The sequence below is a fragment of the Streptomyces sp. JLSY215 genome, from assembly GCF_059682825.1.
Genome location: NZ_CM185022.1, coordinates 630,078 through 860,763, shown reverse-complemented (window position 1 = coordinate 860,763; position 230,686 = coordinate 630,078). Strand labels below are relative to the sequence as shown.

Sequence of the window (230,686 nt, the reverse complement as noted above, 5' to 3'; positions counted from 1 at the left end):
CCTGCCCCGCCAGACCGGCGGTCGCGGTCAGCAGCGACCGCTCCTCCGCGCCGAACCGGTGCTCCTCGTCCCAGCCGACCAGGCACACCCCGACCATCCGGCCGTCCGCGGGGAGCGGCAGCACGGCGAGGCCGCCGGGCGCGACACCTTCGAGGCCGGGTTCGAGCGCGGCCCCCGGGGGCCACAGGGCCACATGACCGGACCGCAGCGCGGCCTCCAGGGTGGGCAGCTGATGGCACGAGGCATCCGGCCATTCGGACCGCCACTCCGAGCGCCACGCCGAGGGCCAGGCGTCGGGCTCCGGGGGATCGAGCACGGTCACCACGAACCGGTCCGCCTCCAGCTCGGCGACCGCCATCCGGGCGGCACCCAGCGGCCCCCGCAGGGCCGCCGTGACCACCCGGCTGACGTCCCGGATGGTCGTCGCCCCGGCCAGCGCCGCGGACAGCCGCTGCACCATGGCGACTTCGTCGGCGCCGGGCCGCAGATACGCGGCGTCGGCGACCACGCCCAGCATCCGCTCCGGCGCGCCGTCGGCGCCGGCCAGCACCCGGCAGCGCAGGCCCAGCCAGCGCAGTTCACCGTTCGGCCGGCGGATCCGGAACGACAGCTGCCGGCTGTCGGCGGACACCCGGCCCGGCTCCACGATCGCCATCAGCGCGGGCACATCGTCCGGCACGGTACGCGCCAGCAGCGTCTCCACCCGCCCGTCGAACTCCTGCGGCGCGATGCCGAACAGCTTCAGCACCTGCCCGTCCGCGTCCATCTGCCCGGAGCTCAGCCCCAGCGTGAACGCGCCGCCCCGGAGCGTGTCCAGCCCCGGCCCCAGCAGCGCCCGCCCCTCCGGCCGCCGCGCCGCCGTGCCCCCGGCCCGCCCGATGACCCGGGCCGCCACCGCCTCCAGCCCCGCCGCCACCTGGTCGGCATGCAGCTCCAGCAGACTGCGCCGGTCGGCGCCGAAGGCGTCCGCGCCCTTGTCGACGACCACCAGGCAGCCCAGCCGCTTGGCGTCGCCGCCCAGCGGCAGCACGCCCACCGAACCATGGGCCGCGAACGTGTCGGGACCCGGCCACTGCGCAAGGCCCGTACGGAAGGCCGTGGCGACGGGGGAGTCGCCGGACAGCGCACAACGCTCCGGCAGCCCGTAGGGTGCGCCGGAGCCGCCGACCGCCTCGGCCAGCTGGAGATCGCCGTCCCCTTCGGCCGGCAGATAGACGGCGGTCAGCTCGGTGCCGGAAGACCCAAGGACGCGCGCGGTCACTGCCTGCACCGCCTCCGTACGCGGGAAGCCGTCGTCGTAAGCCACGGTCGCCGTATCCGCCCTCGGGGCCGGGGCGTGCACCCCGGCCCCACCTCATCGGACATTTCGCCATTTACCGCCTCTCCTCCATGGTGCGGCATCCGGGGAGAGGGCAGCTAGTCGGGGCGCGATCCGGAAGAAGCCGGGGCCGCCGGCCGGGGGAGGGGCCGCGGAGCCCGGCCCGCCGCCCGCCGTCCGCCGCGGCTCCCGGGCCGTCGGCGCGCACATATACGTATACGTACGCGCACGCGAGCACCTCACGGGCGGAGGCCGGTCGCTCCTCCGCAGGCGGCGGCCCAAGTCCCCTTCCCCGTACGGAAGTCGGGGCGCACAGCGCGGCGACCGGCCCCTGGTCGTCGGCTCAGCCGGGCACCAGCACAGCGGCCCCCTGCACCCGGTCGGCCGCCAGGTCCGCCAGCGCCTCGGGAGCGCGGCTCAGTGGATAGGGGCTGACCGTGACCCGGATGCCGATCCGCGCCGCCGTCGCCAGGAACTCGCGCCCGTCCCGCCGGGTATTGGAGGTCACGCTGCACAGATTCCGCTCGTAGAACAGATGGCGCTGATAGCTGAGCACGGGGACGTCGGTGAGATGGATACCGGCGACGGCGAGCGTCCCCGACCGGTCCAGCGCTTCCAGGGCCACCGGCACGAGATCGCCGACCGGCGCGAAGAGAATCGCCGAATCCAGCGGTTCGGGCGGGCGGTCGTAGGCGTCGCCGGCCGAGGACGCGCCCAGCTCGAGGGCGAGTTCACGCGCCCGTGCGGACCGCGTCAGGACGTGCACGGTGGCGCCCTCGGCCAGCGCGACCTGCGCGGCCAGATGCGCCGAAGCGCCGAACCCGTAGATCCCCAGCCGCCCGCCGGACGGCAGCGCACTGCGGCGCAACGCCCGGTAGCCGATGATCCCGGCGCACAGCAACGGCGCCAGCTGCGCGGCGCTCCGGTCGTCCGGCAGCGGATAGGCGTACGCCGCGGGCACGAGCGCCGCCTCGGCGAAGCCGCCGTCCGCGTCCCATCCGGTGTACCGGGACGCCGGACAGAGGTTCTCCCGCCCCGTCCGGCAGTACGCGCAGACGCCGCAGGTGGCCCGCAGCCAGGCCCCGCCGGCCCGGTCGCCGGCCCCGAAGCTCGTCACCCCCGCACCGGCCGCCACCACCCGCCCGACGATCTCGTGCCCCGGCACGGTCGACGGCCGGTGCGGCGCCAGATCCCCTTCCGCCAGATGCAGATCCGTACGGCACACACCGCACGCCTCCACCCTCAGCAGCAGCTCCCCGGGCCCTGGCTCGGGCACCTCCCGCCGCACCGCCGCCAAGGGCCCGGACGCCACCGGACCGGGCCGCTCGACCGCCCAGCCGCACAGCATCTGCGCGGCGCCCTGACCGGAATCCGATGCCATGCCTCCAGCGTGGCGCCGCCCGGGGGGCCGGGCAAACGGTGCCCCGGGGCCTGACCCGTCGGACAGGCCCTAGCGGAACGGGCGGCAGCAGTCCCGCGACGGAACCACCTGTCCCTCTCCTTGCCGGTCCCTCACAGATCCGCCTCCTCGCCGATGTACAGCCCGGCGAACGCTCGTGCCGCCGACGGTGACCCCAGCAGCCGCCGCAGCCTGGCCGAGGCCGTGCCCGCCCGGAACCGGTCGCCCGACGAGGCGCCGTGCAGCACGTCCGACAGCCACTGCGAAAACTCCAGGTACTGCCATACGCGCCGCAGGCACGCCACCGAATAGCCGGCGAGGCCCCCGTCGTCGCCCTGGTAGTGCGCGATCAGCGCATCGGCCAGCAGCAGCGCATCGTTGATCGCGAGGTTCATGCCCTTCGCGGCGATCGGCGCGACGAGATGCGCCGAGTCCCCCGCCAGGTAGAGGCGGCCGTGGGCCATGGGCTCCACCACGTAGTTGTGCATGTCCAGGACCACCTTCTCGGCCAGCGGTCCTTCCGTCAGCGGCCGGGCCCCCGAGGCGGCGAGACGGGTGTGCAGGGCGTCCCATACGCGCGCATCCGACCAGTTCTCGGCGCTGTCGCCGGGCGCGACCTGGAGGTAGTAGCGGGTGACCTCGGGACTGCGGGCCATATGGGCGCCGAATCCGCTCTCGTGGATGCCGAAGACCACCCCGTCCGCGGACGGCGGCGCCTCGGCGAGCAGGGCGAGCCAGGCGACACCGTGGTCATGGCGCGTCATGACCATCCGGTCGTCGGGTATCGCCGCCCGGCTCACTCCCCGCGCGCCGTCGCAGCCCGCGATGAAGTCGCAGTCGATCAGGTGTCGTACGCCGGTGACCGGATCCGCGTAGGTCACCGCGGGCCGGTCGCCCGCCACGTCGTGCAGCCGCACGTCCCGTACCCCGAACCGGACATCGCCACCGCGCTCGTCCGCATAGGACGCGACGAGATCGGTGACCAGCAACGGCTGCGGATACACGAAATGGCGGCTCCCCGACAGCTCCGCGGTCCGCAGCACATGCCGCGCCCCGTCGAACCGGAACTCGAACTCCCCCTGGGTCTCGGCCCGTTCCCGCAGCCGGTCGGCCAGCCCGTGCCGGTCCAGCGCGCGCACCGCCCACTCCTCCATGAACCCGGCGCGCGGCCGCCGCTCGATGAATTCCCTGCTCTCCGCCTCCAGTACCACGCAGTCGACCCCGGCATCGCGCAGCAGATTCGCCAGGACGAGCCCGGCCGGACCGGCGCCGATGACGGCGACGGAGGTGTGGGTACGGGTGGGCGAGGACGACGACACGTCGAGGGTTCCCTTCGAGCCGGAGACGAAGATCGTTAGCAGTATGGCGGTCGGCGCGGGAGGCTCGGCGTGGGCCCCCACTCGGACGCCTGTGCGCCCGAAGCGGCATGCCGACGCGGGCGCGCCGAGCCGGTTGCGTACGCTGACCTGGCCGTCTCGTCGATGGCCGAAAGCTTTCGTCGTACGACAGGAGTGCACGCATGACCGCCCCCGCCCCCGCTGGTTCGGGATCCAGCGCCTCGGTACGCCATCGCCTACGGGCGTGGATGCTGGAAGGCCTGGCCGATATGGCCAAGCACCATCAGGGCGGACAGCCCCGGCCGGAGACCGCCCACAAGGGACAGCGGTGGTGGCGGGTGATGTGCCTGACGGGCGTGGACTACTTCTCCACCCTCGGATATCAGCCGGGCATCGCGGCCCTCGCCGCGGGCCTGTTGTCGCCGATCGCCACCATCGTCCTGGTCATCGTGACCCTCGCCGGCGCGCTGCCCGTCTACCGGCGGGTGGCCGAGGAGAGCCCGCGCGGCCAGGGCTCGATCGCGATGCTGGAGCGGCTGCTGTCCTTCTGGAAGGGCAAGCTGTTCGTCCTGACCCTGCTGGGCTTCGCCGCCACCGACTTCCTCATCACCATCACCCTGTCGGCCGCCGACGCCTCCACCCACCTGGTGGAGAACCCGCACCTCAACAGCGCGCTGCACAACCAGCAGATGGTCATCACCCTGATCCTGGTCGCCCTGCTGGGCGCGGTGTTCCTCAAGGGGTTCCTAGAGGCGGTCGGGGTGGCCGTCGTCCTGGTCGGGATCTACCTCGCGCTGAACGTGGCCGTGGTCGTCGTCGGACTGTGGCATGTGGCCACCGCGGGGCATGTGGTGACCGACTGGTCCCATGCGCTGACCGCCGAGCACGGAAACGTTTTGGCGATGGTCGGCGTGGCCCTGCTGGTCTTCCCCAAGCTGGCGCTGGGCCTGTCGGGCTTCGAAACCGGCGTGGCCGTCATGCCGCACGTCGAGGGCGATGCCGACGACACCGAGGAGAACCCCGCAGGGCGGATCCGCGGCACGAAGAAGCTGCTCACCACCGCCGCCGTGATCATGAGCTGCTTCCTGATCGTCACCAGCTTCATCACGACCCTGCTCATCCCGGAGAACGCCTTCAAGCCGGGCGGTGAGGCCAATGGCCGCGCGCTGGCCTACCTGGCCCACGAATACCTGGGCTCGGCGTTCGGCACCGTCTACGACATCTCCACCATCGCCATCCTGTGGTTCGCCGGCGCCTCCGCCATGGCCGGACTGCTCAACCTCATGCCGCAGTACCTGCCCCGCTACGGCATGGCGCCCCACTGGGCCCGCGCGGTCCGCCCCATGGTGCTGGTCTTCACCCTCGTCGCCTTCCTGGTGACCTGGATCTTCGACGCGGACGTGGACGCCCAGGGCGGCGCCTACGCCACCGGCGTCCTCGTCCTGATCAGCTCCGCCGCCATCGCCGTGACCATCGCGGCCCGGCGCGCCCGCCAGCGCGGCTGGACCATCGGCTTCGCCGTGATCTCCCTGGTCTTCCTCTACACCACCGTGGTGAACGTCATCGAGCGTCCCGACGGTGTGAAGATCGGTGCCTGCTTCATCGCCGGGATCATCCTGCTGTCGTTCCTCTCCCGCGTCGCCCGCGCCTTCGAGCTGCGGGTGACCAGCGTGGTCCTGGACGACGCCGCCGAGCGGTTCATCCGTGACGCCGCCCGGCGCGGCATCCGTTTCATCGCGAACGAGCCCGACCAGCGGGACGTCGCCGAATACCGCGACAAGCTCCACCAGATCCGCACCGACAACGACATTCCGACCGCGGAGGACGTCATCTTCGTCGAGGTCACCGTCGGCGACCCCTCCGAATTCGAGAGCGAACTGCGGGTCCACGGCGAGGTCCTGCACGCCCGCTACCGGGTGCTGCGCCTCGACAGCTCCACCATCTCCAACGCACTCGCCGCCCTGCTGCTGCACGTACGGGACATGACGGGGCAGCGGCCGCACATCTACTTCGAGTGGACCGAGGGCAACCCCTTCGCGCAGTTCCTGCGGTTCTTCCTCTTCGGACAGGGCGAGGTCGCCCCGGTCACCCGCGAGGTCCTGCGCGAGGCCGAACCCGACCGGGAGCGCCGGCCCCGCGTCCACGTCGGCTGAGCGACCGCCCTCCGAGGCCCTGACGGGGTGGGAACTCCGTCGGGGCCACCGGAAGTTGATCCGGTGTGGACGCACGTCTGAGAAGAATCGCCGCCAAGCTGGCGCTCGTCCGCGGGCTCCCCGGACGTGCCTACTCCTTCGGAGAGGAGAAGCACCGCTTCCGCCTCGGCCCGCCCCTCCCGGAGTCCCGCGTGGCGGCGTTCGAGACCGAGCACGGCATCCGGCTGCCGGAGGGCTACCGGAGCTTTCTGACCACGATCGGCCATGCCGGCACCGGCCCGTACTACGGTCTCGAACCCCTCGACAACTGGTACCTCGCCGTCCTCGACCTGCCCCGGCCCGGCCATCTCGCCACCCCCTTCCCCCTCTCGCACACCGGCCCCGAGCCGGGACCCGACTGGTACGAAGCGCTGGACGGCGACGATCCCGAGCCCTTCCCCGGCGCCCTTCCCCTCGCCCAGCGGGGCTGCTCGTTCGTCACGCTGCTCGTGGTCCGCGGCCCCGCCCGCGGGCGGATCGTCGACGTCGACCTCGATCTCGGGCCGCCCGCCTTCTGCCCCGACACCGACTTCCTGGCCTGGTACGAAAGATGGCTGGACGAGACCGCCAACGGACTGGACTGCTCGGGCTTCGACGTTTCGCTCCCGTACGACGTGCCCACGCTGACCGCGCTCCTCGGCGGGGCGCCGGACCCCTCCCAACGGAACGCGGCCGCCTGGACCTTGGGCCGCTACCCCACGCTCCCGCCGGCCGCCGCAGCGACGCTCCGCGCCGCCGCCGTCACCGACACCGATGCCGGGGTACGCCGGGCGGCCGTCATCGCGCTCGGCCGCCGCCCGGGGCCCGCCGAGGAAGCCACGCTCGTCCGGGCCCTGACGGACCCCTGTGCCGGCCCCCGGCTCGCCGCGCGGCACGCCCTGTCCCGCCGGGGCGACGCCTGGCCGGCCGAGGTCGAGGCCCGGGGCCCGCGCCCCGCTGCCGGGGAGTGACCGGCCGGCTCCGGCGCGGGCGCGGCGCCCGACTCGGGTCGCTTCCGCCCTCCGCCCGGAGCACCCTGGAGACGTAACCCGTCAGCCGTGAACCGATCTGTGAGGTGCCCCATGAGCACGCTCGAAGAGCACATCGACATCGGCGCCCCCCTCGACGAGGCATGGGATGCCTTGCACAAGGTGGAGAGCTATCCAAAGTTCGTCGACGGCGTCCGCGAGGCCCATTCGGAGGGCCGGCGGACGCATCTCGGCCTCGACGCGGGAGGCCGGTCCCAGGAGCTGGAGCTGGAGATCAGCGACCGCGGCAAGGAAAAGGTGATGACGTGGCAGACCAAGACCGGTCCTGACCTGGCAGGCACGGTCTCGCTGCTGCCGATCGACCGTGAGCACACCCGCGTCCAGGCGCGGTTCGAGTACGACCCGGGCACGATCAAGGAGGATTTCGGCGGACCGAAGGGGTTTGCCCAGGCCGCCGCGATCGAGCGCGGGCTGCGCAGCGATCTCCAGCAGTTCAAGGATCTGGTGGAGCACAAGCACTGAACGCCAACGGTGAGTCACCCCTTCGGCGAGCGGAGTGACACGAGCGGCGTGCGGTGCGTGCGCCGGGGCGGTGATGGCGGGTTCCGACGGGACGGCGGACCGGGATGCGGCGGGCGGCCCCGCGGCGAGGCGCCGCGGGGCGAGGCGCCGCGGGGCATCACGGCCCGGCAGGCGCCGCCTCGTCCGTAACGGCCACCTGAGCGGGCCGCAGCAGCCGGTCGCCGACCCGGTACCCGGGCCGGAGGATCGTCCCGCAGACGGCGCGTTCGACCTGGTCGGAAGGGGTGCCGGGAGGGACGTCGGCGGGTGTGTACGTCACGGCCTCGTGGCAGGTCGGGTCGAAGGGAGCCCCCGGCGCGCCGAACGACTCCAGGCCCAGCGCCGCCAGCTCGGCCTCCAGCGCCTCGGCGACGCGCCGGAAACCGCCGGTCAGCTCGCCCTGCTCGGCGGCCTCGGTGACGGCGTCGAGCACGGGCACCAAGCGGCTCAGCACATTGGCCACGGCGATCTCGCCGACCGCCCGGCGATCGCGGCGGACCCGCTTGCGGTAGTTGTCGTACTCCGCCTTCAGCCGTTGCAGATCGGCCGTGCGCTCGTGCAGTTCGGCACGGAGCGCCGTCTCCGGCGACGGGGGCGGCGCGGCGACGGGGCCCCGGACGGACGGCGTGCCGCGGTCCGGGCCGGCGGTCTCCGTGCCCTGGACGGCGCGCGGCGGGAGGACGGCGGGCCCGTCGCCCGCACGGTCCCGGACGACGGTCAGGGTCGGAGGGGGGAGGCCAGGGACGTCGGTCGGGCGGTTCATCGTGCGCTGCCCTCCTGCTTGTCGTCGTCGACGATCTCCGCGTCCACGACCTCGTCCTCGGCCTGCTCCTGCGCACCGGCCGGGGCGCCCTCCGCGCCGGCCTGCGCGGCCTGGGCTTCGGCGTACATGGCCTGGCCCAGCTTCTGCGAGACGGCCGCGAGCTTCTCGGTGGCGGTGCGGAGCTCGACCGTGTCGTCGCCCTCGGCGGACCCGCCCTTGAGTTTCTCCTTCAGCTCGCCGACGGCGGTCTCGACCTCGGTCTTCGTCTCGGCGGGGACCTTGTCCTCGTTGTCCTTGAGGAACTTCTCGGTCTGGTAGACCAGCTGCTCGGCCTGGTTGCGGGTCTCGGCGGACTCGCGCCGGCGGCGGTCCTCCTCGGCGTGCTTCTCGGCCTCGCGGACCATCCGGTCGATGTCGTCCTTCGGCAGCGAGGAGCCGCCGGTGACGGTCATCTTCTGCTCCTTGCCCGTGCCCAGGTCCTTGGCCGTGACATGCATGATGCCGTTGGCGTCGATGTCGAACGACACCTCGATCTGGGGCAGCCCCCGCGGGGCCGGCGGCAGACCGGTCAGCTCGAACATCCCGAGCTTCTTGTTGTACGCCGCGATCTCGCGCTCACCCTGGAACACCTGGATCTGCACCGACGGCTGGTTGTCCTCGGCCGTCGTGAAGATCTCGGACCGCTTGGTCGGGATCGTGGTGTTCCGCTCGATGAGCTTGGTCATGATGCCGCCCTTGGTCTCGATACCGAGCGACAACGGCGTGACGTCCAGCAGCAGAACGTCCTTGACCTCGCCCTTGAGGACACCGGCCTGCAGGGTGGCCCCGAGGGCGACGACCTCGTCCGGGTTGACGCCCTTGTGCGGGTCCTTGCCGGTCAGCTCCTTGACCAGCTCGGTCACCGCCGGCATCCGGGTGGAGCCGCCGACCAGAATCACATCGTTGATGTCGGAGACCTTGATCCCGGCATCCTTGACCGCGTTGTGGAACGGCGCCTTGCACCGCTCCAGAAGGTCGGCGGTCAGCTTCTCGAACTGGGCGCGCGTCAGCTTTTCGTCCATGTGCAGCGGACCGTCCGGCGACGCACTCAGATACGGCAGATTGATGGTGGTCTCGGTCGCCGCCGACAGCTCGATCTTCGCCTTCTCGGCGGCCTCGCGCAGACGTTGGGTGGCCATTTTGTCCTGCGACAGATCGATCCCGTACGCATTCTTGAACTGACTGGCCAGATGGTCGACGATCCGCTGGTCCCAGTCGTCGCCACCGAGGTGGGTGTCACCGTTGGTCGCCTTCACCTCGACGACGCCGTCGCCGATCTCCAGCAGCGAGACGTCGAACGTGCCGCCGCCGAGGTCGAAGACCAGGATGGTCTGGTCCTGCTCCTTGTCCAGGCCGTAGGCCAGCGCCGCCGCGGTCGGCTCATTGACGATCCGCAGCACCTTCAGGCCCGCGATCTCGCCCGCCTCTTTGGTCGCGGTGCGCTGCGAGTCGTTGAAGTAGGCCGGTACGGTCACGACGGCGTCCGTCACGTCCTCGCCCAGGTACTGCTCGGCGTCGCGCTTGAGCTTCTGCAGCACCCGCGCGGAGATCTCCTGCGCCGTGTACCGCTTGCCGTCGATGTCGCCCTTCTCCGGGAAACGCCAGTCCGCCTCGCCGATGTGCCGCTTGACCGACCGGGCGGTGCGCTCGATGTTGGTCACGGCCTGCCGCTTGGCGATCTCACCGACCAGCACCTCGCCGCCCTTGGCGAACCCCACCACCGACGGCGTGGTCCGCGACCCCTCGGCGTTGGTGATCACGGTGGGCTCGCCGCCCTCCATCACGCTGACCACCGAATTCGTCGTACCGAGGTCAATACCCACTGCGCGTGCCATGGTCCTCTCCTCACCTGCTCGGGGCAGCGCTGCTGCGCCGTACGGTCCACCACACAGGCCCTCTCACCTGCTGGTACGGAGAGCAAGCCACCTACACCATCTGCATAAGTCGGACCAAGTCGCCTGTCAAGATGCTCCGAATTCGTGGCAAATAGCCCGTTTGGAGAGGCTGCTTGCGGTTACCGCCCGCTCGCCCATCTGTAGCGGTGTTCCGGCCGCCCGGTGTCGCCGTATTTGAGCGTCAGGGTGATGTGCCCGCTGCGTTCGAGATGCTTCAGGTAGCGCTGGGCGGTGGAGCGGCTGACGCCGGCCCGCTCGGCGACCGCATGGGCCGAGAGCGGGGCCCCGGCCGCCCCGAGGACCTGCCGGATGAGGTCGACGGTCGCCGCCGAGTGGCCTTTGGGAAGCTCGGTGTGCGGGGAGTCGGCGGTGCGGAAGGCGCCGAAGATCCGGTCCACCTGTTCCTGCCCGGCCTCGCCGCGCCCGCCGACGCCCGCGACGGTGCGGCGCAGCGCGGCGTAGCCCTCCAGCTTGCCGCGCAGACCGGCGAAGCCGAACGGCTTGACGAGGTACTGCAGCGCCCCGCAGCGCATCGCGTCCTGGACGGTGGCCACATCGCGGGCCGCCGTCACCATGATCACGTCGGCGCGGTGGCCGAGCTGGCGCAGCCGCCGCACCAGGCTCAGGCCGGTCTCGTCCGGCAGATAGTGGTCGAGCAGCACCAGGTCGACGGGGGTGCGCTCCAAGGTCGCCAGCGCCTGCGCGGCGGTGTGGGCGCGACCGGTGACGCGGAAGCCGGGGACCTGGGACACATAGGCGGCGTTGATCTCGGCGACATGGAAGTCGTCGTCCACGACAAGGACGTCGATCATGGCGATTCTCCCTCGGTCATCGTGGCCCTCCGGCGGCCGTGAGCGGGGTGTCCGGGGCGCCCGGCGCCTCCGGGGCGTCCGGCCGGTCCGGGGCACCGGGTGCGCCCTCCTGCCGGGCGAGCGCCTCGGGCAGTACGACGGTGAAGACCGCGCCGCCGCCCGCACGGGCGGTCACCCGGGCCATCCCGCCGTACCGCTCCGCGAGCCGGCGCACCAGCGCCAGGCCGATGCCCCGGCCGCGCGGGGCGGCCGTCGCCGGGGTGTGCTTGGTGGACCAGCCCTCGGTGAAGATCTCGCCGCGCAGCGGGGGCGGCACACCGGGCCCGTTGTCCGAGACCCGCAGCACCGCCGTGGTGCCCTCGGCGCGCAGCTCCACCTCGACGAAGGGTTCGGCGCGGCGGCGCGCGGCGAGGGCGTCCAGCGCGTTGTCGAGGAGATTGCCGAGCACGGTCACCAGGTCGCGCGGGTCGACCACCGCGTCGGGCAGCAGCGTCGCGGCCGACACCCGTAGCGACACCCCGCGTTCGGCCGCGATGGCCGCCTTGCCGACGAGCAGCGCGGCCAGCAGCGGCTCGTGCACCCGCTCGGCGATCTGTTCCGCGGACGCCCGGTGGGCGCTGGCCACCTCGGCGACGAATTCCACCGCCTTCTCGTACCGCCCGAGTTCCAGCAGCCCGCGCACCGTGTGCAGCTGGTTGGCGTGCTCGTGGTCCTGGGCGCGCAGCGCGTCCAACAGCCCCTGGGTACTGTCCAGTTCGCGGCCGAGCAGCTCCAGTTCGGTACGGTCGCGAAGCGTCACCACCGCACCGCCGTCGCGCGTCGCCACCCGGTTGGCGATCAGCACCCGCCCGCCGCTGACGGCCAGCAGATCCGTCCCGGCCACCCGCCCGGTCAGCACATCCGTCGTCCGGCCCGGCGGCAGCACCTCGCCCGGCGCCCGCCCGGCCGCCGACGCGTCCAGCCCGAGCAGCCGCCCGGCCTCGTCGTTCACCAGCCGGATCCGCCCGTGCCGGTCGCAGGCCACCACGCCCTCCCGGATGCCGTGCAGCATCGCCTCCCGCTCGTCGAGCAGCGCGGAGATATCGGCGAACGCGACACCGTGCGTACGGCGCCGCAGCCGGCGGGAGGCGACGACCGCCGCCAGTACGCCGACGGCCAGCGCCGCGCCCGCGTACCGCAGCAGCCCGGGGATGGTGCCGAGCAGCCGCCCCCGGACGCTGTCGTAGGCGATACCGACCGACACGGCGCCCACGATCCGGCCGTCGTCGTCGCGCAGCGGCACCTTGGCGCGGGCCGACCGCCCCAGCGTGCCGGTGTCGATCCCGCGTACCTCCTGGCCGCCGAGCGGACGGCTCGGATCGGTGGAGACATGCCTGCCGATCTCGGCGGCATTGGTGTGCGACCAGCGCACCCCGCGGGTGTCCATCACCACGATGTACAGCGCCCCCGTCGCCCTCCGGATCCGCTCCGCGTCCGCCTGGACCGGCCCGCGCGGATCCGGTCCCGTGGCGACCAGTTCCCGCGCGAGGTCCGGATCGGCCGCCGTGGTCTGCGCGATGGACAGCGCCCGCCGCATCGCCTGGTCGTCGAGCTCCGAGCCGAGCGGGGCGAGGAACAGACCCGTGGCGAGCACCATGACGCCCGTGGTGATGGTCACCTGCGCGGTCAGGACCTGCGCGAAGATCTGCCGGGGCCAGTGGATCCGCATCCGGTCCTCCCCTTGTGTCCCATGTCGTTTCCCGGTCCCGGCCGCCCCGTCGCGGAATCAGTCCTTCCGCATGACGTGGCGGTGATCGCACCGTAAGCCGTGGGTGAGCGCCTGCCCACCCCTCGGTCACGCTTTGGTCGTTCTAGCGTGAGCAAAACGAGCACAACAGGTATTGCGCGCAGAAAGGCGGCTTGCGCCCACAAGGCTGCCGCCCCGGCCCGGTCCGCTCCTAGCCTCCCGGGCCATGAGCAGCCACCCCAGCCCCGCGATCGAACTGCGGGGAACGAGCAAGACCTTCCGGACACCGTCCGGCACACTGCACACCGCCGTCCGGGATCTGGACCTGGTCGTCGAACGGGGCGAATTCGTCGCCGTGGTCGGGCCCACCGGATGCGGCAAATCCACCACGCTGACGCTGATCAGCGGGCTGGAGGAGCCCACGGTCGGGGACGTACTGGTCGCCGGCGAGCCGGTCCGCGGCATCGGCGACAAGATCGGCTTCGTCTTCCAGCAGGACGCGGTCTTCCCCTGGCGCACCGTGCTGTCGAACGTCATGGCCGGCCCCCGGTTCCGCGGCGTGGCGAAGGCCGAGGCGAAGGAGCGGGCCCGCGAATGGCTCGCCAGGGTCGGGCTGGCCGCCTTCGAGGACCGCTACCCGCATCAGCTCTCCGGCGGCCAGCGCAAACGCGTCGCCCTCGCCGCGACCTTCGTCAACGACCCCGAACTCCTGCTCATGGACGAGCCGTTCTCCGCCCTGGACGTCCAGACCCGCGCCCTGATGTCGGACGAACTCCTCGACCTGTGGTCGGGCACCGGCGCCTCCGTCGTCTTCGTGACGCACGACCTGGAGGAGTCCATCGCGCTCGCCGACAAGGTGGTGGTGATGACCGCCGGTCCGGCGACCGTCAAGGAGGTCTTCGCCATCGACCTGCCGCGCCCCCGCCGCGTCGAATCGGTACGGCTGGAGCCGCGGTTCATCGAGATCTACCGGGAGATCTGGTCCTCGCTCGGCGAAGAGGTACGCATCACCCGCGAGAGGGGTGCCGCAGATGCCGCCTGAGACCGTGGCCCTGGCCAAGTCCGCCACCGCGGCCGGCCGGACGGACCGTACGCAGGCCAGGGCGCGCGCCGCCCGCAACCGCAAACTCCTGGTCCATGGCACCCGGGTCCTGCTCCTGATCGGACTGATCGGACTCTGGGAGGGGCTGGCCCGCGCCTCCGTCATCGACCCCTTCAACTTCTCGATGCCGTCGAAGATCTGGGACCAGATGAGCCAGTGGGCGCTGCACGGCACCCCGCAGGGCTCGCTGTGGGAGCAGATCTGGTACACGCTCTACGAGGCGCTCCTCGGCTGGGTCATCGGCGTGATCGGCGGCGTGCTGCTGGGCATCGCGCTCGGCCGGATCCGCTTCCTCGCCGATGTGCTGGGCCCCTACATCAAGGTCCTCAACGCCCTGCCGCGGATCGTGCTCGCCCCGATCTTCCTCATCTGGTTCGGCCTCGGCCCGGCCTCCAAGGTCGCCTCCGCCGTCGTCCTGGTCTTCTTCCCGGTCTTCTTCAACGCCTTCCAGGGCGCCCGGGAGGTCGACCGCAACCTGGTCGCCAACTCCCGCATCCTGGGCGCCGGCAACCGCCAGGTCACCCTGCACGTCGTGATCCCCTCCGCCACCTCCTGGATCTTCACCAGCCTGCACGTCAGCTTCGGCTTCGCGCTCATCGGCGCGATCGTCGGCGAGTACATCGGCGCGACCAAGGGCCTGGGCCTGCTGGTCTCCGCCTCGCAGGGCACCTTCAACGCGGCCGGTGTCTACGCGGCCATGGTGATCCTCGCCGTCGTCGCCCTGCTCGCCGAGGGACTGCTGGCCTTCCTCGAAAAGCGGCTCTTCCGCTGGAAGCCGGCCGATACATCCGCCGAGCGCTGAACCACAGCGCCCGCTGCATCACAGGGCCCCAGCGCCCCTACAGCCCCGACACCTCACCTCACCTCACCTCACCTCACCTCACCTGCCCTTCCGCAAGGACGTGATCATGCGCATCCCGCTCAAGCTGTCCGCCGCCGCCCTCGCCCTGGCCACTCTCACCGCCTGCGGCGGTGGTTCCCCGGCCGGCTCCGATGCCAAGGACGGCAGCATCAAGATCATGGTGGGCGGCCTGGACAAGGTCATCTACCTTCCCGCGAGACTCACCCAGCAGCTCGGCTACTTCAAGGCAGAGGGCCTCGACGTCACGCTGCTCACCGAACCGGCCGGCGTACAGGCCACCACCTCCCTCGTCTCCGGCGATGTGCAGGGAGTCGTCGGCTTCTACGACCACACCCTCGATCTCCAGGTCAAGGGCAAGCAGGTGGAGTCGGTGGTCCAGCTGGCCCACGCCCCCGGCGAGGTCGAGGTCGTCGCGAACAAGGCGGCGGGCAGCCTCACTTCCGCCAAGGACTTCAAGGGCAAGAAGCTCGGCGTCACCGGCCTCGGCTCGTCCACCGACTTCCTGACCAAATACCTCGCGGTCAAGAACGGCGTGCCCACCAATGCGTTCACGCCCGTCGCGGTCGGCGCCGGGCAGACCTTCATCTCCGCCCTCCAGCAGGGCTCGATCCAGGGCGGAATGACGACCGACCCGACGGTCGCGCAGATCGTGAACAAGAACCTCGGCAAGGTGCTCATCGATATGCGCACCCCCGAAGGCTCGAAGCAGGCGCTCGGCGGCCCCTACCCCTCCTCCAGCCTCTACATGAACACCGACTGGGTGAACAGCCACAAGGAGACCGTCCAGAAGCTGGCCAACGCCTTCGTGAAGACCCTCAAGTGGATGTCCACCCACACCCCCGAGCAGATCGCCGCGAAGATGCCGGCCGACTACGCCCAGGGCGGCAAACGGCTCTACGCCCAGGCGATCAAGGACACCCTGCCGATGTTCACCAAGGACGGCGTGATGCCGGCGGACGGCCCCGCCACCGTCGAGCGCGTACTCAAGGCCTTCAACCCCAACCTCAAGAACGCCTCGGTGGACCTGGAGAAGACCTACACCACGGAGTTCGTCAAGAAGTCCGGCTGAGGGGGCACCGATCGCGCCCCCGTCAGCGGCCGAGCGGTTCGACGGCGGGGGCCGCGGGCGGATCCGTGGGCAGACCGAGAGCCATGCTGCCCACATGGATCAACCGGTCCTGGTACGGGGCCAGGAACGGTGCCGTCACGGGCGTCTCCATCATGCCGACCAGACAGGAGGCCAGCCCGAGATCGGTCGCGGCCAGGCTCATCGTCTGCATCAGGCATCCGGTGTCGCGGTAGATCAGACTGAGCGCCATTCCCTCGTACTTCCAACTGGTGCGGCCGGTGCAGGAGGCGAGATAGAGCCCGGCCGGGGGAGGGGACTCCATGAGCGTGGGACCGGTGACGGTGCGCTGCTGCAGGGACGCGAGGCCATCGGTCCAGGGACAGACCCGGTGCAGCGTGTGGTGGAACGGGTCGTAGTGGTAGGCCCCGGCCGCCAGGCCGTCCACCTCGCGGGCCAGCAGATAGACCTCGAGACTGTGCCGCCCCCCTCCGGACGGCGCCGGGCGCTGGGTCTGCTCGTAGGCGCGCGGGGGGAAGTGGCCGCGCACCCGTGCGGTGCGGTCCAGGAAGGCACCGATGAGCGGCAGCGGCACCGCAGTCGGGGCGAAGGCCCGGACGCTGCGGCGCTCCGCCAGGACCCGGGCCAGCGGACGGCTGGGGGCGTCATGGCCGTCGGGGAGCGCGATCGCGGCGTCGGCCTCGGGGTGTTGGAAGCGGGCGGGCGGCGGTGTGCCGCGCCGGGCGTGCGGGACGGGGCCCTTTCCGGCCTGCGCGTGCACGGCGAGTTCGTACGGCGTCCATCCGTCGCCGTCGGGCCCGTTCTCCGTGCCCTCGCCGCCGTCCGCGCGGCCGTCGCCGTACGGTGCGCTGCGGCGGACGATCCCGGCCGCGGCCAGCCGTTCCAGGATCTTGTGCACCTCGTCGGCGTGCTGGGCCTCGCCCCAACGACCGTGCAGCTCATCGGCCGTCTGCGGGTGATCGAGCTGATGGAGGAGCCCCACGAGCGCGGGCTTGGCGGCGAATTTCCGCCACCGGCGGCAGTCGACGAGCACGGGGCCGCCGCCCTCCCCCCACTCCAGCAGCAGATCGGGGTTACGTCGGTAGAGGTAGGGGTGGCCATCCATGCCGTTGCCGTCGCCTCTCATCGGGTCGGTGTGAACGGGCTCAAAGGAAAGGCAGCGGAAGGGGGTTGAGATCGTCCTCCCTGAGCGGCGTCGCGCGCACCCCCATGTCGACCGGGGCCCGATGGACGCGGGGTCCGCCGCGCCGGTGGAAGTCGCTGCGCAGGGTGAGCGGGCACAGGCCCGGAATCACGGTCCTGACCACCGAGACCCCGCATTCGGCGACGTCGATGGGGGTGATGTCGACGGTGACGGTCTCGTACCCGCGCGCGGACAGTCGCCGTGCCGCCTCGGCGACATCGTCCTGGAGTGCGGCGGCCGGTCTGGCGGCGGGCACCGGACGCAGCGGGCCGTCATCCCAGAAAGCGAGGTGGTGCTGACGTTCCGGGGCGCAGTAATAGAGACAGAATTCGCTGAGACTGCTCAACGCGGCATCCTCCGCCGGGATTTCCTCCTCGTCGAGCCAGATGCCGGCGCCGGTGCGGCACAGGCACGCCTCTTCCAGCGCACCCAGGAGCGCGGCATGCGGATCGAGGTCGGCGCGGGCGGCATGGATGACGACGGGCCGCTCGGCGGTGCCCTCGGCGAAGCGGACGGCGACGGCCGGAATGCCCAGGTCGGTGGTCAGATCCTTGCAGGTGACCGTCGCCCCCTCGGCGGTGATGCGGTCGACGATGCGTCGGGCCCGGCCGTCGGGGAGGGATGCGAGATCGAGGCTGGGCAGCGTGAGCCGGTTCTCCCAGAAGACGATCGTCGCGTCGCGCTCGACGATTTCCATCAGCCCGCCCAGCACGGCGTGGTGGTGGCTGCCGCCGGCGGCCAGCCCGGTGGAAATGGGGTCGAACCACGGCTTGTGGCTCCGCGGGAAACGGTACGGAAGGTAGACCGCACAAGCCGGTACGTACCGCGTCCGGCCGGTGGTCAGCGACCGGCCCGCCACCCAGTCGATCGCCACATCGGGATCGAAGGGCGCGTACCGGGTCTGCTCGGCGTACTCCTTGGCGGAGCCCAACGGCAGTTCACGCGGATCGACCGCGGCGTCGCCGAGATCGGCAAGTGTGGCGCGCACCAGTCGTTCCTCGTCATAGACCCCGGCCGCATACCGTTCCATGGTCTCGCCCACCGCGCAGACCCGCGCCGTGACCGGATCGCTCTTGACCGCGCCCCCGCGCGCCTCGGCAGCCACCGGGGAGAACCACGTAGTGGTGGTCATCCCCGCGGTGCGCGCGTACGTGGTCCCGCCCGCACGACCGTCCCCCTCGTCCACCCGCAGCTCGGGCACCAGTCCCGTCAGCGGATCGACCGCGCCGCGCATGAGCTCCCAGCTCGCCCGCGCGTCGACCTGGCTCACCTCGCCGCGCTTCGGCGCGGTGGCGGCGTGCGCGCAGGCCGGGCAATGGGGGGTGTGGAAGAGGGCGTGGCGGGTGCGTTCCTGCGAGGCATGGTCGATCTCGGTCAGGGCCGACGCCTCCGGACGGCGCCCCGGGGCGAGAGCGGTGAGGACTTCGTGCGCGAGAACCCCCGCGGCGATGGCGGTGGTCGGCCAGGCCGCGCTCTCGGCCGCGCCCAGCAGCATGTCCAGCGGCAGGTCGGCCACCGGCTGCCAGATGTGGTTGGCGCGGAAACGCCGCACGAGACAGACCGGACAGGCCGTACGGGGCGGGGCGAGGGTGGCATGGAGCAGCCGCGTCGGCGTGCTCAGATACGCCACCACGGGCGTGGCGCCGTCCAGCACCCTGCCGGTCCAGTACCGGAGTTCGTCTTCGGGCAGCCCCAGCGGCAGTACGACGGCGTGCGCCCCGTCGGCCCGGCCGTCGGCCACCACCTGCGCCCCTGCCCGGGTCAGCAGGGCCCCGACCTCGGAACTCAGCTGCCCTTCCCCGGCCAGGGCGATCCTGAGCCCGCTCCGCTCGCTGCCCTCGCCGTAGAGCGGATGCGCCCGTTGCCCGTCCCCGGGATGAGCCAGATCGCGGGCGCGCAGCCCCTCGACCACGCGCCCCGGCACATCTTCGAGCGCAACAAGCCCAGCTCCCTGCCCACTCCCGCTCCGACCCGCACCCTCGCCGGTGGCCGGCAGCCGGACCGGGACGCGGAGGGTGCCCGTACTGGCACACACATAGAGATGCTCGCCGCGCGTGACGAGCCGTACGTCACGCCGGGGCGTCAGGGAAGCGGAGCGTGCGGCGGCCGACGGGTCCGGGCTCGTTTCCAATTCATTCCGCCTTCGAAGAGCAGGGGACGGTTACACAGCCCTTACGCAAAGGCAATGCGCAAGAGCTGTGCGCAAGAGCTGTGTGCAAGAGCTATGGGTAAGGGCTATGGGTAATGGCTCTGGGTGAACAACGCGCAACGGAACGCCTCGCAAGGGGCATGCGCAAAGGAGGGGCGTACAGGGGCGATCGGTAAAAGCCCTTCGCGCCGCCCGATCGCGGAAGTCGGCTCGATCAGCCACGCCGATCCGTCCAACCCGCCCAATCCCTCGCGCCGCGACGAAAGCGCCTCCCGGCCAAAACGACCAGGCCGGGAGGCACTTGACCTCGCTACTCGGCCGGCTCGGCGTCGTACTCGGCGACCCAGCAGAGACAGCTGTGGCCCGCGAATGCCGTCTCCGACTCCGAAACCGACATCTCCTCGAACAGCTCTTCTTCTTCGTTCACGGCGGTTGCCCTTCCCGTTCGTTGAACTGTCGCTACCGACGTGCGCCGTTCTCGCCGAACTCTCGATAACGGCGCCCGGATCCATTTCGGCGGACATGGCCATTCGGCGTCAAGGAAGGCGGGAGGATTGGCCGGATCGGCGATTAATCCTACAAGGCCAAGAGTCGCTCTCGGTGGCTTGAAATGCAGGGATAATAGAGCGCGGCCTATTACGCTCGATTTCGCGTACGAATATGGGGCATGTGAGTGCCGGGGGCTCCGATGACGTCGCGGACGGCCGCTTCCGTGAGGGCCGACCGACGGGAAAACCGCCACTGGCGTCGCGTCATCCCCGGGGAACCACTTTGCGCGTACGGGACCGGACCTCCCCGGTATCGGCGTTGCCGACCCTTCTCCCCGGCCTCCCTGCCGCCGCCCGGACGGCGACGCCACCAACGGCCGGAGCGCCACTGCCGAAGCGCGGCCCGGACCCACGGGTCCGGCAGCATGCCGGCACCCTTGATGTGCCGGCCGATGCTTGGCCGGATACCCCTCGTTGCCATCCGTGGGGGCGGGCCCGCCGCTCCTCCTCAGATGCGCAAGGTCAAGGCCGGATGCGTCCCGTTGAGGTAGTGATCGCCGATATCGCGGAGGCTGTGGGTGGGGGAGCCCTGTGCCGTCAGCACGCGCGCGTTGCGCCAGAAGCGGTCGAACCCCGGGCCGTCGGCGGGGGAGTCGGCGCCATCGGTGAGTTCCATGATGCGGGTGGTGATGAGCATGGCGGATCTGCTGGTGACGGCCTCGGCCGCGGCGACGAGGACGGCGATGTCGGCGCGCTCGTCGACCCCGAGGTCCTGTTCCAGCAGGAGTCCTCTGGCCAGGGCTTCCGTCGCCGGTTCGACGACCGCCGCGGCGGTGTGGGCGGCGGCCACCAATTCGCCGTAAGCGAGGAGGAGATACGGATCCCGGCCCGAGCGGTCCCCGTAGGCGCCGTCGTCCGGGCCGGTGGCCGGCCAGGCGCGCGGTGTGGCGCGGCTGACGTCCCGCGCCTCGGCCAGCGCACCTTCGGCGATGCCCAGGGCGACATGGGCGAGGGCGAGCCGCAGCGCCAGGGGCGCGAGCGCGGCGAAGGGCGAAAGATCGTGCTCGTCGCGCGGGACGGCGCCGAGAATGTCGTCGGGGCGCACCGGGACGCTGTCGAACCCGACGCTGCCGGCTCCCGTCAGGCGCTGCCCGAGGCGGTCGTGCTCCGGGGTGCTCGTCACGGCGGGGTGGGCCGGGTCCACAAGCGCGATCAGCGATTCGCCGGAATCGGTACAGTGCGCCGCGACTACCAGCCGGTCGGTGACGGCCACGCCCGCGGCGAAGGTTTTGCGCCCGTTGAGGACGTACCCACCCGGGACCGGCGTGAGGGTCAGCTCCGGCCCCGCGGCCGACTCCGCCTCCGTCCCCGGGACATCGGTGCTGCCGCCCCAGATCCACTGTTCCCCGGCCGCCGACAACTCGAGAGCCTCCGCGTTCTCCGGCGTGCCGAAGAAGCGAGGGCTCCAGGACAGGACGTAGTGACGGGCGAGCAGTTCGCCGAGGGAGCCGTCGGCCGCCGCGATCTCCCGGATGACCGCGCAGGCGGTACGCCAGTCACTGCCTCTGCCCAGCGGGCCGGGCGGCAGCAACAGGGCCGGCAGACCCGCTTCGCGCAGCCGCGCGATCTCGTCGAAGGGCGGCTTGCCCGCGCGGTCACGGGTGAGCGCGTCGAAGGCGAGGTCGTCCGCAAGCTCGCGCGTGACGCGTGGCCACATCCGTTCCTCCGTCGCGTGGTGGGGCTTCGGGGCGGAAGGTCGGGTTGCGGACTTCTTTGGCATGGTGCCGGTCACCGTCCTGTCGGGTGGGGTGGGGGTGGGCCGGTGTGCGTCGGTCGGGAGGTGACGCGGCGGGGTGGGGGTACGGATCGGCGTTCTCATGGCCGCCGCCGTCACCTCCGACTTCCCTAGTTTTCCCACTGGATTGGTAGGGAACAGAATGCTTCCGGACTCCGGGCCGGGCAAGGGGTGTTCGAGGGGTGGACAGTTGAGGGTTCGATTTTGGACTGTGCGCCAGGGGGTGGGGGAGCGGGCGGTGCCGTCTGCATGGGGTTCCTGCCCGTAGCTCCGTAGCCCGTGGCCCCGTGCCGGTGGTCCCGCGCCCCCCCGTAGCCCCGTGGTCCCTTAGGGATTGGTCCAGGAGGCGGGATCCTCGGTCAGCGAGGAAACCGTGGTGGGCAGCTTGGCCGACGCGACATCGGCCAGTGACACGCCGTCGAGGATCTGACGGACATTGGCCCGCAGCGCCACCCACAGCGGCAGCAGTGACTCGGCGGGGCCGGTGTAGGACAACTCCGGCGGGCGCACACCGCGTACCGACACCAGCGGCCCGTCCACGACGCGGATGACATCCGCGATGCTGATGGCCTCCGCCGCCTTGGCCAGCCGGTAGCCGCCATTGCCGCCGCGCTGGCTGAGGACGAGTCCGCCCCGGCGCATGTCGTTGAGGATGCCTTCGAGGAATTTGTGTGGAATGTCCTGGGCGTCGGCGATAGCCTCCGCCTTGAGCGGCCCCGCATCCCGGGCGTCAGCGAGTTGCAGGGCGGCGCGCACCGCATAGTCCGCTCTGGCTGAAATCCGCATGGGGCCATTATCCCGCAGGGGGCGGGCTCAGGGGTCTCCGGGCTGGACGCGACCCCTCTCCGGCGGGCCCCGGACCGCGGACCGCGCCGCTGCACCACCCTTGACGCGGCTCGACGGTGGCTCGACACTCAAGGGCGGGAACCCTAGTGAACGGGTGGGAATTCATGGGGCACACAGCGCTGGACGACGACCGCGCGGTCCGCGCGGCCCAGCCGCTTCCCCTTCTGACCTCACGCCGGCACATCGACCTCCTGCGCGTCTGCAGCGCGGCGAGTTCCCTGCGCTGAGGCGATACCCGGCGGCCCGCCCCCTCCCGCCGTACGCCGTCCCGCGCCGAAGCCTCCGCGTACCCGGACGTGCGTCGACGGTGCCCCCTTGCCGTCGCTCGCCGCGGGTCCTTCCGTAGGTAAGCCTGCACGACGCATATCGGCCACGCAGGGGCCCGTGCCGCCGTTTGCCCGGCCCCTCCGCCGTACGCCCGCGAGACCGTCCCGGTCTCGGCCCAGCCCCAGTCCTAGCCCCCAGTCCCAGTCCCAGCTCCAGTCCCCGTTCCCAGTCCCCCGGGAGTCAGCATGACCGCGTCGCCTGCCGTGACCTCCACGTCTTCCGCATCGCCTGCGTCACCTGCGTCACCCGCGTCCCAGGCCTTGGTGCCGTCCCTCCGGGGCAGGATCGGCTGCGATGCGCGCAGCGGCCACTACGCCGTGCCGCACCGCTACCGCCTGCATCTCTCCCTCTCCTGTCCGCTCTGTCTGAGAATCGCCATCACCCACAGCCTGCTGGACCTCGATGGCACGCTCCCGGTCTCGCTGCTGCCCGCCGTCCCCGACGGTCCGGGCGGCGAGTACTCCTCGCTGCGCCCGCTGTACGAGGCCAGCTCGCACCAGTACCCCGGACCGGCCTCGGCACCGGCGCTCAGCGACGGGTGGACGGGGCGGATCGTCAGCACGCACACCCCTGACATCCTGCGCGACCTGGCCGAGCGGTTCGGCGGCGCGGGACCCGACCTGTACCCGGACCACGCCCAGAACGACATCGACGCGATCGGGCGGCTCTGCGAGCACGAGCTCAACGAGGCCGCGCAGAGCGCCGGCCGACTCGGCGCCGACAGCTCGGAGTACGGGACCGCGCTGGGCACCCTGCTCGAAGCGCTGGACTCACTGGACCGCCGACTGGCCGATCGCGAATACATCCTGGGCGACGAAATCACCGCCGCCGACGTCCAGTTGTGGGTGACGCTCGTACAACTCGACACCGTGCACCGCTGGCATCTGGACGCCGCGGCCGTACACCGCATCGCGGACCACCGGCGGTTGTGGTCGTACGCCCGCCGTCTGGCGGCCCTCCCCGCCTTCGGTGCCCACCTCGATCTGGACGGCATCGCGCGCCGCCATCACGCCCGCTGCCAGGGGCAGGAGGCCGCCGGGGCGGCGGTGCAGATCGTGGACTGGACGGCGGCGTTCCGGTCCGGGCCGGTTACGTCGGTCCTCCCCTGAGCGGATGGGGGAGGCGAGGAGGCGGGGGCGGGGCCGCGACGGTGATGTCTCGGGGACGCGGGCCTCGCCGGCGCCGTTGCCTAGGGGCGGGAACGAGAGCGAGAGGCGCGCCTGAGGAGGTAGGGGATCGCCAGGTGGTGGATCGGCGCCACCGTGGCCCACACCGGGCGGGCGAGGCGTCGGTTGAAGCGTACGAAGGTCACCCACATCACGGTCGAATCGTCCACCGTCACGATGTTGTGAGCAGTTATCAGGCCGGAGCGGGAGACGAGGCTGAGCGAGGCGCTGCCGGAATCCGAGATCGGCCACCCAAGGACGTGACCCGGCGACGACCTCGGGCCCAGCCGAAGGCCCAGGACGAGGGTCCAGCCCATGACCAGAAACCACCGGAGGGGAGCCGGCGCGTCTTCGAATGCGGCCCGTGCCCATTGCTCGGGCGTCCGGGACGACGCGTCCGGATCCAGTAGCGCGAATGCCGAGGCGTAGTGGGAAGCCGCATGATCTGGCCCATCGGGTCGAAGCCGTCGAGGCACTTCGGTGCGCTGCGCGCGCGGGGTGGTCATGGCGGACGGCTCCTTCGGTGACGGTGGGGAGGCCGGAAACGACGCCTCGAACGTACCTACTGGTGACGGCGATTGAAGGACCGTGGGCGTGCGGGGACTTCTGCAGGCGAAAGCCCTTATTCGTCATCCCTCATCCCTCACCCCCTTCATCCTTCATCCCTAATGCCTCGGCGGTCGCGCAGCGGGCCTCAGTCAGGTGGAGTCAGGTCACGGCGGGCCACCACCGTCTCGAAGAGGTCCCAGCCGTCTCTCTGCTCAGTTGGCGGATTGTCCGGTTGCCAACCGCCGGCTAGGGCCTCGTCGAGCAGGGCTCTGACGGTGCCCGGCTCGTGGAGGTTCAGGAATTTGCCCTTGCCGGTGCCGACGCCGCCGGAGTGAAGATAACCATCGGGGACCAACCGGCCGACGCTTTCTCGGAAGACGATCCGGAGCCGGCCGCGCGCTCCGATGCGGCCGATGGTGAGGATTTCGCTGCATTCCCGAGACCGGCCCTGGTCGACGGTGTGGTGATGTCTCACTGACCAGAGGAACGTCTCGTCGCCGACGACGAGACGCCGGGGCTTCTTACCGTTGCGAGCCATGAGTGGGTCCTTTCCGGCCAATGATGCATTTGGTGCATGGGTGAGGTGGACGGTGAGGGTGGCATGGATCATGCCGGAGGCGCGGGTGGAGCTGCACCCCACTTTTCGCGGAAGTCGACAGGTCCGAGGGTGGCCGCTGTCCGTTCGTTCGTGGGGCATGAGACTGTCTGGCTGTGTCGGAGATGATGAGCGCGTGGGAGACGGTTCTGGTTGAGGCTTCGTCTCCTTCGTGGGCGCAGCGTGTTCGTGCCGGGCGTGGCCTTGCTGCCTTCGCCGATGTTCCTGAGGCTGCGGAGGCGTTGGTGGGGCTGCTGCTGGACGTCGAAGACACGGCCGTGACCCGGCAGACGGCAGAGGCCCTGGCCCAGGTGGGAACCGCGGCCGCGGTAAGGCTCATCGCTCTCGCGGTGGTCGAGGGCGACGACAGCCGGGTCGACTGGCTGCTGACCGGGGTGCATGACGCGCTTGCGGGGCCGGACGGCGCGCCGGACCTCGAAGCGGTCTGCAGGCAGCTCGCCGGGGACCCGGAAGCGGCTGTGCGTCGGGGTGCCGGGGAGATCTCGGCATGGATGGCCGGCGCAGGATGGTGAGGTGATGTGCGTCGGAGTGGCCCACCGCTGCCCTCGGCGGACCGGAGAACACCCCCGACGCGATGCTCACTTGGCACGTGCTCGACAATTGCCGGGCGACGCATCTGCCCAGGGGGATCCGGTGACCGAAGACCTGACGCGCTTCCTCGCGGCCTACGACGCCGTGCTCGCCCGCTGGCCCGTGCCCGTCGACCGGGTGGACCTCACGTCGGCGTACGGCACGACCCGGGTCACCGCGTGCGGCCCCGAGGACGGCGAGCCGCTGGTGCTGCTGCACGGCGGCGGCACCACCTCAACGGTCTGGTACGCCAACGTGGCCGATCTGGCCCGTACGCGGCGCGTCTACGCCGTCGACCGGATCGGCGAGGCGGGACGCAGCCGCCGCGGTGACCGTCCGATGCGGTCCGTCGACGATCTGCTGGACTGGCTGGACGGCGTACTCGACGGACTGGGCCTGGGCCAGGGGACCGCCGACCTCTGCGGGCACTCGTACGGCGGCTGGCTCGCCCTCACCTACGCGCTCCGCGCACCGCACCGCGTCCGCAGGCTCGTCCTCCTCGACCCCACCCAGTGCTTCGCCGGCTTCCGGCCCGGATACCTGCTGCGTGCCCTTCCCCTGCTCCTGAGGCCCACGGCGCAGCGGGCCCGCGCCTTCCTCGCCTGGGAGACCCGCCACGCGGAACTCGACCCTGCGTGGCGCGAACTGCACGCTCTGGCCGCCGAGTTCCCGGACGCCAAGGCCATCGTGGGCAAGCGCCCGCGGTCGCCTCAGCTGCAAGGCTTGACGGTACCCGCCCTGGTGGTGCTCGCCGCGGACAGCCGGGCGCATCACAGCCGACGCGTCGAGGCGGCCGCGCGCCGGCTCCTGCCCCATGCCGAGACCGTCGTGCTTCCCGGCCTCTCACACCACGGCATGCCCTTCCACCACGCCGCCGCGCTCGACCGCTTGATCCTGGAGTTCCTGGAGTCACTGGAGGACAGGGAAGGCCAGGAATTCCGCGAGACTCCGTAACGCGAGGGCGCTGCGCCATCGCGTAGGAATAGCGAGGTGCGCCGGGGGCAGTGAGCCCCCATGCCGCATACCGCCGTACCACCTCCATCCGGGTCGGCTCCTGAGCGGTGGTGCCCAACGGTCGGGAAGGCCGGAGGAGTTCACGCGGAGCCTGCTCCGACGGGCGGCCTATTGGGCCGAACCCGGCGCGGCCCTCTCGTCAAGCACCTCCCGCCGTACGACGATGTCCCCGCGCCTCGCACCCGTCCCGTCCCGTCGCGTCCGATCCCGTCACGTTCCTTCCGTACGCCGTGCCCGCGAAAGGACCCCGCCCATGAGCAGACCCTTTGCCGTACGTGCCCTGATCGCCCTGCTGTTCGCCACTCCGCTGGTCGGCCTGCCGCTGCTCGCCCTGCCCGGACCGCTCGCGCGTGCCGCCGGCGTCCCGGGGCACTCGGCCGTGTCGGACGACACCTACTGGACATCGCAGCGGATGCGAGCCGCCCGCCCGGCCTCCGTCAGCCGCGGTGCGTCGGCCCCGCGCCCGGCCGCCGATCCCGCTCCGCCCAGTCACCCCTTCGACGGCATTCCGCAGGTCGGCACGTTCTTCTGGACGGACGGGAACAACACCGGCCGGTTCTGCGGCGGAACGGTGGTCCGCAGCCCGCACCGCAACCTCGTGGTCACCGCCGGGCACTGCCTCCGGTCGCCCGACCCGAAGCGCCATCTGTCGTTCGTGCCCCAGTACCACGACGGAATCAAGCCGTACGGCATCTTCCCCGTCGACCGCATCTACATCGACCAGCGCTACTACGACCTCGGCACGGGCGCCGGCGCCCGCTGGGACTATGCCGTCGTACGCCTCGCCGCGGGTGAGGACGGGACCGAGGTGGAGGACGCGACCGGCGGCTTCGACCTGCTTCCCTACCCGGGTTACCGGCACCCCGAGGTACGGCTCATCGGCTACCCCGGCAACAGCGACACCACCCACCCCAAGCCGCTGGACTGCACCTCCGCCACACACCGGTACACCAGCACCGACCCCGCCGCCCCGGGCTCCTTCCTCGAGATCGCCTGCGCCGGATACATCGGCGGCACCTCCGGCGGGCCCTTCCTGGTCAGGGACTTCACCGGCTACGCCCTCATCGGAGTGATCGGCGGCTACCACACGGGCGGCGACTTCCCCGATGTCTCCTACAGTTCCTACTTCACCCGCGACACGCTGGCTCTCTACCTTCACGCCGTCTTCGGCGACACCCCCGCCGCACCGCGCTGAGGATCCTGGAGCAGGTCCTCGACGGTGAGCGGCAGCTTCCGGATGCGGCGCCCCGTGGCGTGACGGACGGCATTGGCGATGGCCGCGGCGGCGCCGACCTGGCCGACCTCGCCCACGCCCTTGACGCCGAGCGGATTGACGATCTCGTCCGTCACTTCGATGAGTTCGACCGTCACGTCGGGTGCGTTGGCATTGACCGGCACGAGATAGTCGCCCAGGCTCGCCGCCACCCAGCGGCCGCGTCGCGGGTCCATGGAGTTGGCTTCCAGCAGGGCCTGGCCCAGCCCCCACAGCATCCCGCCCATCAGCTGGCTGCGGGCCGTCTTGGGGTTGAGGACCCGGCCGGGGGCGAAGGCGCCGACCATCCGGCGGACCCGGACGAGCCCGAGATCGGGATCGACGGCGACTTCGGCGAACTGGGCGCCGAACGTCATCATCCCGTAGCGGGTGCTCCGCGGCGAAGGAGACCAGGAGCCGGCCGCCTCGACGTCGGGCAGGACGTTGCGGTGGAGCAGATCGGCGTAGCTCTCCCCGGTTCCGGGCGCATCGCGCAGCATCATGCGGCCGTCCTGGACGGTGACGGCCGCGGGATCGGCGCCGTGCAGGGGCGACTGGCCGTCCGCGACGGCCTGCGCCACGAGCTGGTCGCGCAGATGGGTCGCCGCGGTGTGCACGGCCGCGCTGATCATGCCCGCTCCCGAGGAGCCGACCGCGGCGGCGATGGTCGGCAGGGTGGTGTCACCGCCCTCGAAGCGGCACCGCTCGAAGGGCAGGCCGAGCGCATCCGCGGCCACCTGGGTCATCACGGTCGCCACCCCGGTGCCGAAGTCGGGCGTCGCGGCCTGGACCACGGCGGTGCCGTCGGCGTACAGGCGGGCCCGCGCGCGTTGCGGGTTGTTCGGGCCGTAGACGGGATATCCGGAAGCGGCCATGCCGTAGCCGATCAGCCAGTTGCCGTCGCGGTGGGACCGGGGTTCGGGATTGCGCCGGTGCCAGCCGAAGCGCTCGGCGCCGCGTGCGTAGCACTCCTTGAGCCCGTTGCTGGACCAGGGATAACCGGTGCTGGGGTCCGTGTCGCTGTGGTTGCGCAGACGGAGTTCCAGCGGATCGATGCCGAGCCGGTGGGCCAGATCGTCCATCGTGCATTCGAGCGCGAACATGCCGGACGCCTCGCCGGGCGCCCGCATGAAGGTGGGCGTCATGGTGTTGGCGCGGATCAGCCGGTAGACGCCTTCGTAGTTGCCGCAGGCGTAGATCTGGGAGGCGACACCGAGGGAGGGCTCGGCCCAGTCGTCGAACGGTGAGGTGGGCGAGAGCTTGTGGTGCCGCAGCGCGGTGAGATGGCCCTCGTTGTCCGCGCCCAGCTCGATGCGCTGTTCCTGTTCCTCCCGGTGGCCGACGGAGGTGAACATCTGCTCCCGGGTGAGGGTGAGTTTGACGGGCCGTTGGACCTCGCGGGCGGCGAGTGCGGCCAGCGCCGGGTGCGCCCAGATCATGGCCTTGCACCCGAAGCTGCCGCCGACGTAGTGGGAGAGGACGCGCACCTTCGAGGGGGTCAGGCCGAGCAGCGCCGCGACGGTCAGCTGGGTGGCCGCCACCCCCTGCGTGGCGTCGTAGAGGATCAGCTGGTCGTCGTCCCAGGCCGCGGTGGTGGCCGAGGGCTCGATGGGATTGTGGTTGTTGGCGGCGAAGGCGTAGGTGGCATCGATCCGTACGTCGGCGCGTGCCAGCCCGGCCTCGACATCGCCGCGTTCGGTCCGCCCCGGGATGAAGCCGGCAAAGATCGCCTCGGGCTCGTAGGCCGCGTCACGCCCCTGGTCGAGGGTGGTGACGGAGGGCGTCTCCCGGTAGGCGATACGGATCAGCGCGGCCGCGTGCTGGGCGCGTTCCAGGGTGTCGGCGACCACCAGGGCGACCGGCTGCCCCGTGTAGTGCACGACGTCGTCCTGGAAGGGGAAGAAGGTCTGTCCCGGGGCGGGCATCCCCGCGAGCGAGGGGATCAGCGGGGGCTGCGCGGCGGCCTTGGGCAGGTTCTCGTGGGTGAGGACGGCGAGCACCCCGCCGGCCTCCCACGCCTCCTCGGCGTCGATGTGGATGATCCGGCCGCTCGGCACGCGGGCGCCGACCAGGACGGCATAGGTCATGTTGCCGAGGAAGATGTCCGAGGAGTACTGCGCGCTGCCGGTGACCTTGTGGCGGCCGTCGACCCGGTCGGTGGGCTGCCCGATCGCGAGGGTCGTCGTCATGACGGAATCTCCGGGTGGGTGAGGGACTGCAGGGCCCGGACCAGGGTCCGCTGGGCCAGCTCGGCCTTGAAGGCGTTGAGCGGCCTGGTGCGGGCGGGGAGGAGCTCCTCGCGCGCGGCCCGTCGGAAGGTCTCGGTGTCGGCGGGCGCCCCGCGCAGCATCTCCTCCGCGCGGCGCGCTCGCCAGGGCTTGGTCGCCACCCCGCCCAGCGCGAGCCGTACGTCGCTGATGACGCCGTCCCGCACGGTCATCGCGGCGGCCGCGGAGGCCAGGGCGAACTCGTACGACTCGCGGTCGCGGACCTTCAGATACCGGGAGGTACGGGCCGTGCGCAGGCCCGGGACCTCGATGCCCACCACCAGCTCACCGTGTTCCAGCGGGTGCTCCAGATGCGGCGTGGCCCCGGGCAGCAGGAAGAATGCGTCGATCGGGTACACCTGCCGGCCGTGGGGACCTTCGGTATGGATGCGGGCGTCCAGCGCCATCAGCGGTACGGCGACGTCCGATGGATGCGTGGCGATGCAGTGATCGCTGACGCCGAGGACGGCGTGGCCGCGGTGGAAGCCGTCGAGAGCGCTGCATCCGCTGCCCGGATCGCGCTTGTTGCACGGTGAGGTCGCATCGCGGAAGTAGGCGCAGCGCACCCGCTGCATCATGTTGCCGCCCATGCTGGCCATGTTGCGCAGCTGCGCGGAGGCACCGAGGACGAGCGCCTGCGCGACCATCGGATAGCGCTCCCGTACGGCCGGGGCCCGGGCCACCTCGCTCATCCGGGCCAGGGCGCCGATGTAGAGGCCGCCGTCGGGCCGGTCCTCGATCCGGCCCAGGGGCAGATCGTTGATGTCCACGAGCCGGCGCGGCAGCATGACGTTCTGCCGCAGCAGATCGATCTCGGTGGTGCCCCCGGCCAGGAAGTCGCTGGTGGGATCGGCGGCGACGGTGGCGACCGCATCGGCCACGGCATCGGCGCGCGAGTAACTGATGGGCCGCACGGCAGGCCTCCTCAGGTTTGGTCGCGGACCGCGCGGATGGCGGCCCGGATGTGGGGATAGGCGGCGCAACGGCAGAGGTTGCCGCTCATCCACTCCCCGATCTCGGCGTCGTCCGCGGCATGGCCCTCGGCGAGCAGGGCCACCGCGGACATGATCTGGCCCGGGGTGCAGTAACCGCACTGGAAGGCGTCCTGCTCGATGAAGGCGCTTTGCATGGGGTGCAGCTCGTCACCGTCCGCCAGACCCTCGACGGTGGTCACCTCGTGCCCTTCACAGGCGATCGCCAGCGTGAGGCAGGCCAGCACCCGACGCCCATCGACCCACACCGTGCAGGCACCACATGTGCCCTGGTCGCACCCCTTCTTGGCACCCGTCATAGCCAGGTGCTCACGCAACGCATCCAGCAGGCTGACCCGTGGCTCGATCTCACAGGAATGGTCGGTGCCATTGACCGACAGGGTGACCTTCACCGGGTCGGGGCCGCGCTCCGGGAGAACGGCGGCCGCGGGCGCCCGGGACGGGATGTCTGGAGCGGACACGGGTTACCTCCACTGGCCGGTGGCCGGAATTTCATCCTGTTTCATCTGCCGACGGGGCGCGACCCGTGCCGGAATGCCACGGTCCGTGGCTCCTCGTAACGATTCGCGACGCCCGGCGGCCGGGCCCCGGCAAGAGCGCATCGGTGGACGGACCGCCCTCGGGCGCCCGCCTCGCACGACACCCCGCCACGGCTGCGGCGGGGAGCGAGAATGGACAGGAGAACACCTGCGAGCACCCGGCCCGCACCTCGCCTGAGCTGGGAAGTGAAGCGCGATGTTGTTCTGGTACAACCACGGCGCAGGCGCCTGGGGCTGGTTCGCCATGACGCTCGGCATCGTCCTGTTCTGGGCGCTGGTCATCACGGCCGGTGTGCTGCTCTACCGAGCCCTGGCCCGTACGGCGCCCCCTGCCGGCGAACAGACCGGCTGGCGCGGCGACCGCCCGCCCGGCGGACCCAACCCCGAGCAGATCCTCGCCGAACGGTACGCACGCGGCGAGATCGAGGACGAGGAGTACCGCCGGCGCCTGGCCACGCTCCGCTCGTCCCGCGGTGATCCGGAAAAACCCTGACCGCCGTTGACAACGAGAATTCGCTGCACCATCGCGCGGATGACGGCACCGAATCCACGGCCTACCGCGTGTTCACCATCCCGGAATTGGACGGCCGGCGACGCGTTCACGGTGCCGACTGGAGGGGGACGAAGACGAGGACGAGGACGAGGAAATCAGAAGTGGCCTCGATATCTGAGGACGTATGCGGCGCATCGCCGGGCGGGCCGGAGAAGGTAGCCTCGCTCTCATCGGCCGCCGTATGAACTCTCGTGCATGCCGCCGCGCCGACCAGGCATCACACCCGTCCTCGTTTTCCGAAAGACCAGCGCCATGATCTTCATCACCGTGAAATTCACCGTCCGTCCCGAGCGCAGCGACGAATGGCTCGACCTCGTCGACGATTTCACCCAGGCCACCCGCAGCGAACCCGGCAACCTGTTCTACGAGTGGTCCCGCAGCGTCGACAACCCGCACCAGTTCGTGCTGGTCGAAGGCTTCCGCGACGGTGAAGCGGGCAAGGAGCACGTGGAGTCCGAGCACTTCAAGACCGCGATGGAGGTCATGTCGTACGCGGTGGCCGAGCGGCCGCAGATCGTCAGCACCGAGATCCCCGGTATGGACGGCTGGGGGCTGATGGGCGAACTCACGCCGCGCAGCCCTGAATAGGGCAACGTTTTCCCGGAGTTGTCGGAATAGGCGGCCAACTGACGTCGTTTCCAGCTGACATGACTCTAGGAGTAGCGCTCAACGCAACCGACGCCGGAAATCAGATCGACGCCTCCGTGCGGCTCGCCGCGGAGGCTGCGGCCGCGGGGCTACGGTCCGCGTGGTTCGGGCAGACCTTCGGTGCCGACTCGCCCCAGCTGGCGGCGATCGTCGGGCGCGAAGTGCCGGCCCTCCAGGTCGGCACGTCCGCGATCCCCGTCTTCGGACGCCATCCGCTGCTCGTCTCCAGCCAGGCGCAGACCGCCCAGGCGGCCACCCACGGCCGCTATCACCTCGGGCTCGCGCTCGGCACGAAGCTCCTGACCGAGTCCGGCTTCGGCATACCGTTCGAGCGGCCCGTCGCGCGGCTGCGGGAATTCCTGACGGCGCTCCGTCAGCTGACCGAGACCGGCGCGGCCGACTTCCAGGGCGAGCTGCTCACCGCGAGCACCCCGATCCCCGCGCGGGTCCCGGGCGCGGAGGCCGGCGTGCCCCTGCTCGTCGCCGCGATGGGGCCGCAGGCGCTGCGGGTCAGCGGTGAGCTGGCGGACGGGATCCTGCCTTATCTCGCGGGGCCCCGCGCCCTGGCCGAACACATCGTTCCGGCCGTCACCGCGGCGGCGGAGGCGGCCGGGCGTCCCGCGCCCCGGATCGTCGCTCTCGTCCATGGTGTGGTCACCGACGACGCCGACGCGGTGCGCGAGACGGTCACCGAACAGCTCGCGTTCTACGAGCAGATACCGTCCTACGCGCGCGTCATCGAGCTCTCCGGAGGTAAGCGGGCCGCCGATGTGGCCGTGATCGGCGACGAGCGGACGGTCGCCGCCGAGGTGCGGCGCTACCGGGACGCCGGGGCGACGGAGGTCGTGTTCTCGGGGACCGAGGTCGCCGGGGATGCCGACCGGCGCCGCACCTGGGCCCTTCTGGGGGAGCTGGCGGGCTGAGCCCGCCGGCCGCGGCGTCCCCCTGCGCGCTCAGGCCCTCCGCACGGTCACTCCCGCCGCCGTCAGCGCCTGGGTCTCCCCGTCCGGGGCGGTCTCGTCGGTGACGACGGCGTGCAGGGCGGCGGCGGGGGCGACGAAGGCGAGGGCGGTGCGGGAGAGCTTGCCGCCCTCCGCGACGGCGATGACGCGGCGGGCCGAGGCGATCGCGGCGCGTTTGACGGCGGCGTCGTCGAGGTCGTAGGCGGTCAGGCCGTCCGCCGCGTTCACTCCGCAGCACCCGATGACGGCCGTATCGAAGCGCAGGGCGGCCAGCGATGCCACGGTCAGCGGGCCGGTGAGCGCCAGCTCGCCCGGACGCGGTCGGCCACCGGGCACCAACAGCGTCAGGTGCGGCGCCCCGGTCAGGGCATTGACCGCGTGGAGGGAGAGCGGCAGCACGGTCAGGCGGCGGTGTTCCCATGCGCGGGCCACTTCCAGGCAGGTGGTGCCGCTGTCGAGAACGACGGACTCGCCGTCGGCGATCAGCCCGGCGACCTCGGCGGCGATCCGCCGCTTGGCCTCCTGCCCCTCCTGGGCCCGCAGCGCGAACGGAGGCTCGTCACCGCGCAGCAGCAAGCTCCGTGCGCCGCCGCGATAGCGCTCCAGAACTCCCTGGTCGGCCAGGACCTCCAGGTCGCGACGGATGGTCATCTCCGAGGCTCCGGTGAGTGCGGCCAGCTCCGTGACGCCGATGCGGCCTGCCTCGCGCACGGCGTCGGTGATCTGCCTGAGCCTGTCTGTGCTCGCCATCCTCGAATTGAACATCGAACACGTTCGATCGGCAAGCTTTCGAACATCAAGACTGTTCGATATGTTCGGTCGCATGGAGAAATCACTGCGGGCCGGTCGGCTGGCCACGTTCGCCTACTTCGCCCTGAACGGCTTCCTCATGGGGATGTGGGTCGTCCACATCCCCGTCGTGGAACACCGCGCCGGGATCGGGCATGCCGTGCTCGGCTGGCTCCTGCTGCTGCTCGGCGCCGGGGCCTTCGCGGGTATGCAGCTCGCCGGCCCGCTCACCGACCGCTTCGGTGCCCGCACCGTCGTACCGGCCGGTGCGGCGCTGTGCAGCGCCGCGCTCGTCCTGCCGGGCGCGGCCACGAGCGGCTGGACGCTGGGCGCGGCGCTGCTGGCGCTGGGGTTCGGCAACGGCTGCCTGGACGTCGCCATGAACGCCCACGCCGTCCAGGTCGAGCGCGGCTACCGACGGCCCGTCATGTCCGCCTTCCACGCCACCTTCTCGATCGGTGGCGTCCTTGCCGCGCTGGTCGGCGCCCGCGCTCTCGACCGCGGCTGGAGTCCGCCCGCGACCCTCGGCGCGGTGGCGCTCTTCGGCCTCCTCGTCACCGCACTGGCCGCCCCCGCGCTGCTGCGGCCCGAACCCACCACCCGCCCCGCGCCGGACCCCGCCGCGGCGACGGCCCGGCGCCGGACGCCCCGGCGCATCTGGGTGCTCGCCGCCCTGGCCCTGATGCTGATGCTGTGCGAAGGGGTGGCCAACGACTGGAGCGTGCTCCATCTGCGGGACGTCCTGGACGCGCCCGCCGCCACCGCCGCCCTCGCCTACGGCGCCTTCGCCACGGCCATGACCATCGGCCGGCTGCTGACCGACCGGATGGCCGCGCGCTTCGGCCCGGTGCTCATCGTCCGCCACGGCGCGTCCGTGGCCGCGTTCGGACTGACGATGGCGGCGCTGTCACCGTGGATACCGCTGGCGCTGATCGGCTGGACCCTCTTCGGTACCGGGCTCTCCGGCTGCATCCCCCAACTCTTCAGCGCCGCAGGCCACGTCGACCCGAACGCGGCCGGAGCCAATGTCTCGCGCGTCGCCGGCCTCGGCTACCTGGGCATGCTCGCCGGGCCCGCCGTCATGGGGCCGCTGACCCACTTCATCCCGCTCAATCTCACGTTCTTCCTGCCCGTGACGTTCTGTCTCACCGCCGCCTGCACGGCGGGCATCCTGCGGTCCGCACACCACGATGCGCCGCGTCGGGAGGCCGAGACCGTCCCACAGCCGTGAACGCCTCCGAACTCCCCGAACGCCCGGAACTCCCCCTGGGCGTCACGCCGCGCCGATCGCGCCCTCCGGCAGCCGCGTCACGGCGTCCACGAGGGCATGTACCGCCGGTGACCAGGGTCGTTCCCGCGGACCGCACAGCACGAGGCGCCTGCTGTGATGCGGGGTGATCCGCACCAGGACGAGGTCGTCCGGGACCAGCGGACGGGAGACCTCCGGCAGGATCGAGATGCCGAGGCCGGCCTGGACCATGCTGATGAGCGTGCCGAGGTCCCGTACGCGATGGGCCGGGGTGTACTGCGCCCCCGCCAGTTGGTGGATGGTGCGGATGTGCCGCTCGCAGCCGTTCGGGGAGAGGACCAGCGGGTCGTCCGCCAGGTCCCCGACGTGGACGGTCTCCTCGTCCGCCAAGGGGTGGTCCTGCGGGAGCAGGGCGAGGAAGGGATCGGTCACCAGCAGTGCACCACTGCCGGTACCGGGCTCCGCCGGGCCGGCGGCCGGGGGCGGGTCGACCAGGACGGCGGCGTCGGCCGCCGCGCTCGCGAGCCAGGCCTCCGTCTCCTCGCCGCTGCCTTCGAAGACCCGGATACGGATGGCCGGCAGCCGCTCGGCCCACTGGCGCAGCAGCGAGGGCAGCAGGCCCTGGCAGACGGTGGGCGTGGCGGCGAGGCGCACCGTGCCGCCCGTTGCCGCACCGTGCCGGGCCGCCGCGTCGAAGATCGCGTCCGTCGCGGCGAGGGCCGAGCGGGCCCGGGGCAGCACCACATCGCCAAGTGCCGTGGTGCGTACGGGAGTTGAGCGCACGATCAGCGGGGCCGCGAGGGTGCGCTCCAGCGAGGCGACGGCGTGCGAGACCGCCGACTGGCTCAGGCCCAGCTCCGTCGCCGCCGCACCAAAGCCGCCCGCGTCGACGACCGTGACGAACGCCCGCAACTGCGGCAGATTCAGCGCCACGATGCCTCTCCTCGCCTCCTCGCGCCTCGTCGTGAGGCGCCCTCATAGTCGGCCGATGAGGCGCCCTCATGAGCCATCGATGATCTGTGTTGGACTCATCCTGCCTGATCGGAAAGGGTGATGAGCATTCCCTCCCGCTCCTGGAAAGGCGTCCTCCCATGCCGTTCATCCGCGTCACCGTCTCCGACCCCCAGCTGCCGCCCGCCCGCCGTCAGGCACTCGCCGAAGGCCTGACGGACCTGGCCGTCACCGCGCTCGGGAAGTCCGCCGCCCGCACCACGGTCCATGTGAACTTGGTCCCGGCCGACCACTTCTTCATCGCCGGCCGCCCGGTCCGGGACGCCACCGGCGCGCATGTGGAGGTGAGCATCACCGCGGGCACCAACAGCGCCGACGAGCGGGCGCGGTTCATCTCCGGGGCCTATGCGCTGCTGCGGGAGACGCTGGGCGCACTGCCTCCGGTCGCCGGAGTCGCGCTGTACGAACTCCACCCCGAAAGCTATGGCTACAACGGTGTCACACAGCTCGACCACTACCGGAGCGTGTCGCAGCCGGCCGGCGCCGAGGTCGTCGGATGACGGCCGGGGTCAGCCGGCGGCGGATCCTGGCGCCGCCGGCAGGCCCTGGCGCCGTCCGCGGATCAGACAGCCCGCGATGCCCAGGCATCCGGCGACCGCCAGCACGGCGGCTCCGGCGAGGGTGGCCGGGCCGGGCGGGGCATCGCGTTCGAGCCTGCTCTCGTAGGTGACCTGCAGCGTCACGCCCGGGGTCCGGGGCAGGCCCCGCGGCGGCTGGTACGGGGGCGGCGCCATGTCCCGCAGCAGCAGCGTCGCTCCGGCCGCGGCGAGCACCAGGACGGTGCAGGCCACGGCCAGCCTGGCGCGCCACGGGCGCCGTAACCGGATCAGCATGCGCCGACCCTACCCCGCGCGGGCAGACCCGCCGCCGTCACCTCCTCATCACCGCGACTTCACGCATTCGCTACAACCATCACGCTCTCCCAGGGGTCTCCTGTTCGCCAACTGCCGTCCGGACAAAGGGAGAAGGCCGGTCCGGACGCAGCATTCCGCACACCGTTCGCCGTGGATGCCCGCATCCCACAGGCAGCAGGAGAGCCCGCATGCCCAAGTACCTCCGTACGACCCTGGCCACCGCGACAGCCACCGCGCTGGCGGCCGGGCTGCTGACCGCCGCCACCGGCCCCGCCGCGGCCGCGGACAGCGCCGCGACGGCCGGCAACGGCCGGCAGGGAGACTTCAACGGCGATGGTTACCGCGACCTCGTCGTCGCCGCGCCCGTCGCCACCGTCGACGGCAAGACGGGTGCCGGCGCCGTCACCGTGCTCTACGGCTCGCCGCGGGGCGTGGACGCCGCGCGGCGCACCACGCTGAGCCAGAACTCCCCGGGAGTCCCGGGCGCGGCCGAGGCCGGTGACCTCTTCGGCGCCGCCCTCGCGGTCGGCGACTTCGACTCCGACGGCTTCGCCGATCTCGCCGTATCGGCCCCGTACGAAGACGTCTCCGGCGACGTCGACGGCGGCACGGTACAGATCCTGTGGGGTGCGGCGGGCGGTCTCTCCGGGAAGGGCAGCGTCACGCTCGCCGATCCCGCGCCGTCGCAGCACGACCTCCTCGGCGCGGCACTGGCCGCGGGCGACTTCGACCGCGACGGCACGGCGGACCTGGCGGTCGGTGCCTCCTCCGCGACGCTGCACGTCTTCAAGGGCGGCTTCAGCCGCGCCGGGACGTCCGGGGCGCGCGCGGCCATCGGCCTGCCCGTGCTCGGGGAGGGGAACGGCATCCTCCAGCTGACGTCGGGCGAGGTCACCGACCAGGGGTACGCCGACCTCGTCGTCAGCGCCTACGACAAGAACGCCCCGCACGCCAGCGTCAATTACTACCTGCCCGGCACGGATTCCGGCCTGTCGGGCGCCCGCGCCAAGCGGCTGCCGGGCGGCTACATCACCGCCATCGGGGACGTCAACGGCGACGGTTTCGGTGATCTGGTCACCGGAATGCACTTCGACGACCGGGTCCCGGGCGCCACCAAGGGCGGCAAGGTCAGCGTCGTCCACGGCTCGGCGAGCGGTCCGCGGCTCGACCTCGTCGACACCATCACCCAGGATTCCGGTGCGGTACCGGGCAGTTCCGAGAAGGGAGACAAATTCGGGTACGAGGTCTCCCTGGGCGACATCAACGGCGACGGCCTGCAGGATCTGGCGATCGGTGTCGCGTCCGAGACCATCGACGGGGTGAGCGAGGCGGGCGCGGTGACCGTACTGCGCGGCTCGCCGTCCGGTATCGACACCACGCACCACGTCCAGTACTTCCACCAGAACTCGCCGGGCGTCCCCGGCAGCGACGAAAAGCGGGACCTCTTCGGGGGCGAGGTGTTCCTCTCCGACCTCAACGGGGACAAGAAGGCCGATCTGACCGTCGGGGCCAATTACGAGGACGGCGGCGACGGCGCGATCGTCACGCTGCCCTCGGACGGCGCCCAGCTCACCACCACCGGCTCCCGCTTCGTCGGGGCCGCCGCGGCGGGCCTCTCGACCGCGGGCGCACCGCAGTTCGGCAGCATCATCGCGGGCTGATATTCGGCCAGGGAGTGCGCGTTGCGCGCGTGCTGGGTGCCGCGTCCATACGGTGGGCGCGGCATCCGGCGGCGCGGCTCGAAGCGGCTCAAAGGCGCTTTCCGTGGCTTGAGCGGAGATGTCCGGTTCACGTGTTCACTTGTCGGCGGGAATGCCGTGCGACGGCAAAAGGGGGCGGAGCAGAGAAATGGCGGGGAATTCCGCTCCGTAAAGGCCGCTGGGCGGCCGTCCGTTGGTGCCGTACATCTCTCCGAGGGGGTCGGAAAATACCCACCCCGGGTGTGCTCCCGGCTGTCGGTCTCCCTTTCCTCCGCGCCGGCTGCGACGCCTCGTCATCGAGACGCGCGCGGTCCCCGGTCGGCGGCCGCTCGCATGCGCCGGATGGGGCCGTTCCCGCCGACGACACCCCGGGCAGGGCGGAGCGCTCCTGCTGCCTACCGCCACGGAAGGGAGTTGAGCCGGAAGCATATCCGCTGGGCATCATCGGTGGGCGTGAGTTACTTCACAGTAGCCATCGCTCGGCGGGACGGGCGCAAAACTCCTCAAGGGCGTCCGCGGAGGGCCTCGACGGCGTCGCGGGCGCTCGCGACGGGGCCGGGGGAGAGCCGGTGCAGGCCACCGGACCGCGTGAATAGGTATGTTGGCGAGTGAGAGCGTAATTGAGGGGTAGGAGTTCGGCCCTGGTGGCGCCGCCATTGCCCTGGTCATCCGGTGGCGAAGGGGGCGGCAAGATCTTTCCTATTCTCTTTCGTGGGTCTCTGGTTACACTCACGCTCCATGACCGCTACCCCCCACAGCAGTCGCCCCGGTAAGCAACGGAATCGTCCCGTATTTGTCGATGCCTCAGGGAGGCGTCGACGGTTCCTGGGACACGCAGCGTTGACCGTAGGGTGCATATGCACCGGATATCTCGTGCTCCTGGTCGTCGCCTTCGGCGGCCTCCTGCAACCGGACGGAAATCCGCTGCCCGGAAAGGCCGACCCGCTCCCGAAACGCACCACACGCCATGAGCCCGGTGTCCCGAACGGCGCCCGTCCGCCGGCGCGCTCCGGTGCCCCCGGGCAGGCCGTACCCCTTGAGCACCACCGATCCCGGGCCCACAACGACACCACCCCTGCCCCGTGAGAAACGCCGGACCGGTGAGACCCACCCGCTGGGTGTGAAACCTCCCCGGTAAAGCACCGAGGCGTGTCCGCCCGCGCCCGCCGCCACGGCGGGCCGGCGCGGACGCGCGCCTCGCACGTGGCATGTCTCCTCGACAGAAAGGGCCCATTGTGGCGTTGTCAGGGCAGGGGCGACACGCGCTGAGCCGCCCCCCACGCTGGCACTGGTTACTGCTGCTGCTGATCCTCCCCATAGTCGCCACGTCCCTGCTCTTCGAGGGCTGGACCACTCATGAGGTCGACGGGGCCCGGACCAGACAGGCGTGTACGAGTCCCATACCGAAGTCCGCGGACAACGGAGACCCGGTGCTCCGCGTCACCGGCGGCACCGCCGAGACCGCGCAGATGCCGCACCGGACCGCCGCGCTCACCTTCGACGGAGGGCCGGACCCGGTGTGGACGCCGCGGCTGCTCGACCTGCTGCGTGACCACCATGCGCATGCGACCTTCTTCCTCTACGGAACGCAGGCGGCCCGCCATCCCGACCTGGTGCGGCGCATCCGCGACGAGGGCCATGAGATCGGCTCCTACACCTACACCGGCGGCGACTTGGGCAGTGCCTCGACCGTCCGCTCCCAGCTGGAACTCTCGCTCACCCAGACCGCCCTGGCAGGGGCCGCGGACATCAACAGCCGATTGCTGCGGCTGCCGCACACCACCACCGCCGACACGCTGTGCGGTGCCGAATGGTCCGCCGCACGGCGCGCCTCCGACCAGGGCTACCTTCTCGTCGCCGCCACCCACCACACCCGTAAGCCCCCACAGGGCGTGGTGCGGCAGTACAGCCAGACCGCCCTGGGGTACCAGGAGGCGAGCAAGCTGCTGGCCGACCCGGACGTGGGACGGTTCACCACCGTCACGGGCGGACTCGGGCGGCCCTCGCTCACCACGCCGGCCTCCTGGCCCGAGCGTGCCCAGGGCGAGGCGCTGATCTGGACACAGTCCCTCGGGCACCGTTTCGCGCGCTCGATGACCTGGGCGCTGGGCATCGCGGGCGGGCTGGGCATCCTCCGGCTGGTGCTGCTCGCCTTCCTCGCCCGCGTTCATGTGCGACGACGGCACCGGCACCGCTCCGGCGCGGCCCGGCTGCGCGAGGTGACCGAGCCGGTGACGGTGCTGGTTCCCGCGCACAACGAGGAGGCCGGCATCGAAGCCACGGTGCGCTCGCTCCTCGCATCCACCCACCAGGATCTGCAGATCATCGTCATCGACGACGGGTCCACGGACCGGACCGCGGAGATCGCCCGCGGCATCGACGACCCGCGGGTGACCGTGGTGCAGCAGCCCAACTCCGGTAAACCCGGGGCACTCGGCACGGGCCTGCGCTACGCGCGTTGCGAGATCATCGTCATGATCGACGCGGATACGGTCTTCGAGCAGGACGCCCTCCACCGGCTGATCCAGCCGCTCGCCGACCCGACGATCGGCGCGGTCAGCGGCAACACCAAGGTGGGCAACCGGAGCCGGCTGCTGGGCAGATGGCAACACCTGGAGTATGTCCTCGGGTTCAACCTGGACCGGCGCATGTTCGAGGTGCTGGAGTGCATGCCGACCGTTCCCGGTGCCATCGGCGCGTTCCGCCGGGACGCGCTGACCGCCATCGGCGGGATCAGCGACGACACCCTCGCCGAGGACACCGATCTCACCATGGCGCTGTGGCGGGTGGGCCGGCGCGTGGTCTACGAGGAGACGGCCATCGCCTGGACCGAAGTGCCCGACACCTTCAGCCAGTTGTGGCGGCAGCGCTACCGCTGGTGCTACGGAACGCTCCAGTCGATGTGGAAGCACCGGCACGCCGTGGTGGAGTTCGGCCCGGCCGGACGCTTCGGCCGCCGCGGGCTCACCTATCTCGCCCTGTTCCAGATCGTCCTGCCGCTGATCGCGCCGGTCGTCGACGTCTTCGCCCTGTACGGGGTGTGTTTCGGGGACACCGCGCAAGCCGTCGGGGTGTGGCTCGCCTTCCTCGCCGTCCAGCTCGTCACCGCGGGGTACGCGCTGCGGCTGGACCACGAGAAGCTCGGTGCGCTGTGGGCACTGCCGCTTCAGCTGTTCGTCTACCGGCAGCTGCTGTACCTCGTGGTCATCCAGTCCGTGGTCACGGCCCTGCTCGGCACCCGGCTCAAGTGGCACCGCATGCGCCGCTCCGGCAGCGCCACGCAGTACCTGCTCAAGGAGCCCGTCCCGTACCCGAGCAGCCTGTCGCCGAAGTGAACGGCCGGATGAACGACAGGGTGAGCGGCCGGATGAACGACCGGGTGACGGGCCGGGCGGCCGACCAAGCACGCCGCCACATGACCCCTCACATGACCCCATCCATGACCCCATCCATGACCCCTCATACGACCGCCCAACCGACCGAGGAGAGTGAGCGCATGAACAACCCGCCGGCAACGGGGGAGGGGCGGCAGAGCGGCGGCGCCCCAAGGCGCCGGTCCCACCGTTCCCGGCGACGGCGGCCACTGCGGCGGATAGCCGTGGCCGTGCTCGTCCTGCTCGTGGCCCTTCCGGCCGGCACCCTGGCCTGGGCCGACAGCAAGCTCAACAGCACGGTCGATCTCGACGCGCCGGACCGGCCGCAGCACACCGGCAAGGGGACCAACTACCTCCTCGTCGGATCCGACAGCCGCGAAGGCCTCACCGACCGGGAGAAAAAGGACCTGCACACCGGATCGGCCGGCGGCCGCCGCACCGACTCGATGATCCTGCTGCACACCGGCGCGGGCGGCACCACGATGGTGAGCCTGCCCCGCGACTCCTGGCTGACCATCCCCGGATACACCAGCCCCATGACGGGCAAGCGCCACGCCCCGGCGAAGAACAAGCTGAACGCCGCGTTCGCGCTCGGGGGCCCCAAGATGCTGGTGCGGACCATCGAGCACAGCACCGGGCTGACGATCGATCACTATGTGGAGGTCGGCTTCGCGGGCTTCGTGAACCTCGTCGACGCCGTCGACGGCGTCCCGATCTGCCTCGACCGGAACCTCAAGGACCAGAAGTCCGGAGCCGACTTCAAGAAGGGCTGCCAAACCCTCGACGGCACCGCGGCGCTTGCCTTCGTCCGCCAGCGCCACCAGGAGGCCCAGGGCGACCTGGGCCGTACCCGGAACCAGCAGAAGTTCCTCTCCGCCCTCGCCCACCGCGCCGCGGCGCCGGGCACCGTGCTCAACCCGTTCGCGCTCTATGCCGCGCTGGACGCCGGCCTGGACACGCTCATCGTCGACCGGGACACCGGCCTGCTGGACCTCACGGAGATGTTCCGGGCGGTCAGCAACGTGACGAGCGGGCGCGGCAAGCAGATCAACGTCCCCGTGTCCGCCATCGGTATCCCCACCTCCAAGGGCAGCGCCATCCTCTGGGACAAGGCGCAGGCGAGGCGGCTGTTCGACGAGCTCAATGACGACCGGCCGGTGGACGTCAAGGGCGGGAAGACCCGATAGGACGGGTGACGACCGCCTGGGCGGGCGCGACGCGTCAGGGCGGGGAAACGGCAGGCAGGAGCGCCGTTCCCCGCCCTGAGCGGCGATCAGGCGGCGGGGCGGAGCTTCTGCCGCAGGGCGATGGCGTTGAGCCGGATCGTGTACTGCGCGACATCGTCGAGGGTCAGCGTGCGGGCCATCGCCGCGTCCAGCGCGACGGTGATATCGGCGCAGAAGGCGATGGCGTAGACGTGCTCCTCGGTTTCCTCGTCCTGGAGCGCGAACAGCAGGTTGTAGTAGTAGCTCGTGCTGTCGGCGGCGTCCCCGTGGAACGAGAGGTGCGTGCCCTCCTGTTCGCCGAGGCCGATGAAGGCGTCCGTGAGCGCCGCCTCGGCCTTCTCCCAGAAGGCCGGGTTGCCGAAGGGATGCGTCAGCGCCTGGCGGACCGCCTCCCTGAGGGAGAGCACCATGACGCCGGTGGGAGCGGTCTCCTGGAGTCCCCAGCCACGGATGATCTTGACCGTCGAGCTGTCGGGGACGGCGCTCGCCGCACCGCTGATCTCGCCGAAGTCGTAGTCCACGGTCGCCGGAGCGATCGCGTGCTGGAACGTGTCGGCTATGCCCTGCGCCTGTTCCAGGGCGGCGGGGCCCACTTCGAAGACGGTCTTGAAGGTGGTCTTCTCGGCGGCGGGCTGGTCGGCCATGACTGCTCCTCATCTGCGGGAATGATCGCGTCGCGCCGAGGGGCAAGTATGCCGCCCGCACTCCCGGCCGCTGCGCCGGGTCCGGCAACTGCGCCCACCGGCTGCCGGAGTGACGAACGGGCCGGTGACGGAGGCCGCACGGGACACGCCACCGACGGCGTAATCACCGGGGGGAACTCTCCGCCTGGGTCAGGCTGTCGCAAGGTGTCGCGGAATACGGTGGTGAAGGCGTTGGCGTGTCCTGTTCCTGCGACGCTGAGGAATCCGCCGCCCCGGCAGGGCATCCCACCGGAGCCGGCGACCGGCGCACGACGCCGGGGCACGCCGTGAGGCGCCCCGGCCGGGGCCGCCTGGCCGGACGGCACGCGGGACTCGCGGACGACAACGGCATCGAGGTGCTCCGCCCGCCCGCGTGGATGCGCTGGCTGCCGCCGGCCTACGTCGTCTTCGTCCTCGTGCTCGAACCGGTAACTCCTACCCAGTGGCCGGTGAGTTCCCTGCTCGTCGCGCTGCCGGTGGCGGCCGCCTACACGCTCGGTCCCGTGAGCGTCGCCGCCGTCACGGTCTTCGCCGTCGTGTTCGAGGGCGTTCTCGCGGGCACCGCGTGCTGCGCCGGCCGCAATGTCCATCAGCTGTGGGCGAGCCACCACGTCGCCGCGTACATCGCCACCGCCCTGGTCGGCATCCTCGGTGTGGCGCTGGCCGCGCACCGGCAGCGCCAGGAACGGCACCTGGTGCGGGCCAACTCGGTGGCCGAAGCCCTGATGCGCACCCTGCTGAGGCCGGTGCCGCACCAGGTGGGACACGTCCTCGCGGCCGGTCTCTACCGGTCCGGTGAGGTCGGCACCATGGTCGGCGGCGACCTCTACGACATCCGCGCCACCAAGGCCGGTGAGCGCGCCATCATCGGCGATGTCCGCGGCAAGGGGCTGAAGGCCGTCCGTACCGTCGCCGACCTCCTGGGCACCTTCCGCGAGGCCGCCTACGACCAGGGAGACCTGCGGTCCGTCGCCCTGCGGATGGAACGGAGCATGGCGCGGGCGGCCGAAGAGATCCGGGACGACGAGCTGTTCGTCACCGCCGCCCTGATCGAGTACGACGCCTCGGACCAGCGGCTGACGATCGTCAACCACGGCCACATCGAACCGGTCCTGATCTCCCAGGGCATGGTGACCCCGCTGATCGGACCGCCCGCCCTGCCCCTCGGCCTGGGCGGTCTGGCCGACGAACGGCCGGTCGCCTACTGCCACACCTTCATCCCCGGTGACGTCCTGCTGCTCTGCACCGACGGCCTGATCGAGGCCCGGGACGACAGCGGCGCCTTCTACCCGCTCCTCGACCGGCTCCGCCAGCGCTTCAACGGCGACCCGGCACCGGGCCCGGCCGACGTCATCGACTTCCTCAACACCGATCTGCCGCGTCACACCCGCGCCTTCCACGACGACGTCGCGATCCTCGCCATCGCTCCCGGCGGCACCCTCTGGTCCTCGTCCGCCTGCGAACCGGCCGCGGCCCGCACCGTCAGGGAAGGGCCTGTTCCGCCCAAATGATCTTGCCCTCGGGCGTGTAGCGGGTGCCCCAGCGCTGGGCGAGCTGCGAGACGAGGAAGAGACCGCGGCCGCCTTCGTCCTCCACGGCGGCATAGCGGAGATACGGGGAGGTACTGCTGGTGTCGGAGACCTCGCAGATCAGCGTGCGGTCGTGGAGCAGACGTACGCGGATCGGGCCGGTGGCGTAGACGATGGCGTTGGTGATGAGCTCGCTGAGAATGAGCTCGGTGGTGAAGACCGCTTCGTCCAGGCCCCACAGCTCCAGCTGCCGGGTGACCTGCGCGCGTGCCTCGCCCACCGCCGCGGGGTCGGAGGGGACCTCCCAGCCGGCGATGTGCTCGGGGTCCATCCGGCGGGTGCGTGCGACGAGCAGGGCGATGTCGTCGCGCTGACGGTCGGGGAGCAGGGCGCCGAGCACGGCTTCGCAGGTCTCGCTCGGCGTCCGGCCGGGGTGCGCCAGGGCCCTGGCGAGATTCTGCATTCCGGACTCGATGTCGTGGTTGCGGTCCTCGACGAGGCCGTCCGTGTACAGGACGAGGCTGCTGCCCTCGGGCAGCTGCAGATCCATCGCCTCGAAGGGCAGCCCGCCGACGCCGAGGGGCGGGCCCGCGGGGAGGCCGAGGATCTCCACGGCGCCGTCGGGGTGGACCAGAGCCGGCGGCAGGTGGCCGGCGCGGGCCAGGCCGCAGCGGCCGGTGGAGGGGTCGTAGATCGCGTACAGACAGGTGGCACCCGCGACCGTGGCCTCGTCGTTCGCCGCCGTGGCCTCCTGGTCGATGCGGTTGACCAGCTCGTCCAGGAAGCTGAGGAGCTCATCGGGCGGCAGGTCGAGGGTGGAGAAATTCTGCACCGCCGTCCGCAGCCGGCCCATGGTGGCGGCGGCATGGAGGCCGTGGCCGACCACGTCCCCGACGACCAGGGCGATGCGGGCGCCCGGCAGCGGGATGACGTCGAACCAGTCGCCGCCCACGCCGGTCCGTGCGGGCAGATACCGGTGGGCGACGTCGAGGGCGTTCTGCTCGGGCAGGCCACGCGGGAGCAGGCTGTGCTGCAGGGTGACGGCCACGGCGTGCTCGCGGGTGAAGCGGCGGGCATTGTCGATGCAGACGGCGGCGCGGGCCGCCATCTCCTCGGCGAGGGACAGATCGCCCTCTTCGAAGGGGGTGGTTTCCCGGGAGCGCCAGAAGTTGGCGACCCCCAGGATCACCCCGCGCGCCTGGAGCGGCACGGTGATGAGCGACCGGCATCCGTAGTCGACGACCTGCTGGAAGCGTTCGGGGTCCTGGGCGCGCCAGTAATCCGCGGTCCGCAGGTCGGGGACGAGCACGGACTGTCCGGTGACGAAACCCTTGGCCATCGGGGTGGGCTCGGCGTATCTGTGCATCTCGCCCGCCCGGTAGAGGGGATGGTCGTCGCTGAGGCCGGCGAGCGCCACGCGGCGCAGCTCCGGGGCCTCGGCGTACGACCCCGCCGGCGGCTCCTCGCCGCTCAGGACGGGTTCGGCGAGATCGACGGTGGCATAGTCCGCGAACCAGGTCACGGCGACCTCGGTCAGCTCCTCGGCGGTGCGCGGCACATCGAGCGTGGTACCGATGGCCACGCTCGCCTCGTACAGCAGCCGCAGCCGGCTCTGGGCGGCCTCCGCCTTGCCGGTGAGGGCGAGCAGCTCGGTGGAGTCCCGCAACGTGGCCACGCTGCCGGGCGGGCCGCCCCGGCTGTCCGTGGGCCGGTTGTTGACCGCCAGCAGCCGGTCCCCGACCGGCAGGACCTCGTCGGTGACCTCGCGTCCGGAGACCAGCAGTTCGGCGGTGCGGGGGGCGAGTCCGAGGCTGCTGACGTGCTGTCCCTCCACGTCGGGGGCCAGCCCGAGCAGCCGGCGCGCCTCGTCGTTCGCCAGCAGGACCTGCCCGTCCGCGTCGACGATGAGCACGCCCTCGCGTACGGCATGCAGCACCGCGTCGTGGTGCTCGTACATGCGGGTCATCTCCGCCGGGCCCAGCCCGTGGGTCTGGCGCCGTAGCCGTCGCGTGGCCAGGCCGGTGCCGGCCGTGGTCAGGGCGAGCGCGGCGGCTCCGGCGCCGAGTACGACCGGCAGCTGCCGGTTGACGGCGCTGCTGACGTTGCGGACCTTCAGGCCGGACGACACCATGCCCACGACCGCGCCGTGCGCGTCCATGACCGGGACGACGGCCTGTACCTCGCGGCCGAGTGGGCCCTTGACGCTCTCGATGGTGATCCGGCCGGCCAGCGAAGGCTTGATCGTGCCGACGAAATGCTTTCCGATCTCCTTCGGCTTGGGGTGGGTGTAGCGGATGCCGCTTCGGTTCATGACGACGATGAAGTCGACGCCGCCGCGTTTGCGGGCGGCCTCGGTCAGCGGCTGGAGCACCGCGCTCGGGTCGCGGCCGCGCATCACGTCCACCAGCCCCGGGCTGTGGGCGAAGGCCTCGGCCGCGGCGAGCGAGCGGTCGCGCGCCCCTTGGAACCGGTCGGTCCGCGACTGGAGCACCAAGGTGAGTACCGCGGCCACGATGAGCAGCACCACGATCAGCACTTGGAGGAGGAACATCTGACCGGCCACGCTGCGGCCGCTCGTCAGCGAGTGCAGGCGCCGCGACGATCGCTTCGGCGAGCCTTTATGCAGCTCACCCGGGCCGTCGCCGTCCGGGCGCCGGCCGGTGGACCAGCGCCGCACACGAAGCCAGGGGAAGCGGCCGGAGATTCGGGCCATGCTCCTTTTGTACCTCGCGCACTGTTGTGACCCATACGCACCACGCCGAAATCGCATGAACGTTCGATATCTCCGCGGTGCGGTTCCGGTGTCGCCACGCCTGGCAAATCAGTGGCACGGGGCCGGGCGGCCGCTACGTTCGGTAGTTGATCTGCGCCTCTGCGTAGCGATCACCGTCGGTGCCGGCCGCCGGCCGGCCCCTGTTGCCCCAAGGAGCCATCCTCTTGACCGCCCTCACGATCGACCACCACGCCACCGGCTACAGCCTGGGCCACGCCCTGTGCATGGCCCATGCCGCCGACCTCGCCTACAAGGACGAGAAGACCATCGAGAGCAAGGCCCGCGAGTGGGGCTTCGACCGGGTGCGCCACCACGAGACCCGGTTCCGGCCCCCGTTCCCGCTGGAGGACACCCAGGCGTACACCATCGCCGGGGAGCACATGATCATCACCGGCTTCCGGGGGACGGAGCCGGTGCAGATGCGCGACTGGCTGTCCGACACCGCCACCCCGCCCTGGCCCGGCCCCGGCGGCACGGGCTACATGCATTACGGCTTCGGCGAGGCGCTGGACTCCATCTGGCCGCAGGTCCGCGCGGCCCTCGGCGAGTTCCGCGACAACGGCCAGACCATCTGGTTCACCGGCCACAGCCTCGGCGGCGCGCTGGCGATGCTCGCCGGCGCCCGACTGCACTTCGAGGAGCCGCGTCTGACGGCCGACGGCATCTACACCTTCGGCCAGCCGCGCACCTGCGACCGGATGCTGGCCCAGGAGTTCAACAGGGCCTTCGCCAACCGGATGTACCGCTTCGTGAACAACAACGACGTCGTGCCCCAGCTCCCGCCGGAGCCGGTCTTCCACCACGTCGACGCCCTGCGGTACATCGACTCCCGGGGCAAGCTGCACGACGCCATGCCGGTGATCGGCGGCCTCGTCGACCGTGCCCGCGGCTACACCGCCGATGTGCTCGCGCCCGCCTCCGACGGCGTCCGCGACCATTTCATCAACAACTACGTCGCCGCCCTGGAGAAGTGCGCGCGCTGAGCGTGCGGCGGTACGCGAGCGGCCGGGGGCGCGTGCCGCTCGCGGCCGCTCCCCGGTGGCGGTGCCGCCCGTCCTCGCGGTTCAGCCGCCCTTGGTGATCGCGATCATGGCCGTGTCGTCGCCCAGGGTGCCGCCCGCGTACCGGAGCAGGTCGTCACGGAGGTGCCGCACGAGGGACTGCGGACCGGACCCGTTCCAGACCGCGACCCGATCGGTCAGCGGGTAGAAGGTTCCGGTGCGGTCGCGGGCCTCGATGACGCCGTCGGTGTACAGCAGGAGAAGATCGCCCGGCTCGAAGCGGAAGCTCTCCACCGTGTACTCGCTCGCCGAGGTGGCGCTGAGACCCAGGGGAAGCGCGGGGTCGCTCGCCTCCAAGGTCCGGACGGTGCCTTCGCGCAGCAGCAGGGGCGGCGGATGCCCGCAGGTCACCATGCTGATGGCGGGGGCGTCGTGGTGGATGTCCAGCAGCAGTGCGGTCACGAACGACTCCTGGCTCTCCGCTTCGCCGTCGGTGAGGGTGGCGATGTTCCAGTAGACGGAGTTCCCCAGGTGGGCCGCCATGCCGGGCAGCGGAAGGTTCCGGTAGGCGGATCCCCGGAACGCCCCGACCAGCAGTGCGGCCTCATTGATCGCGGGCAGTCCCTTGCCGCGGACGTCGCCGATGACCAGGCGGGTCGCGCCCGGGGCCGGCACCGCCGCGTAGAGGTCGCCGCCGATCTCCGCCTCCGCCTCGGCCGAGATGTACACGGACGCGATCTGCAACGGGCCGATCCTGGGGGGCAGCGGCCGCATCAGCACCTGCTGTGTCGCGACGGACACCGACCGCACCTGGCCCAGCTGCCGCTCGTGCCGGTCGCGCACATAGCGGAAGACCGTGACGAGCACCGAGATCACGACGAGGGCGGCGATCTGCGCCTGGTGGTTGGGGGTCATCACGCCGCCGTGCAGGACACCGACGACGACCTGGGCGGCCACGGCGAGGGCCCCGATGGCGCCGGTGAGTCCCGCGCCGGCGAAAGAGGCGGTGATGGCGGGCGCCGCGACCAGGAACGGGCCCAGATGGATGGTCGTCGGGGTGTTGATGTCGATCACCGTGATCGCCGCGATGATCGCGAGCGGGATGATGACCAACCCATGACCCGTCCGCCAGGCCCTGCCGAGCCGCGGGGTGCGGCCGTGCCGGAAGCGCATATCTCCTGCTTACACCTACGACGGGCGGCACGCCGCGCAGCGGCCACGGCCGGCACCGGCGGGCCCGGGCCGCTACCGGGAGGCCGGGGGCCCGGCCGTCGGCCCGGCCGGGCCCGTGCGGGCCCACGGCCCTCCGCTCACCGCACGGCGACCAGGACGTGGCTGTTGCCGAATTGCCACACCGAGCCGGCGTGTTCGAATCCCGCGTCCTGGAGCAGCGCGAGGTGCGTCGAGGGCGCGACGTCGTGGTCCTGGCCGTGTACGGGCAGGCGTGCGCTGCGTTCGGCGAGGAGGTCGGCCAGGTCCGGGTCCGACGCCGCGGACGTCCACCAGTTGGCCCAGTCCTCGTGGACGAAGGCCCGCTGCCGCTCGGCCCGGCGGCGTCCCACATCCGTGGCGATCTCGCAGACCTTCACCCCGTCGGGGCGGAGGTGGTCGCCGTTGATGACGACGCCGCCGGGGCGCAGCACGGCGGCGAGCTCACGGTAGACCCGCCGGAGCGTGGGCTCGTCGAGGTAGTGGAGTGCCGTGGTGGAGACCGCCGCATCCGGTGGGCGGTCCAGGCCGAGCGCATCGAGCCAGTGGGGCGCCCCGATCACCGCCTCGACATAGCGGGCGGCGTGGCCGTTATGGGTCCGGCCCAGTTCGAGCAGCAGCGGATCGGCGTCGACGGCCACGATCTCCGCGTGCGGCAGCCGATCGGCCAGTCGCGCCGCCAGCGAACCGGGGCCGCAGCCGAGGTCGACGACCAGGGGATTGCGGTGACCGGTTGTCACATGCTCGACCACATCGGCGATGACGGTGAATCTCTCCTCGCGATCGACCGCGTAACGCTGCTGCTGGCATTCCCAGCGCTCCACCCAGCGCGCGGCCGTCGCCATGCTCAGTCCCATGCGGTCGTGCAGCCCCTGTCCTCTTGCCCACCACTAATGGCACTGGGAATCATTGCAGATTGGCGAGCGTGGTGAGCAACGCGTCGATCTCCTCGGCCGTGTTGTGGACGTGCAGGCTGACCCGTACGGCGCCGTCGCGCTCCTTGGCACCGGCCTGGCAGTGGCCGTCGGACCGCACCATGAACCCGTGGCTGAACAGGATGAATCCCAGATCGTGGGAGCCGATCGTGTGATGCCGGAAGGTGACGATGCCGCGGCGCCGCTGCACCGGGGACCCGGCGGCCAGGCTCAGCCGGCAGCCCAGGACCTCGTAGGCGGGCAGTCGGCTCAGCCCGTCGGTGAGCCTGGCGCCCAGGGCGACCGTCCACCGTTCGATCCGGTCCGGCCCCGCCGCGTCCAGCCAGTCCAGGGCCGCCTCCAGACTGGCGATGCCGACGGTGTTCGGCGTGCCGCTCCAGCCGCCGGGACGGAACGCGGGCCCGCGCGCGCCGCGGGACCAGATCGCGCCGGAGCCCGGCAGCGCCAGCGTCTTGTGGCCGGAGAAGACCACGAAGTCCACATCGAGCGCGGCCAGGGAGACCGGCAGATGGCCGACGCTCTGCGCGGCGTCCAGGCAGATCGGCACCTCCGGCCCGACCGCCTCGCGGATCCGGTGCACATTCATGTCGCCGCCGTAGACGTGGTGCACATGGGTGGCCGCGACGAAGCGCGTGCGCGGGCCGACCGTCGCGGCGAGCGCCGCCGGGTCGTAGTCGCCGGACTCCGCCTGGTAGGGGAGTTCCCGGACCCGGATGCGGACGCCTTCGCGGGCCAGCTGGGCGCGCGCTTCCAGCCACGGCGACAGATTCGCCTCATGGTCGGCGAACGGCACGACGATCTCGTCCCCGTCCCGGAGGAAGGAGGTCAGCCAGTCGCGTGCGACGCTCCGCAGTCCCTCGGTCGCGCCGCTGGTGAAGTGCACGGCCGAGCGGTCCGGGTCCGGGTCGTCCAGAAACTCCTTGACCCGGTCGCGGGTCCGCTCCACCAGCGCCGTCGTCGCATTGGCCCAGGGGTAGGTACCCCGGCCCGCATTGGCGTTGGAGGTGGTCAGGTAGCGGTGAACGGCATCCAGCACGGCCTGCGGCTTCTGTGCGGTGGCCGCGCTGTCCAGGTAGGCCAGCTCCGGATGGAGCACGATGATCGGGAACTGGTCGCGCAGCGTCCGCTGCCACGGCCTCAGGTCGTCGAGGGGCGCCACCACGTCAGTCACGCACCAACGGCGCGTCGGCGTCCCGCCAGGCGATGATGCCGCCGGCCAGACTCCGTACGTCCGGATGGCCCATGCGGGTCAGCAAGGCGGCGTAGCGGACCGACTTCTCGCCGACCGGACACGCCAGCAGCACGGGCTGCCGCTTGCTGAACGGCAGCCCGCCGCGCAGCAGCTCGTCGAAGAGCTCATCGACGATATTGACCGACCCCTCGATATGGAGCGCGGCGTAGGCGAACGGGCCGCGCAGATCGACCACCAGCGGTCGTTCCGCCGCGATCCACTTCTGGGCGTCGGCGATGTCGATGACCGTGGCCGCGCGCACCTCGGCGTCGGTGAGCGTGGCCACGGAGTTGCGCACCGGCGCGAGCCCCAGCAGCTCGGGACGGCGCTGCCGGACATAGCCGATGTAGCTCTCGACGCGGTCGCAGACGATGAAGACGGCCGTACCGCGGCGGCCCGTCCCGGCCAGCTCCGCATCGGCCGCGCGCAGATGACGCACCGCCCCGTGGTACGCCGCACCGCCCGTGGGACCGGCCAGCATGCCGCAGCGGCGGACCAGCGTCAGCATCCCGTCGATGGCCTCGTCCGCGCTCACCGCTTCGATCGCGTCGTACGTGGCCGGGTCGAAGAGCCCGACCTCGTGCACCTCGTCGACGTTCCGGATCCCCGGAATGAAGTCCGACTTCTGCCCGACCAGCCCGACGACCCGCACCTCCGGATCGTGTTCACGCAGCACCCTGGCCACCCCGGTGGACGATCCGGCGGTGCCCACACAGGCGATGAACCAGTCCGGGGCGCGGCCGCCGAGGTCCGCGACGATCTCCGGGCCGGTGCCCGTCTCGTGCGCCTCGGTGTTGCGCGCGTTGAAGTACTGGTCGGTGTGCAGATGGGCGCTGCCGGGCCGGGACAGCTCCCGGTGGAAGACGGTCAGCGGGTCGTCCGTGCTCGACGGGTCCAGGCATTCGGTCCGGCCGGGCAGTTCCTCGATCTCGGCGCCGAGCAGCAGAAGCAGGTCCTTGATCTCCGGTACCCGCATCCGGTTGGTGACGCTCTTGAACGGCAGCCGGTGCATGCCCGCGATGGCCGCCAGCGCCTTGGCTGTGTTGCCGCTGGAGAGCTCGACGATCGTCTCCCCGCGTTCCCCGGCGCCGGGCAGATCCGGCCGCACCATGTTCCAGGCCGCCCGGTCCTTGACCGATCCGAAGGGGTTGAGCATCTCCAGCTTGGCGTAGAGGTCGATGTGGCGCAGACCGTGCACGGCGGGGTCGAGGCGCACCAGCGGAGTGTTGCCGATGGCTTCGGTGATGCTGTCGTACCTCATGCCTGTTGCCCCCCAGGAAAGGTGATCGGCCAGTACTGCTCATCGAGGCACCACCGCCAGGAGCCGGCCTCCCGATGGACGGCGGCCTTGCGCGCGACCGGCTGCCGCTGCGCATGCGTGGCGCCGAAATCCATGCAGTATCCGGCGGTGTTGGCGAAGGCCAGCAGATCGCCCGGTCGCGGCAGGCGCGGCAGAAACACCAGCCTGCGGGTGATCAGATCCGCCTCCAGGCACAGACTCCCGGTGAGATACGCCCCCACCGGCCCCTCGGTCTCTCCGGTGCCTTCGGGGTCCGCGGCGGCCACGGCGCCGCCGCGGGGGAGGAGTACGGGATCCATGAGGACGCCGTGCTCCTCCAGGCCGACATCGCTCGCGGTCATGGCGAGGCGCACCAGCCGCTCGCCCGCGTCCGTACGGCGGACCTCCAGCACCCTCGCCAGGGAGAGCCCGCACTGGTCCAGCAGCGCCCGGCCGGGCTCGGTGTACAGGTCGTAGAGGTTCTCCAGCAGCAGGGTGCCCAGCGGGCGGTCCAGGGACGGCGCGGGGAGCGACAGCAGCCGGTCGAGGTAAGCGGCGCCGGAGAGCGGGCGGTGCGCCTGGTAGAGGCTCAGGGAGCCGCGGAGCGTGCCGTGCTCGGCGCGCAGACCGTAGCCGTGCCCGCCCCAGGCCATGGGCGGGCGCCGGCCCAGCACCGCCTGGGCGAGTTCGGTGGTGTAGCGGTCCCACTGCGCCTCGTCCGCAAGGTAGTTGACGCCGAAGCCGCCGCCGACGTCGATCGCACGGGGCCGGAAGCCCCGGCGCGCCAGCTCGTCCATGGCGCGGAGGCAGCCGTCGAGCGCGGTCGCCTTCTCGTCGAGGCTGGTGGTGTCGATGTGGTACGCGACGCCGATCGGCTGCAGGGCGTCCGTGTCGCGTTCGACGGCGTCCAGCAGCCGGCCCAACGACCGCGCGGAGGAGCCGAACCGGCTCTGCCGGGACAGCACCTTGACCCCCGATGCCTCGAAGCCGGACAGGCGCAGCAGCACCCGGACCCGGGGCAGGCCGTGGGTGCGCACCAGGGCGGCGAGCTCCGCCAGCTCCCCCGGCCCGTCGGCGCTGACGGTGACCCCGGTGCGGGCCGCCAGCCACCGGAACTCCGCGTCCTTCGGTCCGGTTGCCACGATCCGGTCCGGCGTGAAACCGGCGCCGAGGGCATGCTGCAGCTCTCCCAGGGAGGCCACGTCGATGCCGGCGTCGGTCGCGGCGAGCCGTCGTACCAGGGCGCTGGACCGGTTCGCCTTGTGCGCGAAGAAGACCTGGCCGGCGAGGTGGTGCCGGCGACAGGCGGAGCGGAAGCGTTCGACGTTCGTCACGATCTGCTCGGGCAGCACGACATTGAGCGGCGAGCCCAGCGCATCGACGAGCGAATGGAGGAAGGCCGGGGACTCCAAGAGCGATGCCAGCGGTGGTTCCAGTCGTGGATCCAGGCGTATCGGGACACCGTTCATCCCAGGCGTTCCTCCCCTGCGAGGAATGCGGATCAAGGTCGGTGTGGCCCTATAACCCTTTCCCGCCGCAGGCCGTTTACGCCCGGCAACGGTGCGTGAACGGCGGACCGGATCGCGATATGTCCGCCGACGGTGCGGATGCCCCGTCGGTCCCTTTCGGTGGCCCGGCCTCCGTACGGCGAATTCCGTTGGTACGCAGGCCACTTCGATGCTCTAATGCGCCGGTGTTCATCTCGGTCTTCCTGCTGGAGTTCGGGTCCTGGCACTGGCGCAGCACCTTCGGCGATCCGGAGTTGCGGGACGCCTACCGGGCGATGAAACCCCCGACGACCGCGGAGGAATTCCATCGGGGGTTCCTGACGCTGCTGCGCAGCGACGACACGGCCGCCAGAGGTATCGCGCTGGACTTCTACGACCGCGCCGAGATGACGGAGCGGTATGTCGGCGGCAATGCGCTCGAGGATTATGCGGAGGAAGTGTTCGCCGTTGCCCGGAAGTTGCTCCGGGACCCGCCCCGGCGCCCAAGGACGAGCACAGCACCATCGAGGACGCCCATCACGCCGGCGCGCTGCGCGTATTGCTGCGCTTCGGTCTCGTGGTCGAGGAGCCGGAGGCGGTCGCCGCGGTTCTGGAACGGCTGCCGGACGGGGAGCTGCGGGAGATCGCTCTGGATGCGGCGCGGGCGGTTCTGGAGGACCAGGAGGCCCCCGATGCGCGGCTGGCCGCGCTGGTCGCCCGTTCCGAGAAGTGCCGGGAGCGTCTGGAGGAGGTCACCGCGCTGCGCGAGACGCCCGGAGCCGAGGCGACCGCGGCGCTGGTCCGCGCGACCGGGGATGCGGAGTGGCGGGTGCGGCAGGAGGCCGCCGCGGCGCTGGCGTCGGGGGTGCGCTCCTACGGTCACCGGACCCTGCTGGAACGCCTCGTCGAGGCCTGGCCGGCGGACGAACGCTCCCCCGCCGCCGACGCGGTCCGCGAGGCGCTGGCCGACGGCCCGCACAGCGTCCACTGGCAAGGGTGCGAGCCGGAGAGCGCGGAGCTGCGTGCGGCCCACCGTGAGCTGCGGTCCCCCACCGGCGAGACGTCCCATCGCCGGGCGTTCTCCGCCATGCTGCACAGCGGGCAGCGGGCAGCGGGCAGCGGGCAGCCGGTGGCCGTGGGCATCGCGCTCGACCACTTCCACCACGGCGACGGGCTCATCCGGTTCGGCCTGGACGACGGCGAGCACGCACCGGAGACGCTCGCCGTCGCGCGGGGCGTCCTCGCCCAGGCGCCGTCCGCGGCCGCGCCGGGCCCCGGCACCGGCGAAGGCGTCGGCGCCGGCGCGAACCATGCGAGCGCGCTCGACATCCTGGCGGAGCTCGGCGAGCCCGAGGACGCGGCGGCGATCGTCGCCGCGCTGCGCGCAACGGCCCCCGCGGGTGTGGTGCGCGCATGCGCCGTGCAGGCGGCCTGGGGCTGTCTCGAACGGTGGCGGACACCGGACGAGCGGATCGTCGCGGCGCTCGAACCGCTGATCTTCGACGACTCGCTCGATCCGGACCTGCGCACGGACGCGATCAATGCCCTGTTCGGCCTGGAGAACTCTCCCCGGGCGACCGCGGTCCTGGTACGCGCCACCCGCTCCACCGAGCTGCCGATCCAGGTGGAGGGGGCGATCGGGCTCACCTACCCGCACTTGATCGACGCACACCGCGAGCCGCTCCGGCAGCTGATCGCGTCATGGCCGAAGGGCGCGGGGGAGCGGGCCGACGCCGTCGTGTCCCAACTGGGCGAGTGACGCAGGCGGGCCGACGCGGCCACCGCCGCCCGCCGACGGGAACGCCCCGTGCACGCGCTGCCGGGCCGGGTCATCGGGCGTACCGTGAAAAGAGCCGGCCGAGATTTCTGTGCCGCCTGGCCGGTTTTTCACGGCCCAGGCGATTTCGTATTTCGGGGGGACCGGGAATTTCGGGGGATCGATGAGGTGAGCGCAGCGCCGGCGTTGTTTCCGAGGGGTTCGGAGGACGCGTGATGGCGGACGCGACGGATACGGAGAATGCGGCACGTCCCGGTGAGCGGGTGGTCACGCTCCAGGTGAACGGTCGGTCGTACACGCTGGGGCTGGACGCGCGGGTGACGCTTTTGGATGCCCTGCGTGACCACTTGGGGCTGGTGGGCACGAAGAAGGGCTGTGACCAGGGCGCGTGCGGGGCGTGCACGGTGCATGTGGACGGCAGGCGGGTGCTGGCGTGCCTGTCGCTGGCGGCGCAGTGCGAGGGGCGCGTGGTGACGACCATCGAGGGGATCGACGGTGCGGACGGGCCGCATCCGGTGCAGTCGGCATTTGTGGACCACGACGCATTCCAGTGCGGTTTTTGCACTCCGGGTCAGATCATGTCCGCGGTGGCTCTGCTGAAGGAGGGGAGAGCCGGTTCGGATGCGGAGATCCGCGAGTTCATGAGCGGGAATCTGTGCCGCTGTGGAGCCTATCCGCACATGGTGGCCGCCATTCGCGAGGCCGCGGGCGGTGGCGGCGATGCGCGCCCTTGAGTATGTGCGGGCGGCGGATGCCGCCGAGGCCGTACGGCTGGTTTCCGGCGATCCGCAGGCGGCGTTCCTCGCGGGCGGTACGACGCAGCTCGATCTGATGAAGGACGGGGTGCTGAACCCGGGGCTGCTGGTGGACATCACGCGTCTGCCGCTGCATCGCATCGAGCCCCATGGTGAGGTGCTGCACGTGGGTTCGCTGGTGACGATGGAGGAGCTGGCGGCCGATCCGGTGATCGTGGCGCGGCTTCCCCTCGTCAGGGAGGCTCTGCTGGCGGGGGCGTCCACGCAGCTGCGGAACATGGCGACCATCGGGGGGAATCTGCTGCAGCGCCCACGGTGCCGCTACTTTCGTGACCCCGCCGTGCCACAGTGCAACAAGAGGGATCCCGGTTCGGGATGCGCGGCGGTGGCGGGCACGGCCCGGATGCACGCGATCCTGGGGGTGAGCGAGCGGTGTATCGCGGCGCATGCGTCCGATCTCGCGGTCGCGCTGGTCGCGCTGGATGCCGTGGTGCGGATCCAGGGGGTGTCGGGCCGGCGGGCGGTGCCGTTGACGGAGTTCTACCGTACGGCGGCGGAGAGTCCGGAGTCGGAAAACGTCCTGGTGCACGGTGAGTTGATCACCGGCGTGGACATTCCGCTGCTGCCGGCCGGGGCACGGTCGGGCTATGTGAAGGTGCGCGACCGGGCGTCGTACGAATTCGCGCTGGCGTCGGCGGCGGTGGCGCTGCTGGTGTCCGACGGCATGATCCGCAACGCGCGGGCCGGTCTGGGCGGTGTGGGGTCAACGCCCTGGCGGGCCTGGGCCGTTGAGCGCGAGCTGCGGGGCGCGCCGGCCGTTCGCGGGACGTTCCGCCGGGCGGCGGAGGCGGCCGTGACGGGGGCGTGGACGGTGCCGGGCACGGCGTTCAAGGTGGAGCTCGCCCAGCGCACCCTGGTCCGTGCACTGCAGACGGTGGCGGGAGGCGCGGCATGAGTACGGTCAAGAGCGCTCCGGTGGTCGGCGCCGGGATCAACCGCGTGGACGGTCCCCGCAAGGCCGCCGGTGCCGCGCCCTATCCAACGGACTTCGACATCCCCGGGCAGACGTACGGTGCGCTGGTACAGAGCACCATCGCGGCGGGCAGGATCGCGCGGATGGACACGGCGGCGGCCGAGGCGGCTCCCGGTGTGCTCGCCGTGCTGACACCCGCCAGCATGCCCCGGCTCGACCGGGGGCCGATGACGGACATCGGGCCGTCACCGCCCGCGCCGCTCCAGGACGACCGGATTCTGCACCACGGCCAGCACATCGCGTTCGTGGTCGCGGAGACCCAGGAGCGGGCCACCGCCGCCGCCCGGCTGGTGGACGTCGCGTACGAGCGCACCGAGCCCCTGCTGGATCTGCTGGACCCGCGGGCTCCGCAGCTCGCCGATCCATGGGGGACGGACCACACCCGGGGCGATGCGGCCGCCGCGCTGGCGTCGGCCGAGGTCACGGTGGAGGCGACGTACACGACGCCGGACAACACCAACAATCCGCTGGCGCCGTTCGCGACGCTCGCGGTCTGGGAGGGGGACCGGCTGACCGTGCACGACACCACGCAGTGGCCGTCACTGGTGCGCAGCAACCTCGCGGCCGTCTTCCAGGTGCCCGAGAGCGCGGTGCGGGTGCTGGTGCCCTACGTGGGCGGGGGGTTCGGCAGCGCCCTGCGCGTATGGCCGCATGTGATCCTCACCGTCGCCGCCGCCCGGCTGCTGCAACGGCCCGTGAAGCTGGTCCTCACCCGCCCGCAGATGTTCACCTCGGTGGGGCACCGGCCCAAGGGCGTCCAGTGGATCACCCTGGGGGCCACCCGCAGTGGTGAGCTGGTCGGTATCGACCACCGCAGCATCTCCCCGGTGTCGATGGCGGACGACGACTTCGAGCCGTCCGCGGCGGGATCGGGCTTCGCCTACCGGTGCCCCCATGTGCGCACCCAGGACCGCCAGGCCCGGCTGAACATCCCCGACCCGACGTCGATGCGCGCCCCCGGGCAGGCCCAGGGGAACTTCGCGCTGGAGTCCGCGCTCGACGAGCTGTCCTACGTACTGGGCCTGGATCCGCTGGAGCTGCGGATGCGCAACTACGCCGACGTCCACCCGCAGTCCGGGCTGCCCTGGTCCAGCAACGCGCTGCGCGAGTGCTACGAGGTGGGCGCGGAGCGGTTCGGCTGGTCGGCCCGCCGCCCCGAACCCCGGTCCATGCGGGACGGCAACTGGCTCATCGGGTACGGCATGGCCGGCGTCAGCTACCCGTGGTACGCGACGGACTGCCGCGCGCAGGCCACGGTCCGGCGCGACGGAAGCGCCCTGGTACGCAGCGCCGCCACCGACATCGGCACCGGCACGTACACCGTGATGACGCAGCTGTCCGCGGAGTGTCTGGGCCTCCCGCTGGACCGGGTCCGCTTCGACCTCGGTGACTCCGACATGCCCTTTGCGCCCCAGGCCAGCGGTTCCGGGCTGACGGCGGCGCTCGGCAATGCCGTCCTCGACGCGTGCCGGCGGCTCATCGGGATGTTCGTCGGCCTCGCCGGCCAGGACGCCGACTCCCCGCTGTACGGTGCCTCGCCCGCGCAGGTGGACGTCACCGAGGGGCGCATCCACCTGGCCGGGGCGCCCGCGCGCGGCGAGGCGTACACGGACCTCCTCGGCCGGTACGGACTGCCCGAGCTGACGGCGGACGGCACCAGCACGCCGGCGTCCGAGGACGATCTGGGGATGGCGCTGTCGGGAGCCTTCGGCGCCAAGTTCGTCGAGGTCCGGGTGGACGTGGACCTGGGCCTGATCCGCATCGCCCGGATCGTGTCCGCGATCGACGGCGGCCGCATCCTCAACGCGAAGACCGGCCGCAGCCAGATCGTCGGCGGCACGGTCGGCGGGATCGGCATGGCGCTGTTCGAGGACACCGTCACCGATGCCCCCAGCGGCCGGATCGCCAACGCCACGTTCGGCGACTACCTCATCCCCGTCAACGCCGACATCCCCGACATGGACGTCGTGTTCGTCGGCGGACCGGACCGCGCCAACCCGATCGGCACCAAGGGAATCGGCGAGATCGGCCTCGTCGGCATCGCGGCCGCGGTGGCGAACGGCGTCTATCACGCGACGGGCAAGCGGATCCGTTCGCTGCCCCTCACGCTCGACGCGCTGATGTGAACGCGCCGACGCCCGGCCGCGCCCCGCCCCGGCAAGGGAGACCGAGATGCTGGACATCGCTGACGAGCTGAACCGATGGGCCGAGCAGGGCCGCGAGTTCGCCGTCGCCACCGTGGTGGCCGTCAGCGGCAGCGCGCCCCGGCGTCCGGGCGCCGCGCTGGCCGTGGACGGGGAAGGCACGGCGATCGGGTCGATCTCCGGCGGGTGTGTGGAGGGCGCGGCGTATGACCTGTGCCAACAGGTGCTGGCGGACGGCGAAACGGTGCGCGAACGCTTCGGCTACAGCGACGAGGACGCCTTCGCGGTGGGGCTGACCTGCGGCGGCGTCATCGATGTCCTCGTCACCCGGGTCCGCGGCGGGGTCGTGCCCGCCGCGCTGGCGGCCGCCGCGGCCGGCCGGCCGGCGGCCCTGGCCACGATCACCGACGGCCCGGCCGAACTGCTGGGCCGCGCCCTGCTCGTCCGCCCGGACCGCTCGTACGAGGGGACCCTCGGCGCGCACCCCGAACTGGACCGCACCGCGGCGGGCGAGGCGGCCGCGCTGCTGGACGTGGGCCGCACGGACACCGTCGTCATCGGCGAGGAAGGCAGCCGCTGCGGCCGTCCGCTGACGCTGCTCGTCGAGACCAGCGTCCCGCCGCCGCGCATGATCGTCTTCGGTGCGATCGACTTCGCGTCGGCGCTGGTGCGGGTGGGGAAGTTCCTGGGCTACCACGTGACGGTCTGCGACGCCCGGCCCGTCTTCGCGACGAGGACCCGCTTCCCCGAGACGGACGAGATCGTCGTCGAGTGGCCGCACCGCTATCTGGAGGCGACGGAGGTGGACTCCCGTACGGCGCTGTGCGTACTGACCCACGACCCCAAGTTCGATGTGCCGCTCCTGCGGCTGGCCCTGAAGCTCCCGGTCGCCTACGTCGGCGCGATGGGCTCCCGCCGCACCCACGAGGACCGCAACCAGCGGCTGCGCGAGGCGGGCGTCACCGAAGCCGAACTGGCCCGGCTCCGCAGCCCGATCGGCCTCGACCTCGGCGCCCGTACGCCGGAGGAGACGGCCCTGTCGATCGCCGCGGAGATCGTCGCCGACCGCCGCGGCGGCCGCGGAGCCTCCCTCTCGGACGCGCACACCCCCATCCACCGGTCGGATCCCGACCGTGCGCGCTCGCTCACCGGGCCGTGACCCACGCCGCGTTACCCGCGAGTAATTTTGGCTGATCATGGTCTCACCAGGACCGATGGCGCACCTCTACGCTCCGGATCACCGCACACCGCACCCGTGTCGCAGTGACACCGCGGTCAGATCCCGATGGAGCACCGATGGCGCGATCCCGCCGTACCGCCGGCCGGCAGCCCGGCCGGCGAAGAATGACAACTGCCTTACTCGTCACGGCACTTGCCCTCAGCGGCGGCCTCGCCACGGGCCCCGCGTCGGCGGCCTCCCGCCCCGCCCCCGCCGTCACCACGGCCGCGGCAGCCGCGGCCGCTACTCCCTCCTTCCGCCGGGTCGACATCCCGATGAAGGACGGCACCGTCCTCAAGGCGAATGTGTTCACCCCCGCTCCCGGCACGCCCGGCGCCGACCGGAAGGGCCGCTACCCCCTGGTCGTGCAGCCCGCCAGCTGGGGACAGAACGACCTGGAGTACCTCGCCCAGGGCAAGCAGCTGGCCGCCGACGGCTACCTCGCCGTCACCTACACCGTGCGCGGATTCTGGGGCTCCGGCGGTCAGGTCGATGTCGCGGGACCCAAGGACGTGGCCGATGTGTCCGCGGTCATCGACTGGGCCCTCGCCCACACACCCGCTGACCGGCAGCGCATCGGCATGGTGGGGCTGTCCCTGGGCGGCGGCCTCACCCTGATGGGCGCCGCCTTCGACCCGCGGATCAAGGCGGTCGCCTCGATGAGCGGCTGGGCCGACCTGGCCGACTCCCTCTACAGCGGACGGACCCGGCACCTCCAGGCCGTCGCCCTGCTCGCCGCCATCCAGGCGCCCACCGGCCGCAGGAGCCCGGAGTTCGCCCGGATGCTGGCGGACCTCTTCGCCGACCGCGATCTGCCCAAGGTCGTGGCCTGGGCGCACACCCGGTCCCCGGCCAGGTACGTGGACCGCATCAACGCCCACGGTACGGCCGTCTTCCTGGCCAACGCCTGGGGCGACAGCATCTTCAACCCCGGCCAGATGACCGCCTTCTACCAGCGGCTGACGGTTCCCAAGCGGCTGGAACTGCGCCCCGGAGACCACGCCACACAGGAGCTGACGAGCCTGCTGGGGCTGGACAACGCCACCTGGGCGAGCGCCCGCAAGTGGCTCGATCACCACCTCAAGGGCACCGGCGGCGACGCCCGACGGCAGCCGGTGGAGCTGGAGGTCCGGCCGAACGGCAGGCACGAGAGCTACCCGGACTGGCGCGCCGTCAGCTCCCGGACCGCGCAGCTGCGGCTGGGCGGCCCGGACCCCTCCGGCACCGGAGCGCTCGGCGGCCCGGCCGGCCCCGGCTGGCGCAAACCCGTCGCCGGTGGCACGGATTCCGGCGCGGACGGCGGTATCGCCGAACTCTCCGGGGCCCTCGACCAGACCCTCGGCCTCCCGCCGACCGTTTTCCTCCCGCTGCTGCCCCGCAGGTCCGCCGCGGTATGGCAGTCGGCGCCCGCCGCGACGGTGCAACACCTTCGCGGCGCCGCGCGGTTGCACACGCAGGTCACCGCGTCCGCGGCCCAGGGCACGGCGTTCGCCTACCTCTACGACGTGAACGCCCTGGGGGTGGGGAAGCTGATCTCGCACGGCCCGCAGAGCTGGTCCGGAAGGAAGCCGGGGCGCGCCTTCCCGCTGGACGTCTCCCTCTTCGCCACCGCCTACGACCTGCCCGCCGGGCACCGGCTGGCGCTGGTCGTGGACACAAAGGACCCGCTGTACGGCGGCCGTACGCCACGGGGGAGCGAGGTGTCGTTCGGTTCGACCCCGGCCGATCCGTCCGAGCTGGCGCTCCCCCTGCGCTGACCGCGGTGCGGTGCGCCCGTCACCGCACCCGCTCGTACACCGTCACCCGCCGACCTCCGGTGTCGGCGGAGGCGGTGCGGGTGAAGTGCTGGGCGAGGACGGAACGTTTGACGAGGTCACGGCGGTTGGACGAGGCGGAGGCGCCGCTGGTGCCGCTGCCCGCGCCGTCGGTGACGAGGACGATGCGCTTGTGGGTCAGCATGGCGGCCCGCAGGCGTGCGGGCGCGGCCTCGATGCCGTACAGGGTTCCGGAGGCGAACGGGCTCTGGGCCAGAGCGACATCGTCGAGGCGACGGAACGCGGCGGGCGTGACGAGTGCGGCGTCACGCCGCTGGTCGGGGACGAACACGACCCCGTCCCCGGGGCGGGCGAGCGCCGCGACCTCGGCGGCCGCCGCCCGCACATCATCCGTCCGGCTCGTCGGGGACCGCAGGCCGAGTTCCAGGGGCAGCAGCGCCACGAACACGACCGCCACGACCCCGGCGAGCAGGAACTCGCCGCGCACCCGCCCCCAGCGACGGCCCCGGGCCCGGCCGTACGACTCCGCCTTCTGCACCGCCCAGGCGACGGCGGGGCCGACCAGCAGTGAGAGCCCGATGTAGGAGAAGAGCACATAGCGGTCGGCGTAGAGCGGCTGGACGATCCAGGAGGCCAGCAGCAGGCCGAGTTGAGGCACGGCGAGCAGCGGCAGACCCACCGGGATCTGGGACAGCGCCGTACCCTCGCGGCGCGGTATTCGGGCACATGCCAGGGAGACCACCAGCATCACGGTCACCCCCAGCAGGCTGGAGGCCGAGGCGGGCCGGATCCACGCCACCTGACCCGCCTGCGGCCGGCTGGCGAGAATGAGAGGAAGCGTCCCCGACACGATCACTGCGGCGCTCATCAACCATCGTGCCATCAGCGGACGTTGACCGGACCGCCGGGCGATCACCACCGTCACGCCGTGCGCCGCCAGCGCGAAGAGCGAGAGCCAGTTGAGCAGTGCGGCACCGAGCATGGCCGCCGTATAGCCGCCCCAGCGCCACCCCCATGCGACCCGCCGCCCCCGGCCGTCGCGCGCACTCGTGGGCTCCGCCGGACACACCGCGCCCACCAGCAGCCGGGTCGCCACCGCCACCAACGCCGCCACCAGCGTGAAGGAGCGGCCCTCCTGGGCGTAGCGCTGCATCGCCGGCAGCAGGGCCAGCACCAGTCCCGCCGAGAGGCCGCCCATGGGTCCGGCGAGCCGGCGGCCGGTTGCCGCGGTGGCGGCCGCGGCGATGACCATGCCCAGGACCGACGGCAGCCGCATCGCCGTCACGCTCGGTCCGAAGACCTCGAATATGGCATGTATCAGGAGGTAGTAGAGCCCGTGGACGACATCCACGTGCGCGAGCAGGTGCCCTATCTCGGGCAGCGAGCGCTCGGCCGTCGTCCATGTCGCGGCCTCGTCCCGCCATATGGCGCCCTGTCGGTGCAGCCCCCACAGACTCAGCGCGAGTGCCAGTAGCGCCGGCGCTCCGGTAACCACCCAGCCCGGCCACCGGTGTGCTCCCGCGAGGGGCTGGGTGGCCCGCCGTCCGAGGGCGGCGGTGGCTCCGGAGTCGAGATCAACAGACATGTTCGAGACTATATACGGGACGTATAAACCGAATGTATAGCCGGTGCGTTGACCGGCCACCGAGCACCGGGCGCCGACCACCGGGCGCCGGTCGCCGGCCGGAGGCGCTCCACTTCGTGAAGCGGCCCAGGGTCGCGCCCTTTGTCCGACGTTCAATCTATTGACCCTTGAAGGGGGTGTGGCTTAACTGCCCTACGCCATCAGCGGGTTGACCGCCACGCCGACACGCGTCGGCGCTGTGCGCACGCAGTGAGGAGTCGCCGGTGTCCGGTTCCGGATCCATCAGCCGTCGTCACATCTTCACGGCATCCGCGGGAGCCGCGGTCCTCGTCGGCACGGCGGCGTCCGTGGCGCATCCGGTGCCCGCCGCGGCCGCGGTGCCCCCGGCCGTCGCGCGGCCGCCCCGCGACCCGAAGACCGAACGCCGGGTACGGGCCCTGCTGGACAGGATGACCGTCGAGGAGAAGTTCGGGCAGCTCCAGCAGCTGACGTGGCATGCGGCCACCGGACCCGGCGACGGCCAGAACGAGCAGTGCGCCGAACTCGCCGCGAAGGGGCTGCTGGGCTCGGTGCTCAACCTCACCGGCGCCAAGAAGTGCAACGACCTCCAGCGCGCCGCCGTGGAGAAATCGCGGCTGGGCATCCCGCTGATCTTCGGCCAGGACGTCATCCACGGCTACCTCACCACCTTCCCGATCCCCCTGGCCCAGGGCAGCAGCTTCGATCCCGACGTCGTCGCCTCCGACGCCGAGACCAGCGCGCGGGAAGCCGCCTCCCAGGGCATCCACTGGACGTTCGCGCCCATGGCGGACGTCAGCCGGGAACCGCGCTGGGGCCGGGTGGCCGAAGGCAGCGGCGAGGACCCGTATCTGACGGCCGAGCTGACGGCCGCCAAGGTGCGCGGCTATCAGGGCGCTGATTACGGCGCCAAGGACCGGATCGCCGCCTGCGCCAAGCACTTCGTCGGCTACGGCTTCCCCGAGGGCGGCCGCGACTACAACACCGTCGATGTCTCCGAGCGGCGGCTGCGCGATGTCTGCCTGCCGCCCTTCAAGGCCGCCGTCGACGCCGGTGTCGCCACCGTCATGGCGTCCTTCAACACCGTCAACGGCGTGCCCGCGCACGCCAACCGGCACACCCTGACCGATATCCTGCACGAGGAGTTCGGCTTCGACGGCTTCGTCGTCGGCGACTACACCGGCGTCCAGGAACTCATCGCCCACGGCATCGCCGCCGACGGCGCCGATGCCGCCCGCCTCGCCCTGGGCGCCGGCGTCGACATGGAGATGGTCTCCACCACCTACGCGGAACACGGCAAGCGGCTGCTGGCGGCCGGAAGGATCAGTCGCGAGCGGCTGGACGACGCCGTCGCCCGGGTGCTGCGGGTCAAGTTCCGCGCCGGGCTCTTCGACCGCCCCTACGCCGACGAGGCCGCGGAGATCACCGAACCGAGCGCCGCGGCCCGCGCGGCGGCACGGACCGCGGCCGCGCGCTCCATGGTCCTGCTGCGCAACGAGAACAAGACCCTTCCGCTGTCCCCGAAGACCGGCTCGCTCGCCGTCATCGGCCCGCTCGGCGACGACACCAAGGAACTGCACGGTACCTGGGCGGGCATCGGCGCCGCCCTGTTCCCCGCGGTATCGGTACTGGACGGCATCAAGCGGGCCGCCCCCTCCGTCACCGTGCGGTTCGCCCGCGGATGCGCGGTGGAGGGCGACGACACCGGCTCCTTCGACGAGGCGGTCGCCGCGGCACGGGCGGCCGATGCGGCGGTCGTCGTCGTGGGCGAGAAGGCCGCACAGAGCGGCGAGGCCGCCGCACGCAGCGACATCACCCTGCCCGGCGTCCAGGCGCAGCTGGTGGCGAAGGTCGCCGCGACCGGCACACCGGTGGTCGTCGTGGTCCTGTCGGGCCGCCCGCTGGTGCTCACCGCCCTCGCCGACCGGGCCGACGCGATCCTGCAGGCCTGGCACCCCGGCATCGAGGGCGGCCATGCCGTCGCCGACCTCCTCTTCGGCAAGGTCAACCCCGGCGGCAAACTGCCCGCCACCTTCCCCCGCTCGGTCGGCCAGCTCCCGCTCCACTACGGGCACGAGAACACCGGCCGCCCCTTCGACCCGGAGAACAAATACACCTCGAAGTACCTGGACATCCCGCACACCCCGCTCTACCCCTTCGGGCACGGCCTCAGCTACACCACCTTCACGCTCTCCGGCCTGAAGCTGACCGTGGAGGTCCTGCCGGCGAAGCGCGTCGCCGCCGGCGGCGCGACGGTCCGGGCCACCGTCCAGGTCGAGAACAGCGGCACCACGGCGGGCGACGAGGTCGTCCAGCTCTACCTCCGCGACAAGGCCGCCAGCGTCGTCCAGCCGGTACGCAGGCTCGTCGGCTTCTCCCGCGTCCCTCTGAAGCCGGGGGAGCGGCGGACGGTCGGCTTCACCCTCGGCCGGGCGGAACTGGGCTTCCACACGAACGATCCCCGCGGTGAATTCCTGGTGGAGCCCGGGGAGTTCGAGATCTACGCTGGCAACAGCTCGGAGGCGGCACTCATGACGGGGTTCACCCTGACCTGACGGTGCCGTCATCCGTCCTGGGCGCGGCCACTGTCCTGGCGAGCCGTCGGGGCGTTGCCCAGATGCCCGGTCCCCGCGCCCTGGGCCGCCGCGCGGTAGCGCCCCGGGGTGGTGCCGAACTCCCGGCTGAAGGCGTGCGAGAGGGCATACGGCGTGCCGTACCCGACCCTGCGGGCGATGGCGGCCAGCGGGTCGGGGGTGTCGCGCAGGAGGGTGGCCGCGACCGTGAGCCGCCACCACGTGAGGTACGCCATCGGAGGGCGGCCGACCAGGGAGGTGAACCGGCGCGCCAGGGTGGGACGGGAGACGCCCGCCTCCGCGGCCAGCCGGTCGTTCGTCCACGGGGCGGCCGGATCCGAGTGCAGCGCCCGCAGGGCGGCGGCCGCCACCGGGTCACCCAGCACGGCCGGCCAGGCTCCGGTCGTGCTCGCGGCCATCCAGGAACGGATCATGTAGACGAGGAGCAGATCGAGCAGGCCGGGCACCGCGATCTGCTGCACAGCCCGGTGCAGATCCTCGCCCCGTCCTGCAACAGCTGCTTGTGCCTGGACCAGGCCCAAGCGGTCGCCAGCCGCCGACGGGTGCTGGAACGGGCCGCCGAGAACACCGAATTGGTCGTCCCCGCGCACTTCGGCGGCGCGGGCGCCCTCGAGGTCCGCCGGGAGGGCGAGCGTTTCGCCCTCGGCCCGTGGGCGGCCTACCAGGCGCGATAGGAACGCCGCCGCCGCCCCCTGGGGCCCGCGCGCCCGTGGCCGGCGGCGCCTGCGGTCACTCGCCGGCGCCGTCCTCCCGAGCGCCGTCGGGGGCCGTGGCGTCCGCGTGCCGCAGGAACGTCCACAGGACGTTCTCGCCCCCGCCGATGAACGGCAGCCGCTCCTGGCCGGTGCGAATCTCCTCCTCCGTCATCCAGCCCCACCAGGCGACCTCACGCGGGTTCGGGGCGATCGACGCGATCTGGTCGGGGGCCAGCCGGACGTCGTGCACGGCCATCCAGTACGGGCCGTGCTCCTCCTGGTAGATCCGCTTGAACACCATCCGGGGCGGCTCGGCCAGGCGGACCCCCATCTCCTCCTCGAACTCCCGGGCGGCGGCCTGCTCGTAGCTCTCGCCGACATCGACGCCACCGCCGATCACGGTGTCGTAGCGGCCGGGGTAGCGCCGCATGCCGTCGCCGCGGCGGTGCACCAGGACGCGGCCCGCTTCATCCCGGCAGACCACCACCGCTATGCGGTGCAGCAGCCACCCCCGGACCGCCGCATCGCGTTCCACCACGCCGACCACACGGTCCCGCTCGTCCACCTGCTCCACCAGTTCGCTCATGGCCCCACCCTGCCAGGCGCGTTGAGCGGTGATTCGGCCAGGTGGGGGCGGGGCGGTGGGGGGCGGTGTCCGCGAGCGCTACGCCGGGCCGCGCACCGCGCCCGCCGGCCACACCACGTGCACGGGAACGCCCGCAGCCCGCGCGGCGCGGACGGTGTCCGCCGTTCCCCCGCCCCGGCCGGACGGCGGGCTCCCGTCCCACACGGCGATCAGTGCGTCGGCGCGTCTGATCAGCTCGGCGTTCGCGGCCTCGTACGCCTGCCGGTTCGCCCGCGGAAAAGGCAGCACCATGACCTCGGAGGCGGCCGACGCCAGACGGTCGAACAGCGACTCGTGATCGGGTGTGACGTGCGCGGCGCGGTAGTCCAGGGAGGGCAGCACCACGATCAGCGTGCCCCCGGCCTCGAGCACGACCTCGGCGAAGAGTGCGTCGGCGCCGGGCGCGATGCACGACACTCCGACCAACTCCTCGCCCGCATACCCGGCCAGCAGCTCGCGCAGCGCGCCTCCCGCCAGCTTGTATGTCGTGGGCGCCAGGTCCATATGACCGGTCACCGCGAAGGTCGGCACCCGGCCCACCTCCTCTGCAGCGACGAAAACGCCCTCACTCTACCGAGCCGCCGGCTCGTGACCCCGGTGCGGTTCGTTCATCCGTGGCTCTTGTGGGTTCACCGCTGCGCTGCTTGGCTCTCCGCCGAGATCGTCACCGATGACGGGGGAGTGCCGGCATGGGCAAGGTCAGACTGGTTCACCGGGGCGCGCTCGCCGTCCTCTGCGCCGCCGCGGCGGCGCTGGCGCCGGCCGCCGCTCCCGCCTCGGCCGCGGCCCCCGCCCCGGTCTCCGCCGCCGAGGCCGTCCCGAGCGGCCAGGGCCCGGACATACCCCGGTTGACGGACGACCAGGGCCGGACGCTGACCCTGCACGGCTGGAACGTCGAGGACAAGCAACACCGCGGCGACGACGCCCTGTCCGCCATCACCGAACGCCAATTCCGTGATCTGCGCCGCAACGGCTTCAACTTCGCCCGCCTGCTGATCTTCTGGGACGATCTCGAACCGCGTCGCGGCCACTACAGCACCCGGTACCTCCGCACGATCGAGCGCATCCTGGACTGGGCGCACACCTACGACATCAAGGTGGTCATCGACGCCCATCAGGACGTCTTCGGCCCGGCGTTCGGCCACCGGGGCATCCCCGACTGGGCGACCCGGACCGACGGACTGCCCTTCACACCGCACCCCGAGGACTGGTTCGCCGAGTACTACGAACCCGCCGTCCAGCGTGCCTTCACCCACCTCTACACGGATCCGGACCTCCAGCGCGCCCAGGGACGCATGTGGCGCCTGCTGGCCGACCGCTTCGGAGACCACCCGGCCGTGTTCGGATACGACCTGATCAACGAGCCGATGGGCGAGCTGCGCCAAGGCGAGGACCTGCCCACGGCGGCCCGCCGCATCGAGGCACAGCAGATCACTCCGATGTACAACCGCATCGCGCGGTATGTGCGCACCGTGGACCGCGACAGCCGGCTGTTCATCGAGCCGACCCCGATCGTGGGCGAGGGCATACCGACCGGACTCGGCGAGGTACGGGACCGCCACGTCGTATACGCGCCGCACTTCTACAACTCCGCCATGGAAGCGGGAGCCGACTACGACCCGAAGGCCGGATGGATCGCGTCGTACGAGCGGGCCGTCACCGATTATCCGCGGCGCCGACGGATCCCCGTCGTGATCGGCGAATGGGGTCCGCTCAACAACGACCTGCCGAACATGGGCCGTTTCTACCGTGACGCGCTCGCCTCCCTCGCCCGCTACAGCTCGGGCTGGGCCGGCTATGTGTGGTGCTACGGCGGCGGATACTGCGCGGCCGACAAGGACGGCAGGCTCCGCACCAACAAGGACCTCACGGCCGCCCCTTACGCCGCGGCGGTCGCGGGACGGACGTCCGCGCAGGTCCTCGGCCCCGAGCCCGGCAGCTACCGCCTCACCTACGACGCGCGCCGGGGCGGAAGGACCGAGATCTCGCTGCCGTCCGACCCGCGGTACCGCAGCGTCGTGGTGCGCGGCGGGGCATGGAGCGATACGCGCACCGTGCCGGCGGGGAAGCCGGCCGTGGTCACCGTGCTGTCGCCGTGGCAGAGCCGGGTCACGGTGACCGTGACCCCGGTGACGGGCACATCCGGATGAGGCGAGGAGCCTAGGCGTCGGTGGCGGCGCCGCCGGCTCGCGGGTCGCGTGACAGCTCGGCCCAGCAGCGGTCGGCCGCTTCGGAGCAGGCCTGCCAGGTGTGCAGGAAGAGCGCCGTGGCCTCCCCTCCGGGCCAGTCCGGGGGGAGCAGCCACGCGGGCAGCCGCGGGTCGCCCTCGAACGTCAGCCGCCAGGCGTGCACCAACCGGGTGCGCAGCACGAACGCCTCGGCGTCGCCGCCGGGCCGGGCACCCGCGAAGCGGCTCAGGAAGTCCTCGTGCAACCGCCGCACCGCCGCCAGATCCCAGGCCCGCGCGACCAGCGCCCGCTCGCGCGCCGGGTCGTCGGCGACGGTGGACACGAGCCAGGTGGCGTCCTCGGCCAGCCCCAGCTCGGTGAGCAGCGCCCGCAGCGCCCCCACGCCGCCGGGGTCGGCGGCGATCCATACGCCGTGGCCGAGCGGGCCGAAGCCCTCGAAGGCCAGCTGCTCCTCCACGATCGCCCGCTCGGGACCGGCCGGGGCCTGGAGCAGGAGTTGCTGCCACTGTCCGTTCCAGGGCGTCTCCTGCATGGCGCGGGTGAGCCGCTCGGTCCAGCCGGTGAGCAGGCGGACCAGGCGCGGGGTGAGGACGAGCCGGGTGTAGCGACCGGCGGGCTCGGTCGTCAGCCAGCCCTCGCCGGCGAGCCGGGTGATCGCGCGCCGGGCGGCGGTCCCCTCCACCCCGCAGGCGCGCAGCGCCGCGACCACCGCGGTGGACCACACACGGTCCTGGCCCGGCCAGCGCACATACTCCCCGAGCACGGTGAGCAGCAGGGCGCGGGCGCTGGGACTGCCGTCGCTGCGCCGGCGCGTGCGGGGCCGCGCGGGCCCGAGTTCGGGGGCCGGGGTGTCGATCGTGGTCCTCCCTCGCCGGCGGGGGCCTTCGTACGGCCCGATGCCCCCCGATCCTAGGCAGCGAGGCGTGGGGCGCGGCACGCGGTGCGGCGTGCGGTCCGGCATGAGGTCCGGCATCCAGTCCGGCATGCCGTGCGGATCAGGTGAGACACAAATATTGAACTCTCGATTTTTGTGTCTCACTATGGGCGGGTCGTTACCCCAGCACGTCGAAAGGCATGCGAGTGCAGACAACGCGCCCCATCCGGCCCGGCCGATTCGGAGCGTTCATCGCCCCCTGGCACGACATCAACGGCAGTCCGTCCCTCCAGATCCGCCGCGATCTGGACCTCGTCGGGCACCTCGACGGCCTCGGCTTCGACGAGGCATGGATCGGCGAGCACCACTCCGCCGGCTACGAGACGATCGCCTCCCCGGAGGTCTTCATCGCCGCCGCGGCCGAGCGCACCCGCCGCATCCGGCTCGGCACGGGCGTCAACTCCTTGCCGTACCACCACCCGTTGCTGCTCGCTGACCGCATCGTCCAGCTCGACCACCAGACGATGGGCAGGGTGATGCTCGGCGCCGGACCCGGCCAACTCCCCTCCGACGCCTTCATGATGGGCATCGACCCGATGCGCCAGCGCGACATGATGGCCGAGGCGCTGGAGGCCGTCGTGGCGCTGCTGCGCGGCGAGACCGTCACCAGGAAGACCGACTGGTTCCAGCTCGACCGTGCCCGGCTGCAACTGGCCCCGTACCAGCGCGCGGGGATCGAGGTCGCCGTCGCCTCCGCCGTTTCCCCTTCCGGGTCGGTGCAGGCCGGTCGCCACGGTCTGTCGCTGCTCTCCCTCGCCGCCGGCGATCCGAGCGGCTTCGCGTCGCTCGACGCCAACTGGCGGGTCCACGAGGAGACCTGCGCCGCACACGGGCACACCCCCGACCGCGACAGCTGGCGTCTGGTCGTCCCCATGCACCTGGCCGAAACCGCCGAGCAGGCGCGTCGTCAGGCCGAGCACGGCACGCTCCACCTGGTGCGCTACAGCGAGGGGCTGTCCGGGATGACCCTGCCCTGGGGCACCGACGCCGCGACGGCCGTCGAGCGGTGGACCACCGAGGGCTTCCCCACCTTCGGCGTGGCCACGATCGGCACCCCGGACGACGCGATCGCCCGCATCGAGGCCATGGCCGAGCAGTCGGGCGGCTTCGGCACGCTGCTCCTCATGGACCTGCCCGCCGCCGCCCCCGAGGCCAAGCGGCGCAGCTACGAACTGTTCGCCGAGTACGTCATCCCGCACTTCACCGGCGCCACCCGGCAACGGGCCGCATCCCTGGGCTGGGCCCACACCAACAGCGAGACGTTCATGGGGGCGATGCACGCCGCCGTGGCCGCCGCCTGCGAGAAATAGTCAAGGAGCGCACCCATGCGAGCAGCAGTCCTGCGCCACGGCGCCTTCACCCTCGACGAGGTCCCCGACCCCGTACCCGGCCCCGGCCAGGTCCTGGTGCGGACGGTGGCCACCGGCATCTGCGGATCGGACCTCTCCGCGTACCGGCACACCGAGGACTTCCTCCGGGCATCAAGGGATTCCGACACCCCGGCCTTCCTCTTCGACCCCGCCGCCGACCTGGTGATGGGGCACGAGCTGTGCGCCCGCGTCGTCCGGCCGGGCCCCGGAGTGGAGGGCTTCCCCGAAGGCCGGGTCGTGGTGGGCCTGCCGTGGGCCGTCGACTCCGGCGGTACGGTGCGCACCATCGGCTACTCCAATGAATTCCCCGGCGGTTTCGGCGAGTTGATGGTGATGCAGGCCGCCGCCCTGATCGCGGTGCCCGCGCACCTTCCGCCGCCGGTCGCCGCGCTCACCGAGCCGCTGGCCGTCGGCTTCGGCAATATCGCGCGCTCCGGGGCCGAGCGGGGCTCGGGAGCGGTCGTGATCGGCGCCGGGCCCATCGGCCTCGGAGCGGTCGCCGGGCTCGTCGAGCGGGGCGTCGCCCCGGTCGTCGTCTCCGAGCCGTCGCCGCGCCGCCGGGAACTCGCCCGGCGCTTCGGCGCACACCTCGTCGTCGACCCGGCCGAGCGTGACCCCTTCGACGCCTGGCGCGAGGCATCCGGGCGCGAGCAGCGGCTGACCGTCGTCGAGTGCTCCGGGAAGCCGGGCATGTTCAACCACGTCATCCACCGCGCCCCGCACGGCAGCACCGTGCTGCTGCTGGGCGCCTGCATGACCGAGGACACCTTCCGGCCGGTCGTCGGCATCTACAAGGACCTGACCGTCAAGATGTGCCTCACCTACCCGCCCGAGCAGTACGCCGAGACGCTGCACCGCATCGCCGACGGACGGGTGGACGCCGCCGCGCTGATCACCGGGGAGGTCGGTTTCGCGGGCGTGGCCGACGCGATCGAGACCCTGGCCGCCCCCGACGATCATGTGAAGGTGCTGGTCCGGCCCGAACTGAGCGGCCCAGGTGTACGGCCGCCCCGGAGCATCCCATGGGCCTGAACTTCCGCTCCCGCGGTCCTGGATCGCCTTCGGCCACCGGGGGCGCCGACGCGGGATGCAGCCGCCGTCCGCGCTCCGTAAGCTCGTAGTGAGAGTGCCAGGCGGCGGGCCGGGACGTACCCGGTGCCCGGCGGCATGCCGGGGCCGGTCCGGCCGCGCGGCCTCGCGCCGCTACCGATGCCTGTGCCGTGGAGCCATCGATGACCACACCGCGGGATCTGATGACCGTCGCCCTGGACACGGCCTCCGGCCGCCCCGTGGAGCGAGGTGACCTGTCGCTGGCGCTGGCGGGGGCCGAAGTGATCGACCTTCTCGCCGTCCAGGCCGTCAGCCTGGACGGCGAGCGCATCGTGCCGGGCTTCCGGCCGGCGATCGCCGATCGCCTGCTGGCCGAGGCCGCGGAGTCGCTCGTCCGGGAAACGCCGTACGAGCAGGTCAGCGACTGGCTGTGGCGCCGGGGCCAGGGCCTTTCCGCGGCCTATCTAGCCGCCCTCGAGGCGGACGGGGAGGTCACCCGGCAGCGGCACCGCGGGATGCCGTTCCGGGCCGGTCAGATGGTGCTGGCGGATTCGCCCGAGCGGAGCCGGGTGGCGGACCGCTGGACATCGGGCGAGCCCGTCCTCGCGGCCCTCGCGGCGGCCGTCGGCATCGGCGGTCGGACGGACGAGGAGTCCCCGGGAGTGGACGACGACGCGGTGGAGACGGTACTGGCCGCCGTCCATGACGCACTGATGGAACTGGAAGCGGTACGGCAACGACGAGCCATCGAAGAGGCGGCCTTCGACAACATCTGGCGCGGCGACTGACGGCGCCACGCGAGCCGTTTCCCAACTCTTCGCGTTCTCTTGGGTTCTCCTTGAGTTCCCCCGCACGTACCGGAGTTCGGGCCGGAGCGGGCGTCCGGCCGTCCCTCCGGCTGTGGTGGACATCTCAGAGAACGGATCAGGGGCGAACTCCGGGTGGACTACGTGGTAGACACGTGGGGGCCATCACGTGGCACGCCGAAAAAACGACAACGGGGGATCGCGACCGAGATGAATACGGCAAACATGACGACGAGTAACACACCCATCTACGAGGCTCTTGTTGCCGAGCGGGGCGACGCGCTCGCCAAACTGCAGGAAGCCGCGGCCCGACTGGTGACGCCCCAGGTACCGGGGTGGAGCCGCTCGTACGGCGAGGGTGCTGCCGCTCAGCACCACCAGGCCGCCGAGGGCCACCTGGAACACCGCGTTGCGGCCCCGTCCGCTCCTTCCGTGGGAGACGCCGTGGTGCCGGCGCCCCGGATGTCGTCGCCGGCGACTTCCGCGTTCGGATGAGCCACCGGCCCGGACGAGTCATGTGACGCGTGGGGTCAGTTGACGTGATGCGCCACCCGACGCGATGAGCCGGCGGGGCCGTTGTCGCGGTTCCCGGGGCGGAGCGGCCGCGCGGCCGAGGCGCGACGGTGGCGGCGTACGTACAGCTGCAGGACCGCCATCAGCACCGCCGTCGCCAGCGCGCTGTGCCAGAGCAGCACGTCCAGGCGGCCCGCCGCGAGATAGCCGCCCGCGGCGACGGCGGCCAGCGCGCACACCCCACGGTCGACGATGCTTTCGACGGACAGCAGCGTGGCACGGGGCGCGCCCGCCGGGACGGCGTCGTTCACCAGCTTGCGCTGCAGCGGATAGGCGAAGCCGGTGACGGCGGCGAACAGGCACAGCAGCGCGATCGCGCTCCACGGTCCGACGAGGGTGAGACCCGCCAGGGTCCCCGCCAGCGCGAGGCTGAGCAGCGACACCCAGGCCACCGGCGTCAGCCGGGCGGTCAGCCACCGTGGCCGGGCCGAGGCCGCGGCCTCCGCGAGGGTCATCGCGGCCAGCACCCCGCCGTGTGCGTTCTCGGCGATGCCGTGGTCCAGCAGCACCGGCTGGAAGAGATTGACCTGGCAGATACGCGAGAGGGTGAAGACGGCGACGCCCTGCACCATCACCAGGCCCAGCCAGGGACTGGCCCGGACGGAACGCAGCGCCGTGGCGGCGTCGCGCAGGAACCCGGGCTCGCGGGCGCCCGGCCCGGCCGGACGGGCCGGGGCGGTGGGGCGGGACGAGGCCTGGTGCGGCAGCGCCACGGCGCAGAGCAACGCCCCTCCGGCACTCAGCGCGCTCAGCAGGTACGGCGCGGGATGCGCCAGCGCCATGAGTGGCCCGACCAGCGGCCAGCAGAGCACCTTCGCGGCCAGGCCCAGCGCGCGGGCCTGGCCCTCGGCCCGCAGGTAGTGCGCGCCGGCGCCCTCGGCCCGCAGCCCGTCGTAGAGGTAGGCGCAGCCGGCACCCGAGGTCAGCGAGCGGCCGGCCGCGATGAGCAGGAAGTGCACGAGGAAGCCGGTGTAGTCGGGCGCCAGGACCGGGGTCAGGTTCGCCGCGGCCATCACGACGGCACCGGCCCACAGGCAGTTGCGGGCACCGAGCCGGTCGGCGATCAGCCCGGTCGGTATCTCGAACAGGCAGAACGCGATGTAGTAGATGCTCTGGATGCCGAAGATCTGCCCGTCGGAGAGCCCCGCCTGCCGCTGGTAGGCGTAGAACACCGGCATCCACCACAGCAGGTTGAACAGCAGCTGGAAGCCGTTGTTCAGGTGGATGATGCGGCGGGCGCGGGGCGTGAGCGGGGTGCGGGGCGTGCCCGTGGCGTCGGTCCGGCGGCCGCGCGGCGGGCCGGTGCGGTGGCCGATCACCGTGCGAACGGGCGGATCTGGACCAGGTGGAAGGCGCCCCGATCGGTCATCAGCCATTCGATGTCGACGGGATCGTCCACGTCGGTCTCGCTGAAGTGGGACTGGAGCAGCCGTCCGGTCAGGGCCAGCTGCGCCAGCCGTTCACGGGTGGCGGCGGGCAGGTCCCGGCCGGACGAGCCGAGCGCCACCGTGCGGCCGCCGCCCTCGACGGTGTTGTAGAGGTACTGCAGCGGCAGCGAGGTGCCGTCGACGACGGTCTCGGGGGAGCCGGGGGAGCAGTTGAGGCAGACGTTGCGGAAGTCCGCGCGCCGGATCGGGTTGCAGGTCACCAGGACGCCGCCGAGGTCCGCGGGCAGATACCGCTGGATGATCACGCCCATATAGGTGTCGTCGGGGGAGATACCCGCCTGGTGGCGCAGCCGGACGCTGCGCGGCGAGAGCAGCGAGGCCCACACCTGGCGTACGGCGGCGAGGAGTTCGTCCGCGCCGCGCACCGTGGTGACCGAGTCGTAGACCCCGGCCGCGGAGAAGCCGGGCAGGTCCTCGGCGTTGGAGGAGGAGCGCACCACCAGCCGGCTGCCGGCGGCCGGACCCGTGGGCAGCGCCCGGACGATGGTGCGGGTCACGGCGTCGGGTAACGGGGCGTGCCGGATGAGGTGCTGGAGTTCCCGGCAGAGGGCATCCACCGCATCGGCGGTGTCGCGGGCCAGGGCCGTCTTCAGCTTGCCGATGGCCTGTTGGATGGCCGGGGACGAGGTGAGAAAGCGGTGCTGGAGGGCGAACGGCAGGGCGATCCCGTCGGGCGCGGTGACCGTGGCGGCCGCGAAGGCGGCGGCCGCGGAGCGGAGTGCGGCGGCCTGTGCGGGGGCCTTCGCGCCGAGCCGGGCCGCGAGATGGCCGAGCAGGTCGGCGCGGGGCGGCCGCGGCCGTCGGTAGTACGCGGTCAGGTCGGCGGTACGGCTGCCGAGGACGTGGTGGAGTTCGCCGAGGTTGGCCGCCTTGGTGCCGTACGCGTTCTGGTCGGTGCGGCGCAGCCGGTGCAGCGGCAGCGCGGGCAGGTCCGTCAGCAGCGGTGTGCGCAGCCGGACTTGGGGCCGCTGCCGGCCCGCTGCCTCGGTGGTCGGCGCCCCGGTGAGGCGTACGAGGGCGATGTGGTCGTCCGTCACTTCATAGCGGACCCATGCGCCGTTCAGGTCTTCCGCCTCGACGAGCCGCTCCAGGTCGCGGACGATCGCGTTGGGGATGCCCCAGCCGGAGGCGAGGACGTTGGTGTGCGAGAGCGGGGTGGTGGGCGTGGTGCTGATGAAGCCGGCCACCCGCGGGATGTCGTCGGGCAGCACGGGCATGGCCACGATGTCGGACCGGCCGAGGCGGCCGGCCTCGGCGGCGTACTCCTCGACGGTACGGAAGCAGCGGAGCCGGCCGGCGGCCACGCCGGGGCTGAGCGGGGTGCGGGTGCGGTTGCCGAAGAGCTCATGGCTGTGGATCCGGGGCACCCGGACGGCGCTGACCGCGGCGAGTGCGCTCTCCTGCCCGTGGTTCGCGGGCTTCAGCAGCAGCGGGAGGCGGCCGTCGAGCCGGTGGCGGACGCACGTGTAGAACTCCTCCAGCAGCGCGCCGGGCATGGTGTCGGCCTCGGTCGTCTCCAGCACGAGGAACGGGCGCTCCCGGCCGTCGGGGTCCTCGTCGGTGTGCAGGGACAGCACGCCCAGCAGGAACCGGCGCCCGGGGTCCGTGTAGACCGAGGCGTTGAAGGCGTCCAGGGTGCGGTCCAGCGCCGCCGGTTCCATGCCGAGGACGCGGGTGGCGATGTAGTCGACGTGGAAGGGGTGGACGGCGGTGTCGAGGAGGTGCCAGGTGTCCTCGGCCCGGTCCACCACGACCTTGAGGTAGGGGTGACCGGCCAAGGTGCCGGCGAGGGTGTGGAAGAGCGGCAGGGACAGCCGCCCGCCGACGGCCGTGCGGTCGGTGCCGGGGAGCGGTGCGTCGGCGGGCAGGACGGCGGTGGTCATGAGCGCGCCCCCGTGGTCATCGCTGCGGTCGTGGCGGGCGTCGCCGCCGGGAGGACCCGCGGCAGGGCGGCCACCAGGGTGCGGAAGTCGTGCAGGACGGTCTCCGGGTCGGCGGCGGACAGCAGGCACAGGGCCGCCATGGTGTTGGCGCCCGCGGCCGGGTCGTACACCGGCACCGGGGTCCCGTCCGGCAGCGAATTCTCGGCCACCACGGACAGCCGGCTGCCGGCGCCGAGGGTCACCGCGTCCCGTACGGCCGGGAAGTCCCACCGCCGCCGGTCCGGCCAGGCCTCACCGGCGTCGTCCACGGCCAGGACGACCAGCGAGCCGGCCGCGCCGCGCGCCTCCCGCGGGGTGCGGGCCGATGCGGGCCAGGACACCGCACGGCCGAGCAGGTGGTCGACGAGCATGCCGATCAGGTCCAGCCCGAAGACCTCCTCGATCTGCGGGACGGTCATCGCGCCGCCGAAGCGGGCGGCGGTCTCGATCACCCACATCCGGCCGTCCGCGCCGAGCTTGATCTCGGTGTGCGTACCGCAGTTCTCCAGGCCCAGCGCGTCGACCGCCTCGCGCGCCAGGGCCACCACGCGCCGCTGGGCGTCGTCCGGGAGCGCGGCCGGGGTGATGCCGGCGCGCTCGGTGAACGGCTCCACCGTCGGCATCCGGCCGGTGAGAGCGACCGGGCGGAACTCCCCGTCCACGACGACGCCTTCGACGCTGACGTAGTCACCCCAGCCCTCCTGGCCGAACCAGCCGTCGGCGGTGCCCGGCACGATCTCCTCGACGAGGAAGTCGGCCCCGGCGCCGGCCACATGCAGCTCGGCGTAGCCCAGCCCGGCGGATTCGGCCATCACCTCCCGCGCCCGCTCCCAGGCCGCCGGCACCTCGTCGGCGGAGCGGATGATCCGGTGCGCGGTGGAGCCCGCGCTCCAGGCGGCCTTCAGCAGCAGCGGCAGACGCAGCACGCCGGCCGCCTCGCGCAGCTCCCGCTCGTCGGCGACGGGACGGAACCGGGGCTGGGAGATGCCCCGTTGCTCCCAGGTGCGACGCATCAGCCGCTTGTCGCGGGCCAGCGCACAGGAGCCGCCGGCCCCGGCGAGGCCGAGCTTCTCGCAGGCTTCCGCGACCGCGACGACCGCGTACTCGGAGAACGTGACGACGGCGTCGGCGCCCACGGTCCGGGCCCGGGAGACGATCAGGGACACCAGATCGCCGCGCTCGGGACCGGTGGCGGTCAGCACGGAGGCGAACTGGCGTCCGGCCGACGCGGCGATGGTGGGCGGCAGCGTGCTGAGCGCCAGCAGGTGCACTGCCGACCGTGCGGCGACCCGTGACAGGGCATACCCCAAGGGCGGTCCGCCCTGGGCGTACACAAACAGCACCGAGCTCACTGGAATCCGACTCCTTCGCAGGTGGGTGGGGCCGTCGGGGACGGCCGGCGACGCCCGTACCGGCCCGGCCGGACGCCCTGCCTCCAGCGAACCAGCCGGGCGGCGCCCACTTCGCCGCGAAGGAGGCCAACCGCTCAGGCAAATGCCAGAGTTGCGGACTTCGTGGACTCGTTGTGAAGGTTGTGTGATGCCGTATGGGGTCGGGCGCCCGCTGTGGCAGGTTCCCGCCCCGTTCAGGCCCCGTCCAGATCCCGTTCAGGATCGGCCCGTTGAGCGTCGAGGCCCCGCCAGGACCCCGTCCAGATCGGCCGAGAACCGGGCATACGCCGCCGCGCCGGGGGATACGCATGCCGAGGGCGCGCCCCGCGCCCCCGGTGAGCCGTTCCCGCGCCGCTCCCCGCGCAGCTCCCCACAGAGAGGCCGTCGTGGACGAAATCGGTCTGACGTCGCTGCTCCCCCACCTTCCGGTGTCCTGGTTCGCCGACCTGGCCCCCGCCGCGGCCTTCATACGCGACGCCGGCGGCCGCTATCTCTGGGCGAACCACGCCTACGCCCACCTGTACGGCACCACGCCCGCACAGGTCATCGGCAGGTACGTGCACGACATCGACGCCCCGGCCGACGCCGCGCAGGTCCTCGCGCTCGACCAGGACGTGCTCGCCCGCGGCAAACCGGTACGCCACACCCTCACCTACCACCGCGCGGACGGCAGCAGCGGGCACGCGGCCGGCCACCGCTTCCCGGTACGCGAAGGCACCCGGACCTGCGTGGCCGGCATCTACATCGACATCAGCGACCACACCCGCGCGCTGCAGCAGCGCCGGGAGGCCGAGGAGAGCCTGTGCGCGCTGCGCGACCACAGCGGTCTGCCGTGCGCGCTGATCTCCGCCGGCGGCCGGATCCTGCAAGCGAGCGCCGCGGCCGCCGAACTGCTGGGGATCCGGCTGTCGGACCTCGTCGGCCGCCGGGCGGACACCCTGCTGGCGCCCGAGCCCGAACTGCTGGCGCTCCGGCGCGGCTGGTTCGCGCTGATAGGCCGCCGCAGCCGACGGATCCAGGCGTCCGCGGTCCTCGTCGACGCCCATGGCCGACAGCGCCGCGCCCGGCTGCATCTCACCACGGTGGGCCGTGGCGCGGCGCGCGCCACCGGCGTCTGGGCGCTGGTCACCCACCAGAGCCTCGCCCATGAGGCCCATCCGCCGCTGACGGCCGCTCAGGTCCGCATCCTGTCGCTGCTGGCCGCCGGCCGCAGCAACGCCGAGATCGCCGGCTCGCTCCACCTCTCGCGGCAAACCGTCGACTACCACCTCAGCCGCCTGCGCGAGCTCCTGGACGCCCCGACCCGCTGCGCCCTCGTCGCGCGCGCCTACGTCCTCGGCATCCTCGCCCCCCAGGCCTGGCCACCCCGCTCGGCGACGGCCGGCCATCCCCTCAGCGCCACCTGAGCGACGCCGGACCGGGACGGCCGACGGCGCGCCGGGGCCGCGCGCCGACCAGGGCCCGGGAGGGATACCGCGCCCGCCCGAGCCGAGGCCGCCGGTATGTCTCCCCGCCGTGGAGGTGCCGGCGGGAAAACCTGCTCCCGCCGTTAACGGCGAATATCGCGCGCGATCGGTCCGCGCGATTGCTCCTCTCGCATGTACGTCACGCGTTCACCCGTCCGCAGCGACGGCGGCGGCTCCCCGTTGGAATCCCGCAATTCCGCGTACGGCGCGAGAATATCGGCACCGTCTTCGTCCGCCCGGATGATGGCCTCCTGTCGCCCTTCGCTGATTGCCTGTACGGTTCCTGCTCTGCGCTGGTCCATCTGTACTCCTGTGGTGATTGCGGTGTGTTCTGTTGTCTTTCCGCGGTGGTGCGGGCCTCCCTGAGGGGACCTTGGCGCGGCTGCTGCGGTGCATGCTCTTCCGTGATCCTTTGCGGGGATGCGAAATACCGGAAGGCGGAAAGCTCAGATGCTTCGGGGGTCGGGACGCCCACTGCAACCTCCTTACGCCCGAGGTCATTATGGCGCCGTAAGATCACACAGCCCGCGATGCAAGGCAGTCCTTCACTCCCTACGCCTAACCACTTCCTTTCATGGAAATCGGCGTGTACGGGGCTGTCTGCGGCACTTCCGCACTCCGGCGCATGCCCGGCCGAGTAATGTGTTCCGTGCGCCTCCCGTTTGGCCGACACGCCGCAACGGGTAGCGGGACAGCGGAATTCCAAGAGGGCCGGTCGCCCGGGTTCCGGCACCCGCACTTCCTTCCCGGAACGTTGCGATAACCATGTCATGTGATGGTCGGTCGAATTCAGCGCCGGTGCAGCGTTGCCGGCGGAGTCGGCCAAGGGCGGCGAGGGAGAATTCGCGCCACTCATAAGCGAACGCCTCGCCCCGGTAAGCAACCTGACGGATGCTTTATCCCGGGGCCCCCGCGGCGAGCCGCGCCGCGTGCGGCAGGATGGCAGCTCGTGTCGGGGCGTCCGCGGATGTCTCGGCGCATTCGCAGCCCTAGAGACAAGCAGGTGGCAAGGTGACGAAACAGCACTTCCGGCGCTCCGCAGCACCGTTCATCCGTCCCGTGGGAGCCGGCCGGTGAACCGCACGCTCACATTGCACGACGCGATCGTCGCCGGGGCCGCGCTGGCCGCCGGCATCGCGGCCGGCCTGTTGCTGCGAGCGGTCCTGCGGTGGCTGGGGAAGCACGCGCGCAGGACGCGGTGGAGCGGCGACGACGTCCTCGTCGATGCGCTGCGGTCCGTGGTGCCCTGGGCGGCGATATGCGCCGGCCTGGCGGCGGCCACCGCCGCGCTGCCGCTGACGCCGACGGTCGGACACAACGTCAACCGGACGCTGACCGTCCTGCTCATCCTGGTCGGCACGCTCACCGCGGCCCGCGTGGTCACCGGCCTGGTGAAGTCCGTGGCCCAGTCCAGATCCGGCGTGGCGGGGTCGGCCACCATCTTCGCCAACATCACCCGCATCGTCGTGCTGGCGCTGGGCTTCCTCGTCGTGTTGCAGACCCTGGGCATCTCCATCGCCCCGCTGCTCACCGCACTGGGCGTGGGCGGCCTCGCGGTCGCCCTGGCGCTGCAGGACACCCTCGCCAATCTCTTCGCCGGCGTGCACGTCCTCGCCTCCAAGACGGTGCAGCCCGGTGACTACATCCGGCTCAGCAGCGGCGAGGAGGGCTATGTCGTCGACATCAACTGGCGGAACACCGTGGTGCGCCAGCTCTCCAACAACCTGGTGATCATCCCCAACGCCCAGCTGGCCGGGACGAACATGACCAACTTCACCCGGCCGGAACAGCAGCTGTCGATCCTGGTGCAGGTCGGAGTGGGCTACGACAGCGATCTCGAACACGTCGAGCGGGTCACCACCGAGGTCGTCGCCAGCGTGATGACCGATATCACCGGCGCCGTCCCCGACCATGAACCGGCCGTCCGCTTCCACACCTTCGGCGACTCCCGGATCAGCTTCACGGTGATCCTGGGGGTCGGCGAATTCAGCGACCAGTACCGGATCAAGCACGAGTTCATCAAGCGCCTGCACCAGCGGTACCGGGACGAGGGCATCCGGATCCCGGCACCGACGCGGACCGTGGCACTCCATCAGCCCGACGGGATCACCATTCCGCACCAGCGGGGAACGCTGGACGTCACGCCGTAACCGGCCTGCCCGGACCGGGGGCCGCCGGGACGGGGCGCGCGGCCGGCGGCCGCGGTCAGCCGCTCTTCCGCCCGCTGCGCCCCGCCACCGGCACGTCGAGGGCGCGGGCGATACCCACCACGCCCTCGTCGAGCCGCTGGAGGTGCCGCAGCACACGGAAGGTGACGGTGCCCGACCGCGGCCCCGGCGCGCCGTCCGCCTCCAGCATCGAGGCGATGCTGGCGCCGGAGGCGACCTCGCCCTCGGCGGGTTCGTCCTGCACCCGCGCGACGATCAGATCGATGTTGCGCGCGATGCGCCCGCCGACGCGCTCGAGCCTGGGGTCGGCCGCCACCGTCTTGCTGGACGGCAGGAGTTCGGCCGTCGCCGCCAGGGAACGGGCGTGATAGGCGCAGGTCTCCAGGAGCGCCACCAGATAGCGGGCGGTCTGCCGGCGTACCCGCAGCGGCGTGATCGGATGCATCAACGGCTGGGTGGAGTCGCGCAGATCGTTCAGCGCGGTGTCCAGATCGCGCGCCAGGCTCAGCAGGTCGACGGCCGGCCCGCCGCTGAGCTGCTCCACCGCCGCGGACACCGCCTCGCGCAACCGCACCAGCACGGTGCCCAGATGTTCGTCCGTACGGCGGTCCGTGTGCACCGGCAGCACCAGCACCGCGGCGACGATCCCGCAGGCCGCGCCCAGCGCCGTTTCCTCGATGCGCAGCACCAGCGTGGCGAGGCTGTAGGTGTTCAGGAGCGTGTAGAGCAGGCCGAGCATCGCGGTGACGAAGAACGACATCAGCGCGTACGACAGCGGCGCCGTGAAGAACATCCCGAAGACGCAGAGCAGGACCAGGGCGAACGCGGTCCAGGTGTGATTGCCCACCAGGCCGGCGAGTCCGACACCGGCGACCACGCCGAGCGCCGTGCCCAGCAGCCGGCGATAGCCCTTGACCAGGATCTCGCCCGTGGAAGCGGTGTTGAGGAACACCACCCAGCAGGTCAGCACCGCCCAGTACCAGCGCTGGCTGGAGAGGAACTCGCCCCCGACGATGGCCAGCGCGGAGCCCACCGCGACCTGGAACGCGGCCCGGGTGGTGGGCCGCTGGAGCCCGGTGCGGTCGTCCGCGGCCTCCTCGGATTCCTCGGCTCCGACGATCGCGAGGTCCTCGGCGTCGAACTCCTCCCGCGAGCGCATGGTGGCCGAGGTGTCGTCGGACTCGTCCTGCGGCCCGTCCAGCGCCAGCCGCAGGCCCAGGACGGCGCGGGCGGCCTCACCGAGACCGCGGAAGGCGTCCTGGACGCCCGGTGAGGCGCTCGGCAGGTTGTCCTCGTCGCGGTAGCCGAGCAGCCTGTTCCGTACGTGCGCGAGCGCGGTGCCGCGGTCGTCGGGCGCCCGGCGGGCGACCAGCAGATGGAGCGCTTCGAGGTCCCGGCGCAGCGTGCCCAGGGCATCGCCCTCGGCCTGCATACGGTTCGCGATGGCCGGTACGGGCGCATGCGGCAGATGCATGGTGAGGGTGTCCGTGCGCTCCGCGCTGCGGGCGTTGAGCAAGGTCATGCCCAGCCGTTCGGCGGCGATCTCGGCGTCCGCGACGCGGCGCTGCAGCAGCCCCGCGGTGGCCGCGTCACGGGTGCCCTCCTCCAGGCGCCCCTGGATCATCAGCGCCGTTTCGTGCAGCCGGGAGGTGTGCCGCCGCAGGTCGTCGAGGACGTGGTCCAGTTGCTTCGGCCCGGCGTCCACGAGCTCCCGGTGGGTGGCCAGCAGCTGCGCCAGACGTGCCCGGAAGGCCTCCCGCAGTCGGCTCAGGGTGCGTTCGGGGGTGTCGGGGACGAGGGTGAACCGGACGATCGCGCTGCAGACGAACGCGATGGCCAGGGTCAGGAACAGCTCCGGCAGGGCCGGCACGGTGGCGCGGACGAACAGCGAGATGAAGTAGACCTGGAAGCCGATCAGGCCCAGCGCCATGCCGCGGTCGCCGAAGCGGCGCGCGTAGACCGCGCCGAAGATCAGGGCGAGGAAGAACAGGTCGCCGGCGACGACCATGCTGTGCAGCAGGGCCCCCAGCGTCACGGCGGCGAGTGCGACGGGCAGGCCGAGGGCGAGCGTGACCGCCTGGCCGCGCACCTCCTTCTCCCTGATGGCGAACGTCGCGACCATGGCCGCCATGGCGCCCGCGACCATCAGGGTGACATTGGTGTGGAGCAGTGCGAGGGCGATGAGGGTGAGCACGATCGCCCCCACCGTCCGCAGCCCCGCCATCAGCCGCAGCAGCCCGGGGTCGGATGCCGCGAAGCGGTTCCAAGTGCCGGTACCGGTCCGTCGTATCGCTGCCATCACGCTGCCGTACGCTCCCCATCTTTGGCATCGGCCGAGGCCATGCGCGCCGCCGGCCGGGCGTCCCCAGCATGGCATGACGCCTGGCCGGGGCGGCCGTGGGCCGGAGCGAGGCGGTTCGTCCGGATGCGTCCGCCGCTCAGTCCCCGTGCGCGGCCGGGTCCGTGTGGCCGTTCTCGACGGCCTCGTACGCGGCGCCCGCCACGGCGAGGTCCTCCCACGCCATGCCGACGCTCTTGAAGAGCCGGGGGCGGGCCGGGTCCGCGGTGGTGGCCCGGGTGGCCAGGTCGGCGAGCGGGACCAGCGCGGCGCGGTCGAGGCGGCCGCTGTCCAGGTCCGGGATGAGGTCGCCGGCTTCGCGTACGGCGGCGGAGCGGGACTCGACCACGACCGTGCTGCGGCGGACGGTGGCGCTGTCGACCTCGCGGCTGCCGCGTTCGTGGGATCCGACGGCCATGACCGTGGCGTGCGGCATGAGCAGGGTGCCGTCGAACAGCGGGGTCCTGGCGGTGGTGCAGCAGGCGACGAGGTCGGCGGTCGCGACGGCGGACGGATCGCCGGATACGACGTCGAGCCCGGTGTCCCGGCGGGCGGCTTCGACGAACCGCTCGACGTGCGCGGGAGTGCGCCCCACGACGGTGACATGGGCGACGGGCCGCACCACGCGCAGCGCGTCCAGATGGCGGCGCGCCTGGGGGCCGGTGCCGAACACCACCAGACGGCAGGCGTCGGATCCGGCGAGCAGGTCGGCGGCGAGGGCGGATACCGCGGCGGTGCGCACGGTGGTCAGCGCGATCCCGTCGAGCAGCGCCAGCGGGGCGAGTGTCGGGGCGTCGAACAGCAGGTACTGGCCCTGTACGCGGGGGAGTCCGGCGGCCGGGTTGTCCGGCGCGACGGTGGCGATCTTGACCCCCGCGTACCGGTTCCGGTGCGCGGGCATCAGGAGCAGCTGGCCGTGTTCCACGGGCACGATGGTCCGGGGCGGGTCGGATTCGGGGTCCGTCCCGCTTTGCAGGGCGGCGCGCAGCGCGTCGATGGCCGCGGCCATCGGCAGTGCGTGCAGGAGGCCGGTCTCGCTGATGATCCGCGTCGCTGTCATGGTGCGAAGCTAACGGGGGAGGGGCGTCCGGAGCGTGACGGCGGGGGCGGTTCGTGGGGTTCCGCGTTGCGGCGGGAGCTCGGTGCTCCCGCCGCAACGCGGTATCCGGGAGGGGACGGCGGCCGCGCGGACCGCGCTCTCCCCGCGCGGACCGCGCTCTCCCCGCGCGGACCGCGCTCTCCCCGCGCGGTCAGCAGGCGCCCAGGTCCTGCCAGACTCCCGAGCCTCCGGTGGAGGGCGTCTCGCCCTGGGTCCACCATTTGGCCTGCCAGGTGTGGCCGTTGTAGGCGACCCGGTCGCCGCCCACGTAGACGGCGTCGGCGCGGTAGGCGGCGGCGGTGCAGCTGCCGTTGTCCGGCGGTGTGGTGGGCGGCGGGGTGGTGGGCGGCGTGGCCCCGGCGAACTTCACCGAGTACTTGGTGAAGTCGTACGCGCCCTGCGGCACGCTGCTGCAGGTGCCGGACGTCCGGCCGTTGTTGTCGGGCGGGGAGCACTGCCGGTCACGGTTGACGGACCAGTTCGTGAAACGTGCCATGTGGTGGGCGGTCGCGAAGTCCAGCACGGTCTGGAAGTCCGCCTGGGTGAAGTACTCGCCGGTGTCGCTGCGGCCGTTCATCTGCGAGATGCCCTCGTGGGCGTATGCGGTGGCCTCGTCCCAGCCGTAGGTGGAGCGCAGGACGGAGTTGAAGTTCGTCAGGGCCGCGGTCTGCGCAGCGGCGCCGTTGAAGCCGCCGTCGAAGGGCATGATCGAGAAGTTGTCCGGGGTGAAGGACTGGGACTTGGCCTCGTTGAGCATCTGCTTGCCGAACCAGCCGGTGCCGTCGGCGGTCCCGGCGGTGGTGACGGAGAGGTAGAGGCCGGGGTTCTTCTGCTGGAGGATCTTGGCGGCCCCGATTTCGTTGTGGATGGCGGCGGCGTTCTCGTACTCCGGCTCCTCCAGGTCGAAGTCGAGCGCCTTGAGGCCGTACTTGTCGACGACCTGCTGGTACGCGGCGGCCGTCGCCTCGGGGGTGGCGCAGCTCTGTCCGAGCTTGGTGCCGCCGTAGCCGCCGACGGACGCGGAGACGTCGCCGCCCTTGGCGCGGATCGCGGCGATCACGCCGGCGACCGCGGTGTCCGAGCCCACCGGGTTCGTCCCGTCCCAGGTCGGCGAACAGCCGCCCCCGTTCGGCGCCAGGATGAACGCGAGCTGGAACGCCTTGAGCCCGGTGGCGTCCATCACGGCCCCGGCGTCCGGCGGGTCGTTGTCGAGCGGCATGAGATAGGGCGCCGCCGCGTACCAGTTGCTGCCCAGGGCCTTCGGGGCCGCGGCGGCGGTGCCGTGGCCGACGGCGAGAGCCGTGCCGGCGGCCGCGAGCGCGAGACACGCCGCCGAGACGGCGGCGGCGAGAGATCTGATGTGGCGAGGTGGCACATGCCCTCCCAGGAGCGAGTGGTCCAGACCAATCGCTCCACAGAGTGGTCCCTCGTCATGAATGCGTCAACACTTTGGACCGGACCAAGTACCGAAGTGTCCTTGCCGCGTGCGCGGGGATTGTGGGCGCGGCCGGATGCGCCTGCCGCCTACCCGTGGACCGTCGCCCGGGCGTGCGCGTAGGTCTCGCGGATGCGGCGGCCGGTGGAGCCGTCGGCGGGGACCGGAATCCGTCGCGCCGTGGCGAGCGGCCAGTGCGGCGGCTCGGGGGTACCCGCCAGCGCCCAGGCGGCCTGGCGGGCCGCGCCCAGCGCGACGTACTCCTCGGGTTCGGGCACGGTGACCGGGGTACCGAAGATGTCCGCGGCGATCTCGCCCACCACAGGTGCCTTGGCGGCCCCGCCGATGATGAGGACGCGCCGGGCGCTGACGTCCTGGGCGCGCAGCCGGTCGAGGGCGTCGGCCATGTTGCACAGCATGCCTTCGACCGCCGCGCGGGCGAAGTTCGGCGGGTGCATGTTCGCCTTGCGCATACCCATCAGACTCCCGGCGGCCTCGGGGAGATTGGGGGTGCGCTCGCCGCCCAGATAGGGGAGCAGGACGAGGCCGCCGGCGCCGGGTTCGGCCTGCCGGGCCAGGGGGTCGAGGTCGTCGAGCGCGATGCCGAGCATGCGGGCGGAGGAGCTGAGGACCCGGGCGGCGTTGAGGGTGCACACCAGCGGCAGGAAGCGGCCGGTGGCGTCGGCGAAGCCGGCGACGGCGCCGGTCGGGTCGCCCACGGGGTGCGGGGAGACGGCGAAGGCGGTGCCGCTGGTTCCCAGGGAGATGACCACGTCGCCCGGCTGGAGGCCCAGGCCCAGGGCGGCGCCCATGTTGTCGCCGGTGCCGGCCGCCACCAGGGCCCCGTGCGGCGTGCGGCCGGCCACCTCGTACGGGCCGAGTACGCGGGGCAGTTCGGGAGAGCGGTCGCCGAAGGCGAGGGTGATCAGATCGCGGCGGTAGGCGCCCTCGGCCGGTGACCAGTAGCCCGTACCGGAGGCGTCCCCCCGGTCGGTGACCGGTTCGGCGCGCGTACCGGGGCCGCCGCACAACTGCCAGGTCAGCCAGTCGTGCGGCAGCAGCACCCGGTCGGTACGGTCCGCGTGGTGCGGCTCGTGCTCGGCCAGCCAGCGCAGCTTGGCGACGGTGATGGCCGCGACCGGTACGGTGCCGACCGCCTCGGCCCATTTCTCCGGCCCGCCGAGCTCGTCGACGAGGTCCGCCGCGGCCTGCGCGGAGCGGGTGTCGTTCCACAGCAGTGCCTCGCGCACCGGCTGCCCGGCCGCATCGAGGGCCACCAGGCCGTGCTGCTGCCCCGCGACCGCGACGGCATCCACGTGCTCCAGGAGGCCGTCGCCCGCTGCGCGGAGCGCCTGCCACCAGGCCTCGGGGGCGACCTCGGTGCCCTCGGGATGGGCGGCGCGGCCCCGGTGCAGGACCTCCCCGGTGTCGGCGTCGCAGACGACGACCTTGCAGGACTGGGTGGAGGAGTCCACCCCGGCAACTGTGGGCATGACGTTGTCGCTTCCGGTTCCGTGCAACGAGACGAAGGGGCAGGGGGGTTCAGGCCTGGGGACGGAGCTGGATCTTGCGGCCGGAGCCGTCCCGGAACGTCTGCAGGGCGGCGCCGAAGCCGTCCAGTCCGTAGCTGTGGGTGATCATCGTGTCGGCGTCGATGACCCCCTTCGCCATCAGGTCCACGGCGCGGCCGAAGCTGTGCAGGACGGCCATCGAACCGACGATGGTGATCTCGTCGTTGTACACGCGGAACGGCGAGAACGACGCCTTGGCGGCCGAGGGCGCAACGCCGAACTGCTGGAAGGTGCCGCCGCGGCGCACCCGGGTCAGGCCGTCCTCGATGACGGGGATGACGCCGGTGCAGTCGATGACGGTCTCCCAGCCCTGCGGCCGCTCCAGCGCTTCGGCGCTCACCGCGACGGCGTCCGCCCCGAGCCGTTCGGCGATCTCCAGCCGGTCCTTGTTGATGTCGACGACCGAAAGGGATGCCGCGCCGGCGGCCTTGGCGAGCTGGAGCATCATCAGGCCCATGGTGCCCGCGCCGTAGATGAGGTAGTGGTCGCCGAGGCGGCGCGGCAGGACGTCGAAGCCGCGCACCGCACACGACAGCGGCTCGATCAGCGTGCCCTGCGCGACGTCGACGTTCGCGGGCAGCCGGTAGCAGTTCGCGGCCGGCACCTTGACGTACTCGGCCATCGCACCGTCCACGGTGTCGCCGATCGCGCCCCAGTTCTCGCACAGGTTGCCGTGCCCGATCGAGCAGTAGTGGCACGCGCCGCAGAACAGTGACGGGTCGACGGCGACCTGCTCCCCGGTGCGCAGCCCGCTCACTCCCGCCCCCAGCGCGACGATCTCGCCGGTGAACTCATGGCCGGGGATGATCGGATACGGCGTGGGTGCGAACTCCCCCTGGACGATGTGCACATCGGTGCCGCAGATGCCCACCGCGGCGGGCGCGACGATGACCTCGCCGGGCCCCGGGGTGGGGTCATCGACGGTGGTGACCTCGTAGTGCCCGGGGGTGTGGATGACGACAGCACGCATGGATCGGGGCCTTTCTCGGATGGTGCGGGGGTGCGGGGACGGGGGGCCCGGCTTCGGGCCGGTTCAGCCGGCGGGGTCGACGGTGCGAACCTCGACGCCGAGGTCGCGGACGGGCCTGAGTTCGCTCTCCGGGGTGCCGGTGTCGGTGACCAGCAGGTCGTAGCCGCTGACATCGCCGTAGGGATAGGTGGCGGTGCGGCCGAACTTGCTGTGGTCGACGGCCAGTACGGCGCGGTCGGCGGCCTGGAGATACGCCTGCTTGTTGTCCGCGTATTCGCGCACCGGGTGGAAGAGCCGGCCGCCGCTTATCGACGTGGCGGTGACGAAGGCGACGGTGGCGCGGATGTCCTGCAGCTGGCGCCGGGTACCCGGGCCGGCGCAGGACTCGAAGTCCTCGTAGAAGCGGTCGCCGAGCAGCGTCACCTCGGCGGGCGACGCCGCCAGGAGGTAGGCGATGCGCAGCGAGTTGGTGATCACCCGGATCCCGTCGACGGTGGCGAGCCGGCGGGCGAGCGGGAAGAGCGTGGAGCCGCAGTCGACCAGCACCGTGTCGCCCGGGGAGACCTCGTCCATGAGCGCGTCCGCAAGGGCGGTCTTCAGCTCGACGTGGGCGTTCTCCCGGAAGCGCAGCGCACTCTCCATGGCGACGTTGGAGAAGGCCGTCGCCACACCGCGGCCCTTGCGCAGCAGCTGGCGCTCGTGGAGGTTGTCGAGGTCCCGGTGCATGGTCATCACGCTGACGTGCATGCGCGCGGCGAGTTCGGCGATGCGTATCTCGCCCTCCTGGGCGACATGGCGCAGCACCGCCTGACGGCGCTCCTCGACCTCGGCCTCGGAGCCGCGACTCGCTCTCACTGTGGGCACCCCCGTTCGTTTCCGCGGCGGTCCGCCGACGTGCTCTCACCCTAGAACATCACACACTTTATGTGAAGCTCTTGAAATTCTCTGTGAGGTTGTTCAGTCTGATGGCCACCTGCGGGCAAACGCCCGCCCCTCAGGAGGTCCCCGCCGTGCTGCGCACACCCCAAGTGAGCGATCCCTCGTCGCCCCGCCCCGCCGTCCTCGGGATCCCCCGGGCCCTCATATGGGGCTATATCGGCGTTCTGCTCTTCATGATCGGCGACGGTGTGGAGACCAGCTATCTGCCCACGTACTTCAAGGCCGACCTCGGCTTCACGGAGGCGGGCGTCGGCGTCGTCTTCACGGTGTACGGGGTCACCGCCGCCGTGGGCGCCTTCCTGGCGGGCGGGCTCTGCGATCTGTGGGGGCCGCGCCGGGTGATGATGGCCGGCGCCGCCTGCTGGGCGGTCTGCCATGCCTTCCTGCTCGCGGTGGCGGTGCCCGCCCACTCCTACCCGCTGATCCTCGTCAGCTACGGCCTGCGCGGCTTCGGGTATCCGCTGTTCGCCTACGGATTCATGGTCTGGATCATGGCGGGCGCCCCGGAACGGCAGCTCGGCAAGGCGCTCGGCTGGTTCTGGTTCTGCTTCACCATGGGATACCCCGTCATCGGCTCCGCTCTGGTCTCGCTCCTCAAACCCGCGATCGGCTTCTACCGCACGCTGTGGGTATCGCTGGCGGTGATCGTCGCGGGCGCTCTGGTCGTCCTCCTCCTGCTGCGCGAACGCACCGGATTCCAGGGCCTGTCCAGGGGGCCGGAGCGGGTCGGTCCCTCGCGTACCTTCCTGGGCTGTTTCACCGTCATGTTCGCCAAGCCGCGCGTCGGCATGGGGGCGTTGGTCCGGCTCATCAACACCACCTCGCAGTTCGGCGTGTGGGTCTTCATGCCGCTCTTCCTCGTCGACCGGGTCGGCTTCAGCGCACAGGAGTGGGCCTCGCTGCTGATCGTGATGATGGTGAGCAACCTCGCCTGCGTCGTGACCTTCGGTGCGCTCGGTGACAGGTGGAGCCGGCGCAAGACCGTCGCCTGGCTCGGCGGCGTGGTCTCCGCGATCGCCTGTCTGGCGCTGTACGGCGTGCCCGAGGCTGCAGGACATCACTACCTGCTCGTCGCGATCGCCGCGGGCGCGCTGGGCGTCGGCATGGCCGGATACGTTCCCCTGCCGCCGCTCATGACCTCGCAGGATCCGGAACGCAAGGGGCAGATCATGTCGGCGTACACCCTGGGCGCCGGCGCCAGCATGGCCTTCGGTCCGCTCATCGGCACGGTCTTCATCGGTGTGATCGGCATGGGGGGAGTCATGGGGATCTATGCCGCCCTGCATCTGCTCAGCGCCGTTCTCGTGCTGTGCATGAAGACGCCCGAGCCGCGGACGGGCGACGGCGCGCATGCCGTCGCGCGTCGGGCGGAGCGGCAGGAAGCGGGGGCGTTGACAGCGCCTTCCGGAGGGCGTTGACAGCGCTCTCCGGAGGGCGTTGACAGCGCTCTCCGGAGGGCTTTAATAGGGAAAAAGGTGCATATGAGCCTCAATGGCTCATTCGAGCGCCGAGCGCGGTAGCCAGAAAGGCCAGGGCTGTATATGCGCACCCACCACACCGGCCCCGAATACCTGGTGCAGACCGCCGCGATGGCCACGAGGTTCTACCTCGAAGGCAAATCCAAGATGGAGATCGCGGAGGAGTTCGGCATCAGCCGGTTCAAGGTGGCCAGGACGCTGGAGTCCGCCCTCCGGGACGGCTTGATCCGCCTGGAGATACGCCTGCCCGCCGAACTCGACGCCGGTCTCTCCGACGCCCTGCGCACGCGCTACGGCCTGCGGCACGCCATCGTCATCGCCGCACGGCAGGAGGTCCCGGACGACACGGTCCAGGCCACCCGCCGCCTCGGCGCGGTCACCGCCGATCTGCTGGCCGAGATCGTCACCGAGAACGACGTCCTCGGGCTCGTCTGGGGCCCCGAGGTCGAAGCCGTCGGCCTCGAACTGACCACGCTCGCCCGGTGCACCGTCGTCCAGCTCTGCGGAGTCACCCCGCTGCGGCCCGTCAGCGTGACCGCCGTGGAGGCGGTGCGACGGGCCGCCACCATAGCGAGGGGCGCGGTCCACCCCATCTACGCGCCCCTGCTGCTGCCCGATGCCACGGCGGCCCGGATGCTGCGCGAGCAGCCCGGCGTCGTCGACGCGGTCCGCCGCTTCGGCGAGGTGACCAAGGCCGTCGTCACGGTCGGTGGCTGGGGCCCGGGGCTCTCCACGGTCTACGACGCGCTCAGCGACGCCGAACGGGAGGACTACCGGCGCCGCGGCGTATGCGCCGAGGTCGCCGGCCGGCCGCTCGACGCCGAGGGACGCGACATCGTCCCCGAACTGACGGAACGGATCATCGCCATCAGCTTCGACGAGCTGCGCAAGGTCCCCGACGTCATTCTCATGGCCGACGGCATCGAACGGGCCACCGCCGCCTCGGCGGCGCTGAAGACCGGCCTCTTCAACGGCGTGGTCACCGACGCCAGGGTTGCCGCGAGCCTGCTCTAGGTGTTCGGCCCGACGGGTCACGGCAGGGAATCGGCAATGCTGCGTCCCTGGGCGCGGGGTCTTGCTCCGTTGGTGGGATTGCGGAGCGATTCCCGCATTGTCGCCGCGGGTGGGGTGAAAGGTGCCAGCCGTGAGAGCACGACGCCGTGGAGGGACGGGCCGGAGCGACGCCGGGCGCGTGGCCGGGGCGACGGCCGTGGTCCTGGCCGTGGTGGTGGCGGCCGGCGGCTGCTATCGGGGCGCCGGCGATGTCGGCAACCGCGGCCGCGACACCATCAACGTACTGATGGTCAACAACCCGCAGATGGTGGATCTGCAGAAGTTCACCGCCGCGCACTTCACCAAGGAGACCGGCATCAAGGTGAACTTCACCGTGCTGCCGGAGGACGATCTGCGCGACAAGATGAGCCAGGACTTCTCCAGTCAGGCCGGGCAGTACGACGTGGCGAGCGTGAGCAACTACGAGACGCCGATCTACGCCCGCAACGGCTGGCTGACCGAGCTGGGTACGCGTGCCGCCAAGGACCGCTCGTTCGACCAGGGCGACATCCTGGCCCCGGTCCGCAAGTCCCTCACGGCCGCCGACGGGAAGGTGTACGCGGAGCCGTTCTACGGCGAATCGTCGTTCCTGATGTACCGCAAGGACCTGTTCCAGGCGGCCGGGCTGAGCATGCCCGCCCGGCCCACCTGGCGGCAGGTGGCCTCCATGGCCGGGAAGCTGGACGGCTTCCGCAAGGGCATGAAGGGGATCTGCCTGCGCGGGCAGCCCGGTTGGGGCCAGCTGATCGCCCCGCTGACGACCGTGGTCAACACCTTCGGCGGTACCTGGTTCACCAAGGACTGGCACGCCGAGGTGGACAGCCCGGAGTTCACCAAAGCCACCGAGTTCTATGTCGATCTGGTCCGCAGGCACGGGGAGGCGGGCGCGCCGCAGGCCGGCTACACCGAGTGCCTCAACGACATGCAGCAGGGCAAGGTCGCCATGTGGTACGACGCGACGGCCGGCGCCGGCTCGCTGGAGGGCTCCGACTCCAAGGTCGCCGGGAAGGTCGGCTACGCACCGGCTCCGGTGGAGCGGACCGCCAACTCGGGCTGGCTGTACACCTGGGCATGGGGCGTGCAGAAGGCCGGTAAGAACCAGGACGCGGCGTGGAAGTTCATCAGCTGGGCCTCCAGCCAGGAGTACGAGCAGCTGGTGGGCCGCACCCTGGGCTGGTCGAAGGTGCCCGGCGGCAAGCGGGCCTCCCTCTACCGCAACCCCCAGTACATCCGGTCCGCCCGTGCCTTCGCCGGCCCGACCGAGCGGGCGATCAGCTCGGCCCGGCCCGACGACCCGGGGCTCCAGCCCCGCCCCGCGCCCGGGATCCAGTTCGTGGGCATCCCCGAGTTCGCCGACCTCGGCACCAAGGTCTCCCACGAGATCAGCTCGGCCATCGCGGGCAAGCAGAGCGTGCCCGCCGCCCTCCGTCACGGCCAGCGACTGGCGCGGGAGGTGGCCCGCGCCTATGGAGGCAACTGACGCAGCGCGGCACGGCCCCCACGGAACCTCCCGCACCCGCCGCCGCCCGGCCCTGGACCGGGCCAGAGCGCGCGCCCGCCGCGCGCCCCTGCTGCCCGCCCTGGTCTTCCTCGTCGTCGTCACCCAGCTGCCGTTCGTGGCGACGGTGGCGATCTCCCTCCTGCGCTGGAACGCACTGGCCCCGGACAACCGCGGCTTCGCCGGCTTCGGCAACTACCGGGCCGTCTTCACCGACCCCGTGCTGCGCAACGCGGTGTGGACCACGGTGCTGCTGACGGTGACCGTGGTGCTGGTCAGCCTGCTGCTGGGGCTCGGCCTCGCGCTGCTGCTGGACCGCAGCTTCCGCGGCCGCGGCATCGTCCGCACGATGCTCATCACCCCGTTCCTCGTCGTCCCGGTCGCCGCGGCGCTGCTGTGGAAGCACGCCCTGTTCAACGCCTCTTACGGACTGCTCAACGGCTCACTGACCTGGCTGTGGAGCCTGTTCGGAAGCGACGACCCACCGCAGCCGGACTGGTTGACCGGCGCTCCGCTCGCCGCCGTGGAGGTGGCGCTGATCTGGCAGTGGACACCGTTCATGATGCTGATCCTGCTGGCCGGGCTGCAGAGCCGGCCCGCCGACATCGTCGAGGCCGCGCGGGTGGACGGCGCCTCCGCCTTCGACATCTTCCGCTATCTGACCCTGCCCCACCTGCGCCGCTACCTGGAACTGGCCGCCCTGCTCGGGACCATCTTCATCATCCAGAACTTCGACGCGGTCTTCACCATCACCTCCGGCGGCCTGGGCACGGCCAACCTCCCCTACGCCATCTACCAGACCTTCTACCAGGCCCACGACTACGGACGGGCCTCCGCGCAGGGCGTCGTCGTGCTGATCGGCTCCCTGCTCGTGGCCACCCTCGCGCTGCGCACCGTCTCGTCCCTGCTCCGCGAGGAGGGCCCCCGATGACCGGCGCGCCGCGTGCCGCACACCGGCTTCCCGTTCCCGCCCGCCGCCGACGTCGCCGGAGCGCGTACCTGGGCCTGCTCGCGTGGCTGTGCGGTCTGCTCTTCTTCGTGCCGGTGGCGTGGATGGTGCTGACGTCCTTCCACAGCGAGACGGACGCGGCGACCAACCCGCCCAGCCTCGGTGCCGGGCTCAGCCTGCACGGCTACCGGGAGTTCTTCGGCGAGGGCACCGGCGTCAGCCCCTGGCCACCGCTGATCAATTCGCTGACCGCGTCGGTGGCCTCCACCCTCCTCGTCCTGCTGCTGGCCGTACCGGCGGCGTACGCCCTCTCCATCAAGCCGGTCCGCAAGTGGAGCGACGTCCTGTTCTTCTTCCTCTCCACGAAGATGCTGCCGCTGGTCGCCGGGCTGCTGCCGATCTACCTCGTCGCGCAGAACACCGGGATGCTCGACAACATCTGGCTGCTGGTCATCCTCTACACCTCGATGAACCTGCCGATCGCGGTGTGGATGATGCGCTCGTTCCTCGCCGAGGTCCCGGTGGAGATGCTGGAGGCCGCCTCGATCGACGGTGCGGGACTGACCACCACCCTGACCCGGATCGTCGCGCCGGTCGCCATGCCGGGCATCGCCGCCACGGCCCTGATCTCCTTCATCTTCAGCTGGAACGAGCTGCTGTTCGCCCGGGTCCTGACCGGCGTCGTCGCCGGTACGTCACCGGTGTTCCTGACCGGCTTCGTCACCAGCCAGGGCCTGTTCCTGGCCAAGGTGTGCGCCGCCGCCACCGTCATCTCCCTCCCGGTGCTCATCGCCGGATTCGCCGCCCAGGACAAGCTCGTCCAGGGCCTCTCCCTCGGAGCCGTGAAATGAGCAGTCGGGCGCCTTACCGGACACCATCGGTCAGCTGCGCACCGTGACGAAGAACGAGGCGAATTGCTCGTCTGAGCGCCATTTGCTCATGTTTGAAATGGGGGTCCCCGAACCATTGACATCGCTTTCCACGGATCTTTAATGGAAGGGAAATTGCATATATGAGCTGTATGCGCTCACTTGAGCAAATAATGCAGAAGCGGCCGTTCTGGTGACCGTTCTGATGCCCGTACTGATGGCCGTGCCGATGACGCACTTGCCCGCTTGAAGGGTTAAGCAAATGACTGCTGTGGCTGAACTCGCCATCCCTTGTGATGTCGAAATGGCTGCTGTCTCGCTCACGTTGCCGGCAGTCCTGCGCTCCGCCCGGCAAGCGCGGACCTTTACCGCGGAGTCATTGCGACGGTGGGGCGAGAGCGAAGAGACCACCGAAGCGGCCGTGCTGGTCGTCTGCGAGCTGGTCACCAACGCCATCCGCCATGGAGCACGACCGCCGGCCGAATGCGGCGGCGGTCGGGGGCCGGATTCCGTGATCGCTCTCAGGCTGGTCCTGGAATCCGACGCGCTGTGCATCGAGGTGCACGACGCGTCCGCGGTCCTGCCCGTCCAGCGCACGGCCGGCCGGGAAGAGGACTGCGGACGCGGGATGGCGATCATCGCGGCGCTTGCCGAGACCTGGACCTGCGGCGTGGATCCTGGTGGCGGCAAGTGGGTCCGCGCGACCCTCGCGCGCCCTGGCCGCGGGGGACTCACGCCACTGGCCTGAGACCCGGCACATAGGCCATTCCATGGGCACCCGATTCGCCGGACTTCGGTACGTCCAGCGTGGTCACCGTCTCCAGTCGCTCCAGGTCCACCACGGTCACGGTGCCGGCAATCCCGGCGGCGACATAGCCGTACCTGCCGTCCGGGGAGGAAATGATCGTCAGGGGGAAGGCGCCCACCGGGATCCGGCCCAGTGGCGCGTCGCCGTCCTGGCCGTGGACATACAGCAGCCCGGGGGCCTGTCGGCCCGGCGCCGCGCTGTCCGTGGCCGTGCGCAGTTCGCCCGTCAGGACGAGACCGGTCGCCGTGACGTGAACGGGGAAGAGCGTGCCCTCGGCCGGCAGCGTCCGCACGATCGCACCGGTCGCCGTGTCGATGACCCGCACGCCGTGCTCCCGGCCCGGACCGGCCGCGAAGTCCCCCGGCGGGGTCGCCACATACACCCACCGGCCGTCAGCTGAGATCGCGATGCCCTCGCTGCCCGGCACCGCGATGCGGTCGGTGACCGTACCCGACACCAGGTCCACGACCGAGACGAACGGCGCTTCCTTGTTCGCGGTGTAGGCGCGGCGGCCGTCCGGGGTCAGCACGAACCAGTGCGGGCCATGAGCGCCGACCGGCACCCGGCGCACCACGGTGCGGGACGCGGCGTCCAGCGCCACCAGGGCACCCGCCTCGTTCCCGTGCGCCTCCACGCTGACCCACAGCAGTTCCCCCGACGGGTCCAGGGCCATCCCGTGCGGCGCGCACTCGGGGGAGAGGTCGACGGTGTCGACCAGGCGCCGCGCGTCCGGGTCGATCCACCAGCTCGTGCGCCCGGCCGCTGTTGGCGTGGTAGGAGCCGGAGCGGTAGGTCACGGTGGCGTAGAGCAGCCGCCGCGCCGGGTCGTAGCACAGCTCATGGGGCTGGCTCGGTACGGTCACCGCACCCAGGCGGTCGTACGTCGCCGCGTCGAAGAAGGTGACCGTGGGGCCGCTCTGGCTCACCACGGCCAGGACATCTGCCGTCGTTGTCGTCATGGGTACAGGCTCCGGCGGCCGGACCCTTGACTCCAGTGCGGCTCTGACAAGGTGTCATTGCGCCGCGCGCACACCATGAGGCAGCGCCGGGGATCCGTCGTCCGGCCGGTGAGCGGAGTCACAGCGGAGTCACACCGTTCCACCCGCGGTGGGGGAAGCGCCGAGCGGAGGTGGCCCACGCAAAGGGCCGGACCCGTCGGTAGGAGTCCGGCCCTTCGCGGTGTGTGCCGCTCAGTGGGCTACTTGAGGAAGCCCATGTGCTCGTAGACCGGGTGCTCGGTCATGCCGAGGGCGCCCATGTTGGCGAGCTTCTTGTTGACGGCCGCGATGTCGGGGCGCTGGTAGAGCGGCAGGACGCCGGCGATCTGCCAGGCCTCGACGTCGGCCTGGTTGGTCTGCTTGAGCGCGCCGGCCGGGTCGGCGGCGTTGGTGCTTGCGGCGTACATGAGGTCATCCAGCTTCTTGCTGCCGACCTTCGCGTAGTTGTTTCCGCCCTTGACGGCGTAGACGTTGGTCGAACCGCTCGCGGGGAACGGGGTGCCGAGCAGGGTGTAGGGCGTGATGTCGAAGTCGCCCGGGGTGATGTACTTGTCGAAGAAGTCGTTGCTGGGCACCGTCTGGACCTGCAGCTTCACGCCGACCTGCTGGTACATCTGCGTCAGCATCGACCCCTCGTTGGTGGACGCGGGGGTGCCGGACGGGATGACGAACCGCAGCGACAGCTCCTGGCCGCCCTTCTTACGGATCTTGCCGCTGAGCTTCCAGCCCGCCTCGTCCAGCAGCTTCCCGGCCGCCTTCGGGTCGTACTTACCGAGCTTGCCCGAGTTGTCCTGGTACCCCTTCTGGTTGGCGTTCAGGAAGTTGTTGTTCTTGACGGAGGGCTTCCAGCCCAGGCCCTTGAGGTCCGACTTGGCGATCGTCTCGCGGTCGGTGGCCATGAAGAGCGCGTGGCGGACCTTGGGGTCCTTCAGCTTGGCGCTCTGGCCGTTGAACGTGATCTGGCGGTAGTTGGGGCCGCCCGCTTCCCGGATCTCACCGGCCGCCACCTTGGACGCCTGCTTGTAGGCGGAGGCGTCGCCGCCGACGTCGAAGTAGTCGACCTCGCCGTTGGCGAAGGCGCCCGGCATCGAGGCCTGGTCCATCGCATGGAAGACGATCTTGTCCAGCTTGGGCTTGTCGCCCCACCACTTCGGGTCGGCCACCACGGTGACCGTCTTGGCGGACTTGTCGATGGTGCCCACCTTGAAGGCGTTGCCGGTGACCGGGATCTTGTTGACGTAGGCGGTGTTGAAGGCCTTGGCGTCGGAGACGTACTTCGCCGGGTAGAGCGGCTGGTTGGCCGCCGAGTTGAACATGCCCTTCCAGTCCGCGAACGGCTTGGCGAAGGTCATGACGGCCTCGTAGTCGTCCTTGCCCTTCTTGACATCCGCCACCTGGTCGAAGCCGACGGTGGAGGTCACCTTGTACGCCTTGTCGTGCCCGTCCAGGGCACGGGTGTTGGCGGCGACGTCCTTCCAGGTGATCGGCGTGCCGTCGGACCACTTGGCCTTGGGGTTCAGGTGCCAGGTGACGACCTGCTTGCCCTTGACGGTCTTGGTCGAGGCGTCCAGCAGGAACGGCTTGTTCGGGAGCTGCTCGCCGTCCGCCTGCGAGTTCCAGAAGCTCGGCATGAGGGACTTCATCACCTCGGTGGGGCCGGCCTGGAGACCGTCGATCTCGACGATGTTCCACTGCGTGGCGAACGTGGTGATAGCCCAGTTCATCGTCCCGCCCTGCTTGAGCTTCGCGGGGTCGGTCGCCTTGATGTTGATGGAGGTCGACTTCTGCGGGGCCTTCTGCTCCGCTTCGTCACTGTCGGAGCCGCCGCAGGCGGTCAGCGCGAGCGACGACACGGCGAGCGTGGCGACGAGGGCGAGTGGATATCGGGAGACCTTCACGAGTTCCTCTTCCTGGGTGGCCGTGCTGTGCCGGCCACCGGTGTGTGGGGTGGAGCAGGCGTCCGGGCGGATCAGTGCGATGCCGAGCCGATGCGGCGGCGCATCACTGCGCTGCCGCCGGCTCGACGACATCGACCGCCGCCGCGTAATGGCAGGCCGCGGTGTGGTCCGGTCCGAGGACGGCCGTGGCGGGGTCCTCGTCCCGGCAGCGGGCCTGCTGGCTTTCGCCGAGCCCGGCGTACTTCGGGCAGCGTCCCGCGAACCGGCAGCCGGACGGTACGTCCGCCGGGCTGGGCAGATCGCCGCTGAGCAGAATCCGGCTGCGCTCGCGCTCCTTGCGCGGATCGGGCAGCGGGACCGCGGACAGTAGCGCCTGCGTGTACGGATGCGAGGGCGCGGCGAAGACGTCGTCGGCCGCGCCGAGCTCCACGATCCGGCCGAGGTACATGACCGCGATGCGGTCGGCGATGTGCCGTACGACGGACAGGTCGTGGGCGACGAAGAGATAGCTGAGCCCCAGGCGCGTCTTGAGCTCGTCGAGGAGGTTGAGGACGCCCGCCTGGATGGAGACGTCGAGGGCGGAGACCGGCTCGTCGAGGATGACCAGCTTGGGTTCCAGTGCGAGCGCGCGGGCGATGGAGATGCGCTGGCGCTGGCCGCCGGAGAACTCCTGCGGGTAGCGGTCGGCGTGCTCGGGCTCCAGGCCGACCATGTCGAGGAGTTCGGGGATCCGGGCGGCGATCCGCGCCTTGTCCCAGCCGTGGGTCTTCAGCGGCTCGGCGAGGATGTCGCCGACCGGCATCCGGGCGTCGAGCGCCGCCATCGGATCCTGGAAGACGATCTGCATATCGCGGCGGAGCCCCTTGCGGTCCGCCCGGCGCAGGCCGCGGATGTCCTTGCCGAAGACGGTGACGGTGCCGGCCTGGCCGCTGGGCAGGTCGAGGATCTCCAGCAGGGTGGTGGTCTTGCCGCAGCCGGACTCGCCGACCAGGCCGAGCGTTTCGCCCTCGCGGATGTCGAAGCTGATGCCGTCCACGGCCCGGACGGTGCCGACCGTGCGCTTGACGATCGCGCCCTTGGTGAGCGGGAAGTGCTTGATGAGACCGTCGAGTTCGAGGACGGTGGCGCGCTCCGCACGCGGCAGCCGCTCGACCTCGGCGGCCTCCGGCAGGACCGGCAGCGGATACACCGCATCACGGTCGAGCCCGGCGCCGATCTCGTGCGCGCGGTGGCAGGCGGTGGGGTGGTCGCCGCCCTCGGCGACCGTCAACTCCGGTTCCTGCGTGCGGCATTGGTCGATCGCGATGGGGCAGCGCGGCGCGAACGGGCAGCCGGGCGCCAGGTCGACCATCTTGGGCGGATTCCCGTCGATGGGCGTCAGGGCGCGGCGCGCGGTGCCTTCCGCGCGCACCTCGTCCAGCCGGGGGATCGCGCCCAGCAGGCCGATGGTGTACGGCATCCGCGGCGTGTAGTACACGTCGTCCACCGGTCCCGCCTCGACCGGCCGGCCCGCGTACATGACCTGCACCCGGTCGGCGAAGCCGGCGATGACGCCGAGGTCATGGGTGATCATGACGATGGCGGCTCCGGTGACCTCCTGGGCGGTCTTGAGCACCTCCAGGACCTGGGCCTGGATGGTCACGTCGAGGGCGGTGGTGGGCTCGTCGGCGATGATGACCTTGGGGTCGTTGGCGATGGCCATGGCGATCATCGCGCGCTGCCGCATACCGCCGGAGAACTCGTGCGGGAACGCGTCCACCCGGCGCTTCGAGTCGGGGATGCCGACCACGTCGAGGAGGTCGATGGCCCGCTTGCGGGCGACCGCCTTGTCCAGCGACTGGTGGACCTGGATGGCCTCGATGATCTGGTCGCCGACGGAGTAGACGGGGGTCAGGGCGGACAGCGGGTCCTGGAAGACCATGCCGATGTCCTTGCCGCGGATCTTCGACAGCGCGGCATCGCCGAGGCCGAGGAGTTCGCGTCCGGCGAGCTTGGCGGACCCGGAGACCTCGGCGCTCTCGGGGAGCAGTCCGAGGACGGCCATGGAGGAGACGGACTTGCCGGAGCCGGACTCACCGACGATGCCGAGGACCTCGCCGGGACGCACGGCGTAGGAGACGCCGCGTACGGCGTGCACCTCACCCGCTTCGCTCGGGAAGGAGACCGTCAGGTCGCGGACGTCGAGGACGGGCTGTGTCGCGTCGAGGGCCTCGGTGGGCTGGGCCGGGCTGGTCTCGGTCACCGTCGGGGTCCTTCCTGGGGTGCGCCGTGCGCGGAGTGGTGGTGTGGGGTGGGGACGGCACGCTTCACGAGGCGGCGCCCGGACCGTCCGCGGTGGCCGCCGGTGCCGGAACCGCCGCGGCCGCGGACGGCCGCTGCTGCTTCAGCCGCTTCTTCTTACGGGGCGAACGCGCCTTCGCGCCCGTCGCGTTGGGGTCGAGCGCGTCCCGCAGACCGTCGCCGATGAAGGAGATGGAGACGCCGATCAGCACCAGACAGCCGGCCGGGAAGAAGAACAGCCAGGGGTAGGTGGTGGCGTTGGTGGTGTTGTCGGCGATGACCGTGCCGAGGGAGACATCGGGGGCCTGCACGCCGAATCCGAAGTACGACAGGCTGCTTTCGCCGATGACCGCGGCGCCGACCTGGATCACCGTATCGATGATCAGCATCGAGGCCATGCTCGGCAGGATGTGCCGGAAGATGATGACCGGCGCGGGCACGCCCATGTACTTGGCGGCCTTGACGAACTCGCGGTCCTTGAGGGTGAAGGTCATGGACCGTACGACGCGGCCGGTGATCATCCAGCTGAAGGCGCCGAGCAGGACCACGAAGATCAGCCAGGTGGCGCCGCGGAACGCGGGCGACAGCACGGCGATGATCAGGAACGAGGGCATCACCAGCAGCAGGTCGACGATCCACATCAGCACCCGGTCGGCCCAGCCGCCGAAATACGCGGCGAAGGCGCCGACGGTGGCGGCCAGGAACGTGGAGATGACACCGACCAGCAGGCCGATGATCAGCGACTTCTGCAGACCGCGCATGGTGAGCGAGAAGAGGTCGACGCCGCCCTGCGTGGTGCCCCACCAGTGCTCCCCGGAGGGGTCGGCGAGGAAGTTCATGTAGTCGTGCTGCTGGTAGTCCCACTTGGTGAACAACGGGCCGACGTAGGCGCCGAGGAACAGCAGCACGAGGAGGAACAGCCCGAACAGCGCCAGGCGGTTACGGGCGAAGCGGCGGACGGTCAGCCGCAGACGTGAGGTACGGCCCTTCTCGGGACGGTCTTCCGCAGCATCGGCCGGGATGGGGCCGGGGGCGGGTTCGGTGGCAGGGGGCAGCTGGACGCTCATCGCGCGCTCTCCTGAGGTGCGGTGGGTGGGGTTCGGCCGGCGGGATGGGTCAACGGACCCGTACGCGCGGATCGAGCGCCGCGTACAGCAGGTCGGACAGCATCCCGGCGATCAGTACCAGTACGGCGGTGAACAGTCCCACCGTTGCCACGGAGTTGACGTCCTGTTTCTGAATCGAGTCGACGAGCAGCTCGCCCATGCCGTGCCAGCCGAAGGTCTTCTCGGTGAAGGTGGCGCCGGTGAACAGCAGCACGATGTTGTAGACCAGCAGCGGCACCAGGGGCAGGATCGCGGTCCGCAGGCCGTGTTTCACCAGGGCCTTTCGTCGGCGCAGCCCCTTGGCGCGGGCCGTCCGCAAGAAGTCGCTGCCGAGCACGTCGAGCATGCTGGAGCGCTGGTAGCGGCTGTAGAGAGCGACCTGAAGGATGATCAGGGTGAGCGCCGGGAGCAGCATGTGCTGGGCGCGGTTGACGAGGGCGTCGATGTTCCACTGCCCCGCGTACTGCGCGTCGTACTCGCCGAGCACCTTGATGGTCTGCGTTCCGTCGTTGAGGGCGGTGGCACCGATCTTCAGCGCGACACCGATCACGAACACCGGCATGGCCAGCACGAAGAACGAGGCCAGGGTGGTGAACCGGTCGAAGAGCCGGTATTGGCGAATGGCCCCGAACGCGCCGAGGGCGACACCACCCAGGGAGCCGACGATCGTGGCGAGCAGCAGCAGCCTAGTGGAGACACCCACCCGTCGGCCGAAATCGTCGTTGACGCTGTCGCCTTCGATGGTCTTGCCTAGATCCCCGTGGGCGACGCCTTCCGCCCAGTGCCCGAACCGCGTCAGGATCGGGGTGTCCGGGTTCATGTTGTACTCGTCGAGCGTCTTGGTGATGGACGCCTCGGGAAGCGGTGGATTGCGGCCCTCGAACTTGGCGCGTGGATTGAGGCTGAGCCCCGCGACGAAGTACGTCAGTGCCGCCGCGACGACCACCAGGACCAGATAGTTCGCCAATCGGCGCAGCAGATATCGGCCCATGTTTCGATGCCTCTCCCTCTTACGCACCGCATCAGCGCGTTGCGGCTGAGGTGGGGGCGGTGCTGTCCGAGCGACATCTTTTAGCGATAAAGGCCGATTGTCGATCACGGGATGTTTACGGAGCGGTAACGCCAACTCCTCCAACGGGCGGGGGCATTACGGACACAACCCGATGAACGTGTGAGCCGGAGCGTACCCTTACCTGTTATTCGCAGGTGGGGGCCGCTCCTCGGGGAACGATGCCCGGTATGCGGACGACGTGTCGAACGTCACGACGCTCGGGCGTAATTGAAGAAGACTTTACGTATTCGGGCGGGGCGACATGCGGCGTTCGGGTGCCGCGGGATCCGCTCCGACGGCCTGAGCGGGAGCGCCACCGGCCCGGTCGTCCGGGCGGGCCACGGAGGGCAGTTGTCTCGCGCGCTCCCGTGCCCCGCCGGGCGCCGGCCGGTCCGTCGCTCTGACCGGCCGAACGGCAAGCTCAGACGGAGGCGGGAAACGCGAACCGCACATCGGTCAGTTGTTCCGAGACCTCCCACAGGCGGCGGCCGGTCGCGGCATCGGCCGCGGCCGGGGACAGCTCGACCCGTGTCGGTCCGCCGCGCAGCTCGGCCGGGCCGTCCGGCCCGATGAACTGACCGCCCGCCACATCCGGTTCCGTCGCCGCATACAGCTGGGGCAGCGCGCCCTGCGCCGGGGGCTGGGCGAACAGTGGGTTGCCGATGCGGCCGAAGACCACCCGCCACAGGCCGATCGGCCCGTTCATCTGCAAGTTGGTCGCGGTGTAGCCGGGGTGGGCGAGCACGCTGCGCACCGGACTGCCGGCCTCGGTCAGTCGACGGTGGAGCTCCCGGCCGAAGACGGCATTGGCCAACTTCGACTGGTCGTAGAACCCCATGGCCGAGTAGCTGCGCGCACCGTCGAGGTCGTCGAAGCGGATGCGGCCCTTCCGGTGATTGATCGAACTCACCGTGACCACGCGGGGATCGCGGCCGGGGACTTCCCCTTGGTCCAGCGGGGTCGAGGGCTTGGGGGCGGCCAGCAGGTCGAGCAGCAACCCGGTGAGGGCGAAATGGCCCAGATGGTTGCAGGCGAACTGCACCTCGTGGCCCTGTGCGCTCAGGGTGCGGGGCGGTGCCATCACGCCGGCGTTGTTGACGAGCACGTCCAGCCGCGGATGGTCGGCATGCATCCCGTCGGCGAAGGCGCGGACCGAGTCGAGGTCGGCCAGGTCGAGACGGCGCACCTCGAGGCGGGCATCCGGCTGCTCGGCGGTGATCTCTGCGACGGCCCGGCGGCCGCTGTCCTCGTTGCGCACCGCGAGGATCACGTGCCCGCCCCGGTGGGCGAGCGCCCGGGTGGTTGCCAGGCCGAGGCCGCTGTTGGCTCCGGTGACGACGAATACCCGCCCGGTCTGGTCCGGGATCCGCTCGACGGTCCAGTGCTGCTTCTGTGTCATGCGGCATAGGCTGCCGTCAGTGGCACTTGGTGTCAAGACGCTACCGAGTGTCATGTGAGGCAGCGTGGCGCTACCATGGCCGGGTGAACTCCCGCCCTGAAGTCAGCCTGGCCCAGCGCAAACGTCAGCTCGTGGCGAACGAACTGACCGAAGCGGCGCTGCAACTACTGGCGCTCAAGGGGTTCGACGCGGTCACCATCGACGAGATCGTCACCAGCGCCGGAGTGTCCAAGCGGACCTTCTTCCGGTACTTCGCGTCCAAGGAGGACGTGGTCGTCCAGTTCCTGGCCGACATGGGCACCGGCATCCACGCCGAGTTGGCGGCCCGCCCCGCCGACGAGCGCCCCTCCGTGGCCCTGCGGCACGCCGTCCGGGTCCCCCTCGCCGCCTGCGCCGGCCACTCCGACCGGGCCCTGCGCGTGGTGCAGCTGATTCTGTGTACCCCCGCCCTGCGCGCACGCTTCCTGGAGCGCCAGGCGCAGTGGCGCGACGAACTGACGGCGGAGCTGGCGCGCCGCCAGAAGCTCGACCCCGACACCGATCTGTACCCGCGGCTCGCCGCAGGGATGGCGCTCACCGCCTTCGACGCCGTGCTGCAACGGTGGAGCGGCAGCGACGGTGCCGAGGACCCCGCCCTACTGATCGACCGGGCCTTCGCGGTCCTCGCCCCCGCGTTGGACGCCGACGTCTAGCGGTCTCCGCCTACGGCGGCCGGAGCGTCCGCGGGGAGCGGCGCCGGCCGTGGCGTCGCGGCATGCGGTGTGCCGCCCGGCCGCTACGTGTCGGAAGGGAAGGGCTGCGTGCGGGCGATGAGCAGGGCGACGTCGTCCGGGTCGTCGGGGCGCCGGAGTTCGCGAAGGAGCCGGTCGCAGGTCTCTTCCAGGGTGCGGTCGGGGGCGTCGAGCAGCCGGCGCAGCGTTTCGAGGCGTTCGTCGATGGCGTGATGGCGGGTTTCGACCAGGCCGTCGGTGTAGAGGACCAGTTGGTCACCGGGGGCGAGGGGGAAGGCGGTGGTCTCGAAGGGGACGCCGCCGACCCCGAGCGGGGTGCCGGTCGGCAGGTCGAGGAGTACGGGGGGCCGGCCCCTGCGCACGAGGGCAGGGGGAAGGTGGCCGGCGGTGGCGATATGGCACTGGGCGCGGTGCGGATCGTAGGTGGCGTAGACGCAGGTGGCGATGTAGTGCTCCAGACCCGAGGTGATCTTGTCGAGGTGCTGGAGGACCTGGGCCGGCTCCAGGTCGAGGTCGGCGAAGGCGCTGGTGGCGGTGCGCAGGCGGCCCATGGTGGCGGCGGCGTCGATGCCGCTGCCCATGACGTCACCCACGACGAGGGCGGTCTTGTCCCCCTCCAGCGGGAGGACGTCGTACCAGTCGCCGCCGATCTCGTAGGTGGCCTGCGCGGGCCGGTAGCGGGAGGCGATCTGCAGACCGGGGAGGTGGGGCGGGTGATCGGGGAGCAGGCTGCGCTGCAGGGTCACGGCGGCGTTGCGCACGCTCTGGTGCGAGCGGGCGTTGTCGATGCACACGGCGGCCCGGGAGGCCAGCTCGGCGGCGAGGGCGAGGTCGTCCTCGTCGAAGGGCACCGCATTGCGGGCGCGGCTGAGGCCCAGGAAGCCAAGGATGTGACCGCGGGCGGTGAGCGGCGCCAGCATGTAGGAATGCACCCCGGCGCGGGCCAGCAGCCCGGCGGCGTGGTCGTCGCGGGCGATACGCCCCAGATCCGCGTCATCGGCGTGGGAGATCAGGATCGGGCGGCCGGTGCGGACGCACTGGGTGGCCAGGCGGTCAGCGTCGAAGGCGGCGATCTGACCGGGGGGATCGGCGGCCTGGACTGCTTCGGTGGGGTAGGCCGCCTTGACCGCGAGGGCGCGGAAGACCGCGGGGCCGTCCCTGCTGGCGGGGCGGTGCTCGTCCAGTACGGAGTCGAGCACATCGACCGTGACCACGTCGGCGAGCTCGGGAACGGTGACCTCGGCCAGCTCTCGGGCGGTCGTGTCCACCTCCAGGGTGGTGCCGATGCGGGCGGAGCCGTCCGCGATCAGGGCCAGCCGCTGCCGGGCCTCGGCGGCCTCCTGGGCGGCCTGATAACGGTCGGTGACATCCACCACCAGATCGGCCACTCCGAGTACGCGCCCCTGGGGGTCGTCCAGCCGGTACAGCGAGATCGACCAGGCGTGCTGGTGACCCGGATCGGCCGGGGTGCGGCCGACGATGGTGGACTGGTCGACCATGGGGACGCCGGTCTCCAGTACCTGCCGCATCGCGGCCTCGGGCACCTCGAACTTCGCGGCGGTCATGATCTCGCGGTAGTGCCGGCCGAGGTGGTCCGCCTCAGGGATGCCGTGCATCCGCTCCAGGGCGGGGTTGACGGCCACGTACCGCAGATCGGTGTCGAGAATCGCCAGCCCGATGGGGGACTGGGAGATCAGCCGGGTGGACAGGGCGACGTCCCGCTCCACCTCGCGCAGCGTCGATGAGTCGGTGGCGAGCCCCAGCGCGTAGAAATCGCCGCGGTCGTCCAGCAGCCGCATATTGCGCAGCTCCACCAGCCGCGCGCCGCCGTCCTTGCGCCGGATGGGGAACACGCCGCCCCAGCTCGTACCGTTCTCCATGACCTCGGCGAACTTCTTGATCACCAGGTCCCAGTGCTCTTCGTTGACGAGCAGCGGCGCGGCGTACTGCCCGAGCGCCTCGTCGGCCGTATAGCCGTAGAGGTCCTCGGCCTGCGGACTCCACAGGACGATCCGCCCATCGGCGTCCACCAGCACCGCGGCGACCCCGAGGAGATCCAGCAGCCCGCTGGGCTGCGGCGATACGTCCTCCGGCTCACCGAGGCCCGCCGGAAGCCCATCGGCTGCGCTCACCCGGGCCCTCCGTCCGCTCGACGGACCATGTGGGCACTCCCCTCTCTCCGGGGCCCTGGCTGCCCACGCGTACGTGACCTGCGCCCTCGTCCGGTGAGTGCTTCGGCTTCCATGGTCCCTCCGCGACCCGCCGACCGCACACCCTGCCCCCGTCGGCCGGGACGGCATGCCGCAGGCGCGGTCGTGCCGGCCAGCGCGGCGCCTGCCGGGCGGCGCCTGCCGGGCGGCGGGCCGAGAACGTGCCGGGCGAGGCCCGGACGACCGTCGCTCCGGGCGGCGCGACGGGGCGGCACCGCGCCGGACCGCCGGGCCCGGGGCCGCCGGCCGGCACCCATAGGGTGACGCCCATGCAAAGACATCTGGCCTTCCAACGCCTGCACAACTTCCGGGACTTGGGCGGGTATGCCGCCGGTGCCGACCGTACGGTCCGGTGGGGCCTGCTCTACCGGTCCGACTCGCTCGCCAAGCTCGAAGGCGAGGACTGGGAGCGCTTCCTGTCGCTCGGCGTGCGCACCGTGATCGACCTGCGGTATCCGTGGGAGATAGCGGCGAAGGGACGCGTACCGGAGAGCGAGGGGCTGGCGTACGTCAACCTCAGCATCGAGCACCGGCCCTACGACCAGGCGGAGATCGACCCGGACATCGACCCCTGGCGCTTCCTCGCCGACCGGTACGCCGAGGTGGCACTCGACGGCGTCGCGGAACTGACACAGGCCTTGCAGGTCATCGCCTCCGCCGAGAGCCCGCTCGTCTTCCACTGTGCCTCGGGCAAGGACCGCACCGGACTCCTGGCCGCCCTCGTGCTCGCCCTGCTGGGGGTCTCCGAGGACAAGATCGCCGAGGACTTCGCCCTGACCGAACGGGCCACGGACCGGCTGATCGCCGACTGGCGTGCCGCCAATCCGGGCCGCCCGCTGCGCTGGCCCGGCTACGGACGGGCCCCGGCCGAGATCATCCGGCTGTTCCTGGCCGACCTGACGGCCCGACACGGCTCGCTGCGCGGCTACGCCGCCGACCTCCTCGGCGCGGACGACGAACTGATCGCCCGCCTCCGCGACCGGCTTCTCACCGCGTGATCGCCGAGGGAGCCATCCCTCCGCGCCGACGGACGGCGGGCGCGGCCGCGGTCCACCGCAGATGCGTACACTTCCCGCGGTTGCCGGCCGACGAGTGCCGCACGTTTCTGGGGGATGAGCAATGCGTATGCGTACCGGGGTCTATCTCGCACACCCGCGGCCGGGCAGCTTCAACCATGCGGTGTTCGATGCCGTGGTGGACGAACTGCGCGGCCGTGGGTGCGAGGTGCTCGCCCACGACCTCTGCGCCGAGGGCTTCCCGCCCGTGCTGGCCGCCGACGAGACGGGGACCGTGGAGTCTGCCGGGAGCCCCGCCGACGCGCAGGTGGCACGGCACCGCGCGGAGGTGGCCACGCTCGACGCCATGGTCTTCGTGCACCCGAACTGGTGGGGTATGCCACCGGCCGTCCTCACGGGCTGGGTGCAGCGCGTACTGGCGCCCGGCGTGGCCTACAAACTCCATGCCGCGGAAGGCGAGCCCGCGGGGCTGCTGAAAGCCGGCCGGGCGCTCGTCCTGAACACCTCCGACACTCCCGCCGGCCGGGAGGACAGCGAGTTCGGGGACCCGCTGCACAGGATCTGGTCGGCATGCGTGCTGCCGTACGTGGGAGTCACCGACGTGCGCCGGGTCGTCTTCCGTACCGTCACCGACTCCACCCACGAGGTACGCGCTTCCTGGCTGCACCGGGCGCGCGAGGAGGCGGCGGCGCTGCTGGCCTGATTCCGGGAGTGCCCGGTACCGGCCGTGCCGGATTCCGGGAGTCAGGCGGCCTCGCGTACGGCGTCGAGCAGTTCGGGCACCGGACCCTGGAACGTCCGGATCATCCGCCGCAACGCCGCCCACTGCTCGACCGGCAGCTGCCCCGCCGCCCAGCGGGCGATCAGTGCCGCGGTCGCCACATGGAGCGCGGCGCGTCCGCTCCACGCGGCGCGGCCGACGTCCGCGTGTCCCGAACTCTGGCCGACCCATGACGTCACGACCTGGGCCGGACGCGCCAGCGACGCCACCTCCGCCGCCGACAGCTGTTCGCGTTCGATCACCGCGGCGAGGTGATCGACCGTCGGCCCGTCCGACGCGCCTGACGAGACCGGCATGGTCCGCAAGGCCTGCCGCGCGGACCGGGCGCTCTCCCCGAGCGGTCCGGTCCCGCCCGGCGGTTGCCACTCGGGTACCCACCGCGGACGCCGCTTGCCGGAATCGGCGGGCGGTGGTGCGGGAGCGGGCGGCGGCAGCGGCCGCCCGGGGCGGGCCGGGCGCCCGGTGCGCAGCACCACGGCCACCTCCGGCGGGCAGTCCGGACGCAGCAGCAACACCCTGGCCGCCGTCCGCGGCAGCCGCCCGCCGAGGCGAGCCGCCGTCACCAGCGCCCAGTCGATCCGGTACGGCTCCTCCAGGACCGACCGCACCTCCCGCTCCGCCCGCCACTCGGGGTGCCCCGGTACGGCCCGCAACCGCCGCAGCAGCGCCCCCGTACCGAGCAGGCGCTCCTCCACCGTGTCGAGGAAAGGCCCCGGCGCGGCCTCGGCACACGCCGCCCTGATGTCGCCGCTGACCGGGTCCACGTCCGCCGGCAGCGCCGCCACGACCTCCCGTACCCGCGCCGTACCACCGCTGCGGCGCACCGTGCTCCAGGCGGCGGCCCGCATGGTCGGTACGGACGGGTCCCGCTGGTCGATCAGCGCGGCCGCCGCCAGCGCCGGGTCGGCCGAGACCAGGGCGTTCCGGTGGTGCCACTGGTGGTACTGCCGCCGGGCGGCGACCGCCGCCGGGTTCCGTATCCGCAGGCGGCATTCCGTCTCGTAGTGCAGCGGATAGGTGCCGACGAGCGCGGCATCGACGTCGGGGTCGTCCAGATCGAGCAGACCGGTCTGCGTCGTCCGGCTGCGGGCGAAGCGCGCCAGCGCCACCTGGAGTTGTTTGCTGCCCCGTTCGAGAACACACTCCACCACCGGGGCGGGCGGGTCGTGGTCCATGAGGAACAGCGAGGGATCGACCGTGAGCCAAGCCTCCAGAGCTGTCAGCCGTACGTCGTACGGCAACAGGGTGGCGATACAGCACAGGTGGAAGTTGACGACCTTCCGCTCGGTGAACTCGGCATAGGTCTCGCCCGCTGCAGACACGTCGCCTCCCCCTGGCGCCGACACGACCGCATGCACGATACAAGATCACCTTCCGGGGCTGCCCGGTGTTTTCCGGGCCCCGGTCCCGTCCGGGTCCGGTCCGCCGCGGCTCACCTCACCGCGCCAGCTGCCGGCACAGCGCCACGATGTCCGCGCGAACCCGCCCCATCGCCGCGCGGCACACGGGCATCATGTCCCGCCCGCTCACGGGAGCGTCACCCCGCCGCCCCGTCTGCCGCGGCGCCACCCACACCCTCTTGTGCGGCCGCATCACCCGAGGGTGCGGCGCCGCGGAGCGCCGCGGATGCTCCGCCTGCCTCGGCACACCCACCGGCGGCTGCACGGGGAGGCGTCCCCCTCGGCCGCCCGACCGCCCCTTGGCCTTCCCCGCCTTCGACGACTTCCCTGCCTTCGACGACTTCGACGCCTTCCTCGACTCCGGCGATCTCGTCGTCTTCGCATCCTTGGGCCGAGTGGTGACCAGCCCCTCCCGCACCGGACGGTCGGCGGAGCCCGGTCCCGGCGGCGCCGCAGCAGTGGTGTGGCGCGGCGAGGGCGCGGGAGCCGACCCGCCGCCGCCCGCATCCGGCGCCACCACCGTGCAGCCGCACAGCCCGGCAAGCGTCAGCGCCACCAGGACGCGCACCCGAGCCGTCCTGAGCGGCCATGACCGCTCCTCGGGCACGGCGCCGGAATACCGGCCGGACTCTTCCACCGCCGCAGACGGGCGAAAAGTGATCACGTCCTGACCAACGGCCCACGCCCGCGGGCGGTCACGCCGTACGCCCTGCCGGGAGGGCACGGGAGGGCTGCCGTCACCCTTTGCGGCTTGCTTGTCAGAGGTGACCGCTAACGTTCGCGTGACGCAATCCGCGCCGGCAGCTGAAACGAAAGGGACACCGGATGGGTGCCTCGGCCTGGGACTACTACGTGCCCTATCAGGAGGACCTCGGCGCCGCGCTGGAGGAGCTGCGGCACCGCGTGTTCCTCGCCGGTGACTACTACTGGGTGCGCGGCGGCGACCGGGTTCCCGAGGAGGAGCGCCGCCCGCGGCCGTCGGTCCTGGACGACCTGTGGGCCGACGAGTGGGCGCAGCACTCCGGTACGCACTCGATCCTCGATGTGTTCCACGTCCAACGGGAGGACGAGGAGCCCGAGATCTGTGCGGTACAGCCGGTGACCGCCGAAGAGGCCCGGGGCGCCACCGGCATCGCACAGCTGACCCGCGCACACGTTCCGGCGATCCAGGACCTCGCCCGCGAGCGCGGGTACGGCCGTTGCGCCGTACTGCACGACGACCACGGGACGCCACAGGAGATCTACTTCTGGGGCTGGTCCGGAGACTGAGCCTCCACCGCGCGCCGCCGGCCCATGAGGTCAGCGGTCGATTACCGATCCGCTCCCGCATTCGACAGGATGGGTGGCATGACCGAGATCCATACCCCCCGCCTCCTGCTGCGCCGCTGGCAGGACGACGACCTCGCCCCCATGGCGGACATCCACGCGGACCCGCTGGTCATGCGCTGGATCGGCGACGGCACCGTCCTCGACCTGGACCGCACCGCAGAGGCCATCGAACGGTGGGAGGAGGAGTGGGACGACGAAGGGTTCGGCCTGTTCGCCGTCGAGCTGCTGGCCTCGGGGGAGCTGGCCGGGTGCGTGGGGCTGTCCGTGCCCGAGTACCTGCCGGAAGCGCTCCCCGCGATCGAGATCAGCTGGCGCCTCGGCCGTCAGTACTGGGGGCAGGGTTACGCGTCCGAAGCCGCTCAGGCCGTGCTGGAGTTCGCCCTACAGGACCGCGGCCTGGACCGTGTCGTTGCCATCGACCAGCCTGGCAACAAGGCCTCCGAGAATGTGATGCACAAACTCGGGATGGTCTTCGAGCGGGAGACCGTGCACCCGGAATACGGGTATGAGCTGGCCATCCACAGCATCGACCTCTCGGAATATCAGGCCTGAGCTGGATGGACGCACCGCTCCGGCTTCGGCATGCGTCCCGGCACCGATACCGGCACTGACACCGGTATCGGCGCCGGGACGCTGTACGCCGAGGGCGCTTACTTCACATTGAGGCCCGTCCAGGCGGCGCCGACCGCCGCGTACTCGGCGCTCGTCGTGCCGTACAGGTCACCGGCCGCCTTCAAGGTCGCCGTGCGGGCGGCCTTGTAGTTGGTGGTGGAGGTCATGTACGTGGTGAGGGCCTTGTACCAGATCTTCTCGGCCTTGTCCCGGCCGATGCCGGTGACCTTGGAGCCGTCGTAGGTGGGGCTGTTGTAGCTGACGCCGCCGATGACCTTGGCGCCGCTGCCCTCGGACAGCAGGTAGAAGAAGTGGTTGGCGACACCGGACGAGTAGTGGACGTCCTTGTTGCCGACGTCGCTGGACCAGTAGTCGGCCGAGGCGCCGTCCTTGCTGGGCTTGTCCATGTAGCGCAGCGGGGTGCCGTCGCCGTTGATGTCGATCTTCTCGCCGATGAGGTAGTCGCCCGGGTCGGCGGCGTTCTTGGCGTAGAACTCGGCCGACGTGCCGAAGATGTCGGACGTGGCCTCGTTGAGACCGCCGGACTCGCCGCTGTACTCCAGGCCCGCGGTGGCGGAGGTGACGCCGTGGCTCATCTCGTGGGCGGCCACGTCGAGGGAGGTGAGCGGGTGCGAGTTCGCCTCGCCGTCGCCGTACGTCATGCAGAAGCAGCCGTCGTCCCAGAAGGCGTTGACGTAGCTGTTGCCGTAGTGGACGCGGGAGTAGGCGCCCTTGCCGTCGTTGCGGATGCCGTTGCGGCCGAAGGTGTTCTTGTAGAAGTCCCAGGTGACGGCCGCCCCGTAGTGCGCGTCGACGCCGGCGGTCTGGCGGCCGCCGCCCCATACGTCGTCCGCGTCGGTGTAGAGCGTGCCCTTGCCCGACGTCTTCTGCTTGAGGTCGTACGTCTTGTGGCCGCCGCGGGCACCGTCGGTGAGCTGGTAGGTCGATCCGCTCTTGGTGGTGGTGAGCGCGACCTTGCCGCTGTAGGTGCTGGTACCGGTGCCGGTCTCGATGGCCTCGTTCTGGAACAGCTTCTTGCCGGTGGTCGCGTCGGTGACGACGTGCAGTTCGCTGGGCGTGCCGTCCTTCTGTACGCCGGTGACGACGGTCTCGTAGGCGAGGACCGGCTTGCCCGTGGCGGCCCAGATCACCTTGCGCGGCGCGGCGGAGGCGTCGGTCCGGGCGTCCTTCTTCGCGGCGGCAGCGCTGAGGGCGCTCGTCTTCGCGGCGGAGGGGGCGAGGGCGGCGGTCGTACTGGGCACGGATATCCGGGCGTTGGTCGCCTTGGTGACGCTGTGGTCGCCGTTGGTGGCCTGGTGGACGACCAGGTCGCCGCCGAGGACGGGCAGTCCGGCGAAGGTGCGCTCGTACCGGGTGTGCACCGTGCCGTTCGCGTCCTTGATGACGTCCCGGACGATGAGCTTCTCCTGTGCGCCGAGGCCGATCTTCGTGGCCGTGGCGGCGGCGCCGTTCGCTGCATCCTGCAGCGCGGACGCCCGCTGTGCGGCGGAGAGTTGGATCGCCGATGCGCCCAGTGCGCGGTCCGGCTGCGCGCTGGCCGATCCGGCCTGGACGCCGACCGCGACCATCGCGGCGGAGGCGACCAGGGCGGCAGCGCGCAGGGTGTTCTTGCGGGGGGTGGACGAGATCCGTCTCAACTCTGTCTCCCTTGTCAGGGCCGCGGGGTCGCGGTCCCAAGAGCCGGCCGGGCAGCCGAGGGGTGGGGTGCCCGGTGGAGCGGAACTGAATTGAGGGCAGCGTGCCACTAGTTGACCTTTTTTGACAGCTGTTGAGCAGGTAAGAAACAGCAATTTCACAGACTTCGTTGTTTTGTGACGTCGAGTCGGGGAGGGAGGAGGGAGGGGGAGAGGGCGGCGGCCGGGGGGGCAGGGCGTGCCCGGGGGCGCGTGCGTGGGGGTTCGGAGGGCGCGACGCCGGGGGAGGCCGCGGGCTCGGCGGCGTACCTCCGCGAGCCCGAGTCGCCACGGGGGCGTGGACTCCGGTTGCCGCGCGGCGGCTGTCCGCTCGTGAAGGGCGGCGCTCCTTGAGGCGCCGGGCCGACGCCTAAAATGTGAGGCAGCAGGAGCAAACGGGAGAGTACGGCAACCCGAGAAGGCGCCATGCCACCCAGCGGTACGGAGCCGGGCACCCGACCGTTCGGCACTGTGGGTTCCGGCGGAACATCGGAGCGTGACGATGTTCTGATCGGCGCCGTCGTCCGAGCCGTCGAGGTGACCGAGGCGCATGCCGCGAGCGTCTTCCTGATCTCCCGCGACCACCGCTCCCTGGTGCTCAGCGCGGTGTGCGGAACGCCGCCCTCCCTGCTCGGTGGCTGGCGGCGGATCCCGGTGAGCAGCGCCATCCCGGTGGCGGTGGCGTACCGCTCCGGGCGTACGGTCCACCTGGCCGGGGCCGACGAGACCACGCGGCGCTTTCCCCAGCTCGCGATGGCCCTGCCCTACTCGTTCGGATCCGCTTCCGTGCAGGTGAAAGCGGGGAAGACCGTCTTCGGGGCGATGGCTGTGGTATGGGCCGCCGAGCCGGAGGGGGAAGGGCTGTCGAAGGCGCAGCGACGACGGCTGCGCGCCACGGCCGACCGTCTCGGCGCGGCGCTGGCGCGGCTGAGCGCACGCGGCGTTCCGGTCGAGAGCGACACGGGCGGCGCCCCGGTGGTGGTCCCGGTGCGGTCGGCCCCGGCCGTCCGCGTGGGTCTCTTCGACTGGAACCTCGACACCGGGGCCCTCGTGGCCGATGACGAGCTGTGCGCGATCTTCGGAATCGACCCCGGCGAGTTCGACGGGCGAGCGGCCACCCTGGCCGCCAAGATCGACGACGCCGGCCTTCCCGGCTTCCGGTCCGCCGCCCGGACCGCGGTCGAGGAGGGCCACGTATGGGCCCATGCCCTGCGGCTACGGGACGACGGCGGCGGCGACCGCACCGTCGCGCTGTGGGGCCGCGTATCGGAGACTCCCGGCGGCCGGCGGATGCGCTCCCACCTGGTGGGTGCCGTCCTCGACTCCGGAACCGGAATGGCGGCCGTCGAGGCGATCGAACGGCTCACGGACGGCTTCTTCGCGCTCGCCCCGGACGGACGTGTCACCTACGCCAACCGCGGCCTCGAGCGCCTGCTGCGGGTCCGCCAGGACGAACTGCTCGGCCGGCGCCCCTGGGACGTCCTGCCGTGGCTGGCCGATCCCGTATACGAGGACCGGTACCGGGCCGCCATGATCTCCCAGCATCCCGTCTCCTTTCTCGCCCGCCGTCCGCCCGGCCAATGGCTCGTGTTCTCCCTCCACCCGGGGTCGCAAGGCATGACGGGCTGGGCGGCCCGGGTCCGGGGCCCGGTCCCGGAGGATGCCGCACCCGGGGCGCCGGTCACGGAGGACGTGGCGGCCGGTACGTCGGCGCCGCCACCCGTCGCCCCCCGCCTGGGCACGCTCTACCGCGTTCTCCAGCTCGGCGGCGCGTTGACCGAGGCGGTGACCGCCCGCGGGGTGTGCGAGGTCGTCGCCGAGCAGCTCCTGCCGGCCTTCGGCGGTCGGCGGATGGCGCTCTATGTGGTGACGGAGCGCCGTCTGCGGCTGCTCTCGCAGCGCGGCTACCGCAAAGGCTTCCTCGACCGGTTCGAAGGCTCACCGCTCCGCCGCGGCCTGCCCGTAGCGGATGCGCTGCTCTCCGGCGCTCCGCTGTTCATCGAGTCGCGGGAGGAGTTCGCGCGGGCCTGCCCCGGGATCCACCCGAGCGAGTCCAGTGCCGTGGCGTTCCTCCCGCTCATCGCCTCAAGTCGGCCCGTGGGCGCCTGCGTTCTCGGCTTCGACGAAGCGCACCGGTTTCTGGGCGACGAGCGGGATCTGATCACCGCGCTGGGCGGGGTGATCGCCCATGCGCTGCAACGCGCCATGCTCTACGACGCCGAATTCGCCGTCGCCCACGGGCTGCAGGACGCGCTGCTCCCGCACCGGCTGCCCACACTGCCCGACGTCCGCGTCACCGGCCGCTATCTCCCGGGAACCCGCGGCATGGACATCGGCGGCGACTGGTACGACGTCGTCCCCACGCGGGACGGCGTCGCGCTCGTCGTCGGAGACGTCGAGGGCCACAATGTCGCCGCCGCGGCCGTCATGGGCCAACTGCGCAGCGCGGTACGGGCGTTCGCCACGGCGGGCCACCAGCCGGGCGATGTGATCTCCAGTACCAACCGGCTGCTCCTCGACCTCGACCCCGGGCTCCTCGCCAGCTGCTGCTATGTCCTCCTGCACCCCGGCTCGGGGGTCGCACGCATGGTCCTCGCGGGCCACTGTCCGCCGCTGTTGAGCCGGCCCGGCGGCTGTACGGAGGCTCTCGACCTGCCGTGCGGTCCTCTGCTCGGCGCCGCGGACGCCGTCCACTACCCGGAATCGGACCTGCGCTTCCCGCCCGGCTCGATCCTGGCGCTGTACACGGACGGGCTGGTGGAGCGGCGCGGATCGGACCTCACCACCGGCATCGACCGGCTGCGGGCCTCGTTGGCCCATGTGAGCGCGGGCTCCCTGGAGGAACTGGCCGACAAACTGCTGCTGGACGCCCGTCAGTCCCCGAACCGCGAGGACGACATCGCCCTGCTGCTCAGCGAGTACACCCCCGCCGGGCGCCGCTGACCGGCGCGATGCCTCCGGTGCGGGCGAATTTTACCATTATTCCACTTTTGGTCAGTTGCTTGTATGGTCCTCTGTACGCCTCCGTGCGGTTGCGGTTTTACGTGCGTGGCGATGGTGCCGAGCGGCCTCGGCCGGCGAGAGACCGGCCGAGTGCCCTGACTCCACAGGCAGTTCACGCACGCGTGGGAACTGGGAGAAGCCATGAAGAAGGTCATCGCGACAGCGTTCATCGCCGCGTTGTTCGGCGCCGGCGGCGCCGGCATCGCCTCCGCGGCCACCGCCTCGCCGCCCCCGCCGGGCGGCGACACCGCCACCGTGACGTTTCATTGCCCCCACCCGCGCGGCACCTTCGCGATCACGGCGGATTCCTGGGTGATGGGTCAGTACGAGTGGTATTACGGCCGGCAGGGCTGCACATACACACCGTAGCCACGGCCGGACCGGACCCGGTCACCAGGGCCGCGGCCTCGAAACGTCAGGGAAGCTCGAAACGTCAGGGAAGGTCGCGCCGCATCAGGTCGTCATAGGTCTCGCGGCGGACCACCGCACGCGCCTCGCCGTCCCGGCAGAAGACCACCGGGGGCCGCAGCGCACCGTTGTAGTTGTTGCTGAGCGAGTAGGTGTACGCGCCGGTGGCGGGTACGGCGATCAGATCGCCGGTCGCGGGTCCCGCAGCGGTACGCCGGTGCTGAGGGTGTCGCCGGACTCGCAGTGGCGACCCACCAGGCGGCAGGGCTCCCCGCCGCCGACCCGGGTGGCGACGGTGGCCTCGAAGCGCTGCCCGTAGAGCGAGACCTCCAGGTTGTCGCCCATCCCGCCGTCCACCGCCGCGAAGGTCTCCCCGCCGCCGCGTTTGACGGTCACCACGCGGTAGAGGGAGACCCCCGCCTCGGCCACCATCGAGCGGCCCGGCCCGATCAGCAGGCGGGCATCGGCCGGCAGCAGTTCCCTCGCCACGTCCACCATCGCGTCCAGATATTCCTCGACGCCCGGCGGCCGGTCGTCGTAGGTATAGCGGGCACCGAGCCCGCCGCCGAGGTCGTACACCGCGAACTCGCCGAGCTCCGCGACCGCCGCCACCGCCCGGGCGAACGGCTCGGTGTCGAGGATCTGCGACCCCACATGGACATGCACGCCGTCCAGCCGGAGCCGGTCACTGCCCCGCAGGCGGGCGACGGCCGCGCGGGCCTGCGGCACCAGCAGCCCGAACTTCGAGCCGCGCCGGCCGGCGACGGCCGCCTCGTGGGTGTCGGGCCGGATGTCCGGCGTGACCCGCACCAGCACGCCCTGCTCGCGGCCGGGGTGGCCGGCGAGGATCCGCAAGTACCGGCTGCGCCGCGCCCGCGAACTGTTCGACCTCGACCTCGGCCACCCCGACGACCGGCTCTCATGCTGGCTGCAGCTGCGACTGCTGCGCCCGCCGGTCCCGCACGATCCCGACCGCTCGGCGCCCTAGCAGCGGAAAATAAATACTCGCCCGGCCTCCTGCACGTGACAATCAAGGTCCACAACCAGGAGGAACACATGAGCCAGGCGTACCTGACTCTGCACGAACTGCTGCCGCCGCAGGAGCTGACCGCCGCCCTCGACGCCGGGCACGTCATCCGCAAGCAACACCCCGAACTCCCGCTCTCCCTCTACACGTACACCAGGACGTGCCAGTTCGAGCGGGTGTGGAACGGGGTGACCATGCGCTGCCGCGGGCTGGTCGCCGACGACATCACGGGCGACATCGTCGCGCTTCCGCTGCCCAAGTTCTTCAACGTCGGTGAGCACGAAGCCGGTCAGCCGTACGCCCCCGCCCTCCCGGACGAGCCGTTCGAGGTGTACGACAAGGTCGACGGCAGCCTCGCGGTGATCTTCCACTACGCCGACCGGTGGCGGGTCGCCTCCAAGGGATCGTTCATCAGCACCCAGGCGACGTGGGCCCAGCGCCTGCTGGACGGCAAGGACACCGCCGCGCTGGTGCCCGGAGTCACCTATCTCGCCGAGATCCTCTACCCGCAGAACCGCATCGTCGTCGACTACGGCGACCGCCGGGACCTGGTCCTCCTCGCCGCCATCGCCCGGGACGGCACGGAGATACCCCTGGCCGACGCCGCGGCCGGCTGGCAGGGCATCGGCTCGGTCGTCACGGTCTGGCCCGGCATGCCGCTCGCCGAACTGCTCGCCCTGGCCGAGTCCAACCAACTGCCCGGCGGCCGGGCCGCCACGGGCACGGACGCGGAGGGCTTCGTGCTGCGCTTCGCCTCGGGCGTGCGGGCAAAGGCCAAGCTCTCCGAGTACATACGCCTCCACAAGGTCCTCACCGGCGTGAGCGAGCGGGACATCTGGCGCGGCCACGGCATCCAGCGCTTCGCCGGTCTGCCCGCCAAGCAGGTGGCCCAGGCGCTGGGCTGCTCGATGGCCGACATCGAGGAGTCCGGCGGCAGGCCGCTGGACGCGCTGCTGGAGCAGGTGCCCGACGAATTCGACACCTGGGTGCGCGAGGTGATCGCGCGGATCGAGAAGGACGTGGCCGACCGCGAGCGCGCGATCGACGAGGCGTATGCCTCCCTCGCACCGCTCACCGCCGACCGGGCCGCCTTCGCCCGCGCCGCGAAGGCACTGCCCGACCGCGCCGTCCGCCCCGCCATGTTCCAGCGTCTGGACGGGCGCCCCACCGAGCTGGTGACGTACCGTTCCGTCCGTCCGGAGACCGCGGACCCCTTCGCAACCGACGAGGAGAACTGACCGTGCCCGTAGTACACGTCATGACGGGGCTTCCGGCCTCGGGAAAGACGACCGCCGCGCGCAAACTGCAGGCGGAGTCCGAGGGCCGGATGCGCCGGGTCAACCTCGACGACCTGCGGACCATGCTCGACATCCCGGCCCCCGAGCGCGGCCGGTCGTACGAGCACGAGCAGACGGTCCTGGCGACCCAGGACGCGGCGGTACGGGCGGCCGTGGACGGCGGCTTCGACGTCGTCGTGGACAACACGCACCTGACGCCCCACATCCCCAAGCGGCTGAAGGCGGCGGTGGCCGGTCAGGCCGCCTTCGTCGTGCACGACTTCACCGACGTACCGGTGGAGGAGTGCATACGCCGCGACGCCGAGCGGGAGCGGGCGGTCGGTGAGGAGATCATCCGGATCCTGGCCGACAAGCACGCCAAGGCCAGGCGGGGCGGCTGGCAGCTCACCGACGAGTGGCTCAACGACGAGCCCCCGGTCGAGCCGTACACCGCCGACCCGGCGCTCCCGGCGGCCGTGATGTGCGACATCGACGGCACGCTCGCCATCCGGGGCGACCGCGGCCCCTACGACTTCAGCCGCTGCGGCGAGGACCTGCTCAACGTCTCGGTGCGGGACGCGCTGCGCTCCTTCCAGCGTGCCGACGGAGACGTCCTCGTCCTGCTGTCGGGACGCGGCGAGGAGCACCGCGAGCGGACCGAGGAGTGGCTGCGCCGGCACGAGGTCCCCTACGACGAGCTGTGGATGCGCGCCGCCGGCGACGGCCGCCGGGACGACGTCGTGAAGGCCGAACTCTTCGACCGTCACGTCCGTCAGCGCTTCGCGGTGCGCGTCTCCCTGGACGACCGCGACCGCGTGGTCGCGGTCTGGCGCCGGATGGGCCTGCCCACCTGGCAGGTCAACTACGGCAACTTCTAGGGCCGGCCCGACGGACCGCGCGGAGCGGGCGGGCGGCGCTCGGCGCCATCGGCCCACAGCGAGCGCACATGGCCGAGATGGCGCGCCATGCACGTCTCGGCGGCCTCGGCGTCGCCCGCCACCATCAGGTCGAGGAGCTCGATGTGCTCCTCGGCCGAGGGGATCAGCTGATCGCGCTCGTCGAGGCCGGTCAGACCGTACAGACGCGAGCGTTTGCGCAGGTCGCCGACGGTCTCGACGAGCCGTTCGTTGCCGGAGAGCGCCAGCAGCGAGAGATGGAACCGGCGGTCGGCCTCCAGATAGCCGACGAGGTCGTGGTCGCGGGCGGCGCGCACGATCTCCTCGGCGACCGGGCGCAGCGCCTCCAGGTCCGCGCGGTCGGCGGTCCGCGCGATCCGGCCGACCATGGGGACCTCGATGAGGGTACGGATTTCCGTGTACTGGTCGAGGTCGCGCTCATTGACCTCCGTCACCCGGAAACCCTTGTTGCGTACGGGCTCGACCAGACCCTCGCGGGCCAGGTCGAGCATCGCCTCGCGGACCGGTGTCGCGGAGATGCTGAAGTCCTCCGCGAGGCCGGGCGCCGAGTAGACCTCACCGGGCCTGAGTTCACCGGAGATGAGCGCGGCCCGCAGATGGTGGGCAACCTGGTCGCGCAGGCGCTCCCTGGTGGTGTTGAGGTTGCGCTGCTGGAGGTGACCCATGTGGTGGCGTTCCCTTCGTGCCCGTCCCGGTGCCCCGTCCCTCGTGACCGAGCGGATCACCAGCGTACAATGTCACGTTGTTTTCGCAGGTGGCCGGGAGAGTGCGCACGGGTCGGGGCGCAGTGGGGCCGGGGCGGCCAAGTACCGTGCGGCACGCCCCTGTTGAACGCCCCTGTTGACGCGGGCCGCTCAGAGGAGGAACCCGGCGGGGAACGGGTCGTCGGGGTCGAGCAGGTACTGGGCGGTGCCCGTGATCCAGGCGCGCCCGGTGATACGCGGGACGACGGCGGGCACCCCTCCGACCTCCGTCTCGGCGACGAGGCGGCCGGTGAATTCCGTACCGATGAAGGACTCGTTGCGGAAATCGCGGTGCAGCGGCAGGGCGCCGCGGGCGTGCAGCTGCGCCATGCGCGCGGAGGTGCCGGTGCCGCACGGCGAGCGGTCGAACCAGCCCGGGTGGATGGCCATGGCGTGCCGGGAATGGTGTGCGTCGGAGCCGGGGGCGGCGAGGTAGACGTGTTTGACGCCGTGGATCTCCGGCCGGGCCGGGTGGACGGGCCGGTCCGCCGACGCGTTGACCGCCTCCATGATGGCGAGCCCGGCGGCGAGCAGGTCGTCCTTGCGGGAGCGTTCGAACGGCAGCCCCAGGGCGTCGAGTTCGACGAGGGCGTAGAAGTTCCCGCCGAAGGCGAGGTCGAAGGTGACCGTGCCGAGTCCCGGCACCGTCACCTTGCGGTCGAGGCCGACACAGAAGGCGGGCACATTGGTGAGCGTGGCCGACTTCGCCCGTCCGTTCTCCACCCGCACGTCGACACTGATCAGGCCCGCGGGCGCATCGAGCCGGACGGTGGTGACGGGCTCGGTGACCGGGACCATACCGGTCTCCACCAGGACGATGGCCACCCCGATGGTGCCGTGCCCGCACATCGGCAGCACGCCGGAGACCTCGATGTAGAGGACTCCGTAGTCGGCGTCGGGGCGGGTCGGCGGCTGCAGGATGGCGCCGCTCATGGCGGCGTGCCCGCGCGGCTCGTACATGAGCAGGGTGCGCAGATGGTCCAGGTGCTCGATGAAGTGCAGCCTGCGCTCGGCCATGGTGGCGCCGGGGATCACTCCGACGCCGCCGGTGATGACCCGGGTGGGCATGCCCTCGGTGTGCGAGTCCACGGCGTGGAAGACATGACGGGTGCGCATGGGGGTCCTTTGGTGGTCAGCGGTGCCCGGTGGCGACGGCCTTTTCGGTGGCGGCACGCACCCCGGCCCCGCCGTCGGGGAGGGGGAGGCGCGGCGGCCGGGTGGGCCCGCCGGGACGCCCGACGATGTCCATCGACAGCTTGATCGCCTGGACGAACTCGGTCTTGGAATCCCAGCGCAGCAGCGGGTGGAGGGACGTGTACAGCGGCAGTGCGGTGTCCAGGTCCCGGGCGACGGCGGCGCGGTAGAGCGCCGCGCAGGCGAGGGGGAAGGCGTTGGGATAGCCGGCGACCCAGCCGACGGCGCCGGCCAGCGCGAGCTCCAGGAGCACATCGTCCGCGCCGACCAGCACATCGAGATCGGGGGCGAGTTCGGCGATCTCGTAGGCGCGGCGCACATCGCCGCTGAACTCCTTCACGGCGACGACGCTGCCCTCGCCGTGGAGCCGGGCGAGCAGCGCCGGGGTGAGATCGACCTTGGTGTCGATGGGGTTGTTGTAGCCCACGATGGGCAGTCCCGCCTTGGCGACCTCGGCGTAGTGGGCGCGCACGGCCCGCTCGTCGGCCCGGTAGGCGTTGGGCGGCAGCAACAGGACGCTGCCGGCGCCCTCTTCGGCGGCCTGCTCGGCCCAGCGGCGGGACGCGGCGCTGCCGTACGCGGCCACACCCGGCATGACGCGCGCCCCGTCGCCCGCGGCCGCGACGGCGGTACGGACCACCCGGGCGCGCTCGTCGTCGGTCAGGGTCTGGTACTCGCCCAGGGACCCGTTGGGCACGACCCCGTCGCAGCCGTTGGCGAGGAGCCAGCGGACGTGCTCGGCATAGGCGTCGTAATCGACGGAGTGGTCGTCGCGCAAGGGCAGCGCGGTGGCCACCATGATGCCGCGCCAGGGGCGGTCGGGGCTCCAGGCGGAGTGGGTGGGGGAGGAGGGGGGCATGAAGGGGCCTTTCGGTGAGGTGGGGTTTTGTGGGTTGGGGGTTGGGGGTTTGTTGAGGGTGGGGAGGGGCTGTGAGTCGTGGCGTGCGTCAGTCCGGGGCGGGGTCGGGACGGGAGGCTGTGTCTGCGTCCGTGCGGGAGTTCGCCCCGGAGTCCGTACCTGGGGCGGCCGTGTCGGACGGGGCCGCGTCGGGAGGGTCCGTGTCGGGAGGGTCCGTGTCGGCGAGTGCGCCGAGTGCCCCCAAGGCGACCGGTACGGCCAGCGGTCGGCGCTCCGGGGTCGGCGACGGCGTTGCCGCCTCGGCGGCGAGGCGGGCGACGGCCGTCCCGCACATCCGTCCCTGGCACCAGCCCATGCCCGCCCGGGTCATCAGCTTCACGGTCCGGGCGTCCCGGGCGCCGTAATCGGCGACCGTCTCGCGGATGCGCCGTGCGGTGACTTCTTCGCAGCGGCAGACCTCCGTCGCGTCGTCGAGCCACTGCGGCCACCCTGGACCGGGTGCGTGTGCGGCGGCCATGACGTCCGCGAAGGCGCGCATCCGGGCGCGCCGTCGCCGCAGTTCCCGCACCCGGCCGCCCGCGGCGAGCGCCGGCCGCTCCCGCAGCCGGGCGGCCACCGCCCTTCCCGCCAACTCGCCTTCAAGGAGCGCGAGTTGTGCCCCACCGATACCGCCGGTCTCGCCCGCCGCCCAGACACCCGGTACCGAGGTCTCCTGCAGGGCATCGCATACGAGGGCGTACGTCCCGTCCTGGGTGCGCCGGGCCGCGCAGCCGAGCGTGATGGCCAGCTCGATGCCCGGGACCAGGCCATGGCCGACCGCCAGCGCGTCGCAGGCGATCCGGCGGCCCGATCCCCGCACGGGCCGCCAGTCGCCGTCGAGCCGCGAGACCGTGACCGCGGCCACCCGGTCGGTGCCGTGCACACGGGTCACCGCGCTGCGCGCATGCAGCCGCACCCCGTACCGCAACAGCGCCGCGCCCAGGCTCACGGCCTCCGCAGACTTCCGCGGATTGGCGGCCAGAGCGCGCGGATGGCGCGCGTACCCCAGGTAGTCGGACGCCTCGATCACCGCCGGGACGCGGGCCCCCGCCGCGGCGAGCGACGCGGCGACGGCGAGCAGCAGTGGGCCGCTGCCCGCCACCACCACCAGCTTGCCGGGCAGCACCAGGCCGGACTTCAGCATCGCCTGTGCGCCGCCTGCACCGACGACTCCTGGCAGCGTCCAGCCGGGGAAGGGCAGCTGCCGCTCGTACGCACCTGTCGCTAGCAGCACCGCGCGGGCCCGCACCCGGACCGGCCGCTCCCCGTCGCCGTCCGCACCGGTGACCGCGTGCACCGCCCATCGGCCGTCTGCGCCCTTGGCCTCCTTCGCTTGCTCGGCGCCCTCGGAGTTCTCGGCGCCCTCGGAATGCTTGGAGCCCGTGGAGCCCGTGGAGCCCGCGGTGCCCGTGGTGCCCGAGGGGCCCTCCCGCTCGACCGCCCACACGTGGTGCCCGGTCAGCGGGGCTACGGAGCTCTCCGTCAGACGGCGGCGCAGTCGGGCGAACGCCGACCAGTCATGATGCAGCGCCTCGGGCCGCACGGCCCCAAGAGCCGGATCCGGGTGCCGGTAGAACTGGCCACCCGGCTGCGCGGCGCTGTCCAACAGGGCTACGGACAGGCCGAGTTCGGACGCGGTGACGGCACCTGCCAGCCCGGCCGGGCCCGCGCCGATCACCGCGAGGTCGTACTCCGCGCCATCAGACACCGAGTGCGGCATGACCGTGCCCCTCCTGGGTGGTGACGGCGTCCCCGGGCCGCGCCGGGACCAGACAAGCCCGTGTGTTGGGGCGGGAGTTGATGGTGGCCAGGCAGTCGTAGCACTGCCCGATGCCGCAGAACGCACCGCGCGGGCGCCCGCCGACGCGCGTGCTGCGCCAGGCCAGGATGCCCGCGGCCCACAGCGCGGCGGCCACGGACTGGCCGGGCAGCGCGGAGAGGGGACGCCCGTCGAAGGTGATCTCGAACGCTGCGCCGGGCGCCCCACCGACGAGGTCGGCGGGGCTGTGGCGACGCGCCATGACGCGGCTCCTTTCGGAGGTGCAAGAGGGCGGGAGGGAGATCGGCAGAAGGTCGGCAGGAGTGCGGGAGGTAGATCGGCAGGAGGGCGACAGGGGATGGGGATGGGCAGAAGGTCGACAGCGGATCGGCAGGAGGTCGGCAGGGGATCGACGCAAGGTCGGCGGGAGGTCGGCGGGAGATCACCAGGAGGGCTCACCGCCCGCCCCGAAGTCGAACCGTTCCGGCCTGAACGGCGCAATATCCAGCGGGAGTTCACCTCCCCTCACGCACTCGGCCACGATCCGCCCCGTCGCCGGGGCGAGCCCGATCCCCGCGCCCTCGTGGCCGCACGCGTGCAGCAGCCCCGGCCTTCGCGGATCGGGTCCGATCGCCGGCAGATGGTCGGGGAGGTACGGACGGAAGCCCGCGTAGGTCCGGATGGCCCGTACCGTGGCGAGCACCGGGAAGAGCCGCACCGCCTGCCCGGCGAGGCGGCGCAGCGCCTCCACCGACAGGGAACGGTCGAAGCCGACCCGCTCCCGGCTCGCACCGATCAGGACCGGGCCCGCCGGGGTGCCTTCGACGACGGCGGAGGTCTGCAGGGCCGCCGAGCCGCTGGCGACGTCGGCGACATAGTCGGCCGCGTAGACCTTGCGCCGCACCACGCGCGGCAGTGGCTCGGTGACGAGGACGAAGCCGCGCCGGGGCCGCACCGGCAGCGCCACGCCCGCGAGCCGGGCGATCTCGCCGCCCCAGGTCCCCGCCGCGTTCACCACATACGGGGCGTGCACCTCACCGGTCGTTGTCCGCACCCCGCGCACCCGCCTGCCCGCACCGATGAGGAACCCGGTGACCTCCTCGCCGAGCCGCAGCCGCACCCGGTCACCCCCCGCGCGCAGCAGATGGGCGGCGGCCAGCGCGGGCTGCACCTGTGCGTCCTGCGGATAGTGCATGCCGCCTGCGAGGCCGGGGGACAGATGCGGCTCCAGCTCCCTGAGCCGGTCGCCCGGCACTTCCTCGGCGATGACCCCGGCCCGCGCCTGCCGCCCCGCGAAGCGCCGCAGCGCCGCGGCTCCGTTGTCGTCGGAGGCGACGACGAGGCCGCCCTTCGCCTCGTATTCGATCCCCGGTGGCAGCGTGCCCGCCAGCTCCCGCCATAACTGCGCGGAGAGGAGGGCGAGGTCGAGCTCGGGGCCCGGGGCCTTGTCCGAGACGAGCAGATTGCCTTCGCCGGCCCCCGTGGTCCCGCCGGCGACGGGGCCACGGTCGATCACGGTGACGGAGAGCCCGGCGCGGGCGGCGTAGTGGGCGCAGGCGGCGCCGACGATGCCCGCGCCGACAACGATGAGATCCGGAGAGTGTCCCGAGAGCACCTGAGTAATATTTCACATTGCACCTGCGTTGCCAAGGGATCTCCTGACTGTGCATCAAGAGGTGTCTGAGGATGGGGTGTCCAGGTGCGGGCAACCGTATGAGCGGCGGCAGGGGTTGCGACCCGGACAACGGCACGAACCGAGTGCAGGGGGGTTGTCAGTGCAATGTCACATTACTACTTTACGCATCACATCACATGGTGCGGCGGTGCGGCTCTCCACTCCTGAGTGCCGTCCGCAGCACGGCAGTTGGACCTCCGGGCACCGCTGCCGCGCACCCCCACACCCCCACACACAGGAGTCCTGAGTGTTCGCTTCGAGAACCCTGCGCAGGTCCCTGCTCGCCACCGCGACCGCGGTGACGCTCTGCGTCACGGCCGCCGGGACCGGTTACGCGACCGTCGCCTCCCCGGTCCCGTACACGGCCCCCGCGACGGCACGTCCGGTCGCCGCATCCGGCACACCGGACGCCACGCCGCACCGCTTCGACAGGGCCGGCCATCTGGCCAAGGCGCCCGCGCCCTCGGCCCGCGCGATACCCGCCCCCGGCGGCCTCACGGACGGCCGTATCCCCGGCGCACACACCCCGAAGGCGAAGGCGAAGACCGCAACGCCGCACGCCACGATCAACGGGGCCACCGTGCCGTGCACCCTGGACGGCGTCACCGGCCTGTCCCCTGAGGAGTTCGCCGACTTCCTCGCCGACCCGGCGGTCACCGCCGACGGCTGTTTACGGTCCCTCGTCTGGACCTGGGACCGGCGCCTGATCCCCGTCATGTCGGACGAGCACGTCCAGGCCGTCTCCCGCCGCATCACCCGCCTCGCCGCCGACCACGACGGCAAGAACGGCACCCATCTCCTGGAGATGTTCACCTATCTCCACGCGGTCGCGTACCAGGACTTCTCGCACGACGAGATCGACATCACCGACCCGCCGACCGTGGAGGCCATGCGTCAGGCCGTTGACGCCTTCGGCTCGGCCGCCCGCACCTTCGACGTGACCCGCAGCAATGCCGAAACCCTCCGGGAGGCCTTGACCGCGGCGACCGCCCCGGGCCTGCGCCAGCACCAACTACCGCTCGTCAAGCGCGTCTTGAGCACCATGGACGCCTCCCACCCGGACACTTCCCGGGACGCTTCCTGGGGCGGCGCCGCGTTCGCCGCGCTCTCCCTCAACTACCTGGGCATCTACCCGGGCAACAGGGACACCGCCTTCCGCGCCGCGGTCGTCGCCGACCCCTCCTACCGTGCCGCCTTCAAGGCGTTCGCCGACTACACCCACCTCAAGGACACCGACAACGCCTGGGTGGTGCGGGACGCGGTCAGCGAGTACGGCCGCATCGGCCAGATCGACGAACTCCGCGACGAGATCGTCTCGGGCCTCGGCCCGCTCCTCGCCGCCCTCGCGACCAACTTCGGTGACCTGAGCGCCCCTTGGGCGAAGGCCGCCACCTGGCTCGTCGAGTTCGACGCCTGCGCCCCCTACCAGGTGTGCAAGGACGACATCGAAAAGCGGCTCTTCCCGCAGACGTACACGTACGGAAGGGAGGGCACGGACGGCATCACGGTGCGCACCGCCCTCGACCGGGACACCGTCGATCAGCTCTACTACGCAAGCAAGCAGGTCAAGGCCCAGTTCCACCGCGTGGTCGGCACCGAGGCGCCGCTGACGGGCGACACCAACTCCACCCTGCACATCGTCCTGTACGCCTCCCGGGCCGACTACGAGAACTTCCAGCCGCTCCTGACCGGCCTGGACACCAACAACGGCGGCATGTACATCGAGAACGGCGCGACCTTCTACACGTACCAGCGCCGCGTCCCGCAGGACTCCACGCTCACCCTGGAGGAGCTGTTCCGGCACGAGTACACGCACTACCTCAACGGCCGCTGGGCGGTACCGGGCTCCTTCGGTGAGGGCCCGTGGTACGAGGGCGACCGGACCACGGCGATGGACGAGGGCACCGCGGAATTCTTCGACGGCGGCACCCGGGACGACGGCATCAAGGTCCGCAAATCGCTGGTGAAGGGCATCATCGCGGACACCGCGAACGGCGGCCCACGGATGACCGTGGACCAGCTGCTGCACGCCACGTACGCCGGCGACGGCTTCCGCTTCTACAACTACGCGGGCACGTTCTTCGAGTTCCTGTGGTCCGAACGCCCCGCCCTGCTCAAGGAGATGTACGGCCTGCTGCGCTCCGACGACCCCGCGGCCTTCGACGCCTGGCGCGACCGGCTCGGCAAGGACGCGGGCCTGCAGGACGCCTACGGCTCCTTCCTGGACGAGCAGATCGCGCACGTCGACGACCTGTTCGTACCCGACACCAAGTACGTCCCCCTCGGCGACCTGCGCGACGCGTCGGCCACCGAGGTGCGTACCTCCTTCGCGGCGACGACCGGCATCACGCCGGAGTGCGATCCCGCCGGCTCGCAGGACCGGCCGCGGTTCGCCTGCACCGGTCGCCTCACGGCGAACCTGACCGACGCCGGGAACGCCGACGCCGTCTTCAAGGACATGTCCGAGACCCTCGACGGCACCGTGCTGGACCGCACCGCGAACGGCGACAACAACTTCAGCGACATGAACTGCTCGTTCGGCGAGGTGAGCATCGCCTCCGACGGCCGGACGGGCACGGCGGACTTCGACTGCGAAGGGCCGCTGCGCAGCCAGACGTGACGTCCGGCTCATCCGGCACTTCCGGGTCCGCTCGGTGCGGTCCGCGCCCCGTATCGCGCGCCGTCCCGCGTCTCGTTCCGCACTCCGCCCCGCGCCGGCTCACGATGTCCCGGCGCGGGGCGGGGCGGTGCGCGCCGTGCCGCGCTCAGCAGGCCGGCTCCGCGGTCAGCGCTTCACCACGAAGGCCCGGCCCTGCTTGGTGTCGGACGAGCAGGAGTTCTGCTCCGCGGCGGTCATCTTGCGCGTCTTGACGATCACCGCATTGCTCTGTCCGTCCGTGCCGTTGGGCGCGGGACCGGTGACCGTGTCCGGCACGTACCAGAAGTAGTGACCCCACTTCGGGCTGTCGTAGTGGGTCTGCCAGGTGCCCGAAACGGTCTGCATCACCTGGGCGCGGGAGATCCAGCCCACCTCACCGGGCTTCACCGTCATGTTCATGGAGCTGTTCTCGGTGTGGGAACTCGACCAGGTGTGGCTGTAGGTCGCGGTGACGCTCAGGTCGATGATTTCGGCGATCTTTCCGCCGACCGTGACGGAGACCCCCACCGAGTCCGTCGAGCCCACCGTGTCCGCCCAGCCCATCGACTGTGTCGCATCCGAAGTGCTGCAGTTGTAAAGGGAGTTGGACACCTGGTGGAAGTCACCGAGGTACGCCGTGCCGAGCTTCGGCTCGTTGAAGCTGCACTTCCCCTCGCCGGAAGCGCAGTCGGCTATCAGCTGCTCCCGGGTGGGCTGGTCATCGGCGGCGGCCGGTAGGGCCATCGCCGCGAACAGGCCCAGTGCCGCGGTGGACAGCGCCATCAGGCGGCTTCCGTAGCGGATCGTTCGGCTTTTCGTCATCTTGCTGTTGCCTCTCGCCCTGTCACTTGGAAGCGACGATTCCGAGTGTGGTGTTCGTCGCTGTGGGTTTGAGACTGGAGTGAAATTTGATTCAACTACACCAAGAATCGGTAAAGTTGTAGTTGATGGTGAAACAGACCCTTTAAGGGGCCTGCATGTTGCCCTCGGTCCAGGGCTGTTTCGATCCGTTCCCGCTCCCGTTTCGGTTCGTTCCCCGTCGGGCCTGGCGCATCAAGTGGTACTCTGCGAGGGGAGCGAACCCGAACTCACCGTATTCCGGTGCCGGTTCCGCCCTCTTCTCCCTGTCGCTGCCGCACAGCCGTCCTTCTTGACCGGCAATCCAGTGCGGCGCCGAGCCGCCGACTGTTTGCGGAACACCCACTATGTGTGAGCGTTTCGCCACGCACGGTCAAGCGATTCTGTAACACCTCATTCCGGTTGCGGGCCCATCTGACGGCCCGCGGGGCGTGATCTCACCGCCCCGCTTTCCCGCACCGCGATTTCCTCCGCTCCGCCACCCCTTCAGGCGGATCCCTTCCCACCTATCACTCTCTCCCGTCCGTTCCGAGAGGACACCCACACCCATGACCATGACGTCCGACCATCTCGCCGTGCCGACCGCGGCGCACCCCTTCGTGTCGGCAGCCGGAATTCTGGACATCGTCAACGAAAAGCAGGGGCTCGGCTTTCTTCGTGGGAGGGAGTATGTCTCCTCGTCCCACGACGTCCGAGTGCCCGCCCAGCTGATCCGGAAATCCGGCCTCCGTAAAGGGGATTTCGTCGTCGGCGCATGCGGCCGGCAGGGGGTGCTTTCCGAGGTCGAGTCGGTCGATGGCCGTCCGCCGGAGTCATTGCGCGGCCGGCCGCATTTCCGCGACCTCACACCCCTGCATCCGCGAGAGCGGATCCGCCTCGAAAGCGCGACGGGCGGCATCGCACCGCGCATCATCGACCTCATCGCACCGGTCGGCAAGGGCCAGCGCGGGCTGATCGTCGCGCCGCCCAAGACGGGAAAGACCGTGCTGCTGCAACAGCTCGCGGCCGCCGTCTCCGGAAATCACCCCGAATGCCGGCTGATGGTGGTGCTGGTCGACGAACGGCCGGAGGAAGTCACCGAGATGCGCCGCAGCGTCAATGCAGAGGTGCTCGCATCGACCTTCGACCGGTCGGCGGAAGAGCATATTGGCCTCGCCGAACTGTCGGTGGAACGCGCCAAACGGCTCGTCGAGCACGGGCAGGACGTCGTCATCCTCTTCGATTCCCTCACCCGGCTGTGCCGGGCGCACAACAATGCCGCCGCAGCGGGCGGCAGAACGCTGAGCGGAGGCGTCGATGCCGCCGCGCTGCACGGTCCCAAGCGGCTCTTCGGGGCGGCGCGCCGGGCGGAGGAGGGCGGATCGCTGACCATTCTCGCCACGGCCCTGGTGGGCACCGGGTCCCGGGCCGACGATTACTACTTCGAGGAATTGAAGAGCACCGGAAACATGGAGCTCCGTCTGGATCGCACGCTGGCGGAAAAGCGGATCCATCCAGCAGTGGATATCACCGCTTCCGGCACCCGCCGCGAGGAACTGATGCTCCCGACAACGGAATTGGCCGCCGTCGGTCGTCTGCGGCGCGCCCTGCGGACCGGTGACGAACGCCTGAACACGGAAGCCCTGCTCAACCGCGTCCGGCGTACGCCCGACAATGCGACGTTCCTGCGGCAGATGCAGCACCTGGCGCAGGATTCCTGAGCCTTCGACGGCGAGCCGTACGCATGCCGGAACGGCACATCCCGGTGGTGGCGGCTGCCTCACCGGGATGTGCCGTGACTGCACCGTGACTGCACTTGTCAGTCGACGAGGGCGAGCTCCGGCTCGTCCGCCGGCCTCTTCGTCAGCTGCTGCGCCGACGCGTCCGCCGGCGCTTCCACCGACGCATCCGCCGACCCGTCGACCTTGCGCCGTCCGAGCACCCCTGACAGTCCGATGAGCAGGCCGATCGCCGAGAGGACCGTGATGGTGAGCAGCGCCGGGGTGAAGCCCGCGAGCAGGGCGGCGGGTCCGGTCTTGCCCTCGCCTCCGGCGGTGAGGACCGCGGTGACGATGGCGAGTCCGATCGCGCCGCCGACCTGCGTCGAGGTGTTCAGCAGGCCGCCGGCCAGGCCCTGCTCATGGTCCGGGATGCCGGCGGTGGCCTGGATGTTGAAGGACGCGAAGGCCAGGGTGAATCCGATTCCGAGCAGGATCATGCTGGGCAGCACACCGACGACGTACGGGGCGTCCCGGTCGATGACGAGGAAGAGGACGTAGGCGATGAGGTGGGCGATGACACCGCCCGCGATGGTGCGCGAGGTGCCGATCCGTGCGATCAGGGGCTCCATCCGCGGCGAGCCGAAGGCGACGATCATCGCGGCCGGGAGGAAGCCGAGCGCGGTCTGGAGCGCCGACCACTGCAGCACCGACTGGAAGTAGAGCATGACCACGAACTGGAAGCCGATGTAGCCACCGAAGAACACCGATATCCCCAGGTTGGCCCGCGCCAACGAGCTCGAGCGGAGGATGCCGAGCCGGACCAGCGGATGCGCACTGCGGCGTTCGATCAGGACGAAGGCGATCAGCAGTACCGCGGCGATCGCGAACTGGATCAGCGTGTTCGGCGCGGCCCAGCCGGCCTCCGGTGCCTCCACGACGGTGTAGACGAGCAGCAGCATCGCGCCGACCGAGGTGATCGCGCCGGGGATGTCGTAGCCGCCGGAGGTGCGGGGGCCGTCCTTGGGGAGCAGGCGGTTGGCCGCGATCCACGCGATCACCGCGATCGGTACCGGCAGGAAGAACGTCCACCGCCAGCCGACCTGGGTCAGCAGACCGGAGAGCACCAGGCCCGCCGAGTAGCCGCTGGCTCCGAAGACGGAGAAGACTCCCAGCGCCTTGTTGCGCGCCGGTCCTTCGGCGAACGTGGTGGTGACGATGGACAGCGCGGCGGGCGCGGTGAACGCCGCCGCCATGCCCTTGAGTATGCGGGTGGCGATGAGCAGGGCTCCGTCGTCGACCAGGCCGCCGAGCACGGAGGCGGCGGCGAACATGGCCACCGCGGTCAGGAACACCTTGCGACGACCGAGCAGGTCGGCGGCGCGTCCGCCGAGCAGCAGCAGTCCGCCGTAGCTGAGGACGTAGCCGCTGACGATCCACTGCAGCGCGCTGGTGGACAGGCCCAGGTCTGCCTGGATGGAGGGGAGCGCGACGCCCACCATCGAGACGTCGAGGGCGTCGAGGCCGATCACGAGGGAGACCGTGAGCAGAACTCCCCAGAGTTTGGCGTTCCACGTGGAGGTCGAGGCGGACAAGGGTGCGGAGGAAGTCATGCCATGACTCTTGCATGCACGCGCATCGAATGCAATCGCATTTAATCTCCGTGCATCAAATGTTGGCGCATGCTAACCTGGTGCCATGATGGGTGGCTCGGAGCAGGAATTGGTCGATGAGTGGCATGGGCTTCTCGCCCGCCATGCCGCCGTGCACACCGCCCTGGAGCACGAGTTGCAGGCGCAGCACGGCCTCAGCGTCAGCGAGTACGAGGCGCTCGAACTCCTCGCCGCCTCCGACCACGGCAAGTGCCGGGGCCAGGACCTCACCAATGTGGTGCACCTGAGTCAGAGCGCCGCATCCCGGCTGGTCGCCAGGCTGGAGCGCGGCGGCCTCGTCGAGCGCGTCATGTGCGATCTCGACCGTCGCGGCATCTTCGTCGTCCTCACCGACGAAGGCCGCAGGCGTCACGGCGACGCGATGCCGACCCACCGCTCCGTACTCGCGCAGACCCTCCGCAAAGACGCCTGACCGGTGCGTGGGGGCCGGTATCCCCGGCTCCACGGACGAGAAGGCCGCCCGCGGCTACCCCTTTCCGGAGAGCGGCACGGTCGGCGACGCGGCCGGCGGGCGGGGCGCCACGCGCTTGAGCCTGGTCCAGCCGGTCCAGCCTCGCTGCTTCAGCAGCTCGATCAGTCGACGGGCCGGCGGTGCGGCGTCAAAGGCCAGGGCGTCCATCAGCTTGGCGAACGGTGGCTCGATGGCGGCGTCGTCGATATAGCGCTCGCCCCGCTCGTCGGCCAACTGCGTGAGACAGGCGGCCAGTTCGTCGGCCAGCTCGACCAGCCGCGGATCGTCGTCGGCCCGGTCGAGAGCCTGGCCCAGGGTGCGGTAGAAGCCGATGAGCCGCGGATCGGCCAGCTGCTCCCGCTTTCGTGCCAGCCACTCCGGGACTCGCTCGGGTGAGTGCGCGGCCAGCGGGATCCAGCCGTCGCGTTCTACCTGGACGATCCGCTCATCCACCCCGAGCGCCCGGAGGTGACCGAGAAAATCGACCACCTCCGGCGGCAGCGCCAGATTGTCCCCGGCGGCGAGGCGGGCGATCCGCTCGCGGTGCCGCTGCCGCTCCCGGATCTCCGCCCGCAACCGCCTGTCGATGTCCGCGACCGCCGCGGCGAACTCCTCCTCGCCGGCCCGCAGCAGCTCCCGCACGCGCGCCAGCGGAACCCCGGCCTCGGCGAGGGTCCGGATCCTGATCAGCTCGACCACGGCGCCGGCGTCGTACCTCCGGTAGCCGGAGTGGTCCCGTTCCGGCTCCGGCAGCAAGTCCTTGGCGTGGTAGTGCCGCACCGCGCGCACCGTCACTCCGGCGTACGCGGCCAGCTCGCCGATGGTCAGCATCGCTCCAGTCTCCTGAGTCTCCCGGGAACGGCTCAAGAAGCCGTTCGGCGGGCCGGGCCCGGCGCATTCCGGATGATCCGTGCGATGTCCGGGGCGTGGGTGAAGACGAGCCGGTGATCGGCGTCCAGCCAGGACGTCGAGACGTGCGGCCGCTCGCGGACGAGCCGTTCGACGCCGGCGCGCCAGAGCCGATTGTGCCGCGGGGCACGTCCTGCGCCGCTGTCCCCGGCGATCGAGGTCGACATGATCATGCTGATGGGGCGGTCGATCTTCCGGTAGCGGTCGAGGAGGATCCCGGTCCGCAGCGCATCGAGTTCGAGGTTCAGGCCGAGGATGTCCTGTCCGGTGAGCGCCACCCGACGCGCGGTGCTCCTGTCCCGCTCCGCCTCCTGCCGCGTCGCCTGGTCCTCCCACAGCGCGCGGAACTCCGCCAGGTCGGCCTCGGTGATGAAGGGTTCGGGCACCGGGTTCGCCCCGTCGATGAGGACGAGCCCGGCGACGGTGTCCGGATGCTCGGCGGCATGGTGCACGACCAGGTCCGCGCCCAGCGAGTAGCCCACGAGCACGGGCGCCGCGCGCAGGCCGAGGCGTCCCCGCTCCGCCAGCACGGCGACGAGATCGCCGAGGAACGCTTCGAAGGAGTACCGGTCGGCGGCCGAGGCGAGGCCATGGCCCCTGAGGTCGAAGGTCACCACGTCGTGGTCGCGCCGCAGCAGTGCGGTCAGCTCGTGCAGATCAGCCTGTGTCGAGCACAGCCCGGGGCACAGGACCAGCGGTCGTCCCCGGCCGCCGCGGGACACCGGGATCGTGACGCCGTCGTGGTGGAGGGTGAAGTGCCGCAGCGTCCCGTCGCCGCTCGCGGTCCGTGCCCCGGTCTCGCCGTACGACGGGTGCGGTCCGGTGACCTCGGTCGCAGGGGATTTCGTAGTCATGCCGCCCATGCTGCGGGGTTGACCCTGCGTCAGGGTCAACCCTCGCGGCGGCATGCCACCCGCACACCCGCGGGACGTACGACCGACGTCGTGGCGGAGCCGCCGTCTCCGGCCGGTGCCGGACCCGACCGGAGACCGCCGCCGCCCTGACGTACCGGGACTACGCGCTCAGCCGGCGGCAGCCCCGAACCACTTGGCCAGCTCACCGGTCAGATCCCGCTGATCTTCACCGGCCCACGCCACATGCCCGTCCGGCCGCAGCAGCACCGCGGGCACGTCCAGCTCCTCGCTGACGTCGACGACATGGTCGACCCGGTCCGACCAGCCCGCCACCGAGAGCCGGCCGGTCTGGTCGAGCAGCAGCCCGCGGCCGCCGTGCATCAGCCCGTAGAGGCGCCCCCGCTTCAGCTCCATGTCCCGCAGCCGTCGGCCGAGCAGCGCGTGGCCCTCGCCGAAGTCGTAGCGGATGCCGATCCCCGTGATCTTCTCGATCAGGTACCGGTTCACCTCCTCGAAGTCGATCAGTTCCGACATCAGCCGGCGCACCGACCGGGGGCCCGGCTCGGTGGACATCAGCTCCATCTGTGCGCGGGTGTTCTCCAGCACATCCGCGGCCACCGGGTGCCGTTCGGTTTGATAGCTGTCCAACAGCCCCTCCGGCGCCCAGCCGTTGACCGCGGCGGCCAGTTTCCAGCCGAGGTTGAACGCGTCCTGGACGCCGAGGTTGAGGCCCTGCCCGCCGGTCGGCGGGTGGATGTGCGCCGCGTCGCCGGCCAGCAGCACCCGGTCGACCCGGTAGCGCTCGGCCTGCCGGGTGGCGTTGCCGAAGCGGGAGAGCCAGCGCGGGGAGTGCGCGCCGAAGTCGGTGCCGCCGTACGCCCGCAGCTGCTGCTGGAACTCGTCGAGGGTCGGCGCGACCGTACGGTCCTCGGCCACCCCCTCGGCGGGCACGACGACGCGGTACACACCGTCGCCCAGGGGCATGGCGCCGAACCGCTGCTGGGTCTTGCGCACCTCGGCCATCACCGCGTCCAGCTCCTCCGGCGACGCGGTCAGCCTCATCTCGCCCAGCAGCGTCTCGACCGTCGAAGGCTCACCGGGGAAGCCGACGCCGAGCAGCTTGCGCACCGTGCTGCGGCCGCCGTCACAGCCGACGAGGTAGCGCGCGCGAAGCTGCGTGCCGTCCCCGCCCCCGGCGACTGCGTCACGTCCGGCCAGCTCGACGGTCACCCCGTGTTCGTCCTGGCTCAGCCCGACCAGTTCACAGCCGCGCCGGATCTCGGTGCCGAGTTCGATGGCGCGCTCGGTCAGCAGGCGCTCGGTGACCTGCTGCGGGATGCGGAGGACGTACGAGTGTGCCGTGTCCAGCCGCTCCGGCCAGGTTTTGCCGAGACCGGCGAAGAAGCCGCCGACCGTGAACTTCTCGCCGAGCGGGAGGAACCGCTCCAGCAGACCGCGCTGGTCCATCACCTCGATACTGCGCGCGTGCAGCCCCTGCGCACGCGACTGCAGGGTCGGCTCGGTTTCCTTCTCCAGTACGAGCACGCGCACGCCGTGCAGCCGCAACTCGACGGCCAGCATCAAGCCGGTCGGTCCGCCACCGGCAATGATCACGTCAAACATGAAGCCCCCCCATGTGGTGCGATGGATATGCGGCCAGCTGCCCCACGCGTCGACAAACGCTCAGGGACTCCGCGAGTCCCTGATTTCCGCAGGTCCTGGCCTCGGCGGACGATTGTGCGCCATGACCGGGGCCTTGCCGCAAGGCCCCCCGTGCGCTATATGTTGAGAGTGGCAAGGAGCGGGTAACCTCCTTGCCCTTTGTTGTCTGCGGGGTCGTCCGTGGGGGCCCACTGTGCGGTCCGGTGCGGCTTCCGGCGCGGGGTCCGGTGGCCGGGACGACTGAAGCGCCGCCCCGGCCACCATGGGGCGTTCAGCTCAGCAGTCCCGAGAGGGCGGAGGCCAGTGCCTCGCCGGTCTGCTGGACGGCGGTGCCCGCCACGAGGGCGGGGATGCTCCGGATGGCGATGCGGAGCGCGGAGGCGTTGCTCGCCGGGTCGGGCACCGCCGCGTCGACGAGGTCCGCATGGTCGCGGAGCGTCTGGGCGTCGGGCAGGTCGGGGGAGTGCGCTTCGATGTCGGCGCGGAAGGCCGACAGGAGTTCCAGGACGGTGCCGATGTCGACGGCGGCCGCACTGTGGACCGTGGCCGTCTGGTGGACGTGGGAGACGGTGCCGGTGGCGTTCTGGACGGTGCCGTGGTTGGCGCCGCCGACCGTGACGCCGGAGCCACCCGCGGGCTCGGACCCGCGCGTGGGATCGGGCCCGACGGGCGGTTGCTGCTCCGGCTGCTGCCGGCGGCGCGGGAAGAACGGGCCAGGGCTCATGGGTTGGCTCCCCCGATGGACGACCGCCTGCCCGGCTCGGTCGGCTTGACCGGCCTGCATGTTCTGGCGGGGATCGATGACATGGCCACCGACGGCCATGGCCTGGATCGGCGCGCGATTGTCGCCGTGGACCTGGATGTTGTTGATCACCGAGCGTGCCTCGGCGTGGACTTCCTCGACGAGTACTCCCAGCTCGCCCAGGGCCGCTTCCGTACTGCGCAGAAGCTGGGCACGCAGCGCGCCGAGGCCGCGTTCGGCTTCGTCCCGCTGCTGCAGGTCCTCGATCTTCGGCAGCGAGAAGTGGTCCCGCAGACTCACCGGATGCGCTTGTCCCGCACCGTCCGGGGAGCCCCCGTGCATTTTGCGCAGCCTCCGGTACACCGCGCCGCCCAGCGCCTGCGCACCTCGCAGGCCGATGATGAGCGCGCCATCCCGGTCGGGAGTGGGTACCAGTGGCGCCATGAGCTGCGGGCGTACGGTCAGCCGCAGTTCGCCGTCCTGCAGTGCGGCCTGGACGAAGAGGCTGACGACCAGCTGATCGCCCCGGCTCCGGGACTGCATCAGCAGATAGGGGCGAAGCGCCTCCCCCGGATCCCAGCCGCCCCCTCTCGCGGGGGAAGCAGCCGCGCCGGCCGGTTCGGGCCAGAGACCGGCGGGGACGGCCTGCACGGTCGTCACCAGGAGGCGGGGGAGTACGGCCGCTGCCTCCGCCTCCGCCTCCGCCGAACCGCCGTCCCGATCGCCATCGCCACCGCCGTCCGTATCGCCAGCGCGGCCCGCGGCCTGGGCGGGGGCCGCACGCATCCGCCGCAGCAATTCCGCCTCGTTCAGCGGGGGCAGGGGCTGCCCGAACACCTTGGACCGCAGGACGAGACGGATGCTCTCGGCAGCCCGCGCTTCGCGGCCCGCTCCGATGAACCGTCCCGTCGCGTCGTACGGAAGTCGCTCGCCGTGCTGGCGGGCGCCGATCGCCGCGATCCGGCGCCGGGCGAGCGGCCCGCTGGACGGGAGCCGGCCTTCGGTACGCCGGAGCCCCGCGCCGGCCGCACCGGCCACCACGTGGTCGACGACGTACACCAGGACCGCGGCGGCCGACAGCACGAGCGGCGTGGCCAGTACCTCGAGCATGACGTTCGCGTCCCGCACCACCGCCAGGTCGACGCGGTCATGCACCGCCGGTGCGCACACCACGGGCAGCGCCAGCGCCGAGATCACCCAATGGCGCCCGGACGGCCCCAGCACCCAGGCGACCGCAAGGCCGAGACACCACATCGCGCTGCCGACCGGCATCCAGGCCACGATCAGACCCGTCAAGGTCAGCAGCACGGTGCGGCGGATCCACTGGATGCGGCGCACGCGCAGGCTGTGCGCGAGGATCGGCACGAGGTCGAAGCCGTACGAGGGGACCGGCGGGACCGGCCCGTGGAGCACATGGTCGATCACCCAGCGGGCGGCGGATTCGCCCCACGGCATCGCCCACGGGACGCCGCCGCTGCCGCCCCGCTCCGATCGCCGTGGGACGTACCAGGAGCGGGTGTAGAGCCCCCGACACAGAACCCGGGTCGTCTCGGAATCGCCTTCCCCGGCCCGCGCCGTCGGGCGCCCCATCTCCCGTAACTCCCTTGCTCTGTCCATCAGTTGAGCCCCCCGTGCCCTCTGATTGAGCGGGGCCACATTCTCCCTCCTCGGAGCGCGGCTGTACCAGCCCCGGACCGGCACCACCGGTGGCATGACGAGAGAGCGACGGCGGTCCTGATGCGGCGTGCGACCACAGCACCGAGACTTTCGTGCCGAAGTACGGGGCCACATGCGGCAACAGCTCCCTCGGCAACGTACTGTTCGCTGGCCGCCTGTTCGCCGGCCGCGGCGACGGCGCGGCTCCCGTACCGAGCTGTGGCCCCAGGGCGCCGCAGCGTCCCACCACCCTCTTCAGGAGACGCGATGGACGAGATGCGCGTGCTGTCCGCCACGGCGATCCTGGGATATGGATTCCCGGACGCGTCGTTCGAAGCCGGTCTGGCTCGCCGCCCCCACGTCATCGCCGCCGACGCCGGTTCCAGCGACCCCGGGCCGTACTACCTGGGCGCGGGAGAATCGTTCACCGACCGAACGGCGGTCAAGCGCGATCTGGAGCGGATGATCAACGCCGGGCAGCGCCTCGGCGTCCCCGTGGTCATCGGATCCGCGGGCGGCGCCGGGGCCGCCCCGCACCTGACGTGGCTCCGCGGCATCGTCGACGAGATCGCCGCCGAGCAGGGGCTCCGCCTCCGCGCGGCCGTCATTCCCGCCGACATCGACCGGGAAACCGTCCTGCAGGCCTTGCGGGACGGCCGGATCAGCGAGGTTCCGCACGGCCCGCGGCTCACCGCCGAGGACGTCCGGGCGAGTACGCACCTGGTGGCGCAGATGGGCACGGAACCGCTCGTGGCCGCACTGCGCAACGGCGCCGACGTGGTCCTCGCCGGGCGCGCCTACGATCCTGCGGTGTTCGCCGCGCTGCCGCTGCTGCACGGCTTCGACGAGGGACTGGCCCTGCACATGAGCAAGATCCTGGAGTGCGCCGCGATCGCCGCCGAGCCCGGCAGCGGCAGCGACTGCATGCTCGGCACGCTGCGCCAGGACCACTTCGTCCTCGAGCCCTTGAACCCGGCTCGACGGTGCACCCCCACATCGGTGGCGGCCCACACCCTCTACGAGAAGAACGACCCCTGCCGGCTCCCCGGACCCGGCGGATACCTGGACCTCAGCGACTGTGTCTTCACGGCGGCGGACGAGCGCAGCGTGCGCGTGTCCGGCTCCCGCCATATCGCTCAGCCCTTCGCGGTCAAACTCGAAGGCGCCCGGCTGCGCGGATACCGCACCGTGTCGCTGGCCGGCGCCCGGGACCCGTTCTTCCTCCGCGAGATCGACACGATCGTCCAGGGCGTACGGGAGCGGGTGGCGGACAACTTCCCCGACATCCCAGCCGGCAGCTACGACCTGCTCGTGCGCGTCTACGGAGCCGACGGCTGCATGGGCCCGCTCGAACCGTCACCGCTGCCGCAAGGGCACGAAGCCGGCATCGTCATCGAGGCCGTCGCCGACACCCAGGACCTCGCCGACACCCTCTGTGGCTTCGCCCGCTCCACGATGCTGCACTTCGGCTACCCCGGGCGGCTGTCCACGGCCGGCAATCTGGCCTTCCCCTACTCGCCGTCCGACTTCCACGCCGGCGCCGTCTACGAGTGGAGCGTCTACCACCTCATGACGGCCGACGATCCCCTCGCGCTGTTCCCGATCACCTACCTCGACTACCCCGGAGACCCGTCGTGACCGCTCCGTCGACCGCGCCACTGACCGAACTCGCCGACGTCATCCGCAGCAAGAACTCCGGGCCGTACGAAATCACCCTCGACATCATCTTCACGGACCAGGAGCAGTACGACCTCGTCAAGCGCCAACGGGCCATCAGCCGCGCCCTGGTGGCGGACCTCTACCGGCTGCCCGTCGCCGACGTCAGCGAGCCGATCTTCTACGATCCGGCGAAGGCCGTGAAGATCAACCTGCGCCGCCCGCTCGTCTCCGGGAACGTCGGCGAACGCGACGTCTACGGGGCGCAGCAGCACGGCCCGCTGCTGACGCTGCGCCTGCCGACCCCCTGAGGACGCCGGACTCCGGCCGCCGCTCCGGGCGGCCGGGAACGCGATCCCCGGTACGCGCGGCGAGCACCTCCACTACGGTGAGCCGATGGCCGAGACCTGGAAAGCAACCGACACCGGCGTCCTGCGGCTGCCCTCCGGACGCCTGGTGCGAGGCCGCGCGCTCGGCCGCCCGCTGCCCGCCGGACCGACGCCCACCTACGCCGTGCATCTGCTGGGCAAGCGGCCTCCCGAAGTCCCTTGGGAGGCCGAGTGGTTGCGCTGGCCGGACTTCTGGCTGCCCAGCAGCCGCACCGAGGCCCGAGCCGTCCTCGGCGAGGCATGGGCCCGCGCGGACGCCGAACGCGTCGAGGTCGCCTGCCACGGCGGCCGTGGCCGCACCGGCACGGCCCTGGCCTGCCTCGCGGTCCTGGACGGCGTACCGGCCGGCCGGGCGGTGGACTTCGTCCGCCGGAACTACGACCGCCGCGCCGTGGAAACCCCCTGGCAGAAGCGTTACGTCCGCCGCTTCACCGACTGAGGGCGCAGCGCGCCGACGGGGTGGCGGGATTTGCCTTCGAGTGGACTCCAACCTCCACACTGACCACGACAGGAAGCATGCCGTGGACAGAAAGGCGTCAGCTGATGGCGACGACGAGCCGGGCGGGACACCCCTTGCCGTACGACACCTACCGGGAGGCGATCGAGCGGGAGACCCTGCTCTTTGCCGAGGTGGTCAAGGGTGCGGACCCGGCGACCGCCGTGCCCTCCTGCCCCGACTGGGCGCTGGCCGACCTGGCCCAGCACGTGGGAGCGCTGCAGCGCTGGTTCTGCGCGCTGCTGACCCGGCAGGTGCAGGAGCCGCCGCGCAGCCGTGACGTGGAACTGGGCCTGCCGGAGAGCGCGGCGGAGTATGCCGATTGGGTGGCGGCGGGCGTCCCCGCGGTGGCCGCCGTACTGCGGGACACCGATCCCCAGGCGGCGATGTGGGCCTGGGGCGAGGACCAGCACGCACGGTTCTGGGCCCGCCGGATGCTGTTCGAGACGCTGGTGCACCGGGTGGACGCGGAGCGTGCCCTCGGCCGGGAGTCGGGGGTCGACGCCGCGACGGCGGCGGACGGAGTGGACGAGTTCCTCGTCAACCTCCCCTACGCGGGGATCTTCGCCCCGGCCGTGGCGAAGCTGCGCGGCACCGGCGAGACCCTCGCCTTCCAGTGCACGGACACCGACGAGGAGTGGCGGGTGCGGCTGGCGGCGGACGGCTTCCGCCTGCTTCCGGGGGCCGGGGCGGACGCCACGCCCGCCGCGGCGCAGGCGTCCGTGCGGGGGCCGGCGGCGGACCTCCTGCTGCTGCTCTACGGCCGGCGGTCGTACCAGGAGAGCGTCTTCGACGTCTCGGGCGAGCCGGCTGTACTGGACCACTGGTTCGCCCATACGGCCTTCTGATCCCCGGCGAAGAGGGCGAAGAGGGCGAAGAGGGCCAACAGAGCCAAGCGCGAAGGGCCCCACCCCCGGAAGACGTTCGGGGGTGGGGCCCTCACTCGTAGTGCGGACGGCCGCCATGGCAGCGGCAGGCGTCACACCACAGCTGCACCCTTCGCGACGACGACTCCGTAGAGGTCGGCGATCGTGGCGAGCGCGCCCTGGTGGATCTGCTCGGCCGTCAGCTCCGTTCCGGCCGCGTTCAGGGGCCGGGTGGCGCAGGCGTCGGCGGCCACGGTCGGGGTGTAGCCGTGCAGGAACGCGCCCTCGGCGGTGAACTGCACGCACATGTTCGTCATGAACCCGCAGAGGATGACGTTCTTGCGGTCGGTGGCCTTGAGCTTCTCCTCCAGGTCCGTGTCGTGGAAGGCGTTCGGGACGGACTTGACCACCACCGGCTCGCCGTCGGCCGGGGCCACGGCCTTGTGGATGGCTCCGATCTCGGCGCGGATGTCGTACGGGGTGCCCTCGCCGCCGTCGTTGATGATGTGGATCACCGGCGTCCCCGCCTCCCGCGCCCGTGCCAGCAGCGCGGCGCCGGAGTCCAGGGCTTCCTGCCAGCCGGTCAGCTCCATCACGCCCTGGGTGTAGGTGTTCTGGAAGTCGACCATGATCAGCGTCGCGTCCGCGAGCGTGGCCGGGGTCTCGGTGAGGCCGCTGAGCTGCCGAAGGGTCGTCGAAGACATGGAAAAGCCCTCCTAGGGCGAGGGTTGAAGGAAAGTTGCGGCCACGCGTCGGTGGCTTCGTATGCCACGCTATGACCCACCCAGGATGTCTGCCAGGTCATCCAGCGTGCAGAAACCGACATCGGAAAGGCGGCCGGGATGGAACGGCTGATCGTGATCGTCCTGTTCGCCGGCGTCGACCTCCTCGACGTCACCGGCCCGCCCGAAGTGTTCGCCCTCACCCAGCGCGAGATGGACACCGACACCGGCTACCGCGTGGTCCTGGCCGCCGAATCCCCGGACCCCGTCACCACCTCCGCCGGTGTGCGCGTCCTGCCCGACACCACCTTCGACGCCCTCATCGGCCACCGCATCGACACGCTCCTCGTCCCTGGTGCCGTCCACGTCGACGACCGGCGCCGCGTCCAGGCCCTCACCGACGAAGCCGTGGTCGCCCGGGTGAAGGCCCTCGCCGCCACCACCCGCCGCGTGACGTCCGTCTGCGTGGGGGCGCACCTGCTGGCGGCCGCCGGACTCCTCGACGGCCGCCGCGCCACCACGCACTGGTCGACGGCCGCGCAGCTTGCCGCCGACCACCCGGATGTCACCGTCGACGCCGATCCGATCTTCATCCGCGACGGCGACGTGTGGACCGGCGCGGGGATCAGCTCCTGCCTCGATCTCGCCCTGGCCCTGGTGGCCGACGACTTCGGCGAACAGATCGCCCTGCGGGTCGCGCGGCAGCTCGTGATGTTCCTCAAACGCTCCGGCGGACAGAGCCAGTTCAGCGTTCCGACCGAGCCGGCCGCCACGACCCGGCGTATCGACGATGTCCGGCAATACATCATGGGCAACCTGCACCGGTCGCTGACCGTCCCGGAGCTGGCCGAGTACGCGCACGTCAGCGAACGCCAGCTCACCCGCATCTTCACCGCGGAACTCGGTGTCACCCCGGCCACCTACGTCGAATCCGCGCGGGTCGAACTCGCCCGCAATCAACTGGAGTCCACCGACGCCACCTTGGAGCGCATCGCCACCACCTGCGGTTTCGGCTCGACCGCCACCCTCGTGCGGGCATTCCGCAGAAAGCTGAACACCACTCCCACCGAATACCGGAACGGATTCCGCTACGCGCCTTCCCCGCGCGAGGCGACGAAGCGTTGAACGTCAACTCGCCGCCTCGCACGGGGAAGTGGCCGGATCCCGTCGTGCTCAGGCCCGGCTCACCGGTCCGGGTGGACCGGCTCCCCGTTCCGGGCCACGACGCGGCCGCCGTGGACGACCATGTCCGGCCGGGGGGTGTCCACCACGATCTGCGGCAGGCACTCGCCGCGTACGAGGAGGAAGTCGGCCGGGGAACCGGGCGTGAAGTCCACCCGGGGAAGGCCCATGACGTCCGCGCCGTCGTGGGCGCCCACGCGGTAGCAGTCGCTCAGCTCCTCGTCGAGCCGGACGTCGGTGACCCAGCCCAGCAGATGCGTGCGGTGCAGCATGTCCGCGTTGCCGAAGGGGCTCCAGGCATCGCGTACCCCGTCGGTACCCAGGCCGACGCGTACGCCGTGCTCGCGCAGCCGCGCGATCGGCAGCACGAGGGAGTCGGACGGCGCCACCGTCGTGAGGGAGATGTCCAGCTGCCCCAAGTCCTCGGCCAGTGACCGGAGTTCGCGGTCGGCCAGGGCCGGCAGGCAGAAGACGTGGCTGACGGTCACCTTGCCCCGCAAGGACAGCGCCCGGGTGCGGTCGATGATGGCGCGCAGCGCCGTGGTGCCGTCCTTGCCCTGGTCGTGCAGATGGATGTCGACGCCCAGCCCGTGGCGGTCGGCGAGGTCGAAGACCAGGTCGAGCTGTTCGTCGAGGGCGTGGTCGAACCCGATCGGGTCGATGCCGCCGATCATGTCGATGGCGCCGGTGCGCGCGGCCTCCTCCAGCAGCTCGGCGGTGCCGGGCGTGCGGATGACGCCGTGCTGAGGGAACGCCACGATCTGGACGTCGAGCGCATGCCGCAGCCGCTCGCGGGCTTCGCCCACGCCGTCGACGCAGGCGAGGCCGTAGGCGGGGGCCACATCGGCGTGGGCGCGCATCGCCCGGGTGCCGCGGGTGACGGCGTGCGCCATCAGGCCGTGGGCGCGTTCCGCGACGGGGCGGTGCTGGCTGCGGAAGAGATCCGCGTCCTGCGCGGCGTAGTCGGCAATGGTGTGCGCGGGCCTGCGCGACACCCATGAGCCGCCCCACGTCGTCTTGTCGGGGTGGATGTGCGCGTTCACCAGGGCCGGGAGCGCGATGCGGCCGTCGCCGTCGACCACATCGGCGCCGGGCGGCGCCGGACGGTCCGTGATCCGGCCGTCGATGACCGTGAGGTCCACGGGCGAGTGCGCACCGTTCGGCCGGACGTTGCGGAAGACCACCGGGTGGGCGGGCCGGTCGCCGTGCCCCCGGGGGCCGGCCGCGGGCTCCGCCCGGGCCGATGACGACGTGGTGGACAGGGCCGCCGCGGCGCCGGCGAGGACGCTGCGCCGGGTTGCCCCGTGCGAGGGGAGGGAGGAGGGCCTCATACAGGCTCCTTTGGACGTGAAGAAGAGGGTGAGGGGAGGGAGAAGGGAGAGAAGGGGGGAGAGGGGAGGGGCCGGTACGGCTCAGACCGGGATGCCGGTGCGCACGACGCGTACCGGCTTCTTCAGCACCGATATGTCCGCCAGCGGGTTCCCGTCCACGACGATGGCGTCTCCCGCGTAGCCGCGCGCGAGGCGGCCCACCCGCTTCTCCAGGCCGAGCAGCCGCGCCGCCCCCGTCGTGGCCGTGCGGATCGCGTCCAGCGCGGGCAGCCCGGCCTCCCGCATCAGCTCCACTTCGCCGCCGATGCGGTCGACCTTCCCGCCCGAGGAGTCGGTGCCCGCCGCGAGCGGCACGCCCAGCTCGTGGGCCGCGCGTACCGCGCGCTTGAGCACCGGGAGAAAGGTGCGGCCCCGCTCGTCCAGCACGGGATCGGAGTCACCGATCATGCCGGCGATCGCGGTGAGCGTGGGGGTGAAGTAGGTGTCCCTCCGGCGCATTTCGTGCAGGGTGCGCTCGCCGACGAACACGCCGTGCTCCAGGGAGCGGATGCCCGCCGTGACGGCGTCGTGGCAGCCCTTCTCGCTGTAGCTGTGGCACAGGACGCCCTTGCCGGCCCGGCGCGCGGCGCCGACGACCTCGGACAGCTGCTCGTACGAGTACACCTGGGTGAGCGGGTCCTGGTCGGGCAGCCCGGCGCGCTCATTGACGCGGGTCTTGATGACGTCGGCGCCCCGCTGCAGGTTGACCTCGACCACCCGGCGCAGCGCCTCGGGCGAGCGCACGCCGCCCCGGAGGCGGGCCAGCGGGGTGAGGTCCGGATCGGCCAGCACCGTGTCGGACAGGTCGGGGGTGACGAAGACGCCCGCGGCCTTCAGCCGGGGTGCCTGCACCGGGACCTGACGGGCCAGCTCCCGCAGGGCGATGTCCTGGTAGAAGCTGGTCGAACCGCTGCGGACCGTGGTGGCTCCGCCGCGGATCGCGTCGCGTGCCTCGTCGAGGGTGCTGAGGTGCATATGGGCGTCGATCAGCCCCGGCAGGATCCACTTCCCGTGGGCGTCGAGCACCGTCACGCCTTCGGGGGTCTCCACCGCTCCGCGGGCGCCGGCCGCCCGTACGGTCCCGTCCTCGATGACGACGACGGCGTCCTCGACGACGTCCCCGGTCGCGGGATCGAGCAGCGTGCCGCCCTGGATGACGAGGTTGCCTCCGCGGGGTGCGGGGCCCTGCTGCTCGGCGGCGTTCCGCCCGGCGGTGTTCCGCGTGGCCGCCGAGGCCGGGGACGCGAGGGCCGCGCCGCTCACGCCCACGGTGCCCGCCAGCGCAGCGGCGCCCGCGAGAACGCCCCGGCGGGTCAGCTTGCGAGAGGGCGGGGGGACGGCGTCGATGCACATGGGAGCTCCTCGGGGGATGTACGGGGCAGGGGGTAGCCAGTTTGTATACCAAACTCTTCCGAGGTGACAAGGCTTACTGGAGAATGGGCTGCTGGAGCGCGAAGTTCAGGGTTGACCGCGCCGCCGAACTCGTTGAGCTGGAGGGTTGGTATACAAAGAGTGTTAGCCGTGCCCGAAGAGCGAACGTATCGCCACGGCCCTGCTGTCCCGTACGTGGAGCAGGGTGACGGCCGCCGCGGCCTCCTCGTCGCCCGCCGCGATACGCCGGAACATCTCCGCGTGCTGGGACCGCATATGTGCCGGTTCCGCCCGCAGCCCGAACAGCAGCTGGAGCTGCCAGCTCAGCTGCTCCATCGTGCGGGCGAGGAGCGGGTTGCCCGCGAGCGCCACGACGCCTTCGTGGAACGCGGTGTGCGCCGCCACCTCCCGCGTGCCCTCGTCGTCCGCCGCGGCCCGCTCGGCCTGGCCGAGCGTCGCCCGGAGCGCGGCGAGGCGCTCCGGATCACCGGCCGCGGCCCGCGCCGCCAGCCGGGCCGCCTGGACCGAGAGCGGCTCCCACACCTCGTAGAGATGGTCGACATCGGCCCGCGCCAGTGTGCGCACCCGTACCCCGCTGTTGGGCAGCAGCTCCAGCAGGCCCTCGGCGACCAACGAGCGCAGCGCCTCGCGGACCGGCACGCGCGACATGCCCAGTTCCTCCGCGACCTCGCGCTCGACGAGGCGGACGCCCTGCGCATAGCGGCGGTCGACGATGCGCTGCCGCACGGCCTCCCGCGCCCGCGCGCTCATCGAGCCGGCCCCGCGGGCGGCGGCGCCCTCCGTACCGGCCGCACCGGCCCTTGCCCTCTCCGGCACCTCAACCATCCTCCGCTCGGCGTGTCTCCGGCGAGGATATGTCCCGCACGGCACCCGTCCGGCCCGGGCGGGACGGGTCCGCGGCCACACGCTCAGCCGGCGGTGGGGGCACCGGCGACGCGTCGCTCGCCGCCGTTGCGCTCCTGCCAGTACGCGTAGACCTCCACGGCGGACGGGTGGGGCTCGTAGCGCATCGGCAGGCGTCGTTCGGTGTAGTCCTTGGCGAACTCGGCGTAGAAGGTGCTCAGCTCGAAGTACTTGCGGTCGTCCACGTAGTGCGGTTCGTAGGCGTCGCGGGTGGTGAGGAAGACGACCTCGTCCGGCGAGCAGTAGTACAGCGCACCCAGGCACATGGGGCAGGGCTGGGCCAGGACGTAGACGGTCGTCCCGGTGAGGTGCTCGGTGCCCAGCTTTCCGCACGCCTCGCGGATCGCGAGGATCTCGGCGTGCGCGGTCGGGTCGCCGGTCTGCGCGACGCGGTTCGGGCTTTCGGCCAGGATCTCGCCGTCCTTGACGATGACGGTGGCGAAGGGGCGGCCCCCCTCGGTGACGTTCTGCCGGGCGAGGTCGATGGTGCGCTGGGCGAAGTCCATGGCGTGCTGTCCTCCGAGCCGGGAGCGGGGAACCGGTGGGAACCGGTCGGGACCGCCGGAGCCGGCCACGCTGCAGGAACCGGAGAAGGAGAACGGCCGCACCCCGGCGGCGGAGGTCATACAGCCTGGTTGTCCCGATCCGCACCCTACGCACCGTACTGTTCCTTCCAGTGCATTTCCTCCGATCAGCTTGGTAGCGGGCCTCCGCGAACGGGATGGAGTGGGCGCCGTGGAGTTCGCGGAGACGGCCGGTGGCGGTGCGTCCGTACCCCCTCCCGCGGCGGCACCGGGTGAGGGACGGCGGTCCTTGGCCCCGCTGCTGGCGGTGTGCGCCGGGTATTTCATGGTGATCCTGGATGTGACGATCATCAACGTCGCGGTGCCGGTGGTGGGGCGGGACCTGTCGGCCTCGCTCACCGGGATCCAGTGGATCACCGACGGGTACACCCTGGTCTTCGCCGGGTTCCTGCTGACCGGCGGGGCGCTCGGCGACCGGCTGGGGAACCGCCGGGTCTTCTGCGCGGGCGTGGCCGTCTTCACCGCGTCCTCGGCCGCGTGCGCGCTGGCGCCCGGCGCCCCGTTCCTGGTCGGCGCCCGGCTGGCGGAGGGACTCGGTGCGGCGCTGATCGTGCCCGGCTCCCTGGCCCTGCTCCAGCAGGCCTATCCGGCGCCCGCCGCGCGCTCACGGGCCTTCGGGCTGTGGGGCTCGATGGCGGGCATCGCGGCCTCCGCCGGGCCGTTGCTCGGCGGACTGCTGGTCTCCACGGCGGGCTGGCGCTGGGTGTTCCTGATCAACCTGCCGGTCGGGGTGGTCTGCCTTGTGCTGACGCTGCGGTATGTGGCGCCCTCGCCACGGCGCCCCGGCCGGGCCCTGGACTGGCCGGCGCAATGCCTGGTCGTGGCGGCGGTCGCGCTGCTCACGGCCGCACTCAACGAGGCCGGACGGCGGGGCTGGTCCGATCCGGCCGTGCTCGCCGGGCTGGGTCTGGCCGTCCTGGCCGCCGCGGCGCTCGCGGTGCGGGAGTGGCTGGCCCGGTCTCCCGCCCTGCCGCCGGACCTGCTGCGCTCGCGCGCGCTGAGCGGCGGAGCCGCGATCGGCCTGCTGTTCAACTTCGGCTTCTACGGCATGGTGTTCACCGCCAGCCTGGACTTCCAGCACCAGCGCGGCTTCAGCGCTCTGCGCACCGGCGTGGCCCTGTTCCCGGCGGTGGCGATGACCATGTTCGCCTCCGTCCTGTCCGGACGGCTGGCCCGCACCACCGGCGATCGTCCGCTGGTGGTCTCCGGCATGCTCCTCGCCGCCGCAGGGCTGGCGGGCTGGGCCGCGGCTGGCGCAGATCCGGCCTACCCGCTCCTGGTGGCACCCATGATGGCCGCCGGTTTCGGCACCTCCTTCGCGCTCACCGGCTCGACCTCCACCGTGATGGGCGCCGCGCCCACCGCGTACGCGGGAACCGCCTCCGCGCTGTTCAACTCCACGCGCCAGATCGGCAGCGCCACCGGCGTGGCCCTGGGCGGCACCCTGCTCGCCACGGCCACCGACTACAACGCGGGAACGCGCACCAGCATGGCCATCGGCGCACTCGCCTATCTGCTCGCCGCGGGCCTCGCCTGGCGGTGCGTACCGGCGAAGACCGGGCGAGCGTGAAGCGCGCCCCTGGTGGGACGGCGGTTCCGTTCCTTCCCGGGGCCTACCTGCCCCAGATCTTCCGGTACACCGCGCGGTAGCCGGGCGGGTCCCAGGTCGTTGCGCCTTTGCTGTTGGCGGCGGTGGCGATGTGTACGGGGGCGACGTATCCGCTGGCGGGGCTTCCGGAGAAGGCGCGGTTGAATTCGTCGAGGATCTGCCAGCCCTGCTGGGCGAACGGCTCGGGCACGGTGGCCGCCTGGAACTGTCTGCTGTTGATGCGCTGGAAGGCGGAGGGGTCGCCGTCGCCCGCGCCGATGTTGAAGGGTGCGGCGCCGCCCTTCTTGCGCGCCGCGCGCAGGGCGGGCGCGGCGTCGGCGAAGTACACGTCGTTGATGGCGACGGAGTGGGTCCAGGCGTCCCCGAAGCGGGAGAGGAGCGCGGAGACCTCCTGGGGGGTCCGGCTGCTGGAGTCCGGGATCGGGATGTTCTCCTCCGCCAGAAGCTTCATGCCGGAGCAGGTGGCCAGCTCTTTCTTGATGAGTTCGGACTTGTTCCGGGCGAACGGAATCGAGGCGTCGGTGAACACGACGACTCCGGCGCGGCCGTGGGAGTGGGCGATGACCCAGTCCGCGCTGATCTTCGCGACATCCGTGACCTTGGTGGTGATGTTGCTGAAGAGCGGGGGGTGTGTGCTCGGGCCGGGGCGGGCGACCGCATGCCAGCCGATGAGGGGGATGTGTTCCGCGCGGGCCCGCGCGACCTGCTGGGACGTCAGTTCGGGGTCGAAGCCGCCGATGACGATGCCCGAGGGCCGCAGCGCGATGGCTTGGCCGAAGGCCGCCTGGATCCCGGCGGGCGTGCCCTGACCGTCGATCACCCGGAGGTTCCAGCCGATGACTTTCGCCGCTTCCGCCACGCCCTGGGCGGCGCCGGCGACGCCGGGGTTGGTCATGGTCTGCGCGACATAGACGATGCTTTTGCCGGTGACGGCCCTGGGGCCGCCGGCCGGGCCGTTCCTGGCCGACCTGGTCCGCTCGGCCTGCCGGACGGCCGCTTCGGCACGGTCCAGGACGGTGGGGCAGCCGGGCCGTGCCGGCGCCGCGGAGGAGGGGCCCGTGCCGGTGGATGCCCCGCGCTCGCAGCCGGCGAGGACCGCGGCCGCCAGGGCCAGCACGACGGCGCTGCGCAGACCGGCCCTGCTATGCGCGAGCCTGCACGCTCCGCGCCGTGGCGAGGGCGTGGTGGGGACGGCGGCGGTCATGGGCGGACTTCGGGAAGGGGCTGGCGTGCGGTGCGGGGCGGTTCCGTCCGTCGGAGGCGGAGCTGCCGTCGCGCGGCGTAGCCCGCCATGCCGACGGCGATGAGCAGGGTGGTGCCGTTGAACAGCGGGGTGACCCAGAACTGGGCGCCCAGCTGGCCGATGCCGGCGAGGCCGATGGCGAGGATGACGACGGCGATCAGGGTGCCCAGGGCGTTGGGACGGCCGGGTCTGATCGCCGTGGAGCCGAGCAGCGCGCCCACGAACGCCGGCAGCAGATAGTCCAGGCCCACGCTGGGGTTGCCGATGCGCTGCTGCGCGGCGAGCAGGACACCGGCGATCCCGACGACCAGACCCGAGCCGGTGAAGGCGTAGATGACATAGCGTCGGGTGGGGATGCCGACCAGGTCGGCGGCGCGGGGGTTGGAGCCGATGACGTACAGGTAGCGGCCGAGCGGCAGCCGCTCCAGGAGCACCCACAGCACGGCGGTGAGGGCGAGGACGTAGAAGGCCGACACCGGCAGGCCGAGGAACCTGGAGTCGTAGATGTCGGTGAAGGCGGCCGGCAGGCCGTGCGGGCCGGGGACGATCCGGGCCCCGTTGGTGATCCAGCCGGTGACGGCGTACAGGATGCTGCCGGTGCCGAGGGTGGCGATGAAGGAGTCGATCCTTGCGTATTCGACGACGACGCCGTTGAAGACGCCGATGAGCGCCCCGCCGAGTACCACCACGCAGCAGGCGAGCGGCCACGGCCACCCTTCGGCGGTGATCAGCTGCATGGTCATGACGTGCGCGAGGCCGAGACCGTAGCCGATGGACAGGTCGAACTTGGCCGTGACGATGGGGATCATCGCGCCGAGCGCGAGGATGGCGGGGACCGACTGGTTGGACAGGACCGCCGAGATGTTGTCCAGGGTGGGGAAGGTGTCGGGCAGGGCGAGCGAGAAGGCCAGGAACAGCAGGACGGTGAGCGCCAGGAGGCCGTAGGCGCCGATGGGATGACCGAGGCGGCGGCCCAGCGGGGGACGGGGTGAGCGGGGAGGGGTCATCGCCTCGCATTCCCGGTGAGGGCGGGCATCGACGAGGAGGCGCGGGCGAGTGCGGTGACGGTGAGGGCCTTGCCGCTGAGCTCCCTCGTCACCGCCCCGCGGACGAAGACCAGGGCGCGATGGCACACGTGGGCGACCTCCTCGAAGTCGGTGGACAGGAGCAGGACGGCGAGGCCGTCGGCCAGCGCGTCCTGGAGCAGGCGGTAGAGCGCGGTTTTGGCGCCGACGTCCACCCCGGCGGTCGGCTCCTCGAGGATCAGCAGGCTGCGGTGCATCCGCAGCCACCGGCCGACCATGACCTTCTGCTGATTGCCCCCGGAGAGGGTGGCGATCGGCGCCTCGCCGTCCGGGGGAGACACCGAGAACCGTTCGACCAGGGCGGTGGCCTCGGCCCGTTCGCGCCGGGGGCCGATCCAGCGCCAGGCCGGCACGCCCGCCGCCCGGGGGTTGGCCAGGAAGTTTTCCCGTACGGTCAGCTCGGCGGCGCAGCCCTCCTCCTGATGGTTGCTGGTCACGAAGCCGACGCCGGAGCCGACCGCGGCGGCGACCGTGCGCGGGCGGTACGGCCGGCCGTTGAGCCGGGCGCGTCCGCCGAGGAGCGGCCGGGCGCCGGCGAGGGCGCGGCCCAGTTCCATGTGTCCGGCGCCGGTGAGGCCCACCATGCCGACGATCTCGCCGGTGCGCAGGGCCAGGCTGACCGGTGCCGTGTTCGCGGTCCGTACCCGCTCCAGGCTCAGGACGGTCCGGCTTCCGGCGGGGGCGAAGTGGTAGCTGCCCGGTTCCTGGCCCACGATGTCGTGCACCAGCCGGGCGGTGCCGTGGTCGGCGAGCGGGCCCCGGCTGATGAGGCGGCCGTCGCGCAGGACGGCGAAGGTGTCGGCGACTTCGTGGACCTCGTCGAGACGGTGGGTGACGTAGACGATGGCGTGGCCCCGGTCGCGCAGGGTGTGCAGGACGTCGAAGAGCCGGGCGCAGTCCGCTGCCGGGAGGCTCGCGGTCGGCTCGTCGAGGACGATGAGTGCGGCCCGGGTGGACAGTGCGCGGGCGATGGCCACCAGGGAGCGTTCGGCCCGCGGGAGGTCGGCGAGGGTGGCGCGCGGGTCGAGGTGCGCGGCGACGACGCTCAGGGCCTCGGCGCACCGTCTGTAGGTCAGCCGCCAGGACAGCAGTCCCGCGCGGCGCGGATAGCCGGTGCCCAGAGCGATGTTCTCGGCGACCGTCATCCACTCGACGAGTCCCAGGTCCTGGTGGATGAAGGACATGGTGCGGGCGGCCGCTTCGGTGCCGAGCGGGTGTCCGGCGACGGTCACCTCGCCCTCGTCCGCCTGGTGGATGCCGGCGAGTACCTGGATGAGGGTGGACTTTCCGGCGCCGTTGGGCCCGAGCAGGGCGAGGATGCTGCCGGCATGGATGTCGAGGTCGACCGCGTCCAGCGCGAGGGTGCCACCGAACCGCTTGCTGAGACCGCGGATCCGGACGAGGGGCTCGGGGCCGGAGAGTGGGGGAGGGGAGATGTCGGAAGCGTCAGGCACGGAATTCTCCGGGGGACGGCCTCAGCTCTTCCCGGCGGAATGGGCCGTGCCGGTGTGCGCTCCGCGTGGGTGAGGACGCCGTATTGGGTGCTCTCGCGCCGCACCACCCGCACCATCTGCCCCTGTTGCCGCATTTCCGCATTTCGGCATGCTACGGCCCGCTGTGGTTTCTCTGTCGGATCGGCTATTCGATGGCGGGAATGTCGTCGAAACAGCTCTCGGCGATGCCGGGCATTCCGCCGGGCACCTCCAGAGCGCATTCGGCCCAGATGACCTTGCCGTCGGCCGTGTAGCGGGTGCCCCAGGCCTGGGACAGCTGCGCGACGAGGAACAGGCCGCGGCCGCCCTCGTCGGTGGCGGCGGCGTGGCGCAGATGCGGGGCGGTGCTGCTGGAGTCGGCGACCTCGCAGGTCAGCGTGCGGTCGTACAGCAGACGCACCCGGACGGGGCCGGTGCCGTAGCGGATGGCGTTGGTGACCAGCTCGCTGAGCAGGAGCTCGGTGGCGAAGGCCATCTCGTCCAGCCCCCATTCGGCCAGCCGGCGGGTGACGGCGGCACGGATGCCGGAGACGAGCGCGGGGTCGGCGGGCAGCTCCCAGGTGGCGATCCGGTGCGGGTCCAGGGCGTGGGTGCGGGCGACGAGCAGGGCGATGTCGTCGGCGGGCCGGCCGGGCACCATGGCCCGGATCACCGCCTCGCAAGTGTCCTCGGGCGGGCGGCTCGGGTGGGCCAGCGCCCGGCGCAGCTGCTCCAGGCAGGTGTCGATATCGCGGTGGCGGTCCTCGATGACTCCGTCGGTGTAGAGGACGAGCTGACTGCCTTCGGGGAGGTGGAACTCGGCGGTTTCGAAGGGGAGGCCGCCCAGGCCCAGCGGCGGGCCGGCCGGGAGTTCGGGGAAGGTGACGGTGCCGTCGGGGTGGACCAGGGCGGGCGGGGGGTGGCCGGCCCGAGCCATCACGCACTTTTGCGAGGTGGGGTCGTAGATGGTGTACAGGCAGGTGGCGCCGATGATGCCGGTGCTTTCGGGGGAGGGTTCCTCGCTGCCCTCGTCCCGGTCGAGGCGTCCCACGAGATTGTCGAGGTGGGTGAGGACCTCGTCCGGGGGGAGGTCCAGTTCGGCGAAGTTGCGGGCGGCGGTGCGCAGCCGGCCCATGGTGGCGGCGGCGTGCAGGCCATGGCCGACGACATCCCCGACGACGAGGGCGACGCGGCTGCTGGAGAGGGGGATGACATCGAACCAGTCCCCGCCGACCCCGGACTCGGCGGGCAGATAGCGATAGGCGACCTCGACGGCGTTCTGCTCCGGGAAGCTGCGCGGCAGCAGGCTGCGCTGCAGGGCGAGGACCATCGTGTGCTCGCGGGTGTAACGGCGGGCGTTGTCGATGCAGACGGCGGCGCGCGCGGCGAGTTCCTGGGCCAGCGAACGGTCGTCGTCCCCGAAGGGGGCGGGGTCCCGCGAGCGGTAGAAGCTCGCCACGCCCAGGGCCATACCGCGGGCGAGGAGGGGGACGGCGATGAGGGAGTGGACGTTGTGGTCCAGGAGGCGCTGGGCGTGCGCGGGATCCTGGGCGATCCAGCCCGGGGCGGCTCTCAGATCGGATTCGAGCACGGGCTGCCGGTCGGCCAGACAACGGAGTTGGGGGGTGATGGGGCGGAGGTGCACGCGCTCCCCCGCGGGGTAGAAGGGGCAGTCCTCGCGAAAGCCATGGACCACGGTGCGGTGGAGATCGGTGCGGGGGTCGGCCGGCTCGTCGCCGCGCAGCACCGCCTCGGACAGGTCGATGGTGACGAAGTCGGCCAGGCGGGGGACGGCCATCTCGGCGAGTTCCTGTGCGGTGCGGCTCACGTCCAGGGTGGTGCCGATGCGGGTGCTGGCCTCGGACAGCAGCTCCAGGCGGCGCCGGGCCGCCAGGGCGTGCCTCCCCACCCCGGGCTCGCCCACCAGCACCAGCCCGCCGGCGGCACGTTCGCCGGCGCCGGACGTGCCCGCGGTCGTGGCCGGTCGGCCGGGTGCGGTACCGCGAACGCGCTTGGCCGGCACGGGGGTTGGGGCGAGCGTCGGCGGCGTCAGGGGGGCGGGCGAGGCGCCGGCCTCGGTGGGGACGGTGACGCGCTGATGCCGTGCGGGGAGGACCGCTTCGACGATGACGCCCTCCACCCCGGAGGGGCTGGTCACCGGCCGGCTCAGCAGGGTGATGTGCCGTCCGTCGGGCAGGGGTACCTCGACGGCGGCCCGTTGCGACGAGGCGATCAGAGCGGTGGCCCGCTCCTCCAGGATCAGCTGATCGCGCCAGTCCAGCCCGCTCTCGGCAAGCTCGCCCGGCTCCCCGTTGCCGGTCGCGGCTCCGGTCGACGAGTGGCGCCGGGCGTCGAGGTACGCCTCGAGCAGAGCGCGCTCCCGCGTCGAACTCTCTTCCAGCAGCCGCCGTTCGATGGCGCCGGCGGCCCTGCGGATCACGGCATTCAACGCCTCGTCCGCATCGGCGAGCGGATAGCCGAAGCAGAGGATGCCTTCTATGCGCCCACTGAGCGGATCGCGGATCGGAATTGCCGAACAGGCATTGGACTGCGAACGTTCGGCGAAGTGCTCGGCCCCGTAGACATTGATCAGCTGTCGTTCCGCGAGTGCCAGACCGATTCCGTTGGTACCGCCGAACTGCTCGGCGAACACAAATCCCGGGACACTCTGAATGGCGGCCAGATGCCTGACCGCGGACGCTTCACCGAAACGGCGTTGCAGTACGGCACCGTGTCCATCGGCAAGGGACACATTCATGTTCCGGCCCGTGAACCTGGACTGCAGGCGGTCCAGTACGGGCCCGGCGGCGTGGACGAGCCGCCCGTCCAGGTCGAGATCCTGATGGAAGGGAAGCTCGCAGCCTTCCGGTGAGAGCCCCAGTGACCGGGAACGCTGCCACGAATTCAGGATCGAGCTGCGCACGGACCCCTGAACCGGCTCACCTCGGAGGAACTGCTCACGGGCACGTGCGGGGCCGATTCCGTCTCCCATGAGCCCCATCCGCATCACTTCCACATCCGTACGCGCAGCTATGGCCACTCGTACGCCGGAGCAGCTGCACCTTTCGCCCTAATTGTAGGACTTCGGGGGTGTGGGGGTCCGGATCGGGGAGACGGTCTTCCCGTCGCCGTGATCGCGGTGGTGACCTGGGCTTTTCTCAGAGGACGGCGACCGGGTTGACGGGCGAGCCGGTGCCGCCGGGGATGTTCAGCGGGGCTACCAGGAGCAGGAACTCGTAACGGCCCGTCGCGGCGCCGACCGCGGAGAGCGCTTCGAGATCGAGGTTGTCCAGGAGCGGTACCCCCATCGCGGCGATGGCCAGCGCATGGACCGGGGAGTGCAGCCCCTCGACCGGCGAGGGCCGTACATCACTGTCGCCGTCGCCGCCGAGCAGGGCGATCCCGCGCTCGGCCAGCAGGGGCAGGGCATCGACGTGAAAGCCCGCGCTCGCCGCGCCGGGGTCCCAGGCGCCCAGTTCCCGGCGGCGGCGCACGCTGCCGGATCTCAGCAGCACCGCATCGCCCTCGCCGATCGTCACCTCGAGCGCCTTCTCCGCCGCCACGATGTCCTCGGCGCGCACGGCCTGTCCGGGGGCCAGCCATGGGCAGCCTCGAACGGCCGGCAGGTCGAGGAGCACGCCTTTGGTGACGAGGGCGCCCAGCGCCGATACGGCACCGAAGCGGGCGCCGCCGGAGTCGATGAGCTCGCGCGCCGCGTGGCCGTCGTAGAGCCGCCCGCGGTAGGCGACGTGGGACAGCGCGTCCACATGGCTGACGGACTTGCCGTGGTAGTCGACGGCGATGAAGTCCCTGTGGACGGCGGGTTCCGGGGCCTCGATGTCGCCCAGCTCGGACATGTGGTGCAGGGCGGGCCTGGTGTTGTCCGGGCCGGGGGCCGTGTCCCAGGGGCGCGCCATCGGGACGACCGTTCCCGACCGGACCAGGGCGGACGCCCGCCGTACGTGCTCCGGGGTCACCCGGTTCCAGGCGCCGCGGTCGGCGGGGGTCCAGCGCCCCCACGTACGGACGGCCTCGAAGAGCGCGTCGAACTCCTGGCGGGAGACGGCGGGCCCGTTGTCGGCCGGCGGGGGTGCCGGTGCATCGCTGGGATTGCCGGTCATCTGCTGCTCAGCGCTCCAAGGGGGCGGTCGGGGCCGGTCCCTCGATCGTCGCCCGCTCGGCGACCGCCCGCAGCCGCTGCGCCGCCGTGTCCCGCCTTCTCCGGGCCGGGCGGCCCCGTCCGAAGGGCCGCTCGGCGGCCACAACAAGTGGAACATCGGGCTCCATGGAGGCAGGCTGTAGCTATGCGGTCGCCTTTCCGCTCATCTTCTGAACCGAGAGCGGGCGGTCATAGCAGGTTCCTTCTCGCCTGCGTGCAGTGCGTGCCCTTTGCGCTCGCCCTGCTCGTGGTGGCCATCGAACTCTCACCTGCACACTTTCTGTATACCGGGCCGCTCCTCACCGCTACGCCGGCGTTGGCCGCGGTGACGATGGGCCCCCGGGGCACCCTCGCGGCGGCGGCTCTGGCGCTGGCCGTCAGTGTGACCACCGCCACCTACAACCAGGCATGGGGCGGCCAGCAGGTCTACACCAATCTCGTGGCGATTCTCCTGGTGTCCGTGGCGAGCTTCGTCATGAGCACCACCGCGCACCGGCGCATCCGCAACGAGCTCAACCAGGTCCGCCGGATCGCCGAGGCGGCCCAGGAGGTGCTGTTGCGGCCGGTTCCCGCCCGGCTGGGTCCGGTGCGGGCGGCCAGCATGTACCTCGCCGCCGAGACGGGGGCGCAGATCGGCGGTGATCTGTACGAGGCCGTGCAGACCCGGTTCGGGGTCCGGATGATCGTGGGGGACGTCCGGGGCAAGGGACTGCCTGCGGTGCGCGCGGCCGCGGCCGTGCTGGGGGCGTTCCGGGAGGCCGTGCACTACGAGCACGAACTGGTGGAGGTGATGAGCCACTGCGCGGCCGCGCTGCGGCGGGAGCGCGCCGTGTCCGGTGCCGTCGATCCCGAAGTGCTGACGGAGGGATTCGTGACCGCGCTCGTGGCCCAGGTGCCGGAGAGCCCCGTGGTCCAGGTGGTCAACCGGGGCCATCCGCCTCCGCTGGTGCTGAGCCGGGGCAAGGCCCATGCCCTGATGCCCAGCGATCCGCTGCCGCCGCTCGGCCTGGAAGACCTCATCACCGCTCCGTCCGCCACCGCGGAGACCTTTCCGTTCGTACCCGGCGACCGTCTGCTGCTGCACACCGACGGCGTGACCGAGGCCCGCGACAGCCACGACGACTTCTTCCCGCTGCCCGAGGCGATGGAAGCGCTGGACGCCCGCACCCCGCCGGAGTTCCTGGAACAACTGCACCTGGGACTGATCCGCCACACCGAGGACCGGCTGGCGGACGACGTGGCGATGCTCCTCGTCGTCCGGCTCGACGAAGAAGACGAAGAAGGCGAAGAAGGCGAAGAGGCCGCCGCACAGGGCGGCGCGGCGGTCGCCTGACGCCACCCGCAACCCGGCAGGCGACCACAGCGCGCGCCCGTCGTCTCACTCCTGCGTGGCCATCTCCACGGTGAGGGAGCGCAGCGCCGCCGCGGCGGCCGTGTTGACCTCCGCGGCGGTGTCCGCCCGCAGCATGATCTGCCCGATGCGCGCCAGGTTGTGCTCGGGGCCGCCGACTTCGTCGCCGGGCAGTTTCGACAGGGTGGCGGCGATGATGTGCGGGCCGTGGGGCAGGGCGCCGATCCTCCCGAGGGTGCCGGCCCGCGGAGCGGTGAGGAAGCGGACGGCGGCGGCCGTCTCGCGCCGCGCGCTGAGGTCGGGGCGTTCGCCCAGCGTGGTCCGGAGGTAGGCGCGCGCGACGTCGATGCCGAGCGCCTCCTTGACCAGCCTCATGATGTGGTCGCCGGGGGGCCGGGCGCCCACCTCGATGACCTTCGGCCCGCCCTGTGGGTCGATCTTGACCTCGGTGTGCGCGATGCCGTCGCGCAACCCGAGTGCGGCGAGGGCTTCGGTGGCCGCGGCCCGCACGGCCGCGCCCAGGTCACGGGGCAACTGGGCCGGGACGGTGTGTCCGAGCTCGGCGCGGCTGGTGCCCTGGGTGGTGAACTTCTCGGTGACGGCCAGGTGGTGCGCCTCGCCACCGGTGACGATCGTCTCGACGCTGAACTCGTCCCCGTCCACGTACTCCTGCGCCAGCAGCGTGGTGTCCAGCGCGATGCCGTGCGGGAACTTATGGGTCTCGGACCGGGCGAGCTGCGTCGCACGGGGAAGGTCCTGCGGCGTCCGGACGACGGACACCCCGATCGAGGCCGCGTTCTCGGCGGGTTTGACGACGAGGGGGTAGGCCAGCCCGGCCTCCGCGATTCCTCGGGCGAGGGTGGGGTGATCGGCCGCGACGACCGTGCGGGGGCAGGGCACGCCGTGGGCGGCGAAGGCCTCGGCCATGAGCCGTTTGTTGCGGCAGGCGTCGGCGAGTTCGGGGCGGTGTCCGGGCAGGCCCAGCTCGGCCGCCAGCCGGGTGGCGAGCGGGGAGAGGAACTCCCAGCAGGCGACGACGGCGTCGATGCCGGTCGTGCGGCAGAAGGCGGCCAGTTGGTCCAGGGCGGCCGCGGAGTCGCGGAAGTCGGTGAAGACGGGCGCGGTGATCATCGACCGCAACTCGGGCCGGTAGCGCAGGTACAGCTCCTTGTGGGTGGCCACATAGGCTTCCACGCCGAGCTCCGCGGCGGCGGTCAGCAGGTCCTCGCCCGCGGCGACATCGGCCTCGATCAACAGGACTTTCTTCACGGTGGGGCGTCCTTCCGGTACGCGGCGGCCCGGCATGTCGGCCGGTGGCTCTGGGCGTTGGCGGCGTCGTTGCGCGCTCCCGTGCTCACTCCGCCGCGCGCCGGTGGAGCGCCGGGGCCAGGGACAGCTGCCCGAGTGCGGCGACGAGACTCAGGGCGGCGCAGCTCAGCCACAGGAGGGTGGTGCCGGTGTCGAGGAGACGGGTGCCGACGACCGGCGCGATCAGGAAGCCCGCGCCCCAGGCCATCCCGATCAGACCGTTGTAGCGGCCGCGCAGCGCGGCCGGGGCGAGGGCGGCGACGACGGACGCGGTGGTGGCGAAGACCAGGATTTCCCCCAGCGTCGACACCGCGACGGCCAGGGCGTACCCCACCGTCGCCGAGGCGGTGGCCGCCAGCGCGTTGCCGCCGGCGGCGAGGGTGAAGCCGGTGGCCAGCACCCGGCTCTTGTCGAATTCCGTGAGCCGGTGGCCGATCAGCGGCTGCATCGCGATGACGACGGCGCCGTTGATGCCCATGACGATTCCGTAGGCGCTGCTGGGCAGCCCGGCGGCCTTCATGGCCAGCGGCAGGGTGGCGAAGGCCTGTTGGAAGACGATCGCGTAGACCACGATGATCCCGGCGAACGCCAGCATCGTGCGGTCGCGCAGCACGGTGCGAAAGCCCCCCGCGGTCGTCTCCGGGGCGGCCGGGCGGGTTTCCGGGATGGCCAGCCACACCAGCACGCCGAAGGCGGTGCAGGCCCCGGCGTCCAGCCAGAAGATCAGCTGGAATCCGTGCGAGGCGAGGAAGCCGCCCATCACCATGGCGACCGAGAACCCGAGGTTGACGGCCCACAGGAGGAGGCCGAAGGCGCGGGTCCGGTCGGCGGCCGGTACGGCGTCGGCGACCAGCGCCTGGGCGGCGGGGCGGAAGAGGTCGATCGTGATGCCGAGCACGAAGCAGCATCCGACGAGCACCGTGAGGCTCTGGGCGTGGCCGAGGGCGAGCAGCGTCGCGCCGTTCGCCAGCATCCCGCCGGTCAGGGCCACCCGGCGGCCGAAGCGGTCGGCGAGGAAGCCGCCGAGCGGCTGTGAGAGGACCGATCCGACGCCCACGACGGCGAGCACGAGTCCGGTGTCGGCGAGGGAGACGCCGCGGACCGCGGTCAGATAGAGGCTCAGGAACGGGTTGACCATCGAGCCCAGCCGGTTGACCAGCGAGCCGCCCCACAGCACCCAGAACGCGCCGGGCAGCCCGCCCACCCGGACCCGGACGTAGGCGCGCAGCCGGCCCTCGGGATGCTCGCCGGCCTGTGTGCCGGGTGTGTCGACGCTGCTCACGGCTCAGTCCTCCGCGGCCGGTCGGCGCACCGGGCCCTGGGATCCGGCCGGCACCGCGCCCGGCCGGTCCGCGCCCACGGTGGCCGCCAGGACCGCGCGGTCGACCTTGCCGTTCGCGGTTGTGGGCAGCCGGTCCAGCAGCTCGATGTCCTGGGGGACCATGTACGGGGGCAGGGTGCGGGCGCAGAACGCGCGGAGTTCGGCCGGGTCCGTCCCGGCCCGCTCCGCCTCCAGGACGACGAAGGCGGTCAGCTGCAGGCCGCCGTCGGGCCGCGGCAGGGCCATGGCGGTGGCGGCGGTGGCACCGGGGAATTCCGTCAACCGCCGCTCCACCTCGCCCAGTTCGACGCGGTTGCCGTTGATCTGCACCTGGGAATCGGTCCGGCCGCGGAAGGTGAACTCGCCGTTCTCCTCCTGGACCGCCAGGTCACCGGTGCGCAGGACGACCTGGCCGGACTGCGGGCACAGCGGGTCGGGGACCAGCGCGGCGCGGGTGGCCGCGGGATCGTCCCAGTAGCCGGAGAACAGCGCGGGGCTGCGCAGATGGATCTCGCCGAGCACGCCGGGTTCCGCCACGACCTCGCCGCTTTCGTCGACGAGGAGGATTTCCGCGCCGGGGTGCGCGATCCCGATCGAGAGCCTCTCCACCGTGTCGGGGAGGGGGTTGGGCACGTCCTTGAAGGAACAGGCCATCGACTCGGTGGCGCCGTAGCAGTTGATGATGCGGGCGTCGGGCCGGAGCTGCTGGAGCCTGCGCAGCTCCGGCAGCGGGAACTCCTCGCCGCAGAAGAGGACGCCGCGCAGCCGGTCGAGGGCCGCGAGCCGCGCGGGCTCGTACCGCAGCGTCTGGCGCCAGATCGACGGTACGCCGTTGACCTGGGTGGCCCCGGTCTCCCGTAGCACCCGCAGCAGGTGCCGGGGCCAGCGCACCAGGCTTTGCGGTACGGGCACCATGCAGGCGCCGCTGCCCAGTGCCAGGCCGATGTTGAGCAGGGAGAAGTCGAAGTGCAGCGGGGAGGTGCTGGCGATGCGGTCCTCGGGTGTGGCGATGCGGTGCGCCAGCATGCCCCGGTAGAAGGCGATCACCGCCCGGTGGCTCATCACCACGCCCTTGGGGCGCCCCGTGGTGCCGGAGGTGAAGATGATGTACGCGGGGTCGGTGGCGCAGGGTATCCGGCGCCGGGGCCGGTGGCGTTCGGGGGCCCGTTCGACGGTCAGTCCGGTGGGGCCGAACCGGGCGGTTCCGACGGGGTGCGGGAGGTCGGTGCGGGTGCCGTGCTCCGTCTGGAGGTGGAGGGCCGGCCGGGCGGTGGCGACGATGGACTGCAGCCGCTGGTGCGGCATTTCGGGGCTCACCGGGATGAAGGCGAGACCTGCCCGGGAGCAGGCGAGCAGCAGCGCGAGGGAGTGAGCGGTGGTGTCGGCCTCCAGGATCACCCGGGCGCCGGTCTCGATGCCGAGGGCGTCGAGGCCGGCGGCGTAGACGTCCACGAGGGCGCGGAGTTCCGCGTAGGTCGTGGTGGTGATCGTGCCGGGTTGCACGGACTCGATGACGGCGGGGTCGTCGGGGCGGTGGCGTGCGGGGTCGAGCAGGAACTCGTGGAGCAATTCCCCGGCGGAATCGGCCGGGACGGGCGGCTGCTGACTCACGTGGCAAAGACCCCTTGTGGTGTGCGAGAGCGGTGGTCCGGGGCGGGCCGGGCGGAGCGCGGGGCCATGGCGCGGGGCGCCGTGGGCGGTGACCGTCCCGTGTGGGTGCCCGGCCGTCGGTCGAGGTGACCGTCCCGTTCCCTGCCGAACTTCCGTTACGTGGAAGGGTAGTTCCGGGAAGTGACACTCAGGCTCTCATGGTCGCCACGGTGATGGGATGTGAGGTGGGTCACTTTTGGCGACTTCAGGTTTCCGTCGCCGGGCGGTCGCCGGGTGCGCTTTCGGGGCTCCCCCGTAGGGGGCCTGCCGCCGCGGAGGGTTCGGGTGCATGGGGGAGCGGCGGCACCTGGCGATGGCTGGATCTGGACAGACTTCGACGGATTGTGGCAGCGTCAGCCCTGCATGGAATTGACATTCCGCATGATGGAAGTGCGCCAATGGGGGAGCGTATGTCCGAGACAGGGCCGCTGTCGTTGGGACAGCTCTCGGTATGGCATGACATCCGAAGCCTGCCGGCCGCCCGCCGGCACGAGCCGAACAACGCGGCGACCTGGCCCCTGCCACGGGGCATCGGGACGCAGCAGGTACGCACGGCGCTGCACACCATCGCCGCCCGCCACCCGTCGCTGCGCACGCGCTACGACCTCCGGGACCCCGATGCCCCCGGCCAGCTGCCGCCCGACACCGACGCGGACGACGCACTGCCGGTCATCGAGGCCGGCACCGCCGACGCCGCCGAACCCGCGGACCTCGCGGCCGCACTGGCCGCCGAGCCGTTCGACCTCGGCCGCCAACACGGCTGGCGGGCCCGGCTGTTGACCAGGTCGGGCGCCCCCTCGCACCTGCTCTTCGTCAAGCACCACATCGCCGCGGACGCCTGGGCCCAGGAGCTGCTCCACCAGGAATTCCGGCAGGCGCTCACCGACCCCGGACGGCTGGCGGACCGGCCGCCCGGCCCCGCCGACCTCGCCGCCGAACAGCACTCCGCCGCCGGGCTCCGCCGGCAGGCCGCGGCGCTCGACCACTGGAGAAACCTCCTCGGCCGCGCATCCACGGCGGCCCTGCCGCGTCCCGTCGAGGCGTCCGGCGACGTCGTCCAGGGCACCCTGCACTCCGCAACCGCCCGCTCCGCCGCGCACACCCTCGCCGAACGCGCACGGGTGTCCGTCGCCAGCGTCGTCCTGGCCGCCTACGCCCGCAGCGTCGCCCGGATGTGCGGCACCGACGGGCTGCTGGTGCAACTCATGAGCGCCAACCGGTTCGGCGGCCGCTGGAAGAACCTGGTGACATCGATGAACCAGTGGGTCCCGGCACTGATCGAGGACGCCCGCAACGACGACCTGGTGAAACTCGCCGACGCCGTGCACTGGAGCGGCCTCGGCGCCTTCCGCCACGGCATGCACGACGTCACCGCCGTCGCGGCGCTGCGCGCCGAGCTGCCCGGCGCCGCCGAACCGGCCTGCGCCTTCAACTACGTGGCCGTACCGGAGCGCACCCCGCCGGACGCCCCACCGCGCCCCGCCCCGGCCCCCGGCCGCACCCCGCCCACCCTCACCTGGGAGCAGCCCTTCACCACCATCGGCCCGCGATGTTATGCCCGCGCCCTGGAGAGCGAGGACGCCCTCACCATCCGGCTCACCGCCAAGGACCTCGGCCGTGAACGCTGCGCCGAACTGCTGTGGGACCTGCACGAGAGCCTGCTGACCGCGGCCGACGGCCGCTGAAGGAGCGGCCCGCCCGGCCCCCGCCACGGAGGCCGGGCCCCGCCCACCCGTTCGTGAACCCCGCACCGGCCACGGAGAGTTGCCGGACTTCCGCGGTGCCCGCCCGCCAAAGGCGCAGGCCCGCCCCTGAACACTCCGCCGCGCCGAACCCCCGGCCGTCGCCCGACCGCTTCCCCGTGCTCGTCCCCCTCCCAGGAGGCCGCCCGTGCCCGAACATGTCGTGATCATCCACCGCTGGACCGACCGGTACGCCGACTACGCCGCCTACCTCGACCACACGGCGCACCGCGTCAGCTACGTCACCACCGAGCGCGCCGCCCACCATCTGCCCGCCGAACAGGCCGCGGCGGTACGGCTGGTGGACACCACCGAGAACGCCAAGTCGGTCCGCGCCGCCCTCGAAGCGCTGGTCGAACAGGTCGGGCCGCCGACCCGGATCATCGCCCTCCAGGAGACCGACCTCGATCTGGCGGCCGAACTGCGCGGCGAGTTCGACCTGCCGGGACAGCGCACCGCGGACCTGCTGCCGCTGCGCGACAAACTGCTGATGGCGCAGCGGCTGGACGCCGCGGGCATCGCCGTGCCGGCGACCGCCGCCGCCCCCGACCATGACGCGGTCGCCGCCTTCGCCGCCCGGCACGGCGGGCCGGTCCTGGTCAAACCGCGGCGGGGCACCGCCAGCGCGGGCATCACCCGGCTGGACACCCCGGCGGCAATCAGGGACTACGCCTTCCCCCCGGACGCCGAGATGCTCGTCCAGACCTGGCTGCCGCACCAGGTCCTGCACGTCGACGGCGTGTTCACCGGCGACGGACTCGGGCCCTGGCGCGCCTCCCGCTACCTCAACACCTGCCTGGAATTCACCACCGGCACCGCCCTCGGCTCGGTCGAGATCGACGACCACGCACTCCTCGCCCGCATCGGCGAGATCACCGCCGCCGCCACCGCGGCACTCTTCGGCGGCCCCTCGGTCTTCCACCTGGAGCTCTTCGCGAGCGACACCGGCGAACTGACCGTCCTGGAGATCGGCGCCCGGCCGGGCGGCGCCGAAGTGCCCTTCATCTGGCGCGAGGTGCACGGCATCGACCTGATGGCCGCGGCCGTCGCCCAGCAGACCGGCACCGAGGACCGCTCGGCCCGGCCCGCCACCGGCCCGGCGCAGGTCGCGGGCTGGCTGCTGGTACCGCCCACCGCGGCGATGCCCTGCCGGGTGCGCACCGTCACCTCGCACCGGGGAGCCGGCCCCTACGCCGAAGTCCTCCCGGAACCCGGCGCCGTGCTCAGCGGCGGCGGATACGAGCACGCCGGGGCCAGATTCCGCTTCCGCGGGGCCGACAGCGCCGAGGTCGAGGCCGCCGTCCGCCGCACCATGCGCGACGCCGAGCTGGAGAGCACCCCCGTCGACCCCCGGGCGCCCGGCAGGCTCGTCGTGGTGGGCTGCGGCAATCCGCCCTACCGCGCCTATGCGCTGGCCTCCCTCGCCGACCGGGTCACCACCTCGCTGGTGCAGAGCACGGACATCGACTGGCAACGCCCCTACGTCGCCGACCGGTTCCGCATCGCGGACACCGCGGACACCGCCGCCACCACCCACGCCGTCGCCGGCCTGCTCGCCGGACACCCCGGCCCGGGAGCCGTACTGACCTGGGACGAGACGCTCCTGGAGCGCACCGCAGAGGTCGCCCGCCGACTGGGCCTGCCCCATATGAGCCCCGAAGCCGCCCGCCGCTGCCGCGACAAACTCGCCACCCGCCGGCTGCTCGCCGCCGCCCGGGTGCCCTCGGCGCGATTCCGCCAGGTCCACACGCGCGAGGAGGCCCTCGCCGCGGCCGAGGAGCTCGGCGCGCCGGTCGTGGTCAAACCCCGTGCGCTCGCCGGAAGCATCGGCGTCACCCTCGCCGACAGCCCCGGACACGTCGCCCGCGCCTACGACCAGGCGCTCGGCTCCGCCTTCCCCGGCATCCACGGGCTGGCCGGGGTGATCGTGGAGGAGTATCTGTCCGGCCCCGAAATCAGCGTGGACTGCGCCGTGTTCGACGGCGAGGTACGCGTCGTGAACGTGGCACACAAGCGCCTGGGATTCGCGCCGTACTTCGAAGAGGTCGGCCATCTGGTCGCCCCCTGGCGCCACGAGCCCTGGGCCGACGAGGTGCAGAGCGTCGTCACCGACGCCCACACCGCCCTGGGCATCCGCACCGGCCTCACCCACACCGAGCTGCGCCTGACCCCCACCGGCCCCCGCATCGTCGAGGTCAACGGCCGCCTCGGCGGCGACTTCATCCCGCTGCTCGGCACGCTCGCCACCGGCGTCGACCCCGTCGCGGCGGCCGCCGACATCGCACTCGGCCGCACCCCGCGGCTCACCCCCGACCGCGACCGCTGCGCCGAGGTCCGCTTCGTCTACCCCGAATCCGACGGCACCGTGCGCTCCCTGGACCTGACCGCCGCCGCGGCCGAACCCGGCATCGTCGAGGCCGTGCCGCTCGCCGCCCCCGGCACCCGGCTCCTGCTGCCGCCCCGCGGCATCGTGCCACGGCTCGCCGCGCTGGTGGCCGTCGGCGACACCCCCGAAGACTGCGCCACCACGCTCGGCCGCGCCCAGCGCGCCGTGCGGCACTCCCTCACCCCGCTTCCCTGACCGACCGTCCCGCGACGAAGAGAGATACCCATGACCTGGATCCTTGGTGTCAACGCGCCGCCCACCGGCTGGCACGACAGCGCCGCCTGCCTCATCGACGGGAACGGCGAGATCGTCGCCTTCACCGAGGAGGAGCGCGTCAACCGGCACCGTCACTCGCTCTACCGCAAACCGCTCGGCGCCGCCCGCTTCTGCCTGGAGCAGGCCGGCATCAGCGCCGCCGACATCGATGTGGTCGCCCTCGGCTGGGACAGCGAGCAGCTCTACCCGCGCCGCTTCGCCAACGACGCCGACTTCCTCGCGTACGCCGTCGGACTGGACTTCGGCGACCACACCCCCGAGGTCGTCCGCGTCCCCCACCACCAGGCGCACGCCGCCTCCTCCTTCTACGCCTCGCCCTTCAGCAAGGCCGGTGTGCTGGTCATCGACGGCCACGGCGAGAACGAGTCCTCCACCATCTGGACGTACGAGGACGGCGCCGAGCCCCGCCTCGAACACACCTGGCAGCGCACCGCCTCGCTCGGCTACGCCTACGACGCCGCCTCCACCTGGCTCGGCTTCTCCTTCCTCAACGCCGGCAAGACGATGGGCCTGGCCGCCTACGGACGCGCCGCCCACCTCGACGTGGAACCCCTCGTGGACCTCGCGGCCGACGACTTCCGCCTCGCCGTCGAACCGCTCACCGAAAGCCGGGGGAGCGCCACCGCCGACGAGATCAAGGAGCACTACGACACCGTCGTCGGCCGCTGGCGGGAGCGCTATACGAAGATCGCCGGGGCGGACGGCCCGACCGCACCCGAGGAGCGGCTCACCGAGGACCCCAACGCGATCCTCGTCGCCTACACCGCGCAGCGCCTCATCGAGCAGACCGTGACCCACCTCGCCGCGCTGACCCGCAAGACGTCCGGCGTCGACCAGCTGTGCCTCAGCGGCGGCGTCGCCCTCAACTGCAGCACCAACGGCACCCTGCCCGGCCCGCTGTACGTACCGCCGGTGCCGCACGACGCCGGTGTCGCCCTGGGCGCCGCATGGACCGTCCGCCCGCCCAAGAAGCGCACCGGCCCGCTCAGCCCCTACCTGGGCACCGACATCCACCACCGCGGCGCCGCCCACCCGATGGACGCACCCGACACCTCGGATCTGATCCGCACCGACCTGGACATCGACGAGCTGACCACCCTGCTGCTGGACGGCCACATCGGCGCGGTGGCCCAGGGCCGCTCCGAGGTGGGCCCGCGCGCCCTGTGCCGCCGGTCGATCATCGCCGTACCGAACACCGCGGACGTCAACACCCGGGTGAACACCGTCAAGAACCGCGAACAGTGGCGCCCCTTCGCGGGCGTGACCCGGCCCGGCTACGGCGCCCAACTGTGGGAACAGCAGGAGCACTTGAGCCGCTACATGCTCGGCGCGGCCAAGGCCACCGAACTCGGCCGGCGGGTGGCACCCGGCGTCGTCCACATCGACGGCACCACCCGGCCGCAGGTACTGCACGGCGACGAGGCCCCCGCCGTGGGCGCGGCCCTGGACTGCCTGGAGCGGCGCGGCGCGCCACCGGTGCTGCTCAACACCTCCTTCAACGACAAGGGCGAGCCCATCGTCAACACCGCGGCCCACGCACTGGCGGCCTTCCGCTCCATGGACCTGGACTTCCTGGTGCTCGGCGACGACCTGTACCGCAAACCGAACGGGACGGGAGGGGCCCGCTGATGGCCTCCGGCCTGCCGGAACCGGCGCGCTTCAGGGCGTACGGCCCGCACCACCTCGACGAGATCGCCCGGCGCCACCACCTGCCCGAGGACATCCGGGAGACGGTGCGCAGGGTGTCGCTGGTGCTGCCCTTCCGGGTCAACGAATACGTCCTCACCCAGCTCATCGACTGGGACCGGGTCCCCGAGGACCCCCTCTTCCAGCTGACCTTCCCGCAGCGCGGGATGCTGGCCGAGGCCGACGAGGACCAGCTCGCGAAGCTGTCCGCCGACCCCGCCGACAAGCTGCTGCTGCGCGAGGCCGTACGGGAGATCCGGGGCCGCCTCAACCCCCACCCCTCCGGGCAGCAGCAGCTCAACGTGCCCAGCCGGGACGGCGTGCAGCTCCCCGGCCTCCAGCACAAATACCGCGAGACCGTGCTCTACTTCCCGGGCCAGGGCCAGACCTGCCACGCCTACTGCACCTACTGCTTCCGCTGGGCGCAGTTCATCGGGGACGCGGATCTGCGCTTCGCCGCCCCCGACCCCGGCGGGCTCATCGACTATCTGGCCGGGCACCCCGAAGTACACGATGTGCTGGTCACCGGCGGCGACCCGATGGTGATGTCCACCGAGCGGCTGCGCGGCCACCTGGAACCGCTGCTGGGCGTCCCCTCGGTCCGCACGATCCGGATCGGCACCAAGTCGGTGGCCTACTGGCCGCAGCGCTTCGTCACCGATCCCGACGCCGACGACGTCCTGCGGCTGTTCGAGCGCGTCGTCGCCTCCGGGCGGCAGCTCGCCGTGATGGCGCACTTCAGCCATCCCCGGGAGCTGGCGACCGACCTCGCGCGGCGGGCGGTGGCCCGCATCCGCGCCACGGGAGCGGTGGTCTACTGCCAGGCACCGCTGATCGCCCACGTCAACGACGACGCGCGGGCGTGGAGCGAGCTGTGGCAGGCGGAGCTGGCGGCCGGCGCGGTGCCCTACTACCTGTTCGTCGAGCGGGACACCGGGCCGTACGACTACTTCAAGGTGCCGCTGGCCCGCGCCGTGGAGATCTTCACCGCGGCGTACCGCACCCTGCCCGGCCTCGCCCGCACGGTACGCGGACCGGTCATGTCGGCGACGCCCGGCAAGGTCGTGGTGGACGGCGTCGAGGAGACACCCGAGGGCGCGTACTTCCGGCTCCGGATGCTCCAGGCGCGCAACCCCGCGCTGGTCGGCCGCCCGTTCCGGGCCCGCTATTCGGCGACCGCCGCCTGGCTCGACGACCTGGAGCTGGACCCCGCCACCCCCGCCGACCTCGCGGCCGCCGTCCGCGGCACCGACCGGGCCGGCGCCACCCCACCACCCGACGACGGCCCCCACGGGTCGCAGCGCACGGAGAGGAAAGCGACATGACCGCCGTGACCGTGGCCCCGCCCTCCCCGAACCTGGCCCTCAACCAGCTGGTGGACCAGCGCCGGGCGGCGGGCGCGTCCCTGGTCCACCTCGCGTTCGGCGAGGCTCGGCTTCCCGTACTGCCGCAGCTGGCCGAGCAGTTGACGCTCGGCGCGGCGCGCTCCGCGTACGGCCCGGTGGCCGGCGCCGAGGACGTACGCGAGGCGGTGGCCGGCTACTTCACCCGCCGGCGGCTGCCCACGGAAGCCGACCGGGTGGTGGTCGCGCCGGGCAGCAAACCGCTGCTGATGGCGCTGCAGCTCGTCATCCCCGGCGATGTGCTGCTGCCCCGCCCCGCCTGGAACACCTATGCCCCGCAGGCGGCCTACGCGGGCAAGAAGGTCTTCGGCGTGCCGATCCCCGCCGACTGCGGCGGCATCCCCGATCCGGACGCGCTCCGGGCGACGATCCACCGCGCCCGCGCGACGGGCGCCGACCCCCGGCTGCTGGTCCTCACCCTCCCCGACAACCCCACCGGGACGCTCGCGCCGCCCTCCGCGATCCGCGCACTGTGCGCGCTCGCACGGGCCGAGGACCTGCTGATCATCGCGGACGAGATCTACCGCGACCTCGTCCACGACCCCGAGGCCACCCCCTTCCTCAGCCCGGCCGAGGTGGCACCGGAGCGCACCGTCGTCACCAGCGGACTGTCCAAGACCCTCGGGATCGGCGGCTGGCGCATCGGCGTGGCCCGCTTCCCCGAGGGCGACACCGGTGCGCTGCTGCGGGACGCCGTGGTGGCGGCGGCCAGCGAGATCTGGTCGACGCTCGCCGGCCCGATGCAACAGGTCGCGCGATACGCCTACGCCGAACCGCCGGAGATCGTCGAACGGATGCGGGCGAGCGCGCGGCTGCACGGCGCGGTGGCCCGTGCCGTGCACCGCATCGCCGTCGAAGCGGGCGCCGACTGCCGGCCGCCCACCGGCGGGTTCTACGTCTACCCGGACTTCGCACCGCTCCGCGACCGGCTGGCCCGCGCCGGGGTCACGGACTCGGCGTCGCTCGCCGCCAGCCTCCTGGACGACTCCGGGATCGTCGTGCTCGCCGGACATCTGCTGGGCGACGATCCCCAGGCGCTGCGCTTCAAGGCCGCCACCAGCCTGCTGTACGGCGATGCGCAGCAGCAGGAGCAGGCTCTTCGGGCCGACGACCCCACCCGTCTGCCGCATATCGCCGGGCAACTCACCAGGATCGCCCAGGGCTTCGCCCGGCTGAAGGGAGCAGCATGAAGGAGATACCCCCCACCCCGGAATCATTCGGGGTGATCGCCGCCGCGACGGACGCGCTGCTGGCCGGCGTCGCAGGGCTCGACGACAAGGACATCGCCGCCCCGTCCCGGCTCCCCGGCTGGACCCGCGGCCACGTCCTGAGCCATCTGGCGCGCCAGGCCCCGGCACTGGAACGGCTGCTGGAGTGGGCCCGTACCGGGGTCGAGACCGCGCAGTACCCCAGCCGCGCCGCCCGGAACGCCGAGATCGAGGCGGGCGCCCGGGGACCGGCCGCCACGCTGGTGGCGGACGTCCGCACGAGCGCCGCGCACTTCCGGCGCACCATCGAGGAGCTTCCCGCACCCGCCTGGAAGGCGACCGTCCGGCCGTTCACCGGTGAACTGTGCACGCCCTGCCGGATCTTGGTGATCCGGGTGCGCGAACTCGTCCTGCACCATGTGGACCTCGACATCGGCTACGAGGTCACCGACATCCCGGCCCCGGCCCGGGGGATCGTCCTCGATGACGTCCTGGGCTATTACGCCGAGGCCGAGGGCACGCCGGACCTCACCCTCGCGGACCCCGAAGGCACGCTCCTCGGCCGCCTCGGCGCGGGCGGCCCGGTCGTCACCGGCACCCCCGCCGACGTGCTCGCCTGGCTCTCCGGGCGCTCCACCGGCACGGGACTCGACGGCACGGCGCCGCTGCCCGCGCTGCCGCCGTGGCTCTGACCGGCACCCCACGCCCCCGCACCACCTGCACAGCCCCGACGAAGCAAGGAACGGTGAACACACATGGCCGTCACAGGCGAACCCGAGCAGTTCGGCCTGGATTCGGTGCACAGCGGTCTGCTGGACTGCATCCAGGCCAATCTGGCGGTGCTCGCGGACCATCACCACGGCCCCGGAACGCACCTCAGGCTCGGCGCGCCGCTGACCTTCCGCTCCTGGGAAGGCGCGGACGGTCTGCCCACGGTCGACCCCCCGCTGGCGCGGCAACTGGACCTGGCGCCGCAGCTCCTGGGACTCACGGTGGTACGCCGGGAGCGGCTGGCCGCCGATGACCTGCTCGCCCGGCTCCGCCCCGGCAGCGGGGTCCGCTACGTCGTCGCCGACGCCTACACCCTGCCCTGGCTGCCGTACCACGGACACGCACATATGGAGCACAGCTTCCTGCTCGCCGCGGCGCCCGGCGGCTGGCACATCACGGACGCCTACCACAGCGAGACCCACTGGGGACCGGCCGCACCTGGCAGCTGGGTACTGCCGGCCGCGGACCTGGCGGCCATCGAGACGGCCGAGGTCGTCGAACTGACCGCAGCCGACGGCCTGCCGGCCCCCGCGCCCGCGCCGGCGCTGTCCGTGGACGAGGCCGCCGTCGCGGCCTACCTCGGGGCGTACGACGCCTGCACCGACCGCGCGGCGGTGGTGGAACGGCTCACCGCCGAGACCTGGCTGCTCTCCCGCGCCCGCAAACTGCACGCCCGCTACCGCGCGCACCTCGCCGGCCGGGCGGAGGAGACCGAGGCCGAACGCGCGCACCTGCGCGCCTGGGACAAGGTCGTCGAGCAGACCTACCTCGCCCACCGCCGGGTCTCCCGGGGCCGCGCCGAACCGCCGGGCATCGTGGACCGGCTGCGCGACGTCCTCGCCGCCGACCGGACCGTCTTCGGCGCCCCGCCCGCCGCCGACCCCGTCTCCCCGCCCGCCGCCCCCGCCTCCCCGGACGACGCGCTGCGGCACCGGGTGGCCGCCCTCGCCGGTGAAGTGCTCGGCGTGGACGGCGCCGCACTCCTCGACGGCGCCCCGTTCGACACCTTCGCCTCCTTCAGCTCCTTCCGCCTGATCGAGATCATCGAGCGGCTGGAGAGCGAGCTGGGCCGGGAACTGGACGCCGACGCGCTCGTCCCGGAAAACCTCCGCCGGGTCGACGACCTGTGCCGCATCGCCCGCTGAACCACCCCCTACCGAAGAGAGTCCCCATGGACCCCCGCTTCACCACACTGCTGCGCCCCTTCCTCAAGCACTCCGGACCCGAGGAGATCGACCTCACCCCCGACACCGATCTGCGCACCCTGGGCGTCGACTCCATGCAGGCCATCGAGCTGCTCTTCGCCATCGAGGACACCTTCGGGATCTCGCTGCCGGACGACGAGCTCAACGACGCCACCTTCGCGACCGCCGGCAACCTGTGGCAGGCGATCGCCGCACAGCTCCCCGACGGCACCACCGGCGCCGCCACCGGCGAGGTGGCCCCATGAGCCAGGCGCCCGCGGCCGACCGCCCCGCCCCCCTGGACCTGACGTCCCGTCTCGCCGAGGTCGCCGAGGTCACCGAACAGCACGCCCGGCGCACCGACCGGGCCGCGGAATTCCCGGTGGACGCGCTCACCGCACTGCGCCGCACCGGCCTGCTCGGTCTGCTGGTCCCCACCGAGTACGGCGGACTCGGTGGCACCGTGGGGGACCTCGTCGCGGCCGCGCAGACCCTGGGGCGCAGCGATATGTCCGTCGGGATGATCTTCGCGATGCACTGCCAGCAGACCGAGGCCCTCGTCCGCCACGGCCAGGAACGGCTGCGCAAGGAACTGCTGCCGTCGATCGCGGCGGGGGAGAACTACCTCGCCTCCGTCACCACGGAAGCCGGCAAGGGCGGTCATCTGCGCAGCGCACAGGCCCAACTGGCTGACGAAAACGGTCAGTTGGTGATCGACCGGGAGGCGCCCATCGTCACCGGCGGCGCCCACGCCGACGGCTTCCTCATCACCATGCGCAGCCCCGGCGCCGCCACCGAGCACGAGGTGTCGCTGGTGTACGCGCACCGCCACCAGCTGGAGATCACCGCATCCGGGGACTGGCAGCCGATGGGCATGCGCGCCAGCCACAGCGTCGCCCTCCGGCTGACCGGCAGCGTCCCGGCGCACCACATCGTCGGCACGCCGGGACACTTCCACGAGATCGCCGCCGACGTCTTCGGCCCGCTGGCCCATCTGGGCTGGTCGGCGGTGTGGCTCGGGACGGCGGCGGGAGCCCTCTCGCGCGTACTGCGGCTACTGCGCAGCCAGGCCGGACGCGCGCGCTTCGACCTCACCTCGGAACTCCTCCTCACCCGCCTCTCCCAGGCCCGCAGACGCCTCGACGCCGTCCACGCCCTGCTGCAGGCGACCCTGAGGACGGTCACCTCGGGGGCGGACCTCTCCGTCCCCGCCCGTCAGCTCCAGCTCAACGCCCTGAAGATCACCGCTTCCGAGGAGTGCGCGGCGGCCGTGGAGGACCTGATCAGCGCCGTCGGACTGCGGCACGGCTATCTCCAGGACTCGCCCACCCGCCTCGAACGGGCCCTGCGGGACCTGCGCTCGGCCGCGCTGAACTACAGCAACGACCGGCTCCACCTCGCCGACGGCCGGCTGGCGCTGCGCGACCAGGGAGTGAGCTTTGCCTGAACCACTGCCCCGGGACCGGCCCGCCACCCCACCCGGAACCGGCGACACCCCGCCCCCTGCCGCCACCGGCTTCGCCGCACTCGACGCGCTGCCGCGCACCGCGGACGGCGCACAGGTATGGGCCGCGCTCGGCCGCGCGGGCCTGCTCACCCGCGCCTACCGCGACGGCGCCATCGGGACCGGCACCGACCCCGACGGGCTCGCGGACCTGCTCACCGCGGTGGACGCCCGCTGCTCCCTCGCCGCCACCTTGTCGGTGAGCGTCCAACTGGCCACCGCGCTCCCGATCCTGGCGACCGGACGGGCGCCCGCGGCCCGGCGGGCACTGGAGCGGGCGCTGACCGGCCGGGCGACCGTCGCCCTGGCCGCCACGGACGTCACCGCAGGTACGGACCTCACCGCGCTGCGCACCCGGGTACGGATCGAGGACGAGGCGCTGGAGCTCTCCGGCGAGAAGGACTGGATCGCCAACACCACCACGGCCGAGACCTTCCTCGTCCTCGCCCGGCACCGCACCGGACGGCACTTCACCGACTTCACCTGGGTCCTGGTGCCGGCCGACGCGCCCGGCGTCACCGTGCGCCCCGCGGACACCGCCCTGTTCGCCGACTCGGGCACCGGCCATGTCACCTTCGACGGGGTACGGCTCGACCGCGACCATGTCCTCGGCCGGGTCGGCTTCGGCCTCCCGCTCTTCGCCCGCCATATCGCCACCGAACGGCTCGCCGGCGCGCAGTGGGGCGTGGCCCTGTGCCGCCGCATCCTGGCGGACACCCACCGCCGGCTGGCCGGCCGCCCACACGGCACGGGCACCCTCTGGGACCAGCCCGCCGTACGGCAGCGGTTCGCGGCCTGCCTCCTGAAGGTCCGGGAACTGCACGCCCTGGTCGCCGAGTACGCGGAGCCGGTGGCCGTGCACCACGACGCCACCGCCGCCGCCACGCTCAAGGCCGCCGCGGGCGCCACCGTCAACCACGTACTGACCGAATGCGGCCAGCTGTGGGGCGCGGCCGGCTTCACCACCGGAGGTATCCAGGAAATACGTGCCCAGGCCGCGCTGTTCGGCATCGGCGGCGGCGCGAACGAAGTGGTGCTGGGGACGCTGGCGGACGCCGCCGACAGCATCCTGGCCGGCCTGACACGGCCGGGCACCCTGCCGTGACCCCGCCCCTCATGGTGGCCGACGAGGTCTGGGTGACCACGACCACCGAGGACCACCTCACCCCCAGCACCCACCGCGACGATCTGCGTCGCGCCGCCACCCTGCCCCAGTGGCGCGCCCGGGAATTCCTCACCGGCCGCGCGCTGTTGCGGGAGACGCTCGCCGCGCTGCGCCCGGCCCTGGCCGACGCCGACATCACCACCGATCCGCGCGGCAAGCCCCGCCTGCACGGGCACCCCGGCGTCGGCATCAGCGTCTCGCACAGCGACGGCGCACTCGCCGCCGGAGTCGCGGCCGGGCGCGCCATGGGCGTGGACGTACAGCGCCCCGGCACCTCCGTCACCCCCTCGTTCGCGCGGCGGCTGCTGCACGCGCACGCCCCGCGGATCGCCGCGCTGCCCCAGGCGCGGGCCGCCGAGGAGGTGGCCTGGGTCTGGACGGCCCAAGAGGCGTGCGTCAAGGCCAGCGGGGCGGGGTTCGCCGGGCGCCCCTGGACCATCGACGTGCCACCGGGCGCCCGGTCCGGCCGCTGGGGCGACTACCGCTGGATCAGCCTGCGCGACCGCTCTGCACTGCCCCTGAGCTGCGCGTTTCCCCTGGCCCGCGAATGACCGACCGCGCCGCCGCCGCACGCTTCGGCCGCCGAGCAGACCAGACCCCCCCCGAGAAAGGCGAACGGTACGCATGCCCGCCGAACGGCACACCCTCTACGACTGGTTCGCGGCGTCCGCCGTCACCCACGCGGACCGCACCGCACTGGAGCTCGGCGACACCGCGCTGACCTACGCGGAACTCACCGGCCTCGCCGACGCACTGGCCGCGCATCTCCTCCACCGCCTGGACGGCACCCCGCCCGCCCGGGTGGGTCTGCTGGCCGGCCGCACCGCCGTCGCCTACGCGGGATACCTCGCCGTGCAGCGCCTCGGCGCCACGGTGGTACCCCTCGGCCCCGGCTTCCCCGCCGAGCGCAACGCCGGCATCGTACGGGCCGCGCGGCTCGACGCCGTACTGTCCGACGGGACCGCCGACCACACCGGGTGGCCCGATGTCCCCACACCGGCCCTCACCGACCCCGAACTGTTCCGCCTCCCGACGACGACGCCCCCCACCGGCCGCACCGCCCGCCCCGAAGACCTCGCCTACATCCTCTTCACCTCGGGCTCGACCGGCGTCCCCAAAGGCGTCCCCATCCAGCACCGCAACGTCTGCGCCTATCTCGCAGGCGCCGTCCCCCGCGCCGCGGCCGGGCCCGGCGACCGCGTCTCGGGGACCTTCGAGCTGACCTTCGACCCCTCGGTGCACGATATGTTCACCGCCTGGGGCAGCGGCGCCACCCTGGTCGCGGCGACCCGCGACGAACTCCTCGCGCCGGTCCGCTTCGTCAACCGCCGCGCCCTCACCCACTGGAACTCCGTACCGTCGGTGATCTCCCTCGCCCACCGGTTCCGGGCCCTGCGGCCGGACAGCATGCCGACGCTGCGCAGCAGCATGTTCTGCGGCGAGCCGCTGACGCTCCAGCAGGCCGGGGCCTGGCACCGGGCCGCGCCGCACAGCACCGTGGAGAACGCCTACGGCCCGACCGAACTGACCGTCACCTGCACCGCCTACCGGCTGCCGGCCGACCGCACCGCCTGGCCGGCGCCCGCCAACGGCACCGTCCCCATCGGCACCCTCCACGAAGGCCTTGAACTCCGCCTCCACGAAGGCGAGTTGTGCGTACGCGGCGCCCAGCGCTTCCCCGGCTACCTCGATCCGGTCAACAACGCCGGCCGCTTCCTGGCGCCCGACGGCACACCGTACGATCCCGCCACCGCCCTGACCGACGGCCACTGGTACCGCACCGGCGACCGCGTCACCGCCCTGCCCGGCACCCCGGCCCCTGCCGCGGACGCCACCCCACCGCTGGTCCACCTCGGCCGCGGTGACCAACAGGTCCAGGTGCGCGGCTACCGTGTCGAACTCGGCGAGGTGGAGGCGGCGTTGCGCGCACTGCCCGGTGTCCTCGATGCGGCCGTCGTCCCGCAGGCGAACCCCGGTGGCGTCGAACTCGGCGCCGCCTACACCGGGACGTCCACCGGCGCCGACGACCTCCACGCCGCCCTCCGGGACCGGCTCCCCGCCTACATGGTGCCCGCCACGCTCACCCGACTGGACGCCCTCCCGCTCAACCACAACGGCAAGGTCGACCGGACGGCCCTGACGGCGCTCCTGGGGGCGACGGGCGCCCGGTCATGACCCGCGCGCCACGTCCCAGGGCCTGGGCCACATGGACGCAACCGCGGGAATCCGGGGGAGGGCGGCGCGAAAGGACCTTGTACCGGGCCGCCGCCCTGTAGTCGGCTGACCTCATGAGGAGCACAAGGAACAGGGGCACAGGCAAGAGGACCACAAGAAACAGGAGCACAGGGAACAGGACCACAAGGAACAGGGGCACGGCCGCGCTGATCGCCGCTCTGGTCGCCTGCGGCCTCTGCGCGGGCGCACCGAATCCGCGAGCGGCCGCCGCCGAGACCGGCGCCCCTCCGCCGGCCGCTCCGCCCCCAGAACTGGGCATCGATCTCGACACGGTGACCATCCCGCAGCTACAGGCGCGCATGGCGGACGGTTCGCTGACCGCGTCGGCACTGACCGCCGCCTACCTGTGGCGGATCAGGACCATCGACCCCAAGATCCACGCAGTGCTGCGCACCGACCCGACGGCCCTGCGCCAGGCGGCCGCCAGCGACGCCAGGCACCGGGACGGCGCCACCCGCGGCCCGCTCGACGGCATCCCCGTCCTGCTCAAGGACAACGTGAACACCCGCGACATGCCCACGACGGCCGGGTCGACGGCACTGGCCGGCAGCCCGCCGGACACCGACGCCGCCCTGGTGACCCGGCTGCGGGACGCGGGCGCGGTGATCCTCGGCAAGACCAATCCGTCCGAGTGGGCGAACTTCCGCGCGACGAAGCCGACGTCGGGGTGGTCGGCGGTGGGCGGACAGACCCACAACCCCTACGTACTGGACCGCAACCCGTGCGGCTCCTCCTCCGGATCGGCCGCCGCGCTCGCCGCGTCGCTGGCGCAGGTGGCGATCGGCACCGAGACGGACGGCTCCATCGTGTGCCCGGCCGGGATGAACGGCGTGGTCGGCCACAAGCCCAGCCTCGGCCTCGTCAGCCAGGCCGGTGTGGTGCCGATCTCCGCCGAGCAGGACACCGCCGGGCCCATGGCACGCAACGTGACCGACGCCGCGCTCACCCTCTCCGTGCTCAGCGGCGGTGACGCCGCGCGTCCGGGCGGCCCCGCAGGCCTGCCGGACGAGCTCACGCGCCCCAACGGCCTGCGCGGAAAACGGATCGGCCTGTGGCGCCTGCCCTCGCTCGGGCCGGCGGTGGACGCCCTGATGAGCCGTACCGCGGAGCGACTGCGGCACGCCGGAGCCGAGGTCGTCGAGGTGACACCCCCGTACCAGGAGCGGCTCGCCGCACTCGAATTCCCCGCGCTGCTGAGCGAGTTCCACCGGGACATCGACGCCTACCTCCCCACCCGCGACGGACCGCAGAACCTCTCCGAGCTGATCGACTTCAACCGCACCCACCCGGCGGAACGCACCTGCTTCGCCGGCCAGGAACTGTTCGAGCAGGCCCTCGCCGCGCCTCCCACCACCGACCCGAAATACCGGGCCATGCGCGCCGAGCTGACGGACCTTTCCCGGCGTTCCCTCGACGAGACCATGGCCACCCACCGGCTGGACGCCATCGCCGCGCCGACGAACCCACCCGCGTGGACGACCGACTGCGCGCGCGGGGACAACGACGTCATCCCGTCCTCGACCCCCGCGGCCGTGGCCGGATATCCGTCCCTGTCGGTGCCCGCCGGGTTCGTCGACGAGCTGCCCGTGGGCCTGCTCCTGATGGCCGGCGACCACCAGGACGGCAAGCTCCTGGCGCTGGGGGCCGCGGTGGAGCACCGGCTCCACGCCCGGCGGGCACCGCGTTTTCTGCCGTCGGCCGGCACCCGCTGAGCCCTCCCACCGCGAAGGCGCGGCGGAGCATACGCGCGGCGCGGATGCCGCCTGCCTTCGGGGGAAAGCCTGCCCGGACGCGTTCGAGGACCGCCCGGCGGTGATACCACCACTGGGTGTGCACGAGGGGCCGTCGCCCGTCCTTCGTACGGAAATCGGCCCCCTTCGGCCCCGGCCAGGTGAGGGGTGGGAGGTGGTGGCGGCGGGTGCGGAACCGACCTGGTGTCGAGCGCGAGCGGTCCCCCGACGCGCTCCGTGGCATGGCCCGGCAGCGCATGCGCATCATGGCGCGCAGGGGCCGCGCCGAGCGCATGGGCGGGGCGGCGCAGCGGACCGGCGGCGCCGGTGGCTTCTCCCCGCTGCTGTGGGTGGCCGCGGCATACGCATGGCGTCTGATCGTCGTGGGCGCCGCGGTCTATGCGGTCTTCGTGGCGCTCGGACGGTTCCACCTGGTGACGCTGGCGCTCTTCCTCGCCCTGGTGCTGACCGCCCTCCTGGAGCCGCTGACCAATCTGCTCGACCGCTGGATGCCGCGCGCGGCGGCCGTCGCGGCCGGACTGCTGCTCGGCATCGTGCTCGTCCTCGGAGTGCTGAGTCTGGTCGGAGCCAACGTGGCCGGGGAGTGGCAGGGGCTGCGTCAGGAGTTCGAGGGCGGCGTGGCGCGGATCGGACGCTGGCTCGAAGGCGCGCCGTTCCGCCTCCGGCACGGAACGCTGTCCCAGCTCCAGTCGTGGGTGTCGCGGTTCATCGCCACGCACCGCACGAACCTGATCAACACCGCGCTCAGTGGACTGGGCCGCCTGGTGGATGTGCTGACGGTCGGCGCGCTGGCGCTCTTCTGCTCGGTCTTCTTCCTGCATTCGGGCGACCGGATGTGGCGGTGGTTCGGCGGCCGGCTGCCGGAGCACCGACGCGGTCCGGCACGCATCGGCGGGCGGGCCGCGTGGACGACGTTCACCGGCTACACCCGCGGCATCGTGGTGGTCGCCGCGACCAACGCGCTCCTCGTGGGCCTGGCGCTCTTCATCCTGGGTATCCCGCTGGTCGTCCCGCTGGCGGTACTGGAGTTCTTCGCCGCCTTCATCCCGCTCGTCGGCTCACCCATCGCGCTGGCGGTGGCGGCCGTGGTGGCGCTCGCCGCGAAGGGCCCGCTGGCGGCCGTCGTCGTCATCCTGCTCATCGTGGTGATCGGCCAGTTCGAAGGGCATGTGCTGCACCCGTTGGTGATGAGCCGGGCCGTGCGGCTGCACCCGATCGTGGTGGCCCTGTCCGTGATCTGCGGGGCGGTCACGGCGGGGGTCCTCGGCGCGGTCGTCGCGGTGCCGCTCGTCTCGGTGGTCTGGTCGGTCTACGGCGCGCTGCGCACCACCGACCTGACCGTTCCCACGCGCTGAACCCGACGCGGCCGACGGACCGGAGCCCGCGGGCCCCGCCGCGGCCGGTGACGGTACCGGCCGACCGTGGGCCGGCCGGTCCGCCTCCGCTCCTCCGCTCTCAGAGCCGACGCCCGAAGAGGTCCAGCAGGGCACGCCAGTGCCGCTCGTCCGCGGCGGCGTCGTACACGGAGGTGTCGGTCTGGGTGTAACCGTGGTGGGCACCCGCGTACACCTCGCTGCGGTAGGCCACCCCCGCGGCGTCCAGGGCGCCCTCCAGCACCTCGATCTGGTCGGCCGTCATCGACTGGTCCTGGTCGGCGTGGCCGAAGTACAGCTCCGCCGTGACCCCGCCGACGAGCCGGTGCGGGCTGTCCTCGGCCTCGGTGACCAGATGGCCGGTGTGGAAGGCCGCCGCGGCCGCGACCCGGTCGGGAAAGGCCGCCGCGGTACGGAGCGCGAGGCCGCCGCCCATGCAGTACCCCGTACTGCCCACCGGCCCGTCGCTGACCAGCGGTGAGGCGGCCAGCCAGTCGAGGTAGGCGGCGGCATCCCGCATCGCCAGGTCGGAAGTGAGCGCCCGCAGCACGGGGAAGAGCTGCTCGAAGATCTCCGGCCGCTGGGCCGGGTCGATGAACTCCGGCAGCTTCACCACCGGCGCCCGCCCCGAACGGTGTATGACGTTCGGCACCAGCACGGTGTAGCCATGGCCGGCCAGACGCCTGGCCATCGCCTCCAGTGACGGGCGCAGCCCGAAGGCGTCCATGTACAGGAGGACGCCGGGATGCGGCAGGCCGTCGTCGGGGTGCGCGAGGTAGGCGTCGGCGAGCCCGTCCGGGGTGGGCACGTCCAGAGAGGTTCCGTGCACGTTCGTCATGTTCGGGGGTCTCTTTCCGTCTCTCTCGTGGCGGTCATCACACGGCTGCACGGCTCGTCAGTGGCCGAACGGTGGTTCGAAACAGCCGCTCTCCATGTACGGCCCGTTGGTCGTCACCTCGTAGTTGGTCTTCTGGACGAACGCCGTGACGCAGGCGTCGTCGTGCACCCGCAGGCCGACGCGGCTGCCCTCGGGCGTGACGTAATCGGTGCCCTCGAAGCGCGGCTCCATCCCGCGTACGGAGAGCTTTCCGCCCAGTCGCTCACCCTTGGGGCCGGTCCGCTCGTCCTCGTACCCGAGCGCGTGCAGCGCCGCGCGGACGCTCTTGGGATCCCACGTCCGCTGTTTCCAGAGCCGCTTGAGTACGGGCTCGATGCGGTCGGCTTCCCGCTGTGCGTCCTTCGCGTCGGCGGGCGACATCTCGCCGGGGCGACGGTGGGCGTTGTTGTCCTGGTAGTGCGGGGCGCCGTCACCGGCTCCGGGCTCCACGTAGGGGGAGGCCCCGGAGGAACCGGGACCGCGGCTGGAACTGGCACTGGGACCGGAACCGGTGCCGGGGCTCGGACCGGAACTGGCGCCGGGCGGTGCGCTCGGCGCGTCGGCCGCGGTCACCGTGCTGCGCGGCCGGCCACAGGCGGTCACCGAGAGGACGGCACCCAGGAGGAGGACGGCGGCGGCGCGGGATCTGCGCCGCCGGCGTATGGAGATCGACATGACGGTGACTCTGCCAGGAGGGGAGCGCCGCGGTGGCCGTTTTTGCGGACTTGTCACCACTCGCCGAACCGTCGTGCCTTGCCATGAGGGCCTCCGGCCGCCGGGTGCGGACATCGCGGTCCACGCCCGACGGCAGAAGGCCCTGACCGGCTACTTCGCGTCCGGTACCTGCGCCGCGATCTTCTTCGTCAGGTCGAGGCCGGCGGCGCCCATGTCCTTGGACTGGACGTTGTAGAAGGTGGTGATGACGACGTTCTTGACCCGGGTCGCCACCAGCGTGGTGCCGCCCTCCCACTCCGGCGCGGAGAGGGTGGCCTTGAGGGTCTGGTCGCCCACCTTCGGCACCACCGCGGACTTGACCGTCACCGAGGCGGTGGTGCCGTTGGAGGTGTCCTTGAAGTGCGCGCAGCTCTGGAAGACCAGCGCCAGGCGCTTCATCACCAGTTCCGCGTCATTGCCCCGGAAGCTGTCGGCTTCCTCGTTGAACTCCTCCTGGGAGGAGTTGGTGAAGTCGGCCTGGGCGAAGGCGGCGCCCTCGATGCCGGTGGTCTGGATCCAGGCGCTGGCCTCCAGCTTCGGGCAGACCTTCGCCAGGTTGACGGCCTTCTTCGGCGAGGGAGCGGCAAGGGCGTTCCCCGAGTCGCGGGTGGCCTCCGGGTCGGCCTTGTAGCCCTTGGGCAGCGCCGAGGCCGGCAGCAGCAGGGACTTCAGCTTGGGGCCGTTGAGGAGGTGGGATTCCTTGGCGTCCGCTGCCGAGGCGGCCTTCGAACCGGCGGACGGTGCGGACGCGTCCTTGGAGGAACCGCCGGAGCAGGCGGTGAGGGCGAGCGGGAGCATGGCGGTCGCGGCAACCGTCACCAAGGCACGACGAAGCTTCATGAAGCCTTCTTCTGGATCAAAAATGAAGGAAAGGGAGACGAAAGGCCGTCGCGGTATGGGGGTGCGCGGTGCGGCAGGCGCTGATCGTAAGGCCGTGCGGCCGCGTCGCCCAGCGATCCGCCGCCGGACGACGACCGGCGGCCGGGGAACCGCAGGGGAAGATTTTGGCGAAACCGGGCAGTTGCCCTTGGATCTCGAGAATTTCCTATGGCAAGCATCACGCGGGAGCGGCGGCCCGGCGAGCGGGACCGGGGCTCATCAGGGCAGATACGCCGGAGCGAGGGCCGAGACCATCAGCCGCCGGGCCGTCCCGCTCCCATCGGCCGGGACGGTCCACAGATCCGAGCCGTAGTCGCCGGGGAGGGCGTAGACGAGGGTGGAGCCGTCGGCCCACAGCGCCTGGTCGTCGATGTTGCGCCGCTCGGCGGTGGGGGTCTCGGTCATGGTCCGGAGATCGAGTACGTACAGCCGCCAGGGGGCATCGGGCGAGGCTCCCTGGGCGCGCTTTTTGTAGGCGATCCGGGTGCCGTCGGGGGAGAGCGAGGGGCACTCGACGTTCCGGTGCAGGGTGGTGAGGGTGCGGGCGGCGATATCGCCGCGGACGAGGTAGGTCTGGCCCCCGGTCGCCAGGGTGGCGTAGAAGCGGTTGTCGTCGGCGAAGGTGACGCCCCAGATGTTGATGTCGGAGGCGCGGTACGGCCGGCCGTTCTTGGTGACGGCGAAGGTCTCCAGGTTGTCGTCGATCGCCCAGGTGCGGGTGTCGACGATGGCGGTGCGGGTGGAGAACTTCGTCCCCGCGTAGGAGTCCCCGCTGACGAACACCGTCCACGCGACGAGGTGACCGGAGGGCGCGACGCGGGCGCGGGTCGGGATGCCGGCCGCCGGGAAGTGACGCCGTTCGCGCAGGTGGGAGTCGAGCACGACGGCCCGGTAGGTGTCGTCCAAGGCGTGGTGCACGGCCTGCAGACAGATGCCGGTACCGGCGGCCGCATGGAAGCGCAGGCACTTGACGCCGGACACGGTGCGCGGCCCGTCCGGCCGGTCGGCGGCCACGGTGGCGATCTCGTCGCGGTGCGGGCCCCAGGCCAGGTTGCGGACGAGCAGCTGACGGCCGGTGGCGGCCGTCCTGAGCGAGACGGTGCCGGTCCGGACGGGCGGGCCGCCCGCCTGCTCCTGGTCGCGCTCGCCGGACCGTTCGGCGGCGCGCAGCACCGCCGCGGTGCCGACCGATGCCAGCAGCAGGACGGCGACGAGCAGGATCGCGAGGCGGGCGGTTCTGGTCATACGGCACCTCATCGGTCTCACGGGCGGATACGTCGTCGGGAGGGGAGGGGAGGGGAGGGGAGGGGAGGGAGGGAAGGGAGGCCGGAGCCGACGGGTCACGGCGATGCTTCGCCGGCCGTGGCGCTTCCGGCCGTACGGAGAGCGGCCGACGCGACGACCGCGCTGACCGCCAGCGCGGCGGCGGTGACGGCGAGCGCGCTGCGCCCGCCCCACAGGCTCCAGGCGGCGCCGAAGGCGAGTGAGCACAGGAACCGGGCCAGCGCCTGACCGGTACCCACCAGCGCCTGCCCGGCCCCCTGGTGTTCGGCCGGGACGGCGTCGGCGGTGGCCGCCGCGAGGACCCCGTCGGTCGCCGCGTAGAAGGCGCCGTGCAGCACCAGGACGGCGACGGCGACCGCGACCGGGGCACCGCGTACGGGCGCGAGCACCAGGCCGTAGCCGAGCAGCAGGACGCCGTGCCCCGCCAGGAAGAGCCGGGGACGGCCGATCCGGTCCGCGAGCGCGCCCAGCGGGACCGCGAGCAGCAGGAAGACGGCGGCCGTGCCGAGCGGCAGCAGCGGGAAGAGGTGGGCGGGCAGGCGCAGCTCGCGCTGGAGGAGCAGATAGAGGAAGGAGTCGCTGACGGTGGTGAGTCCGAGCAGCGCGGCGCAGAGCGTGAGCCGGCGGAGCCGGCGGCGGCGCAGCAGCGCGAGCGCGTCGCGCAGCATGGGGCGGGCGGGGGAGTGCGCGGTGCTGGGAGCGGCGGCCGTGGAAGGGGCAGGGGTCGGCGGGGCGGTCCCGGGGGTGATCCTGCGCGGCACGAAGAGGACCAGGACGAGGACCCCGAGTGCGGCGACGCAGCCGCTGACCGCGAAGACCGCGTCGTAGCCGTCGACCGTGGCCCGGAGCACGGCGAAGGCCGCCAGCGGGCCGAGCACGGCGCCGGTGGTGTCCATGGCGCGGTGCACGCCGAACGCCCTGCCGCGGTGTTCGGGCCGGGTGGCCAGCGAGATCATCGCGTCCCGGGGCGCGGTGCGCAGACCCTTGCCGGTGCGGTCGGCCGCGAGGACGGCGCCGATCGCGGGGAGGCCGTGCGCGAGCAGCAGCAGCGGTTTGCACAGGGCGGACAGTCCGTATCCGACCCCTGCCACCACCTTGTGCCGCCCGCCGCCCCGGTCCGCGAGGTGGCCGCCGGCCAGCCGGACCAGCGCGCCGACGCCGTTGTTGATGCCGTCCAGCAGGCCGAAGCCGAGGGGCGAGAGGCCGAGGGTCGCGACGACGTACAGCGGCAGGACGGCGGTGACCATCTCCGAGGAGATGTCGGTGATCAGGCTGACCGCACCGAGGGCCAGGACGGTGCCGGGTACGGCGGGCCGCCGCCCCGGACGGGTGTCCGGGGCGGCGACGGGCTTGGTGCTGCGGGAGTCCGCGAGATACACGGGCGTCAGTTCCAGATGCCGGTGATGTCGGAGGCGGTGGCGGCGTTGCCGGCGTGCGTGCTCAGACCGGCCAGGTCCTCAAGGGTGCGGAGCATGTTGTAGTGGTTGTAGGTGGTGGCGCTGGAGCTGCCGGGGGCGACGTGCTCGCCGTACAGGAGCGTGGGGATGCGGTTGCCCGACTGCTTGTTGTCCTCGTCGAAGGTGACGGCCAGGATGCTGTTGTGGGTCTTCGCCCACGTCGCGTACGCACCCAGCTTGTTCTGGATCCAGGAGTCGCCCGTGGAGACCGAGCAGTCGTGCATGTCGTTGCACAGGTTCGGCACGACGAAGGAGACCTTGGGGAGGGTGGTGTAGTCCGTCGGGAACTGCGTCATGGTCTTCGCGGTGCTGGTCGGCACGTTCGAGAAGCCGAACCACGGGTTGTGCTTCTGCGCGTACTGGCCGCTGCTGCAGACGGTCGAACCCTGGCTGGGCAGCCCCTCGTTGTAGCTGGCCCAGGACTTGCCGGCGGCGATCAGCTCGGAGCCGAGGTTCGGCGCGTTGAGGGATCCGACGGGGACGCAGCTGTCGTCGGTGCGGCCCTGGTTGGAGCCCGAGAACAGCTGGTAGTAGTTCGGCTCACTGGGGTGGGTGAGGCCGAAGGACTGGGTGAGGTTGGCGCCACCGGCCTTGAGGGTGTTGTTGAGGTACGGGGCGCTGGAGCTGCCGATCACCTGGGAGTAGGCGTGGTTTTCCATCACCACGACCACCACATGGTCCGGCGCCGGCAGCCCCACGGCCGAGGCGGTGGATCCGGTGGTGGCCCACAGCCCGATCGACGTGATGGCGAGGGCCATGGCCCCGGCCAGTGTGGTGCGGGTACGTCGTCGGCGCTGGGGTGCCTGCAGTGCGGTCATGACTGTCCTCCGGACAGAAGCGACGAGCGGTCGGGGGGCGGCGCGGGCGCAACCTTAGAAGTGGCCGAACACCCCCGGCCGGACCCGTCACATGAAGAAAAGGCGAATGATGGTTCCGCCTCGGCCGGCCGCACGGGGAGGAGAATTCATACAGATCCCCTTCCCGCGCCGCAGGGCCGGTACCCGGCGCGACGGAACTCCTCGCCGCGCTCGGTGGTTGTCCGCCGGTGAGGCGTTCCCTCAGGCGTCGAGCCGGGCCGCCAGCCCGTCGAGGACCCGGTCGAGCCCGTACGTGAAGGAGTCGTCGCGGATCCGCTGCGGGTCCGCGTCCTCCTGGGCGGAGCTTCCCTGGCGCAGCCGCGGGTGCTCCTGGGACGCCTCGACGAAGGCCGGCCGCAGCTCCGCCACCCATTCCCGTTCGGTCTTGCCGCTGCGGGCGATCTGCGAGAGGTAGGCGGCCTCGGGGATCGCCGTCCCGATGACGTACGCCATCAGCGTTCCCATCGCCTGGTCCATCTCGTCCGCCGGAAAGCCCGCCGCCTCGAACTGCGCGAGCAGCCCCGACGACATCCGCAGCGCATTCGGGCCGATGTGGACGAGGCCCACCTGGCCCAGCTCGGGGGCGATCCACGGGTGGCGCAGGACCATCGCCCGCAGCTCGTTGGCGGTGTGGGTGACGGTCGCCCGCCACTGCTTCCCGTCGGCGGTGGCCGGCATCCCGGGCTCGCCGTAGACCTCGTCCACGACCAGCTCGATCAGCTCGTCCTTGTTGGCCACATGCCGGTAGAGGGAGGTGGCCGCGGCGTCCAGGCGGGTGCCGAGCTTGCGCATGCTGAGCGCCTCGATGCCCTCCGCGTCCAGCAGTTCGATCGCCGCGGCCACGATCTGCTCGCGGGTCAGCTGTTCCCGCTGCTGGGGGCGCGGTCGGGTCCACACCGATGCGGTCGGCTTCTTGTCGGCTGGCATACGGCCCTCATCCCTGCTCGTTCCGCTGTTCCGCTGTTCCTCCCCCACGCTAGCGCACGCTGTACGCGCCTTGCGTACACCGTTCTCGTGTGCGTACAGTGTTCGCATCGAGAGAACGCCGTACGCATCGGGTGGGGAGTCAGGCATGTCGAAGAACGTGAGCTGGGATGAGCAGGGCAACTGGGGTGCCAAGGGTGAATGGGGGAGTCGGGACTCGGCGGGCCGGAAGCTGGACCTCGCCCACTGGCAGGCCCGTCTCGACGAGCTGCGCGTCCGGCACCACGTCCCGGCAGCGTCCCTTGCGATCCTCGTGGACGGAACGGTGCACGAGCTGGCCAGCGGGGTGCTGCACCGCGGTACGGGCGTGACGGCGACGACCGACTCGGTCTTCCAGATGGGCTCGATCGCCAAGATCTACACCGCCACCCTGATCATGCAGCTCGCCGACTCGGGCCAACTGGACCTGGACGCACCGGTCGTGGACGTACTGCCGGAGTTCACACTCGCCGACCCCGAGGTGGCCAAGGTGATCACCACGCGCCAGCTGCTCAGCCACACCAGCGGCCTCACCTGCGACTTCACCTACGACAGCGGGCGCGGCGACGACTGTCTCGCCAAGTACGTCGAGGCCGCGAAGGACGTGGCGCTCGACTGCCCGCCCGGCGAGGCGATCTCGTACAGCGGCATCGGGTACAACCTGCTCGGCCGCATCATCGAGGTACTGACCGGCAAGGTCTGGGACGAGGCGCTGAAGGACCTGCTCCTGACCCCGCTCGGCCTCACACACACCATGACGCTGCCCGAAGAGGCACTGCGGTTCCGCGCGGCGATGAGTCATCTGGGCGAGCCGGGCCAGGACCCGGACCCGGCGCCGTCCTGGGACCTGATGCCGCGCTCGGCGGGCCCGTACGGCAGGGTCATCGCGACGGCCGGGGACCTCGCGCGGGTCGCGCGGATGCACCTCAACGGCGGTGTGGCGGAGGACGGGACCCGGGTGCTCTCCGAGGAGACGGTCGCGCTGATGCAGCAACGCGTGGTCGACTGCCCCGACAAGTGGACGGTCAGCTCGGACGGTTGGGGCCTGGGCTGGACCCTGTACGACTGGAACGGCATCCGGGGCTACGGCCACGACGGCGCCTCCATCGGGCAGTACGGATACCTGCGCGTGGTGCCGTCGGCGGGCGTCGCGGTCGCACTGCTCACCAACGGCGGCGGTGCGCGTGAGGTGTACGCGGCGCTCTATCGCGAACTCCTGGCCGAGCTGGCCGGGGTGACGATGCCGGAGCCCTTCGCCCCGCCGGCCCAGCCGCCCGTGGTCGACTTCGCGCCGCTCGTCGGCACCTACCGGCGCGCGGGCGTGGTCATCACCGTGACCGAGCGGGACGGTGCGGGGCACATGGTGTACGAGTTCGTCGACGGCATGAAGGACTTCTCCGAGCCCCTTCAGATCGACCTGCTGCCGGTGACGGAGACGGTCTTCGCCGGTACGGGGGTGGGCGCGGCGTTCAGCGAGGACTACATGCCCGTGGTCTTCTCCACGCTGCAGGACGGTACGGGGTGCGTGTATGTCGGCATGCGCTGCGGGCCCAAGGTCGCCTAGCGCGGCGGCGCCACGCGAAGTCCGACCGTACGGCCCAGGCGCACGGCCCTGGCGTACGGCCAAGGGGGGCAGGCTGTCTGCCGGGCGGTAGTGATCAACCGCCCGGCAGCGGCTTCTTCGTCGCGGCTCACTCCTCGCCGGCGGGCCGGGGAGCGTCGTGGTCCGGGAAGAGAGTGGCGGCGACGTGGTGGGTGTCGGCGTATTCGATGACGGAGGTGATCTTGCCGTCGCGAACCGTGAAGATGCCGAGGCAGCGGTTGTCGTAGCGGCTGCCGTGCACGGTGGTGGCCTTGGAGGTCCATTCCGCTACCACGCGGTCGTTCTCGGCCACGGTGCTGACCAGAGCTATCTCCAGGCTGCCGGGGACGAAGGCGGGCCCCATCCCGCCGAGGAAGTCGTTGATGATCGCGTCGCGGCCGTGCCACACCTTGGAGACCGGCAGGCTGCCCGGGTAGTGCCAGGTCGCGTCCTCGGCGAAGCTGTCGTGGATGACCTCGGCGTCGCCGTCGCGCACGGCCTCGACGTAGCGGATGACGACGGTCCGGGGGTCGGTGGTGATGCTCATGGTCATGCTCCTTGGGTTGCTGTGCGGAGTTCGCGGTGGGGGAACGGGGTTCGGGCGGTTCGGGGTTCGGGGTTCAGGACAGCGTGAGGACGGCCTTGCCGCGGATGCGGCGGTCGCGCAGGTCGGTGAGGGTGGTCGCGGTGTCGGCCCAGTCCGTGACGCGGCCGATCTCCGGGTGCAGACGGCCCTCGTCGGTCAGCCGGACCAGCGCCGCCAGGTCGTCGTCGAGGCGGGAGTCCGCGTCCAGGTAGTGGAAGTGGCGGATGACGGCCGACTCGGGGCCGCTGAAGAAGTCGAAGAAGTCGAGCGTGACGGGCGTGCGGCTGGCCTGGCCGAACCAGACGAGCGTGCCGCGCCCGGCGAGCCGCGCCAGAGCGAGCGGGAGGGCCCGGCCGCCGGTCGACTCCAGTACGACGTCGTACGGGCCATGGGCGTCGGCGACGTCGTGGACGACCTCGGCGCCGAGCCCGGCCAGCCGGGCGCCGCGTTCGGCGTCCCGGGTCACGGCCGTGACCCGCGCCCCCGCCGCGGCGGCGAGCTCGGTCACGTAATGGCCCACGCCGCCGGACGCACCGGTCAGCAGGACGCGCCGGCCGACCAGGGGCCCGGCGACCCGCAGCAGCCGCAACGCGGTGAGCCCGGCCAGCGGCAGTGCCGCGCCCTCGAGCGTGGAGACACCGTCCGGCAGCACCGCGAGGGCGTCCGTCGGCACCGCCGCGTACTCCGCCCAGCCGCCCGCCATGGGGTGGCCCACGACCCGAGTGATCCCGGACGGTCCGCTGCCGTCGGCGGCCGGCTGTACCACCAGCCCCGCGATGTCCTTACCGGGCCGCTCGCCCGGCACGGGCCGTTCCAGCTTGAACGTCTCGCCCCGGTTGACCGAGAACGCCTCGACCTTCACCAGCGCCTCATGAGGGCGCGGCACCGGCTCGGGCACCTCGGCTAGCACGACCGGTTCGGCGGGATCCCCGGTCGGTATCAGGGCCTTCATCGTGGTTCCCCCATCGTCGTTCTCCTCGGTGTTCTCCGGGGCCGTCCCCGGTGCGGCGCCCGGTGTGGCGTCGAGGACCATCAGACCGGTCGGCGGGCCGGCCCGGCCAACAACGAAGCCGCCCGGCCGACAACGTGCGGTTGTCGCATAAGGTCAGCGGCATGGATCTCGACCTCGCCCTGGTCCGCGCCTTCACCACGACCGCCGGAACGCTGCATTTCGGACGGGCGGCCGGGGAGCTGAACACCAGTCAGCAGGCGCTGTCCAAGCGCATCGCGCGGCTGGAGGCGCTGCTGGCCGTCCGGCTGTTCGAGCGCGAGGGCGGCATCCGGCTGACCGACGCGGGCGAACGGTTCCTGCCGGCCGCGCACGAGGCGCTGACCGCGGGCGAGCGCGCCATCGCGGCCGTGTGCGGCACCGGTTCGGCCGTACGGATCGACACCTGGGGGCATCTCTACGCGCCGATGCGCACCGTCGCCCAGGCCGCGCAGGCCCTCGGGCCGGTACGGCTGGAGCCCGGCCCGGGGCGCGACTGGCCCGCGGTCGCACAGGCGCTGCTGCGCGGCGACACCGACCTGGGCCTCGGCCGGGTGCACCCGCTGCCCGGCGGCCGCGACGCGGGCCTCACCCAGCGGCTGGTGCGGCTCGAACCCGTCGATGCACTGGTCGGCCCGTCCCATCCGCTGGCCGGCGCGGACGCGCTGCGCCCGGCCGATCTGCGCGACAGCACCCTGTGGTGCCCCGCCGAGCTGACCCGCCTGGACTTCCTCCGCCGCTTCGCCGACCACTTCGCCCTCGCCCGGCGGCAGGACGGCCCCAACCTGGGCCTGGACCACCTCGTTCAGCACCTCCGCGGCGACGGCGGAAGCTTCACCCTCTTCCCCGCCGACGCACCGCTCCCCGATCACGCGGGCCTGCGCGCCATCCCCCTCGTCGAACCGACCCCGCTGTACGCCTGGTCGCTGGCCTGGCGCGAGTCCGCCCGCCACCCGCAACTCGACACCCTGCTGCGCGGCTTCACCGAGACCGGCCGCGCCCGGCGCTGGCTGGACTACATCCCCCAGCGCGACTGGCTCCCCGACACCGACCACGCGAAGCTCGCGGCTGCACGCCCTGGCACGCAGCGGACCACGGCTCCGGGGGCGGCCTGGTGACGCCTCGCCGACGCGGAAAATCGAGTGCAGGCACGGCGTGAGGTGCCGGACCGCGCGGAAGGCTCAGGACTTGGCTCAGGACTTGGCTCTGGACTCGGCCCGGCAGCCGGGAAGCCACCCACAGAGAGGGCACAACACCCATGCGCACTCTTTACGTTGTCACCCACCCGGAGGCAACGCACCACGTCGAGGGAGTCGTCGGCGGATGGCACGACTCGCGGCTGACGCCCGCCGGCGTCCGCGCGGCGGCCTCCATTGCCAAGGCGCTGCGGGCCCAGGTCCCGGACGGCGCCGAGGTGGAGCTGTTCTCGTCGGATCTGCAACGCACCCGCCGGACGTCCGAGGAGGTTGCCGAGCTGTTCGGCGTGAAACCGACCCTTGACCGCAGGCTGCGCGAGAAGTCCTACGGAGAGGCCGGGGGAAGGCCGCAGGAGTGGCTTGACCGGCGGTTTGTCCCACCGCCGGCTGTCGGGGAACGGCTGGAGCACGACGAGGGTGTGGCCGGCGCCGAGACCAAGGCGGCATGGGCGCAGCGCATCTATGCGGCGATGGACGAAATCCTGCACAGTCCGTGCGAGCACCAGATCATCGTGACGCACGGCGGTTCTCTGACCTTCGTGGTGACGTCCTGGCTCAAGATGCCGATCGAATCGGTCGGCTATGCAAGTTTCCCTGCACCCTCCGGCAGCATCACCACCCTGCGCGAAGACGACTTCTTCCACAATCGCCAGGTCGTCAGCCTCGGCGACACCCGCCATCTCGACTCCACGCAAGCCGACTGATTTCCACCTGGCCCGGCTCGACGGCCCGTCGCCTTTGGGGGCATGGCCCCATGACGGAACTACGGGGTGCCCTTGCTCTTCAACACTCTTCAACGCTCTTCAACGCGAAAAGGGCCCCAGCATCTGGCTGATGCTGGGACCCCGGTGGCCGGTCTCAGTGATTTTCGATCCACCAGACGATCAGGCCGATTCCGCCGGCGCCGACTCCGTAGGCGACGCCTCGGAGGAGGCTGGTGGCGGCGACGTTGCGGCGGCGCCTGGCCCAGCGGGCTATGCGCTTGAGCCGGGTGGTCTTGACCACTTCGGGCACGGTGGTTCCGGTGGTGCTGAGGTTCCCCTTATCCTGCATGACGGCTCCAGTCATCGGCTCTGATGGCGCGGGGTCAGCGAGGGGAGCCCTTCCGACGTGGCCTAGGAACCTGGTCGGACCTGACGGGGCTCCCCTCTTACGAGTGGGCAGGGCACGTCGGCGCGGGCTGGATGCGCGGCTCAGCTGTCTGCATCTCGTGAACCCATGTTGCCGCGCTGGCGGTCTGCAATGTTTGTGCGGTTCCCGCCCATGTCGAGGGGTGTCTTTTGTAGCTCCCGGACAGAACATGCCGTCAAGTCTTGTGCAGCAAAGGCCAGTTGATCATCCGGGTGGGTCGGTGCGATCCGCCGAGACCTGCGGTTGTGGGCCTACAGGACGCAGGGCCGGGCCGCGATCCGGCCTTGGGAGTGTTCGGCTCCTGAAGCGGGCGCGGCCGACTTCCGCCGCACGCCCCTCCTCGAATTGCGTTGCCCCGTCGGAGCGGTGACGCCGCTTCCTGTGCGACAAGGCATGCGAATGACGCATACGGCATGTGCGGAAGTTTCGTTGGACGCACGGCCCGTGACGTCCTTAACGTGAATCCGTGACGCAGCCGGCCACGGTGCACACCACGCCTGCCCGACAGCTGCGTCGGCGGCCAGGCAGGCCGGGCACATGCAGGGTGCGACTCAACTGACCGGCAGGCCGCTCTTCCGTCGTGTCCCCGACAGGCCAGGCGCGAGCCGCCGCGAATCCGATGCCCACTCCCACCGAAAGGCAGAACGAATGAATCTTCGCAGGCTCGGAATCTCCGCCATCACGAGCGCTATCGCGCTCGCCACCCTGGCCTCCGTCGCCCCCACGGCGCTGGCCGCCCCGGCGCTGGAGGCCGAGACGTGCGGTCAAGCGGTGACGCGGACCAAGCAGCTTCTCCAGCAGGCCGGCGCCCCGACCGGCGCCGACACCTGGCAGTCCGTACGCGATGCCGCACAGAACTTCGTGAACAGCCACCCCTACGGCGGCCCCGGCACCGAGGCGCTGAAGCGCGAGATCAACAACCTCAACACGCTGTGCGCGCCATAGTCCGAGCCGGAGAACAACTGCGAACCTCTCTGCGCACAAGCCGGCAGCCGACGCGGTGCCGGAGGCTCAGGAACGAGGGAGGTCGGTCACCGGGCCCGACCTGATCGTCGAGGGGCAATGGTCCAACGGCGATGAACCACCTGCCTTTCCGCCGTTGCGGGCGGTCGGCCCGGTCGGGACCGTCCATCGGCTGCGGTCCCTGGCCGAGGAACCGGAAGGGCGCTACCCCGGACGACAGGACGGCCCCACCCCAACCGCGTCCAAGTCAGGCCCCTCCGGCATCGGGCAGGAGGCGGGTGAAGGAGACCGGGAGGTACTCCGGGCCGCGCAGGATGGCGTTCTCCCGGTAGGGCGGGGGATCGGCGACCAGGCGGGGGGACTCCAGACGGCGGGCGAGCGCCGTCAGGGCGATCTGCGCTTCGGCGCGGGCGAGGGTGGCGCCGATGCAGTAGTGGATGCCGCCGCCGAACCCGAGGTGGGCGTTGTCGGGGCGGTCGGGCAGGAATCGGCCCGGGTCCGCGAAGCGCCGCGGGTCGCGGTTGCCGGCGGCGAGGAGCAGGCGGACGCGCGAGCCCTTGGGGATGGTGGTGCCAAAGACGTCGACCTCGGCCAGGGTGCTGCGGCCGGACATCTGTACCGGCGGGTCGTAGCGCAGCACCTCCTCCACGAGCGGAGTGGCGAGATCGGGGTCGGTACGCAACCGGGCGAGGGCGTCGGGGTGGCGCAGCAGCGCGAGGGTGCCGTTGGCGATGAGGTTGACGGTGGTCTCGTGGCCGGCGATGAGCAGCAGGCCGAGCGTGACGCGAAGGTCCACGGGGTCCATGGGGGTCCCGGGGCCCTGGCCGTCCATCAGGCCGGAGAGCAGGTCGTCGCCGGGCGTGGCGCCATGCCGGGTGATGAGCCCTTCGAGGTACTGCTGCAACTCGGTCCGCGCCTGCTGGAGTTCGCGGATCTCGTCCTCGGTCTGGGTGTCGATGGGGTCCAGACCCCGGGTGAGCCGACGGGCGAGGCTGCCGAAGAGGGACTCGTCCTCGCGGGGCACGCCGAGCAGTTCACAGATGACGGTGACGGGCAGGGGGTACGCCAGGTCGCCGACGACGTCCAGCTGTCCCGGCCGCTCGCTGGTGTGCGCGTCGAGCAGCCCGGTGACGAGCTCGTCGATGTGGTCGCGCATGCCCATGACGCGGGGAACGAACTGCTGAATGACCAGGTGGCGCAGGTGGTCGTGGCGGGGCGGATCCTCGACCAGCAGGCTCTTGCGGATCGGCCGCTGGTGTTCCGGGGGGAGCCGGTCGGCGCTGATGCGGGGATCGCGCAGCAGCAGGCTGATCTCGCGGTGACCGCTGACCAGCCAGGTCCCGTTGTCCATGCGTACGACCGGCTGCCGGAGCAACTGCTCGTAGTGGGGGTAGGGGTTGGCGCGGTGCTCGGGGCGGAGGGCCTGGGCGAACAGGTCCGAGGCCGTGTGCCGGCGCGTGGTGGAGGTCGTGACGGAGGTCGTGGTGGATGTCGTGGCGGAAGTCATGGTGGAGCTCCCTTACTCGTGTCCGGCCAGGGCGGCAGGGGTGGCCGGGACGGACGGGACAGTCGGGACGGAAGGGGTGCACGGACGCCCCGGTGCGGGCGCGGCAGGCCGGGCGAACTCGGCGTCGAGCGGATCGAGCCGGTCCGGTCCGTCGGTGGCGTTCAGCTCTGGGGGGAAGGGCGCTCCGGCCTCGATCAGGGCGGCGTAGCCGTCCAGGACGCGGGGCGAGTCCACCGCGACGGCGGCGACCGTGCGGCCGCGCCGACCGTAGGCGGCCACGAAGCGCCGCTGGTCGAGCGAGCCCTGGGTGACGACGACCTGATCGGCCGACGAGGGCAGCCCCAGGCACTTGAGGTTGACCCCGAACTGGTTGGACCAGAACGCCGGCAGGGGGCGATGCGTACGAGGCGCCCGCGACCCGTGGGTCATGTTGTGCGCGGCGGTACGGGCCTGCGCGACGGCGTTGTCCCAGTGGTCCAGGCGCAGGAGCTGCCCGGGGAAGAGCGGGTGCGGCCAGCGGGCGATGTCACCGGCGACGAAGACGTCCGCCATCGGTGTGCCGTCGTCGGCCAGGGCCCGGCAGGCGTCGTCGCACGTCACCCCGCGGACGTCGGCGGCCAGCCCGGAGCCGGTCAGCCACTCGGCGTTGGCGAGGGCACCGGTGGCGACCACGGCCACCTCGGCCTCCACCACGGTCCCGTCGGACAAGGCCGCGCGCCGCAACCTGCCGTGGGCATCGCCCTCCAGCGCCTGGACCGTGGTGCCGAGCCGCAGGTCCACCCCGGCCTCGCGGTACCAGCCGGTCGCGGCGCGGCCGATGACACCGCCCAGCGCGCCCGCCAACGGGGTGCCGCCGCGCTGCGTCACGGTCACGTCGAGGCCCAGGTCGCGGCAGACCGAGGCGACCTCGCCGCCGGTGAACCCGGCGCCGATCACCAGTACCCGGTCCGGCCCCGCGGCCAGTGCCGCGCGCAGCCGGTCGGCGTCGTCGCGGGACCGCAGCAGATGGACCCCGTGCAGGTCGCCGCCCTGCTCCTGGGGCCAGGGCCGGGCCCGGGTGCCGGTGGCGATCAGCAGCCGGTCATACGGCACCGCCCGCCCGTCGGCCAACGTCACCCGGCGTCCGTGCAGGTCAACGCCGTTCGCGGGGGTGCCGAGCAGCCACCGGGCGTCGATGTTGCGCACCCGGGGCAGCACGGTGTGGTCGGTGGACAGCCGGCCGGACAGGACCGCCTTCGACAGCGGCGGACGGTCGTAGGGCGCGTACGGCTCGTCGCCGATGAGCGTGAGCTCACCGTCGAACCCTTCGTCGCGCAGCGCCTCGGCGGCGCGCAGCCCGGCCAGGGAGACCCCAACCACGACGATGCGCTCGGGGCCGTTCACTGCGCACTCTCCGCGGTCGGGGGCGCGGGCTCGGTGGCCCTGCCCAGGGTGATGGCCTGTACGGGACACGCCGCGGCGGCCCGCTCGACCTCGCGGCGCCTGTGCGGATCGGGCGCGTAGTCGTACTCCACGGCCTCCTCACCGTGGAACCGGAAGACGTCCGGTGCGGCATAGACGCACTGTCCGTAGCTCTGGCATCGGTTCAGATCCACGACGAGCCGGAGCTCGACGGGTGGCGAATCGGTGGGCATTTTCGCTCTCCTCCCAGGTCAGCGGGGGTTCGGCGGCGCTCTGAAGTGGGCGGTCCGTGGTCGGCGGCGGGGATGCCCCACGCCTCGCGACCGCCTCGCAGATCCGATCGCCTCCCGATCGAATCCCGATCGCATTCGCCATTCAAATAGCGGCCACTATTCGAACTGTACACGCTATCCGAGCATTGACATAGTCCTCACTATCCGAATAGCATGCACAACATGAGCACCGAGCGTGACGAACCTGACCGTGCCGAACCCGTGCGGCCGCGCCTCACCCGAGCGGAGGCCAAGGCCCGCACCCGGCGGCTGCTGCTGGACGCGGCGGCCCGGGTCTTCGCCCGCAAGGGCTTCGCCGGCGCCTCGGTGGAGGAGATCGCCGAGTCCGCGGGCTTCTCCATCGGCGCGCTGTACTCCAACTTCGGCGGCAAGGAGGCCCTCTTCCTGGAGCTGATGGCCGAACGCGGTCTGGGCCGCGTCGCCGAGGCCGCCCAGACCCTCGACCGTCACGAGGCGGGCACCGGGGAGGCCGCCGCCGAGCTGGGACGCCTGCTGGTGGACGTCGCCGACAAGGACGCCGACTTCGCGCCGCTCCAGGCCGAGTTCTGGCTCTACGCGGTGCGCAACCCCCACGTCCTCGACACGATGGCCGGTGCCCTGCGGGAACCGCGCCAGGCGCTGGAAGGTCTGATCGGCACCTGGCTCACGGAGCTGGGCGCACCCTCCGACGTCCCCGCCGACTCCGTGGCCACGGTGGTGACGGCGCTGTTCCAGGGGCTGGTGCGGCTGCGGCGCGTCGACCCGGACAGCGTTCCCGAAGAGCTCTTCGGCCAGGCCCTGCGCTGGCTGTTCAGCGGCATCGGCGCGAGCCCCGCACCGGCCCGCCCCGCCGACCAGGACTGACCCGCACGGCGTCCCGGATCGCCCGCAACTCCCCCAAGGAGCCGCACTCATGACCCCGCACCCGCAACGGCAGTCAGCCGCCCGAGGCGTCCGCAGGGGCTACTTCGTGGCCGGCGCGGTCCTCGCCTTCATGTGGCTGGGCGAGGCCCACGAGCCCGCCTGGGCACACGCGGTGCGCGCCGCCGTCCTCCTGCTGCTCATACCGCCCCTGCTCCTGCGGACCAACCGCCGCCTCACCGCCGCGTGGTACGAGTCCGAGCGTCCCGGTGGGGCGCTCGCCCGGCTGATCGCCGCCCGGATCCTCATCGTCTCGGCGGCCCTCGTCGTCAGCGCGCTGCTCAGCCACCTGATGGACCCGCACGCCGCCCACGACAGCACGGCGCTCGGCATCCGCGTGGGCTGCGTGCTGCTGACCATCCCGCTGCAGATCCGCGCCGCACACCGCGCACGGGCCAGGGGCGTGCACCCCTCGGCCCGCCCCACCTTGTCGGCGCCCCGGTTGATCTTCGCCAAGCTGGGCCTCATCGCCGCCGCGCTGCTGGCCCAGATGCTGCTCGATCCCTATGTTGCCGACGCCCAGGTGCTCACCGCCGCCGCCATCGCCGTCACCGTGACCGTCCTGGGGCCCAGGATCCACACCAAGCTGCTGATCACTCCCGCCCCGCGGACCACCGGGGAACGGAGTGCGGCCGGCGCGACGGTGTGACCGGGCACGGCATCGGGCCGACCCGGGCGCCGGGTCAGCCCTTGACGGGCAGGTAGTACGGACGGTTGTGGGCGGCCACGGGCGGCGACTGAAAGGTCCAGACGGCGGCGGCCGGGGTGTCGCCGACGAGGTCGGCGAGATGACGGCCGGCGCCGCTGGTGGTGTCGGCGACGGTGAGGCGGACGCTTCCGGCCGTGGTGGGCCCCAGAGGGTGGTGCCGGTAGGGCTGGTAGACGTTCATCGGTCCGGCGAGCAGGCCGTGCTGCGGGTCGGTGCCGTAGCCGGTGATCGGGGTGTTGTTGACGCTCTCCGCCTCCAGGCCGGCCAGGTCGGCCTCGAAGGAGAAGAGGGTGTGGTCCCGCCGGTCGATACCGCTGCGGTCGGCGGTGAAGTCCGCCTTCTTGCAGGCCACCGACCAGGTCTTGTGGTGAGCCGGTCCATTGAGGGAGGGCATGGTGGTCTCGAACCAGCCGGGGTACTTGGGTTCGGCGTAGAGCTTGGTGCCGGCGTCGATGGCGAGCGGGTTGTCGCACAGGACGTGCATCCGGGCGATGCCCAGGAGTTTGGTCTGGTCGAAGCCGCGCGCGTACTCGTCGTAGCTGAGCGCGGGCAGGCGTCCGGCGGCATCTGTGGGGTGGGCGATGATGTTGATCTCGATTTCCTGGGTGATCCCACCGCCGTTCGGATACTGGGCGAAATAGAGCTGGTAGTTGAGCGAGAGGCAGGCCCGCCCGTCGAACTCGGCCACCTCCAGGCCGGGGTGGTGCGCGGCGAGGAGATCGCGGGCCGGGCCGGGGTCGACGAGGTAGTCGATGCCGATGTGGTGCAGCGCCCCGTAGTGGAAGGGCAGTTGGTAGGGAGCGGGGACGGGCGGCAGGGACAGCGTCCGGTCCGGGTTCACGGGCGGTCGGCTCCTTGGGGTACGGCGGCGCCCTGGACGGCGGCGGCGCTGTGTCGGGCGAGCAGGTCACGGTGCATCTCTTCGGCGCTGCGCAGGGCGAGGGCGGCCATGGTCAGCGAGGGGTTCGAGGTGGCGACGGTGGGCATGCTGCCGCACCCGACGGCGTAGAGGTTGGCGTGGTCCCAGCACCGCTGCCACGCATCGACGACGGAGGTGGCGGGAGAGTCCCCCATGATGTGGGTGCCGGCGCCGTGCCCGGCGGCCCGGTAGGCGTAGGGACGGCCTTCGTACGCGAAGTAGCCGGGCCAGGCCGGGCCGGGTGCGAAGAGGGTGTGGTCCTCGGCCCCGAGAAGGGCGAAGAGCTGATCGGACACCTTCTTCGCGGCGACGATCCCGCGTTTGACGTAGGGCGACAGGTCGTAGTGGATCACCGGACGGAAGTTGCCGTACGCGTCGCGGTAGCGGGGGTCGATGGTGACCCGGTTCTCCGGATCGGCCTCCTGCTCCATCTCGAACTGGAAGGCGAACTCGCGTCCGATGCGGTCGCCGAGCGTGCGCCGCAGCTCCGGCCCGAACAAGCCCCGGCCGTCCGGTCCTCCGTCGCGCAGGAGCGCGGCGACACGCGCGTCGGGCGGCCCCACCGCCCAGCTCCAGCCCCAGTTACCGATCTCGACGCGGAACGGCGCGCGGCGGGCGCGGGCCGCTCCGAAGCGGAAGCCCTCGAGCCCGGAGGTCGAACCGGGGCCGCGGTAGGCACCGATCTGATGGGGCATCAAACCCCAGGTGAGCAGCACAGGATGGTCCATGAGATTGCGGCCGACCTGGTCGCTGCTGTTGGCCGCACCCGAGGCGAGGAGGAGCTTGGCGTTCTCGATCGCATGGGCGGCCAGGACGACGAGGTCCGCGTCGGCGGTGTGCACGCCGAGGGAACGGGCCGCGGCGGCGTCGTCCTGATAGGTCTGGTACTCGACACCCGTGGCGCGTCCATTGCCGCCGACCAGGACGCGGGTGACCACGGCCCGGGTGATCAGGCTGACGGTCGGCGCCCATCGGGCCTGAGTCCTGAGAGGCGTGTATTTGGCCCCCGACGGGCAGATGGGCACACAGCTGGCGTGGCCCGCGCACAGCCCGCCACCGTCGTGGCCTCCCACAGCCCCGTCGGGGAGGCCGTTGCGGGCGTGCGGCGTGGCGACGACGCGCAGCCGGGTCGGGCCCGCCTCGGAGGGGTCCTGCACGCACCGGCCGTCCAGCGCCTTCGCCATCACCCGGTCGAGATAGCTGGGCGGAATGGCGTGCATGGGGAACCGGTAGTCGTCCGGGAACGGCAGGCCCACGGCCGCGCGCTGCTCGTCCACATCGCCGGCCACCCCGATCTCGTGCTCCGCCGCACGGTAATAGGGCTCCAGATCCTCGTACCCGATCGGCCAGTTGCGGCCGTGGCCGAAGTCCCCGGCCCGGAAGTCCTCCGGGTGCATGCGCGGGGCCAGCCCCGTCCAGGCCAGCCCCGTACCGCCGTTGGCCCGCAGATACCCGCTGGCGTACGGCAGGGGCCCGCGCTGTACGAAGTACCCCTCGGCACGGAACGAGCCCTGCGCGCTGCCCGACAGATCGCGCACGTCGGGGGACGGCGCCGCACGGCCGGTCGGATAGGGCGAGTTGGGGACCTTGGCCAGCGCGCTGTGATACGCCTCCACCGCCTCCCGGTGTCCCTTGGCGGGATCGGCCACATCGGGCCCGGCCTCCAGAACGAGGACCCGCCAGCCGCGCGCCCCCAGCCGATGGGCGACCAAGGACCCCGCGAACCCCGCACCGACCACGATCACGTCCCACCGGCGCCCGTCCGGCGCGCTCACCGCAGCACCACCAGGCCGTCGCCCTCCGCACCGGCGAGTGAACCGGCCGCCGGCGCGGACGCCCAGCTGGCGAACCCCTGCGCCACCGATCCCGGCGCATGCCCGCCGAACGTCCGCCACACCAGCCCCTGCGCATAGGCACGCGGCGAGACCACGAACGCCCCGTCCTCCGCACGCTCCGACCCGCACCCGACCCAGGTGCCCAGGTACCACAGATGCGCGACGGCCCTCGCCAGCTCCCGCACCGCCTCGTCCGCCAGGCCCGGCGGTCCATCGCCACCCGCGGCCGCGACGAGCCGGTCCAGGGCCTTTGCTCCCGCTCGCTCCAGGACCACCGCCTCGTACACGCCCGCCAACCCGGTCGCCCGCAGCTCCTGGCCGTCGAAACCGGTCAGCCGCGCCGACAGCAGGAGAAAGTTGTCAGCAGTCACCACCCACGCCCCCCGTACTCACCCCACGCCCGTGCCGGCGCCCTCGTGTGCATTCCACGGCGCCGGTTCCGTCATGCGCGGCCATGCGAATTGGCCTGATCACACCGCTTTGCCGATCCCCCTGAATGCGCCGGCCACGCGACGGGCTTCGCCGGCTCCGGTACAGCCAGGGCCTGTCTCCTCGACGGGTGGAGGGAACCGGCACTCAAGGAGGCAGCGTCCATGGATGTACAAGATCGCTAGTGGGCACAGAGGAGCTTGAGATGACCGGCACGGCCACCCGTTACCTCTATCTTGTCCGGCACGGCGAGGCATCGCCTGACGAGAGCGAGCTGACGGAGGCCGGTCAGCGGCAAGCCGTACTGCTCGGCCAACGCCTCCGTGACGTGCCGTTCTCAGCCGTTCACCACGGTCCGCTGCCGCGGGCGGAGCAGACCGCACGCCTGATCGGCGAGCAACTGCAGAACGTCCCCCTGCACTGCTCGGAAGTCGCCGGTGACTATGTGCCGTACGTTCCGGAAGAGGACGAGCTTCCGGCCGAATCCGCGGACTTCTACCTCAGCTTCCTCGCCGGTGCCACCGACGAGGAGCGGAAGCACGGGCCCGCGCTGGCCCGCCGGGCGCTGGATCTGTTCACCGGGCCGGTGGACGGCGAAGAGGACCGGCACGAACTGGTCGTCACCCACAACTTCCTCGTCGCCTGGCTCGTCCGGGATGCCATGCATGCGCCGAAGTGGCGTTGGCTCGGCCTCAACCACGGCAATGCGGCACTCACGGTCATCCGCTACGCACCCGGCCGATCCGCCGCCCCCCTCATCTCGAACGACATGCGGCATCTGCCCGACGAGCTGCGCTGGACCGGCTTTCCCCCCGAGCTGCGCATCTGAAGCCCGTCCGGCCGTCCTCATCCCGGCCCGACGACGACCAACGGGACAGAACCCGGCCGACTACTGAACGTGGATCACCGGCTCATGGCGGATGGGGAAGTTCACCGAGCGGGCGATGAAGCACACCGCGTGCACTTCGCCGTGCAGCGCCCGCGCCTTGTCCCTCATCGAGGCGTCGGCGACGGTCACTTCGGGACGCAGCGTGACCTCGGTGATCCGGCCGCCACCGCCGCTCGCGTCCATGGTCATCACCCCATGGGCCCGGTCCTCGTAGTCGACAACGCTCACCCCGCCCACCGCGCACAGGTGGAGGTACCAGAGCATGTGGCACTGGGCGACGGCGGCCACCAGCAGTTCCTCGGGGTTCCAGCGGGCCGGGTCGCCGCGAAAGGCCGGATCGGAGGAGGCGGCGATCGGTGTTTTGCCAGGCGCCAGGACTTCATGGGCACGGCTGAAGGAACGGTAATCCTCCGTTCCCGAGCCGAGGTTGCCGGTCCATTCGACCACTACGTCATAGGTGTGGGTGTCCGTCATGCGGCCAGCATAGGGAGGGCGCTCCCCACGCCTCACCCCATGACGGACCGGGACGAACCTCCGTCCGCGGGGCGCTTGCGGGAGAAGGCGCCGAGGCTGATGACGTTGCCCGTGTGGTCGCCCGTGTAGCGGACGGGGGAGCGGTCGTGGTCGTGGCCGGCCTCCACGCGGTCGATCAGGGCGGCGAGGAAACGGCCCACCAGGGGAGCGTTCTTGAACTGATTGCCGCTCGTGCCCATCGCGACATAGAAGCCGTCGAGGTCGGTGCGGTCGTAGATCGGCGTCCAGTCGTCGGCCGTGTCGTAGACGCCGGCGATGCCGGTGGGATGGTTGGGAACGGTGAGCCGCGGGAACCGCCGCGCCGCCCGCGTCACCTGGGCCGCGAACCGTCCGGGCGTCGGGTAGGGGCTGGACAGGTCCGGATCCTCGATCCACTCCAGCGGGTCGCAGGCGGGTTCGGTGCCGCCGACCAGGAGCTTTCCCCCAGGGGCGGGACGGACATAGATGCCGAGGTCGAGATCGGCGAGAACCGGCCCGAAGGCGTCCCCGGCGCCGTATCCGCGGGGCGCCGCCACCTGATGGACCTCCTGCCGCAGCGGCCGCACCCCGACCGTGAACTCGCCCCCGACACCGGCCATCCGGTTGAACGCGCCCGACCACGGACCCGCCGCGTTCACCACCACCGGCGCCGCGATCCGGGCCCCGTCGGCGAGCCGGACGCCCGACACCCGCTCCCCGCACCGGTCGACGCCGACGACGGTGCGGCGGAACAGGAACCGCGCCCCGAGACCGGCCGCCGCGTCCGCGAGATTCTGCGCCGCGAGCTGCGGATCATCGACGAAACCGGCGTCCGGTGTGAAGAGGCCGCCGAGTTCGCCGGAGGGCTCCGCGAAGAACGCGTCGTCGTGCACCGGCTTCGGCGGCCCGTACCGGCCCGCATCGATCCCGGGCACCCGGCTGCGCAGCGTCGCGGCGTCCCATCGTTCGTAGGGCACGCCGACCCGGTCGAACAGGGCGGCCACCGCCGCCGTCCCGGCATCCGGCGCGTCCAGCAGTACCGCACCGGTCCGCCGGAACGCCGCCACGGGACCGCCGCGGCCGCCCGGATGCGACGCCCAGTTCTCCCAGTGGTGACGCGCCTCCCAGGCCGTGGCGACGCCGTCCCAGGTGGAGTAGTTGAAACGGATGACCGCGCTCGACGCGCCGGTCGATCCGTGCCCGGCGCCGCCGGATTTGTCGACGACGACCACCCGTCGCCCGCCGCGCGCCAGCTCGAACGCGACGGCGGCACCGATCACGCCGGCCCCGACGACGACCGCGTCCGCGCCGGCCGGCCCGCGGTCCGTCTCCCGCATCGTCATCGCCGCGGATCACCGCCCGTTCGGTGTCGTCGCCGGAGGCCGGGGTGCGGATCCGGCACCCGACGGGAAGTGGCACGCCGCCAGGTGCGGCCGCCCGCCGGAGCCCGGCTGCGGATCCCGCTCGGCGCAGACCGTCCGCTCGGGATGCCGGTTCGGCCCGACCGGGCAGCGCGGATGGAACCGGCACCCCCCGGGCGGCGCCGAGGGATCGGGCACCTCCCCCAAGAGCCGCGTTTCCTCCGTCGGCAGCGGCCCGTGCAGACTCGGTACGGAAGCGAGCAGCGCCCGCGTATAAGGATGCTGGGGATCGGCCAGCAAACGCTCGGCCGGGGCCGCCTCGACGATCCGGCCCAGGTACATCACCGCGATGACGTCCGACACATAGCGGACCGCGGCAAGGTTGTGGCTGATGAACAGCATCGACAGGCCCAGCCGGCGCTGCAGATCGCGAACCATCGTCAGGACCGCCGCCTGCACCGACACATCGAGCGCCGAGGTGATTTCGTCCGCGATCAGGATGCCGGGGTCGACGGCGAGCGCACGGGCGAGGGCCACCCGCTGACGCTGGCCGCCGGACAGCTCCCGCGGCATCCGGTCCCCGAGCCGTGGGTCGAGACCGACCAGATCCAGCAGACCGGCGATGCGTTGCTCACGGGCGCGCCCGTCGAGCCTGCGGAATGCGCCCGCCGCCTCGGCCAGCGTCTGACGCACCGTCATCCTCGGGTCGAGCGCCGTATCCGGGTCCTGGAACACCATCTGGACCTGTTGCCCCAGCCGTCGCCGGTCGCCGACCGTACGGCTGCGCACCTCACGCCCGCCGACCAGCACGCGCCCGCCGGACAGCCGGGACAGCCCCACGACCGCCCGCGCCAGACTCGACTTCCCCGAACCGGACTCGCCCACCAGGCCGACGGTGGCGCCCTCGGGCACCTCCAGCGACACCCGGTCCACGGCCGTGACCCCGCCCCCCGGCCCCTCGTGCCGGACCGTGACCTCGTCCAGCGTCAGCCCCGTCATGACGTCTCCGCCTCCTCCCGCGACGAACCCGCCGCCACCGGATACCAGCACGCCACCTGATGATCGGCGGCGAGCGGCGACAAGGCCGGGTCCTCCGTCGTGCACCGCTCCCGCCGGTGGGCGCACCGCCCGTGGAACGGGCAGCCCGTGTCGTCGCCCAGGGACCCGGACGGCCCGGCATCCGCCGTGCGCAGCGGGCGGTTCCGGTCCACGGTCATATCCGGCACCGACTCCACCAGCGCGCGCGTGTACGGATGGCGGGCGCCGCCGGCGAGGCGTGCGGCCGGCAGATTCTCGACGACCCGCCCGCCGTACATGACCAGGACCCGGTCACACAGCCGCGCGACGAGCGCCACGTCATGGCTGATGAACAGGATCGCGGTCCCGGCCTCGCGCCGGATTCCGGCCAGCAGCTCCACGATGCCCCGCTGCACCGTGACGTCGAGCGCCGTCGTCGGCTCGTCCGCGATGATCACCTCCGGCCGCATCATCAGCGCCGTCGCGATCATCACCCGCTGCCGCTGCCCGCCGGACAACTGGAACGGACGGGACCGCAGCAGCCGGCGCGCACCGGGCAGGGCGACGCGCTGGAGGTTCGCCACGGCCTGCTCGACGGCCGCCGCCCGGCGCACCCCGCGGTGCGCCCGGACCGCCTCGGTGACCTGGGTGCCGATGCGCAGCGCGGGATTGAGCGACGAGGCCGGATTCTGGAAGATCATTGCCATGCCGGTCGCGAGGTGTTGCTGCCGAGCCCGCCGGGACAGGGCCGCGACGTCCGTGCCGAGGAAGCGGTGGGTCCGCCAGGTCGCCTGCGCCCGTGCCGGCAGCAGGTCGGCGAGCGCCAGCGCCGTCAGCGATTTGCCGGATCCGGATTCGCCGACCAGACCCACGATCTCGGCGCGCCGCAGGGCGAGCGTGACACCGCGGACCGGGCGGATCACCCCGTCCGCCGTGGGGATGACCACCTCCAGGTCCTCGACCCGCAGCACGTCGTCGTCCGTCACCGGGTCCGTTGTGGCGGGCGGCCGGGCCACCGGCTCGTCCGCGCGGGCCGGACCGGCGCGTCGGGCGACGCCGCCGGCCAGCACCTCACCGAGCAGCTGGAAGGCCAGCCCGGCATAGACGACGGCGATACCGGGGGCGACCGCGGACAGCGGTTCGACATAGATCCGGTTCAGGCCCTGACTGAGCAGCAGCCCCCAGTCGTACGCGGGCGCCTGCACGCCCAGCCCGAGAAAGCTCAGCCCGGACAGCGCGACGAGCATCGCACCGGCCGAGATCGTCGCATTGAGCATCAGCGGTTCGGCGATGTTGGGCAGGACATGACGCATCAGCAGCCGGTGGCGGCGCAGGCCCAGGACGCGCGCCGCCGCCATGAAGTCCGTACCGGCGACGCCGGCGGCGAGCGTCTGCGCGATCCGCGCGAAGCCCGGCGTGGCGGCGACGGCCAGCGCGAACACCGCGCCGCGGGCCCCCGCACCGAAGATCACCGAGCAGAAGATCGCGACCAGCAGGCCGGGGAACGCCAGCAGAAGATTGATCAGCGCCCCGAGCAGCCGCCGGCTGCGCCCGCCCACGACGGCGGTGAGCGCCCCGAGCGTGACCCCCGCCGCCGCGCCGAGCAGCGCCGCGGTGAGCGCCAGCAGCAGGGACAGCCGGGTCGCCGCCAGCACCCGCGCCAGCAGATCGCGGCCGAGGTGGTCCGTGCCCAGCAGATGCGCGGCGGACGGCCCCTGCAGCACCGCCGACGGATCCGGACGATCCGCCGCCGGCCCCCAGACCACGGGCCCGATGACGGCCAGCACGGCCAACGACACGAGCATCGTCACCGCGACGACCGCCATCGGCGAGGACCACCGCGACCGGGCCGCGCGCGACCGCTTCCGGGCGGCGGAACGCGTCGCCCGCAGGGGCAGCGTAGGCATCATGGCGTCAGCTCTCCCGGATGGCCGATCGAGGGTCGAGCAGCGCGAGCACCACATCGACCAGGAAGTTCGCGACGAGTACGGCCGAGCCCAGGATCAGCACCGCCGCCTGCACCACGGCATAGTCCTGCGTGACGGCGGACTGCGCGATCGCCGACCCGATACCGGGCCAGGCGAACACCTTCTCGACCAGCACGGTCCCGGCGATCAGGGCGGGCAGCAGATTGCCCGCGATCGTCAGCGACGCCGTCAGCATGTTCGGTGCCGCATGGCGCAGATAGAGCGCGGCGGCCGGCAGCCGCTTCCCCCGGGCGGCCCGCAGATAGTCCTCGCCCAGGACCTTCAGCGTCTCCACCCGCACGATCCGCAGCAGAACGGCGGCCGGGGCGAGCGCCAGCGCCAGCACGGGCAGCACGAACGACGCCGCACCCGCATCACCCGCAACCGGGAACATCCGCAGCCCCACGGCGAGCCCCGCCGTCAGCCCCGCGGCGAGAACGAAGTCCGGTAGACCCGCCACCACCGACGTCGTGGTCGTGAACGCCAGCTCCGCGCGGGGCCGCCGCCCGTCGCGGGTGAGGACCCCGGCGAGCAGGCCCCCCGGAAGGGCCACGACGAGCACGCACAGGAACGCCAGCACGGCGAGCTGCAGGGTGGCCGGCAGCCGCGTGCTGACCAGGTCCGACACCGGGTCGCCGGTCACCAGCGACACCCCCAGATCGCCGTGCACCAGATCGCGCAGGTACAGCCGGAACTGCGTCACCAGCCCCGCGTCCAGATGGAGTTCGTGTCTCTTCGCCGCCACCAGTCCGGGCGCGGCATCCACGCCCAGCGCGGCCCGGACCGGATCGCCGGGAATCAGCCGGATCATCGCGAACGAACCGGTGACCACGATGAACAGCGAGACGATCAGCCGCACCGCACGCCGGCACAGGAACACCGGCCACGGATGGCGCCGCGCCATGGCACCGAGCCGCGCGGACACCGTCGTCGCCGACACGGTCGTCATCGCTGAACCTCCTCGTCCGCAACGGCGGTTATCGGTGCAGCCGGATGCTGGTCGGCACGATCTGCCCGCCGAAGCCCACGGCGAACGTCGTCCGGAAGCCGTAGACCCCGCTCGTTCCGTCCGCGATGGGCAGCGCGTCCGCCGAGCGGAACAGTGCGGCGGCGGCGCTGTTCCACGTCCGGCAGCTGTCCTTGTCCGCCTGGCGCAGGGCCCGCCCGACCAGCCGGCGGTACTCCCGGTTGTCGATCCCCGCGAAGTTCAGTCCCTTGTCCGGTGCCGGCCCGGAGAAGTACCGGATGAGTTCGGACGGCAGCGGCGGACCCGGAGAACTGCCCACCACCACATCGAAGTTGCCGTCCTGATACATCGCCTTCACCAGCGCATTGAGGCCCTCGCTGACCAGCTCGACCCGCACCCCCAGCGCGGTCCAGGTCGCGGCCATCAGCTCCGCGACGGACGGCAGCGTCGAACCGAGGTCGGGACTGCTGATCAGGCGCAGCCGCAGCGGCCGGCCGTCCTTCGTCAGCCGGCCGTCGGCGTCCTTCCGCCAGCCCGCGGCCCGCAGCCTGCGCGCCGCGTCGTGCGCGGGCAGGCTCGCCGCGGCCACGTCCGCATGGCAGACGGCGTTCGTCGCGGTCAGGCCCGTCGCGGGCGTCCCGCTGCCGCCGACCGCCACATTGGCCAGTCCCTTGCGGTCCAGGGCGGCCACGAGGGCCCGGCGGACGGCCGGATCGCCGAGCGGACGGCCGTGGCGCTGATTGAAGAAGGTCAGCCCCACCATCGTCGGCACCTCGGCCGTGGCCAGGCCCTGTCCGGTGAGCCGGGCGCGGTCCGGCCCGGTGACCTTCGCGATGTTCACCCCGCCGGTGAGCAGCAGATTCGCCGCGGTGGACTCCTGCGGCACCACCGAAATGACGATCTTCGAGGGCTGTCCCGGCACACTGTTCGACGCCCCACCCGGGCCCCACACATACCCCTTGCGCGCGGTGAACACATACGGCCCCCCGGAGCGGTACCCGCTCAGCACATACGGGCCGGTGCCGCTCGTCGCCCTCTCCAGCGACCGGGGATGCGCCAGCCCGCCGGGACAGACGACGGGCAGCACGCCGATCGTCCGGGTGATGAAGCTGTACGGCGACGCCATCCGCACCGCCACCGTGCCGGCCGCATCGTCGGCCGTCGCCGTGAACGGGATGCCGGGCAGCTCCGCCTGAGCGCCGATGAGACGGTTGCGGGGGTCGGCCGCGTACGTCAGCGACCGCGCCACCGCGGAGGCGGTCAGCGCCGTACCGTCGGAGCAGGTCACGCCCCGGCGCAGGGTGAACTTCGCCGAGGTCGCGGTCGTCCGCCACGCCGTGGCCAGACCGGAGACCAGCGCGCCGCTCGGCGAGACATTGACCAGCGAGTCGTAGGCGTAGCGGGCCGCGCCCGTACCGAACTGCGAGTACGGGTTGAAGCTCGTGGTCTCGGAGGACGTGGCGATCCTGACGCTGCCGCCGACGACGACCGGGGAACGCGTCGAGGAGGTGACACCGGCCCCGTCACAACCGGCCAGCGCCACCGAGGCGGCGGCCGCGGACGCCACGAGGGCCGACCGCGCAGCGGCTGATGACAGGGTGCGACGGCGCATGGCGCTCATCGTGCCACCACAACGGCCCATGTCCGCACGGTACTTCGGTGCCCCACGGCCGTCGAGCAGCCCAAACCGTCCGTTCGGGTGATCACAGCCGGTATCCGCCATTCGCGACGCGCGCCCGTGACAGCTCCCGGCCCCTCAACCACACTTGCCCCATGGCGACGCACGCACCGGACCCGGCCGACGAGCCCGCGGCGAAGACGCTCCACCGCCTCGCGGCGGCCTACTGGGACTTCTTGCTCACGAGAGACCCACTGCTCCGGACGCGCCGCGGCCTGCCCGTCGAAACGCTGCCGGGGGTGTCGCACGCGGAGACCGAGGAACGCGCCCGTTTCGCATCGGGCATCCAGGACCGGCTCCGCGCGCTCGTCCCCGACGGCCTGCCCGGCCCCGACGCCGACACCGCCGGCTTCCTCGCCGAACTGGCCGAACAGGACGTGCAAGCCGCCCGCCACCACTGGCTGACGCCGACCGCCACGCCGTACACGCTCTTCCGCCTCCCGCTGTACGGCGACGTGGTCTTCCGCCCCTTCACCTTCGAGGACGGCACCGACGCGGACCGCTATCTGTCGCTCGTGCACGACCTGGCCCGCTCCGTCGCCACCATCGCCGACAAAACGGCCGGACAAGCGGCCCGCGGCTTCCGCATCCCCACCCCCGCCCTGGCCGGCGTCCGCACCACCCTCACCGGCCTGCGGGCACTGACCGCACGCTACGTCGAGACCGACGACGACCGGCTCGCCCGCCTCGCCCCGGCCGCCCGCGGCCGACTGCGCGACGGCGTCCCGCGGCTCGTCGCCACGGAACTGCACCCGGCGTTCGACCGCCTCCTCGCCCTCCTCGACGACCCCGCCTACGCCCGTCAGGCCCCCCAGACCGCCGGATGGGCCCATTACGACGGCGGCGAAGAGGCCTACCGGTCCTTCGTACGGACGTACACCACCGGCGACACCCCACCGGAACGGCTCCACGAACTCGGCCGGGAGCACTGCCGCGAACTCGCCGACCGGATGCGCGAGGCCCGCACCGCACTCGGCTTCTCCGGCCCCGAGGCCGAGTTCCACGAACGGCTGGCCACCGAGCCCCGCCTGTACGCCGCCACACCCCAGGAGGTCGAAGCCCGCTACCGGAGCCACCTCGACCGGCTCACACCGCTGCTGCCGCGCTGGTTCGCGACCCTGCCCCGCGCCCCTTACGGCGTGGCCCGCCTCGACCCGGCGCTGGAGCCGTCCATGACCTTCGGCTACTACGAGCAGCCCACCCCCGGGCAGCCGGTCGGACGGTACCGCTACAACGGCTCGGACCTGGCGAACCGGTCACTGCTCGGCTCCGCCGCCCTCATCTACCACGAACTGGCCCCCGGCCATCACTTCCATCTCGCCCGCCAGGCCGAGAACGACGCCCTGCCCGACCTGCGGCGGGAACTGACCGCCTTCGGCGCGTTCGACGAGGGCTGGGCGGAGTACGCGGCCGGCCTCGGCTGGGAGATGGGCCTCTACAACGACCCGTGGGACGCCTACGGACGCCTCGCCCACGAACGCTTCACCGCGCAACGCCTCGTCGTCGACACCGGACTCAATCTCGGCACGATGACCCTCGCAGAGGCGAGGGCGTTCATGCGTGCCCATTCCACCGAATCCGATACGCAGATCGCCACGGAGCTGCTGCGCTATGCGACCGACCTCCCCGGCCAGGCGCTGACCTACCGCGCCGGCTACACCGAGTTCACCGCCCTGCGGGCACGGGCCGAAAGCCGCGCGGGCGCCCGCTTCGACGTCCGGGCCTTCCACGAGTCGATCCTCGAAGGGGGCACGCTGCCGTTCCCCGCGCTGTCCCGCCGCGTGGCGCGCGAGCTGTCCGCGCGCGACGATTTCCCTGCCGACGCGCCGACGGCGCCCTGACCGCGGCCCCGGGACCGGCCGCTGCACCGGCCATGGTGTGTGGAGGAGGGAGGGACGGATGCGTCCGGGTACGCGTGCCGCCCATATGGTGCTGGCCCTGATCAGCCGGGACTGGGCGGGGCTCTCCCTCGCCCTGCCGTTCGCCGCGGGGGGTGGCTGGTGCATCGCTCTCGGCGGCGCCTGGTCCGTACCCGGCGGCCTCCTGCTGGGCGTCGCCGCGCTGCTGGCCGTGGGCTCCCTGCGGCACCTGGTGCATGTGGCACGGGCCGGAGCGGGCAATCCGCCACCGGGTCGGATGGTCGACGTCGGGGGCTATCGCATGCATCTCCTCGCCGAGGGCGAGTCCGCCACACGGCCCACGGTGGTGTGGATGCCCGGCGGCCACGCCCCGGGCCACGCCATGCACCATCTCCACACGATGCTGCGCGAGCACACGCGCTCCATCCTGGTCGACCGGCCGGGCTCGGGATGGAGCGACGCCGGGCCCTTCCCGCGCACAACGGCGACCGAAGCGGCCGAACTGCTCACGGCCCTGGAGCGGGCCGGCGAGGAAGGGCCCTTCGTGTTCGTGGGGCACTCCTTCGGCGGGCTGCTCGTCGCCAATGCCGCCCGCCGCCGCCCGGATCTCGTCGCGGGCCTCGTCCTGCTCGATCCCACACCCCCGGACGTCATCACCTACGGGCCGCCGAACCCGGCCCTGCGGCAGTCCGGTTCCCGCGCCCTCGTCCGGCGCGCCGTGCGCAAGCTGTTCGGCCTCCACTCCCGCGCGGACGCCATGAGCCCGCCCGCCGTCGGCTCCAGGCCTCGGGCCGACGCCGCGGCGGCCTCGATCTTCCGCGAGCTCACGCCGACCGGTATGGCGGACGTCGGATGGCACACCATGGTCTACGACGGCGACCTCGGGGATCTCCCCCTGCTCCTCGTCGCACCGCGCGATCTCACGGGGGGCGGGCAGGCGCTCGACGTGTCCGACGACCCCGAAGAGGCCGCCCGCATACGGCGCTTCTACCTCACCACCCGGGAACGCTTCCTTTCGACGTCCACCAAGGCCAGGCGGGTCCACACTCCCGAGGGAACCAGCCATGCCTTCCCCGACGAGGTCCCCGCATTCGTCATCGAGACCGTACGGACGCTGCTGAGCGAACTGGAGCCGCGCCGGCGGGCCGCTTCGTCGTAGCCGCCGGAATTCCCGGCGGGCGGCGGAATTCCGCAGCTCCCGGGCGGCCATACGGCAATGCTGGCCGGAATTCGACGCGCCCCGGCGGGCCGTGTACCCGAAAGGATGAAAGAGGCTGGAGCTATTTGGCTCCGCCCGTCAAGCCTCGGCTATGGTGTGCGAAGTGGGTGGTAAGTTCCGGTACGCGGAAATCCTACTATTCCGTAGCGTCGATTCGAGTGGTACCAACGTAAATTACGGGAGGAATGAATTCCTCCTTTGGTCGACGTCGGTCGAATGATTCCACCCACTGAGCCATACGCTTTTTCGGTGTCTGCCGGGCCCGGGGCATTCGTACCGCGCACATAAAACGAGAGGGATGTAAGACCATGCCGCCTGTAGTGCCTCCCTTCCTGATCGGACTCATTGCGGCCCCGCTCGCCAAGAGGCTGATCAAGCCGCTGGTGCGGGGGGTCGTCAAAACGTCCGTGGGACTGGCGTTGGAAGTCAAGAAGGCCGCCCATGAGGCCGGCGAGGGGATCCAGGACCTCGCCGCCGAAGTGGCCGCCGAAATGGTCACCGCCCAGATGATCCCCGCAACCGACGGTGGCAGCGCCATCGGAAGCGATACCGACAGCAAGACCTCCGCCAAGCCCCGTGCCGCCGCCGCGAGCAAGGCGAACTGAGCCACGCATCCGTCGGCCCGGCGCCGGTGTGGGCGCGAATCCCGCCCCTGATGACTTCAGGGGAAGTTGATTTCCCGATTAACCGAGAGACGCGCCCACACTCGGGTGACCATCCCCCTTTCAGCGATTTTTGACTTCCACGCACACCCCTCTTCGTTTCCCGGGGCTCCGTCGCGCCCGAATTCCCGGGGGTTGCGTCACGCCGAAAACAGGAGATTTTCACATGTCATCCCTGGTGGGTACCGCATCCGCGTGCCGGCCCACGGACGCTGATGTACGGGCGCGGTCGGTTGTTCCCGGCCGTCAGCGCTGGGATGTCGGGTTCGTGCTCGGTCGGCCGCGCATCGCGGAACTTCTCGCGGCCGCACTGCGGAAAATCCCCGGCATCACGGAGGCACGTGCCAATCCTGTTACCGGCCGGATCCTCGTCCTGCACGACCCGACGGTGAATGCGACGGACGTCGGACAGCTCATCCGGAAAGCCATCGCGCTGATCGCCGCACGGACCGGCCTGCCCCATCGGCCCGCGGCCGCCCCGTCCGGCGCGACCACCAGCACCTCCACGGCGGCACCGAGCCGCGAGGCCGTCCGTAACGTCACGCTCGTCGGCGGCGCGGCGGCCTTCCTCGCCCTGGGCGGCCGCGCTCTGCTGCGCAAGCCGCTCGTGGCCCTCGCCGGCGTCGTGACGGCAACGGCCGTCGTCCTGCGGCGGGCCTGGAACAGAGCCGCCGCCCAACGGGACTCCTCGTCCGCCACCGGGATCTCACAACACCCCCTGCTGCGGATCGTCGGCCCGCACAAACGCCGATTCTGCGTCGCCTCCCTGCTGTCCGTCGTCAGCCAGATCACCGAAATGGCGCTCGGCCTCTTCCTCGGCTGGATCGCCCTGGTGCTCATCAAGGGGGAGAGCGCGGCCCTCGCCGGCCTCGGAATCGCCGGTGCGACGGCCCAGCTGTGGTTCCTGGCCGGTGCGGCCGCCCTGGTCTGTCTGGTCGCGGCGGGTCTTTCGTACGGTTCGGGCGTCGAATGGCGCAAGCTCGGCCAGATCGTCCAGCACGACTGGCGCAATGCGACCTACGCACACGTACAGCACCTGGAACTGCAGCAGTTGGAGGGCGAGCGGACGACGCGGATCGCCGGCGCGCTGACGGACGACATCACGCAGATGGGCAACTTCCTCGCCACGTCGATGAACGAGGTGATCCAGCTCGTCACCAGCTTCCTCGTCCTCGTCCCGGTCTTCCTCCTCCTGGCCCCCGAGATCGCCTGGATCGCCTTCCTGCCGGTGCCGATCGTCGCCTGGCTGTCGTTCCACTACCACGACCGGGTCGCCGCCGACTACGCCGTCTCCGGTGAGAACCGCGCGAAGCTGCACAGCCAGCTGGTCAACAACCTCGAAGCGAGCGCCACCGTCAAGAGCTTCTGTGCCGAGGACTACGAAGCGGACCGCATCGACCGCCTCAGCGAGATCTACCGCCACAGCAACGACCGGACCGACCGGAGCACCGTCCTGCACACCGAGACCATCCGGGTGTGCACCACCGCCTCCATGGCCGGAACTCTCCTGCTCGGCGGCCGCGCGGTGCTCAACGGCACCCTTCCCTTCGAGGTGTTCAGCCCCCTGGTCGGCCTGCCGCAGCAGGTCCTGTGGCGGCTCACGCGACTGGGCAGCACCGTCGACCAGTACCAGCGGACCCTGGCGGCCTACGACCGGGTCCAGCGTCTGCGCGGTCTCCCTGTCGAGTCCAACGGCAACGGCCGCCGGCTCGACGCGGACCGGGTCACGGGCGACATCGTCCTCGACGAGGTGACCTTCGCCTACCCCGGGCGTCCCCCGGTCCTGGAAAACCTCTCCCTGCGCATGGCCCCCGGGCGGGTCACCGGCATCGTGGGTGCCACCGGTTCCGGGAAGACGACCATCGCCAAACTGCTGATGCGCTTTCAGGACACGGAGTCCGGCAGGGTGTTGCTCGACGGCGAGGACCTTCGTCAGCTGCCGCGCCAGGACGTGCGGAACGCGGTCGGCTTTGTCGCCCAGGAACCCTTCCTCTTCGACGGCACGATCGGCGAGAACATCGCCTATGGCAGCTTCGACAGCACGCCCGACCGCGTGATGAACGCCGCACGCATGGCCGAGGCACACGGTTTCATCGAGGCGATGCCGGCGCAGTACGACACGATGATCGGAGAGCGCGGCGCCGCACTCTCCGGCGGCCAGAAACAGCGCATCGCCCTGGCCCGCGCCATCCTGAAGGACTCACCGGTCGTCATCCTTGACGAAGCCACCTCGGCCGTCGACAACGAAACCGAGGCGGCCATCCAGCGAACTCTCAAGAGTTTCGCCACGGACCGGACCATGGTCATCATCGCGCACCGCCTGTCCACGATCCGTCAGGCCGACTGGATCTACGTCATGGACAAGGGCGGAGTCGTGGCCGAAGAGGGTACCCACTCCGACCTGCTCGCGCGCGAGGGGCTGTACGCATCCCTGTGGCACCTTCAGGCCGGCGAGAAGGCCGCATAAGTCGCCGCTGTCCGCGGACCGAGCGGGCAGCAGGCGCACACGCCGGTGGATTCCTACGTCTTGAACTCCTCTGGAGGTACCCCCATGTCCCGTCGCGAGGGGACCGTGTTCCCCCTGACCGCCGCTCAGCGCGAAATCTGGCTGGCCGAACAACGGTCGGGCACGGCGCTTCCGGCCTACCGGATCGGGGAGTACCTGGAAATCCACGGACCCATCGACCCGGTGATGTTCGAGACGGCCCTGCGGCAGGTCGTGGCGGAGGCCGACGCGCTGCACGTCCGTTTCACGGACGGGGACGACGGCCCCGTGCAGGTGGTCCGGACCGTACGGGACTGGAGGCTGCCGGTCGTCGACGTCAGTGCGGCACCGGAGCCGCGCGCGGCGGCCGAGGAATGGATCGCGGCGGACATGGCCCGTGCCATGGATCTCACGCGCGATCCGCTGTTCGGGCATGCCCTCTTCAAGCTGGGCTCGGACCTTTTCTGGTGGTACCAGACCTATCACCACGCGGTGATGGACGGGTTCGCGCTCTCCCTTGTCGCGCGCCGCTGCGCGGATGTCTACACGGCGCTGGTGGAGGGCCGGTCGGCGGGGCCTGCCGTCTTCGGTTCGCTGTCCGACCTGGTGGACAGCGACTGTGCGTATCGCGATTCCGAGCGGTTCGCGGCGGACCGCGCGTACTGGACGAAGCGCTTTGCCGACCGGCCGGAGCCCACGCGACTGGTGGGGCGCGCGCCCGGCGAGGTCGTCGGTGTCAATCGCAGGACCGAGCTGGTGGCGCTGCCGAGCCCTGATGACCTGAAGACCGTGGGCGGCAAGGGCCGGGTTCGGTGGTCCCGTTTCCTGATCGCGGCGACGGCCCTGTATGTGCACCGGGTGACCGGCGCGCAGGACGTCGTCATGGGTCTGGCCGTCAGTGGCCGCACCGATCCTCTTCTCAGGTCCGTGCCCGGCGCGGTGTCGAATGTGGTGCCGCTGCGGCTGTCGCTGCGGCCAGGGATGACGCTGTCCGAGCTCGTGCGGCACACCGCGGCGCAGGTCCGTGAGACGGTGAACCATCAGCGGTACCGAAGCGAGGACCTCCACCGGGATCTCGGCCTGGCCGGTGGCATGGGTGCCGACCTTTCTCCCGTCGTCAACATCAGTCTCTTCGACTACGACTTGAGCTTCGCCGGGCATCGCAGCACCGCCCATGACGTATCCCAGCGGGCGACCACGCTCACCGCCGCTTTCTGGGACCGGGGAGACGGTTCCGGGCCGCAGATCAGGCTGCAGGCGGCCGCGGATGCCTTCGGTGACGGGGAGTTGGCGGAGCACCAGCAGCGGCTGATGCGGTCGCTGGTCGCCGTTGCCGTCGCCGATCCGGAGGAGCCGATCGGCCGCGTCGATCTGCTGGCCGCCGAGGAGCGGCATGAGCTGCTGGTGAAGTGGAACGACACGGGCCGGGCGGTGGCGGAAGCGACGGTCCCGGAGTTGTTCGAGGAGCAGGTGCGGGCGACCCCGGATGCGGTTGCCCTGGTCGCCGGGGACACCTCGCTGACGTATCGCGAGGTGAACGCGCGGGCGAATCGCTTTGCGCATGCGCTGATCGAGCGGGGTGTGGGCCCGGAGCAGGTGGTGGCGCTGGCGCTGCCGCGGTCGGTGGAGCTGGTCGTGGCGCTGCTGGGGGTGATGAAGGCCGGGGCGGCGTATCTGCCGGTGGACCCGGAGTACCCGGAGTCCCGGATCGCGTTCATGCTGGAGGACGCGAGGCCTGCCCTGGTCGTCGACGATCCGGGCACCGTCACCGGGACCGCCGAGCGCCCGGACGGCGATCCGGCGGTGGCGCCGGATCCGCGGAATCCCGCGTATGTGATCTACACCTCCGGCTCGACCGGCCGGCCCAAGGGCGTGATGGTCAGCCACGCGGGCATCGCCGGCCTGGTGGCGGCGCAGGTCGAGCGGTTCGGGATCGACCGCGACAGCCGGGTGCTGCAGTTCGCGTCGCCGAGCTTCGACGCCTCGGTGTCGGAGCTGTTCACGGCGCTGCTGTCGGGAGCGGCACTGGTGCTGCCGCCTCCGGGCTCCCCGCTCACCGCGCTGACCGACCGCACTCTTGGCATCACCCACGCGAAGCTGCCGCCGTCCGCGCTGGCGACACTGACGGACAGCGAGGTGCCGGTGCCCACCCTGGCCGTGGCGGGGGAAGCCTGCCCGCCGGAGCTGACGGCACGGTGGGCTCCGGGACGGCGGATGATCAACGTCTACGGTCCGACCGAGGCCACGGTGTGCGCGGCGATGAGCGGTCCGCTGTCCCCTTCGGCGGAGGCTCCTCCGATCGGCCGGCCGATCGTCAATACCCGGGCGTATGTGCTGGATGCGAGTTTGCGTCCGGTGCCGCCGGGGGTGGCGGGGGAGTTGTATGTGGGGGGTGCGGGGCTGGCGCGTGGATATGTGAAGCGGCCGGGGTTGACGGCGGAGCGGTTTGTGGCCGATCCGTTCGGGCCTGTTGGGGCGCGGATGTATCGCACGGGTGATGTGGTGCGGTGGCGGGCGGATGGTGAGCTGGAGTTCGTCGGGCGGGCCGATGACCAGGTCAAGGTGCGCGGGTTCCGTATCGAGCCGGGCGAGATCGAGGCCGTGCTCGGCGCGCATCAGGATGTCGCGCAGGCCGCGGTGGTTGCTCGCGGCGATCGGCTGATTGCGTATGTGGTGCCGGCCGCTTCCGGTGTTTCCGGATCCGCTGATCACCGTGCGTATCTGAGGGAACGGCTGCCGGACCACATGGTGCCGGCCGCCGTGGTGACGCTGGATGCGCTGCCCTTGACGCCGAACGGGAAGCTGGACCGGGCGGCGTTGCCGGAGCCGCAGTTCGGTTCGGGCGGGGCCGGACGGGCGCCGCGTACGCCGCAGGAGCAGCTGCTGGCAGAGCTGTTCGCCGAGGTGCTCGGTCTGTCCGAGGTCGCCGCGGACGCGGACTTCTTCGCGCTCGGCGGACATTCCCTGCTGGCCACCCGGCTGATCGCCCGGATCCGCACCACCTTCGGCGTGGAGCTGGGGTTGCACACCCTGTTCGCGGCGCCGACGGTGGCGGGGCTGGCGGGTCGCCTGCACGGTGCCGAGGAGGCACGGCCGGCCCTCGCGGCACGCACGCGGGCGGAGCGGATCCCGTTGTCGTTCGCGCAGCGTCGGCTGTGGTTCCTGCATCAGATGGAGGGGCCGAGTGCCACGTACAGCATTCCGCTGGCGCTGCGGCTGGCGGGCGAGCTGAACGCGTCGGCGCTGGAGACGGCTCTGGCGGATGTGGTGGCGCGGCACGAGAGCCTGCGGACGGTGTTCGCGGAGGTCGACGGGGTGCCGTGTCAGCGTGTGCTGGACGTCGCGGAGGTCGCTCTCCGGTTGTCGGTGACGGAGGTTGCCGAGTCGGAGCTGGCGGTTCGGCTGGCGGAGTCGGCGCGGTATGCGTTCGATCTGGCGGTGGAGCCGCCGGTGCGGGCCGAGCTGTTCGCTCTCGCGCCGGATGACCATGTTCTGCTGCTGATGGTGCATCACATCGCGGGTGACGGCTGGTCGATGGGGCCGTTGTCGCGGGATCTTGCGGCGGCGTACGCGGCCCGTTGTCACGGCGACAAGCCGGAGTGGTCGCCGTTGCCGGTGCAGTACGCCGACTACACGCTGTGGCAGCACGACCTCCTCGGTGACGCCGGGGACCCCGACAGCCGGCTCGCCACGCAGCTCGCCTACTGGACGGACGCGCTCGCGGAACTGCCGGAACAGGCCGACCTGCCCTTCGACCGTCCCCGTCCCGCCGTGGCGTCACACCGCGGTGGCCAGGTGGCGGTCCGCATGGACCCAGCGCTGCATCGTGGGCTGCGCGCACTGGCGCGTGCGGGCGGAGCCAGCCTGTTCATGGTGCTGCAGGCCGGGCTGGCGGCCTTGCTGGGCAAGCACGGGGCCGGCACCGACATCCCGGTGGGGACGCCGATCGCCGGACGTACGGACGAAGCCATCGACGACCTCGTCGGATGCTTCGTCAACACGCTGGTGCTGCGTACGGATCTGTCGGGGGATCCGACGTTCGCCGAGCTGGTGGGCCGGGTGCGGGAGAACGCGCTGGGGGCGTACGCGCATCAGGACGTTCCGTTCGAACACCTGGTGGAGGTGCTGAACCCGGCCCGGTCACTGTCGCATCACCCGCTCTTCCAAGTGATGCTGGCGCTGCAGAACGCGCCGGCGGGTGACTTCGAGCTGCCGGGGTTGCGGCTGTCGCGGGTTCCGGTCGCCACCGGGACGGCGAAGTGCGATCTGACCTTCGTGGTCTCCGAGCGGCCGGGGGCCGACGGCGCGCCGGACGGTCTCGAGGGCGTCGTCGAGTACGCGACCGATGTGTTCGACGCGGCGACGGTGGAGTCGCTCGTCGTACGGTGGGTGCGGCTGCTGGAGTCGGTGGTCGCCGACCCGGAGCAGCGGATCGCGCGGCTCGATGTGCTGTCGGCCGACGATCGCGACCGGCTCCTGGCCGTCCGCACCGACGCGGTGACCGAGGCTCCCGTCACCAATGTGCGCGCCCTGTTCGAGGCGCAGGCAGCGGCTACGCCGGACGCCGTGGCGGTGGTGTCCGACGACGCCACGCTCACCTACCGCGAGCTGAACGCGCGGGCCAACCGGCTGGCCCATGCGCTGATCGAGCGGGGAGCCGGTCCGGAGCGGCTGGTGGCGCTGGCCCTGCCGCGCTCGGCCGAGCTGGTCGTGGCGATTCTGGCCACGCTCAAGGCCGGCGCGGCGTATCTGCCGGTGGACCCGGACTACCCGGCCGCCCGCATCGACTTCATGCTGGACGACGCACGTCCCGCCCTGCTCCTGACCACCAACCGGACCGCCAACGGCCTGCCCGGCGCCGGACAGATCGACCGGCTGCTGATCGACGACCCCGCGACCACCGCAATGGTCGAGGGGTACCCGGACACCGACCCGGACACCCTCGTCCAGCCGCAGCACCCGGCGTACGTCATCTACACCTCCGGCTCCACCGGCCGCCCCAAGGGCGTGGTGATCCCGCACCAGAACGTGGTGCGCCTGTTCGACAGCACCCGGCAGTGGTTCACGTTCGGCGCCGACGACGTATGGACGCTGTTCCACTCGTACGCGTTCGACTTCTCTGTCTGGGAGCTCTGGGGGGCACTGCTGCACGGCGGGCGCCTGGTCGTCGTCTCGCACGAGACCAGCCGTTCACCGCGGCGCTTCCTGGAGCTGCTGGCCCGCGAAGGCGTCACCGTGCTGAACCAGACGCCGTCCGCCTTCTACCAGTTGATGCAGGCGGACCAGGAGAATCCGGAGACCGGGCGGTCGCTGTCCCTGCGTACCGTGATCTTCGGGGGCGAGGCGCTGGAGCCCGCCCGCCTGGAGGACTGGTACCGGCGGCATGCCGACGACGCCCCCGTCCTGGTCAACATGTACGGCATCACCGAGACGACGGTGCACGTCACGTACGTCGCACTGGACCGCCGCAGCGCCGCGGCGGTATCGGCCAGTGTCATCGGGAGCCCCATCCCGGATCTCCGCACCTATGTGCTGGATGCCGGGTTGCGTCCGGTGCCGCCGGGTGTGGCGGGGGAGTTGTATGTGGGGGGTGCGGGGCCGGCACGTGGTTATCTGAAGCGGCCGGGGTTGACGGCGGAGCGGTTTGTGGCCGATCCGTTCGGGCCTGTTGGGGCGCGGATGTATCGCACGGGTGATGTGGTGCGGTGGCGGGCGGATGGTGAGCTGGAGTTCGTCGGGCGGGCCGATGACCAGGTCAAGGTGCGGGGTTTCCGTATCGAG

General features: G+C 71.7%; 188 protein-coding genes and 1 pseudogene (2 of these 189 only partly in view). 89 read left to right on the top strand and 100 right to left on the bottom strand.

Going from position 1 to position 230,686, the window contains the following annotated elements; translation table 11 throughout:
- The 3 genes from AC5677_RS03740 to AC5677_RS03730 form a co-directional block, all read right to left on the bottom strand.
- Positions 1–1,261, bottom strand: partial view of a SpoIIE family protein phosphatase gene (locus tag AC5677_RS03740; protein WP_497196497.1) — the 5' portion only. Its footprint begins 1,160 nt before the window's first position; the window shows 1,261 of its 2,421 coding nt (coding positions 1–1,261); it begins with the start codon at positions 1,259–1,261; its stop codon lies beyond the left edge, outside the window.
- Between the two features lie 400 nt (positions 1,262–1,661).
- Complete coding sequence (locus AC5677_RS03735; protein ID WP_497193567.1) at positions 1,662–2,699, bottom strand: zinc-dependent alcohol dehydrogenase family protein; 1,038 nt, start codon at positions 2,697–2,699, stop codon at positions 1,662–1,664.
- A gap of 131 nt (positions 2,700–2,830) precedes the next feature.
- A complete protein-coding gene (locus AC5677_RS03730) occupies positions 2,831–4,036 on the bottom strand; it encodes a 4-hydroxybenzoate 3-monooxygenase (protein ID WP_497193566.1) in 1,206 nt (401 codons plus the stop codon).
- 200 nt (positions 4,037–4,236) lie between these two features.
- Between AC5677_RS03730 and AC5677_RS03725 the strand changes: the two genes are divergently transcribed.
- The 3 genes from AC5677_RS03725 (at position 4,237) to AC5677_RS03715 (ending at position 7,736) form a co-directional block, all read left to right on the top strand.
- Positions 4,237–6,207, top strand: coding sequence for an APC family permease (locus AC5677_RS03725; RefSeq protein ID WP_497193565.1), 1,971 nt, complete (start codon positions 4,237–4,239; stop codon positions 6,205–6,207).
- Positions 6,208–6,272: 65 nt separating this feature from the next.
- Entirely contained in the window at positions 6,273–7,196 is a 924-nt protein-coding gene (locus tag AC5677_RS03720) for a HEAT repeat domain-containing protein (protein WP_497193564.1), read from the top strand.
- Between the two features lie 111 nt (positions 7,197–7,307).
- The gene (locus tag AC5677_RS03715; RefSeq protein WP_497193563.1) at positions 7,308–7,736 is read left to right on the top strand and encodes an SRPBCC family protein; all 429 of its coding nucleotides are present in this window, start codon (positions 7,308–7,310) and stop codon (positions 7,734–7,736) included.
- A gap of 157 nt (positions 7,737–7,893) precedes the next feature.
- Here AC5677_RS03715 and grpE read toward each other — a convergent pair whose 3' ends face one another.
- The 4 genes from grpE to AC5677_RS03695 all read right to left on the bottom strand — a co-directional run bounded on the left by grpE (position 7,894) and on the right by AC5677_RS03695 (position 12,992).
- Positions 7,894–8,538 carry a nucleotide exchange factor GrpE gene (gene grpE, locus AC5677_RS03710; RefSeq protein WP_497193562.1) on the bottom strand — a complete coding sequence of 215 codons (645 nt, stop codon included), beginning with the start codon at positions 8,536–8,538 and terminating at the stop codon, positions 7,894–7,896.
- Positions 8,535–10,412, bottom strand: a complete 1,878-nt coding sequence (gene dnaK / locus AC5677_RS03705; protein ID WP_497193561.1) for a molecular chaperone DnaK — start codon at positions 10,410–10,412, stop codon at positions 8,535–8,537. The genes grpE and dnaK overlap by 4 nt, the downstream gene beginning before the upstream one ends.
- Before the next feature lie 179 nt (positions 10,413–10,591).
- Entirely contained in the window at positions 10,592–11,284 is a 693-nt protein-coding gene (locus AC5677_RS03700) for a response regulator (RefSeq protein WP_497193560.1), read from the bottom strand.
- Positions 11,285–11,300: 16 nt separating this feature from the next.
- A complete protein-coding gene (locus AC5677_RS03695; RefSeq protein ID WP_497193559.1) occupies positions 11,301–12,992 on the bottom strand; it encodes a sensor histidine kinase in 1,692 nt (563 codons plus the stop codon).
- Positions 12,993–13,236: 244 nt separating this feature from the next.
- On the opposite strand from AC5677_RS03695, the gene AC5677_RS03690 reads away from it, so the two are divergent.
- The 3 genes from AC5677_RS03690 (at position 13,237) to AC5677_RS03680 (ending at position 16,043) form a co-directional block, all read left to right on the top strand.
- Positions 13,237–14,052 (top strand): ABC transporter ATP-binding protein, encoded by an 816-nt coding sequence (locus AC5677_RS03690; RefSeq protein ID WP_497193558.1) that lies wholly within the window; start codon positions 13,237–13,239, stop codon positions 14,050–14,052.
- A complete protein-coding gene (locus AC5677_RS03685) occupies positions 14,042–14,914 on the top strand; it encodes an ABC transporter permease (protein WP_497193557.1) in 873 nt (290 codons plus the stop codon). The genes AC5677_RS03690 and AC5677_RS03685 overlap by 11 nt, the downstream gene beginning before the upstream one ends.
- Before the next feature lie 106 nt (positions 14,915–15,020).
- Complete coding sequence (locus AC5677_RS03680; RefSeq protein WP_497193556.1) at positions 15,021–16,043, top strand: ABC transporter substrate-binding protein; 1,023 nt, start codon at positions 15,021–15,023, stop codon at positions 16,041–16,043.
- Positions 16,044–16,065: 22 nt separating this feature from the next.
- On the opposite strand, the gene AC5677_RS03675 is transcribed toward AC5677_RS03680, so the two are convergent.
- From AC5677_RS03675 to AC5677_RS03655, 5 genes are all read right to left on the bottom strand, one after another.
- On the bottom strand, positions 16,066–17,187 hold the full coding sequence (locus AC5677_RS03675; protein WP_497193555.1) for a SagB family peptide dehydrogenase: 1,122 nt from the start codon (positions 17,185–17,187) through the stop codon (positions 16,066–16,068).
- 19 nt (positions 17,188–17,206) lie between these two features.
- Positions 17,207–19,168, bottom strand: coding sequence for a YcaO-like family protein (locus AC5677_RS03670; RefSeq protein ID WP_497193554.1), 1,962 nt, complete (start codon positions 19,166–19,168; stop codon positions 17,207–17,209).
- A 535-nt stretch (positions 19,169–19,703) separates the two neighbouring features.
- On the bottom strand, positions 19,704–19,820 hold the full coding sequence (locus AC5677_RS03665) for an azolemycin family RiPP peptide (protein WP_497193553.1): 117 nt from the start codon (positions 19,818–19,820) through the stop codon (positions 19,704–19,706).
- A 569-nt stretch (positions 19,821–20,389) separates the two neighbouring features.
- Positions 20,390–21,661: an acyl-CoA dehydrogenase family protein gene (locus AC5677_RS03660; RefSeq protein WP_497193552.1), complete on the bottom strand. Its 1,272-nt coding sequence runs from the start codon at positions 21,659–21,661 to the stop codon at positions 20,390–20,392.
- 342 nt (positions 21,662–22,003) lie between these two features.
- Positions 22,004–22,462, bottom strand: coding sequence for an RrF2 family transcriptional regulator (locus AC5677_RS03655; RefSeq protein ID WP_497193551.1), 459 nt, complete (start codon positions 22,460–22,462; stop codon positions 22,004–22,006).
- Between the two features lie 164 nt (positions 22,463–22,626).
- Here AC5677_RS03655 and AC5677_RS03650 point away from each other — a divergent pair, with 164 nt between their 5' ends.
- Together AC5677_RS03650 and AC5677_RS03645 are read left to right on the top strand one after the other, a co-directional pair.
- Positions 22,627–22,749: a putative leader peptide gene (locus AC5677_RS03650; protein WP_497193550.1), complete on the top strand. Its 123-nt coding sequence runs from the start codon at positions 22,627–22,629 to the stop codon at positions 22,747–22,749.
- A gap of 285 nt (positions 22,750–23,034) precedes the next feature.
- The gene (locus tag AC5677_RS03645; RefSeq protein WP_497193549.1) at positions 23,035–23,958 is read left to right on the top strand and encodes a glutathione S-transferase C-terminal domain-containing protein; all 924 of its coding nucleotides are present in this window, start codon (positions 23,035–23,037) and stop codon (positions 23,956–23,958) included.
- Between the two features lie 80 nt (positions 23,959–24,038).
- Here AC5677_RS03645 and AC5677_RS03640 read toward each other — a convergent pair whose 3' ends face one another.
- Together AC5677_RS03640 and AC5677_RS03635 are read right to left on the bottom strand one after the other, a co-directional pair.
- Complete coding sequence (locus AC5677_RS03640; protein ID WP_497193548.1) at positions 24,039–24,521, bottom strand: DUF2867 domain-containing protein; 483 nt, start codon at positions 24,519–24,521, stop codon at positions 24,039–24,041.
- A gap of 188 nt (positions 24,522–24,709) precedes the next feature.
- Complete coding sequence (locus AC5677_RS03635; RefSeq protein WP_497193547.1) at positions 24,710–25,102, bottom strand: hypothetical protein; 393 nt, start codon at positions 25,100–25,102, stop codon at positions 24,710–24,712.
- A gap of 182 nt (positions 25,103–25,284) precedes the next feature.
- On the opposite strand from AC5677_RS03635, the gene AC5677_RS03630 reads away from it, so the two are divergent.
- From AC5677_RS03630 to AC5677_RS03620, 3 genes are all read left to right on the top strand, one after another.
- Complete coding sequence (locus AC5677_RS03630) at positions 25,285–25,692, top strand: HEAT repeat domain-containing protein (RefSeq protein ID WP_497196496.1); 408 nt, start codon at positions 25,285–25,287, stop codon at positions 25,690–25,692.
- A 121-nt stretch (positions 25,693–25,813) separates the two neighbouring features.
- Positions 25,814–26,704, top strand: a complete 891-nt coding sequence (locus tag AC5677_RS03625) for an alpha/beta fold hydrolase (RefSeq protein WP_497193546.1) — start codon at positions 25,814–25,816, stop codon at positions 26,702–26,704.
- A gap of 313 nt (positions 26,705–27,017) precedes the next feature.
- Positions 27,018–27,959 carry a trypsin-like serine peptidase gene (locus AC5677_RS03620; protein ID WP_497193545.1) on the top strand — a complete coding sequence of 314 codons (942 nt, stop codon included), beginning with the start codon at positions 27,018–27,020 and terminating at the stop codon, positions 27,957–27,959.
- Here AC5677_RS03620 and AC5677_RS03615 read toward each other — a convergent pair.
- Genes AC5677_RS03615 through AC5677_RS03605 form a run of 3 tightly spaced genes read right to left on the bottom strand, consistent with a single transcriptional unit; the run spans position 27,920 to position 31,736 of the window.
- On the bottom strand, positions 27,920–30,205 hold the full coding sequence (locus AC5677_RS03615; RefSeq protein WP_497193544.1) for a xanthine dehydrogenase family protein molybdopterin-binding subunit: 2,286 nt from the start codon (positions 30,203–30,205) through the stop codon (positions 27,920–27,922). The genes AC5677_RS03620 and AC5677_RS03615 overlap by 40 nt on opposite strands.
- Positions 30,202–31,197 carry an FAD binding domain-containing protein gene (locus AC5677_RS03610; protein ID WP_497193543.1) on the bottom strand — a complete coding sequence of 332 codons (996 nt, stop codon included), beginning with the start codon at positions 31,195–31,197 and terminating at the stop codon, positions 30,202–30,204. The genes AC5677_RS03615 and AC5677_RS03610 overlap by 4 nt, the downstream gene beginning before the upstream one ends.
- Before the next feature lie 11 nt (positions 31,198–31,208).
- Positions 31,209–31,736, bottom strand: a complete 528-nt coding sequence (locus tag AC5677_RS03605) for a (2Fe-2S)-binding protein (RefSeq protein WP_497193542.1) — start codon at positions 31,734–31,736, stop codon at positions 31,209–31,211.
- A 274-nt stretch (positions 31,737–32,010) separates the two neighbouring features.
- Here AC5677_RS03605 and AC5677_RS03600 point away from each other — a divergent pair, with 274 nt between their 5' ends.
- The 3 genes from AC5677_RS03600 (at position 32,011) to AC5677_RS03590 (ending at position 33,938) form a co-directional block, all read left to right on the top strand.
- Entirely contained in the window at positions 32,011–32,307 is a 297-nt protein-coding gene (locus AC5677_RS03600; RefSeq protein WP_497193541.1) for an SHOCT domain-containing protein, read from the top strand.
- A 312-nt stretch (positions 32,308–32,619) separates the two neighbouring features.
- Positions 32,620–32,955 carry a putative quinol monooxygenase gene (locus tag AC5677_RS03595; RefSeq protein WP_497193540.1) on the top strand — a complete coding sequence of 112 codons (336 nt, stop codon included), beginning with the start codon at positions 32,620–32,622 and terminating at the stop codon, positions 32,953–32,955.
- 59 nt (positions 32,956–33,014) lie between these two features.
- Entirely contained in the window at positions 33,015–33,938 is a 924-nt protein-coding gene (locus tag AC5677_RS03590; protein WP_497193539.1) for an LLM class F420-dependent oxidoreductase, read from the top strand.
- A gap of 30 nt (positions 33,939–33,968) precedes the next feature.
- Here the strand turns inward: AC5677_RS03590 and AC5677_RS03585 are convergent, their stop codons facing one another.
- Positions 33,969–34,727: a DeoR/GlpR family DNA-binding transcription regulator gene (locus AC5677_RS03585; RefSeq protein ID WP_497193538.1), complete on the bottom strand. Its 759-nt coding sequence runs from the start codon at positions 34,725–34,727 to the stop codon at positions 33,969–33,971.
- Positions 34,728–34,800: 73 nt separating this feature from the next.
- On the opposite strand from AC5677_RS03585, the gene AC5677_RS03580 reads away from it, so the two are divergent.
- Positions 34,801–35,997 (top strand): MFS transporter, encoded by a 1,197-nt coding sequence (locus AC5677_RS03580; protein ID WP_497193537.1) that lies wholly within the window; start codon positions 34,801–34,803, stop codon positions 35,995–35,997.
- 42 nt (positions 35,998–36,039) lie between these two features.
- Here AC5677_RS03580 and AC5677_RS03575 read toward each other — a convergent pair whose 3' ends face one another.
- Positions 36,040–36,948 (bottom strand): LysR family transcriptional regulator, encoded by a 909-nt coding sequence (locus tag AC5677_RS03575; protein WP_497193536.1) that lies wholly within the window; start codon positions 36,946–36,948, stop codon positions 36,040–36,042.
- Between the two features lie 158 nt (positions 36,949–37,106).
- Here AC5677_RS03575 and AC5677_RS03570 point away from each other — a divergent pair, with 158 nt between their 5' ends.
- Positions 37,107–37,526, top strand: a complete 420-nt coding sequence (locus AC5677_RS03570) for a tautomerase family protein (protein WP_497193535.1) — start codon at positions 37,107–37,109, stop codon at positions 37,524–37,526.
- Positions 37,527–37,535: 9 nt separating this feature from the next.
- Here the strand turns inward: AC5677_RS03570 and AC5677_RS03565 are convergent, their stop codons facing one another.
- Positions 37,536–37,859: a hypothetical protein gene (locus AC5677_RS03565; RefSeq protein WP_497193534.1), complete on the bottom strand. Its 324-nt coding sequence runs from the start codon at positions 37,857–37,859 to the stop codon at positions 37,536–37,538.
- A 209-nt stretch (positions 37,860–38,068) separates the two neighbouring features.
- Here AC5677_RS03565 and AC5677_RS03560 point away from each other — a divergent pair, with 209 nt between their 5' ends.
- The 3 genes from AC5677_RS03560 to AC5677_RS03550 all read left to right on the top strand — a co-directional run bounded on the left by AC5677_RS03560 (position 38,069) and on the right by AC5677_RS03550 (position 44,141).
- Positions 38,069–39,541 (top strand): hypothetical protein, encoded by a 1,473-nt coding sequence (locus AC5677_RS03560; RefSeq protein ID WP_497193533.1) that lies wholly within the window; start codon positions 38,069–38,071, stop codon positions 39,539–39,541.
- Positions 39,542–40,815: 1,274 nt separating this feature from the next.
- Positions 40,816–42,915, top strand: a complete 2,100-nt coding sequence (locus AC5677_RS03555; RefSeq protein WP_497193532.1) for a bifunctional polysaccharide deacetylase/glycosyltransferase family 2 protein — start codon at positions 40,816–40,818, stop codon at positions 42,913–42,915.
- Positions 42,916–43,076: 161 nt separating this feature from the next.
- Positions 43,077–44,141, top strand: coding sequence for an LCP family protein (locus AC5677_RS03550; RefSeq protein ID WP_497193531.1), 1,065 nt, complete (start codon positions 43,077–43,079; stop codon positions 44,139–44,141).
- Between the two features lie 86 nt (positions 44,142–44,227).
- Here the strand turns inward: AC5677_RS03550 and AC5677_RS03545 are convergent, their stop codons facing one another.
- Positions 44,228–44,824, bottom strand: a complete 597-nt coding sequence (locus AC5677_RS03545; protein WP_497193530.1) for a Type-2Aa cytolytic delta-endotoxin — start codon at positions 44,822–44,824, stop codon at positions 44,228–44,230.
- Between the two features lie 326 nt (positions 44,825–45,150).
- Here AC5677_RS03545 and AC5677_RS03540 point away from each other — a divergent pair, with 326 nt between their 5' ends.
- Positions 45,151–46,374: a PP2C family protein-serine/threonine phosphatase gene (locus tag AC5677_RS03540; RefSeq protein ID WP_497193529.1), complete on the top strand. Its 1,224-nt coding sequence runs from the start codon at positions 45,151–45,153 to the stop codon at positions 46,372–46,374.
- Here the strand turns inward: AC5677_RS03540 and AC5677_RS03535 are convergent.
- Complete coding sequence (locus AC5677_RS03535) at positions 46,346–49,105, bottom strand: SpoIIE family protein phosphatase (protein WP_497193528.1); 2,760 nt, start codon at positions 49,103–49,105, stop codon at positions 46,346–46,348. The two genes, AC5677_RS03540 and AC5677_RS03535, sit on opposite strands and share 29 nt — an antisense overlap.
- Before the next feature lie 224 nt (positions 49,106–49,329).
- On the opposite strand from AC5677_RS03535, the gene AC5677_RS03530 reads away from it, so the two are divergent.
- Positions 49,330–50,148, top strand: coding sequence for a lipase family protein (locus AC5677_RS03530; protein ID WP_497193527.1), 819 nt, complete (start codon positions 49,330–49,332; stop codon positions 50,146–50,148).
- An 81-nt stretch (positions 50,149–50,229) separates the two neighbouring features.
- Here AC5677_RS03530 and AC5677_RS03525 read toward each other — a convergent pair whose 3' ends face one another.
- From AC5677_RS03525 to AC5677_RS03505, 5 genes are all read right to left on the bottom strand, one after another.
- The gene (locus AC5677_RS03525) at positions 50,230–51,339 is read right to left on the bottom strand and encodes a PP2C family protein-serine/threonine phosphatase (RefSeq protein WP_497193526.1); all 1,110 of its coding nucleotides are present in this window, start codon (positions 51,337–51,339) and stop codon (positions 50,230–50,232) included.
- 137 nt (positions 51,340–51,476) lie between these two features.
- The gene (locus tag AC5677_RS03520; RefSeq protein WP_497193525.1) at positions 51,477–52,232 is read right to left on the bottom strand and encodes a class I SAM-dependent methyltransferase; all 756 of its coding nucleotides are present in this window, start codon (positions 52,230–52,232) and stop codon (positions 51,477–51,479) included.
- Positions 52,233–52,281: 49 nt separating this feature from the next.
- Positions 52,282–53,481: an aminotransferase class V-fold PLP-dependent enzyme gene (locus AC5677_RS03515; RefSeq protein ID WP_497193524.1), complete on the bottom strand. Its 1,200-nt coding sequence runs from the start codon at positions 53,479–53,481 to the stop codon at positions 52,282–52,284.
- A complete protein-coding gene (locus AC5677_RS03510) occupies positions 53,474–54,802 on the bottom strand; it encodes a pyridoxal-phosphate dependent enzyme (protein WP_497193523.1) in 1,329 nt (442 codons plus the stop codon). Before AC5677_RS03510 ends, AC5677_RS03515 begins: the two co-directional genes overlap by 8 nt.
- On the bottom strand, positions 54,799–56,289 hold the full coding sequence (locus AC5677_RS03505; RefSeq protein ID WP_497193522.1) for a type III PLP-dependent enzyme domain-containing protein: 1,491 nt from the start codon (positions 56,287–56,289) through the stop codon (positions 54,799–54,801). The genes AC5677_RS03510 and AC5677_RS03505 overlap by 4 nt, the downstream gene beginning before the upstream one ends.
- Positions 56,290–56,866: 577 nt before the next feature.
- Between AC5677_RS03505 and AC5677_RS03500 the strand changes: the two genes are divergently transcribed.
- The 6 genes from AC5677_RS03500 to AC5677_RS03475 all read left to right on the top strand — a co-directional run bounded on the left by AC5677_RS03500 (position 56,867) and on the right by AC5677_RS03475 (position 64,992).
- Positions 56,867–58,066: a HEAT repeat domain-containing protein gene (locus tag AC5677_RS03500; protein ID WP_497193521.1), complete on the top strand. Its 1,200-nt coding sequence runs from the start codon at positions 56,867–56,869 to the stop codon at positions 58,064–58,066.
- A 233-nt stretch (positions 58,067–58,299) separates the two neighbouring features.
- Positions 58,300–58,818, top strand: a complete 519-nt coding sequence (locus tag AC5677_RS03495) for a (2Fe-2S)-binding protein (protein ID WP_497193520.1) — start codon at positions 58,300–58,302, stop codon at positions 58,816–58,818.
- On the top strand, positions 58,805–59,794 hold the full coding sequence (locus AC5677_RS03490; protein WP_497193519.1) for an FAD binding domain-containing protein: 990 nt from the start codon (positions 58,805–58,807) through the stop codon (positions 59,792–59,794). The genes AC5677_RS03495 and AC5677_RS03490 overlap by 14 nt, the downstream gene beginning before the upstream one ends.
- Positions 59,791–61,998 carry a xanthine dehydrogenase family protein molybdopterin-binding subunit gene (locus AC5677_RS03485; RefSeq protein WP_497193518.1) on the top strand — a complete coding sequence of 736 codons (2,208 nt, stop codon included), beginning with the start codon at positions 59,791–59,793 and terminating at the stop codon, positions 61,996–61,998. Before AC5677_RS03490 ends, AC5677_RS03485 begins: the two co-directional genes overlap by 4 nt.
- Before the next feature lie 46 nt (positions 61,999–62,044).
- Positions 62,045–63,175, top strand: a complete 1,131-nt coding sequence (locus AC5677_RS03480) for an XdhC family protein (RefSeq protein ID WP_497193517.1) — start codon at positions 62,045–62,047, stop codon at positions 63,173–63,175.
- A 185-nt stretch (positions 63,176–63,360) separates the two neighbouring features.
- Positions 63,361–64,992 carry a CocE/NonD family hydrolase gene (locus tag AC5677_RS03475; protein ID WP_497193516.1) on the top strand — a complete coding sequence of 544 codons (1,632 nt, stop codon included), beginning with the start codon at positions 63,361–63,363 and terminating at the stop codon, positions 64,990–64,992.
- Positions 64,993–65,011: 19 nt separating this feature from the next.
- On the opposite strand, the gene AC5677_RS03470 is transcribed toward AC5677_RS03475, so the two are convergent.
- On the bottom strand, positions 65,012–66,595 hold the full coding sequence (locus tag AC5677_RS03470) for a glycosyltransferase family 39 protein (protein WP_497193515.1): 1,584 nt from the start codon (positions 66,593–66,595) through the stop codon (positions 65,012–65,014).
- Positions 66,596–67,044: 449 nt separating this feature from the next.
- On the opposite strand from AC5677_RS03470, the gene bglX reads away from it, so the two are divergent.
- Positions 67,045–69,168 (top strand): beta-glucosidase BglX, encoded by a 2,124-nt coding sequence (bglX, locus tag AC5677_RS03465; RefSeq protein ID WP_497196495.1) that lies wholly within the window; start codon positions 67,045–67,047, stop codon positions 69,166–69,168.
- Between the two features lie 8 nt (positions 69,169–69,176).
- Here bglX and AC5677_RS03460 read toward each other — a convergent pair.
- Positions 69,177–69,659 (bottom strand): annotated as a pseudogene (locus tag AC5677_RS03460) (helix-turn-helix transcriptional regulator); the annotation flags it as partial.
- A 15-nt stretch (positions 69,660–69,674) separates the two neighbouring features.
- Here AC5677_RS03460 and AC5677_RS03455 point away from each other — a divergent pair.
- Positions 69,675–69,881: a hypothetical protein gene (locus tag AC5677_RS03455; RefSeq protein WP_497193514.1), complete on the top strand. Its 207-nt coding sequence runs from the start codon at positions 69,675–69,677 to the stop codon at positions 69,879–69,881.
- A gap of 55 nt (positions 69,882–69,936) precedes the next feature.
- Here the strand turns inward: AC5677_RS03455 and AC5677_RS03450 are convergent, their stop codons facing one another.
- On the bottom strand, positions 69,937–70,488 hold the full coding sequence (locus tag AC5677_RS03450) for an NUDIX domain-containing protein (protein ID WP_497193513.1): 552 nt from the start codon (positions 70,486–70,488) through the stop codon (positions 69,937–69,939).
- A 78-nt stretch (positions 70,489–70,566) separates the two neighbouring features.
- The gene (locus tag AC5677_RS03445) at positions 70,567–71,058 is read right to left on the bottom strand and encodes a hypothetical protein (RefSeq protein ID WP_497193512.1); all 492 of its coding nucleotides are present in this window, start codon (positions 71,056–71,058) and stop codon (positions 70,567–70,569) included.
- Between the two features lie 158 nt (positions 71,059–71,216).
- On the opposite strand from AC5677_RS03445, the gene AC5677_RS03440 reads away from it, so the two are divergent.
- Complete coding sequence (locus tag AC5677_RS03440) at positions 71,217–72,677, top strand: glycoside hydrolase family 5 protein (RefSeq protein ID WP_497193511.1); 1,461 nt, start codon at positions 71,217–71,219, stop codon at positions 72,675–72,677.
- A 10-nt stretch (positions 72,678–72,687) separates the two neighbouring features.
- Here the strand turns inward: AC5677_RS03440 and AC5677_RS03435 are convergent, their stop codons facing one another.
- The gene (locus tag AC5677_RS03435; protein ID WP_497193510.1) at positions 72,688–73,689 is read right to left on the bottom strand and encodes a PaaX family transcriptional regulator; all 1,002 of its coding nucleotides are present in this window, start codon (positions 73,687–73,689) and stop codon (positions 72,688–72,690) included.
- A gap of 101 nt (positions 73,690–73,790) precedes the next feature.
- Between AC5677_RS03435 and AC5677_RS03430 the strand changes: the two genes are divergently transcribed.
- From AC5677_RS03430 to AC5677_RS03415, 4 genes are all read left to right on the top strand, one after another.
- Entirely contained in the window at positions 73,791–74,960 is a 1,170-nt protein-coding gene (locus AC5677_RS03430) for an LLM class flavin-dependent oxidoreductase (RefSeq protein WP_497193509.1), read from the top strand.
- A 15-nt stretch (positions 74,961–74,975) separates the two neighbouring features.
- Positions 74,976–76,052 (top strand): zinc-binding dehydrogenase, encoded by a 1,077-nt coding sequence (locus AC5677_RS03425; RefSeq protein ID WP_497193508.1) that lies wholly within the window; start codon positions 74,976–74,978, stop codon positions 76,050–76,052.
- 200 nt (positions 76,053–76,252) lie between these two features.
- Positions 76,253–76,858 (top strand): GOLPH3/VPS74 family protein, encoded by a 606-nt coding sequence (locus AC5677_RS03420; protein WP_497193507.1) that lies wholly within the window; start codon positions 76,253–76,255, stop codon positions 76,856–76,858.
- A 243-nt stretch (positions 76,859–77,101) separates the two neighbouring features.
- Positions 77,102–77,371 carry a hypothetical protein gene (locus AC5677_RS03415; protein ID WP_497193506.1) on the top strand — a complete coding sequence of 90 codons (270 nt, stop codon included), beginning with the start codon at positions 77,102–77,104 and terminating at the stop codon, positions 77,369–77,371.
- Positions 77,372–77,406: 35 nt separating this feature from the next.
- Here the strand turns inward: AC5677_RS03415 and AC5677_RS03410 are convergent, their stop codons facing one another.
- Genes AC5677_RS03410 through AC5677_RS03400 form a run of 3 tightly spaced genes read right to left on the bottom strand, consistent with a single transcriptional unit; the run spans position 77,407 to position 82,171 of the window.
- Positions 77,407–78,768 (bottom strand): MFS transporter, encoded by a 1,362-nt coding sequence (locus AC5677_RS03410; RefSeq protein WP_497193505.1) that lies wholly within the window; start codon positions 78,766–78,768, stop codon positions 77,407–77,409.
- Positions 78,765–80,780, bottom strand: coding sequence for a PEP/pyruvate-binding domain-containing protein (locus AC5677_RS03405; RefSeq protein WP_497193504.1), 2,016 nt, complete (start codon positions 80,778–80,780; stop codon positions 78,765–78,767). Before AC5677_RS03405 ends, AC5677_RS03410 begins: the two co-directional genes overlap by 4 nt.
- Positions 80,777–82,171: an ATP-grasp domain-containing protein gene (locus AC5677_RS03400; RefSeq protein ID WP_497193503.1), complete on the bottom strand. Its 1,395-nt coding sequence runs from the start codon at positions 82,169–82,171 to the stop codon at positions 80,777–80,779. Before AC5677_RS03400 ends, AC5677_RS03405 begins: the two co-directional genes overlap by 4 nt.
- A gap of 425 nt (positions 82,172–82,596) precedes the next feature.
- Between AC5677_RS03400 and AC5677_RS03395 the strand changes: the two genes are divergently transcribed.
- Positions 82,597–83,616: a PAS domain S-box protein gene (locus AC5677_RS03395; RefSeq protein ID WP_497193502.1), complete on the top strand. Its 1,020-nt coding sequence runs from the start codon at positions 82,597–82,599 to the stop codon at positions 83,614–83,616.
- Between the two features lie 143 nt (positions 83,617–83,759).
- Here the strand turns inward: AC5677_RS03395 and AC5677_RS03390 are convergent, their stop codons facing one another.
- A complete protein-coding gene (locus tag AC5677_RS03390) occupies positions 83,760–83,978 on the bottom strand; it encodes a cold-shock protein (RefSeq protein WP_497193501.1) in 219 nt (72 codons plus the stop codon).
- A gap of 771 nt (positions 83,979–84,749) precedes the next feature.
- Between AC5677_RS03390 and AC5677_RS03385 the strand changes: the two genes are divergently transcribed.
- Complete coding sequence (locus AC5677_RS03385; RefSeq protein ID WP_497193500.1) at positions 84,750–85,826, top strand: mechanosensitive ion channel family protein; 1,077 nt, start codon at positions 84,750–84,752, stop codon at positions 85,824–85,826.
- Between the two features lie 55 nt (positions 85,827–85,881).
- On the opposite strand, the gene AC5677_RS03380 is transcribed toward AC5677_RS03385, so the two are convergent.
- The 6 genes from AC5677_RS03380 to AC5677_RS03355 form a co-directional block, all read right to left on the bottom strand.
- Positions 85,882–88,143, bottom strand: coding sequence for an FUSC family protein (locus tag AC5677_RS03380; RefSeq protein WP_497193499.1), 2,262 nt, complete (start codon positions 88,141–88,143; stop codon positions 85,882–85,884).
- Between the two features lie 139 nt (positions 88,144–88,282).
- Positions 88,283–89,242, bottom strand: a complete 960-nt coding sequence (locus tag AC5677_RS03375) for an ornithine cyclodeaminase family protein (RefSeq protein ID WP_497193498.1) — start codon at positions 89,240–89,242, stop codon at positions 88,283–88,285.
- A 190-nt stretch (positions 89,243–89,432) separates the two neighbouring features.
- Positions 89,433–90,656 (bottom strand): chitinase, encoded by a 1,224-nt coding sequence (locus AC5677_RS03370; protein ID WP_497193497.1) that lies wholly within the window; start codon positions 90,654–90,656, stop codon positions 89,433–89,435.
- Positions 90,657–90,805: 149 nt separating this feature from the next.
- A complete protein-coding gene (gene xylB / locus AC5677_RS03365; protein ID WP_497193496.1) occupies positions 90,806–92,209 on the bottom strand; it encodes a xylulokinase in 1,404 nt (467 codons plus the stop codon).
- A gap of 49 nt (positions 92,210–92,258) precedes the next feature.
- Positions 92,259–93,257 (bottom strand): zinc-dependent alcohol dehydrogenase family protein, encoded by a 999-nt coding sequence (locus AC5677_RS03360; RefSeq protein ID WP_497193495.1) that lies wholly within the window; start codon positions 93,255–93,257, stop codon positions 92,259–92,261.
- 63 nt (positions 93,258–93,320) lie between these two features.
- Positions 93,321–94,112 carry a DeoR/GlpR family DNA-binding transcription regulator gene (locus AC5677_RS03355; RefSeq protein WP_497193494.1) on the bottom strand — a complete coding sequence of 264 codons (792 nt, stop codon included), beginning with the start codon at positions 94,110–94,112 and terminating at the stop codon, positions 93,321–93,323.
- Between the two features lie 155 nt (positions 94,113–94,267).
- Here AC5677_RS03355 and AC5677_RS03350 point away from each other — a divergent pair, with 155 nt between their 5' ends.
- From AC5677_RS03350 to AC5677_RS03325, 6 genes are all read left to right on the top strand, one after another.
- Positions 94,268–95,614, top strand: coding sequence for an MFS transporter (locus AC5677_RS03350; protein WP_497193493.1), 1,347 nt, complete (start codon positions 94,268–94,270; stop codon positions 95,612–95,614).
- Between the two features lie 123 nt (positions 95,615–95,737).
- Positions 95,738–96,688 (top strand): sugar-binding transcriptional regulator, encoded by a 951-nt coding sequence (locus tag AC5677_RS03345; protein ID WP_497193492.1) that lies wholly within the window; start codon positions 95,738–95,740, stop codon positions 96,686–96,688.
- A 178-nt stretch (positions 96,689–96,866) separates the two neighbouring features.
- Entirely contained in the window at positions 96,867–98,207 is a 1,341-nt protein-coding gene (locus tag AC5677_RS03340) for an ABC transporter substrate-binding protein (RefSeq protein WP_497196494.1), read from the top strand.
- Positions 98,194–99,156 carry a carbohydrate ABC transporter permease gene (locus AC5677_RS03335; protein ID WP_497193491.1) on the top strand — a complete coding sequence of 321 codons (963 nt, stop codon included), beginning with the start codon at positions 98,194–98,196 and terminating at the stop codon, positions 99,154–99,156. The genes AC5677_RS03340 and AC5677_RS03335 overlap by 14 nt, the downstream gene beginning before the upstream one ends.
- Positions 99,153–100,025 carry a carbohydrate ABC transporter permease gene (locus tag AC5677_RS03330; protein WP_497193490.1) on the top strand — a complete coding sequence of 291 codons (873 nt, stop codon included), beginning with the start codon at positions 99,153–99,155 and terminating at the stop codon, positions 100,023–100,025. Before AC5677_RS03335 ends, AC5677_RS03330 begins: the two co-directional genes overlap by 4 nt.
- A gap of 280 nt (positions 100,026–100,305) precedes the next feature.
- Positions 100,306–100,791 carry an ATP-binding protein gene (locus tag AC5677_RS03325; protein ID WP_497193489.1) on the top strand — a complete coding sequence of 162 codons (486 nt, stop codon included), beginning with the start codon at positions 100,306–100,308 and terminating at the stop codon, positions 100,789–100,791.
- Here the strand turns inward: AC5677_RS03325 and AC5677_RS03320 are convergent.
- From AC5677_RS03320 to AC5677_RS03295, 6 genes are all read right to left on the bottom strand, one after another.
- Complete coding sequence (locus AC5677_RS03320) at positions 100,775–101,524, bottom strand: hypothetical protein (protein WP_497193488.1); 750 nt, start codon at positions 101,522–101,524, stop codon at positions 100,775–100,777. The two genes, AC5677_RS03325 and AC5677_RS03320, sit on opposite strands and share 17 nt — an antisense overlap.
- A 525-nt stretch (positions 101,525–102,049) precedes the next feature.
- Positions 102,050–103,879 (bottom strand): ABC transporter family substrate-binding protein, encoded by a 1,830-nt coding sequence (locus AC5677_RS03315; protein ID WP_497193487.1) that lies wholly within the window; start codon positions 103,877–103,879, stop codon positions 102,050–102,052.
- The gene (locus AC5677_RS03310; RefSeq protein WP_497193486.1) at positions 103,851–105,989 is read right to left on the bottom strand and encodes an ABC transporter ATP-binding protein; all 2,139 of its coding nucleotides are present in this window, start codon (positions 105,987–105,989) and stop codon (positions 103,851–103,853) included. The genes AC5677_RS03315 and AC5677_RS03310 overlap by 29 nt, the downstream gene beginning before the upstream one ends.
- 64 nt (positions 105,990–106,053) lie before the next feature.
- Positions 106,054–107,094: an ABC transporter permease gene (locus AC5677_RS03305; protein WP_497193485.1), complete on the bottom strand. Its 1,041-nt coding sequence runs from the start codon at positions 107,092–107,094 to the stop codon at positions 106,054–106,056.
- Positions 107,095–107,143: 49 nt separating this feature from the next.
- Complete coding sequence (locus AC5677_RS03300; RefSeq protein ID WP_497193484.1) at positions 107,144–108,124, bottom strand: ABC transporter permease; 981 nt, start codon at positions 108,122–108,124, stop codon at positions 107,144–107,146.
- A 481-nt stretch (positions 108,125–108,605) separates the two neighbouring features.
- Positions 108,606–109,583 carry an oxidoreductase gene (locus AC5677_RS03295; protein WP_497193483.1) on the bottom strand — a complete coding sequence of 326 codons (978 nt, stop codon included), beginning with the start codon at positions 109,581–109,583 and terminating at the stop codon, positions 108,606–108,608.
- 83 nt (positions 109,584–109,666) lie between these two features.
- Between AC5677_RS03295 and AC5677_RS03290 the strand changes: the two genes are divergently transcribed.
- A complete protein-coding gene (locus AC5677_RS03290) occupies positions 109,667–110,275 on the top strand; it encodes a TetR family transcriptional regulator (RefSeq protein WP_497193482.1) in 609 nt (202 codons plus the stop codon).
- An 83-nt stretch (positions 110,276–110,358) separates the two neighbouring features.
- Here the strand turns inward: AC5677_RS03290 and AC5677_RS03285 are convergent, their stop codons facing one another.
- Complete coding sequence (locus AC5677_RS03285) at positions 110,359–112,446, bottom strand: SpoIIE family protein phosphatase (RefSeq protein ID WP_497193481.1); 2,088 nt, start codon at positions 112,444–112,446, stop codon at positions 110,359–110,361.
- 347 nt (positions 112,447–112,793) lie between these two features.
- On the opposite strand from AC5677_RS03285, the gene AC5677_RS03280 reads away from it, so the two are divergent.
- Both AC5677_RS03280 and AC5677_RS03275 read left to right on the top strand, forming a co-directional pair.
- On the top strand, positions 112,794–113,522 hold the full coding sequence (locus AC5677_RS03280) for a tyrosine-protein phosphatase (RefSeq protein ID WP_497193480.1): 729 nt from the start codon (positions 112,794–112,796) through the stop codon (positions 113,520–113,522).
- A 121-nt stretch (positions 113,523–113,643) separates the two neighbouring features.
- Positions 113,644–114,243, top strand: coding sequence for an NAD(P)H-dependent oxidoreductase (locus AC5677_RS03275; RefSeq protein WP_497193479.1), 600 nt, complete (start codon positions 113,644–113,646; stop codon positions 114,241–114,243).
- 41 nt (positions 114,244–114,284) lie between these two features.
- On the opposite strand, the gene AC5677_RS03270 is transcribed toward AC5677_RS03275, so the two are convergent.
- On the bottom strand, positions 114,285–115,643 hold the full coding sequence (locus AC5677_RS03270; RefSeq protein ID WP_497193478.1) for a hypothetical protein: 1,359 nt from the start codon (positions 115,641–115,643) through the stop codon (positions 114,285–114,287).
- Positions 115,644–115,789: 146 nt separating this feature from the next.
- Between AC5677_RS03270 and AC5677_RS03265 the strand changes: the two genes are divergently transcribed.
- From AC5677_RS03265 to AC5677_RS03255, 3 genes are all read left to right on the top strand, one after another.
- Entirely contained in the window at positions 115,790–116,392 is a 603-nt protein-coding gene (locus AC5677_RS03265; protein ID WP_497193477.1) for a hypothetical protein, read from the top strand.
- Between the two features lie 154 nt (positions 116,393–116,546).
- Positions 116,547–116,990 carry a hypothetical protein gene (locus AC5677_RS03260; RefSeq protein ID WP_497193476.1) on the top strand — a complete coding sequence of 148 codons (444 nt, stop codon included), beginning with the start codon at positions 116,547–116,549 and terminating at the stop codon, positions 116,988–116,990.
- Between the two features lie 78 nt (positions 116,991–117,068).
- Complete coding sequence (locus AC5677_RS03255; protein WP_497193475.1) at positions 117,069–117,602, top strand: GNAT family N-acetyltransferase; 534 nt, start codon at positions 117,069–117,071, stop codon at positions 117,600–117,602.
- A 98-nt stretch (positions 117,603–117,700) separates the two neighbouring features.
- Here AC5677_RS03255 and AC5677_RS03250 read toward each other — a convergent pair whose 3' ends face one another.
- Positions 117,701–119,320: a M4 family metallopeptidase gene (locus AC5677_RS03250; protein WP_497193474.1), complete on the bottom strand. Its 1,620-nt coding sequence runs from the start codon at positions 119,318–119,320 to the stop codon at positions 117,701–117,703.
- Between the two features lie 462 nt (positions 119,321–119,782).
- Here AC5677_RS03250 and AC5677_RS03245 point away from each other — a divergent pair, with 462 nt between their 5' ends.
- Both AC5677_RS03245 and AC5677_RS03240 read left to right on the top strand, forming a co-directional pair.
- Positions 119,783–122,299, top strand: coding sequence for a SpoIIE family protein phosphatase (locus AC5677_RS03245; protein WP_497193473.1), 2,517 nt, complete (start codon positions 119,783–119,785; stop codon positions 122,297–122,299).
- 201 nt (positions 122,300–122,500) lie between these two features.
- Positions 122,501–122,728, top strand: coding sequence for a hypothetical protein (locus tag AC5677_RS03240; RefSeq protein ID WP_497193472.1), 228 nt, complete (start codon positions 122,501–122,503; stop codon positions 122,726–122,728).
- A gap of 219 nt (positions 122,729–122,947) precedes the next feature.
- Here AC5677_RS03240 and AC5677_RS03235 read toward each other — a convergent pair whose 3' ends face one another.
- Positions 122,948–123,577, bottom strand: coding sequence for a diaminopimelate decarboxylase family protein (locus AC5677_RS03235; RefSeq protein ID WP_497193471.1), 630 nt, complete (start codon positions 123,575–123,577; stop codon positions 122,948–122,950).
- Between AC5677_RS03235 and AC5677_RS03230 the strand changes: the two genes are divergently transcribed.
- The 3 genes from AC5677_RS03230 (at position 123,567) to AC5677_RS03220 (ending at position 125,949) form a co-directional block, all read left to right on the top strand.
- On the top strand, positions 123,567–123,755 hold the full coding sequence (locus tag AC5677_RS03230; RefSeq protein ID WP_497193470.1) for a helix-turn-helix domain-containing protein: 189 nt from the start codon (positions 123,567–123,569) through the stop codon (positions 123,753–123,755). The genes AC5677_RS03235 and AC5677_RS03230 overlap by 11 nt on opposite strands.
- A gap of 68 nt (positions 123,756–123,823) precedes the next feature.
- Positions 123,824–125,032: an RNA ligase gene (locus AC5677_RS03225; RefSeq protein ID WP_497193469.1), complete on the top strand. Its 1,209-nt coding sequence runs from the start codon at positions 123,824–123,826 to the stop codon at positions 125,030–125,032.
- Between the two features lie 2 nt (positions 125,033–125,034).
- The gene (locus AC5677_RS03220) at positions 125,035–125,949 is read left to right on the top strand and encodes a phosphatase domain-containing protein (protein ID WP_497193468.1); all 915 of its coding nucleotides are present in this window, start codon (positions 125,035–125,037) and stop codon (positions 125,947–125,949) included.
- Here AC5677_RS03220 and AC5677_RS03215 read toward each other — a convergent pair.
- The 6 genes from AC5677_RS03215 to AC5677_RS03190 all read right to left on the bottom strand — a co-directional run bounded on the left by AC5677_RS03215 (position 125,946) and on the right by AC5677_RS03190 (position 132,197).
- Positions 125,946–126,653 (bottom strand): GntR family transcriptional regulator, encoded by a 708-nt coding sequence (locus AC5677_RS03215; protein ID WP_497193467.1) that lies wholly within the window; start codon positions 126,651–126,653, stop codon positions 125,946–125,948. The genes AC5677_RS03220 and AC5677_RS03215 overlap by 4 nt on opposite strands.
- Before the next feature lie 189 nt (positions 126,654–126,842).
- Entirely contained in the window at positions 126,843–127,847 is a 1,005-nt protein-coding gene (locus tag AC5677_RS03210; protein ID WP_497193466.1) for a proline racemase family protein, read from the bottom strand.
- Positions 127,848–127,863: 16 nt separating this feature from the next.
- Complete coding sequence (locus AC5677_RS03205; protein ID WP_497193465.1) at positions 127,864–128,784, bottom strand: dihydrodipicolinate synthase family protein; 921 nt, start codon at positions 128,782–128,784, stop codon at positions 127,864–127,866.
- 88 nt (positions 128,785–128,872) lie between these two features.
- Positions 128,873–130,543 carry an FAD-dependent oxidoreductase gene (locus AC5677_RS03200; protein ID WP_497193464.1) on the bottom strand — a complete coding sequence of 557 codons (1,671 nt, stop codon included), beginning with the start codon at positions 130,541–130,543 and terminating at the stop codon, positions 128,873–128,875.
- A complete protein-coding gene (locus AC5677_RS03195) occupies positions 130,524–130,844 on the bottom strand; it encodes a (2Fe-2S)-binding protein (RefSeq protein WP_497193463.1) in 321 nt (106 codons plus the stop codon). The genes AC5677_RS03200 and AC5677_RS03195 overlap by 20 nt, the downstream gene beginning before the upstream one ends.
- Before the next feature lie 180 nt (positions 130,845–131,024).
- Entirely contained in the window at positions 131,025–132,197 is a 1,173-nt protein-coding gene (locus tag AC5677_RS03190) for an NAD(P)/FAD-dependent oxidoreductase (protein ID WP_497193462.1), read from the bottom strand.
- Between the two features lie 307 nt (positions 132,198–132,504).
- On the opposite strand from AC5677_RS03190, the gene AC5677_RS03185 reads away from it, so the two are divergent.
- The gene (locus tag AC5677_RS03185) at positions 132,505–134,877 is read left to right on the top strand and encodes a collagenase (protein ID WP_497193461.1); all 2,373 of its coding nucleotides are present in this window, start codon (positions 132,505–132,507) and stop codon (positions 134,875–134,877) included.
- 165 nt (positions 134,878–135,042) lie between these two features.
- Here the strand turns inward: AC5677_RS03185 and AC5677_RS03180 are convergent, their stop codons facing one another.
- Positions 135,043–135,717 carry a hypothetical protein gene (locus tag AC5677_RS03180; protein WP_497193460.1) on the bottom strand — a complete coding sequence of 225 codons (675 nt, stop codon included), beginning with the start codon at positions 135,715–135,717 and terminating at the stop codon, positions 135,043–135,045.
- A 470-nt stretch (positions 135,718–136,187) separates the two neighbouring features.
- Here AC5677_RS03180 and rho point away from each other — a divergent pair, with 470 nt between their 5' ends.
- Positions 136,188–137,453, top strand: coding sequence for a transcription termination factor Rho (gene rho, locus AC5677_RS03175; protein WP_497196493.1), 1,266 nt, complete (start codon positions 136,188–136,190; stop codon positions 137,451–137,453).
- Positions 137,454–137,551: 98 nt separating this feature from the next.
- Here the strand turns inward: rho and AC5677_RS03170 are convergent, their stop codons facing one another.
- Positions 137,552–139,063: an MFS transporter gene (locus AC5677_RS03170; protein WP_497193459.1), complete on the bottom strand. Its 1,512-nt coding sequence runs from the start codon at positions 139,061–139,063 to the stop codon at positions 137,552–137,554.
- A gap of 85 nt (positions 139,064–139,148) precedes the next feature.
- Between AC5677_RS03170 and AC5677_RS03165 the strand changes: the two genes are divergently transcribed.
- On the top strand, positions 139,149–139,535 hold the full coding sequence (locus AC5677_RS03165; protein ID WP_497193458.1) for a MarR family winged helix-turn-helix transcriptional regulator: 387 nt from the start codon (positions 139,149–139,151) through the stop codon (positions 139,533–139,535).
- A gap of 54 nt (positions 139,536–139,589) precedes the next feature.
- Here AC5677_RS03165 and AC5677_RS03160 read toward each other — a convergent pair whose 3' ends face one another.
- The 4 genes from AC5677_RS03160 to AC5677_RS03145 form a co-directional block, all read right to left on the bottom strand.
- The gene (locus AC5677_RS03160) at positions 139,590–140,405 is read right to left on the bottom strand and encodes a MerR family transcriptional regulator (RefSeq protein WP_497193457.1); all 816 of its coding nucleotides are present in this window, start codon (positions 140,403–140,405) and stop codon (positions 139,590–139,592) included.
- A gap of 32 nt (positions 140,406–140,437) precedes the next feature.
- Positions 140,438–141,337: an alpha/beta fold hydrolase gene (locus tag AC5677_RS03155; RefSeq protein ID WP_497193456.1), complete on the bottom strand. Its 900-nt coding sequence runs from the start codon at positions 141,335–141,337 to the stop codon at positions 140,438–140,440.
- A 168-nt stretch (positions 141,338–141,505) separates the two neighbouring features.
- Positions 141,506–142,960 (bottom strand): rifampin monooxygenase, encoded by a 1,455-nt coding sequence (gene rox / locus AC5677_RS03150; RefSeq protein WP_497193455.1) that lies wholly within the window; start codon positions 142,958–142,960, stop codon positions 141,506–141,508.
- Positions 142,961–143,270: 310 nt separating this feature from the next.
- The gene (locus tag AC5677_RS03145; RefSeq protein WP_497193454.1) at positions 143,271–145,331 is read right to left on the bottom strand and encodes an AbeC-like domain-containing protein; all 2,061 of its coding nucleotides are present in this window, start codon (positions 145,329–145,331) and stop codon (positions 143,271–143,273) included.
- A gap of 333 nt (positions 145,332–145,664) precedes the next feature.
- On the opposite strand from AC5677_RS03145, the gene AC5677_RS03140 reads away from it, so the two are divergent.
- From AC5677_RS03140 to AC5677_RS03125, 4 genes are all read left to right on the top strand, one after another.
- Entirely contained in the window at positions 145,665–147,035 is a 1,371-nt protein-coding gene (locus AC5677_RS03140) for an acyclic terpene utilization AtuA family protein (RefSeq protein WP_497193453.1), read from the top strand.
- Entirely contained in the window at positions 147,032–147,364 is a 333-nt protein-coding gene (locus AC5677_RS03135; RefSeq protein WP_497193452.1) for a DUF4387 domain-containing protein, read from the top strand. The genes AC5677_RS03140 and AC5677_RS03135 overlap by 4 nt, the downstream gene beginning before the upstream one ends.
- 85 nt (positions 147,365–147,449) lie before the next feature.
- Positions 147,450–147,881, top strand: a complete 432-nt coding sequence (locus tag AC5677_RS03130) for a protein-tyrosine phosphatase family protein (protein WP_497193451.1) — start codon at positions 147,450–147,452, stop codon at positions 147,879–147,881.
- A 104-nt stretch (positions 147,882–147,985) separates the two neighbouring features.
- On the top strand, positions 147,986–148,786 hold the full coding sequence (locus AC5677_RS03125) for a maleylpyruvate isomerase family mycothiol-dependent enzyme (protein WP_497193450.1): 801 nt from the start codon (positions 147,986–147,988) through the stop codon (positions 148,784–148,786).
- 131 nt (positions 148,787–148,917) lie between these two features.
- Here AC5677_RS03125 and AC5677_RS03120 read toward each other — a convergent pair whose 3' ends face one another.
- Entirely contained in the window at positions 148,918–149,508 is a 591-nt protein-coding gene (locus AC5677_RS03120) for a cysteine hydrolase family protein (RefSeq protein WP_497193449.1), read from the bottom strand.
- 138 nt (positions 149,509–149,646) lie between these two features.
- Between AC5677_RS03120 and AC5677_RS03115 the strand changes: the two genes are divergently transcribed.
- Complete coding sequence (locus AC5677_RS03115) at positions 149,647–150,651, top strand: GlxA family transcriptional regulator (RefSeq protein WP_497193448.1); 1,005 nt, start codon at positions 149,647–149,649, stop codon at positions 150,649–150,651.
- A 59-nt stretch (positions 150,652–150,710) separates the two neighbouring features.
- On the opposite strand, the gene AC5677_RS03110 is transcribed toward AC5677_RS03115, so the two are convergent.
- The 4 genes from AC5677_RS03110 to AC5677_RS03095 form a co-directional block, all read right to left on the bottom strand.
- Complete coding sequence (locus AC5677_RS03110) at positions 150,711–152,039, bottom strand: amidohydrolase (protein ID WP_497193447.1); 1,329 nt, start codon at positions 152,037–152,039, stop codon at positions 150,711–150,713.
- An 81-nt stretch (positions 152,040–152,120) separates the two neighbouring features.
- Positions 152,121–153,431, bottom strand: coding sequence for an amidohydrolase family protein (locus AC5677_RS03105; protein ID WP_497193446.1), 1,311 nt, complete (start codon positions 153,429–153,431; stop codon positions 152,121–152,123).
- A gap of 162 nt (positions 153,432–153,593) precedes the next feature.
- Positions 153,594–154,220 (bottom strand): GntR family transcriptional regulator, encoded by a 627-nt coding sequence (locus tag AC5677_RS03100; RefSeq protein WP_497196492.1) that lies wholly within the window; start codon positions 154,218–154,220, stop codon positions 153,594–153,596.
- A 158-nt stretch (positions 154,221–154,378) separates the two neighbouring features.
- Positions 154,379–154,879: a nucleoside deaminase gene (locus tag AC5677_RS03095; RefSeq protein ID WP_497196491.1), complete on the bottom strand. Its 501-nt coding sequence runs from the start codon at positions 154,877–154,879 to the stop codon at positions 154,379–154,381.
- A gap of 229 nt (positions 154,880–155,108) precedes the next feature.
- On the opposite strand from AC5677_RS03095, the gene AC5677_RS03090 reads away from it, so the two are divergent.
- Positions 155,109–156,527, top strand: coding sequence for an MFS transporter (locus AC5677_RS03090; RefSeq protein WP_497193445.1), 1,419 nt, complete (start codon positions 155,109–155,111; stop codon positions 156,525–156,527).
- Positions 156,528–156,570: 43 nt separating this feature from the next.
- Here AC5677_RS03090 and AC5677_RS03085 read toward each other — a convergent pair whose 3' ends face one another.
- The 6 genes from AC5677_RS03085 to AC5677_RS03060 all read right to left on the bottom strand — a co-directional run bounded on the left by AC5677_RS03085 (position 156,571) and on the right by AC5677_RS03060 (position 164,653).
- A complete protein-coding gene (locus AC5677_RS03085; RefSeq protein WP_497193444.1) occupies positions 156,571–157,770 on the bottom strand; it encodes a substrate-binding domain-containing protein in 1,200 nt (399 codons plus the stop codon).
- Complete coding sequence (locus tag AC5677_RS03080) at positions 157,767–158,816, bottom strand: ABC transporter permease (RefSeq protein ID WP_497193443.1); 1,050 nt, start codon at positions 158,814–158,816, stop codon at positions 157,767–157,769. The genes AC5677_RS03085 and AC5677_RS03080 overlap by 4 nt, the downstream gene beginning before the upstream one ends.
- Positions 158,813–160,348 carry a sugar ABC transporter ATP-binding protein gene (locus AC5677_RS03075; protein WP_497193442.1) on the bottom strand — a complete coding sequence of 512 codons (1,536 nt, stop codon included), beginning with the start codon at positions 160,346–160,348 and terminating at the stop codon, positions 158,813–158,815. Before AC5677_RS03075 ends, AC5677_RS03080 begins: the two co-directional genes overlap by 4 nt.
- A gap of 184 nt (positions 160,349–160,532) precedes the next feature.
- The gene (locus AC5677_RS03070; protein WP_497193441.1) at positions 160,533–163,367 is read right to left on the bottom strand and encodes a SpoIIE family protein phosphatase; all 2,835 of its coding nucleotides are present in this window, start codon (positions 163,365–163,367) and stop codon (positions 160,533–160,535) included.
- 157 nt (positions 163,368–163,524) lie between these two features.
- Complete coding sequence (locus AC5677_RS03065) at positions 163,525–164,487, bottom strand: cyclase family protein (protein WP_497193440.1); 963 nt, start codon at positions 164,485–164,487, stop codon at positions 163,525–163,527.
- Positions 164,488–164,494: 7 nt separating this feature from the next.
- On the bottom strand, positions 164,495–164,653 hold the full coding sequence (locus AC5677_RS03060; RefSeq protein WP_497193439.1) for a hypothetical protein: 159 nt from the start codon (positions 164,651–164,653) through the stop codon (positions 164,495–164,497).
- A gap of 95 nt (positions 164,654–164,748) precedes the next feature.
- Between AC5677_RS03060 and AC5677_RS03055 the strand changes: the two genes are divergently transcribed.
- Entirely contained in the window at positions 164,749–165,858 is a 1,110-nt protein-coding gene (locus AC5677_RS03055) for a PP2C family protein-serine/threonine phosphatase (RefSeq protein ID WP_497193438.1), read from the top strand.
- A gap of 45 nt (positions 165,859–165,903) precedes the next feature.
- Here AC5677_RS03055 and AC5677_RS03050 read toward each other — a convergent pair whose 3' ends face one another.
- From AC5677_RS03050 to AC5677_RS03040, 3 genes are all read right to left on the bottom strand, one after another.
- Positions 165,904–167,145 carry an ATP-grasp domain-containing protein gene (locus AC5677_RS03050; protein ID WP_497193437.1) on the bottom strand — a complete coding sequence of 414 codons (1,242 nt, stop codon included), beginning with the start codon at positions 167,143–167,145 and terminating at the stop codon, positions 165,904–165,906.
- An 85-nt stretch (positions 167,146–167,230) separates the two neighbouring features.
- Entirely contained in the window at positions 167,231–168,466 is a 1,236-nt protein-coding gene (locus AC5677_RS03045; protein WP_497193436.1) for an MDR family MFS transporter, read from the bottom strand.
- Between the two features lie 3 nt (positions 168,467–168,469).
- Entirely contained in the window at positions 168,470–170,116 is a 1,647-nt protein-coding gene (locus tag AC5677_RS03040) for an AMP-binding protein (RefSeq protein ID WP_497193435.1), read from the bottom strand.
- A 449-nt stretch (positions 170,117–170,565) separates the two neighbouring features.
- Here AC5677_RS03040 and AC5677_RS03035 point away from each other — a divergent pair, with 449 nt between their 5' ends.
- The 14 genes from AC5677_RS03035 to AC5677_RS02970 all read left to right on the top strand — a co-directional run bounded on the left by AC5677_RS03035 (position 170,566) and on the right by AC5677_RS02970 (position 188,821).
- Complete coding sequence (locus AC5677_RS03035; protein WP_497193434.1) at positions 170,566–171,840, top strand: condensation domain-containing protein; 1,275 nt, start codon at positions 170,566–170,568, stop codon at positions 171,838–171,840.
- 205 nt (positions 171,841–172,045) lie between these two features.
- Positions 172,046–174,478 (top strand): ATP-grasp domain-containing protein, encoded by a 2,433-nt coding sequence (locus tag AC5677_RS03030; RefSeq protein ID WP_497193433.1) that lies wholly within the window; start codon positions 172,046–172,048, stop codon positions 174,476–174,478.
- A gap of 30 nt (positions 174,479–174,508) precedes the next feature.
- Positions 174,509–176,188: a carbamoyltransferase C-terminal domain-containing protein gene (locus AC5677_RS03025; protein ID WP_497193432.1), complete on the top strand. Its 1,680-nt coding sequence runs from the start codon at positions 174,509–174,511 to the stop codon at positions 176,186–176,188.
- On the top strand, positions 176,188–177,570 hold the full coding sequence (locus AC5677_RS03020; RefSeq protein WP_497193431.1) for a KamA family radical SAM protein: 1,383 nt from the start codon (positions 176,188–176,190) through the stop codon (positions 177,568–177,570). The genes AC5677_RS03025 and AC5677_RS03020 overlap by 1 nt, the downstream gene beginning before the upstream one ends.
- Positions 177,567–178,838 (top strand): pyridoxal phosphate-dependent aminotransferase, encoded by a 1,272-nt coding sequence (locus tag AC5677_RS03015; RefSeq protein WP_497193430.1) that lies wholly within the window; start codon positions 177,567–177,569, stop codon positions 178,836–178,838. Before AC5677_RS03020 ends, AC5677_RS03015 begins: the two co-directional genes overlap by 4 nt.
- Positions 178,835–179,548: a maleylpyruvate isomerase family mycothiol-dependent enzyme gene (locus tag AC5677_RS03010; protein WP_497193429.1), complete on the top strand. Its 714-nt coding sequence runs from the start codon at positions 178,835–178,837 to the stop codon at positions 179,546–179,548. The genes AC5677_RS03015 and AC5677_RS03010 overlap by 4 nt, the downstream gene beginning before the upstream one ends.
- Positions 179,549–179,611: 63 nt before the next feature.
- Positions 179,612–180,772, top strand: a complete 1,161-nt coding sequence (locus AC5677_RS03005) for an acyl carrier protein (protein WP_497193428.1) — start codon at positions 179,612–179,614, stop codon at positions 180,770–180,772.
- 26 nt (positions 180,773–180,798) lie between these two features.
- On the top strand, positions 180,799–181,077 hold the full coding sequence (locus tag AC5677_RS03000; RefSeq protein ID WP_497193427.1) for an acyl carrier protein: 279 nt from the start codon (positions 180,799–180,801) through the stop codon (positions 181,075–181,077).
- Positions 181,074–182,258 (top strand): acyl-CoA dehydrogenase family protein, encoded by a 1,185-nt coding sequence (locus tag AC5677_RS02995; protein WP_497193426.1) that lies wholly within the window; start codon positions 181,074–181,076, stop codon positions 182,256–182,258. The genes AC5677_RS03000 and AC5677_RS02995 overlap by 4 nt, the downstream gene beginning before the upstream one ends.
- On the top strand, positions 182,251–183,420 hold the full coding sequence (locus tag AC5677_RS02990; RefSeq protein ID WP_497193425.1) for an acyl-CoA dehydrogenase family protein: 1,170 nt from the start codon (positions 182,251–182,253) through the stop codon (positions 183,418–183,420). The genes AC5677_RS02995 and AC5677_RS02990 overlap by 8 nt, the downstream gene beginning before the upstream one ends.
- Positions 183,417–184,031, top strand: coding sequence for a 4'-phosphopantetheinyl transferase family protein (locus AC5677_RS02985; protein WP_497193424.1), 615 nt, complete (start codon positions 183,417–183,419; stop codon positions 184,029–184,031). The genes AC5677_RS02990 and AC5677_RS02985 overlap by 4 nt, the downstream gene beginning before the upstream one ends.
- 73 nt (positions 184,032–184,104) lie before the next feature.
- The gene (locus tag AC5677_RS02980) at positions 184,105–185,655 is read left to right on the top strand and encodes an AMP-binding protein (protein WP_497193423.1); all 1,551 of its coding nucleotides are present in this window, start codon (positions 184,105–184,107) and stop codon (positions 185,653–185,655) included.
- A gap of 206 nt (positions 185,656–185,861) precedes the next feature.
- Positions 185,862–187,427 carry an amidase gene (locus AC5677_RS02975; RefSeq protein ID WP_497196490.1) on the top strand — a complete coding sequence of 522 codons (1,566 nt, stop codon included), beginning with the start codon at positions 185,862–185,864 and terminating at the stop codon, positions 187,425–187,427.
- A gap of 311 nt (positions 187,428–187,738) precedes the next feature.
- On the top strand, positions 187,739–188,821 hold the full coding sequence (locus tag AC5677_RS02970) for an AI-2E family transporter (protein WP_497196489.1): 1,083 nt from the start codon (positions 187,739–187,741) through the stop codon (positions 188,819–188,821).
- A gap of 100 nt (positions 188,822–188,921) precedes the next feature.
- Here the strand turns inward: AC5677_RS02970 and AC5677_RS02965 are convergent, their stop codons facing one another.
- From AC5677_RS02965 to AC5677_RS02935, 7 genes are all read right to left on the bottom strand, one after another.
- Positions 188,922–189,677, bottom strand: a complete 756-nt coding sequence (locus AC5677_RS02965) for a dienelactone hydrolase family protein (protein ID WP_497193422.1) — start codon at positions 189,675–189,677, stop codon at positions 188,922–188,924.
- Between the two features lie 57 nt (positions 189,678–189,734).
- Positions 189,735–190,391: a hypothetical protein gene (locus AC5677_RS02960; protein ID WP_497193421.1), complete on the bottom strand. Its 657-nt coding sequence runs from the start codon at positions 190,389–190,391 to the stop codon at positions 189,735–189,737.
- Positions 190,392–190,541: 150 nt separating this feature from the next.
- Complete coding sequence (locus AC5677_RS02955) at positions 190,542–191,270, bottom strand: hypothetical protein (protein WP_497193420.1); 729 nt, start codon at positions 191,268–191,270, stop codon at positions 190,542–190,544.
- Between the two features lie 258 nt (positions 191,271–191,528).
- Positions 191,529–192,554 (bottom strand): TolB family protein, encoded by a 1,026-nt coding sequence (locus tag AC5677_RS02950; protein WP_497193419.1) that lies wholly within the window; start codon positions 192,552–192,554, stop codon positions 191,529–191,531.
- Positions 192,555–192,649: 95 nt separating this feature from the next.
- The gene (locus tag AC5677_RS02945; RefSeq protein ID WP_497193418.1) at positions 192,650–193,972 is read right to left on the bottom strand and encodes an MFS transporter; all 1,323 of its coding nucleotides are present in this window, start codon (positions 193,970–193,972) and stop codon (positions 192,650–192,652) included.
- 5 nt (positions 193,973–193,977) lie between these two features.
- Positions 193,978–194,868 (bottom strand): alkaline phosphatase family protein, encoded by an 891-nt coding sequence (locus AC5677_RS02940; RefSeq protein WP_497193417.1) that lies wholly within the window; start codon positions 194,866–194,868, stop codon positions 193,978–193,980.
- Positions 194,869–195,108: 240 nt separating this feature from the next.
- A complete protein-coding gene (locus AC5677_RS02935) occupies positions 195,109–195,834 on the bottom strand; it encodes a TetR/AcrR family transcriptional regulator (protein ID WP_497193416.1) in 726 nt (241 codons plus the stop codon).
- A 145-nt stretch (positions 195,835–195,979) separates the two neighbouring features.
- Between AC5677_RS02935 and AC5677_RS02930 the strand changes: the two genes are divergently transcribed.
- Complete coding sequence (locus AC5677_RS02930) at positions 195,980–197,434, top strand: serine hydrolase domain-containing protein (protein WP_497193415.1); 1,455 nt, start codon at positions 195,980–195,982, stop codon at positions 197,432–197,434.
- A gap of 127 nt (positions 197,435–197,561) precedes the next feature.
- On the opposite strand, the gene AC5677_RS02925 is transcribed toward AC5677_RS02930, so the two are convergent.
- A complete protein-coding gene (locus tag AC5677_RS02925; protein ID WP_497193414.1) occupies positions 197,562–197,999 on the bottom strand; it encodes a nuclear transport factor 2 family protein in 438 nt (145 codons plus the stop codon).
- 73 nt (positions 198,000–198,072) lie between these two features.
- Complete coding sequence (locus AC5677_RS02920; protein WP_497196488.1) at positions 198,073–198,990, bottom strand: zinc-binding dehydrogenase; 918 nt, start codon at positions 198,988–198,990, stop codon at positions 198,073–198,075.
- Between the two features lie 161 nt (positions 198,991–199,151).
- On the opposite strand from AC5677_RS02920, the gene AC5677_RS02915 reads away from it, so the two are divergent.
- The gene (locus tag AC5677_RS02915) at positions 199,152–200,144 is read left to right on the top strand and encodes a LysR family transcriptional regulator (RefSeq protein WP_497193413.1); all 993 of its coding nucleotides are present in this window, start codon (positions 199,152–199,154) and stop codon (positions 200,142–200,144) included.
- A 140-nt stretch (positions 200,145–200,284) separates the two neighbouring features.
- Positions 200,285–200,926: a histidine phosphatase family protein gene (locus tag AC5677_RS02910; RefSeq protein ID WP_497193412.1), complete on the top strand. Its 642-nt coding sequence runs from the start codon at positions 200,285–200,287 to the stop codon at positions 200,924–200,926.
- Between the two features lie 154 nt (positions 200,927–201,080).
- On the opposite strand, the gene AC5677_RS02905 is transcribed toward AC5677_RS02910, so the two are convergent.
- Positions 201,081–201,275 (bottom strand): hypothetical protein, encoded by a 195-nt coding sequence (locus tag AC5677_RS02905; protein ID WP_497193411.1) that lies wholly within the window; start codon positions 201,273–201,275, stop codon positions 201,081–201,083.
- Positions 201,276–202,001: 726 nt separating this feature from the next.
- Here AC5677_RS02905 and AC5677_RS02900 point away from each other — a divergent pair.
- A complete protein-coding gene (locus AC5677_RS02900; protein WP_497193410.1) occupies positions 202,002–202,298 on the top strand; it encodes a hypothetical protein in 297 nt (98 codons plus the stop codon).
- Between the two features lie 265 nt (positions 202,299–202,563).
- Here the strand turns inward: AC5677_RS02900 and AC5677_RS02895 are convergent, their stop codons facing one another.
- From AC5677_RS02895 to AC5677_RS02885, 3 genes are read right to left on the bottom strand one after another with little or no spacing between them, the layout of a single operon-like run.
- A complete protein-coding gene (locus AC5677_RS02895) occupies positions 202,564–203,823 on the bottom strand; it encodes a cytochrome P450 (RefSeq protein WP_497193409.1) in 1,260 nt (419 codons plus the stop codon).
- Between the two features lie 12 nt (positions 203,824–203,835).
- Positions 203,836–205,206: an NAD(P)/FAD-dependent oxidoreductase gene (locus tag AC5677_RS02890; protein WP_497193408.1), complete on the bottom strand. Its 1,371-nt coding sequence runs from the start codon at positions 205,204–205,206 to the stop codon at positions 203,836–203,838.
- On the bottom strand, positions 205,203–205,457 hold the full coding sequence (locus tag AC5677_RS02885) for a ferredoxin (protein ID WP_497193407.1): 255 nt from the start codon (positions 205,455–205,457) through the stop codon (positions 205,203–205,205). The genes AC5677_RS02890 and AC5677_RS02885 overlap by 4 nt, the downstream gene beginning before the upstream one ends.
- Before the next feature lie 222 nt (positions 205,458–205,679).
- Between AC5677_RS02885 and AC5677_RS02880 the strand changes: the two genes are divergently transcribed.
- The gene (locus tag AC5677_RS02880; RefSeq protein ID WP_497193406.1) at positions 205,680–206,360 is read left to right on the top strand and encodes a TetR/AcrR family transcriptional regulator; all 681 of its coding nucleotides are present in this window, start codon (positions 205,680–205,682) and stop codon (positions 206,358–206,360) included.
- 49 nt (positions 206,361–206,409) lie between these two features.
- Positions 206,410–207,066: a hypothetical protein gene (locus AC5677_RS02875; protein ID WP_497193405.1), complete on the top strand. Its 657-nt coding sequence runs from the start codon at positions 206,410–206,412 to the stop codon at positions 207,064–207,066.
- 34 nt (positions 207,067–207,100) lie between these two features.
- Here the strand turns inward: AC5677_RS02875 and AC5677_RS02870 are convergent, their stop codons facing one another.
- The 3 genes from AC5677_RS02870 to AC5677_RS02860 are packed head-to-tail and all read right to left on the bottom strand — an operon-like array spanning position 207,101 to position 210,251.
- Complete coding sequence (locus tag AC5677_RS02870; RefSeq protein ID WP_497193404.1) at positions 207,101–207,967, bottom strand: hypothetical protein; 867 nt, start codon at positions 207,965–207,967, stop codon at positions 207,101–207,103.
- Positions 207,964–209,820: a GMC family oxidoreductase gene (locus AC5677_RS02865; RefSeq protein ID WP_497193403.1), complete on the bottom strand. Its 1,857-nt coding sequence runs from the start codon at positions 209,818–209,820 to the stop codon at positions 207,964–207,966. The genes AC5677_RS02870 and AC5677_RS02865 overlap by 4 nt, the downstream gene beginning before the upstream one ends.
- Positions 209,817–210,251, bottom strand: a complete 435-nt coding sequence (locus AC5677_RS02860; RefSeq protein ID WP_497193402.1) for a hypothetical protein — start codon at positions 210,249–210,251, stop codon at positions 209,817–209,819. Before AC5677_RS02860 ends, AC5677_RS02865 begins: the two co-directional genes overlap by 4 nt.
- A 263-nt stretch (positions 210,252–210,514) precedes the next feature.
- On the opposite strand from AC5677_RS02860, the gene AC5677_RS02855 reads away from it, so the two are divergent.
- Positions 210,515–211,138, top strand: coding sequence for a histidine phosphatase family protein (locus tag AC5677_RS02855; protein WP_497193401.1), 624 nt, complete (start codon positions 210,515–210,517; stop codon positions 211,136–211,138).
- A gap of 60 nt (positions 211,139–211,198) precedes the next feature.
- On the opposite strand, the gene AC5677_RS02850 is transcribed toward AC5677_RS02855, so the two are convergent.
- Genes AC5677_RS02850 through AC5677_RS02825 form a run of 6 tightly spaced genes read right to left on the bottom strand, consistent with a single transcriptional unit; the run spans position 211,199 to position 218,614 of the window.
- Positions 211,199–211,672, bottom strand: coding sequence for an OsmC family protein (locus tag AC5677_RS02850; RefSeq protein ID WP_497193400.1), 474 nt, complete (start codon positions 211,670–211,672; stop codon positions 211,199–211,201).
- Between the two features lie 32 nt (positions 211,673–211,704).
- Positions 211,705–213,033, bottom strand: coding sequence for an NAD(P)/FAD-dependent oxidoreductase (locus tag AC5677_RS02845; RefSeq protein ID WP_497193399.1), 1,329 nt, complete (start codon positions 213,031–213,033; stop codon positions 211,705–211,707).
- A 9-nt stretch (positions 213,034–213,042) separates the two neighbouring features.
- Complete coding sequence (locus AC5677_RS02840) at positions 213,043–214,050, bottom strand: oligopeptide/dipeptide ABC transporter ATP-binding protein (RefSeq protein WP_497193398.1); 1,008 nt, start codon at positions 214,048–214,050, stop codon at positions 213,043–213,045.
- On the bottom strand, positions 214,047–215,978 hold the full coding sequence (locus AC5677_RS02835) for a dipeptide/oligopeptide/nickel ABC transporter permease/ATP-binding protein (protein ID WP_497193397.1): 1,932 nt from the start codon (positions 215,976–215,978) through the stop codon (positions 214,047–214,049). Before AC5677_RS02835 ends, AC5677_RS02840 begins: the two co-directional genes overlap by 4 nt.
- Before the next feature lie 4 nt (positions 215,979–215,982).
- Positions 215,983–216,984 (bottom strand): ABC transporter permease, encoded by a 1,002-nt coding sequence (locus AC5677_RS02830; RefSeq protein ID WP_497193396.1) that lies wholly within the window; start codon positions 216,982–216,984, stop codon positions 215,983–215,985.
- Between the two features lie 28 nt (positions 216,985–217,012).
- Complete coding sequence (locus tag AC5677_RS02825; protein WP_497193395.1) at positions 217,013–218,614, bottom strand: ABC transporter substrate-binding protein; 1,602 nt, start codon at positions 218,612–218,614, stop codon at positions 217,013–217,015.
- A gap of 161 nt (positions 218,615–218,775) precedes the next feature.
- Here AC5677_RS02825 and AC5677_RS02820 point away from each other — a divergent pair, with 161 nt between their 5' ends.
- The 5 genes from AC5677_RS02820 to AC5677_RS02800 form a co-directional block, all read left to right on the top strand.
- Positions 218,776–220,521: a DUF885 domain-containing protein gene (locus tag AC5677_RS02820; RefSeq protein WP_497193394.1), complete on the top strand. Its 1,746-nt coding sequence runs from the start codon at positions 218,776–218,778 to the stop codon at positions 220,519–220,521.
- Between the two features lie 58 nt (positions 220,522–220,579).
- A complete protein-coding gene (locus tag AC5677_RS02815) occupies positions 220,580–221,698 on the top strand; it encodes an alpha/beta fold hydrolase (protein WP_497193393.1) in 1,119 nt (372 codons plus the stop codon).
- Between the two features lie 368 nt (positions 221,699–222,066).
- Entirely contained in the window at positions 222,067–222,363 is a 297-nt protein-coding gene (locus AC5677_RS02810; RefSeq protein WP_497193392.1) for a DUF5132 domain-containing protein, read from the top strand.
- 223 nt (positions 222,364–222,586) lie between these two features.
- Positions 222,587–224,887 carry an ABC transporter ATP-binding protein gene (locus AC5677_RS02805; protein WP_497193391.1) on the top strand — a complete coding sequence of 767 codons (2,301 nt, stop codon included), beginning with the start codon at positions 222,587–222,589 and terminating at the stop codon, positions 224,885–224,887.
- A gap of 84 nt (positions 224,888–224,971) precedes the next feature.
- Positions 224,972–230,686, top strand: partial view of a non-ribosomal peptide synthase/polyketide synthase gene (locus AC5677_RS02800; RefSeq protein ID WP_497193390.1) — the 5' end (the start) only. 18,258 nt of this gene lie beyond the right edge of the window; 5,715 of the gene's 23,973 nt are visible here — the first part of the coding sequence; it begins with the start codon at positions 224,972–224,974; the stop codon falls past the right edge of the window.

Excerpts from the sequence above, each read along its gene's own strand:
- AC5677_RS03380 (WP_497193499.1), bottom strand. The coding sequence starts at position 88,143 with ATGGCAGCGATACGACGGACCGGTACCGGCACTTGGAACCGCTTCGCG.
- AC5677_RS02980 (WP_497193423.1), top strand. The coding sequence starts at position 184,105 with ATGCCCGCCGAACGGCACACCCTCTACGACTGGTTCGCGGCGTCCGCC.
- AC5677_RS03180 (WP_497193460.1), bottom strand. The coding sequence starts at position 135,717 with ATGACGAAAAGCCGAACGATCCGCTACGGAAGCCGCCTGATGGCGCTG.
- AC5677_RS03675 (WP_497193555.1), bottom strand. The coding sequence starts at position 17,187 with ATGAGAGGCGACGGCAACGGCATGGATGGCCACCCCTACCTCTACCGA.
- AC5677_RS02885 (WP_497193407.1), bottom strand. The coding sequence starts at position 205,457 with ATGCCCACCGATTCGCCACCCGTCGAGCTCCGGCTCGTCGTGGATCTG.
- AC5677_RS03600 (WP_497193541.1), top strand. The coding sequence starts at position 32,011 with ATGTTGTTCTGGTACAACCACGGCGCAGGCGCCTGGGGCTGGTTCGCC.
- AC5677_RS03430 (WP_497193509.1), top strand. The coding sequence starts at position 73,791 with ATGCGAGTGCAGACAACGCGCCCCATCCGGCCCGGCCGATTCGGAGCG.
- AC5677_RS03585 (WP_497193538.1), bottom strand. The coding sequence starts at position 34,727 with ATGGCGAGCACAGACAGGCTCAGGCAGATCACCGACGCCGTGCGCGAG.
- AC5677_RS02835 (WP_497193397.1), bottom strand. The coding sequence starts at position 215,978 with ATGATGCCTACGCTGCCCCTGCGGGCGACGCGTTCCGCCGCCCGGAAG.
- AC5677_RS03165 (WP_497193458.1), top strand. The coding sequence starts at position 139,149 with ATGATGGGTGGCTCGGAGCAGGAATTGGTCGATGAGTGGCATGGGCTT.
- AC5677_RS03200 (WP_497193464.1), bottom strand. The coding sequence starts at position 130,543 with ATGCCGCACTCGGTGTCTGATGGCGCGGAGTACGACCTCGCGGTGATC.
- AC5677_RS03275 (WP_497193479.1), top strand. The coding sequence starts at position 113,644 with ATGCGTATGCGTACCGGGGTCTATCTCGCACACCCGCGGCCGGGCAGC.
- AC5677_RS03015 (WP_497193430.1), top strand. The coding sequence starts at position 177,567 with ATGACCGCCGTGACCGTGGCCCCGCCCTCCCCGAACCTGGCCCTCAAC.
- AC5677_RS03590 (WP_497193539.1), top strand. The coding sequence starts at position 33,015 with ATGACTCTAGGAGTAGCGCTCAACGCAACCGACGCCGGAAATCAGATC.
- AC5677_RS02855 (WP_497193401.1), top strand. The coding sequence starts at position 210,515 with ATGACCGGCACGGCCACCCGTTACCTCTATCTTGTCCGGCACGGCGAG.
- AC5677_RS03110 (WP_497193447.1), bottom strand. The coding sequence starts at position 152,039 with ATGAGGCCCTCCTCCCTCCCCTCGCACGGGGCAACCCGGCGCAGCGTC.
- AC5677_RS02995 (WP_497193426.1), top strand. The coding sequence starts at position 181,074 with ATGAGCCAGGCGCCCGCGGCCGACCGCCCCGCCCCCCTGGACCTGACG.
- AC5677_RS03120 (WP_497193449.1), bottom strand. The coding sequence starts at position 149,508 with ATGTCTTCGACGACCCTTCGGCAGCTCAGCGGCCTCACCGAGACCCCG.
- AC5677_RS02960 (WP_497193421.1), bottom strand. The coding sequence starts at position 190,391 with ATGTCGATCTCCATACGCCGGCGGCGCAGATCCCGCGCCGCCGCCGTC.
- rox (WP_497193455.1), bottom strand. The coding sequence starts at position 142,960 with ATGTTTGACGTGATCATTGCCGGTGGCGGACCGACCGGCTTGATGCTG.
- grpE (WP_497193562.1), bottom strand. The coding sequence starts at position 8,538 with ATGAACCGCCCGACCGACGTCCCTGGCCTCCCCCCTCCGACCCTGACC.
- AC5677_RS03535 (WP_497193528.1), bottom strand. The coding sequence starts at position 49,105 with ATGGCCCGAATCTCCGGCCGCTTCCCCTGGCTTCGTGTGCGGCGCTGG.
- AC5677_RS02935 (WP_497193416.1), bottom strand. The coding sequence starts at position 195,834 with ATGCCAGCCGACAAGAAGCCGACCGCATCGGTGTGGACCCGACCGCGC.
- AC5677_RS03335 (WP_497193491.1), top strand. The coding sequence starts at position 98,194 with ATGGAGGCAACTGACGCAGCGCGGCACGGCCCCCACGGAACCTCCCGC.
- AC5677_RS03125 (WP_497193450.1), top strand. The coding sequence starts at position 147,986 with ATGGCGACGACGAGCCGGGCGGGACACCCCTTGCCGTACGACACCTAC.
- AC5677_RS02900 (WP_497193410.1), top strand. The coding sequence starts at position 202,002 with ATGAATCTTCGCAGGCTCGGAATCTCCGCCATCACGAGCGCTATCGCG.
- AC5677_RS03315 (WP_497193487.1), bottom strand. The coding sequence starts at position 103,879 with ATGTCGTCGAGCCGGCGGCAGCGCAGTGATGCGCCGCCGCATCGGCTC.
- AC5677_RS03620 (WP_497193545.1), top strand. The coding sequence starts at position 27,018 with ATGAGCAGACCCTTTGCCGTACGTGCCCTGATCGCCCTGCTGTTCGCC.
- AC5677_RS02850 (WP_497193400.1), bottom strand. The coding sequence starts at position 211,672 with ATGACGGACACCCACACCTATGACGTAGTGGTCGAATGGACCGGCAAC.
- AC5677_RS03155 (WP_497193456.1), bottom strand. The coding sequence starts at position 141,337 with ATGACTACGAAATCCCCTGCGACCGAGGTCACCGGACCGCACCCGTCG.
- AC5677_RS02910 (WP_497193412.1), top strand. The coding sequence starts at position 200,285 with ATGCGCACTCTTTACGTTGTCACCCACCCGGAGGCAACGCACCACGTC.
- AC5677_RS03685 (WP_497193557.1), top strand. The coding sequence starts at position 14,042 with ATGCCGCCTGAGACCGTGGCCCTGGCCAAGTCCGCCACCGCGGCCGGC.
- AC5677_RS03595 (WP_497193540.1), top strand. The coding sequence starts at position 32,620 with ATGATCTTCATCACCGTGAAATTCACCGTCCGTCCCGAGCGCAGCGAC.
- AC5677_RS03170 (WP_497193459.1), bottom strand. The coding sequence starts at position 139,063 with ATGACTTCCTCCGCACCCTTGTCCGCCTCGACCTCCACGTGGAACGCC.
- AC5677_RS03195 (WP_497193463.1), bottom strand. The coding sequence starts at position 130,844 with ATGGCGCGTCGCCACAGCCCCGCCGACCTCGTCGGTGGGGCGCCCGGC.
- AC5677_RS03080 (WP_497193443.1), bottom strand. The coding sequence starts at position 158,816 with ATGACCCCTCCCCGCTCACCCCGTCCCCCGCTGGGCCGCCGCCTCGGT.
- AC5677_RS03580 (WP_497193537.1), top strand. The coding sequence starts at position 34,801 with ATGGAGAAATCACTGCGGGCCGGTCGGCTGGCCACGTTCGCCTACTTC.
- AC5677_RS03345 (WP_497193492.1), top strand. The coding sequence starts at position 95,738 with ATGCGCACCCACCACACCGGCCCCGAATACCTGGTGCAGACCGCCGCG.
- AC5677_RS02810 (WP_497193392.1), top strand. The coding sequence starts at position 222,067 with ATGCCGCCTGTAGTGCCTCCCTTCCTGATCGGACTCATTGCGGCCCCG.
- AC5677_RS03245 (WP_497193473.1), top strand. The coding sequence starts at position 119,783 with ATGCCACCCAGCGGTACGGAGCCGGGCACCCGACCGTTCGGCACTGTG.
- AC5677_RS03680 (WP_497193556.1), top strand. The coding sequence starts at position 15,021 with ATGCGCATCCCGCTCAAGCTGTCCGCCGCCGCCCTCGCCCTGGCCACT.
- AC5677_RS03375 (WP_497193498.1), bottom strand. The coding sequence starts at position 89,242 with ATGACAGCGACGCGGATCATCAGCGAGACCGGCCTCCTGCACGCACTG.
- AC5677_RS03550 (WP_497193531.1), top strand. The coding sequence starts at position 43,077 with ATGAACAACCCGCCGGCAACGGGGGAGGGGCGGCAGAGCGGCGGCGCC.
- AC5677_RS03070 (WP_497193441.1), bottom strand. The coding sequence starts at position 163,367 with ATGGGGCTCATGGGAGACGGAATCGGCCCCGCACGTGCCCGTGAGCAG.
- AC5677_RS03420 (WP_497193507.1), top strand. The coding sequence starts at position 76,253 with ATGACCACACCGCGGGATCTGATGACCGTCGCCCTGGACACGGCCTCC.
- AC5677_RS03140 (WP_497193453.1), top strand. The coding sequence starts at position 145,665 with ATGGACGAGATGCGCGTGCTGTCCGCCACGGCGATCCTGGGATATGGA.
- AC5677_RS03115 (WP_497193448.1), top strand. The coding sequence starts at position 149,647 with ATGGAACGGCTGATCGTGATCGTCCTGTTCGCCGGCGTCGACCTCCTC.
- AC5677_RS03645 (WP_497193549.1), top strand. The coding sequence starts at position 23,035 with ATGACCGCGTCGCCTGCCGTGACCTCCACGTCTTCCGCATCGCCTGCG.
- AC5677_RS03020 (WP_497193431.1), top strand. The coding sequence starts at position 176,188 with ATGGCCTCCGGCCTGCCGGAACCGGCGCGCTTCAGGGCGTACGGCCCG.
- AC5677_RS03085 (WP_497193444.1), bottom strand. The coding sequence starts at position 157,770 with ATGACCGCCGCCGTCCCCACCACGCCCTCGCCACGGCGCGGAGCGTGC.
- AC5677_RS03225 (WP_497193469.1), top strand. The coding sequence starts at position 123,824 with ATGAGCCAGGCGTACCTGACTCTGCACGAACTGCTGCCGCCGCAGGAG.
- AC5677_RS03425 (WP_497193508.1), top strand. The coding sequence starts at position 74,976 with ATGCGAGCAGCAGTCCTGCGCCACGGCGCCTTCACCCTCGACGAGGTC.
- AC5677_RS02950 (WP_497193419.1), bottom strand. The coding sequence starts at position 192,554 with ATGACCAGAACCGCCCGCCTCGCGATCCTGCTCGTCGCCGTCCTGCTG.
- AC5677_RS02895 (WP_497193409.1), bottom strand. The coding sequence starts at position 203,823 with ATGACTTCCGCCACGACATCCACCACGACCTCCGTCACGACCTCCACC.
- AC5677_RS03525 (WP_497193526.1), bottom strand. The coding sequence starts at position 51,339 with ATGCGCTTCCGGCACGGCCGCACCCCGCGGCTCGGCAGGGCCTGGCGG.
- AC5677_RS03490 (WP_497193519.1), top strand. The coding sequence starts at position 58,805 with ATGCGCGCCCTTGAGTATGTGCGGGCGGCGGATGCCGCCGAGGCCGTA.
- AC5677_RS03450 (WP_497193513.1), bottom strand. The coding sequence starts at position 70,488 with ATGAGCGAACTGGTGGAGCAGGTGGACGAGCGGGACCGTGTGGTCGGC.
- AC5677_RS02955 (WP_497193420.1), bottom strand. The coding sequence starts at position 191,270 with ATGAAGCTTCGTCGTGCCTTGGTGACGGTTGCCGCGACCGCCATGCTC.
- AC5677_RS03545 (WP_497193530.1), bottom strand. The coding sequence starts at position 44,824 with ATGGCCGACCAGCCCGCCGCCGAGAAGACCACCTTCAAGACCGTCTTC.
- AC5677_RS02970 (WP_497196489.1), top strand. The coding sequence starts at position 187,739 with ATGGGCGGGGCGGCGCAGCGGACCGGCGGCGCCGGTGGCTTCTCCCCG.
- AC5677_RS03690 (WP_497193558.1), top strand. The coding sequence starts at position 13,237 with ATGAGCAGCCACCCCAGCCCCGCGATCGAACTGCGGGGAACGAGCAAG.
- AC5677_RS03390 (WP_497193501.1), bottom strand. The coding sequence starts at position 83,978 with ATGGACCAGCGCAGAGCAGGAACCGTACAGGCAATCAGCGAAGGGCGA.
- AC5677_RS03240 (WP_497193472.1), top strand. The coding sequence starts at position 122,501 with ATGAAGAAGGTCATCGCGACAGCGTTCATCGCCGCGTTGTTCGGCGCC.
- AC5677_RS03440 (WP_497193511.1), top strand. The coding sequence starts at position 71,217 with ATGGGCAAGGTCAGACTGGTTCACCGGGGCGCGCTCGCCGTCCTCTGC.
- AC5677_RS03325 (WP_497193489.1), top strand. The coding sequence starts at position 100,306 with ATGACTGCTGTGGCTGAACTCGCCATCCCTTGTGATGTCGAAATGGCT.
- AC5677_RS03205 (WP_497193465.1), bottom strand. The coding sequence starts at position 128,784 with ATGCCCCCCTCCTCCCCCACCCACTCCGCCTGGAGCCCCGACCGCCCC.
- AC5677_RS03210 (WP_497193466.1), bottom strand. The coding sequence starts at position 127,847 with ATGCGCACCCGTCATGTCTTCCACGCCGTGGACTCGCACACCGAGGGC.
- AC5677_RS03260 (WP_497193476.1), top strand. The coding sequence starts at position 116,547 with ATGGGTGCCTCGGCCTGGGACTACTACGTGCCCTATCAGGAGGACCTC.
- AC5677_RS03725 (WP_497193565.1), top strand. The coding sequence starts at position 4,237 with ATGACCGCCCCCGCCCCCGCTGGTTCGGGATCCAGCGCCTCGGTACGC.
- AC5677_RS03330 (WP_497193490.1), top strand. The coding sequence starts at position 99,153 with ATGACCGGCGCGCCGCGTGCCGCACACCGGCTTCCCGTTCCCGCCCGC.
- AC5677_RS03480 (WP_497193517.1), top strand. The coding sequence starts at position 62,045 with ATGCTGGACATCGCTGACGAGCTGAACCGATGGGCCGAGCAGGGCCGC.
- AC5677_RS03470 (WP_497193515.1), bottom strand. The coding sequence starts at position 66,595 with ATGTCTGTTGATCTCGACTCCGGAGCCACCGCCGCCCTCGGACGGCGG.
- AC5677_RS02875 (WP_497193405.1), top strand. The coding sequence starts at position 206,410 with ATGACCCCGCACCCGCAACGGCAGTCAGCCGCCCGAGGCGTCCGCAGG.
- AC5677_RS03265 (WP_497193477.1), top strand. The coding sequence starts at position 115,790 with ATGTCCGCGCGAACCCGCCCCATCGCCGCGCGGCACACGGGCATCATG.
- AC5677_RS02965 (WP_497193422.1), bottom strand. The coding sequence starts at position 189,677 with ATGACGAACGTGCACGGAACCTCTCTGGACGTGCCCACCCCGGACGGG.
- AC5677_RS02820 (WP_497193394.1), top strand. The coding sequence starts at position 218,776 with ATGGCGACGCACGCACCGGACCCGGCCGACGAGCCCGCGGCGAAGACG.
- xylB (WP_497193496.1), bottom strand. The coding sequence starts at position 92,209 with ATGCCCACAGTTGCCGGGGTGGACTCCTCCACCCAGTCCTGCAAGGTC.
- AC5677_RS03100 (WP_497196492.1), bottom strand. The coding sequence starts at position 154,220 with ATGAGCGCGCGGGCGCGGGAGGCCGTGCGGCAGCGCATCGTCGACCGC.
- AC5677_RS02880 (WP_497193406.1), top strand. The coding sequence starts at position 205,680 with ATGAGCACCGAGCGTGACGAACCTGACCGTGCCGAACCCGTGCGGCCG.
- AC5677_RS02830 (WP_497193396.1), bottom strand. The coding sequence starts at position 216,984 with ATGACGACCGTGTCGGCGACGACGGTGTCCGCGCGGCTCGGTGCCATG.
- AC5677_RS03060 (WP_497193439.1), bottom strand. The coding sequence starts at position 164,653 with ATGGAGCCCGATGTTCCACTTGTTGTGGCCGCCGAGCGGCCCTTCGGA.
- AC5677_RS03715 (WP_497193563.1), top strand. The coding sequence starts at position 7,308 with ATGAGCACGCTCGAAGAGCACATCGACATCGGCGCCCCCCTCGACGAG.
- AC5677_RS03010 (WP_497193429.1), top strand. The coding sequence starts at position 178,835 with ATGAAGGAGATACCCCCCACCCCGGAATCATTCGGGGTGATCGCCGCC.
- AC5677_RS02815 (WP_497193393.1), top strand. The coding sequence starts at position 220,580 with ATGCGTCCGGGTACGCGTGCCGCCCATATGGTGCTGGCCCTGATCAGC.
- AC5677_RS03630 (WP_497196496.1), top strand. The coding sequence starts at position 25,285 with ATGATGAGCGCGTGGGAGACGGTTCTGGTTGAGGCTTCGTCTCCTTCG.
- AC5677_RS03280 (WP_497193480.1), top strand. The coding sequence starts at position 112,794 with ATGCAAAGACATCTGGCCTTCCAACGCCTGCACAACTTCCGGGACTTG.
- AC5677_RS03735 (WP_497193567.1), bottom strand. The coding sequence starts at position 2,699 with ATGGCATCGGATTCCGGTCAGGGCGCCGCGCAGATGCTGTGCGGCTGG.
- AC5677_RS03495 (WP_497193520.1), top strand. The coding sequence starts at position 58,300 with ATGGCGGACGCGACGGATACGGAGAATGCGGCACGTCCCGGTGAGCGG.
- AC5677_RS03065 (WP_497193440.1), bottom strand. The coding sequence starts at position 164,487 with ATGACCGGCAATCCCAGCGATGCACCGGCACCCCCGCCGGCCGACAAC.
- AC5677_RS03700 (WP_497193560.1), bottom strand. The coding sequence starts at position 11,284 with ATGATCGACGTCCTTGTCGTGGACGACGACTTCCATGTCGCCGAGATC.
- AC5677_RS02840 (WP_497193398.1), bottom strand. The coding sequence starts at position 214,050 with ATGACGGGGCTGACGCTGGACGAGGTCACGGTCCGGCACGAGGGGCCG.
- bglX (WP_497196495.1), top strand. The coding sequence starts at position 67,045 with ATGACCGTCGAGGAGAAGTTCGGGCAGCTCCAGCAGCTGACGTGGCAT.
- AC5677_RS03405 (WP_497193504.1), bottom strand. The coding sequence starts at position 80,780 with ATGACCACCGCCGTCCTGCCCGCCGACGCACCGCTCCCCGGCACCGAC.
- AC5677_RS03300 (WP_497193484.1), bottom strand. The coding sequence starts at position 108,124 with ATGGGCCGATATCTGCTGCGCCGATTGGCGAACTATCTGGTCCTGGTG.
- AC5677_RS03435 (WP_497193510.1), bottom strand. The coding sequence starts at position 73,689 with ATGCCGGACCTCATGCCGGACCGCACGCCGCACCGCGTGCCGCGCCCC.
- AC5677_RS03145 (WP_497193454.1), bottom strand. The coding sequence starts at position 145,331 with ATGGGGCGCCCGACGGCGCGGGCCGGGGAAGGCGATTCCGAGACGACC.
- AC5677_RS03485 (WP_497193518.1), top strand. The coding sequence starts at position 59,791 with ATGAGTACGGTCAAGAGCGCTCCGGTGGTCGGCGCCGGGATCAACCGC.
- AC5677_RS03650 (WP_497193550.1), top strand. The coding sequence starts at position 22,627 with ATGGGGCACACAGCGCTGGACGACGACCGCGCGGTCCGCGCGGCCCAG.
- AC5677_RS03475 (WP_497193516.1), top strand. The coding sequence starts at position 63,361 with ATGACAACTGCCTTACTCGTCACGGCACTTGCCCTCAGCGGCGGCCTC.
- AC5677_RS03660 (WP_497193552.1), bottom strand. The coding sequence starts at position 21,661 with ATGCCAAAGAAGTCCGCAACCCGACCTTCCGCCCCGAAGCCCCACCAC.
- AC5677_RS03360 (WP_497193495.1), bottom strand. The coding sequence starts at position 93,257 with ATGCGTGCTGTCGTCATCCACACCCCCGGGCACTACGAGGTCACCACC.
- AC5677_RS03035 (WP_497193434.1), top strand. The coding sequence starts at position 170,566 with ATGTCCGAGACAGGGCCGCTGTCGTTGGGACAGCTCTCGGTATGGCAT.
- AC5677_RS03695 (WP_497193559.1), bottom strand. The coding sequence starts at position 12,992 with ATGCGGATCCACTGGCCCCGGCAGATCTTCGCGCAGGTCCTGACCGCG.
- AC5677_RS03255 (WP_497193475.1), top strand. The coding sequence starts at position 117,069 with ATGACCGAGATCCATACCCCCCGCCTCCTGCTGCGCCGCTGGCAGGAC.
- AC5677_RS03655 (WP_497193551.1), bottom strand. The coding sequence starts at position 22,462 with ATGCGGATTTCAGCCAGAGCGGACTATGCGGTGCGCGCCGCCCTGCAA.
- AC5677_RS03510 (WP_497193523.1), bottom strand. The coding sequence starts at position 54,802 with ATGAGGTACGACAGCATCACCGAAGCCATCGGCAACACTCCGCTGGTG.
- AC5677_RS02905 (WP_497193411.1), bottom strand. The coding sequence starts at position 201,275 with ATGCAGGATAAGGGGAACCTCAGCACCACCGGAACCACCGTGCCCGAA.
- AC5677_RS03130 (WP_497193451.1), top strand. The coding sequence starts at position 147,450 with ATGGCCGAGACCTGGAAAGCAACCGACACCGGCGTCCTGCGGCTGCCC.
- dnaK (WP_497193561.1), bottom strand. The coding sequence starts at position 10,412 with ATGGCACGCGCAGTGGGTATTGACCTCGGTACGACGAATTCGGTGGTC.
- AC5677_RS02920 (WP_497196488.1), bottom strand. The coding sequence starts at position 198,990 with ATGAAGGCCCTGATACCGACCGGGGATCCCGCCGAACCGGTCGTGCTA.
- AC5677_RS02805 (WP_497193391.1), top strand. The coding sequence starts at position 222,587 with ATGTCATCCCTGGTGGGTACCGCATCCGCGTGCCGGCCCACGGACGCT.
- AC5677_RS03505 (WP_497193522.1), bottom strand. The coding sequence starts at position 56,289 with ATGAACGGTGTCCCGATACGCCTGGATCCACGACTGGAACCACCGCTG.
- AC5677_RS02915 (WP_497193413.1), top strand. The coding sequence starts at position 199,152 with ATGGATCTCGACCTCGCCCTGGTCCGCGCCTTCACCACGACCGCCGGA.
- AC5677_RS03320 (WP_497193488.1), bottom strand. The coding sequence starts at position 101,524 with ATGGCCCTGGACCCGTCGGGGGAACTGCTGTGGGTCAGCGTGGAGGCG.
- AC5677_RS03025 (WP_497193432.1), top strand. The coding sequence starts at position 174,509 with ATGACCTGGATCCTTGGTGTCAACGCGCCGCCCACCGGCTGGCACGAC.
- AC5677_RS03635 (WP_497193547.1), bottom strand. The coding sequence starts at position 25,102 with ATGGCTCGCAACGGTAAGAAGCCCCGGCGTCTCGTCGTCGGCGACGAG.
- AC5677_RS02825 (WP_497193395.1), bottom strand. The coding sequence starts at position 218,614 with ATGCGCCGTCGCACCCTGTCATCAGCCGCTGCGCGGTCGGCCCTCGTG.
- AC5677_RS03305 (WP_497193485.1), bottom strand. The coding sequence starts at position 107,094 with ATGAGCGTCCAGCTGCCCCCTGCCACCGAACCCGCCCCCGGCCCCATC.
- AC5677_RS03520 (WP_497193525.1), bottom strand. The coding sequence starts at position 52,232 with ATGGGACTGAGCATGGCGACGGCCGCGCGCTGGGTGGAGCGCTGGGAA.
- AC5677_RS03215 (WP_497193467.1), bottom strand. The coding sequence starts at position 126,653 with ATGGGTCACCTCCAGCAGCGCAACCTCAACACCACCAGGGAGCGCCTG.
- AC5677_RS03105 (WP_497193446.1), bottom strand. The coding sequence starts at position 153,431 with ATGTGCATCGACGCCGTCCCCCCGCCCTCTCGCAAGCTGACCCGCCGG.
- AC5677_RS03415 (WP_497193506.1), top strand. The coding sequence starts at position 77,102 with ATGACGACGAGTAACACACCCATCTACGAGGCTCTTGTTGCCGAGCGG.
- AC5677_RS03160 (WP_497193457.1), bottom strand. The coding sequence starts at position 140,405 with ATGCTGACCATCGGCGAGCTGGCCGCGTACGCCGGAGTGACGGTGCGC.
- AC5677_RS02940 (WP_497193417.1), bottom strand. The coding sequence starts at position 194,868 with ATGACCGCACTGCAGGCACCCCAGCGCCGACGACGTACCCGCACCACA.
- AC5677_RS03615 (WP_497193544.1), bottom strand. The coding sequence starts at position 30,205 with ATGACGACGACCCTCGCGATCGGGCAGCCCACCGACCGGGTCGACGGC.
- AC5677_RS03095 (WP_497196491.1), bottom strand. The coding sequence starts at position 154,879 with ATGGACTTCGCCCAGCGCACCATCGACCTCGCCCGGCAGAACGTCACC.
- AC5677_RS03565 (WP_497193534.1), bottom strand. The coding sequence starts at position 37,859 with ATGCTGATCCGGTTACGGCGCCCGTGGCGCGCCAGGCTGGCCGTGGCC.
- AC5677_RS03640 (WP_497193548.1), bottom strand. The coding sequence starts at position 24,521 with ATGACCACCCCGCGCGCGCAGCGCACCGAAGTGCCTCGACGGCTTCGA.
- AC5677_RS03570 (WP_497193535.1), top strand. The coding sequence starts at position 37,107 with ATGCCGTTCATCCGCGTCACCGTCTCCGACCCCCAGCTGCCGCCCGCC.
- AC5677_RS03560 (WP_497193533.1), top strand. The coding sequence starts at position 38,069 with ATGCCCAAGTACCTCCGTACGACCCTGGCCACCGCGACAGCCACCGCG.
- AC5677_RS03000 (WP_497193427.1), top strand. The coding sequence starts at position 180,799 with ATGGACCCCCGCTTCACCACACTGCTGCGCCCCTTCCTCAAGCACTCC.
- AC5677_RS03005 (WP_497193428.1), top strand. The coding sequence starts at position 179,612 with ATGGCCGTCACAGGCGAACCCGAGCAGTTCGGCCTGGATTCGGTGCAC.
- AC5677_RS02845 (WP_497193399.1), bottom strand. The coding sequence starts at position 213,033 with ATGACGATGCGGGAGACGGACCGCGGGCCGGCCGGCGCGGACGCGGTC.
- AC5677_RS02925 (WP_497193414.1), bottom strand. The coding sequence starts at position 197,999 with ATGAGCATCACCACCGACCCCCGGACCGTCGTCATCCGCTACGTCGAG.
- AC5677_RS02930 (WP_497193415.1), top strand. The coding sequence starts at position 195,980 with ATGTCGAAGAACGTGAGCTGGGATGAGCAGGGCAACTGGGGTGCCAAG.
- AC5677_RS03295 (WP_497193483.1), bottom strand. The coding sequence starts at position 109,583 with ATGACACAGAAGCAGCACTGGACCGTCGAGCGGATCCCGGACCAGACC.